At 71.3% G+C, this 230,686-nt stretch carries 205 protein-coding genes, 3 tRNA genes, 1 other RNA gene and 2 pseudogenes (1 of these 211 cut by a window edge); 66 read left to right on the forward strand and 145 right to left on the reverse strand.

The features are described 5' to 3' along the window. Window positions 1–126: 126 nt before the first annotated feature. The gene (locus tag ABH929_RS08540; protein ID WP_205462341.1) at window positions 127–1,350 is read right to left on the reverse strand and encodes an alpha/beta fold hydrolase; all 1,224 of its coding nucleotides are present in this window, start codon (window positions 1,348–1,350) and stop codon (window positions 127–129) included. A 23-nt stretch (window positions 1,351–1,373) separates the two neighbouring features. Here ABH929_RS08540 and ABH929_RS08545 point away from each other — a divergent pair, with 23 nt between their 5' ends. The 4 genes from ABH929_RS08545 (at window position 1,374) to ABH929_RS08560 (ending at window position 6,697) form a co-directional block, all read left to right on the forward strand. Then, a complete protein-coding gene (locus ABH929_RS08545; protein WP_263091692.1) occupies window positions 1,374–1,955 on the forward strand; it encodes a DUF3000 domain-containing protein in 582 nt (193 codons plus the stop codon). Beyond that, window positions 1,952–3,208 (forward strand): HRDC domain-containing protein, encoded by a 1,257-nt coding sequence (locus tag ABH929_RS08550; protein WP_404560886.1) that lies wholly within the window; start codon window positions 1,952–1,954, stop codon window positions 3,206–3,208. The genes ABH929_RS08545 and ABH929_RS08550 overlap by 4 nt, the downstream gene beginning before the upstream one ends. Window positions 3,209–3,335: 127 nt before the next feature. Further along, window positions 3,336–4,556: a thiolase family protein gene (locus ABH929_RS08555; RefSeq protein WP_404560887.1), complete on the forward strand. Its 1,221-nt coding sequence runs from the start codon at window positions 3,336–3,338 to the stop codon at window positions 4,554–4,556. Beyond that, window positions 4,553–6,697 carry a 3-hydroxyacyl-CoA dehydrogenase NAD-binding domain-containing protein gene (locus ABH929_RS08560; protein WP_404560888.1) on the forward strand — a complete coding sequence of 715 codons (2,145 nt, stop codon included), beginning with the start codon at window positions 4,553–4,555 and terminating at the stop codon, window positions 6,695–6,697. The genes ABH929_RS08555 and ABH929_RS08560 overlap by 4 nt, the downstream gene beginning before the upstream one ends. A gap of 124 nt (window positions 6,698–6,821) precedes the next feature. Here the strand turns inward: ABH929_RS08560 and ABH929_RS08565 are convergent, their stop codons facing one another. From ABH929_RS08565 to dut, 6 genes are all read right to left on the reverse strand, one after another. Next, complete coding sequence (locus ABH929_RS08565; protein ID WP_404560889.1) at window positions 6,822–7,556, reverse strand: hypothetical protein; 735 nt, start codon at window positions 7,554–7,556, stop codon at window positions 6,822–6,824. A 70-nt stretch (window positions 7,557–7,626) separates the two neighbouring features. Next, on the reverse strand, window positions 7,627–9,564 hold the full coding sequence (gene dxs, locus ABH929_RS08570; RefSeq protein WP_404560890.1) for a 1-deoxy-D-xylulose-5-phosphate synthase: 1,938 nt from the start codon (window positions 9,562–9,564) through the stop codon (window positions 7,627–7,629). 305 nt (window positions 9,565–9,869) lie between these two features. Next, the gene (gene acnA, locus ABH929_RS08575; RefSeq protein ID WP_404560891.1) at window positions 9,870–12,686 is read right to left on the reverse strand and encodes an aconitate hydratase AcnA; all 2,817 of its coding nucleotides are present in this window, start codon (window positions 12,684–12,686) and stop codon (window positions 9,870–9,872) included. 129 nt (window positions 12,687–12,815) lie between these two features. Continuing rightward, window positions 12,816–13,607 (reverse strand): DUF3159 domain-containing protein, encoded by a 792-nt coding sequence (locus ABH929_RS08580; protein WP_404560892.1) that lies wholly within the window; start codon window positions 13,605–13,607, stop codon window positions 12,816–12,818. A 25-nt stretch (window positions 13,608–13,632) separates the two neighbouring features. Next, entirely contained in the window at window positions 13,633–14,370 is a 738-nt protein-coding gene (locus ABH929_RS08585) for a DUF3710 domain-containing protein (protein WP_240347288.1), read from the reverse strand. Beyond that, the gene (gene dut / locus ABH929_RS08590) at window positions 14,367–14,855 is read right to left on the reverse strand and encodes a dUTP diphosphatase (RefSeq protein ID WP_194647983.1); all 489 of its coding nucleotides are present in this window, start codon (window positions 14,853–14,855) and stop codon (window positions 14,367–14,369) included. Before dut ends, ABH929_RS08585 begins: the two co-directional genes overlap by 4 nt. A gap of 69 nt (window positions 14,856–14,924) precedes the next feature. Between dut and ABH929_RS08595 the strand changes: the two genes are divergently transcribed. Further along, window positions 14,925–15,356: a DUF3093 domain-containing protein gene (locus ABH929_RS08595; protein ID WP_111086383.1), complete on the forward strand. Its 432-nt coding sequence runs from the start codon at window positions 14,925–14,927 to the stop codon at window positions 15,354–15,356. 127 nt (window positions 15,357–15,483) lie between these two features. Here the strand turns inward: ABH929_RS08595 and ABH929_RS08600 are convergent, their stop codons facing one another. Beyond that, a complete protein-coding gene (locus ABH929_RS08600; RefSeq protein WP_031263038.1) occupies window positions 15,484–15,783 on the reverse strand; it encodes a DUF4193 domain-containing protein in 300 nt (99 codons plus the stop codon). Window positions 15,784–16,050: 267 nt separating this feature from the next. On the opposite strand from ABH929_RS08600, the gene sepH reads away from it, so the two are divergent. After that, on the forward strand, window positions 16,051–17,085 hold the full coding sequence (gene sepH, locus ABH929_RS08605) for a septation protein SepH (protein ID WP_276583233.1): 1,035 nt from the start codon (window positions 16,051–16,053) through the stop codon (window positions 17,083–17,085). A gap of 12 nt (window positions 17,086–17,097) precedes the next feature. Here sepH and ABH929_RS08610 read toward each other — a convergent pair whose 3' ends face one another. Continuing rightward, entirely contained in the window at window positions 17,098–18,264 is a 1,167-nt protein-coding gene (locus tag ABH929_RS08610; protein ID WP_263091685.1) for an alkaline phosphatase family protein, read from the reverse strand. A gap of 26 nt (window positions 18,265–18,290) precedes the next feature. Between ABH929_RS08610 and ABH929_RS08615 the strand changes: the two genes are divergently transcribed. After that, window positions 18,291–20,777: a DNA topoisomerase (ATP-hydrolyzing) subunit A gene (locus ABH929_RS08615; RefSeq protein WP_263091684.1), complete on the forward strand. Its 2,487-nt coding sequence runs from the start codon at window positions 18,291–18,293 to the stop codon at window positions 20,775–20,777. 438 nt (window positions 20,778–21,215) lie between these two features. Here ABH929_RS08615 and ABH929_RS08620 read toward each other — a convergent pair whose 3' ends face one another. Continuing rightward, on the reverse strand, window positions 21,216–23,342 hold the full coding sequence (locus tag ABH929_RS08620; protein WP_263091683.1) for a type IIA DNA topoisomerase subunit B: 2,127 nt from the start codon (window positions 23,340–23,342) through the stop codon (window positions 21,216–21,218). 168 nt (window positions 23,343–23,510) lie between these two features. On the opposite strand from ABH929_RS08620, the gene ABH929_RS08625 reads away from it, so the two are divergent. Then, window positions 23,511–23,735, forward strand: coding sequence for a hypothetical protein (locus ABH929_RS08625; RefSeq protein ID WP_263091682.1), 225 nt, complete (start codon window positions 23,511–23,513; stop codon window positions 23,733–23,735). Window positions 23,736–23,814: 79 nt separating this feature from the next. Here ABH929_RS08625 and ABH929_RS08630 read toward each other — a convergent pair whose 3' ends face one another. The 6 genes from ABH929_RS08630 to ABH929_RS08655 form a co-directional block, all read right to left on the reverse strand. Then, window positions 23,815–24,291, reverse strand: a complete 477-nt coding sequence (locus ABH929_RS08630; protein ID WP_263091681.1) for a hypothetical protein — start codon at window positions 24,289–24,291, stop codon at window positions 23,815–23,817. Window positions 24,292–24,388: 97 nt separating this feature from the next. Then, window positions 24,389–25,162, reverse strand: a complete 774-nt coding sequence (locus tag ABH929_RS08635; RefSeq protein ID WP_263091680.1) for a hypothetical protein — start codon at window positions 25,160–25,162, stop codon at window positions 24,389–24,391. Next, the gene (locus ABH929_RS08640; protein WP_263091679.1) at window positions 25,159–26,418 is read right to left on the reverse strand and encodes a MurT ligase domain-containing protein; all 1,260 of its coding nucleotides are present in this window, start codon (window positions 26,416–26,418) and stop codon (window positions 25,159–25,161) included. The genes ABH929_RS08635 and ABH929_RS08640 overlap by 4 nt, the downstream gene beginning before the upstream one ends. 4 nt (window positions 26,419–26,422) lie before the next feature. Next, complete coding sequence (locus ABH929_RS08645; RefSeq protein WP_205462330.1) at window positions 26,423–27,673, reverse strand: RNA polymerase sigma factor; 1,251 nt, start codon at window positions 27,671–27,673, stop codon at window positions 26,423–26,425. 193 nt (window positions 27,674–27,866) lie between these two features. After that, on the reverse strand, window positions 27,867–29,186 hold the full coding sequence (locus tag ABH929_RS08650; RefSeq protein ID WP_404560893.1) for a nitrate/nitrite transporter: 1,320 nt from the start codon (window positions 29,184–29,186) through the stop codon (window positions 27,867–27,869). Between the two features lie 156 nt (window positions 29,187–29,342). Further along, window positions 29,343–30,272, reverse strand: a complete 930-nt coding sequence (locus ABH929_RS08655; RefSeq protein WP_205462328.1) for a proteasome assembly chaperone family protein — start codon at window positions 30,270–30,272, stop codon at window positions 29,343–29,345. A gap of 75 nt (window positions 30,273–30,347) precedes the next feature. On the opposite strand from ABH929_RS08655, the gene ABH929_RS08660 reads away from it, so the two are divergent. The 3 genes from ABH929_RS08660 to sucB all read left to right on the forward strand — a co-directional run bounded on the left by ABH929_RS08660 (window position 30,348) and on the right by sucB (window position 34,934). After that, on the forward strand, window positions 30,348–31,826 hold the full coding sequence (locus ABH929_RS08660; RefSeq protein ID WP_404560894.1) for a leucyl aminopeptidase: 1,479 nt from the start codon (window positions 30,348–30,350) through the stop codon (window positions 31,824–31,826). Window positions 31,827–31,981: 155 nt separating this feature from the next. Then, complete coding sequence (gene lpdA, locus ABH929_RS08665) at window positions 31,982–33,355, forward strand: dihydrolipoyl dehydrogenase (RefSeq protein WP_123292677.1); 1,374 nt, start codon at window positions 31,982–31,984, stop codon at window positions 33,353–33,355. 73 nt (window positions 33,356–33,428) lie between these two features. Next, window positions 33,429–34,934, forward strand: a complete 1,506-nt coding sequence (gene sucB, locus ABH929_RS08670) for a 2-oxoglutarate dehydrogenase, E2 component, dihydrolipoamide succinyltransferase (RefSeq protein WP_404560895.1) — start codon at window positions 33,429–33,431, stop codon at window positions 34,932–34,934. Between the two features lie 96 nt (window positions 34,935–35,030). Here sucB and ABH929_RS08675 read toward each other — a convergent pair whose 3' ends face one another. Continuing rightward, on the reverse strand, window positions 35,031–35,858 hold the full coding sequence (locus ABH929_RS08675) for a hypothetical protein (RefSeq protein ID WP_404560896.1): 828 nt from the start codon (window positions 35,856–35,858) through the stop codon (window positions 35,031–35,033). Between the two features lie 128 nt (window positions 35,859–35,986). On the opposite strand from ABH929_RS08675, the gene ABH929_RS08680 reads away from it, so the two are divergent. Next, window positions 35,987–36,700: a DUF4191 domain-containing protein gene (locus ABH929_RS08680; protein ID WP_404560897.1), complete on the forward strand. Its 714-nt coding sequence runs from the start codon at window positions 35,987–35,989 to the stop codon at window positions 36,698–36,700. A 167-nt stretch (window positions 36,701–36,867) separates the two neighbouring features. Here ABH929_RS08680 and ABH929_RS08685 read toward each other — a convergent pair whose 3' ends face one another. Further along, entirely contained in the window at window positions 36,868–37,323 is a 456-nt protein-coding gene (locus tag ABH929_RS08685) for an RDD family protein (protein ID WP_123292673.1), read from the reverse strand. Between the two features lie 141 nt (window positions 37,324–37,464). On the opposite strand from ABH929_RS08685, the gene glnA (ABH929_RS08690) reads away from it, so the two are divergent. Beyond that, window positions 37,465–38,889 carry a type I glutamate--ammonia ligase gene (gene glnA, locus ABH929_RS08690; protein WP_111087015.1) on the forward strand — a complete coding sequence of 475 codons (1,425 nt, stop codon included), beginning with the start codon at window positions 37,465–37,467 and terminating at the stop codon, window positions 38,887–38,889. A 359-nt stretch (window positions 38,890–39,248) separates the two neighbouring features. Here glnA (ABH929_RS08690) and ABH929_RS08695 read toward each other — a convergent pair whose 3' ends face one another. From ABH929_RS08695 to ABH929_RS08720, 6 genes are all read right to left on the reverse strand, one after another. Then, complete coding sequence (locus ABH929_RS08695; RefSeq protein ID WP_263092053.1) at window positions 39,249–40,676, reverse strand: UDP-glucose/GDP-mannose dehydrogenase family protein; 1,428 nt, start codon at window positions 40,674–40,676, stop codon at window positions 39,249–39,251. Then, entirely contained in the window at window positions 40,673–42,235 is a 1,563-nt protein-coding gene (locus tag ABH929_RS08700) for a glycoside hydrolase family 26 protein (protein WP_263092054.1), read from the reverse strand. Before ABH929_RS08700 ends, ABH929_RS08695 begins: the two co-directional genes overlap by 4 nt. Beyond that, window positions 42,228–43,829: a glycosyltransferase family 2 protein gene (locus ABH929_RS08705; RefSeq protein WP_134193674.1), complete on the reverse strand. Its 1,602-nt coding sequence runs from the start codon at window positions 43,827–43,829 to the stop codon at window positions 42,228–42,230. Before ABH929_RS08705 ends, ABH929_RS08700 begins: the two co-directional genes overlap by 8 nt. 503 nt (window positions 43,830–44,332) lie before the next feature. Beyond that, window positions 44,333–47,284, reverse strand: a complete 2,952-nt coding sequence (locus tag ABH929_RS08710; protein ID WP_404560898.1) for a bifunctional [glutamine synthetase] adenylyltransferase/[glutamine synthetase]-adenylyl-L-tyrosine phosphorylase — start codon at window positions 47,282–47,284, stop codon at window positions 44,333–44,335. Window positions 47,285–47,297: 13 nt separating this feature from the next. Further along, window positions 47,298–48,635, reverse strand: coding sequence for a type I glutamate--ammonia ligase (gene glnA, locus ABH929_RS08715; protein ID WP_111087010.1), 1,338 nt, complete (start codon window positions 48,633–48,635; stop codon window positions 47,298–47,300). Between the two features lie 120 nt (window positions 48,636–48,755). Beyond that, window positions 48,756–48,935, reverse strand: coding sequence for an SPOR domain-containing protein (locus ABH929_RS08720; RefSeq protein ID WP_111087009.1), 180 nt, complete (start codon window positions 48,933–48,935; stop codon window positions 48,756–48,758). A 149-nt stretch (window positions 48,936–49,084) separates the two neighbouring features. Between ABH929_RS08720 and map the strand changes: the two genes are divergently transcribed. The 3 genes from map (at window position 49,085) to rnpB (ending at window position 51,393) form a co-directional block, all read left to right on the forward strand. Further along, window positions 49,085–49,948, forward strand: a complete 864-nt coding sequence (gene map, locus ABH929_RS08725; protein ID WP_263092056.1) for a type I methionyl aminopeptidase — start codon at window positions 49,085–49,087, stop codon at window positions 49,946–49,948. Between the two features lie 58 nt (window positions 49,949–50,006). Beyond that, window positions 50,007–50,756 (forward strand): polyphosphate--glucose phosphotransferase, encoded by a 750-nt coding sequence (gene ppgK, locus ABH929_RS08730; protein ID WP_123312788.1) that lies wholly within the window; start codon window positions 50,007–50,009, stop codon window positions 50,754–50,756. Window positions 50,757–51,032: 276 nt separating this feature from the next. Next, an RNA gene (rnpB, locus tag ABH929_RS08735) (RNase P RNA component class A) lies at window positions 51,033–51,393 on the forward strand. Window positions 51,394–51,598: 205 nt separating this feature from the next. Here rnpB and ABH929_RS08740 read toward each other — a convergent pair. The 11 genes from ABH929_RS08740 to ABH929_RS08790 all read right to left on the reverse strand — a co-directional run bounded on the left by ABH929_RS08740 (window position 51,599) and on the right by ABH929_RS08790 (window position 62,338). Continuing rightward, a complete protein-coding gene (locus ABH929_RS08740) occupies window positions 51,599–52,333 on the reverse strand; it encodes a zinc ribbon domain-containing protein (RefSeq protein ID WP_263092057.1) in 735 nt (244 codons plus the stop codon). A 2-nt stretch (window positions 52,334–52,335) separates the two neighbouring features. Next, window positions 52,336–53,181 carry a Nif3-like dinuclear metal center hexameric protein gene (locus ABH929_RS08745; protein ID WP_263092058.1) on the reverse strand — a complete coding sequence of 282 codons (846 nt, stop codon included), beginning with the start codon at window positions 53,179–53,181 and terminating at the stop codon, window positions 52,336–52,338. Window positions 53,182–53,252: 71 nt separating this feature from the next. Next, the gene (locus ABH929_RS08750; protein WP_263092059.1) at window positions 53,253–54,302 is read right to left on the reverse strand and encodes a hypothetical protein; all 1,050 of its coding nucleotides are present in this window, start codon (window positions 54,300–54,302) and stop codon (window positions 53,253–53,255) included. Window positions 54,303–54,420: 118 nt separating this feature from the next. Continuing rightward, entirely contained in the window at window positions 54,421–55,029 is a 609-nt protein-coding gene (locus ABH929_RS08755; protein WP_263092060.1) for an alpha/beta hydrolase, read from the reverse strand. 29 nt (window positions 55,030–55,058) lie between these two features. Continuing rightward, window positions 55,059–56,018: an AraC family transcriptional regulator gene (locus tag ABH929_RS08760; protein WP_263092061.1), complete on the reverse strand. Its 960-nt coding sequence runs from the start codon at window positions 56,016–56,018 to the stop codon at window positions 55,059–55,061. Between the two features lie 116 nt (window positions 56,019–56,134). After that, window positions 56,135–56,548: an ATP-binding protein gene (locus ABH929_RS08765; RefSeq protein WP_205462317.1), complete on the reverse strand. Its 414-nt coding sequence runs from the start codon at window positions 56,546–56,548 to the stop codon at window positions 56,135–56,137. Next, complete coding sequence (locus ABH929_RS08770) at window positions 56,548–56,883, reverse strand: STAS domain-containing protein (protein WP_111085615.1); 336 nt, start codon at window positions 56,881–56,883, stop codon at window positions 56,548–56,550. The genes ABH929_RS08765 and ABH929_RS08770 overlap by 1 nt, the downstream gene beginning before the upstream one ends. A gap of 60 nt (window positions 56,884–56,943) precedes the next feature. After that, window positions 56,944–58,152, reverse strand: coding sequence for a multidrug effflux MFS transporter (locus ABH929_RS08775; RefSeq protein WP_263092062.1), 1,209 nt, complete (start codon window positions 58,150–58,152; stop codon window positions 56,944–56,946). A 329-nt stretch (window positions 58,153–58,481) separates the two neighbouring features. Beyond that, a complete protein-coding gene (locus ABH929_RS08780; RefSeq protein ID WP_404560899.1) occupies window positions 58,482–61,139 on the reverse strand; it encodes a phosphoenolpyruvate carboxylase in 2,658 nt (885 codons plus the stop codon). A 225-nt stretch (window positions 61,140–61,364) separates the two neighbouring features. Beyond that, window positions 61,365–61,658: a DUF2470 domain-containing protein gene (locus ABH929_RS08785; RefSeq protein ID WP_240347285.1), complete on the reverse strand. Its 294-nt coding sequence runs from the start codon at window positions 61,656–61,658 to the stop codon at window positions 61,365–61,367. After that, entirely contained in the window at window positions 61,655–62,338 is a 684-nt protein-coding gene (locus tag ABH929_RS08790) for a heme oxygenase (biliverdin-producing) (protein ID WP_263092064.1), read from the reverse strand. Before ABH929_RS08790 ends, ABH929_RS08785 begins: the two co-directional genes overlap by 4 nt. Window positions 62,339–62,396: 58 nt before the next feature. Here ABH929_RS08790 and ABH929_RS08795 point away from each other — a divergent pair, with 58 nt between their 5' ends. Further along, window positions 62,397–63,242 (forward strand): siderophore-interacting protein, encoded by an 846-nt coding sequence (locus ABH929_RS08795; RefSeq protein WP_404560900.1) that lies wholly within the window; start codon window positions 62,397–62,399, stop codon window positions 63,240–63,242. A gap of 191 nt (window positions 63,243–63,433) precedes the next feature. After that, window positions 63,434–64,000 carry a GIY-YIG nuclease family protein gene (locus tag ABH929_RS08800; protein WP_404560901.1) on the forward strand — a complete coding sequence of 189 codons (567 nt, stop codon included), beginning with the start codon at window positions 63,434–63,436 and terminating at the stop codon, window positions 63,998–64,000. Window positions 64,001–64,047: 47 nt separating this feature from the next. On the opposite strand, the gene ABH929_RS08805 is transcribed toward ABH929_RS08800, so the two are convergent. The 4 genes from ABH929_RS08805 to ABH929_RS08820 form a co-directional block, all read right to left on the reverse strand. Beyond that, window positions 64,048–65,598, reverse strand: coding sequence for a GMC family oxidoreductase (locus tag ABH929_RS08805; protein ID WP_404560902.1), 1,551 nt, complete (start codon window positions 65,596–65,598; stop codon window positions 64,048–64,050). Beyond that, window positions 65,595–67,037, reverse strand: coding sequence for an alpha/beta fold hydrolase (locus ABH929_RS08810; protein ID WP_404560903.1), 1,443 nt, complete (start codon window positions 67,035–67,037; stop codon window positions 65,595–65,597). Before ABH929_RS08810 ends, ABH929_RS08805 begins: the two co-directional genes overlap by 4 nt. Window positions 67,038–67,113: 76 nt before the next feature. Next, window positions 67,114–68,082, reverse strand: a complete 969-nt coding sequence (locus ABH929_RS08815; protein ID WP_404560904.1) for a hypothetical protein — start codon at window positions 68,080–68,082, stop codon at window positions 67,114–67,116. Between the two features lie 49 nt (window positions 68,083–68,131). Beyond that, the gene (locus ABH929_RS08820) at window positions 68,132–68,383 is read right to left on the reverse strand and encodes a DUF4287 domain-containing protein (protein ID WP_263092070.1); all 252 of its coding nucleotides are present in this window, start codon (window positions 68,381–68,383) and stop codon (window positions 68,132–68,134) included. A gap of 131 nt (window positions 68,384–68,514) precedes the next feature. Between ABH929_RS08820 and ABH929_RS08825 the strand changes: the two genes are divergently transcribed. From ABH929_RS08825 to ABH929_RS08835, 3 genes are read left to right on the forward strand one after another with little or no spacing between them, the layout of a single operon-like run. Next, window positions 68,515–69,708, forward strand: a complete 1,194-nt coding sequence (locus ABH929_RS08825; RefSeq protein ID WP_404560905.1) for an amino acid ABC transporter permease — start codon at window positions 68,515–68,517, stop codon at window positions 69,706–69,708. After that, a complete protein-coding gene (locus ABH929_RS08830) occupies window positions 69,708–70,481 on the forward strand; it encodes an amino acid ABC transporter ATP-binding protein (protein ID WP_263092072.1) in 774 nt (257 codons plus the stop codon). Before ABH929_RS08825 ends, ABH929_RS08830 begins: the two co-directional genes overlap by 1 nt. A 52-nt stretch (window positions 70,482–70,533) precedes the next feature. Next, window positions 70,534–71,565 carry a transporter substrate-binding domain-containing protein gene (locus ABH929_RS08835; protein WP_404560907.1) on the forward strand — a complete coding sequence of 344 codons (1,032 nt, stop codon included), beginning with the start codon at window positions 70,534–70,536 and terminating at the stop codon, window positions 71,563–71,565. A gap of 372 nt (window positions 71,566–71,937) precedes the next feature. On the opposite strand, the gene ABH929_RS08840 is transcribed toward ABH929_RS08835, so the two are convergent. The 12 genes from ABH929_RS08840 to ABH929_RS08895 all read right to left on the reverse strand — a co-directional run bounded on the left by ABH929_RS08840 (window position 71,938) and on the right by ABH929_RS08895 (window position 86,289). Further along, on the reverse strand, window positions 71,938–73,119 hold the full coding sequence (locus ABH929_RS08840; protein ID WP_404560908.1) for an LLM class flavin-dependent oxidoreductase: 1,182 nt from the start codon (window positions 73,117–73,119) through the stop codon (window positions 71,938–71,940). Continuing rightward, on the reverse strand, window positions 73,116–74,744 hold the full coding sequence (locus ABH929_RS08845) for an ABC transporter substrate-binding protein (protein WP_404560909.1): 1,629 nt from the start codon (window positions 74,742–74,744) through the stop codon (window positions 73,116–73,118). Before ABH929_RS08845 ends, ABH929_RS08840 begins: the two co-directional genes overlap by 4 nt. Continuing rightward, a complete protein-coding gene (locus tag ABH929_RS08850; RefSeq protein ID WP_404560910.1) occupies window positions 74,741–76,378 on the reverse strand; it encodes a dipeptide ABC transporter ATP-binding protein in 1,638 nt (545 codons plus the stop codon). Before ABH929_RS08850 ends, ABH929_RS08845 begins: the two co-directional genes overlap by 4 nt. Beyond that, complete coding sequence (locus ABH929_RS08855; protein WP_404560911.1) at window positions 76,375–77,280, reverse strand: ABC transporter permease; 906 nt, start codon at window positions 77,278–77,280, stop codon at window positions 76,375–76,377. The genes ABH929_RS08850 and ABH929_RS08855 overlap by 4 nt, the downstream gene beginning before the upstream one ends. Further along, window positions 77,277–78,317: an ABC transporter permease gene (locus ABH929_RS08860; protein WP_404560912.1), complete on the reverse strand. Its 1,041-nt coding sequence runs from the start codon at window positions 78,315–78,317 to the stop codon at window positions 77,277–77,279. Before ABH929_RS08860 ends, ABH929_RS08855 begins: the two co-directional genes overlap by 4 nt. Next, window positions 78,314–79,378, reverse strand: a complete 1,065-nt coding sequence (locus ABH929_RS08865) for an LLM class flavin-dependent oxidoreductase (protein WP_404560913.1) — start codon at window positions 79,376–79,378, stop codon at window positions 78,314–78,316. The genes ABH929_RS08860 and ABH929_RS08865 overlap by 4 nt, the downstream gene beginning before the upstream one ends. After that, window positions 79,375–80,811 carry an NtaA/DmoA family FMN-dependent monooxygenase gene (locus tag ABH929_RS08870; RefSeq protein ID WP_404560914.1) on the reverse strand — a complete coding sequence of 479 codons (1,437 nt, stop codon included), beginning with the start codon at window positions 80,809–80,811 and terminating at the stop codon, window positions 79,375–79,377. The genes ABH929_RS08865 and ABH929_RS08870 overlap by 4 nt, the downstream gene beginning before the upstream one ends. After that, on the reverse strand, window positions 80,808–82,094 hold the full coding sequence (locus ABH929_RS08875) for an LLM class flavin-dependent oxidoreductase (RefSeq protein WP_404560915.1): 1,287 nt from the start codon (window positions 82,092–82,094) through the stop codon (window positions 80,808–80,810). The genes ABH929_RS08870 and ABH929_RS08875 overlap by 4 nt, the downstream gene beginning before the upstream one ends. Before the next feature lie 10 nt (window positions 82,095–82,104). Next, entirely contained in the window at window positions 82,105–82,533 is a 429-nt protein-coding gene (locus ABH929_RS08880; protein WP_404560916.1) for a carboxymuconolactone decarboxylase family protein, read from the reverse strand. Window positions 82,534–82,863: 330 nt separating this feature from the next. Continuing rightward, window positions 82,864–84,141, reverse strand: a complete 1,278-nt coding sequence (locus ABH929_RS08885) for an NtaA/DmoA family FMN-dependent monooxygenase (RefSeq protein ID WP_404560917.1) — start codon at window positions 84,139–84,141, stop codon at window positions 82,864–82,866. Further along, window positions 84,138–84,914: an LLM class flavin-dependent oxidoreductase gene (locus ABH929_RS08890; protein WP_404560918.1), complete on the reverse strand. Its 777-nt coding sequence runs from the start codon at window positions 84,912–84,914 to the stop codon at window positions 84,138–84,140. The genes ABH929_RS08885 and ABH929_RS08890 overlap by 4 nt, the downstream gene beginning before the upstream one ends. Window positions 84,915–85,068: 154 nt before the next feature. Beyond that, the gene (locus ABH929_RS08895; RefSeq protein ID WP_404560919.1) at window positions 85,069–86,289 is read right to left on the reverse strand and encodes an acyl-CoA dehydrogenase family protein; all 1,221 of its coding nucleotides are present in this window, start codon (window positions 86,287–86,289) and stop codon (window positions 85,069–85,071) included. A 571-nt stretch (window positions 86,290–86,860) separates the two neighbouring features. On the opposite strand from ABH929_RS08895, the pseudogene ABH929_RS08900 reads away from it, so the two are divergent. Next, window positions 86,861–87,340, forward strand: a pseudogene (locus ABH929_RS08900) (histidine phosphatase family protein); the annotation flags it as partial. 216 nt (window positions 87,341–87,556) lie between these two features. Here ABH929_RS08900 and ABH929_RS08905 read toward each other — a convergent pair. Further along, window positions 87,557–88,369, reverse strand: a complete 813-nt coding sequence (locus ABH929_RS08905; RefSeq protein ID WP_404560920.1) for a DUF1684 domain-containing protein — start codon at window positions 88,367–88,369, stop codon at window positions 87,557–87,559. A 93-nt stretch (window positions 88,370–88,462) separates the two neighbouring features. Further along, the gene (locus ABH929_RS08910; protein ID WP_404560921.1) at window positions 88,463–89,743 is read right to left on the reverse strand and encodes an ROK family transcriptional regulator; all 1,281 of its coding nucleotides are present in this window, start codon (window positions 89,741–89,743) and stop codon (window positions 88,463–88,465) included. Window positions 89,744–89,877: 134 nt separating this feature from the next. On the opposite strand from ABH929_RS08910, the gene ABH929_RS08915 reads away from it, so the two are divergent. From ABH929_RS08915 to ABH929_RS08935, 5 genes are read left to right on the forward strand one after another with little or no spacing between them, the layout of a single operon-like run. After that, entirely contained in the window at window positions 89,878–90,876 is a 999-nt protein-coding gene (locus tag ABH929_RS08915; RefSeq protein WP_263092161.1) for a carbohydrate ABC transporter permease, read from the forward strand. Window positions 90,877–90,879: 3 nt separating this feature from the next. Continuing rightward, on the forward strand, window positions 90,880–91,824 hold the full coding sequence (locus tag ABH929_RS08920) for a carbohydrate ABC transporter permease (protein ID WP_404560922.1): 945 nt from the start codon (window positions 90,880–90,882) through the stop codon (window positions 91,822–91,824). Next, a complete protein-coding gene (locus ABH929_RS08925) occupies window positions 91,821–93,212 on the forward strand; it encodes an ABC transporter substrate-binding protein (RefSeq protein ID WP_263092159.1) in 1,392 nt (463 codons plus the stop codon). The genes ABH929_RS08920 and ABH929_RS08925 overlap by 4 nt, the downstream gene beginning before the upstream one ends. A gap of 40 nt (window positions 93,213–93,252) precedes the next feature. Continuing rightward, window positions 93,253–94,257, forward strand: coding sequence for a Gfo/Idh/MocA family protein (locus tag ABH929_RS08930; RefSeq protein ID WP_404560923.1), 1,005 nt, complete (start codon window positions 93,253–93,255; stop codon window positions 94,255–94,257). A 44-nt stretch (window positions 94,258–94,301) separates the two neighbouring features. Continuing rightward, window positions 94,302–95,324 (forward strand): Gfo/Idh/MocA family protein, encoded by a 1,023-nt coding sequence (locus ABH929_RS08935; RefSeq protein WP_404560924.1) that lies wholly within the window; start codon window positions 94,302–94,304, stop codon window positions 95,322–95,324. A 129-nt stretch (window positions 95,325–95,453) separates the two neighbouring features. Here the strand turns inward: ABH929_RS08935 and ABH929_RS08940 are convergent, their stop codons facing one another. Next, the gene (locus ABH929_RS08940; RefSeq protein ID WP_263092156.1) at window positions 95,454–96,461 is read right to left on the reverse strand and encodes a transporter; all 1,008 of its coding nucleotides are present in this window, start codon (window positions 96,459–96,461) and stop codon (window positions 95,454–95,456) included. A gap of 78 nt (window positions 96,462–96,539) precedes the next feature. On the opposite strand from ABH929_RS08940, the gene ABH929_RS08945 reads away from it, so the two are divergent. After that, entirely contained in the window at window positions 96,540–97,766 is a 1,227-nt protein-coding gene (locus ABH929_RS08945) for a cobalamin-independent methionine synthase II family protein (RefSeq protein ID WP_404560925.1), read from the forward strand. Window positions 97,767–97,879: 113 nt separating this feature from the next. Here ABH929_RS08945 and ABH929_RS08950 read toward each other — a convergent pair whose 3' ends face one another. Beyond that, entirely contained in the window at window positions 97,880–98,842 is a 963-nt protein-coding gene (locus ABH929_RS08950) for an SDR family NAD(P)-dependent oxidoreductase (protein WP_404560926.1), read from the reverse strand. A gap of 75 nt (window positions 98,843–98,917) precedes the next feature. Here ABH929_RS08950 and ABH929_RS08955 point away from each other — a divergent pair, with 75 nt between their 5' ends. Then, window positions 98,918–99,181 carry a hypothetical protein gene (locus tag ABH929_RS08955; protein WP_263092153.1) on the forward strand — a complete coding sequence of 88 codons (264 nt, stop codon included), beginning with the start codon at window positions 98,918–98,920 and terminating at the stop codon, window positions 99,179–99,181. Window positions 99,182–99,227: 46 nt separating this feature from the next. Here the strand turns inward: ABH929_RS08955 and ABH929_RS08960 are convergent, their stop codons facing one another. Beyond that, window positions 99,228–99,431, reverse strand: a complete 204-nt coding sequence (locus tag ABH929_RS08960) for a hypothetical protein (protein WP_263092152.1) — start codon at window positions 99,429–99,431, stop codon at window positions 99,228–99,230. Between the two features lie 134 nt (window positions 99,432–99,565). On the opposite strand from ABH929_RS08960, the gene ABH929_RS08965 reads away from it, so the two are divergent. Further along, window positions 99,566–100,564: an alpha/beta fold hydrolase gene (locus ABH929_RS08965; protein ID WP_404560927.1), complete on the forward strand. Its 999-nt coding sequence runs from the start codon at window positions 99,566–99,568 to the stop codon at window positions 100,562–100,564. Here the strand turns inward: ABH929_RS08965 and ABH929_RS08970 are convergent. Both ABH929_RS08970 and ABH929_RS08975 read right to left on the reverse strand, forming a co-directional pair. Further along, complete coding sequence (locus ABH929_RS08970; RefSeq protein ID WP_263091599.1) at window positions 100,558–100,812, reverse strand: Rho termination factor N-terminal domain-containing protein; 255 nt, start codon at window positions 100,810–100,812, stop codon at window positions 100,558–100,560. The genes ABH929_RS08965 and ABH929_RS08970 overlap by 7 nt on opposite strands. Window positions 100,813–100,847: 35 nt before the next feature. Beyond that, a complete protein-coding gene (locus ABH929_RS08975; RefSeq protein ID WP_205462285.1) occupies window positions 100,848–101,186 on the reverse strand; it encodes a DUF3140 domain-containing protein in 339 nt (112 codons plus the stop codon). 108 nt (window positions 101,187–101,294) lie between these two features. On the opposite strand from ABH929_RS08975, the gene ABH929_RS08980 reads away from it, so the two are divergent. From ABH929_RS08980 to ABH929_RS08990, 3 genes are all read left to right on the forward strand, one after another. Next, a complete protein-coding gene (locus tag ABH929_RS08980) occupies window positions 101,295–102,194 on the forward strand; it encodes an SDR family oxidoreductase (RefSeq protein WP_205462284.1) in 900 nt (299 codons plus the stop codon). A 100-nt stretch (window positions 102,195–102,294) separates the two neighbouring features. Further along, entirely contained in the window at window positions 102,295–102,432 is a 138-nt protein-coding gene (locus ABH929_RS08985) for a hypothetical protein (RefSeq protein WP_222660914.1), read from the forward strand. A 42-nt stretch (window positions 102,433–102,474) separates the two neighbouring features. Continuing rightward, the gene (locus ABH929_RS08990; RefSeq protein WP_404560928.1) at window positions 102,475–103,434 is read left to right on the forward strand and encodes a methyltransferase family protein; all 960 of its coding nucleotides are present in this window, start codon (window positions 102,475–102,477) and stop codon (window positions 103,432–103,434) included. Here the strand turns inward: ABH929_RS08990 and ABH929_RS08995 are convergent. From ABH929_RS08995 to ABH929_RS09005, 3 genes are all read right to left on the reverse strand, one after another. Next, on the reverse strand, window positions 103,415–103,831 hold the full coding sequence (locus tag ABH929_RS08995) for a VOC family protein (RefSeq protein ID WP_263091596.1): 417 nt from the start codon (window positions 103,829–103,831) through the stop codon (window positions 103,415–103,417). The genes ABH929_RS08990 and ABH929_RS08995 overlap by 20 nt on opposite strands. A gap of 148 nt (window positions 103,832–103,979) precedes the next feature. Beyond that, window positions 103,980–104,561, reverse strand: a complete 582-nt coding sequence (locus tag ABH929_RS09000; RefSeq protein ID WP_404560929.1) for a DapH/DapD/GlmU-related protein — start codon at window positions 104,559–104,561, stop codon at window positions 103,980–103,982. 124 nt (window positions 104,562–104,685) lie between these two features. Continuing rightward, window positions 104,686–105,621: a helix-turn-helix domain-containing protein gene (locus tag ABH929_RS09005; RefSeq protein ID WP_404561124.1), complete on the reverse strand. Its 936-nt coding sequence runs from the start codon at window positions 105,619–105,621 to the stop codon at window positions 104,686–104,688. A 104-nt stretch (window positions 105,622–105,725) separates the two neighbouring features. On the opposite strand from ABH929_RS09005, the gene ABH929_RS09010 reads away from it, so the two are divergent. After that, window positions 105,726–106,058, forward strand: a complete 333-nt coding sequence (locus tag ABH929_RS09010; RefSeq protein WP_111085665.1) for a hypothetical protein — start codon at window positions 105,726–105,728, stop codon at window positions 106,056–106,058. 23 nt (window positions 106,059–106,081) lie between these two features. Here the strand turns inward: ABH929_RS09010 and ABH929_RS09015 are convergent, their stop codons facing one another. Next, the gene (locus tag ABH929_RS09015) at window positions 106,082–106,396 is read right to left on the reverse strand and encodes a hypothetical protein (protein WP_404560930.1); all 315 of its coding nucleotides are present in this window, start codon (window positions 106,394–106,396) and stop codon (window positions 106,082–106,084) included. Between the two features lie 207 nt (window positions 106,397–106,603). Here ABH929_RS09015 and ABH929_RS09020 point away from each other — a divergent pair, with 207 nt between their 5' ends. Continuing rightward, entirely contained in the window at window positions 106,604–107,440 is an 837-nt protein-coding gene (locus ABH929_RS09020) for an alpha/beta fold hydrolase (protein ID WP_263091592.1), read from the forward strand. A gap of 113 nt (window positions 107,441–107,553) precedes the next feature. Here ABH929_RS09020 and ABH929_RS09025 read toward each other — a convergent pair whose 3' ends face one another. From ABH929_RS09025 to ABH929_RS09055, 7 genes are read right to left on the reverse strand one after another with little or no spacing between them, the layout of a single operon-like run. Then, a complete protein-coding gene (locus ABH929_RS09025; protein WP_404560931.1) occupies window positions 107,554–109,134 on the reverse strand; it encodes an ATP-binding cassette domain-containing protein in 1,581 nt (526 codons plus the stop codon). Beyond that, on the reverse strand, window positions 109,131–110,027 hold the full coding sequence (locus ABH929_RS09030; protein ID WP_404560932.1) for an ABC transporter permease: 897 nt from the start codon (window positions 110,025–110,027) through the stop codon (window positions 109,131–109,133). Before ABH929_RS09030 ends, ABH929_RS09025 begins: the two co-directional genes overlap by 4 nt. After that, window positions 110,024–111,007, reverse strand: a complete 984-nt coding sequence (locus ABH929_RS09035; RefSeq protein ID WP_404560933.1) for an ABC transporter permease — start codon at window positions 111,005–111,007, stop codon at window positions 110,024–110,026. Before ABH929_RS09035 ends, ABH929_RS09030 begins: the two co-directional genes overlap by 4 nt. Continuing rightward, complete coding sequence (locus tag ABH929_RS09040; RefSeq protein WP_404560934.1) at window positions 111,004–112,566, reverse strand: ABC transporter substrate-binding protein; 1,563 nt, start codon at window positions 112,564–112,566, stop codon at window positions 111,004–111,006. The genes ABH929_RS09035 and ABH929_RS09040 overlap by 4 nt, the downstream gene beginning before the upstream one ends. A 56-nt stretch (window positions 112,567–112,622) precedes the next feature. Then, window positions 112,623–113,945 carry an NtaA/DmoA family FMN-dependent monooxygenase gene (locus ABH929_RS09045; protein WP_404560935.1) on the reverse strand — a complete coding sequence of 441 codons (1,323 nt, stop codon included), beginning with the start codon at window positions 113,943–113,945 and terminating at the stop codon, window positions 112,623–112,625. Beyond that, window positions 113,942–115,339 carry an LLM class flavin-dependent oxidoreductase gene (locus ABH929_RS09050; RefSeq protein WP_404560936.1) on the reverse strand — a complete coding sequence of 466 codons (1,398 nt, stop codon included), beginning with the start codon at window positions 115,337–115,339 and terminating at the stop codon, window positions 113,942–113,944. The genes ABH929_RS09045 and ABH929_RS09050 overlap by 4 nt, the downstream gene beginning before the upstream one ends. A gap of 28 nt (window positions 115,340–115,367) precedes the next feature. Then, window positions 115,368–116,408 (reverse strand): LLM class flavin-dependent oxidoreductase, encoded by a 1,041-nt coding sequence (locus tag ABH929_RS09055; protein WP_404560937.1) that lies wholly within the window; start codon window positions 116,406–116,408, stop codon window positions 115,368–115,370. A 235-nt stretch (window positions 116,409–116,643) separates the two neighbouring features. Here ABH929_RS09055 and ABH929_RS09060 point away from each other — a divergent pair, with 235 nt between their 5' ends. Further along, on the forward strand, window positions 116,644–117,651 hold the full coding sequence (locus ABH929_RS09060; RefSeq protein ID WP_404560938.1) for a helix-turn-helix transcriptional regulator: 1,008 nt from the start codon (window positions 116,644–116,646) through the stop codon (window positions 117,649–117,651). 54 nt (window positions 117,652–117,705) lie between these two features. Beyond that, window positions 117,706–118,209 carry a hypothetical protein gene (locus tag ABH929_RS09065; protein WP_404560939.1) on the forward strand — a complete coding sequence of 168 codons (504 nt, stop codon included), beginning with the start codon at window positions 117,706–117,708 and terminating at the stop codon, window positions 118,207–118,209. A gap of 109 nt (window positions 118,210–118,318) precedes the next feature. Here ABH929_RS09065 and ABH929_RS09070 read toward each other — a convergent pair whose 3' ends face one another. Next, window positions 118,319–118,651, reverse strand: coding sequence for an ASCH domain-containing protein (locus tag ABH929_RS09070; RefSeq protein ID WP_404560940.1), 333 nt, complete (start codon window positions 118,649–118,651; stop codon window positions 118,319–118,321). Window positions 118,652–118,654: 3 nt separating this feature from the next. Beyond that, window positions 118,655–119,644 (reverse strand): hypothetical protein, encoded by a 990-nt coding sequence (locus tag ABH929_RS09075; RefSeq protein WP_404560941.1) that lies wholly within the window; start codon window positions 119,642–119,644, stop codon window positions 118,655–118,657. A gap of 130 nt (window positions 119,645–119,774) precedes the next feature. Between ABH929_RS09075 and ABH929_RS09080 the strand changes: the two genes are divergently transcribed. Continuing rightward, window positions 119,775–120,461 carry an HAD family hydrolase gene (locus ABH929_RS09080; RefSeq protein ID WP_404560942.1) on the forward strand — a complete coding sequence of 229 codons (687 nt, stop codon included), beginning with the start codon at window positions 119,775–119,777 and terminating at the stop codon, window positions 120,459–120,461. 48 nt (window positions 120,462–120,509) lie between these two features. After that, the gene (locus ABH929_RS09085; protein WP_404560943.1) at window positions 120,510–121,676 is read left to right on the forward strand and encodes a N(5)-(carboxyethyl)ornithine synthase; all 1,167 of its coding nucleotides are present in this window, start codon (window positions 120,510–120,512) and stop codon (window positions 121,674–121,676) included. Between the two features lie 109 nt (window positions 121,677–121,785). Here the strand turns inward: ABH929_RS09085 and ABH929_RS09090 are convergent, their stop codons facing one another. After that, on the reverse strand, window positions 121,786–122,364 hold the full coding sequence (locus tag ABH929_RS09090; RefSeq protein ID WP_123292596.1) for a TetR/AcrR family transcriptional regulator: 579 nt from the start codon (window positions 122,362–122,364) through the stop codon (window positions 121,786–121,788). Between the two features lie 81 nt (window positions 122,365–122,445). Here ABH929_RS09090 and ABH929_RS09095 point away from each other — a divergent pair, with 81 nt between their 5' ends. Continuing rightward, window positions 122,446–123,327 carry an NAD-dependent epimerase/dehydratase family protein gene (locus tag ABH929_RS09095; RefSeq protein ID WP_404560944.1) on the forward strand — a complete coding sequence of 294 codons (882 nt, stop codon included), beginning with the start codon at window positions 122,446–122,448 and terminating at the stop codon, window positions 123,325–123,327. A 171-nt stretch (window positions 123,328–123,498) separates the two neighbouring features. Here the strand turns inward: ABH929_RS09095 and ABH929_RS09100 are convergent, their stop codons facing one another. Further along, the gene (locus ABH929_RS09100) at window positions 123,499–123,696 is read right to left on the reverse strand and encodes a hypothetical protein (protein WP_214546992.1); all 198 of its coding nucleotides are present in this window, start codon (window positions 123,694–123,696) and stop codon (window positions 123,499–123,501) included. 25 nt (window positions 123,697–123,721) lie between these two features. Then, window positions 123,722–123,794 (reverse strand) — tRNA-Val (locus tag ABH929_RS09105). A 111-nt stretch (window positions 123,795–123,905) separates the two neighbouring features. On the opposite strand from ABH929_RS09105, the gene ABH929_RS09110 reads away from it, so the two are divergent. Together ABH929_RS09110 and ABH929_RS09115 are read left to right on the forward strand one after the other, a co-directional pair. Next, window positions 123,906–124,550, forward strand: a complete 645-nt coding sequence (locus ABH929_RS09110) for a SatD family protein (RefSeq protein WP_404560945.1) — start codon at window positions 123,906–123,908, stop codon at window positions 124,548–124,550. Further along, window positions 124,550–125,407, forward strand: a complete 858-nt coding sequence (locus tag ABH929_RS09115; RefSeq protein ID WP_404560946.1) for a hypothetical protein — start codon at window positions 124,550–124,552, stop codon at window positions 125,405–125,407. The genes ABH929_RS09110 and ABH929_RS09115 overlap by 1 nt, the downstream gene beginning before the upstream one ends. Window positions 125,408–125,595: 188 nt before the next feature. Here ABH929_RS09115 and ABH929_RS09120 read toward each other — a convergent pair whose 3' ends face one another. Continuing rightward, a complete protein-coding gene (locus ABH929_RS09120; RefSeq protein WP_404560947.1) occupies window positions 125,596–126,495 on the reverse strand; it encodes a hypothetical protein in 900 nt (299 codons plus the stop codon). Window positions 126,496–126,746: 251 nt separating this feature from the next. Here ABH929_RS09120 and ABH929_RS09125 point away from each other — a divergent pair, with 251 nt between their 5' ends. From ABH929_RS09125 to ABH929_RS09135, 3 genes are all read left to right on the forward strand, one after another. Continuing rightward, window positions 126,747–127,274, forward strand: coding sequence for a hypothetical protein (locus tag ABH929_RS09125; RefSeq protein ID WP_205462262.1), 528 nt, complete (start codon window positions 126,747–126,749; stop codon window positions 127,272–127,274). 85 nt (window positions 127,275–127,359) lie between these two features. Then, entirely contained in the window at window positions 127,360–128,340 is a 981-nt protein-coding gene (locus ABH929_RS09130; RefSeq protein ID WP_404560948.1) for an aldo/keto reductase, read from the forward strand. After that, window positions 128,337–128,888 (forward strand): hypothetical protein, encoded by a 552-nt coding sequence (locus ABH929_RS09135; RefSeq protein WP_404560949.1) that lies wholly within the window; start codon window positions 128,337–128,339, stop codon window positions 128,886–128,888. The genes ABH929_RS09130 and ABH929_RS09135 overlap by 4 nt, the downstream gene beginning before the upstream one ends. 68 nt (window positions 128,889–128,956) lie before the next feature. Here the strand turns inward: ABH929_RS09135 and ABH929_RS09140 are convergent, their stop codons facing one another. Then, window positions 128,957–130,531: a phenylacetate--CoA ligase family protein gene (locus tag ABH929_RS09140; RefSeq protein WP_404560950.1), complete on the reverse strand. Its 1,575-nt coding sequence runs from the start codon at window positions 130,529–130,531 to the stop codon at window positions 128,957–128,959. Beyond that, window positions 130,528–131,565: a hypothetical protein gene (locus ABH929_RS09145; RefSeq protein WP_404560951.1), complete on the reverse strand. Its 1,038-nt coding sequence runs from the start codon at window positions 131,563–131,565 to the stop codon at window positions 130,528–130,530. The genes ABH929_RS09140 and ABH929_RS09145 overlap by 4 nt, the downstream gene beginning before the upstream one ends. Before the next feature lie 103 nt (window positions 131,566–131,668). On the opposite strand from ABH929_RS09145, the gene ABH929_RS09150 reads away from it, so the two are divergent. From ABH929_RS09150 to ABH929_RS09170, 5 genes are all read left to right on the forward strand, one after another. After that, complete coding sequence (locus ABH929_RS09150) at window positions 131,669–132,046, forward strand: holo-ACP synthase (protein WP_404560952.1); 378 nt, start codon at window positions 131,669–131,671, stop codon at window positions 132,044–132,046. A 160-nt stretch (window positions 132,047–132,206) separates the two neighbouring features. Beyond that, the gene (locus ABH929_RS09155) at window positions 132,207–132,515 is read left to right on the forward strand and encodes an acyl carrier protein (protein ID WP_111085691.1); all 309 of its coding nucleotides are present in this window, start codon (window positions 132,207–132,209) and stop codon (window positions 132,513–132,515) included. Beyond that, window positions 132,512–133,687 (forward strand): acyl-CoA dehydrogenase family protein, encoded by a 1,176-nt coding sequence (locus ABH929_RS09160; protein WP_404560953.1) that lies wholly within the window; start codon window positions 132,512–132,514, stop codon window positions 133,685–133,687. Before ABH929_RS09155 ends, ABH929_RS09160 begins: the two co-directional genes overlap by 4 nt. Further along, on the forward strand, window positions 133,684–134,634 hold the full coding sequence (locus tag ABH929_RS09165; protein WP_404560954.1) for an amino acid--[acyl-carrier-protein] ligase: 951 nt from the start codon (window positions 133,684–133,686) through the stop codon (window positions 134,632–134,634). The genes ABH929_RS09160 and ABH929_RS09165 overlap by 4 nt, the downstream gene beginning before the upstream one ends. After that, window positions 134,631–136,217 (forward strand): hypothetical protein, encoded by a 1,587-nt coding sequence (locus ABH929_RS09170; RefSeq protein ID WP_404560955.1) that lies wholly within the window; start codon window positions 134,631–134,633, stop codon window positions 136,215–136,217. Before ABH929_RS09165 ends, ABH929_RS09170 begins: the two co-directional genes overlap by 4 nt. A 173-nt stretch (window positions 136,218–136,390) precedes the next feature. Here ABH929_RS09170 and ABH929_RS09175 read toward each other — a convergent pair whose 3' ends face one another. Further along, the gene (locus ABH929_RS09175) at window positions 136,391–137,317 is read right to left on the reverse strand and encodes an alpha/beta fold hydrolase (RefSeq protein WP_404560956.1); all 927 of its coding nucleotides are present in this window, start codon (window positions 137,315–137,317) and stop codon (window positions 136,391–136,393) included. Window positions 137,318–137,370: 53 nt separating this feature from the next. Further along, window positions 137,371–137,859, reverse strand: coding sequence for a peroxiredoxin (locus tag ABH929_RS09180; RefSeq protein ID WP_111085695.1), 489 nt, complete (start codon window positions 137,857–137,859; stop codon window positions 137,371–137,373). A gap of 241 nt (window positions 137,860–138,100) precedes the next feature. Between ABH929_RS09180 and aceE the strand changes: the two genes are divergently transcribed. From aceE to ABH929_RS09210, 6 genes are all read left to right on the forward strand, one after another. After that, the gene (gene aceE, locus ABH929_RS09185; protein ID WP_404560957.1) at window positions 138,101–140,845 is read left to right on the forward strand and encodes a pyruvate dehydrogenase (acetyl-transferring), homodimeric type; all 2,745 of its coding nucleotides are present in this window, start codon (window positions 138,101–138,103) and stop codon (window positions 140,843–140,845) included. A gap of 37 nt (window positions 140,846–140,882) precedes the next feature. Next, window positions 140,883–142,097 carry a CdaR family transcriptional regulator gene (locus tag ABH929_RS09190; RefSeq protein ID WP_111085717.1) on the forward strand — a complete coding sequence of 405 codons (1,215 nt, stop codon included), beginning with the start codon at window positions 140,883–140,885 and terminating at the stop codon, window positions 142,095–142,097. A gap of 78 nt (window positions 142,098–142,175) precedes the next feature. After that, the gene (locus ABH929_RS09195) at window positions 142,176–143,117 is read left to right on the forward strand and encodes an ACP S-malonyltransferase (RefSeq protein WP_404560958.1); all 942 of its coding nucleotides are present in this window, start codon (window positions 142,176–142,178) and stop codon (window positions 143,115–143,117) included. Next, entirely contained in the window at window positions 143,114–144,118 is a 1,005-nt protein-coding gene (locus ABH929_RS09200) for a beta-ketoacyl-ACP synthase III (protein WP_111085698.1), read from the forward strand. The genes ABH929_RS09195 and ABH929_RS09200 overlap by 4 nt, the downstream gene beginning before the upstream one ends. A 162-nt stretch (window positions 144,119–144,280) precedes the next feature. Further along, the gene (locus ABH929_RS09205; RefSeq protein WP_017886710.1) at window positions 144,281–144,529 is read left to right on the forward strand and encodes an acyl carrier protein; all 249 of its coding nucleotides are present in this window, start codon (window positions 144,281–144,283) and stop codon (window positions 144,527–144,529) included. An 83-nt stretch (window positions 144,530–144,612) separates the two neighbouring features. Further along, window positions 144,613–145,857, forward strand: coding sequence for a beta-ketoacyl synthase (locus ABH929_RS09210; RefSeq protein WP_123292578.1), 1,245 nt, complete (start codon window positions 144,613–144,615; stop codon window positions 145,855–145,857). A 168-nt stretch (window positions 145,858–146,025) separates the two neighbouring features. Here ABH929_RS09210 and ABH929_RS09215 read toward each other — a convergent pair whose 3' ends face one another. From ABH929_RS09215 to ABH929_RS09240, 6 genes are all read right to left on the reverse strand, one after another. After that, a complete protein-coding gene (locus ABH929_RS09215) occupies window positions 146,026–146,526 on the reverse strand; it encodes a DUF3145 domain-containing protein (RefSeq protein ID WP_235035923.1) in 501 nt (166 codons plus the stop codon). A gap of 170 nt (window positions 146,527–146,696) precedes the next feature. Next, window positions 146,697–147,527 carry a DUF1684 domain-containing protein gene (locus tag ABH929_RS09220; protein ID WP_404560959.1) on the reverse strand — a complete coding sequence of 277 codons (831 nt, stop codon included), beginning with the start codon at window positions 147,525–147,527 and terminating at the stop codon, window positions 146,697–146,699. Further along, window positions 147,524–148,651: an AI-2E family transporter gene (locus ABH929_RS09225; RefSeq protein ID WP_404561125.1), complete on the reverse strand. Its 1,128-nt coding sequence runs from the start codon at window positions 148,649–148,651 to the stop codon at window positions 147,524–147,526. The genes ABH929_RS09220 and ABH929_RS09225 overlap by 4 nt, the downstream gene beginning before the upstream one ends. 7 nt (window positions 148,652–148,658) lie before the next feature. After that, window positions 148,659–148,733: transfer RNA gene (locus ABH929_RS09230), tRNA-Ile, on the reverse strand. Window positions 148,734–148,743: 10 nt separating this feature from the next. Next, window positions 148,744–149,955: a glycosyltransferase gene (locus ABH929_RS09235; RefSeq protein WP_404560960.1), complete on the reverse strand. Its 1,212-nt coding sequence runs from the start codon at window positions 149,953–149,955 to the stop codon at window positions 148,744–148,746. Between the two features lie 142 nt (window positions 149,956–150,097). Then, entirely contained in the window at window positions 150,098–151,009 is a 912-nt protein-coding gene (locus ABH929_RS09240) for a DMT family transporter (RefSeq protein ID WP_181437562.1), read from the reverse strand. A 39-nt stretch (window positions 151,010–151,048) separates the two neighbouring features. Between ABH929_RS09240 and def the strand changes: the two genes are divergently transcribed. Continuing rightward, window positions 151,049–151,624, forward strand: a complete 576-nt coding sequence (def, locus tag ABH929_RS09245) for a peptide deformylase (protein WP_404560962.1) — start codon at window positions 151,049–151,051, stop codon at window positions 151,622–151,624. A gap of 17 nt (window positions 151,625–151,641) precedes the next feature. Here def and ABH929_RS09250 read toward each other — a convergent pair whose 3' ends face one another. The 11 genes from ABH929_RS09250 to dusB form a co-directional block, all read right to left on the reverse strand. Continuing rightward, complete coding sequence (locus ABH929_RS09250; RefSeq protein WP_205462251.1) at window positions 151,642–152,130, reverse strand: hypothetical protein; 489 nt, start codon at window positions 152,128–152,130, stop codon at window positions 151,642–151,644. Window positions 152,131–152,220: 90 nt separating this feature from the next. Beyond that, a tRNA-Asn gene (locus ABH929_RS09255) sits at window positions 152,221–152,293 on the reverse strand. 126 nt (window positions 152,294–152,419) lie between these two features. Further along, window positions 152,420–153,421, reverse strand: coding sequence for a D-isomer specific 2-hydroxyacid dehydrogenase family protein (locus ABH929_RS09260; protein WP_404560963.1), 1,002 nt, complete (start codon window positions 153,419–153,421; stop codon window positions 152,420–152,422). Further along, window positions 153,418–154,347, reverse strand: coding sequence for an ATP-binding cassette domain-containing protein (locus ABH929_RS09265; RefSeq protein ID WP_205462250.1), 930 nt, complete (start codon window positions 154,345–154,347; stop codon window positions 153,418–153,420). The genes ABH929_RS09260 and ABH929_RS09265 overlap by 4 nt, the downstream gene beginning before the upstream one ends. A 148-nt stretch (window positions 154,348–154,495) precedes the next feature. Continuing rightward, window positions 154,496–156,184, reverse strand: coding sequence for an ABC transporter ATP-binding protein (locus tag ABH929_RS09270; RefSeq protein ID WP_404560964.1), 1,689 nt, complete (start codon window positions 156,182–156,184; stop codon window positions 154,496–154,498). Continuing rightward, window positions 156,181–157,188, reverse strand: coding sequence for an ABC transporter permease (locus ABH929_RS09275; RefSeq protein ID WP_205462249.1), 1,008 nt, complete (start codon window positions 157,186–157,188; stop codon window positions 156,181–156,183). The genes ABH929_RS09270 and ABH929_RS09275 overlap by 4 nt, the downstream gene beginning before the upstream one ends. Before the next feature lie 2 nt (window positions 157,189–157,190). Continuing rightward, window positions 157,191–158,267, reverse strand: a complete 1,077-nt coding sequence (locus ABH929_RS09280) for an ABC transporter permease (protein WP_205464439.1) — start codon at window positions 158,265–158,267, stop codon at window positions 157,191–157,193. A gap of 117 nt (window positions 158,268–158,384) precedes the next feature. Further along, complete coding sequence (locus ABH929_RS09285; RefSeq protein ID WP_404560965.1) at window positions 158,385–160,016, reverse strand: ABC transporter substrate-binding protein; 1,632 nt, start codon at window positions 160,014–160,016, stop codon at window positions 158,385–158,387. Window positions 160,017–160,545: 529 nt separating this feature from the next. Next, window positions 160,546–162,459 carry a DNA primase gene (gene dnaG / locus ABH929_RS09290; RefSeq protein WP_404560966.1) on the reverse strand — a complete coding sequence of 638 codons (1,914 nt, stop codon included), beginning with the start codon at window positions 162,457–162,459 and terminating at the stop codon, window positions 160,546–160,548. Between the two features lie 112 nt (window positions 162,460–162,571). Beyond that, a complete protein-coding gene (locus ABH929_RS09295; RefSeq protein WP_404560967.1) occupies window positions 162,572–163,903 on the reverse strand; it encodes a deoxyguanosinetriphosphate triphosphohydrolase in 1,332 nt (443 codons plus the stop codon). Further along, the gene (dusB, locus tag ABH929_RS09300; RefSeq protein WP_404560968.1) at window positions 163,900–165,054 is read right to left on the reverse strand and encodes a tRNA dihydrouridine synthase DusB; all 1,155 of its coding nucleotides are present in this window, start codon (window positions 165,052–165,054) and stop codon (window positions 163,900–163,902) included. The genes ABH929_RS09295 and dusB overlap by 4 nt, the downstream gene beginning before the upstream one ends. 47 nt (window positions 165,055–165,101) lie before the next feature. On the opposite strand from dusB, the gene ABH929_RS09305 reads away from it, so the two are divergent. Continuing rightward, entirely contained in the window at window positions 165,102–165,587 is a 486-nt protein-coding gene (locus tag ABH929_RS09305) for an aminoacyl-tRNA deacylase (RefSeq protein WP_404560969.1), read from the forward strand. Window positions 165,588–165,706: 119 nt separating this feature from the next. Here the strand turns inward: ABH929_RS09305 and ABH929_RS09310 are convergent, their stop codons facing one another. The 4 genes from ABH929_RS09310 to ABH929_RS09325 form a co-directional block, all read right to left on the reverse strand. Further along, complete coding sequence (locus ABH929_RS09310) at window positions 165,707–165,916, reverse strand: hypothetical protein (RefSeq protein WP_263091549.1); 210 nt, start codon at window positions 165,914–165,916, stop codon at window positions 165,707–165,709. Further along, window positions 165,913–166,647, reverse strand: a complete 735-nt coding sequence (locus ABH929_RS09315; RefSeq protein WP_159572977.1) for a DsbA family protein — start codon at window positions 166,645–166,647, stop codon at window positions 165,913–165,915. Before ABH929_RS09315 ends, ABH929_RS09310 begins: the two co-directional genes overlap by 4 nt. Before the next feature lie 84 nt (window positions 166,648–166,731). After that, a complete protein-coding gene (locus ABH929_RS09320; RefSeq protein ID WP_111085729.1) occupies window positions 166,732–168,117 on the reverse strand; it encodes a glycine--tRNA ligase in 1,386 nt (461 codons plus the stop codon). 107 nt (window positions 168,118–168,224) lie between these two features. Continuing rightward, complete coding sequence (locus ABH929_RS09325) at window positions 168,225–169,280, reverse strand: aminotransferase class V-fold PLP-dependent enzyme (protein WP_404560970.1); 1,056 nt, start codon at window positions 169,278–169,280, stop codon at window positions 168,225–168,227. 70 nt (window positions 169,281–169,350) lie between these two features. Here ABH929_RS09325 and ABH929_RS09330 point away from each other — a divergent pair, with 70 nt between their 5' ends. Next, on the forward strand, window positions 169,351–170,352 hold the full coding sequence (locus ABH929_RS09330) for a LysR family transcriptional regulator (protein ID WP_404560971.1): 1,002 nt from the start codon (window positions 169,351–169,353) through the stop codon (window positions 170,350–170,352). Window positions 170,353–170,360: 8 nt separating this feature from the next. Here the strand turns inward: ABH929_RS09330 and ABH929_RS09335 are convergent, their stop codons facing one another. The 15 genes from ABH929_RS09335 to hrcA all read right to left on the reverse strand — a co-directional run bounded on the left by ABH929_RS09335 (window position 170,361) and on the right by hrcA (window position 185,942). Continuing rightward, entirely contained in the window at window positions 170,361–171,158 is a 798-nt protein-coding gene (locus ABH929_RS09335; RefSeq protein ID WP_123292559.1) for an isoprenyl transferase, read from the reverse strand. After that, a complete protein-coding gene (gene recO, locus ABH929_RS09340; protein WP_404560972.1) occupies window positions 171,155–172,003 on the reverse strand; it encodes a DNA repair protein RecO in 849 nt (282 codons plus the stop codon). The genes ABH929_RS09335 and recO overlap by 4 nt, the downstream gene beginning before the upstream one ends. 290 nt (window positions 172,004–172,293) lie before the next feature. Next, window positions 172,294–174,069: a 2-isopropylmalate synthase gene (leuA, locus tag ABH929_RS09345; protein ID WP_404560973.1), complete on the reverse strand. Its 1,776-nt coding sequence runs from the start codon at window positions 174,067–174,069 to the stop codon at window positions 172,294–172,296. Between the two features lie 384 nt (window positions 174,070–174,453). Continuing rightward, window positions 174,454–175,854 carry an FtsX-like permease family protein gene (locus ABH929_RS09350; RefSeq protein ID WP_404560974.1) on the reverse strand — a complete coding sequence of 467 codons (1,401 nt, stop codon included), beginning with the start codon at window positions 175,852–175,854 and terminating at the stop codon, window positions 174,454–174,456. Then, window positions 175,851–176,603 (reverse strand): ABC transporter ATP-binding protein, encoded by a 753-nt coding sequence (locus ABH929_RS09355; protein ID WP_404560975.1) that lies wholly within the window; start codon window positions 176,601–176,603, stop codon window positions 175,851–175,853. The genes ABH929_RS09350 and ABH929_RS09355 overlap by 4 nt, the downstream gene beginning before the upstream one ends. Window positions 176,604–176,714: 111 nt before the next feature. Beyond that, a complete protein-coding gene (locus ABH929_RS09360; protein ID WP_404560977.1) occupies window positions 176,715–177,404 on the reverse strand; it encodes a response regulator in 690 nt (229 codons plus the stop codon). Then, a complete protein-coding gene (locus ABH929_RS09365; RefSeq protein WP_404560978.1) occupies window positions 177,401–178,711 on the reverse strand; it encodes a sensor histidine kinase in 1,311 nt (436 codons plus the stop codon). Before ABH929_RS09365 ends, ABH929_RS09360 begins: the two co-directional genes overlap by 4 nt. A 67-nt stretch (window positions 178,712–178,778) precedes the next feature. Further along, complete coding sequence (gene era, locus ABH929_RS09370; RefSeq protein ID WP_404560980.1) at window positions 178,779–179,717, reverse strand: GTPase Era; 939 nt, start codon at window positions 179,715–179,717, stop codon at window positions 178,779–178,781. Continuing rightward, a complete protein-coding gene (locus ABH929_RS09375) occupies window positions 179,714–181,033 on the reverse strand; it encodes a hemolysin family protein (protein ID WP_404560981.1) in 1,320 nt (439 codons plus the stop codon). Before ABH929_RS09375 ends, era begins: the two co-directional genes overlap by 4 nt. Before the next feature lie 3 nt (window positions 181,034–181,036). Next, window positions 181,037–181,498 carry an rRNA maturation RNase YbeY gene (gene ybeY, locus ABH929_RS09380; RefSeq protein WP_404560982.1) on the reverse strand — a complete coding sequence of 154 codons (462 nt, stop codon included), beginning with the start codon at window positions 181,496–181,498 and terminating at the stop codon, window positions 181,037–181,039. Continuing rightward, window positions 181,495–182,637 (reverse strand): PhoH family protein, encoded by a 1,143-nt coding sequence (locus ABH929_RS09385; protein ID WP_404560983.1) that lies wholly within the window; start codon window positions 182,635–182,637, stop codon window positions 181,495–181,497. Before ABH929_RS09385 ends, ybeY begins: the two co-directional genes overlap by 4 nt. Then, complete coding sequence (locus ABH929_RS09390) at window positions 182,627–182,980, reverse strand: histidine triad nucleotide-binding protein (RefSeq protein WP_123292550.1); 354 nt, start codon at window positions 182,978–182,980, stop codon at window positions 182,627–182,629. Before ABH929_RS09390 ends, ABH929_RS09385 begins: the two co-directional genes overlap by 11 nt. A gap of 40 nt (window positions 182,981–183,020) precedes the next feature. Next, window positions 183,021–183,758, reverse strand: coding sequence for a 16S rRNA (uracil(1498)-N(3))-methyltransferase (locus tag ABH929_RS09395; protein ID WP_404560984.1), 738 nt, complete (start codon window positions 183,756–183,758; stop codon window positions 183,021–183,023). Continuing rightward, entirely contained in the window at window positions 183,758–184,870 is a 1,113-nt protein-coding gene (gene dnaJ, locus ABH929_RS09400; RefSeq protein WP_111085744.1) for a molecular chaperone DnaJ, read from the reverse strand. Before dnaJ ends, ABH929_RS09395 begins: the two co-directional genes overlap by 1 nt. A gap of 49 nt (window positions 184,871–184,919) precedes the next feature. Then, window positions 184,920–185,942 carry a heat-inducible transcriptional repressor HrcA gene (gene hrcA / locus ABH929_RS09405; RefSeq protein ID WP_205462234.1) on the reverse strand — a complete coding sequence of 341 codons (1,023 nt, stop codon included), beginning with the start codon at window positions 185,940–185,942 and terminating at the stop codon, window positions 184,920–184,922. 88 nt (window positions 185,943–186,030) lie between these two features. On the opposite strand from hrcA, the gene ABH929_RS09410 reads away from it, so the two are divergent. Continuing rightward, entirely contained in the window at window positions 186,031–186,438 is a 408-nt protein-coding gene (locus tag ABH929_RS09410; protein ID WP_240347272.1) for a DUF4870 domain-containing protein, read from the forward strand. 9 nt (window positions 186,439–186,447) lie between these two features. On the opposite strand, the gene hemW is transcribed toward ABH929_RS09410, so the two are convergent. Continuing rightward, window positions 186,448–187,689 (reverse strand): radical SAM family heme chaperone HemW, encoded by a 1,242-nt coding sequence (gene hemW, locus ABH929_RS09415; RefSeq protein WP_404560985.1) that lies wholly within the window; start codon window positions 187,687–187,689, stop codon window positions 186,448–186,450. Between the two features lie 29 nt (window positions 187,690–187,718). On the opposite strand from hemW, the gene ABH929_RS09420 reads away from it, so the two are divergent. After that, the gene (locus ABH929_RS09420; protein WP_404560986.1) at window positions 187,719–188,411 is read left to right on the forward strand and encodes an HAD family hydrolase; all 693 of its coding nucleotides are present in this window, start codon (window positions 187,719–187,721) and stop codon (window positions 188,409–188,411) included. Between the two features lie 68 nt (window positions 188,412–188,479). Here ABH929_RS09420 and ABH929_RS09425 read toward each other — a convergent pair whose 3' ends face one another. Next, window positions 188,480–189,127 carry a DUF1990 family protein gene (locus ABH929_RS09425; RefSeq protein ID WP_111085748.1) on the reverse strand — a complete coding sequence of 216 codons (648 nt, stop codon included), beginning with the start codon at window positions 189,125–189,127 and terminating at the stop codon, window positions 188,480–188,482. 113 nt (window positions 189,128–189,240) lie between these two features. On the opposite strand from ABH929_RS09425, the gene ABH929_RS09430 reads away from it, so the two are divergent. Further along, on the forward strand, window positions 189,241–189,732 hold the full coding sequence (locus tag ABH929_RS09430) for a hypothetical protein (RefSeq protein ID WP_404560987.1): 492 nt from the start codon (window positions 189,241–189,243) through the stop codon (window positions 189,730–189,732). 26 nt (window positions 189,733–189,758) lie between these two features. Here the strand turns inward: ABH929_RS09430 and lepA are convergent, their stop codons facing one another. Further along, window positions 189,759–191,606, reverse strand: a complete 1,848-nt coding sequence (gene lepA / locus ABH929_RS09435; RefSeq protein ID WP_111085750.1) for a translation elongation factor 4 — start codon at window positions 191,604–191,606, stop codon at window positions 189,759–189,761. A gap of 276 nt (window positions 191,607–191,882) precedes the next feature. After that, on the reverse strand, window positions 191,883–193,049 hold the full coding sequence (locus tag ABH929_RS09440; protein ID WP_404560988.1) for a pyridoxal phosphate-dependent aminotransferase: 1,167 nt from the start codon (window positions 193,047–193,049) through the stop codon (window positions 191,883–191,885). A gap of 199 nt (window positions 193,050–193,248) precedes the next feature. Here ABH929_RS09440 and rpsT point away from each other — a divergent pair, with 199 nt between their 5' ends. Beyond that, window positions 193,249–193,509 carry a 30S ribosomal protein S20 gene (gene rpsT, locus ABH929_RS09445; protein ID WP_111085752.1) on the forward strand — a complete coding sequence of 87 codons (261 nt, stop codon included), beginning with the start codon at window positions 193,249–193,251 and terminating at the stop codon, window positions 193,507–193,509. Window positions 193,510–193,736: 227 nt separating this feature from the next. Here rpsT and holA read toward each other — a convergent pair whose 3' ends face one another. From holA to ABH929_RS09510, 13 genes and pseudogenes are all read right to left on the reverse strand, one after another. Beyond that, window positions 193,737–194,756 carry a DNA polymerase III subunit delta gene (gene holA, locus ABH929_RS09450; protein ID WP_123292542.1) on the reverse strand — a complete coding sequence of 340 codons (1,020 nt, stop codon included), beginning with the start codon at window positions 194,754–194,756 and terminating at the stop codon, window positions 193,737–193,739. 619 nt (window positions 194,757–195,375) lie between these two features. Further along, window positions 195,376–196,452 (reverse strand): annotated as a pseudogene (locus ABH929_RS09455) (ComEC/Rec2 family competence protein); the annotation flags it as partial. Between the two features lie 741 nt (window positions 196,453–197,193). Beyond that, window positions 197,194–197,952: a helix-hairpin-helix domain-containing protein gene (locus ABH929_RS09460; protein ID WP_404560989.1), complete on the reverse strand. Its 759-nt coding sequence runs from the start codon at window positions 197,950–197,952 to the stop codon at window positions 197,194–197,196. A gap of 162 nt (window positions 197,953–198,114) precedes the next feature. After that, the gene (gene leuS / locus ABH929_RS09465) at window positions 198,115–200,664 is read right to left on the reverse strand and encodes a leucine--tRNA ligase (protein ID WP_404560990.1); all 2,550 of its coding nucleotides are present in this window, start codon (window positions 200,662–200,664) and stop codon (window positions 198,115–198,117) included. 50 nt (window positions 200,665–200,714) lie between these two features. Next, window positions 200,715–202,403, reverse strand: coding sequence for a thiol reductant ABC exporter subunit CydC (cydC, locus tag ABH929_RS09470; RefSeq protein WP_404560991.1), 1,689 nt, complete (start codon window positions 202,401–202,403; stop codon window positions 200,715–200,717). Then, complete coding sequence (gene cydD, locus ABH929_RS09475; RefSeq protein WP_404560992.1) at window positions 202,400–204,058, reverse strand: thiol reductant ABC exporter subunit CydD; 1,659 nt, start codon at window positions 204,056–204,058, stop codon at window positions 202,400–202,402. The genes cydC and cydD overlap by 4 nt, the downstream gene beginning before the upstream one ends. Window positions 204,059–204,068: 10 nt before the next feature. After that, entirely contained in the window at window positions 204,069–205,073 is a 1,005-nt protein-coding gene (cydB, locus tag ABH929_RS09480; RefSeq protein ID WP_123340389.1) for a cytochrome d ubiquinol oxidase subunit II, read from the reverse strand. A 1-nt stretch (window position 205,074) separates the two neighbouring features. Continuing rightward, entirely contained in the window at window positions 205,075–206,487 is a 1,413-nt protein-coding gene (locus ABH929_RS09485) for a cytochrome ubiquinol oxidase subunit I (RefSeq protein WP_404560993.1), read from the reverse strand. Between the two features lie 274 nt (window positions 206,488–206,761). Then, window positions 206,762–207,682, reverse strand: a complete 921-nt coding sequence (locus ABH929_RS09490; protein ID WP_404560994.1) for an ABC transporter substrate-binding protein — start codon at window positions 207,680–207,682, stop codon at window positions 206,762–206,764. Beyond that, window positions 207,679–208,407 carry an ABC transporter permease gene (locus ABH929_RS09495; protein ID WP_123313146.1) on the reverse strand — a complete coding sequence of 243 codons (729 nt, stop codon included), beginning with the start codon at window positions 208,405–208,407 and terminating at the stop codon, window positions 207,679–207,681. The genes ABH929_RS09490 and ABH929_RS09495 overlap by 4 nt, the downstream gene beginning before the upstream one ends. Then, complete coding sequence (locus ABH929_RS09500) at window positions 208,404–209,120, reverse strand: ABC transporter permease (protein WP_404560995.1); 717 nt, start codon at window positions 209,118–209,120, stop codon at window positions 208,404–208,406. Before ABH929_RS09500 ends, ABH929_RS09495 begins: the two co-directional genes overlap by 4 nt. Then, window positions 209,117–210,040, reverse strand: coding sequence for an ABC transporter ATP-binding protein (locus tag ABH929_RS09505; protein ID WP_404560996.1), 924 nt, complete (start codon window positions 210,038–210,040; stop codon window positions 209,117–209,119). The genes ABH929_RS09500 and ABH929_RS09505 overlap by 4 nt, the downstream gene beginning before the upstream one ends. 216 nt (window positions 210,041–210,256) lie before the next feature. Further along, a complete protein-coding gene (locus tag ABH929_RS09510; RefSeq protein WP_240347269.1) occupies window positions 210,257–210,787 on the reverse strand; it encodes a TetR/AcrR family transcriptional regulator in 531 nt (176 codons plus the stop codon). A gap of 256 nt (window positions 210,788–211,043) precedes the next feature. Between ABH929_RS09510 and ABH929_RS09515 the strand changes: the two genes are divergently transcribed. Together ABH929_RS09515 and ABH929_RS09520 are read left to right on the forward strand one after the other, a co-directional pair. Beyond that, entirely contained in the window at window positions 211,044–212,108 is a 1,065-nt protein-coding gene (locus ABH929_RS09515) for an App1 family protein (protein ID WP_111085765.1), read from the forward strand. 97 nt (window positions 212,109–212,205) lie between these two features. After that, window positions 212,206–214,113, forward strand: a complete 1,908-nt coding sequence (locus tag ABH929_RS09520; RefSeq protein WP_404560997.1) for a glycoside hydrolase family 15 protein — start codon at window positions 212,206–212,208, stop codon at window positions 214,111–214,113. Window positions 214,114–214,215: 102 nt separating this feature from the next. Here the strand turns inward: ABH929_RS09520 and ABH929_RS09525 are convergent, their stop codons facing one another. From ABH929_RS09525 to ABH929_RS09550, 6 genes are all read right to left on the reverse strand, one after another. Further along, on the reverse strand, window positions 214,216–215,589 hold the full coding sequence (locus ABH929_RS09525; RefSeq protein WP_404560998.1) for a glucose-6-phosphate dehydrogenase: 1,374 nt from the start codon (window positions 215,587–215,589) through the stop codon (window positions 214,216–214,218). A gap of 210 nt (window positions 215,590–215,799) precedes the next feature. After that, a complete protein-coding gene (locus ABH929_RS09530; RefSeq protein WP_111085768.1) occupies window positions 215,800–216,216 on the reverse strand; it encodes a cytochrome c oxidase subunit 4 in 417 nt (138 codons plus the stop codon). Between the two features lie 4 nt (window positions 216,217–216,220). Further along, window positions 216,221–217,957: a cytochrome c oxidase subunit I gene (ctaD, locus tag ABH929_RS09535; RefSeq protein ID WP_173168381.1), complete on the reverse strand. Its 1,737-nt coding sequence runs from the start codon at window positions 217,955–217,957 to the stop codon at window positions 216,221–216,223. A gap of 11 nt (window positions 217,958–217,968) precedes the next feature. Beyond that, window positions 217,969–218,871 carry a cytochrome c oxidase subunit II gene (coxB, locus tag ABH929_RS09540; RefSeq protein ID WP_111085770.1) on the reverse strand — a complete coding sequence of 301 codons (903 nt, stop codon included), beginning with the start codon at window positions 218,869–218,871 and terminating at the stop codon, window positions 217,969–217,971. A gap of 268 nt (window positions 218,872–219,139) precedes the next feature. Then, window positions 219,140–219,511: a HesB/IscA family protein gene (locus ABH929_RS09545; RefSeq protein WP_404560999.1), complete on the reverse strand. Its 372-nt coding sequence runs from the start codon at window positions 219,509–219,511 to the stop codon at window positions 219,140–219,142. A 58-nt stretch (window positions 219,512–219,569) separates the two neighbouring features. Further along, window positions 219,570–220,997 (reverse strand): dipeptidase, encoded by a 1,428-nt coding sequence (locus ABH929_RS09550; protein ID WP_404561000.1) that lies wholly within the window; start codon window positions 220,995–220,997, stop codon window positions 219,570–219,572. 53 nt (window positions 220,998–221,050) lie between these two features. Here ABH929_RS09550 and ABH929_RS09555 point away from each other — a divergent pair, with 53 nt between their 5' ends. Continuing rightward, the gene (locus ABH929_RS09555; RefSeq protein ID WP_240347268.1) at window positions 221,051–221,626 is read left to right on the forward strand and encodes a DUF3043 domain-containing protein; all 576 of its coding nucleotides are present in this window, start codon (window positions 221,051–221,053) and stop codon (window positions 221,624–221,626) included. Between the two features lie 576 nt (window positions 221,627–222,202). Here the strand turns inward: ABH929_RS09555 and ABH929_RS09560 are convergent. The 7 genes from ABH929_RS09560 to ABH929_RS09590 all read right to left on the reverse strand — a co-directional run. Beyond that, on the reverse strand, window positions 222,203–223,279 hold the full coding sequence (locus tag ABH929_RS09560; RefSeq protein WP_404561001.1) for a quinone-dependent dihydroorotate dehydrogenase: 1,077 nt from the start codon (window positions 223,277–223,279) through the stop codon (window positions 222,203–222,205). Then, the gene (nrdR, locus tag ABH929_RS09565) at window positions 223,276–223,827 is read right to left on the reverse strand and encodes a transcriptional regulator NrdR (protein WP_404561002.1); all 552 of its coding nucleotides are present in this window, start codon (window positions 223,825–223,827) and stop codon (window positions 223,276–223,278) included. Before nrdR ends, ABH929_RS09560 begins: the two co-directional genes overlap by 4 nt. A 13-nt stretch (window positions 223,828–223,840) precedes the next feature. After that, a complete protein-coding gene (gene hisD / locus ABH929_RS09570) occupies window positions 223,841–225,148 on the reverse strand; it encodes a histidinol dehydrogenase (RefSeq protein ID WP_404561003.1) in 1,308 nt (435 codons plus the stop codon). A gap of 12 nt (window positions 225,149–225,160) precedes the next feature. After that, window positions 225,161–226,045 (reverse strand): hypothetical protein, encoded by an 885-nt coding sequence (locus ABH929_RS09575; protein ID WP_404561004.1) that lies wholly within the window; start codon window positions 226,043–226,045, stop codon window positions 225,161–225,163. Next, complete coding sequence (locus tag ABH929_RS09580; protein WP_404561005.1) at window positions 226,042–226,392, reverse strand: DUF2200 domain-containing protein; 351 nt, start codon at window positions 226,390–226,392, stop codon at window positions 226,042–226,044. Before ABH929_RS09580 ends, ABH929_RS09575 begins: the two co-directional genes overlap by 4 nt. A gap of 13 nt (window positions 226,393–226,405) precedes the next feature. After that, window positions 226,406–229,888 carry a DNA polymerase III subunit alpha gene (gene dnaE, locus ABH929_RS09585; protein WP_404561127.1) on the reverse strand — a complete coding sequence of 1,161 codons (3,483 nt, stop codon included), beginning with the start codon at window positions 229,886–229,888 and terminating at the stop codon, window positions 226,406–226,408. A 484-nt stretch (window positions 229,889–230,372) separates the two neighbouring features. Then, window positions 230,373–230,686: the end of an RluA family pseudouridine synthase gene (locus ABH929_RS09590; protein ID WP_404561006.1), read on the reverse strand. It continues 616 nt past the right edge of the window; only the last 314 of its 930 coding nucleotides appear in the window; its start codon lies beyond the right edge, outside the window — the gene reads right to left on this strand; the stop codon is at window positions 230,373–230,375.

A 230,686-nucleotide genomic window follows, 5' to 3' on the forward strand; every position in this document is an offset into this window, starting at 1 on the left:
TGGGGGCCAGGGGGGGTCGCGCCCCGCGCCGGGGCCCGGCCGCGGGGCCGTCACCCGCCCCCGGGGGGCGGGGGGGGGGGGGGGGGCCCCGGGCCCCCCCCGCCTCCCGTCCGTCACCTGTCGCGTCTACCGCGCGCTGGCCGCCCCCCGACGCTGGACCACCTCGGTGAGCCACGCGAGGATGCGGGCGTCGAACCAGTCGGCGTCGTGGTTCCAGAGCTTGGTGTGCCGGGCGGTGGTCTGGACCTCGAGCCGGACCAGGTCGGGCCGTGCGCGCGCCAGGTCGTGCGAGGCCGAGGACGGCACGAACCCGTCGTCGTCGCTGTGCAGCAGGAGGATCGGCACCGTCAGCTCGGCGGACCGGGTGACCATGTCGAGCTCCCGCAGGTCCACCGGCTGCTGCAGGCCGGCCAGGCGGTGCAGCACCGGCGTGCGGAGCAGACGCTGGGCGACCTTGCGCACCGGCCGCGGCAGCCCCATGAGCTGGCTCTGCGACTTGAGCACCGCGTGCCAGTCGACCACGGGCGACTCGAGCACCACACCGTCGACGAGCTCGGCGAACCGTGAGCGCAGCAGGGTCTGCAGCACGACGGCGCCGCCCATCGACCAGCCCATGAGCACGACGCTCTGCGCGTTCTGGGCGCTGAGCCAGCGGAGGACGGAGTCGATGTCCTCCCACTCGGTGCTGCCCAGGCCGTAGCGGCCGTCGACGCTCGGCGGTGCGACGCCGTCGTTCCGCCACGACGCGAGCACGACCGAGTAGCCGGCGGCGCGGAAGACCGGGACGGCGCGGATGGTCTCGGCACGGGTGACACCGCGGCCGTGCACCAGGACGGCCCACGGGGCGTCCGGGTCGTCGGCGCGGACGACCCAGGCGGGTGCGGGCCCGTTCGGGGTCGGGATGTCGATGTCCTCGACGGGCACGTCGAGCTCGCCGGGGGTCAGGTAGAACCAACCGCCCCAGCGACCGCGTCGTGCAGCGGTCGGGTCGCCGGCGTCGATCGCGATGATGCGGCGCGTGACCGTGGTGTCGGTGGTTCCGAGGACCTCACCGACGCGCATGTGCCCGGTGCCGGCGCCGAACCAGAGGGAGTACCGGCCCTGCAACTCGGTGTCGGCGGTCCGCTCGATGGTCACGGTCATCCGGACCGGGTCGACGGCGTGGATCGGGACGCGTTCGGTGCGCTTGCGGTCCGGGGTGACGACGGCGCGGGCGACGGCGGCGACGAAGCCACCGATGACGGCCGTCCCCACGGCTGCTGCGGCCAGACCGGCGCCGAGGGCGATGAAGCCGGCCGATCGTGCGGTCTCCTGGACGGCGTCCTCGGCGGGTCGCGCGGATCGGGACATGGCCCGGAGCCTAGTCTGCATGTGTGTCCGAAACCCGAGAGCCCGACGCCTTCGCGCGGCTCCGCGCGTTCGTGTCGTCCGGCAGCAGCCGCTCCGAGACCACCGTCACCGAGATCCCCTCGCCCACGCGGATCGCACCGTCCTCGATCGCCCTGGCGGCGGACGTGTCCGGCACCGCGCACGGCGCCCCGTCCGACCTCGGCACCGGACGCTTCATCGCCCTGTACGACCCCGAAGAACCCGAGGGCTGGGGCGGCGCGTTCCGGGTGGTCTCGTTCGCGCAAGCACCACTCGAACCCGAGATCGGTGTCGACGAGTTCGTCGCCGACGTCACGTGGAGCTGGCTCGTCGACGCGCTCGCGACGCACGGTGCCGAGTACGACCACGCTTCGGGCACGGCCACCAAGATCATCTCGCGCGGGTACGGCGACCTCGCCGCACAGGGAGACGGCGCCCAGCTGGAACTCCGCGCGTCGTGGACGCCCCGCGGCGACGACCTCACCGCACACGTCCAGGCATGGCAGGACATCGTCGCCATGCTCGCCGGTCTGCCTCCCGCCTCGGACGGTGTGACCCTGCTGGCCCCGAGGAGGCTCGCCAAGTGACCGACCCCGCCAGCTCGACCCCCGGTGCACCGGACCCCGCGTTCGAGGACTCGCACGAGGCCGTCAAGGTCATCGACTCGCGCGACGACTACCTGGCCGCCGTCGCTGCGATCGCTGCGGGTCATGGCCCCGTCGCCGTCGACGCCGAGCGCGCCAGCGGCTACCGCTACTCGCAGCGCGCCTACCTGATCCAGGTGTTCCGCCGCGGTGCCGGCGCGTTCCTGTTCGACCCGATCCCGATCGGCGACTTCTCCGAGCTGCAGGCGGCCATCGTCGACGAGGAGTGGCTCTTCCACGCCGCGTCGCAGGACCTGCCGTGCCTGCAAGAGGTGGGCCTCGTCCCGACCCGCATCTTCGACACCGAACTCGGCGCACGCATCGCCGGGTTCCCCCGGGTCGGCCTCGGCGCCGTCGTCGAGCAGCTGCTCGGGATCACGCTCGCCAAGGCGCACTCGGCGGCCGACTGGTCGACCCGACCGCTGCCGCAGTCGTGGCTCGTGTACGCATCGCTCGACGTCGAACTCCTGCCCGACCTGCGCGACGCCCTCGCCGCGGAGCTCGACGAGGCCGGCAAGTCCCGCATCGCGGAGGAGGAGTTCGACGCGGTGCTGCACCGCGCCCCGAAGCCCGTCCGTGCCGAGCCGTGGCGCCGGCTGTCCGGCATGCACGCGCTCCGTGGCGCCCGCGCGCTGGCGATCGCCCGGTCGCTCTGGGTCGCCCGTGACGAGTACGCCCGCGCGGCCGACATCGCTCCGGGGCGCACGATCCCCGATGCCGCGATCGTCGCAGCGGCAGCCGCCGCACCGTCGTCGCGCACAGAACTCGGCGCTCTGAAGGCGTTCACGGGTCGCGCCAGCCGGTCCGAGCTCGACCGCTGGTGGGCCGCGGTCGACGAGGGCCGCACGACCGAGGACCTGCCGAAGCTCCGCGGCTCCGGTGAAGCGACGCTCCCGCCGCCCCGCGCCTGGGCCGACCGCAACCCCGCGGCCGACCGCCGGTACAAGGCCGCACGGGCCGCGGTGACGAAGCGGTCCGAGGAGCTCGACATCCCGCTCGAGAACCTCCTCACCCCGGAGACCCTGCGCGTGGTCTCGTGGGCACCGCCGTCGCCACCGTCGACCGAGCTGGTCGGGGCCGCCCTCGCCGCGCACGAGGCCCGTCCGTGGCAGGTGGAGGAACTGGCCTCGGTCATCGCCTCGGCCTTTGTCGCTGCTGCACAGCAGCCCGCGCCGGCGGATGACGTCGAGTCGTAGGAACCGCCCAACCGGCATGCGGCCGCCCAGCCTGGGGGCATAGCGTCGGGAGCGTCGCCGGGCGAGGCCCGGCCGGCCGGAGCGACCAGCGTTCCGGCCCGATCGATGAGGATCTGGGAGGCCCGGATTGCCAAAGGCATCAGACGTCGTGTTCGTGGACGGAGTACGGACGCCGTTCGGACGAGCCGGCGAGAAGGGGGTGTTCTGGAAGACCCGGTCCGACGACCTCGCGGTGCACGCGATGCGCGGACTGCTCGACCGGAACGCCTCGCTCGACACCGCAGCGGTGGACGACGTCGCCGTCGCGGCGACCACGCAGCAGGGTGACCAGGGGCTGACCCTCGGCCGTACCGTCGGCATGTTGGCCGGCCTGCCGAAGTCGGTCCCCGGGTACGCGATCGACCGCATGTGCGCCGGTGCCATGACGAGCGTCACGACGCTCGCGGGTGCCATCGCCTTCGGTGCCGCGGACATCGCGATCGCCGGTGGCGTCGAGCACATGGGGCGCCACCCGATGGGCTTCAACTCGGACCCGAACCCGCGGTTCATCGCCGAGCGCATGGTGTCGAGCGACGCGCTGGTGATGGGGTCCACCGCCGAGCGCCTGCACGACCGCTTCCCCGCGATCACGAAGGACCGCACGGACGCCTACGCCGTCCAGTCCCAGCAGCGCTACGCCGCCGCGTGGGCAGCCGGCAAGCTGCAACCCGACGTGATCCCGGTCGAGGTGAACAAGGGCGACGGGTGGGACGTCATCAGCACCGACGAGCCGCCGCGTCCGGGCACGACGCTCGAGGCGCTGGCCGCGCTGAAGACGCCGTTCCGCCCGCACGGACGGGTGACCGCCGGCAACGCCGCCGGCCTCAACGACGGCGCGACCATGAGCCTGCTCGCCTCGGCCGAGGGTGCCAAGGAGCACGGCCTGCCGACGAAGATGCGCATGGTCTCGTTCGCCTTCGCCGGCGTCGAGCCCGAGGTCATGGGCGTCGGCCCGGTCCCCGCGACCGACAAGGCGCTCTCGAAGGCCGGCCTGTCCATCGACGACATCGGCCTGTTCGAGATCAACGAGGCGTTCGCGGTGCAGGTGCTCGCGTTCCTCGACAACTACGGCATCGCCCAGGACTCACCGAACGTCAACGCGTGGGGCGGCGCGATCGCCGTCGGCCACCCGCTGGCATCGAGCGGTGTCCGCCTGATGACCCAGCTCGCCGCGCAGTTCGCCGAGCGCCCGGACGTCCAGTACGGCATCACCACGATGTGCATCGGACTCGGCCAGGGCGGCACCGTCATCTGGGAGAACCCCGGCTTCAGCAAGTCCGCAGCACGTTCGGCTCGGAAGGGGGCATGAGCATGACCACTGTCGACACCGACCGTCTGTCCGAACTCAGCGAGGACGAGGTCGTCACGCACTCGTTCGTCAAGCACGTCACGATGCCCTCCGGTGGCACCCTGGCGCTCATCACGCTCGACAACGGCAAGGACTACAAGCGTCCGAACACCCTCGGGCCGCGCACGCTGCACGAACTCTCCGGGGTGCTCGACACCCTGAAGACCGAGGCGGCGGCCGGGACGATCCAGGGCGTCGCGATCACCGGCAAGGAGTACTGCTTCGCCGCCGGGGCCGACCTGTCGCAGGCAGCGTCCGTGCCGTCGCGTGCGGTGGCGCACGACCTCGCGGCCCTCGGCCACGCCACCCTCCGCAAGCTGTCCGACCTCGGTGTGCCGTCGTTCGCGTTCATCAACGGCATCGCCCTCGGCGGCGGGCTCGAGATCGGGCTGCACTGCACCTACCGGGTGTTCTCGTCCGCCGCGCAGGGCATCGGCCTGCCCGAGGTCTTCCTCGGCATCATCCCCGGCTGGGGTGGCGCGACGCTCCTCCCCCGCCTGATCGGCCCCGAACGAGCGCTCCGCGTCATCGTCGAGAACCCGCTCAAGAACAACCGCCTGATGGACGGCCCGGCTGCGGTCGAGATCGGCATCGGCGACGTGCTCATCCCGTCGGTGACGTTCCTGCCGTCGGCAGTCGCCTGGGCCGACGGCGTCATCGCCGGTCGTGTGTCGGTCAAGCGGCCAAACGAACCCGGCATGCTCGAGAAGGCTGCCTGGGGCACGGTCGTCAAGGTCGCCCGTGGGCAGGTCGCGTCGAAGATCGGGACGGTGCCGAAGTCGCCGTTCCGCGCGCTCGACCTCGTGGCCGCCGCTCGCGGCGGTTCCCTGGACGAGCGGTTCGCCGACGAGGACGACGCCCTCGCCGACCTGCTCTCCGGCGACCAGTTCGCCGCGTCGATGTACGCGTTCGACCTGGTGCAGAAGCGTGCGAAGAAGCCCGTCGGTGCACCGCAAGGCGTCGAGCCGAAGAAGATCACGAAGGTCGGCGTCCTCGGCGCCGGTCTGATGGCCTCGCAGTTCGCGCTGCTGTTCGCCCGACGACTCGGCGTCCCCGTCGTGATCACCGACGTCGACCAGTCCCGCGTCGACGCCGGTGTCGAGCGGATCCGCGGTGAGGTCGGCAAGCTGCTCGAGAAGGGGCGGATCTCCCCCGACGACGCCAACCGCATCACGGCACTCGTCAGCGGGTCGGTGTCGTACGACGCCTTCGCCGACGCCGACTGGGTGATCGAGGCCGTCTTCGAGGAGATGAGCGTCAAGCAAGAGGTCTTCCGGAAGATCGAGCAGGTCATCGCGCCGGATGCCATCCTCGCCACGAACACCTCGTCGTTGTCCGTCTCCGAGATGGGTTCGGTGCTCTCCGACCCGTCGCGCCTGGTCGGGTTCCACTTCTTCAACCCGGTCGCCGTGATGCCGTTGCTCGAGGTCGTCCGCACCGCCGACACCTCCGACGAGACCCTCGTCACGGCTCTCGCCGTCGCGAAGACCCTCAAGAAGACGGCGATCATCACGGCCGACCAGCCGGGCTTCGTCGTCAACCGGGTGCTCGCACGGGTCCTCGGTGAGGCGATGCGCGGGGTCGAGGAAGGCACCTCGTTCGACGTCGTGGCGGCCGGTGCCGCACCTCTGGGACTGCCGATGTCGCCGTTCGAGCTGCTCGAGCTCGTCGGTCTGCCGGTCGGGGCGCACGTGCTCGACTCGCACCACGCCGCCTGGCCGGAGCGCTTCTACCCCGGTGACGGGCTGAAGACGATCGCCGAGTACGGGAAGATCCTGACCCGCGACAAGAAGGGCAACGCGACCGGGTACGACCCCGCCGCCGTCAAGCTCGTCGCGCCGTCGAAGAAGGACGCGAAGCCCGTCGACGCCGCCGCGATGCAGCAGCGCTTCGAGGACGCCCTGGCCGACGAGCTGCACCGCATGCTCGAGGACGAGGTCGTCCAGCACGTCGAGGAGATCGACCTCGGCCTGATCCTCGGTGCGGGCTACCCGTTCCAGGCCGGTGGGATCAGCCCGTACCTGGACCGCAGTGGGGCGTCCGAGCGCGTCTTCGGTGGGAGCTTCCACGACCCGCTGATCGTCGGCCCGGCTTCGCGCTAGCCGGCGCGAGTCCGTCCCGCACAACCGAAGTCACCCCGAATCGCGGATCGCCGTGGTTCGGGGTGACTTTGGTTGTGCGTGGCCGGCCCGCTGCGGTGTTGTCCACCGCCGCCGTCAACCTTCGTCAACCGCCGACGCAGTCGTTGCTGCCGCTGAAGCACGGCGGGACCGACGGCCGGGGTGCCGGCGGCGCGGGCGGCTCGTTGTCGTACGACGTGAAGTACGTGGCGCTGTGCGTCACGACGAGCACGTAGTCCGCCCCGCTCGCCCGGACGGCGTCATCGCGTCCGTCGACGCCGACACCCGGTGCGGACTGCACGACGGACGATCCCTCCGACTGCCAGAGTCCGAGTGACCCGTCCCAACCGCGGACCCGCACGACCGCGAACCGGTCCGGCCCGATGTCGTTGCCGAGTGCGATCGACTGCCGCCCACCGATGTCGACCAAGTACGGTGTCGATCCGTCCGGCTGGATCGCCTGTGCCACGAGGTCCTCGTCGGTCAGGCCGCCCGTGCGCAGCGCCGGTCCGGCGATGCGCACCGCGTCGACGGGTGTCGTTGCACCGTCGATCGTGTACACCGCTCCGGCGTCGATCCGACACGTCGTGCCCGAAGCGGGCTGGAAGAACCCGGAGTTGCTCGCGTGGCCGCACGAGTCGGTCCAGGTGGCATCGACCCGGTGGACCGCGGCGGTGCCCTCCCAGTCGACCACACGGTGCATCGTCTGTCTGGCGCCGACCCGGGCATCTGCACCGAGCTCCGGCGTGACCGTGCCGTCGTTCATCGCCGCACACCCTGAGGACAGCGCCACCACCGCGAGACCGATCGCCACCGCCGTCGTCCTGAGCCCCCGTCGCATGCGGCGATCCTGCCAGACGTTCCCGAGGGACATGCCCCTGGCGGCATGAGTGCCCTCGCGCGGTCAGCGCCTAGCGGTCGGAGCCGGCGGACTCCCGCGACCGGGCGGGCTTCGCCTGCGGCAGCTTCGTCCCGACGACCTGGTCGATGACGTCGCGGGCGATCGCCTGCGCGGTCAGCCCGACGTCGGCGAGGATCTGCGACCGGGTCGCGTGGTCGATGAACTCGTCCGGCAGTCCCAGCTCGTTCACGCCCGTGTCGACCCCGGCGGCCCGCAGGTCCTGCCGGAGCCGGGTCCCGACACCACCGACACGCACGCCGTCCTCGATCGTGATGACCAGGCGGTGGGTCCGCGACAGCTCGATGAGCGAGCCCGGGATCGGGACCACCCAGCGCGGGTCGACGACGGTGACGCCGATGCCCTGCGCCTCGAGCAGCGCCGCGGCCTCGAGGGCCGTCGGCACCATCGAGCCGACGGCCACGAAGAGCACGTCCTCGACGCCGTCCGCGGCGGCGTGCAGCACGTCCACACCGTCGGGGAGACGACGGACGGCGGCGATGTCCGGTCCGACCTGGCCCTTCGACCACCGGAGCACGGTGGGGGCGTCGTCGACGGCGATCGCCTCGCGGAACTCCTCGCGCAGGGTCGCTGCGTCACGCGGTGCGGCGATCCGGATGCCGGGCACGACCTGCAGCAACGCGAGGTCCCACATGCCGTGGTGCGACGGTCCGTCCGGACCGGTGATCCCGGCACGGTCGAGCACGAACGTCACGCCGGCCTTGTGCAGGGCGACGTCCATCAGCACCTGGTCGAACGCCCGGTTCAGGAACGTCGCGTACAGCGCCACCACGGGGTGGAGGCCGCCGTAGGCGAGGCCCGCGGCGGTCGTCACGGCGTGCTGCTCGGCGATGCCGACGTCGTACACGCGGTCGGGGTGCTGCTCCTGGAACAGGTGCAGTCCGGTCGGACGGAGCATCGCCGCCGTGATCGCGACGATCCGGGGATCCGCGGCGCCGGCGTCGGCCAACGAGGACGCGAACACCGAGGTCCACGACGGACCCGACGCGGCGTCGAGCGACTCCCCCGTCTCCGGGTCGATGTGCCCGACGGCGTGGAACTGGTCGGCCTGGTCACGCAGGGCCGGCTCGAACCCGTGGCCCTTCTCGGTGATCGCGTGCACGATCGTCGGGGCGCCGTAGGCCTTCGCCTGACGGAGCGCCGCCTCCATGGCCCGCTGGTCGTGTCCGTTGACCGGCCCGATGTACTTGATGTCGAGGTTCGAGTACAGCGCCTCGTTGTTCGTGAAGCGCGACAGGAACCCGTGCAGGCCGCCGCGCATCCCGCGGTAGACGGCCCGGCCGGGGGCACCGAAGCGATCGGCCACGGCCCGGGAGGTCTCGTACAGCGCCCGGTACTCACGCCGTGTGCGCATGGAGCTGAGGAACCGCGCCATGCCGCCGATCGTCGGGGCGTACGAGCGGCCGTTGTCGTTGACGACGATGACCAGGCGGCGGTCGTTGTCGTCCGAGATGTTGTTGAGCGCCTCCCACGTCATCCCACCGGTGAGGGCGCCGTCTCCGACCACCGCGACGACGGTGCGGTCGGTCTGCCCGGTCTGCCCGAACGCGCGGGAGATCCCGTCGGCCCAGGACAGGGAGGACGACGCGTGCGAGGACTCCACGATGTCGTGCTCGGACTCGCTCCGCTGCGGGTAGCCGGCGATGCCGCCCCGCTCGCGGAGCTTCGAGAAGTCCTGCCGCCCGGTGACGAGCTTGTGCACGTACGACTGGTGCCCGGTGTCGAACACGAAGGGGTCGTTCGGCGAGTCGAACACCCGGTGCATCGCGAGCGTCAGCTCGACCACGCCGAGGTTGGGCCCGAGGTGGCCGCCGGTCTTGGCGACCTCGGCCACCAGGAACCGGCGGATCTCGGCGGCGAGTTCGGTCATCTGCACGTCGGAGAGACGCTTCAGGTCGCGCGGCGACGTGATGCTGCTGAGCAGGCTCACGGGCGCTCCTTTCGTGGGGCTGTCGGCCCACTCTATGCGCGTGGGGACAGAACGGACTGGAGGCGGGGGGGGCGCGGGGCCCCCCCCCCCCCCCCCGGGGGGGGGGGGGGGGGCCCCGCCCCCCCCCCCCCCGGGGGGGGGGCCCGGCGGGGGCGGCCCCCCCCCGGGGGCCGGGGGGGGGGCCGCCCCGCCCCCGGGGCGCGCCCCGGGGGGGGGGGGCCCCCCCCCCGGGGGGGGGGGCCCCCCCCCGGGGGGGGGGGGGGGGCCCCGCGCCCCCCCCGCCTCCAGGCAGTATCCGGGTCGCGTCAGACGAGCGACCGGAGCACGTACTGCAGGATGCCGCCGTTGCGGTAGTAGTCGGCCTCGCCCGGGGTGTCGATGCGGACGACCGCGTCGAACTCGACCGGCTGCTTGCCGGCGGGCGAGTGCTCGCTCGGCGTCGCGGTGACGTGCACGGTCTTCGGGGTGCGCCCCTCGTTCAGCTCGGTCAGGCCCGAGATCGAGACGACCTCGGTGCCGTCGAGCCCGAGGGACTCGACCGTCTCGCCCGCCGGGAACTGCAGCGGGACGACGCCCATGCCGATGAGGTTCGAGCGGTGGATCCGCTCGAAGCTCTCGGTGATGACGGCGCGGACACCGAGCAGGTTCGTGCCCTTGGCCGCCCAGTCGCGCGACGAGCCCGAGCCGTACTCCTTGCCACCGAAGATGACGAGCGGGATGCCCTGCTCCTGGTAGTGCTGCGACGCGTCGTAGATGAACGACTGCTCGCCGTCGGCGGTCGTGAAGTCGCGGGTGTAGCCGCCCTCCACGCCGTCGAGCAGCTGGTTGCGCAGCCGGATGTTCGCGAACGTGCCGCGGATCATCACCTCGTGGTTGCCGCGACGCGAGCCGTAGGAGTTGAAGTCCTTGCGGTCGACGTCGTGCTCGGCCAGGTACCTGCCGGCCGGGCTGTCCGCCTTGATCGAGCCGGCGGGCGAGATGTGGTCGGTCGTGACCGAGTCACCGAGCTTCGCGAGCACGCGGGCACCGGAGATGTCCGACACCGCGTCGGGCTGCATGGTCATGCCCTCGAAGTACGGGGGCTTCCGCACGTAGGTCGACTCCTGGTCCCACTCGAAGGTGTCGCCCGTGGGGGTCGGCAGGTTCTTCCAGCGGTCGTCGCCCTCGAACACGGAGCCGTACTCGTGGGTGAACATCTCGGTGTCGATCGACTCGTCGATGACCTGCTGCACCTCGGCCGCGTCGGGCCAGATGTCCTGCAGGTAGACGTCGTTGCCGTCCTGGTCCGTGCCGAGGGCGTCCTTGTCGAAGTCGAAGTGCATCGACCCGGCGAGGGCGTACGCGATGACCAGGGGCGGGGACGCCAGGTAGTTCATCTTGACGTCGGGGTTGATGCGCCCCTCGAAGTTCCGGTTGCCCGAGAGCACCGCGGTGACGGCGAGGTCGTTGTCCTGCACGGCCTGCGAGATCTCGTCGGGCAGCGGGCCCGAGTTGCCGATGCAGGTGGTGCAGCCGTAGCCGACCGTGTAGAAGCCGAGCTGCTCGAGGGAGGTCGTGAGACCGGCCTTCTCGTAGTAGTCGGTGACGACCTTGGACCCGGGGGCGAGCGTCGTCTTGACCCACGGCTTCGAGGTCAGGCCCTTGGCGGCGGCGTTCCGCGCGAGGATGCCGGCCGCCATCATGACGGACGGGTTCGACGTGTTCGTGCACGAGGTGATCGCGGCGATCGCGACGGCACCGTGGTCGATCGTGAACGGGTCGGCCCCGTCCATCGCGACCTTCGTCGGGGCCGAGGCCGTCGACGGGGCACTCGACACGTGGACGTGCTCGTGCAGGTCGGTGTCCTCGTTGGTCGAGCCCGCGGCGATCGGGTCGGAGGCCGGGAAGGTCTCCTCCACCGCGTCGTCGAGGTCGGTCTGCTCGCTCGGGGTCGTGTAGTTGTTCAGGTCGACCTCGAACTGGTCCTTCGCCTTGGACAGTTCGATGCGGTCCTGCGGACGCTTCGGTCCCGAGATCGACGGCACGACCGTGGAGAGGTCGAGCTCCATGTACTCGGAGTACGCCGGCTCGACCGAGGCGTCGTGCCACAGGCCCTGGGCCTTGGAGTACGCCTCGACCAGGGCGATCTGTGCCTCGTCGCGACCGGTCAGACGCAGGTAGTCGAGCGTGACGTCGTCGACCGGGAAGATCGCAGCGGTCGAGCCGAACTCGGGCGACATGTTGCCGATGGTGGCGCGGTTGGCGAGCGGGACGGCGCCGACACCCTCGCCGTAGAACTCGACGAACTTGCCGACGACACCGTGCTTGCGGAGTTCCTGCGTGATGGTGAGCACCACGTCGGTCGCGGTCACGCCGGCGGGGATCTCACCGGAGAGCTTGAAGCCGACGACCTTCGGGATGAGCATCGACACCGGCTGGCCGAGCATCGCTGCCTCGGCCTCGATGCCGCCGACGCCCCAGCCGAGGACACCGAGCCCGTTCACCATCGTGGTGTGCGAGTCGGTCCCGACGAGGGTGTCGGGGTAGGCGTAGGTCTCGCCGTCGAGGTCACGCGTGTAGGTGACCTTCGCCAGGTACTCGATGTTCACCTGGTGCACGATGCCGGTGCCCGGCGGGACGACCTTGAAGTCCTCGAACGCGGTCTGGCCCCAGCGGAGGAACTGGTAGCGCTCCCCGTTCCGCTCGTACTCGAGGTCGGTGTTGCGCTGGAGTGCGTCAATGCTGCCGAAGAGGTCGGCGATGACCGAGTGGTCGATGACCATCTCGGCCGGGGAGAGCGGGTTGATCTTGTTCGGGTCGCCGCCGATGTCCGCCATCGCCTCGCGCATGGTGGCGAGGTCGACGATGCACGGCACACCCGTGAAGTCCTGCATGACGACGCGCGCCGGCGAGAACTGGATCTCGGTGTCCGGGTCGGCGTCGGGTCGCCAGGAGCCGAGCGCGCGGATCTGCGCCTCGGTGACGTTCTTGCCGTCCTCGGTGCGGAGGAGGTTCTCGAGCAGCACCTTCAGGCTGTACGGGAGCTTCTCGTGCCCGGGCACCGTGTCGATCCGGTGGATCGCGTAGTCGACACCCCCAACCGACAGTGTGTCCTTCGAGCCGAAGCTATTGACTGCAGCCACCGTGCCGCCTCCCTACTGATCGGTTTGCCCTCATCATCGCGGGCCGTGGTCCGTCCCACCAGCAAGGCAAACCTAATCCCGCTGACGTCGGAACGCCGGACGAGAAAGTCTCTTGATGTCGAGACAACTCTACACCGTGGCGGCGTCGTCCCTCCGCACGAACACGGTGCGGACCAGCAGCCACGTGACCCACAGCACGGCGGCGTAGAGCGGGACGCCGAGGATGAGCTTGAGGCCGGCGAGCAGCTCGACCTGCGCGGTGAGGTACAGCGGCACCTCGACGGCCAGGCGGAGCGCGAAGAGCCCGACCCAGATCCAGGTGGCGACCGTCAGCACGCGGCGCTTGACCGGGTCGGCGCGCCAGTCGACGTGCGAGCCGTCCTCGTTCGCCGGCAGCAGGAACCCGACGACCAGACCGATGAGCGGCCAGCGGACGGCGAGGGAGACCAGGAGCCCGACCAACCACACCGAGTTGATGATGATCCCCGGGATGAAGTTGCTCTCGGCGCGTCCGGTGATGAGTGCGAGGCCGGCCGACACCGCGACGCCGAGGATGCCCGCGAAGGACATCGTCAGCGACTGTCGCTGCACCAGGCGGAGGACGACGAACACCAGGCCGACGACGACCGGGATCACGACACTCGGCACGAGCTCCTTCGTGATCGCGTAGACGACGAGGAACGCGAACCCGGGCAGTACCGACTCGGCGAGGCCGCGGGTCCCGCCGACCGCTCCGAGCAGCGCGCGCCCGGAGGGCGCCTCGCCAGGGGCGACGCGGGCGATGCCCGCGTTCTGCACCGCGTCGCGGAACTGTGCGGAGAACGACGGCGCAGCCGACGCTGCGTCAGGTGTTCCAGCGGACGCGGGCACGGCTTCGGACCCGGCCGTCTCGGGTCGGTGGGTGTCGTCGTGTTCCGGCACCGTGCCTCCAGGGCGGGTCAGGTCGTCAGATCGCGGTCTGCGTCGACTTCGGCATGTGCAGCGGGATGAGGTCGCGCGGCGGCATCGGCGTCGTGCCGCGCACGACGACGACGCTGCGGAAGAGCTCCTCGATCTCGCTCGCGTCGTCGGGCTGCTCGGCAGCCTTGCCGGCGATCACGCCGCGCAGGAACCAACGCGGGCCGTCGACGCCGACGAAGCGGGCCGGACGGACGCCGGCGGTGCCACCGTCCCCGTCGACCGCGACCGGCACGGACGCGCGGAGCTCGGGGCCGAACGGGCCGTCGACCTCGGTCACGACACCGCCCTGGCGCTCGATCTGCTCGGCGATCTGTGCGCGGATCTCGTGCCACAGACCCGTCGAGCGGGGTGCGGCGAACGGCTGGACCTGCAGCGTGGAGTCGTCGTAGTCGAGCCCGACCGCGACGACGCGCTGCGAGCCCTCCTCGACCTCGAGGCGCAGGTGCAGGCCCTCGCGCGGCAGGACCTTCACGCCGCCCAGGTCGACGTACGGACGGACCAGGTTCGCCTCGGTCTCGTCGTGCGGGCCGTTCTCGGCGCGGTCCTCGGGTGCGGACTTGTCCGTCGGGGCGACCCCGTCGACCTCGTCGAGGTCCGCGTCGGCGTCCGTCGCGATGTCGACCTCGGGGGTCGTGTCCGCGATCTCGACCTCGTCGGCGACGGCCTCGGCCACCTCGACCTCGGCGGCCTCGACCTCGTCACGCTTGCGTCGACCGAACTTCATGCGCGCGTTCCTTCCTGAACATCATCGGCGGCGCCGGTCACGGCACCGCTCCGGTCACCGTAGCCGGACGAGCCGAAGCCGCCCTGGCCCCGGACGCTGTCGGGGAGTTCCTCGACACGCGTGTACGTCACCCGCGGCACGGGCATGACGATCAGCTGTGCGATGCGGTCACCCACGTGCACCTCGTACGGTTCGGACCGGTCGGTATTGAGCAGCGAGACCTTGATCTCGCCGCGGTACCCGGAGTCGACCGTGCCCGGGCTGTTGACGATGGTGATGCCGTGCTTGGCGGCGAGCCCGCTGCGCGGGACCACGAACGCGGCGTACCCCTCGGGGAGCGCGATCCGCAGCCCGGTCGCGGCCAGGTGGCGCTCGCCCGGCTGCAGCACGAAGGCCTCGGTCGAGACGAGGTCGGCACCGGCGTCACCGGGGTGGGCGTGTCCGGGGCGGTTCTCCCCGGTCCAGAGGACGTCGACTGGTTCCATCACGTGTCGAGGGTAGTGCAGAGACGTGACCCGACCGTGACCTGCCCCGAGTCGTGGTCGAATGGACCCGTGACCCTGTACCGCGAACGACTCTGGGCCCCGCCCGCCCTGTACCTGGCGACGGCGCTCGTCATCCCCGCCACCCTGCTCGTGTTCCTGCCCATCAGCGTGCTCGCCGGTGTGCTCGTGGCGATCGGCATGGAGCTCGGCGTCCTCGTGCTCCTGTGGGCTCTCGCACCCACCATCGAGGTCACGGACAGCGAGTTCCGCGCCGGCAAGGCGCACCTCCCCCGCGCACTCGTCGGCAGCGTCGAGGCGTTCGAGGGGGCCGAGGCGACCACGCAGCGCGGCCCGAAGCTCGACGCCCGAGCGTGGACGCTCTTCCGGGGCTACGTGCGCGGGGTCGTCAAGGTCGAGGTCCGCGACGACGCCGACCCGACGCCCTACTGGCTGGTCAGCGTCCGGCAGCCCACCAAGGTGGTCGAGGCGCTCCGGTCCTGACGGACCGCGGCGGGCGACCGGGAGGCACGGCGCGCGTCCGCCCCGCACCGCACGACGAAGGCCCCGCATCCTGGAGGATGCGGGGCCTTCGGCGATCGGTGCGTCTACAGCGCTGCGACGGTGCTCGCTACAGCGCTGCGCATTCCGCGCAGACCGGCCCGAGCTTCGACTCGTGGTCGAGCTGGGAGCGGTGCTTCACGAGGAAGCACTCGACGCAGGTGAACTCATCGACCTGCGGGGGCAGCACGACGACGTCGAGGTCGACGTCGCTCAGGTCCTGCCCGGCGAGTTCGAAGCTGCCGGGGTTGTCCGAATCATCGTCGACGACCCCCGACATCTTGTCGGGAACGCGCTCCTTGAGGGCCTCGATCGACTCCGAATCGGAGTTGTCATCGGTCTTCCGGGGGGCGTCGTAATCGGTGGCCATGCCCATCCATTTCTCGTATCGAGAGGTCGTCGCCGGGTGATCGGCGGCGACAGTTTGCACTACGTCCCGCCAGAGTGCAAACCGAGATCTGCGGCGGGTCGTCACGGCGCTGCAACCCGTGACCGGATCGGGACATTCCCGACACCCGTCGCCGCTGGTGCGCAGACTCCGCGGCACGCCCGTGCGCCTCCGTGGAAACCGTCCGCGACCACTGCATACTCACGGGGTACGACGCACGACCGTACGCGACGCTGGGAAGGCTGGACCATGCAAGACGTGAGAGTCATCGGAGTCGAGGCAGGCGCACTCCTCCTGGCGACCGACGGCGGTACCGAGTTCCGGTTGCCCGTCACGTCCTCGCTGCCGGGGCAGGTCCGGCAGGCCAACCCCGACGCCGGTCCGCAGAAGCGGGTCTCCCCCAAGGACGTGCAGGCACGCATCCGTGGTGGTGCCGACGCCGCCGACGTCGCGGCCGCGCTCGACGTCGACGTCGAGTACGTCCGACGCTTCGAGGGCCCGGTGCTCGCCGAGCGTGCGTTCGTCCTCGACGCCTCGCACCGCGTCCCGGTGACCCCGGTCGACGACGAGGCCCCCGACACCTTCGGCGCAGCGATCACCGCGAAGCTCGAGGCCGGCGAGGCCACCGCGATCAGCTGGGGCTCGTGGAAGCACCCGGAGAGCGGCTGGCAGGTCCGGGTCCACTACACCGCGGCCGAGGTCGAGCACGACGCCCAGTGGCGCTTCGACCCGAAGACCTCGACGCTCGTGCCGGACAACGGCGACGCGCACCGGCTCTCGCACACCGACGACGAGGGCATCGCGCCCCGCCTGCGCGCCGTGGAGTACGAGCAGCAGGACGACGACGGCACCCGCTTCGACTCCGGTGCCTTCCGCGTCGAGGAAGAGGACGAGGCCGTCACGAACCCCGACGTCTCCGACCGCGCCCCACTCCGTGCACCGCTGCCCCGCATCGGCCAGGCGGCCGTCGAGGAGCGCGCACCCGGCAACGAGACCGCCGACCTGCTCGAGGCGCTCCGCCGCCGCCGTGGGGAGCGCGAGGCCGCCTCGTTCGGCGAGCAGCGCGACGAGCCGGCCCGCGGCACCTCGATCAGCGTCGTCGACATCCCGCTGCAGGGGTTCGAGGACGAGTCCCAGGGCGACACCGTCCCGCCGTCCGCCGACGCCCGTCCGGCATCGGCGCCCGAAGCCGAGGGCCGTGCGGAGCGCAAGAAGCGCAACCGCCGGTCGATGCCGAGCTGGGACGAGATCGTCTTCGGCACGCGCCCGGAGGACCCGGCCTGAGCCGACCGTCCGCTACTGCGCGAACGCCCCGGCGAGCCGCAGCGGGACGAACGTCTCCTCGTCGGTCATCGCACCGTGCTGACCGATCATGCGCTTCGGCACCTCGCCGTCACGCAGCTCGCGGTCGTCGTTGAACGCCCACGACCCGCGTGCCACGACGATCACGTCGCCGATGCGCGGGACCACCTGCGGCGAGACCGCACCGAACCACCCGGCGGCGATCGCCTCGTCGCGGCTGGCGACGTACGCCTTCTTGCCGTAGCGCGCCCGGAACGCCCCGACCAGCCCGCGCACGTCGGTGCCCGGCGCCACCGTGAACTGGCGGCACCGCGGATCGCCGGCCACCCCGACGACGTCCTTCAGCAGGAGCGGGTCGATGGCGATGTTCGCGTGGTCGGGCACGTCGAGCACACCGTGGTCCGCGGTGACGAGGACGCCCACGTCCGGCGCACCGCGGGCGTCGAGGCGTGTGAGCTCGCCGTCGAGCAGCTCGAGCGTCGCCGTCCACCGGTCGGACTGCCACCCGGACTTGTGGCCGATCGAGTCGAGCTCCGGCACGTACAGGTACACGAGCGACCGACCGGTGGCGGTCTCGGCCAGGGCGGCGTCGATGCGCTCCGGGATCGTGTCCGCCGACACGTACCGCGCGCCGCCGAGCACGTTCGCGGTCATGCCCGACGCCCGGTACCGGTCGGGGCCGACGACGACGGGGTCGACGCCGAGCTCCGCGGCGCGGGTGAAGAGCGTCTCGGTGAGGAACCAGTCCGCGGGCACCTCGGTGTCCCACCCGCCGAGCAGGTTCATCACGGCAGCGGTGTCCGGGTTCCAGCCGCTGTACCCGACGACGCCGTGCGTGCCGGGCGACCGTCCGGTGGTCAGGGTGCTCAGTGCCGCGGCCGTCGTGGTCGGGAACCCGCTGCGCAGCCTCTTCGCGGTGCCGGACCCCTTCGCGGCCGTGAGCCATCGGGCGTGCCCGGCGCGAGCCGACAGCGCGGCGCTCCCGAGGCCGTCGACCAGGACGACGATCGCGGAACGGGCGGGACGGAGGGCGATCCGGGCCTCCAGGCCGTGGTCACGCGACCACGCGCCGTCCGCAGCCCCGAGGGCCACGAGGCAACTCGGGAAGACGTCGGCGAGGTTGGCGGCGGCGTCGGGGGCCGTCGGTACGCTTGTTCCCATTCCAACGAGTCTTCCAGAAAGGTGCCATGGCACGCACGGACGCAGTCGGCCTGCCCGACGGTGAGCGCATCGAGGACGTCGACGTCTCCGAGGAGATGCAGGGCTCCTTCCTCGAGTACGCGTACTCCGTCATCTACTCGCGGGCGCTGCCCGATGCGCGCGACGGCCTGAAGCCCGTCCAGCGGCGCATCCTGTACCAGATGGCCGAGATGGGCCTGCGGCCCGACCGCGGGCACGTCAAGAGCGCCCGCGTCACCGGCGAGGTGATGGGCAAGCTGCACCCGCACGGCGACGGCGCGATCTACGACGCCCTGGTGCGGATGGCGCAGCCGTTCACGATGCGCGTACCGCTGATCGACGGCCACGGCAACTTCGGGTCGCTCGACGACGGTCCCGCTGCGGCCCGGTACACCGAAGCCCGTCTGGCCGAACCGTCGATGGCGATGACCGAGGGCCTCGGCGAGGACGTCGTGGACTTCGTCCCGAACTACGACAACCAGATCATGCAGCCCGGCGTCCTGCCCGCGGCGTTCCCGAACCTGCTCGTCAACGGCGCGTCCGGCATCGCGGTCGGCATGGCGACGAACATGGCGCCGCACAACCTGGGCGAGGTGGTCGAGGCCGCGAAGCACCTGCTGATGAACCCGCAGGCCACCCTCGAGGAGCTCATGGAGTTCGTCCCGGGGCCGGATCTGCCCTCCGGTGGCACCATCGTCGGGCTCTCCGGCGTCCGCGACGCCTACGCCACCGGACGCGGCACGTTCCGCACCCGGTCGAAGGTGAGCGTCGAGAACCTCACCCCGCGCAAGGTCGGACTCGTCGTCACCGAACTGCCGTACCTCGTCGGCCCCGAGCGCGTCATCGAGAAGATCAAGGACGGCGTCCAGTCCAAGAAGCTCGTCGGCATCTCGGACGTCAACGACCTGACCGACCGCAACCACGGGCTCCGGCTCGTGATCGGCATCAAGAGCGGCTTCAACCCCACCGCGGTGCTCGAGCAGCTGTACAAGCACACCCCGCTCGAGGACGGCTTCGGCATCAACAACGTCGCGCTGGTCGGTGGGTCGCCGCGCACGCTCGGGCTGCGCGAACTGCTCGACGTCTACGTGCAGCACCGGCTGTCGGTCGTCACCCGGCGGTCGGAGTACCGGCTCGCGCGTCGTCGTGAGCGGCTGCACCTGGTCGAGGGACTGCTCATCGCGATCCTCGACATCGACGAGGTCATCCAGGTCATCCGCACCTCGGACGACTCCGAGGCGGCACGGAGCCGGCTCCGTGACGTCTTCGACCTGTCCGAGGTCCAGGCCGAGTACATCCTCGAACTGCGGCTCCGACGCCTGACGAAGTTCTCGCGCATGGAGCTCGAGGCCGAGCGCGACCAGTTGCTCGCCGACATCGCCGCGCTCGAGGAACTCCTGGCGTCCGACGAACGGCTCCGTGCCCAGGTCGCGCTCGAGCTCACCGAGGTCTCCGACAAGTTCGCCACCCCCCGCCGCACGCTGCTCACGGAGGCCGACGCCCCCGTCAAGGGCGGTCGCAAGGCCGCGGTCGACCCGGAGTCGCTCCAGGTCGCCGACTCGCCGTGCCGCGTGCTGCTCTCGACCACCGGACGGCTCATCCGCGTCGACATCCCGACGTCGGAGCTCAGCATCGTCCGCGTGCCGAAGCGCTCCAAGCACGACGCCGTCCGCTCCGCCGTGGTGAGCACCGTCCGGGGCCAGGTCGGCGCGCTGACCTCGACCGGGCGGGTGCTGCGGCTCTCCCCCGTCGACGTCCCGGCGGTGCCGCCGGCCGCGGTCCGGCTCGACGCCGGCGTGCGGGTCACCGACTTCCTCACCCTGACGAAGGGTGAGACCGTCGTGGCGCTCGTCGACCTGTCCGGCGCCTCCGAGGACTCGCTGGCGATCGGCACCGCACAGGGCGTCGTGAAGCGCGTCGTGCCCGGAGCCTGGCCCGACAAGCCCGAGTTCATCGCGATCGGCCTGAAGCCCGGCGACGCGGTGGTCGGCGCCGCTCAGGCGCCCGAGTCCGACGACCTGGTGTTCATCAGCTCGAACGCCCAGCTCCTGCGCTTCCCCGCGTCCGGCGTCCGTGCCCAGGGGTTGCCAGCCGGCGGTGTCGCGGGCATGGCGCTGGCATCCGGGTCCTCGGTGATCTGGTTCGGGTCCGTCGCCCGGTCCGACGACGCCGTGGTCGCCACGGTGTCCACGACCTCGACGGCACTGCCCGGCACTGACTCCGGTCGCGCCAAGGTCTCCGCGCTGTCCGAGTTCCCCGCCAAGGGCCGGGCGACCCAGGGTGTCCGGGCGCACGCGTTCCTGAAGGGCGAGGACGGGCTCACCGTGGGCTGGGCGGGCATCGCTCCCCCGCACGCGGTCGGCACGGACGGCGCCGCGCGCACCCTGCCCGACTGGCTGTCGAAGCGTGACGGGTCCGGTGCACCGCTCGAGGCCGTCATCGGCTCGATCGGGGGCAGTGCCGCGGCGCTCGACGGGACCGCGGGCGACGCGTAGCGCGCGGCGAGGTTCCGCTCCGGCGTCTGTTCTCGCGAAAGCGACAGTGTCCCGCGAACAGTTCGCGGGACACTGTCGCGTCGGCGGCACGGACCGCGCACGGTGACGGCACGGTGTCGTTCAGACGGCACCGAGACTCGGCCTGAACGACATCGTTCGCGGTCCGGCACCCGAGCCCGGTCGCCCATCGCGAGACTCGCTGGCCGGGAGGCGCGGGGCAACCCCGCCCGGACCGCTCGAGCCGCCGACGCGGAAGCGACAGAAGTCCGCCAACAGTTCGCGGCACATCGTCGCGTTGGCGGCACGGACCGCGCACGGTGGCGCGCCGCGGCACCGAGACTCGGCCTGAGCGACCGAACTCGGAGCGCGCAGCCCGAGACGAGTCGCTCACCACGAGACTCGGGCCAGCGCCGCCGAGACCCGGGCGGGACCGGCGCGCTACGCGTCGATGCGGTCGCGGTCCAGACCCTCGCCTGCCAGGATGAACTCCTTGCGCGGGGCCACGTCGTTCCCCATGAGCAGTTCGAACACCTTCGCCGCGCTCTCGGCGTGCGTGATGTTCACCCGCCGCAGGGTCCGGTGCGCGCGGTCCATCGTGGTCTCGGCGAGCTGGTCGGCGTCCATCTCACCCAGACCCTTGTACCGCTGGATCGGCTCCTGGTACTTCTTGCCGGTCTTCTCGAGCTTCTTCAGCACGGTCTGCAGTTCCTGCTCGGAGTACGTGTAGAGCGTGTCGTTCGGCTTGCCGCGGTTCACGACGACGACCCGGTGCAGCGGCGGCACGGCGGCGAACACCCGGCCCTGCTCGATCATCGGTCGCATGTAGCGGAAGAACAGGGTGAGCAGCAGCGTGCGGATGTGGGCACCGTCGACGTCGGCGTCCGACATGATGATGACCTTGCCGTAGCGCGCCTGGTCGATCTCGAACGTCCGGCCGGAACCGGCGCCGATGACCTGGATGATCGACGCACACTCGACGTTCGACAGCATGTCCGACACGGACGCCTTCTGCACGTTGAGGATCTTGCCGCGGATCGGCAGCAGCGCTTGATACTCGCTGTTGCGTGCGAGCTTCGCGGTCCCCAGGGCCGAGTCTCCCTCGACGATGAAGAGCTCGGTGCCCTCGGTCTCCTGCGACCGGCAGTCCGCGAGCTTCGTCGGCAACGAGGAGTTCTCGAGCGCGTTCTTCCGGCGCTGCGTCTCCTTGTGGGCGCGGGCCGAGATGCGGGTCTTCATCTCCGCGACGACCTTCTCGAGCAGCGTCGCGGCCTGGGCCTTCTCGGTGCGCTGCGTCGACGTCAGGATCTCGGTGATGCGCTTCGACACGACCTGGTCGACGATCTTGCGGACCGCCGGCGTGCCGAGGATCTCCTTCGTCTGCCCCTCGAACTGCGGCTCGGGCAGTCGGACGGTCAGCACGGCGGTCATGCCGGCGAGCACGTCGTCCTTGTCGAGCTTGTCCTGCCCGACCTTGAGCTTGCGGGCGTTCGCCTCGACCTGCGCGCGGACGGCTTTGACCAACCCGGACTCGAAGCCGGCCTGGTGCGTGCCGCCCTTCGGCGTCGCGATGATGTTGACGAAGCTGCGGAACACCGTCTCGTACCCGTCGCCCCACCGCAGCGCGAGGTCCACCTCGCAGGCGCGCTCGACCGAGGTCGAGACCATGTGGCCCTTGTCGTCGAGCATCGGGACGGTCTCGGTGAAGGTCCCGGTGCCCTGCACGCGCCAGACATCGGTGACGGCCGTGTCGGCCGCGAGGTGCTCGACGAACTCGCCGATGCCGCCCTCGTAGCGGAAGCGTTCGACGACCGGGCCGGCCTCGACGGCGGTGCCCGTCGCCTCGGCACGCGCGACGGCGGCCTCGATCGAGGTCACGCGCTCGTCGGTGATCGTGATGCCGAGCCCGGGCACCAGGAACGCCGTCTGCCGTGCGCGGGTGACCAGGTCGTCGGTGCTGAACCGCGCATCGGCGGTGAAGATCTGCCGGTCCGCCCAGTACCGGATCCGGGAACCCGTGACGCCCTTCTTCACCTTGCCGACGACCCGCAGCTCGCTGCCCGAGGTGAAGGGGCTGAACGGGGCGTCCGGACCGATGCCCTTCGTGTCGTCGAACGTGCCGGGCTCGCCGCGGTGGAAGGACATGGCGTAGGTCTTGCCGCCACGGTCGACCTCGACGTCGAGGCGCTCGGACAGGGCGTTGACCACCGAAGCGCCGACGCCGTGCAGACCACCGGAGGCAGCGTAGGACCCGGAGCCGAACTTGCCACCGGCGTGCAGCTTGGTGAACACGACCTCGACCCCGGTCAGCCCGGTCTTCGGTTCGACGTCCACCGGGATGCCGCGGGCGGTGTCGCGAACCTCGACCGACCCGTCGGCGTGCAGCACGACACCGATCTCGTCGCCGTGCCCGGCCAGGGCTTCGTCGACGGAGTTGTCGATGATCTCCCACAGGCAGTGCATGAGCCCACGGGAGTCGGTCGAGCCGATGTACATCCCTGGACGCTTCCGGACCGCCTCGAGCCCTTCGAGGACGGAGAGATGGCGTGCGGAGTAGTCGGAGCTCACCGTTCGATGCTACCGAGCGCTACCGACACCCTCGGCGTGGACACTCGCACTGGGGACAACCGATCCGCGCTCAGCGAAACAGCGCTGCACAATGCATCGTTCTCAGGCATCACGTGTTGAAATGGTGCAACCACCCGGCACCACCTGCGATCCGTGAGGAGCACAGCAATGACCCAGACCGTGCAGGACCCCTCCATCGACGAAGTCAGCAACCACCAGCTGACCGCCGCCGACCGTTGCGACAGCTGCGGAGCGCAGGCTTACATCCGAGCCACCATGTCGAGCGGCGAGCTCTTCTTCTGCGCGCACCACGGCGCCGAGTTCAAGGACAAGCTCGCGGCGACCGCCATCGAGTGGCACGACGAGAGCAGCCGACTCCACGAGTCGAAGTAGCGCGCGAAGGCGCGAGCACAGCAAGACGGGAGGCCCTGTGCCAGCTGGCACCGGGCCTCCCGTCTGTCTGTTGCCCGTCTCAGAACGCGCGGTTCAGCGCCCAGGCGGCGCCGCGGTAGCTGTTCGGCCCCCAGACACCGTCGATGGGGCCGCTGTAGCCGCCATGGGCGGCCGCCCATCGCTGCAATGCTGCGATGGTCTGGGGGTGTTCGGATCCGTAGAAGTCGCCCGACTGGTAGTACCCGCCGACCGCGAGGCGCTTCGCGACGAAAAACCAGGCGGGGGAAGTCATGCGACCGTCGATATCACCTGAGTACCCGGCCATGCTGCCGAGGCACTGGAGCCGCTTGTAGAAGATCGTCCCCGGAACCCCGTCGAACTCGGTCGTGGTCGTCGGCACCGAACTGCAGGCCGAACTGATGCGGGGCGTCGCGGCCTCAGCAGGAGCCGTCTGGACGACGGCCCCGGCAGTGGTCAGTGTCACGACGAGTGCGCCGACCAGGGCGAGGACGGATTTGTTGGTGAGCATGAAGCCTCCTTTGTCGGCTTCCAACATGTCACATCCTGCACACCAACGGACCGACCTGGCAATTGTTGCCACCCATCGGAGACGACGAAGGCCGGGTCCCATCGGGACCCGGCCTTCGTGAGCGTCACGCGATGCGCTTGAACGCCTTGTCGACGTAGCGGTCGACCGTCGCGCGCGCTTCGCGCGCGTAGCGGTCGATGGTCGCTGTCTGCTCGGGATCCGGCGCGTACTCACGGCCCAGCCGAGCGGCTGCCGCGGCGAGCACACCGTCGGTCAGCTGCGGGTTGAGCGGCAGGATCGGACCCTGCGTGTGCGTGCCGAACGACGTACCGACGATCGCACCCTCGACCGGGGCTCCAGCCTGGTTACCGCCGCCGGACACCACGTCGGCGAACGGGGTGGCCCCGGCCGCGAGCTCGATCGTGGTGGCGTGGTCCTCGAAGCCGGCGAGCCGCTTGGGTGCCCCGGGGAGCAGCGGGTACCGGGTCTCGAGGACGAAGTAGTTGACCCGCCGTTCGGCACCGCGAACGGCTCGGGCGTCGAACACGCCGAACCCGGCGAGCGGAGCACCCTCGGTGGGGACGACCTCGTTCGTCGCCAGGTCGAACCCACCACCGACCGCGACGACCGGCACGCCGTCGCTCGCGAAGGAACGGAGCGGAGCGGCGATGCGGGCGACGTCGGCACCGAGCGAGCGCATCGCGCTGAGCGGTCCGTTGCCGATGACGACGACGTCGGCCGCGGCGGGCAGGTCGTCGCCGGGCGCGTACTCGAGCACCTCGGTGTCGAGGCCGGCTGCGGCGGCACGGCGGACGAGGGCAGCGACGTTGCCGCGGTCCCCCGAGACGCCCATCTGCCGGGGGTAGACGTGCAGGATGGTCAGCCGGTCGGCCGTCATGCGGTCTTCTCCATGTCCGGGTGGCCGAGGGCCTTGCGGGCGATCATCATGATCTCGTAGTTGACGATGAAGTTCTTCGTCCCGCTGGTCGTCGACCCGAGCTGCTCCATGTGCTTGATCGCGGCCTCGACGTCGGGTTCGACCCGACCGATGCGGACACCGGCGTGCTCGAGGGCGATCGCGATCTGCCATGCCTTGTCACCGGACACGACGTCGACGTGGTCGAGCTTCGAGAAGTCGATGTCGTAGATCCACGAGATGTCCGGCGTGCCCTCGTCGATCGCCATGAGGACCTGCTCGGGGCGGTCCGGCAGTGCGTCGAGGTTGAGCTGGAGGCTCGCGGCGTTCTTGAACATCGTGAACTCGGCGGACTCGCCGGCGATCGGGAGTCGCTCGCCGCGGCCGTACGCCGGCTTCATCGTGCCGAAGGCCTTCGTGACGGCGTCGGCGCGGAACTGCGTGCCGAGTGCCGCGCTGGCCGTGGCGGTGGCAGCAGCAGCGTCGACCGCGTAGTGCAGGCCGCGTGCGGGCAGGCGCACCGCGATGTCGGCACCGTCGAAGCGGATCGTCGCACCGTCACCGGTGTTCACGACGACCTCGGATTCAGCCGCGTTCGGCTGGGCGTCCTGCCGATCGAAGTCGTCGGCGTTCTGCAGGCCGTTCGGTGCCGCGGCGACGACCTCGGCGCTCGCACCGAAGCGCAACACCCGCTGGCCGGTCCGCGCCACGTAGGCGTCGAGGAACTGGTCGTCGCGGTTCGTGATGACGTTCGCCGTGGACAGTGCCGCGGTGTCGAGCATCATGTCGGCGACGCGCTCGGTCTCGAAGAACCGGTACAGCTGGTCGACCTGCACGTTGAGCATCGTGACCGTGGACGGCGACAGGATGCCGGCGAGCTCGACCGCGAAGGCCTCGTCGACCTCGAGGATGCCGATGTCCGCCTTCAGGCGACCGGTCAGGGAGACCTCGGACAGCAGCGCCGACGCGATGCCCTGCGGCAGGTTGGCGCCCGAGGGGTTCGTGAAGACGCGGAGCCCGTGCGCCCGGACGATGTCCGAGATCATGTGCGTCGTCGTCGACTTGCCGTTCGACCCGAGCACGAAGACGACGCCGTTCGGGAACTGCTTCGTCACGTGCTGCAGGAAGTCCGGCACGAGCTTGAGCACGATGTAGCCAGGGTACGCGGACCCCCCGCCCCGCGCTCGCGCGAGGGCACGGAGGATCCGCCCGATCAGGATCGGGATGAAGAACCGCATCGGCCTACTCGAGGTAGTCGCGCAGCGACTGCGACCGCGACGGGTGGCGGAGCTTCGCCATCGTCTTGGACTCGATCTGACGGATGCGCTCACGCGTCACGCCGAACGTGTCACCGATCTGGTCGAGGGTCTTCGGCTGGCCGTCACCGAGGCCGAAGCGCATGCGGATGACGCCCGCCTCGCGCTCGGACAGGGAGTCGAGCAGGCTCTCGAGCTGCTTCTGCAGCATCGTGAAGCCCACGGCGTCGGCCGGCACGACCGCCTCGGTGTCCTCGATGAGGTCGCCGAACTCGGAGTCGCCGTCCTCGCCCAGGGGCGTGTGCAGGGAGATCGGCTCGCGGCCGTACTTCTGCACCTCGACGACCTTCTCCGGGGTCATGTCGAGCTCGCGTGCGAGCTCTTCCGGAGTGGGTTCGCGACCGAGATCCTGCAGCATCTGACGCTGGACGCGGGCGAGCTTGTTGATGACCTCGACCATGTGCACCGGGATGCGGATGGTCCGGGCCTGGTCGGCCATGGCGCGGGTGATCGCCTGGCGGATCCACCACGTCGCGTAGGTGGAGAACTTGAAGCCCTTGGTGTAGTCGAACTTCTCGACCGCACGGATGAGGCCCAGGTTGCCCTCCTGGATGAGGTCCAGGAACTGCATGCCACGGCCGGTGTAGCGCTTGGCGAGCGACACCACGAGGCGGAGGTTCGCGCCGAGCAGGTGCGACTTGGCACGCTGACCGTCGCGGGCGACCCAGCGCAGCTCGCGCTCGGCCGGCTTGGTGAGGCCGGTCGAGTGCTGCAGCTTGTCCTCGGCGAACAGGCCGGCCTCGATGCGCATCGCGAGCTCGACCTCCTGCTCGGCGTTGAGCAGGGCGACCTTGCCGATCTGCTTGAGGTAGTCCTTCACCGGGTCGGCGGTCGCACCCGTGATGGTCGTCGAGTAGACCGGGGCTTCGTCGTCGTCGGTCTGCGAGATGACGAGCGCGCCGGCGGCGACCGCAGCGGCGGCGTCGGGCTTGATCGCCTTGTCGTCGGTGTCCTCGACGTCCTCGGTCGGCTCGTCGGTGGCTTCGTTCGCCTCGTCGACGGGGTCGACCTTCTTCGCCTTCGGGGCGGCCTTCTTGGCCGGGGCCTTCTTGGCGGGGGCCTTGGTGGCGCGCTTCTTCGGCGCATCGGTTCCCTCGGTGTCCGTGGCGTCCTCTGCCACAGCACCCTCGGGCTGAGTGTCCTTCGTGGGATCGATCGTCGTGCTCCGGGCAGCCATGCGATCACCTCTCTCGTCGTGCCACGTTCGTGGGGTCGTGGCCTCCCTCGCCGCCCAGGGCCCGAGCCGCAGTCCCCCGCGTCGTCGAGTCCTACCGTTCCGGGCAGCACTAAGACCCATGTCAAGTCCCCCGTGTTGATCGGCGCTCCGAAGTGCACCGACAGGATGGGGGTCCTGAGTGGGTCCGTGATCATTATTGCACGTGCCGCTTCCGCAGGCGCGCAACGAGTGCAACCCAGAGCGGTCCGACGCGTATTCCCTCCTCCGCGTGGAGCACTCGCCGAGTCCGGCGCCGAGCGTGCAGGAGCATCGCGACGCCGAACCCGACCACCAGGTACTGCACCGTGAGGGCCACCCGGAAGTTGTCCCAGGCGAAGACGGTCTCGCCGGTGACGCGGGACACCACGTCGAGCAGCAGCCCGATCAGGTACATCATCACGAACGCCGCCAGGAAGCCGCCGACGTTGACGACGCCGTTCGCGGACCCCAGGGAACCGACGGGGTTGAACGTCCGGGCGAAGTCGAACCCGATCAGCGAACCGGGGCCGCCGATGCCCATCGCCACGACGAGCAGCACGAGCAGCCACGTCGGCGGGTGGCCGGGCCAGAGCAGGATCGCGGTCCACACCACGGCGAGCAGCACGACCACGCCGAGCACGAGGTTCGAGCGGCGCATCGGGAACCGCGCGCACAACAGCCCGAGCACCGGCCCGGCCACGAAGCCCACGGCGACGATGACCGTCAGGAAGCCGGCGGCCTCGGCGGGGCTGTACCCGAGCCCGCGGAGCATGGGGACGCCCCACAGCAGCGAGAACACCGTGCCGGACGACTGCGTCACGTAGTGGGACCAGAACCCGAGCTGCGTGCCCGGCCGACGCAACGCGTGCCCGAACGTCCGGAACGCGGCGCCCCACGAGTGCGGCAGCGGGATCGTTCCGGTCCGCACGACCACGGGGCCGTTGCGGACGAAGACGAACGCCAGGACCAGCCCGACGGCACTGGCGGCAGCGGCGACCCCGAACGCGGGCGTCCAGCCCGCGGCGTGCAGGAGCACCGCGAACGGGAACGCCGACAGGATCTGGCCGATCTGCCCGAGGTTGCCCGTCCACTGCGAGACCTGCGGCAGGATCCGGCCGCTGAACCACATCGGCACCAGGCGGATCACCGAGATGAACGTCATCGCGTCGCCGGCACCGACGAGCACCCGGCCCGCGATCGCCGGGCCGATCGTCGGCGAGAAGGCCACGACGGCCTGGCCGACCACGAGCAGCGCGGCGCCGAGCAGGACGAGCCTGCGCGGCCCCACCCGGTCGAGCGCGACGCCCACCGGGATCTGGAGTCCGGCGTACACGGCGATCTGCACGACCGCGAGCGTGGACAGCACCGCCGCCGAGACGGCGAACCGGTCCTGCGCGTCCACTCCGGACACCCCCAGCGAGGACCGCTGCACGACCGCGAGGACGTAGGCGAGCACCGCGATGCCCCAGATCAGGTAGGCGCGACGGGAGTTCACCCCGACAGGCTACCGATCCGGCGGAGCTGGATACGCGACGTGTGTCGCCGACGCGGGTGACGTCCTGATCGGGACCAGACGCCGACCGGGAGGCGCGGGGCGGGTCCGCACCGGGCCTCCCGTCCGCCGTTCCGGACCGTTCAGGGCCCGACCCGGCTACTCGCCGCCGTCACCCTGGGTGCGCCGGTCGGCCAGGAAGCGCTCGAGCTCGGCCGCGATCGCGTCCGCGGTCGGCACCTCGCCGTCGACGTCCGTGAGTGGCGACGCGACCGGGTTGCCCTCCATGTACGTGTCGTGCCGCTCCTCGAGCACACCGACGAGGCGCTGCAGCTCGGCGTTGCCGGCGACCTGCTCCTCGACCCGGGTGAGGAACTCGCGACCCGCCTCGCGCAGGGCGTCCGTCGGGAAGATGAGGCCGGTGGCCGCAGCGATGCCGGACAGGGCGGCGACGGCCGCGTCCGGGAACTCGGTGTCCGACAGGTAGTGCGGGACGAGCAGGACGAGCCCGGTGACCTGCGCGCCGGTGGATGCGAGCCGGTGCTCGACGAGGTGCAGGACGTTCGCCGGCGCCTGGGTCTCGGGCTTCCAGACGCTCATCTGCTCGACGAGGTCGGCGCGGGTGCCGGAGACGGTCAGGCTGATCGGGCGGGTGTGCGGGACCGGCATCGGGATCGACTGCACCCAGGTGGTGTCCGCGACCTGCAGCCGGGCGGCGAGGCCGGTGACGGCGTCCACGAACCGGTTCCACTGGAAGTCCGGCTCGTACCCGGACAGGAACAGGAACGGCTGGCCGATCTCGTCGCGCACGAGGTGCAGCGCCAGCCGGGGCGGCTCGACGGCGGCGATGTGGTCGTGCTCGAAGGTGATGACGGGCCGGCGAGCACGCCAGTCGAGCAGCACGTCGGGGTCGAACTCGGCGACGAGCTGGGTGTCGAGGTCGTCGAGCACCGACGTCGTGACCTGGGCAACGGCCGAACCGGCGTCCGCGAAGCCGGTGAGCCCGGCGACAAGGTGCAGCCCGGCCGGCACGGTCGGGGCGGCCTCGTCGAACGTGTAGAGCTCCTCGGGGTGGTTCACCGTCCCCATGCTAGGCGGGGCCACCGATGCCCCCGCGCGGGACGGCCACGCCGACAGCGAACAGTGCGTGGATAGGGTTGGAGCATGGTCCGACCGACGCTCTCCACCGACTCCTCCGCCCCCTCCTCGATCTCCGCCGACGTCCTCGTGGTCGGCGTCCGGCCCGGCGCCGACGGTGCCCCCGCGACGATCGCGCAGCCGGCCACGACACCGTTCTCGGCGCTCGACGACCTCGACCTCGCGGCGATCGGCGCGACGGGCGCCAAGGACCAGCTCGTGCGCATCCCGGCCGTCGGCGTCGACGCCGCGAGCATCGCGCTCATCGGGCTCGGCTCCGGCACCGACGCCGCCGCGTACCGTTCGGCCGCCGGCAGCGCCGTCCGCCAGCTGCCGCACGCCGCGTCGATCGCCCTCGCGCTGCCGACCGACACCGACGCCCTCGTCGAGGCAGCGCTCGAGGGTGCCGCGCTCGGCGCCTACGCCTTCACGCGGCACAAGGGTGCCGGCACGACCGGGCCGACGCGTGGCGAGCAGCGCGTGACGGTCCTCGCACCGACCGCCGCGGCGGACGCCGCGGTCCGTCCCGCGATCGTGGCCGACGCCGCGTCGCTCGTCCGCGACCTCGTGAACACCGCGGCCGGCGACCTGGGACCACAGGACGTCGCCGACGTGGCGACCGGGCTCGCCTCGGACCTCCCGCTCACGGTCGAGGTCCTCGACGAGCAGGCACTCGAGGAGCAGGGCTTCGGCGGCATCCTCGGGGTCGGCCGTGGTTCGGCACGTCCCCCGCGCCTGGTCGTCGTCCGCTACGCACCGGAGTCCGCCACGAAGCACCTCGCCCTCGTCGGCAAGGGCATCACGTTCGACTCGGGCGGGCTCTCGCTCAAGCCGGCGGCGTCGATGCTCGGCATGAAGACCGACATGACCGGCGCCGCAACGGTGCTCGCCGCGACCGTCGCCGCCGCACGCCTGGGCCTCGACGTGCGCGTCACCGCCTGGCTCGCACTCGCCGAGAACATGCCGTCGGGCACGGCGACCCGCCCGGGTGACGTCCTCACCCTCAAGAACGGCAAGACCGTCGAGGTCACGAACACCGACGCCGAGGGCCGCCTGGTGCTCGGCGACGGCATGGCCGCTGCCTCGCTCGAGCAGCCCGACGCGATCGTCGACGTCGCCACCCTGACCGGCGCGCAGGTCGTCGCGCTCGGCGACCGCACCACCGGCCTGATGGGCAGCGACGACCTCGTCGCGAAGGTCCGCACCGTGGCCGAGGGCGTGTCGGAGCAGATCTGGCCGATGCCCCTGCCCGAGGAACTCGACGCCCGGCTCGCCAGCGACGTCGCCGACATGGTCAACGCCACGGTCGGCAACCCGGCCGGCGGCATGCTGCTCGCGGGCAAGTTCCTGGAGCGCTTCGTCGGCGAGGGCATCCCGTGGGCGCACCTCGACATCGCCGGTCCGTCCGAGCACAAGGGCGGCGGCTACGGGTGGCTCGGCAAGGGCGCGACGGGTGTGATGGTCCGCACGCTCATCGCGCTCGCAGAAGACCTCCAGTCCGAGTAGTAGGTTTGGTACCGGTGGGACGGGGCATCGACGCGCCTCCCACCGGTACTGCACGGGACGGGACCGGAACCACGCGGTCCGACCGTCGGACGCCGCCCTCCGCGGTGTCCACGTAGGGCCCGATCGGCCCGACACGCACGAGGGAGTTGCACCAGGTGACGGAACAGACTTACGACGTCGTGGTCCTCGGTGGCGGGAGCGGTGGCTACGCCGCTGCGCTCCGGGCCGCCGAACTCGGCATGAGCGTCGCGCTCATCGAGGGCGACAAGCTCGGAGGGACGTGCCTGCACCGTGGCTGCATCCCCACCAAGGCGCTGCTGCACGCGGCCGAGGTCGCCGACGCGACGCGCGACGCCGAGAAGTACGGCGTGATCGCGGAGTTCGCCGGTGTCGAGGTCCCGAAGGTCATCGAGTACCAGCAGGGCGTCATCACCTCGAAGTACAAGGGCCTGCAGGGCCTCATCAAGGCTCGCGGCATCACCGTCGTCGAGGGCTGGGGTCGACTCACCTCGCAGAACACCGTGCAGGTCGGCGACCAGAACATCGTCGGCAAGAACGTCGTGCTCGCGACCGGCTCCTACTCGAAGTCCCTGCCCGGGCTCGAGATCGGCGGCCGCGTCATCACCTCCGAGACCGCACTGCGCATGGACTACGTGCCGAACAAGGTCGTCATCCTGGGCGGCGGCGTCATCGGCGTCGAGTTCGCCAGCGTCTGGAAGTCCTTCGGTGCCGAGGTCACGATCGTCGAGGCGCTCCCCCACCTCGTCCCGGCCGAGGACGAGTCCATGTCGAAGCAGCTCGAGCGCGCCTTCCGCAAGCGCGGCATCGAGTTCTCGCTCGGTGTCCGGTTCCAGGGCGTCGAGCAGCACGAGAACGGCGTCGTCGTGACGCTCGAGGACGGCAAGACCTTCGACGGCGACGTCCTGCTGGTCGCCGTCGGTCGTGGCCCGGTGACGCAGAACGTCGGCTTCGACGAGGTCGGCGTCGCCATGGACCGCGGCTTCGTCACCACGAACGAGCGCCTCGCCACCAACCTGCCGAACGTCTACGCGGTCGGCGACATCGTCCCCGGGCTGCAGCTCGCACACCGCGGCTTCCAGCAGGGCATCTTCGTCGCCGAGGAGATCGCCGGCCTGAACCCGGTGATCATCGAGGACAAGAACATCCCGAAGATCACGTACTCCGACCCCGAGGTCGCCTCCGTCGGCCTCTCGCAGGCCAAGGCCGAGGCCGAGTACGGCGCCGACAAGGTGGACTCGTACGAGTACAACCTGGCCGGCAACGGCAAGAGCCACATCATCGGCACGTCCGGTTCGGTCAAGGTCGTCCGCGTCGTCGACGGCCCCGTGGTCGGCGTGAGCATGATCGGCGCCCGCGTCGGTGAGCTCATCGGTGAAGCGCAGCTCGCCGTGAACTGGGAGGCGTACCCGGAGGACATCGCTCCGCTCGTGCACGCGCACCCGACGCAGAACGAGGCCCTGGGCGAGGCGTTCATGCACCTCGCGGGCAAGCCGCTGCACGCGCTGTGACCCGCACGAGTCCGCGCCCTGTGACAATGACATCAACAACAACTGCAACCCCCCGCGAAGAGGAGTCCACCCGATGAGCGAATCCGTCAGCCTCCCGGCGCTCGGCGAGAGCGTCACCGAGGGCACGGTGACCCGATGGCTGAAGAACGTCGGTGACCGGGTCGAGGTCGACGAGCCGCTGCTCGAGGTCTCGACCGACAAGGTCGACACCGAGATCCCGTCGCCCGTCGCCGGCGTCATCGAGGAGATCCTCGTGCAGGAGGACGAGACCGTGGAGGTCGGCACCGCGCTGGTGAAGATCGGCGACGGCTCGTCCGACTCCGGTTCCTCCGACGCCGACTCCGGTTCGTCCGACGAGTCCTCGAACGAAGCCGCTGCCGAGGCAGAGGCCCCCGAGGCCGAGCCGAGCACCGAGCAGGAGTCCGAGACCCCCGCCCCGGAGCCCACCGAGCCCGAGCCGGCCCCCGCCGGACAGACGCAGCCCGCAGCCCCGCAGGCGCCGTCCGCACCGCCCGCGGCCGCTCCGGTCCCGCAGGCGGCTCCGGTTCCGCCGCCCGCCGCCGCACCCCCGGCCGCCGTCCCGGCGCCGGCCGCTGCCGCACCCGCACCGGCCGCGCCGAGCGCGACCGCCGCCGCCGCGGTGCCGAACCCGACGCAGGACGGCGCGGCCTCCGGCTACGTCACCCCGCTCGTCCGCAAGCTCGCCAACGAGCAGGGCGTCGACCTGTCCACCGTCACCGGTTCCGGTGTCGGCGGTCGCATCCGGAAAGAGGACGTGCTCGCGGCCGTCGCGAAGGCCCCGGCCGCCGGTGGTGCAGCTGCACCCGCTGCCGTGTCCGGTCCGTTCGTCGCCGAGGTCTCGCCACTGCGCGGCACCCGCGAGAAGATGACCCGCCTGCGCAAGGTCGTGGCCGAGCGCGCCGTGCAGTCGATGACCTCGACCGCACAGCTCACGAGCGTCGTCGAGGTGGACGTCACGAAGGTGGCGCAGTTCCGCGACGCCCACAAGGCGGAGTTCCTCGAGAAGACCGGTTCGAAGCTCTCCTTCATGCCGTTCTTCGCCCTGGCGGCGTCCGAGGCACTCAAGGCCCACCCGAAGATCAACTCGACGGTCGAGGGTGACGAGATCGTCTACCCGGAGTCCGAGAACGTCTCCATCGCGGTGGACACCGAGCGCGGCCTGCTGACCCCGGTCATCAAGGACGCAGCCTCGCTCGACCTGGCGCAGTTCTCGAAGTCCATCGCGGACCTCGCGGAGCGCACCCGGAACAACCAGCTCAAGCCCGACGAGCTCGCCGGCGGAACGTTCACGCTGACGAACACCGGTTCGCGTGGCGCGCTGTTCGACACCCCCGTGGTGTTCCTGCCGCAGTCGGCGATCCTCGGTACCGGCATCGTCACGAAGCGTCCCGCAGTCGTGAAGGTCGACGGCCAGGAAGCGATCGCGATCCGTTCGTTCGTGTACCTCGCGCTGTCGTACGACCACCGGATCATCGACGGTGCGGACGCCTCGCGCTACCTGGTCGCGGTCAAGAACCGCCTGGAAGAGGGCAACTTCGCCCCCAACCTCGGGTACTGACCCAGCACCACGGCCGACGGCCCCGGTTCCCCTCGTGGGGAGCCGGGGCCGTTCCCGTTCCCGCTCCGACTCGGGTTCGCGTCGGCGCCCGGGGCGTCAGCCACCACCACCAGCCGCACCGGCTCCCGGTCCGGCACCGAGCACGGACACCCCGGCGACGACCGTGCCGATCGCGACGACGACCCCGACCACGGCGCGGCGGAGCGGCAACCGCCGACCAGCACCGAGCGGGATGCCGAGCTCGACGACCTCGCGCAGTCGAGCCGCTGAGCCCGTCGTGTCGAGCGGCGGGTCTGCCTCGACGAACACCAGGTCGGCCGGCGGTGGGGCCCACCGGAACGGCCGCGGAGGCGCCGCAGCCCGGACCGCGTCGAGCGCCGCACGCACGGTGCTGCGGTCGCCGTCGAGCGCCGCGAGGAGCGCAGCGTCCACCTCGTCGCGACTCGGATCGCGCGGGTCGACACGGTCCCAGACGACCCGCGCGGCGAGTACGAGGACCCGTGCAGCATCGTCGCCGGGCCGCTCCGTGCCGTCACGGACGGCTCCAGCCGGGTGATCGCACAGCACCACGGCGCCGGCGTCGTCCACCAGGACGTCGTCGATCCCGGCGACCCCGAGGCGCACCGCGCCGTCCACGGCGGCGGCGAGGAGCTCGAGCAGCGGTACGCAGAGCGTCACGGCGACCCCGGTCGTCGGGGTGCCGAGGCGGTCCAGCGCCACCGGGAGCGGCGTCCCGCGTGGGCGGTCGAGCAGGGTCACCAGCCCGCCGGCCCCGGTCCGGCCCACCGCCTCGACGGGGACCAGGTGGCGGTGTCCGGAGGCGCACCGGTCTGCGATCCAGGACGCCGCGGCAGCGTCGTCGGCCGGCACGACCCAACGATCACTGCGGGCGGCGTCGATACTCTGGTCGGTGCTCGTGTCCATGGTGACGAGCGTGGCGGAGGCGGGTCGGGCCTCCTGTCCGTCCTGCACGGTCTGTGGACAACGCGTGTTCGCGCACAGCCGGACCGACGGCGGTCTCCCCCGGACCGCAGAGGCCGTATCCTGTCAGCATGGCACGCAGCACTTCCGCAGACACGAAGGCGAAGGAGCCGGGGCGTCTCAAGCAGATGTTCCAGGTCTTCCAGATGACCCGACGGGCCGACCCGTCGTCCGTCTGGTGGTTCGCCCTCGCATTCGTCGGCCCCGTCGTCCTCGGCATCGTGTTGGCGCTGGTGCTCCCGGGCCAGAACTGGCTCGCGATGATCCTGTGGATCGTCGCCGGCGTCCTGATGGGCGTGCTGCTCTTCCTCATCGTCCTCGGCCGGCTGGCCGAGCGGGCGGCGTACTCCCAGATCGAGGGCCAGCCCGGCGCCGTCGGTGCGGTGCTCTCCAACTCACTGCGCCGACAGTGGCGCTCCAGCGAGATGCCCGTCGCCGTGCACGGACGCTCGCAGTCCGCGGTCTACCGCGCGGTGGGGCGCCCCGGCGTCGTCCTCATCACCGAGGGCCAGCGCGGCAACCTCAACCGTCAGGTCGAGGAAGAGCGCCGCAAGGTCCAGCGCATCGTCCCGAACGTCGCGGTGCACATCGTCCACGTCGGCGACGGTGACGAAGCGGTGACGCTGCACAAGCTCCCGCGCGTGATGAACAAGTACAAGAAGTCGCTGAACCGCAACGAGGTCCTGGCCGTCGCGAACCGCCTCGACTCCCTGACGCAGAGCCCCGCGGCCGCGATCCCGAAGGGCATGGACCCGATGCGTGCCCGTGCCGGACGTCCGCGCTGACCAGTCCTCGGACCACCACGCAGAACGCCCCCGACCGTGCCAGGTCGGGGGCGTTCTGCGTTCGCTGCGGCCGGTGGGGGCCGCGAGTGGTGCGAGGTTGTTCACTCGGTGCGAGGACGGAACGACGCACGGAGTGATCAACCTCGCACCAGCCAAAGGACCCCGGGTCAGCGGCGGACGAGCACCGTGCCGGCGATGCGGTCGTGCGCGCCGCGGCTGTCCCGGTCGATGATGAGCGCCGGCACCACCAGGCAGAGCAGGACGGTCCGGACGACCGGGCGCCACACCCCCACGTACCCCCCGCGCATCGGCACGACGCGCAGCCCGACGCAGATGTGCCCGAACGACCCGGACAGCAGGCAGATGAACAGCACCTGGAGCGCGGCGAAGATCGCCAGCTGCACCCACGAGTGGGCGATGTCCCCGGAGCCGTTGACCGGCGACCAGACCCCGGTCACGTAGGCGATGAGGTCGGCGAGGGCTCCGTCGATGAGCAGGGCGACGATCCGGCGTCCGATCCGACCGACGCTGCGGGGTCCTTCCTCCGGCAGACCGAGGTCCTTGCCCGGCCAGCCATCGGGGTGCTCGGAGGGCGCGGACGGACTGGAGGAGCTGCGGGCCATGCCCCCAGCGTAGGCGACGGGCCGCCCGTAACACGCCTGAAACAATTCAGTCACGTCCGGGAAACCCCGTGTCAATAGCCTCGTCGGAGGTGCCTTGATCGGTACCTCCGACATCACCCAACCCATTGGAGATCGGCCCCCATGTTCAGCGATTCCTCCGAGGTCCTGGCCTTCATCAAGGACACCGACGTCAAGTTCCTCGACATCCGATTCACGGACCTGCCGGGTGTGCAGCAGCACTTCAACATCCCCGCCTCGACCGTCGACGAGGACTTCTTCTCGGTCGGCCAGCTCTTCGACGGCTCCTCGATCCGCGGGTTCGCGTCGATCCACGAGTCCGACATGCAGCTGATCCCCGATGTGACCACCGCCTACGTGGACCAGTTCCGCGCCGAGCGCACGCTCATCATGATCTTCGACATCTACAACCCGCGGAACGGCGAGATCTACGGCCGCGACCCGCGCCAGGTGGCGAAGAAGGCCGAGAAGTACCTCGCGTCGACGGGCATCGCAGACACCGCGTTCTTCGCCCCCGAGGCCGAGTTCTACATCTTCGACGACGTCCGCTACTCCGTCACCCAGAACGAGTCGTTCTACGCGGTCGACTCCGAAGAGGGCGCCTGGAACACCGGTCGTGACGAAGAGGGCGGCAACCTCGCCAACAAGACCCCGTACAAGGGTGGCTACTTCCCCGTGTCGCCGGTCGACAAGACCGCCGATTTGCGCGACGACATCACCCTCAAGCTGATCGACGCGGGCTTCGAGCTCGAGCGCTCGCACCACGAGGTGGGCACCGGCGGCCAGCAGGAGATCAACTACAAGTTCGACACGATGGTCCACGCCGCGGACGACATCCTGAAGTTCAAGTACATCGTCAAGAACACGGCCGACCAGTGGGGCAAGGTCGCCACGTTCATGCCGAAGCCGCTCTTCGGCGACAACGGCTCGGGCATGCACACCCACCAGTCGCTCTGGTCGGACGGCAAGCCGCTCTTCTACGACGAGAACGGCTACGGCGGCCTGTCCGACCTGGCCCGTTGGTACATCGGCGGTCTGCTGAAGCACGCTCCGGCGCTGCTCGCCTTCACCAACCCGTCGATCAACTCGTACCACCGCCTGGTCAAGGGCTTCGAGGCGCCGGTCAACCTGGTCTACTCGGCCGGCAACCGTTCGGCTGCGATCCGCATCCCGATCACGGGCACCAACCCGAAGGCCAAGCGCATCGAGTTCCGCGCGCCGGACGCCTCGGGCAACCCGTACCTCGCCTTCGCCGCGCAGCTGATGGCGGGCCTCGACGGCATCCAGAACCGCATCGAGCCGCACGAGCCCGTCGACAAGGACCTCTACGAGCTCCCCCCGGAAGAGGCCAAGGGCATCCCGCAGGTCCCCGGCTCCCTCGACGAGGCGCTCGACTTCCTCGAGGCGGACCACGAGTTCCTCACGAAGGGCAACGTCTTCACCGAGGACCTCATCCAGACCTGGATCGACTACAAGCGTGAGAACGAGATCCTCCCGCTGGCGCAGCGCCCGCACCCGTTCGAGTACGAGCTCTACTTCGGCGTCTGATCTTCGCTGACACACGAAGGCCCCGCACCGTCAGGTGCGGGGCCTTCTGTGTGCCGCGACAGCGACAGTGCGCCGCGAATCATCCGCAGGAATGTGTCGCTTCGGCGGGGTGGGCGGTTGCGGCGACCGCCTGGAGGCCCGGTGCCGGTCCGGCGGGCCGGCACCGGGCCTCCCGGCTGGTCGCGACGCACGTTCCTTCCCATCGCACCCGGACTGAGAAGCCGGATCGGGCGTACCTGGTGGAAAGTTCCGACCAGGCACGCCCGTCTCGGCCTGGTACGACCGTTTCGGCACGGCACCCGGGCACACGGGAACGGGGTCCGTGCCGCCCGGCACGGACCCCGCTTCGCGAACGGTGACTAGCGAGCCGTGGCCAACGAGTCGTTCGTCCCCGCTGCGACGCTCACGGGTGCACCCGCGACCGGCGTGGGCCGCCCCAGGGAACGGACGGTCCACCCCGCTTTGACCCAGTCGGAGACCGGGAGGCAGTTGCGCGCGTCGATCACGACGCGGCGACCGACGAGGTCACCGAGGGCGACCGGGTCGGCGGTGATGATCTCGTCCCACTCGGTGAGGACGAGGACGACGTCGGCGCCCTCGATCGCGTCCGTCATCGACGCGGCGTAGCTCAGCGTCGGGAACGAGCGCTTCGCCGGCTCCATCGCCTCAGGGTCCCAGAGGGTGACCTGTGCGCCGCGCAGGTGGAGCGCAGCGGCCACGTTGAGCGCCGGGGAGTCCCGCACGTCGTCGGTCAGGGGCTTGAACGCAGCGCCGATGACGGCCACGCGACGGTTCAGCACCGATCCCCCGGCCGAGTCGATCGCCATGTCGATGACCCGCTGACGCTGGCCCATGTTGATCTCGTCGACCTGCTGCATGAGGCCGACGACCTGGCCCGCCCCGATCTCGTTCGCGCGGTACATGAGCGCTCGGATGTCCTTCGGCAGGCACCCGCCGCCGAACCCGAGGCCGGCGTTCAGGAACTTCCGGCCGATGCGGGCGTCGTGCCCGAGGGCATCGGCGAGCGTCGACACGTCGGCGCCCGTGATCGCGCACATCTCCGAGATCGCGTTGATGAACGAGATCTTCGTGGCGAGGAACGCGTTGGCGCTCACCTTGACGAGCTCGGCCGTCGCGAGGTCGGTGGTGATGACCGGGGTGCCCTCGCTGATGGGTGCGGCGTAGACCTCGCGGATGACGGCGTCGGCAGCCGCGGACGCGCCGCCCCAGACCAGGCGGTCCGGGTGCAGCGTGTCGTCGACGGCCTTGCCCTCGCGGAGGAACTCCGGGTTCCAGATGAGCTCGGCGTCGATCCCCGAGGGCGTGAACTCGCGGACGATGCCGCGGAGCCGTGCAGCGGTGCCGACCGGGACCGTCGACTTGCCGACGATGAGTCCCGGGTGGGTGAGGTTCTCGGCGACGCCGCGGGTGGCGCTCTCGACGTACGCCAGGTTCGCGGCGTGCGAGCCGGCCTTCTGCGGGGTGCCGACGCAGACGAAGTGAACGTCGGCTGCGGCGACGGCCGAGGCGATGTCGGCGGTGAAGCGGAGCTTGCCGCTGGCGACGTGCTTCGTGATGAGCTCGGGCAGGCCGGGCTCGAAGAACGGCACCTCGCCGGCGGACAACGCGGCGAGCTTCGCCGGGTCGACGTCCACGCCGATGGTCTCGAAGCCCATCTCGGCCATGGCGGCCGCGTGGGTGGCACCGAGGTAGCCGGTGCCGATGACGCTGATGACGGGTGCGGGGCGGGTGTCGGCCTGGTCGGGCGACTTCTTGGACGCGGTCATGGCGTGACCTCCTGCAGGTCGTAGTCGATGTCGTTGCGCTTGATGCCCTCGGCGAAGGCCGCCAGGGAGTCGGCTCGCGAGTTGAGTCGCCAGTCGTTGGTGGAGCGGACGCCGTCCACGACCGTGGTCGCGGTCTCGCTGAAGTACGAGAACCCGATGATGTCGGCGTTGGCGGGGTCGGCCAGGGCGTCGAAGAGCGAGGTGATCCACTTCGACTTCTGGCCGCCCGAGACGGTGGTGCCGCTCTCGGTGGCGCCGATCTCACTGAGCAGGATCTTCTTGCCCGGTGCGACCTCGCGCAGCTGCTGCACGGTGGCGGCGAAGGTGTTCGCGAAGGTCGGGTCCTCGGAGGCCGTGCGGTAGTACCCGCTCATGCCGACCCAGTCGACGTAGTCGGCACCCGGGTAGTAGTTCTGCATGTAGTCGAGCGTCTGGTACTTCGCGTTGCCGAGCTTGTCGATGCGGCTCGGCGCCCAGTTCCAGATGACGTAGTCGTTCGCGCCGTTCGCCTGGAAGACGTCGTGCACGTGCTGCCACATCTTCACGTACGACTGCTTCGCGTTCTGCTGGGCGTCGCCCTCGGACCAGTTGTACCAGGAGCCGTTCATCTCGTGGTCGAGACGGATGACCATCGGCTGCCCGTTCGCCTTCAGCGCCTTGGCGTACTTCGTCAGGTACGCGTCGAAGTCACCGTCGGTGATGTCCTTGTTGGTGTAGCCGGCGACGTACTTCTGGTCGTTGCCGGTCTGCGCGGGCGCGGTCTCCCAGGTCATGAGCGGCACGCGGCCGTTCGCCCACGAGCGCTGGATCGCACTCGCGTTGAACTCCTGGTCGAAGCCCTGGAAGAACCCGGTCATGTTCGACGCGGTGCCGACCTGCCGGGAGACCTCGTCGTACTCGGCCCAGTTGAACGGGGACTGCGCCGTGTAGAGGCCGTACCAGCGCGACTGCTGCCCGAGGATCTCGGCCTTGGTCGGCACGGCGACGGGCGTGGTGCCCGGGTCGGTCGACGGACCGGGGTTGGGGTTGGTCACCCCGCCGTTGCCGCCACCCGAACCACCGGCCGAACCGCTGCCCGACCCGGCGCCCGACCCGTTGTCGGACGCGACCGAGCCGGACCCGGAACCGGAGCCCGAGGTGCCGGCCCCGTTCGCACCGGAACCCGACGCGCTGACGGAGGACGAGCCTCCCGAGTTCTTCGCCGCACCGAGCTGGGACTGGAGCGACGCGATCTGCGCCTTGAGCTCCGTGATCTGGTCGCCACGCGACCCGGCCTGGGCCGTGCGGGAGTCGAGCTTGCCCTCGAGCGCCCAGATGCGGTCCTGGGCGGCGTCGAGCTGCGTCTGCAGTTCGGCGGCCGACACCTTCTTGGCCTTCGGGGCGGTGACCCCGAGGGCCTGGTGGACGGCGGTGGAGACGGGGCCGGCCGGGGAGACCCAGACCGACCAGGTGATGAGGGCGAGGGCGAGGACGATGGCGGTCGTGCCGACGGCCGTCCAGCGGGCGTGCTTGCTCGACTGCGCCCACCACGTACTGGAGGAGCGGATGATGTCAGACAATGAGGAAGGCCTCCAGGACGAAGATCGCGATGCCGATGCAGTACGGGATCGCGGCGTACGGGTTGTACCGGCGGGCCTTCACGGGGGCGGTCCGTGGGGCTGCGGGCTGCACTGCTGCTGCAGCAGCGGCCTCGCGCCGGGTCGCGAGCACGGTCGTGGTGGAGTTGGTGGTGGCGTCGGCCCCGAAGAGCTCGTCGAACGCGCGGTCCACGGCCACCTGGTCGCTCCCGAGGGGCACGCGGCCGTCGACGGCCCGAGCACGGTCCGCGGCGTCGATCGGGCTCACCGGGGTCTGGGTGCCGAAGGACGACGGCTGCGCCGCGTCGGACGGGTCCTCCTGCATCGGACCGCCGGCGTAGGCGCCCGCACGGGTCCCCCAGCCGGACGCGTGCGCCAGGCGGAAGAAGCCGATGAGCCGGATCGGCATGAGGAAGAACGTCGACACGATGATGAACATCGGCAGGCGGAAGAAGTCACTCGGCTTCTCGGCCAGGTGGCGCATCTGCCGGATGGCCATGCTGAGCACCGACGAGACGACCATCAGTGCGGCGACGTAGACGAAGCCCGTCGAGAATCCGTACTGCGACAGGATGCCCTGGTACAGGTTCTCGCCCTGCCCGGTGAAGGCCCGGTAGATCCAGCCGGCGATCACGCCGAAGAGCATGAACGGCAGGATGATGTCGGTGATGAAGAACGCCGCGAGCACCGGGGCGTGACCGAGCATCCACGGCAGCATGCGCAGCGTGTTGTACTGGGAACCGCGGGCCCAGCGGAGCTGCTGCTTGAACAGCTTCTTCACCTGCAGCGGGGCGTCCGTGTAGACCAGCGAGGTGTACTGGTAGACGGTCCGGTACCCCTCCTTGAGCGTGAGGTTCGTGAGCGTGCGGTCGTCGGAGACCTCGAGGAACACGCCCATGAACTTCTCGTGCATGAACTTGTCCATGACGCGCATCAGGATGCTCCGCCGGAAGGCGATCGTGCGCCCGGGCAGGCAGCCGATCTGCCCGAGGACGCTCTGCGCGGGCATCGAGTAGAGCGCTCGCGAGTTCTCGAGCCAGTCGGCCCAGCGGGTGATCCAGCTGCGCTCGGGTTCGAGGATGCGCTGCCGCGTCGTGACACCGCCGACGGACTCGTCGGCGAACGGCTTGAGGAGCTCCTCGAGCGCGCCGGGGGTCCAGACGGTGTCCGAGTCGACGAGCACCGTGATGTCACCGTTGGACATCTCGGTGCCGACCTTGACGGCGTTGCGCTTGCCCGGGATGGGCGTGTGCGTCCAGCGGACGAGCGGGGCGAACTCGTCGCAGACGGCTTCGAGCGCCTCGTTGCGGGCGCCGTTGATGACGACGATGATCTCGCCGGGTCGCTGCTCGACCATGCGACCGATGACGTCGCGGAACAGGTCGAGCGGTTCGTCCACGACGGGGACGACGACGCTGGTGGTACCGACGAAGGTGCCGGTGAACGGGCGGTAGCGGGCGGAGATGACGACCTTGACCAACCAGAGCAACCAGATCACCGCGGAGTACACGGCGAACAGGTAGAACTCGGGGTGGCCTTCGACCATCTGCCTGATCTGCAGAATGAAGGTGAACACTGATCCCTGCTTCAACGTTCGAGGTGGAGATTCCGCGACGTTGGGGAATCAGGGTCGGTTCGGGTGACCCCATTGACGCAGAAACCTGAACCCCGGCGCAACGCGACCCCCGTCCGGGGGCGTTACGGGCGCGTTACGGGGTACACACTTGTCCCCATCTCCACCGGGACCAGTGGTCCCCCCTCGTGCTGACAGCACTCCTGCGGACCACCTGCCCGACATCGGCCGCCGGTACACACGTGGACCGGGGCCGGGAGGCGCGGGTCGGCTCGGACGCAAACCCCCGGTCAGCAGGTGGTCGCGTGGCGTGTCGGGGGGCACCGGAAATGAGCGCCTGGAGGTCCGGTGGGAGTTCGGTCACGACGTGGTAACAGTACCGGCGCGGTCCGAACAGGGGTACGGCCGGCGTCGCAACGGGGGACACTGCGCGACACGGAGATTTAACCTCCGACGACTGCTCGGTTCCGTGCCGTGCGCGCGACCTCGGGCGTGTCGCCGCTGGGTCAGGCGCCGTAGAACTCGCGCTCGAAGACCTGTCGTGCGCGTCGGGTGACGCCGAGGTAGTCCTCTTCGAGCTCGCTCGCCGAGCCGGGCGGGTACTCCATCAGCCGCGCGACACCCTCGAGCTGGACGCGGTCGACGGGCAGGACGTCGGTCGTCTTCCCCGACCAGAGCACCAGCGCACTGCGCGTCCGCGAGGCGAAGCGCCAGGCCGCGCCGAGCCGCTCGCCGTCGTCGGCGCTGACGAACCCGGCGGCCACGGCACCGTCGAGTGCCTCGAGCGTCGAGGTCGTGCGGAGCGCGGGGAACTCGAGCGCGTGCTGGAGCTGCAGGAGCTGGACGAACCACTCGACGTCGCTGAGCGATCCGCGCCCGAGCTTGAGGTGACGAGCCGGGTCAGCACCGCGGGGCAGCCGCTCGGACTCGACGCGGGCCTTGATGCGTCGGACCTCGCGCACCTCGTTCTCGTCGATGCGCTCCGGGTAGCGCGTGCGGTCGGCCAGGTGCTCGAAGTCCCGGAGCAGCTGGGCGTCGCCGACGGCGCCACGGGCACGGAGCAGCGCCTGCGCCTCCCACGTCAGCGACCACCGGGCGTAGTAGGCGCCGTAGGACTCCAGCGTGCGCGCCACCGGGCCGTTCTTGCCCTCGGGGCGCAGGTCGATGTCGAGGTCGAGCGGGTGGACGGTGTCCTCGGTGAGCCGGTTCAGCTCGCGCACGATGGTCTGTGCCGTGCGGGAGGCCACCTCGGTCGCCAGGTCCGGCGCGCGGTACACGTAGAGGACGTCGGCGTCGGAACCGAAGCCGAGCTCCCGTCCGCCGTAGCGTCCCATCGCGATGATCCCGAACTCGAAGTCCGCGGGGGCGTCGCGTCGGGCGAGCGCGAGCGCCCCGGCGAGCGTCGCCTCGGTCACGTCGCTGAGTGCAGCGCCCAGGGCGTCCACGTCGAGGTGGCCGAGCACCGCCGCCATGCCGAGACGGAGGGTCTCGCGGCGGCGCGCCGAGCGCAGCAGGCTGGCCGCACCGTCGACGTCGTTGCCGTGCCGCGCCGTGGTCGCGGTCATCTCGGCGAGCAACGAGTCCATCGGGCGGGCACGCAGGAGCGACTCGGGCTCGTCGAGCCAGGCAACGGCCTCGGGGAACCGCTCGAGCAGACCGGACAGGAACGCCGACTCCGACAGCACGGTGGTCAGCGAGTGCGCAGCCCCGGACGAGTCGCGGAGCATCCGGAGGAACCAGCTGGACTCCCCCAGGGTGTCGCTGAGCCGTCGGAACGCCAGCAGGGCCCGGTCGGGCGCCGGCCCCTCGGCCATCCACCGCAGGAGCACCGGCAGCAGGTTCCGCTGGATCGCCGCACGTCGGCTCGTGCCCTGTGTGAGCGCCCGGATGTGCCGCAGCGCACCCGGCGGGTCGACGAACCCGACGCCAGCGAGCCGGTCGACGACCTGGTCGTCGGTCAGCACGATCTCGCCCTCGGTCGTGGCGACGGCGGACAGCAGCGGACGGTAGAACAGCCGCTCGTGCAGGCCCCGGACCTCGAGCTTGACCGCGCGCCACCGGGTCTCGAGGGCTGCGGCCGAGGAGGCCAGACCGCTCGACCGGGCGAGGACGCGGAGCTCGTCTTCGTCGGTCGGCATCAGGTGCGTCCGCTGCAGTCGGCGGAGCTGGATGCGGTGTTCGAGGACGCGGAGCAGCGCGTAGTCCGGACCGAAGTGGGCGGCCTCGGCGCGTCCGACGTACCCGGCGGCGGTCAGGGCGTCCATCGCCTCGAGGGTGGAACGGACTCGAACGGACTCGTCGTCACGTCCGTGCACGAGCTGCAGGAGCTGCACCGTGAACTCGACGTCGCGCAGGCCACCCGGACCGAGCTTGAGCTGCCGGTCGACCTCGCCGTCGGGGATGTGGTCGGTGACGCGCTCGCGCATCCGCTGCACCGACTCGACGAACCCGGGGCGCGCCGACGAGCTCCACACGAACGGTGCGACCGCCTCGGCGTAGCGTGCACCGAGGTCGGCCGAACCGGCGATCGGCCGGGCCTTGAGGAGCGCCTGGAACTCCCACGACTTCGCCCAGCGTTCGTAGTACGCGACGTGCGAGTCGAGCGTGCGGACGAGGGCACCGTCCTTGCCCTCCGGTCGCAGGTTCGCGTCGACCTCCCACAGACCGGGTTCGGCAGCCAGGTCGGTGATCGCGTGGGTCGCGGCGATCGCGATCCGCGTCGAGATGAGGACGGCACGGTCGGTGCCGATGTCGTCGGTGGACTCGGTGACGAAGATGACGTCGACGTCGCTGACGTAGTTGAGCTCGCGTGCGCCGGCCTTGCCCATCGCGATCACCGCGAGCGGGGTGGCGGCGACGTCGGCGGCCGGGAACGGCACCTCGCGCCGGGCGACGTCGACCGCGGCGTCGAGCGCTGCCCCGGCGAGGTCGGCCAGTCCGGCAGCGACGGCCGGGAACGCCTCGGTCGGCGACGAGTGCAGCACGTCGTACAGGGCGATCTGCGCGAGGTGCCGGCGGTACCGCACCCGCAGGCACATCCGTGCGTCCTCGCCGGTGGCACCGTCGATCGCCTCGAGCAGCGACGCCGTGTACCGCTCCTGCGACCACGGCGCGACGACGGGCTCGAGCAGCAGTGCGAGCTCGGCAGGCCGACGGTGCAGGAACTCACCCAGACCGACCGAGGCGCCGAGCAGGCGGATCAGCCGTTCCGTCGCCGCCTCGTCCGCCAGGACGGGGCGGAGCTCGTCCGGAGCACGCTCCAACAGCCGTTCCAGCAGCCGCAGCGCGCCGTCGGGATCCGCGGTGATGCCCCAGAGCGCCGGGGTCCCGCTGACCGGAAGCGGCACGACGGAGCCGAACCGCGCCTCCAGGTCGGCGATCCGCTCCAGGCTCTCCGACAGCTCGGCGAAGCCCAGGCGGGCCAACTCGGAACGCGACGACGTCGTCCGACCGGTCATCTGGTGCGCTCGCTCAGAGGGCGCCGAGGTTGGTGTCGAGCTCGAACGGCGTGACCTGGTCGCGGTAGCGCTTCCACTCCTGCCGCTTGTTGAGGAGCACGAAGTTGAACACGTGCTCGCCGAGCGTCTCGGCGACGAGCTCGGAGTCCTCCATCAGGCTGAGGGCGTGGTCGAGGCTCGATGGCAGCTGGCTGTACCCGAGGGCACGACGCTCGGCGTCGGTCAGGCTCCAGACGTCGTGCTCGGCCTCGGCCGGCAGCTCGTACTCTTCCTCGATGCCCTTCAGCCCCGCAGCGAGCAGCAGCGAGTACGCCAGGTACGGGTTCGCCGCCGAGTCGATGCCGCGGTACTCGATGCGCGACGACTGGCCCTTGTTGGGCTTGTACAACGGCACGCGCACGAGCGCCGAGCGGTTGTTGTGGCCCCACGTCACGAAGGACGGGGCTTCGTCCCCACCCCAGAGGCGCTTGTACGAGTTCACGAACTGGTTCGTGACCGCGGTGATCTCCGGTGCGTGCTTGAGCACGCCGGCGATGAAGTGCTTGGCGGTGCGGGACAGCTGGTACTCGCCGCCGGCCTCGTAGAACGCGTTCTGGTCGCCCTCGAAGAGCGAGACGTGCGTGTGCATGCCCGAGCCCGGCTGACCGGAGATCGGCTTCGGCATGAAGGTCGCGTAGACGCCCTGCTCGATCGCGACCTCCTTCACGACGGTGCGGAAGGTCATGATGTTGTCCGCCATCGTCAGTGCGTCGGCGTAGCGGAGGTCTATCTCGTTCTGGCCCGGGCCGGCCTCGTGGTGGCTGAACTCCACCGAGATGCCGAGGTCCTCGAGCATCCGGACGGAGCGACGACGGAAGTCGTGCGCGCTGCCGCCGGGGACGTTGTCGAAGTAGCCGGCCTGGTCGACGGGCTGCGGCCCGCCGTCCTTCCACTCGCGGCTCTTGAGCAGGTAGAACTCGATCTCGGGATGCGTGTAGAACGTGAACCCACGCTCGCTCGCCCGGGCCAGCGTGCGCTTCAGCACGTTGCGCGGGTCGGCGACGGCGGGCTGGCCGTCCGGCGTCGTGATGTCGCAGAACATCCGCGCGGTCGGGTCGACCTCGCCGCGCCACGGCAGGATCTGGAACGTCGAGGGGTCCGGGTGCGCGAGCACGTCGGCCTCGTACGAGCGGGAGAGGCCCTCGATCGCGGAGCCGTCGAACCCGATGCCCTCGGCGAAGGCACCCTCGACCTCGGCCGGGGCGATCGCCACCGACTTCAGCGTCCCGATGACGTCCGTGAACCAGAGTCGGATGAACTTGATGCCGCGCTCCTCGATGGTGCGGAGCACGAAGTCCGTCTGCTTGTCCATGCACGACCTTTCCGTGTATCGGGTGGCCGCGGGCGGGCCTCGTCCCAGGCTAGTGGTCCGGCGGCGTGCGCGGGGCCGTGCGACGCGTCAGTGGTCCGTCACGGTGCCGTCGCAGGTCCGTCACTGGTCGTCGGCGTCCCACTTCTCGTTGTTCGCCGCGATGCGGTCGAGCGCGTGCTGCGCTTCCTCGCGCGTGTCGAACGGGCCGATGCGGTCACGCTGCGGGGACTGCGGACCCTGCTCGACCTGGCCGGTCTTGTCGTTGAACCACCACTGGGACTCGATGCGTTCGTCGCTCATGTCGCCCACCGTACCCAGGTGACGGCCTGGAGGCCCGGTGCCGGTCCGCCGGACCGGCACCGGGCCTCCAGGCGGTCACGCCCACCCCGTCGGGCCGCACCGTGGGGCGGTTGCGCTCGGCGCGTCGCGCCGCGGCTAGAGTGGTCGGCATGCCCCGGGACGAACACGGACACCTGACCGCCGGCCGCATCTCCCCGCTCCGGCCCGTCCCGAAGGACATCGAGCGCCCGGAGTACGTCGGCAAGGTCGAACCGCACGAGCACGGCCTCGGTGACACGTACTCCCCCGACGAGGTCGAGCGCATCCGCACCGCCGGCCGCATCGCGTCCCAGGCCATCGACGCCGTCGGCGCGGCGATCCGTCCCGGCGTGACCACCGACGAACTCGACCGCATCGGCCACGACTTCGTCGTCGCACACGGCGCCTACCCGTCGACGCTCGGGTACCGCGGCTACCCGAAGTCCCTGTGCTCGAGCCTCAACGAGGTCATCTGCCACGGCATCCCCGACGACACCGTCCTGCAGGAGGGCGACCTCGTCAACATCGACATCACCGCCTACAAGGACGGGATGCACGGCGACACGAACCGCACCTTCATCGTCGGTCAGGCGTCGCAGGAGGTCGAGGACCTCGTGACCCGCACCCGGCTCGCCCTCGAGCGCGGCATCAAGGCCGTCGCACCGGGCCGGCAGGTGAACGTCATCGGCCGCGCCATCGAGGCGTACGCGAAGCGCTTCGGCTACGGCGTGGTCCGCGACTACACCGGCCACGGCGTGGGTCGTGCCTTCCACTCCGGCCTGATCATCCCGCACTACGACGCGCCGCAGTACGACGACGTCATCGAGCAGGGCATGGTGTTCACCATCGAGCCCATGCTGACCCTCGGCGGGATCGAGGCCGACATCTGGTCCGACGACTGGACGGTCTCGACGCGCGACAAGTCGTGGACCGCCCAGTTCGAGCACACCCTCGTCGTCACCGAACGCGGCGCGGAGCTCCTCACCGTCTCCTGACCGGACACCCCTTCCTGACCGGGCACTCCGGCAGGCAACCGAAAGGCACGACAACCTCATGACCTCCCTCGCAGTCGGCGTCGACATCGGTGGTACGGGCATCAAGGGCGCGATCGTCGACGTCGCGTCCGGTGAACTGACCACGGACCGCATCAAGAAGGCCACCCCGGAGGGCGGGAAGCCCCACGACATCACCGCCGTCGTCGCGTCGATCCTCGAGGAGCTCGCCCCCGCGGCCGACGTCCCCGTCGGCGTGTGCTTCCCCGCGATCGTGCGGGACGGCAAGACCATGTCGGCTGCCAACGTCTCGAAGAAGTGGATCGGCTTCGAGGCCGAGGCGCTGTTCGAGAAGGAGCTCGGCCGCGCCATCCACTTCGTCAACGACGCCGACGCCGCCGGGTTCGCCGAGCAGCAGTTCGGCGCGGCGAAGGGCAAGGACGGCCTGGTGATCGTCACGACGCTCGGCACCGGGATCGGCAGCGCGCTCATCAACGACGGTGTGCTCATCGTGAACTCGGAGCTCGGGCACCTGGAGATCGACGGGCACGACGCCGAGTCACGCGCGTCCTTCGCGGCCAAGGAGCGCGACGACCTGTCGTGGAAGCACTGGGCGAAGCGCCTGCAGACCTACTACTCGACGCTCGAGGCCCTGCTCTCCCCCGAGCTCTTCGTCGTCGGCGGCGGCGTGTCGAAGCAGTACGAGGAGTTCCTGCCGCTGCTCGACCTGCAGGCGGAGATCATCCCCGCGACCCTGCGCAACAATGCCGGCATCATCGGCGCCGCGACCCTGGCTGCCCGCAGCGCCTGACCAAGCGGCCGGTCGGATAATCGAGCCCGCACCGTGCGGTGTGAGCGTGGTTCGACGCGCCCGGCCGCTGGCACCGAGGTTCCACGACTCGCCGCCTGCGGTGCGCCGAGGTTCCACGGAGACCCCTCGTGCGCGCCGACATGCCGAGATCCCGGAACCTCGGGACCGGGGACCGGGGACCGGGGACCCGGGGACCCGGAACCTCGGGACCGGGGACCGAGAGCCGAGGGCCGGGCACGGGCACGGGCGTGGGGCCGGTAGACTCGGCCCTGCGAATGGGTCGGTGAGACGGTCGCGTCACTCCCCCGGGAGTGCCGAGGAACGTCCGGGCTCCACAGAGCAGGGCGGTGGGTAACACCCACCCGGAGCAATCCGCGAGACAGTGCCACAGAAAGCAGACCGCCGGCGGCAACGTCGGTAAGGGTGAAACGGTGGTGTAAGAGACCACCAGGGGTCCGGGTGACCGGATCCGCTCGGTAAACCTCGCCCGGAGCAAGGTCAGACAGAGGACGCTGAGGCTGCTCGCCGAGTCCTCGGGTAGACCGCTGGAGGCCGACGGCAACGTCGGTCCGAGAGAGATGGCCGTCACCGCCGTGCAAGCGGCGGGACAGAACCCGGCGTACGGCCGGCCCATTCGCCCCACTTCCACGAGAGCCGTGCTCGACGCACGGTGCGGCGCTCGCGATCCCGTGCGAGGTTGCACGCTCGGTGCAGCGCCAGAACGCCGCACCGAGCGTGCAAGCTCGCACCAGGCGACAGACCCCGCACGTGCGCCCGTGCTCCACAGACGGGAGGCGCGGTGCCAGCTGGCTCCGCGCCTGCCGTCGGCAGCGTGCGAGCGCCTACAGCCCCGACTCGGCCGTCCGCACCAGGATCGCGTCGCTGTCCGGGCACAGCACGACGTCGTCCGGCGCGGCCCGGCGGATGTCCTGCAGGTCCGAGTTGTTCAGCGCCACGCCCGACGCCGTCGACACCCCGCCCTGCAGCAGCGACGCACCGAAGCCGTAGCGGGCACGCTGCCGGTCGTAGAGCGCGAGCAGCTCGGCCGGCACCTTCGCGGCGACGTCGGCCCGGGCCTGCTCGGCAGAGGAGCGGTCGGACGACAACCGCGCGATCTCGGCGTCACGCTCGGCCACCAGGCTGGAGCGGGCGGCTTCGACGTCGGCGAGCTGGGCCTCGATGTCGCCGACCCGGGCGCGGAGGCCGTCGAGGTTCTCCATGACCTCGAGCTCGGCGGTCTCGAGGCCACCGATGCGGCGCTGCAGCGACTCGAGCTCGTTCTGCAGCCCGGTCGCGTCCTTCGAGTTCGACACGTTCTGCAGCATCGTGGTGTCGCGCTCGACCCGGGCCTGCGCCGTGGCGGTGTCGGACTCGAGGCGGGCGAGTTCGCGTTCGGCGTCCTCGACCAGGCCGGTGGCGGTGACGAGTTCGCTGCGCAGCCCGGCGGCCTTGGTGCCGAGTCCGGTGAGCTGGTCGCCCTTCTGCAGCGACGTGATGCGGTGCGCGATGCGGGTGACGTCGTTGTCGAGTCGTTGGACGTCGAGGAGGATGACCTGGTCCTCGGGTGCTGCCTTCATGGTCAGACTCCTTCAGTGGGGGTGGTGGGTTCGGCCGCCGGCAGGACCGCGAAGTCCCACGGGTCGGTGCGGAGGTCGCTCACGGTGACCCGGACGCCCGCGGCCTGGCGCAGTTGCGCGGCCGCGACGTCGAGCCAGAGCCACTCGGTGGCCCAGTGTGAGGTGTCGATGAGGGCGGGACCGCCGCCGAGCAGTGCCTGCTCGCGGAACTCGGACGCCGGGTGGTGGCGGAGGTCGCTCGTGATGTACACGTCGGCAGCGAGGACGGCGGGGTGGCCGAGCAGGGAGTCCCCCGCGCCGGCGCACAGCGCCACGGTGCGGACGGTCTGGTCGAAGTCGCCGGACACCCGGACCCCGGTCGCGGTGGGCGGCAGCAGGTCGACGAGCTTCCGTGCCAGGGCGCCGAGGGTCGTGCCCTCGGCGAGGACGCCGACGCGGCCGATGCCCGTCGCGGGGTCGGTGCCGGCGTCGAGCGGTCGCTGGTCGGTCAGTCCGATCCGGTCGGCGAGCACGGCCGAGGTGCCGGTGGTGACGACGTCGGCGTTGGTGTGGGCCGCGATCAGGGCGCTGCCACCGCGCACGAGGGTCGCGAGGACGCTGCCCTTGTAGGTCGACTCGGCGATCGTCGTGACGCCGCGCAGCAACAGCGGGTGGTGCGTGAGGAGGAGCCCGGCACCGAACTCGACCGCTTCACGCGCGGTCGCGGGGACGGCGTCGACGGCCAGGTGGACGTGCTCGACGGTGGCGTCCGGGTCCCCGGCGACCAGTCCTACGGCGTCCCACGACTCGGCTCCTGCGGCGGGCCACAGGTCTTCGATCACGGCCTGGAGTTCGCGGAGCGTCGGCATCCCGTCAGTCTACCGAGGCGACCGCGTCGGCACCGGCAGCCGGTCCGCGCGGGGTGATCCGGGCCTCCCGGTCAGCGGCGACCGAGCGCACGGAGCAGGCCGGCGACGAGTCGCGACCACCAGCCGGGCCGGGCCGGCTCGTCGGTGTCGGTGTCGACGCTCGCCGGTGCGGCCGTCTCGCCGCCGGGCACGGCGATCGCGTCCGGCAGCACGACGGGCGTGCTCGCGGTCGTGCCCTGGTGGGCGGTGAGGGCGGCCGCGAACGCGGCACGGTCGATGACCGTCGGCCCGGTGGCGGGCTGGACGAGCGGGGTGGGTCGCGTGTTCGCGGACACCGGCGACACGGCCGGGAGGCCCAGCACCGGTCGCACGGGCTCGTCGCGTTCCGGGGCGACCAGCGCCACGGCCGGGGTCGCCGTGACGACGTCGGCCCCAGGTGCGGCGGCTGCCGCCGGTGCCGGGCGGACCACGGCCACCGCGGGAGCGGGGACGACGCCGGTCGCGACGGCGACCGGGGCGGTCGCGGCACGGCGGGCGGCTGCGCGGTCGCGTCGGTCCGACTCGGCGGCGGCGTCCTCGAGCAGGTCCGCGAAGACGGTCTGGGCGAAGGCGCGGGCCGCGGTGACCTCGGGGTCGTCCGCGCCGTCGACGGTTGCCTCCCAGGCGGCGAGGCGGGCGAGGTCCTCGTCGCGGCGACGGACCTCGTCCTCGAGCAGGACGATCCGCTCGATGGTGCTGCGACCGGTGGACGACGACACCTCGATCGCGAGGTCCTCGATGCGCAGGGCGAGGCGCTCCGGCGGTTCGGGGAACGAGGGGGCGCAGACGGCGGCGTGCCGGGCGCGGTCGCGGCGGAACGCGGGGGCTGCGGGGGCTGCGGGCGTCTCGGTGCTGGCTGCGGGCGTCTCGCTGGCTGCGGGCGTCTCGGTGCTGACGTCCGGCGTCTGGACGGCGGTGGCGTCAGCCACGGCGTCGGGGCGCTGCACCGGGCCGGTGACGGGCGGGACCACGAGGTCTGCCACGTACGGCGTGCGCGTCGCCGGGGCGTCCCGGAGCCACTCCTCGACCTCGCGACCGAACGGGTCGACGAGGGGGGTACGTGCACCGGACTGGGTCTCCATGCCCGAAGGATAAATATCGCGAGCACCGGAAGTCGGGACATCCGCGGTGTGTCGCAGCAATCCCTGCCATATCGCCCCGAACGTGAACGGCGTGTCGCCCGCCGCTCCGGGGCGCGGGTCAGAGCCTCTGCTCGAACGCGTCCAGGAGCTCCCGACCGGCGGGCCATGCACCGACGCCGCTGGCGACGTTGACGTGGCCGAGCGGGCCGACCCGCAGCACCGCGGCGCCCATCGTCTCCGCGAACGCCAGGGCACGGTCGGCGGTGCAGTACGGGTCGTCGTCGCTCACCACCAGGCGGGTCGGAACCCGGGCCGCAGCGGTGCCGGCCGGGATCGGACTGGGCGCGCCGAACCCGGAGGCGGCGGCGGGGAAGCCCGGTGCCGCGGGGTCCGGCGGCGCGACGAGGAAGGCGCCGGCGACGATGCCACCCTCGGCGTTCGCGGCGTTCGCGGCGTTCGCGGCAGCCGCGTTCGAGGCGTTCGCGGCGAGCCAGTCGGCGACCGCGAGCACGCCCAGGCTGTGCGCCACGAGCACCGGCGGCTCGGCGCACGACGCGACCGCGCGGGAGATGGCGTCTTGCCAGTCCCCCGGGTCCGGCTCACCCCAGGACGCCGGTGCGATGCGGACGGCGCCATCGCCGCGATCCCGCTGCCAGACGGACTGCCAGTGCTCCGCGTCGGAGTTCCAGATCCCGGGCACGATCACCCACGGTCGAGGTCTGCTCACCCGGGCAGCGTAGCGAACTCCGGACGGACCTAGCGCTGCAGGGTGTCGCGCGGGTACTCGGAGAAGCGCGCCGCGTACGCCGCCGAGAAGCGGCCGAGGTGCGCGAAGCCCCACCGCATCGCCACGCTCGCCACGGTCAGGTCGCCCGCCGACGCACGGCGGAGCTCCTCGCGCACCCGGTCGAGACGGATCCCGCGGAGCATCGCGTTCGGGGCGGTGCCGACCTGCCGCTGGAACGCCTGCTGCAGGCCGCGGACGCTCAACCCGACGTGCTCGGCGACGTCGGTGGTCGAGATCGGCGTGTGCGCGAAGGCGTGCATGTACTCGACGGCCTCGCGGACGCGACCCGTGGCGCCCTGCGGCAGGGGGACGTCCGGGGCCAGCAGCTTGTGCGGGAACGTCCGGAGCAGGGACTGGGCGGTCTCGCGTGCGACCTCGGCCAGGGCAAGGGGGCTGACGGAGGAACGGCCGAGGACGGTCTCGGCGGCGCGCTGCACCTGGGTGTTCCAGTTCCGCAGGTCCGCTTTCCGGGGCGTCGCCGTGTGGTCGAACACCAGCGGACCGGGCTGCTCCCCGTGGACCTCGGCGGCGATGCGCTCGAGGGCGGTCCGCTCGAACTGCACCAGGCTCTGCCGGACGTCCTGCAGGTCGAAGGCGAAGGGTCGACCGGTCGGGAACATCATCGGGGCGGCGGGCGAGAACGCGACCTCTTGCCGTCCGATGTCGACGCGCCCGCCGCCGTCCGTGGTCCACATGACGACGTACTCGTCGCGGACTTCCAGCTCACCCTGCATCCGCGCGTCGAACCGGGTCGACCGGAACGACATCACGTCGTCACCGACGACGCGGAATCGGTACGCGAACGGTCGCTCCGTGCGGGTCGCGGTGAAGCCCACACTGGCGTAGGCGTCCTCGTACATGTGCACGGCAGCGTCGAGATCGCCCCCCGACGTCTCGAAGCTGATCCTGGGATCCGGTTCGGCTGTCATCGCGCGAATAGTCGCACGGCGGCCAGGAAGCCCGGGAATCCCCAGCGGCACCTTGCGGTTTGTGGCCCGCGGAGTGCGCGAGACGGACGAACCGACCGTCCGCGAGGCCGTGGCGATCAGTGTCGGGTGCGCTGCACCGTCCACCGGTTCTCGTCGGCGATCCGCTCGTACCGCAGGTCGTCCACGACCATCCGGACGAGAGCGAGTCCGCGACCGCTCTCGGCGAGGTCATCGGGCAACTCGGCCGACTCGGTGTCCACGGTGGCGGCGACACCGTCGTCGGAGAGCAGCGCGGAGAACCGGTCAGCGCCGATCTCGAGGCGCAGGCGGCAGGAGACGCCCTCCGGGCGTGTCCCGTGCTCGATCACGTTCGAGGTCAGCTCCACGATCGCGAGTTCGAGGGCCATCCGGTCCTCGACGGAGACCGAGGGTTCGTGCTGCCAGACCCCCGCGAGGAACTCGTGCACGGCGGACACGTCGTCCGGCGGGCAGGACAGCGCGAGCGTGTGCTCTGCGGCCGAGGCAGTCATCACCAGTCGGTGACCGCAGCGTCCCCGTCGGGGTACGTGCGGAGGATCTTGTCGATGTTGGAGAGCTGCAGGACCATCTGCACCTGCTCGGACGGCGCTGCGATGCGGAGGTCGCCGCCCGCCTGCCGTGCGGTCTTCAGGCTGCCGACCAGCGCGCCGAGCCCGGACGAGTCCATGAACTCGACGCCGGAGAGCTCGACCACGACGCGGGCACGTCCGTTGTCGACGACCTGCGCGACCGCCTCGCGGAACGCCGGGGCCGACACCATGTTCAAGCGCCCGCTGCACTCGAGTACCGCGGTGTCGGGCTGCGCTTCGTGTACGACGATGTCCATGCCGGGTGGTCTCCTCTGATCGGTGCGCCTTGCAACCAGCAACCTACCGGCTCCGCCGCGTCAGGTCCCGCTGCGATCCCGACGCGTCGCGGTGACCTGCACCACGACGGCTGCAGTCATGAGTGCCGCCATGACCCCGCCCATCGCCAGTGCGGTCCCGCCGAGCGCGCCGGCGAGCGGTGTCCCGAGGCCGCCGATGCCGAACGTCAGGCCGCCCTGCAGGGCCGCCGCCGTCCCCGGGTGCGCCGCCCCGACGTGCTGCGTCCGGGTCATCGCCGCGGGCAGGACGAAGCCCCACGCGCCCGTGACGACCGCGAGCGCGCACCAGACCGGCACCGGACCGAGGCCGAGCAGCGCCGAGACGAGGACCGCCGCCGCGCCAGCGGTGCCGACGAGCAGTCCGACGGTGAGCAGGGAGTCCTCGGAGAACCGTCCGACGACCCGGCCGAACACCAGCGTGGTGACGATCATCATCGAGGCGTTCGTGGCGAAGACCAGTGTGTACATGCCCTCGGAGAAGCCGAACTGGGTCTGGAACACGAACGAGCTCGTCGCGATGTACGCGAAGAACCCGACGGTGGAGAGCACCCCGCTCAGGACGTAGGCACGGAACCGCGGGATCGCCAGCAGTTCGCGGATGCGTCGACCGTTCGCGGCGAAGCCCACGCCCCCGCGTCGCTCCTGCGGCAGGGTCTCGCGGAACCGCAGCACCACCATCGCGAAGAACAGCGCGCCGAGCACCGCGAGCACGACGAACATGATCCGCCACGTGCCGAACGCCAGCACGGCGCCTCCGGCCAGCGGTGCCACGACGGGGCCGATCGCGTTGATCGCGGCGAGCGTGCCGAAGACCTTCGCCATCCGGGTCCCGCTCGCCACGTCCGACACCATCGCCCGGCCGGCGACCGCTCCGGCCGCTCCGCCGAGTCCCTGGGCGATGCGGGCGAGGACGAGCGTGACGACGTCCGGCGCGAGGGCGCACCCGACCGAGGCGAGCGCGAAGACCGCGGTTCCGACGACGAGCATCGGTCGCCGACCGACCCCGTCGCTGACGGGTCCGACGAGCAACTGCCCGACCGCGAAGGCGACGAGGAACGCCGTGAGCGACAGCTGCACGGCACCGGGGGTCGTGCCGAGGTCGTGGGCGATCTGCGGCAGCGCCGGGATGTACATGTCCGTCGCGAACGGCGACACCCCGACGATGAGGGCCAGCGGCACGATCGGCGGCAGGGTGGTCGTGGTCGGCTTCCGGGTGCGCTCCGTCGTCACGACCGACACGCTACGCGCACCCGAATCGATTCGACGGGGGAACCGGGGTGGTCCTCACACCCCGCTCACGTCCGCCGAGGGGTCAGGAACTGTCGCGCGGCAACCGCGCGGCCGACACTTCGTGACCTCTCGGGGGCGCGGCTCGGGACGTGCGCGGAGACGGACGGGAGGCCCGGTGCCAGCTGGCACCGGGCCTCCCGTCCCCCACGGCGAGCGGTCACGGCACGCCGCTCACGTCCGTCGAGTGGTCGCGACCGGTCGCGCGGCGACGACGGAGCCGACCGTTCGTGACCACTCGGCGGGTGCGGCCGGGCCAGGTGGGGCCAGCGTCAGCCGGTGTTCTGCAGGCCGGCGGCGATCCCGTTCACGGTGAGGAGGAGCAGCCGGTGGTCGGCGTCGGTCGGGTCGGTGCTGCCCGTCGTCCGGATGGACCGGAGCGCGCGGAGCTGCAGGTGCGACAGGGCGTCGACGTAGGGGCTGCGCAGGCGCACGGCCCGGGCCAGGACCGGACGGTCCTCGAGCACGTCGCTGCCACCCGAGATCCGCAGCACCCAGTCACGGGTCCGCGTCATCTCGTCGAGCACCTTGGCGGCGAGGTCGTCGCGGTCGGCGAGCTCGAGGTACCGGCGGGCGATGTGCTCGTCGGTCTTCGCGAGCGACATCTCGACGTTCTTGATCATCGCGCCGAACAATGGCCACTCGGCGTACGCGGCACGCAGGACGTCGACGTCACCGACGGCCTCGAGGGCGGAGCCGAGCCCGTACCAGCCGGCCAGGTTGATCCGCGCCTGGGTCCACGAGAACACCCACGGGATTGCCCGGAGGTCCTCGAGCGACTCGACCGACAGCCCCCGGCGGGCCGGGCGGGAGCCCAGCGGGAGCAGCCCGATCTCCTCCATCGGGGTGACCCGTGCGAACCACGGAGCGAACCCGTCCGCCTTGACCAGCTCGTAGAACGCGACGCGCGAGACGTCGTCCAGCTGCTGCGCGAGGTCGGCGAACCGGGTGGCCGCAGCGGCCGTGCGCGCCTCGTTCGACGGCGACGACGCGAACAGGGTGGCCGAGGCCATCTGCTCGAGGTGACGGGCCGCGATGTCCTGGTCGCCGTACTGCGCGAAGATGACCTCGCCCTGCTCGGTGAGCTTCAGGCGACCGTCGATCGATCCCGGCGGCTGCGCGAGGACGGCCTCGTTGGCCGGGCCGCCGCCGCGGCCGAGCGAACCGCCGCGGCCGTGGAACAGGGTGAGCTCGACCTCGTTGTCCCGCGCCCAGTCGGCGATGCGGGCCTGGGCGTCGTAGAGCGCCAGGTTCGCGGAGACCGGACCGACGTCCTTGGACGAGTCCGAGTAGCCGAGCATGACCTCGAGCCGACGGCCGGTCGCGGCCAGTCGACGCTGGAACGTCTCGGTGCGGACGGCCTCGTCGAGGATGTCGACGCTGGCGTGCAGGTCGGCGAAGGTCTCGAACAGCGGGATGACGTCGAGCACCGGCGCGGCCTCGGGCGAGCCGAGTGCTGCGACGGCGAGCTCGTGCACGTTCGCCAGGTCCGCCGCCGACTGCGTGAAGGACACGATGTACCGGCTGGCGGCACGGACCCCGTAACGGTCCTGCAGTTCGGCGATGGTCCGGAAGACCGCCAGGACCTCTTCGGTGGTCTCGCTGAGCGCGCCACCGGCCCGGATCTCCGCCAGGGCCGTGCGGTGCACCTGCGAGTGCTGCCGGACCTCGAGCTCGGCCAGGTGGAACCCGAAGGTCTCGACCTGCCAGATGAGGTTCTGCAGCTCGCCGTTCGCCGGACGGATCGCGCCGGCGGCGACGAGCGACGCCTGGATCGTCCGGAGGTCGGCGAGCAGGGCGTCCGGGCCGTCGTACGCGAGCGGCGTCGTGCCCTGGCGGGTGGCGTCGATGCGCGCGGCGGTGAAGAGGAGCGCACGGCGGTGGGTCTCGTTCGGGGCGCGGACGCCGATGCGCTCGGCGATGCCCGGGTCGAGCGACTCCTGCGCGGCCACGAGCGCGGTGAGTCCGGCGTCGGCCGGGGTGTCGCTCGCGTCGAGGGTCAGGGCGCTGCCGATGCGGGTGGTGGCACGGGTGAGCCCGATCAGGATGTGCTCGGCGGCGATCTCCGCAGCCTGACGCGTGATGTCGGCGGTCACGTGCGGGTTGCCGTCGCGGTCGCCACCGATCCAGGTGCCGAACCGCACGAACGCGGGCGCCGTCACCGGTGCACGTCCGGCGTCGTCGCCCTGCAGCCGGTCGTCGAGCAGGCGGTAGACCTGCGGGACGATCTCGAACAGCGTCTGGTCGAAGACGCTCATGGCGGTCCGGACCTCGTCGAGCGGGGTCGGACGGGTCGTGCGGAGCGGCGAGGTGCGCAGGAGCGTCGTGATCTCCTCGAGCAGCCGTCGCTCGTTCTCGGCACGCGCCGTGGCGTTCTTCGAGCGGTCGCGCTCGTCGATGAGGTCCGTGATGCGCCGCACGCCCGTGGTCACGGCACGACGGCGGGCCTCGGTCGGGTGCGCGGTCAACACCGGGTGGAACCGCAGCGTCCGGAGTCGCTCGGCCGCCTCGGCCTCGCCGACCTCGGCCACGAGTTCTGCGTAGGTCGCCGGGAACGAGTCGCCGGCCAGGCCGCCGTCGTCGCCGCGCTGCCGGAGCACCCGCACGCGGTGGTGCTCCTCGGCCAGGTTCGTGAGGTGGAAGTACGTCGTGAAGGCCTGCGCCACCGCTTCGGCGCGCTCGGCCGACATCGCGGACACGAGGGTCTGCGCGCGGGCAGCACCCTCGGCGTGGTCGCCCTCGTAGGCGTCGATCACGGCCGCACGCAGTGACTCCACGTCACGCAGCAGCTCGTCGCCACCGTTCTCGCGCAGCACCCGGCCGAGCAGGTTGCCGAGGTAGCGCACGTCGGCGCGCAGGTCACTGTCGACCGCGCCGCTGACGTCGTCCCGAGCGCGCTCATGGCGCGCCGATCCGTCGATCGCCGTCATGGGGTCCTTTCGGGGTCGTCCGGGAACACCGTCCCGGCTCCGAGCAGCGTATCGGCCCGCGGCCACCCGTGACGTCGACCGTCCGGACGGATCAGCGGGCAGGGCGCGCGGGGCGCGAGCGCGCACGGAGGACGCCGGGATCGCGACGCGTGGCGGGAGCACCCCTGCAGTTGCGACGCGGTCCGCGATCCCGGCGGGTCTGTGGTCGGCGCGGATCGGCTCGGTTCAGCTCGGTTCGGCGAGCTGGGCCTGCGCGGCGGAGTGGACCTCGACGATCTGCACCCGCGCCGAACGGCGGTCGGTCAGCGGCGACGTCCAGGGCACGATGACCTGTTCCTCGTCGCCGTCGTCGAGCCGGGCGAGCCAGACGCCGGCGATCGCGTCGATCTCGGTCATCGTCGCGGCCACGGCGGTCGCGGCCCCGTTCGCGCGGACGATCGTCAGGTTGTCGGCCGTGTGGTCGGCGTTCATGTGCCGGAGGACCGCGCGGCGCGCCTCGTCGTCGAACGGCTCGGTCACGCGGTCACCGCCACGTCGCCGACCCCGTCGGTGACCGGACGACGCCGGGCATCGAGCCCCTCGAGCAGGCCGTTGTTGAGCGAGTACGCCAGTTCGACCTCGGCGATGACCCGCTCCTGCTCGTCGGCCGTCCACGGCGCCGCGTCGAGCTGCGCGCGGTACGTGTCCTTGAAGGCACTCGGGTCCGCGACCTGGTCGAAGATGTAGAACAGGACGCCGTTCGTGTCGAAGCCGAACTGGTCGGAGAGCATCCGACCGATCATCTGCCCGCCGGACAGGTCGCCGAGGTACCGCGTGTAGTGGTGCGCGACGAAGCCGCCCGGCCACTCGGCCGCGACCTCGTTGAGCCGCCGCACGTACGCCGTCGTGGCGGGGAGCGGGCAGACCAGCTCGGACCAGTCCGGGCCGATCAGGTACTCGAGGTCGGCACGGATCGCCGGCATCCGGGTGAGCTGCGACGTGACGAACGGCGCCGCCACCGGGTGGTCCGCCATCCGTTCGGCCGCACGTTCGAGGGCGTCGTAGACGAACGAGTACTGTCCGAGCAACGCCGCGTAGTCGGCGACGTCGCACTTCCCGCCGAGCAGGTCGTGCATGAAGCCGTTCCCGGCCGAGGAACCGTGCGAGCGACGCGTGCGCTTGCGCAGCAGCTCGGAGAACGGGATGACGGTCGTGTCCATGAGGTAAGGCTAACCTTAGTTCGACAAACGTCAAGCAGGAGAGAGGACGCTCGTACCGATGAGCTCCAAGCCCAAACGCCCCCATCACGTCTTCGTCGTCGACCGCACCGAGCGACTGTCGCCGCACATGGTGCGCGTCCACCTCGGCGGACCGGCCTTCGACGACTTCGTGGGCACCGCCGACCCGGACAAGCTGGCCGCCACCGACAAGTACGTCAAGCTCCTGCTCGCCAAGCCGTCGCTCGGCCTCGAACCCCCGTACGACCTCGAGGAACTGCGCGAGACGCTGCCGAAGCAGGACCGGCCGGCCCGCCGCACGTACACGGTGCGGGCCGTCGACCACACCGCGCGGACGATCGCCGTCGACTTCGTCGTGCACGGCGACGACGGCCTCGCCGGGCCCTGGGCCGCAGCCGCGCAGCCCGGCGACAAGCTCGCCCTGTCCGGTCCCGGCGGTGGTTACGCGCCCGCCGACGACCCGGACGTCACGCACGTCCTGCTCGGCGACGACAGCGCCCTGCCGGCCATCGGTGCCGCGCTGGAGTCCATGTCCGACACGGCCACGGGCATCGCCCTGGTCGAGGTCGCCGGGCCGGCCGACGAGCAGCAGATCGCGCACCCGGCGGGGGTCGACCTGCGGTGGCTGCACCGCGACGCCACCGGCGCCCAGCCGGGCACGCTCCTGCTGGACGCGGCCCGGGCGCTGCCCCGCGCCTCCCGGCCGGTCCAGGTCTTCGCGCACGGCGAGCGGACCGCGATGAAGGCGATCCGTCGGCTGCTGCAGGACGACTGGGGGCTCGAGAAGCGCGAGATGTCGCTGTCCGCCTACTGGGCGCTCGGGCGCGGCGAGGACCAGTTCCAGGAGGAGAAGCGCGAGCCGGTCGGCGTGATCTTCACCGACTGACGGGTCTCGGCCTGCATGGTTCTTCCCAGAGCGGTTGCGATGGGAAGCGGAAACGGGCGTACCTGGTCGTTCCAACCGACCAGGTACGCCCGGTTTCGGCAGGTACGCACCGGTCCGGCGCGGGTGCGCACGGTGCGCAGGACGGACGGGAGGCCCGGGGCACGTCGGTGGGTCCGGCTAGCGTTCGGGACATGGTCACCTCGTCGTGCTGCGTGCCGGGTTGCGCTCGCCCCGCTGCGGACGCACTCGCGGGCGTGCCCCTCTGTGCGACGCACGTCACGCTGGTGACCGAGTTCGCGGCTGAGCGCGTCGGTGTCGAGGACGCCCTGCCGGGGCCGTGCCCGGTGTGCGGATCCCGCGTCGGGGTGCGGTTCCCGACGGCGTTCGTCTGCGCACGGTGCGAGTGGCGGTGGGGCGACGTGCCCGACGGTGACCTCGCTCCCCCGCGGGTCGACGTCGTGTACTACCTGCGGATGCGCGACGACTTCGGCGACCGGGTGAAGATCGGCACGACGAAGAACCCGAGGCAGCGGCTGGCAGCGATCCCGCACCAGGACCTCCTGGCGTTCGAGCGGGGCGACCGGTCGCTCGAACGTCGGCGGCACGCGCAGTTCGCGGCCACCCGGTACCCGGGCACCGAGTGGTTCCGGGCGACGCCGGAGCTGCTCGCGCACGTCGGTGCCGTCGCCGCCGGTGTGGACGACCCGTGGGACCTGCATGCCCGGTGGACGAGCGAGGCGCTCGCCCTGCGCGGCTGAGCGGGGCGGGCCGGAGCGCTTCCGCGCCGCCGGCCCGCCCACGCCGGTCAGGCCGCGCGGAGCATCCGGTCGGCGGTGCGCAGGGACAGCGCCATGATCGTCAGCGCGGGGTTCGCGATGACGGCGCTCGGGAACACCGAGTTGTCGGCGATCCACAGGTTCGGGACGTCCCACGAGCGGCCGTCGGGGTCGACGACCGAGGTCTCGCGGTCCGCGCCCATGCGGGCCGTGCCGATGGTGTGCGCGGTGCGCTCGAGGACCCGGATGTCCTTGCCTCCGGCGGCCTCGACGATGGTCGTCATCGTGCGGACCGCGTGGCGGCGGATGGCGTCCTCGTTCGCGCCCGGGGTGAACGAGACCCGGGCGCGTGGCACGCCGTGCTCGTCGACCTCGTCCGCGAGGACCAGCCGGTTGTCGTCGTAGGGCAGGCACTCGGCGTTGATGCCGACGCCCGCCGAGTGCGGGTAGTCCTGGAGCGCCCGCACGAGCTCGGCGCCGCGCAGGCCGCCACCACGGACGAGCGTGTTGGCGAAGGTCTGCGGCTGCACGCCGAGGCTCTGGATCAGGTACCCGCCGGCGAAGTCCGCGTCGGCGGGGCGGACGAAGTCCTCGGTGATGATCGACGACGGGTAGCCGCGGTAGGACCGCATCGACTCGTCGAACCGTGCCCAGACCTGGGTGGCGCCGTGCGCGGTGAAGTTCCGGCCGACCTGGTCGTTGCCGTTCGCGAGCCCGGTGTGCAGCAGCAGGCGCGGGGTCTCGATGCCGCCGGCGGCGAGCACGAGGGCACGGCAGCGCTGCCGGTGCTCGCGGCCGTCGTGGGTGTACAGCACGGCGTTGACCTCGCCAGCGGCGTCGAGTTCGATGCCGTGCACGAACGAGTCCGGCCGGATCTCGGCGCCGAACGCCACCGCCGCAGGCAGGTAGGTGGTGTCCATCGAGACCTTCGCGCCGTTGCGGCAGCCCTGGTGGCACGAGCCGCAGGAGACGCAGGCGTGCCGGAGGCCGTGGTGCTCCTGGTGGCGGTCCTCGGTGGTCAGGCCGACGGGGGCGTCGGTCGCGGTGATGCCGGCGGCCGCGGCCCCGCGCATCATCATGTCCGACGAGGCGTTGCGCGCCGGCGGACGCATCCGGTAACGGCGCGACGGGTCCCACGGGTAGTGCTCGGGTCCGGCGACCCCGACGTCGTGCTCGACCTGCTCGATCCAGCCGGTGAGCTCGGCGTGGCTGATCGGCCAGTCCTGACCCTGGCCGCTCTCGGAGCGCAGGCGCAGGTCGTGCTCGCTCGGGCGCGGTGTGAACGCACCCCAGTGCAGCGTCGAACCACCCACCCCGGTGCCGCTGTTGTTCGGGCCGAACGCCGTCGGGGCACCGCCGCCGCTCAGCCGCTCGTCCATCCAGTTGATGTCCCCCGGGGCGGCGACCTCGTCGGGCACGTGGTCGCCCGGCTCGGTGTTGCGACCGGCCTCGAGGGCGACGACCCGCAGGCCGCGTCGTGCCAGGGAGGCCAGCAGGGGCGCTCCGCCGGCTCCGGTACCGACGACCACCACGTCGACGACGTCGTCGTTGCCGTAGGTGCGCTGTCCGTCGAGTCTCATCGTGCTGCTTCCGTCGTCGTGGTGCCGTCGTGGGTGTCGTCGTGTGTGTCGTCGCGGGTGCGCTCGCGGCGGTCGGGCGCCGCTGGTTCCCAGGCCTCGCGCTGGTCGGCGGCGAGCAGCTGGAAGCCCTGCTTGCGGACGCCGTCGCCCCCGTTCGCGAAGCCGTCGAAGTCGATCGCCGCCATCGTCGCCGGGTGCGCGAGCCAGTGCTTCACGAGGTCGACGCTGGCGTCCTCGTACCAGGCGCGCAGCTGCTCGGCGTCCATCACGGCGTCCATCACGTCGTCGTGTCCGGCACCCCGCACACCGTCGGCGCGGTACCGTCCGGCAGCCACGTCCTGCAGGGCGCTGTCGAGCACGCCGTCCTGTGCCGGGCCGGCCAGCACGTCGAGCGCTGCCCGGTACGCCTCGAGGTCGGTGGGCATGCCGTCGACGCGCCATCCGTCACCGAGCCCCGCGGCGAGCTGGTCGTCGACGCGCAGCGCGAGGTCGACCTGACGGTCGCCCGGCTGCGGCACGACGATCCGAGCGACCGCACGGAGGGTCTGCAGTTGCCGGGCGGTGAGCGCTCGCGGCTCGGCGGTCGGGTCGTCGGGCAGCGAGCGGGCCGCCAACAGCGAGCGCATGCGGGCGCTGACCCGCGGCGAGGCGATCACGCGCGCGAGCTCCACCGGGACCACGGGAGCCCCGGTGAACCGGCGGGTCCAGAAGTCGCGGATGCGGTCCGCCACCGCCTCGGGCTGCTCCCACGGCAGCAGGTGTGCGGCACCCTCGACGACGTGGAGCTCCGAGTCGGGCCAGTGCGGCAGCGTCAGGCGACGCTGCGCCTCGGCGTCGAGGTCGCCGTCCTCGGCACCGGCGAGCACGAGCGCCGGCACCGGGTTCGGGGCTGCGTCGGACCAGTCCTCGCGGCTGCCGCGCGTGAGCCACGCCGTCCACGCGCCGGGGTCGGCGCGCTCGACGTCCTGCACGGCAGTCGTGTGCCGCTCGGGCGCCAGGGTGGACGCGGTGTTCGCGTCGACGAACTCGGCGGCGTGGGCCGCGCTGATCGGGCCGTCCGCCGCCCAGGACAGCATCGCAGCGCGGCGGTCGTCGTCCATCGGTTCGGGCGCCAGCGGCGAGGCTGCGAGCAGCACCACGGCCTGCAACCCGAACAGGCCGTTCGCGCCGGACATCGTGCGGTCCGCGACGACCGTGGCGACCTTGCCGCCCATGGAGTGACCGACCAGCACCCACTCGCTCGCGCCGCTCGCGCCGATCGCGCGCTCGACGAGCACCGCCATCTCCTCGACGGTGGTGCCGGACGACGCCGGGCTGCGGCCGAAACCGGGCAGGTCGATGCCGATGAGTTCGAGGTCGTCACGGATCAGGGCGCGGCGGAGCAGGGCGAACTCCTCGGAGCTCGCCCCCAGCGCGTGGAGGCAGAACGCAGGGGTCACTCCTCTTGCCTACCGGTCGCTCCGCGACGGACCCAGGCGGCGTGTACCCCGTCGGTCGATCTTGTCCCCCGTCCGGTCACCGTGCGTACGCGTCCACGAAGAGGTCGCCACGGATCTGCCGCAGGGTGTCGGCGAGCCGGTCGACCGTGCGGCCGGAGATGCCGGACACCTGCAGGTCGTACGGCCCCAGCGCCGGCAGGCGTCCGGTGCGGATGCGGACGACCTCCCAGCCGACGGCGCGGACGGCGCGGTCCTTCCTGCGGTCGGTGTCCTGCCGCGGGCCGACGTGCTCGAGGCCGTGGCGGCCGGTCGAGTCGTACTCGATCGCGACGCGCAGCTCGGGCAGGATGATGTCCGGCCAGACCTCGACGTGGTCGAAGAACGGCCGGTCGAGGCGGATCGCGGAGTGGTCGTAGGTGAACGCGAACCGGTCGGACAGCGCCGCACGCAGCTCGGCCTCGACCGCGGACGCCGTCGCCGGGGCGCAGACGCTCGTGAAGGACTCGCCCGAGGGCAGCCGCGGGGTCTTCGGGCAGATCGTGCGGGGCACCGGCTGGCTCGGGCGTCGCGGCGTCCCCGGCACCGGTCGACGTGCGCGGGTGCGGCTCGAGGCGACGGCACCCGCCGGGGTCCCGCGGGAGGGCGCTGCCGGCAGGGTCTGGCGACCGGTGGCCCGGACGACCCGCTGCGGGACCGGCACCTGCGACGGCCAGTCGGACGGCAGGACCGGCCAGCGCTGGGGCTGCGCCTGCACCGCGCACTCCGGACACCACACCGAGCGCCGGCGTTCACGACCCGGTCGGGACCGCTGTTCGGCCGGCGTTGCGACGAAGACGTGGCCGACGTCGCACTCCCACGTCAGCAGGACCTCGGCCGCCGGCGGGACCTGGGTCAGGACGACGCCGTGGTTCCAGTCCGGGTGGTACTGCCGGATGAGCACCGGGTACGGCGCCCAGTCGGCGCGGAACTGTCCGACGGCGTACGGGACGGCCTCGCCGCGCGACCACTGTCGGCGGCGCCACCACGCGTCGACGGGTTCGGCCACGTCCACACGCTAGGCACCGCCACCGACACTGCGGGAACCCGGGGTGCGCTCAACCTGCCAGGGCCTGCTTCGCGTAGGCGACGAGCGCGTTCGCATGGCCGTGGCCGAGCCCGTGCTCGGTCTTCAACCAGGCCACCACCTGCATGTGCGGGTGGTCGTCGAGCCGCTCGGCGACCAGGTCGAGCCACTCCTGGACCGGGCGGCCGTATGTCTTCTCGATGCTCGGGAAGTACGACGCCGGCCCCTTCGGCTTGCTGCCGTCCGCCGGGGACGCCGGAGCGGTCACGCGGTGCGCTGTCATGGCAGAACAGTACTGCGCAACCGGCGTCACGGAACGTCATGCGCGCGGCGACTGTGACTCCGCGTTCCGCCCCGTAGCGGTGTGTTGCACGGTGCGTTGTCCAGGGACCGCGACCCTTCTACGGTCGCGACATGACCGACACCAGAACGGGACTGCCCCGCGACGCGACCAGTGCCGTCGCCGGCACCGACGGGGTCGACGCGACCGGCGTCGACCACGCGGCCGGAACGCCGGGCGCACCACGGGCCTCCCGGCCGACCGGCGCGACCGACGGGACCGACGGCACCGACGGCACCGACGGCACCGACGGCACCGTCGACGCCGCCGGACGCGCCGCGCTCGACCGGCCCGTCCTCCCGTTGCGGCACCCGCTGCGCTGGATCGCCGCGGCCGTCGTGCTGGTGGTGCTCCTGAACTTCGTCGAGACGCTGTTCACGAACGAGTCGTGGGGCTGGCCGGCCGTCGGGAAGTGGCTGTTCAGCCCGGCGATCCTGACCGGCCTGCAGCTCACACTCGTCGCGACGGCGCTCAGCGCGGTCATCAGCTTCACCGGCGGCATCGTCGTCGCGATCGCCCGGCTCTCGCGCAACCCGGTGCTGTCCGGGCTGGCGTGGGGGTACGTCTGGCTGTTCCGCTCCGTGCCGCTCATCCTGGTGCTCGTCTTCCTGTACAACCTCGGGTCGCTGTACCCGACGATCGGCATCGGGATCCCGTTCGGGCCGCAGGTCGAGGTCACCACGGCCAACGTCCTCGGCGACCTGGCCATCGGTGTGATCGGCCTGAGCCTGAGCGAGATCGCCTACGCGTCCGAGATCGTCCGCGCCGGCGTGCTCGCCGTCGACCACGGCCAGCACGAGGCCGCGCAGGCCCTCGGCCTCCCCCGGCGTCGCCAGTTCGTGCGGGTGATCCTGCCGCAGGCACTGCGGTCGATCGTGCCGGCGTTCGTGAACCAGGTCGTCGGGCTGCTCAAGGCGTCGTCGCTGCTGTTCTACGTGTCGCTGCTCGACCTGTTCGGCGTGGTGCAGAACCTGTCCAGCACCTACCCGACCGACATCATCCCGCTGCTCGTCGTCGCCACGCTCTGGTACCTCGCGCTCACCAGCGCGGTCTCGGTCGTGCAGTACTACGTCGAGCGGTGGACCGCCCGCGGCTCGGTCCGGGCGTTGCCGCCCACGCCGTTCCAGCGGGTGCGGGCCGCCGTGCGTCGCGGTTCCGGACGTGGGTCTGGACGACCTGGAGGCCCGGATCACGCCCGGCAGGCCGCCTCCGCCGCGCGCGGGGTCGCATCCGGCCCCGGTTCCACCATCGACGACAGGACCATCTGATGAGCGCAGCGATCAGCATCCAGGGAGCCGTGAAGGCGTTCGGCGACACGGTCGTCGTCGACGGCGTCGACCTGTCGTTGCCGTCCGGGAGCGTCACCGTGGTGCTCGGCCCCTCCGGGTCCGGCAAGTCCACGCTGCTGCGCGCGATCAACCACCTCGAACCGCTCGACCGCGGCGTGGTCACGGTCGGTGGCGAGACGATCGGCGTCCGGCTCCGGACCGGGCGCGACGGGGTCCCCCGCTACAAGGAACTGCCCGAACGCCTGATCCTGCGGCAGCGGTCGCGGATCGGCTTCGTGTTCCAGCACTTCAACCTGTTCCCGCACCTGACCGCGCTCGAGAACGTGGCCGAGGGACCGATCGCCGCCGGGGTCCCTCGTGCGGCGGCGCATGCCCGTGCGGCGGCCCTGCTCGAGCGCGTCGGGCTCGGCGACCGCGCCGACACCCGGCCGCGGCAGCTCTCCGGCGGGCAGCAGCAGCGCGTGGCCATCGCGCGGGCACTGGCGCTCGAGCCGTCGGTCGTCCTGCTCGACGAACCGACCTCGGCGCTCGACCCGGAGCTCGTGGGCGAGGTGCTCGGCGTCATCCGGGGGTTGGCGGACACGGGCACCACGCTCGTCATCGTCACCCACGAGATCGCCTTCGCCCGCGAGGTCGCCGACCACGTCGTGTTCCTCGACCACGGCCGCGTCGTCGAGCAGGGCTCCCCCGCCCAGGTGCTCGACGATCCGCAGCACGCTCGCACGCGGGACTTCCTGTCCCGCGTCCGCTGACGCCGTCCCCTCGACCTTCCTTCTTCCCCTTCCACCCGATCCCAGGAGAACCATGTCCCCCACCACCCCCGCACGCTGGCGGAACCGCGCCGGCGCCCTCGTCCTCGCCACCGGAGTCGTCGTCGCCCTCGCCGGGTGCGCCACGTCGGCGTCCGCCGGCTCCGGCTCCGGCTCTGGCTCCGGCGCGTCCGACGGCACGGTCACGATCGGCGCCGCGTCGAACGGTGCCGCCACCGAGACGAAGGTCACGGTCGACGCGGACGAGAAGCTGCACGACGAACTCCCCGCCTCCGTCAAGAAGTCCGGCAAGCTCGTCGTCGGCATCGGTGCGCTGCCGGCAGGGTTCCCGCCGCTCGCGTTCACCGGCGACGACCAGAAGACGCTGACCGGCTCCGAGCCCGACCTCGGCAGGCTCGTCGCCGCGAAGCTCGGCCTCGAGGCCCAGGTGCAGAACGCCACGTGGGACAACCTGTTCGTCGGGATCGACGGCGGCAAGTACGACGCCGGGTTCTCGAACATCACGGTGACCGAGCAGCGCAAGGAGAAGTACGACTTCGCCTCGTACCGTCAGGACAACCTCGCGCTGCAGGTGCCGGAGGACTCCTCGTTGACGTTCGACGGCGACCCGTCCGTGCTCGCCGGCAAGACCGTCGCGGTGAGCTCCGGCACCAACCAGGAGCTCATCCTGCTCGGCTGGAAGGCCGACCTGGCGAAGCAGGGCAAGACCATCACGATCAAGTACTACCCGGACGGCAACGCCGTGAAGCTGGCGCTCGACTCCGGCAAGATCGACGCCTACTTCGGGCCGAACCCGACGGTCGCGTACCAGAACACGTTGAGCGCGGACGGCGCGAACCCGACGAAGACCGCGGGCACGTTCTCCGGCGCGGGCGGGGACCTGCAGGGGCTCATCGCGGCGACGACGAAGAAGGACAGCGGGCTCGCTGAACCCATCGCGGACGCCATCGACGAGCTGATCGACGACGGCACCTACGCGAAGTGGCTGAAGGCCTACAACCTGTCGAACGAGGCCGTGCAGCACTCCGAGGTCAACCCGGAGGGGCTGCCGCTCGACGCGAGCTGAGCCGGGCTCGTCCGGGGCGGGCTCGGCTCGGAACGACTCCCTCGATGTCGCACGACGTCGAGGGAGTCGTTCTGTGCGCGTGCACCGTCCGACATTCCACGAGGTGATCGACACGTGCATCGTCGGAACATGCACGCGCACTCGATGCATGTGCAAAGGACGACGATCCACCTGACGATCAACGGGTGCATCGTCGGAACATGCACGCGCACCGGCCGCAGGCGCACCGACGCCGAACGACATCGTCGACGTCGCACGACGACCACGATGTCGCTCCGTGCAGGCGCCACCGGTTGCACGCGCGCACGAACGACGAGCCCGATGTCGTGCGACATCGAGCTCGTCGTTCCGGGTCGACACGGACCAGTACGGTCAGCGCACCCCGGCACCCACGCCAGCCCCCGCACGCGCAGCACCGGCACCAGCACCAGCAGCACCCCGCGCCGCCCACTCCGCCGCGAGCAGCTCGTACGAACGCACCCGGGCGTCGTGGTCGTGCGTGATCGTCGTCACCAGGAGCTCGTCCGCGCCCGTCGCCCGCTGCAGGACCTCGAGGCGGTCCGCGACGGCCGCAGCGTCGCCGACGAACCGGGTGGCGAGCCGATCGGCGACCGACCCTGCCTCCGCCGCAGCGAGCGGCGTAGCACGTGCCGCGGACGGGGTCGGGTACTCGATCGCCCCGACGCCGGAGCGGATCGAGTGCACCCACTCCGCGTACCCGAGCGACAGCTCCGCGGCCTCGGCCTCCGTGCGCCCGACGACGACGTCCGCGGACACGACCACGTGTGGCGCCTCGAGCACCCCGGGGCGGAACGCGTCGCGGTAGGCCTGCACCGACGCCAGGACCGTGCCGGGTGACGTGTGGTAGTTCGCGCCGTACGGCAGTCCGAGTGCTCCGGCGACCCGGGCGCTCTCGCCGCCGGTCGACCCGTGGATCCACAGTTCGACTGCGGCTCCGGTGGCCGGCGGCGCCCCGACGACGGCGCCGTCCCGCGACCAGGTGCCGGCGAAGAGCTCCCGGACGAGCGACAGCTCGCCCTCGAACCGGTCGACGTCACCGGGGACGCGTCCGAGCAGCTCCCCCTGCAGGGCGAACCGGCTTCCCGGTGCGATCCGGAAGTCGAACGGTGCGGGCACGAGCAGTCCGTCGACGACCTCGTCCGAGCGGGGTACGAGCGACGGCGGCTTCGGGGTACCGGGTGCCGGCGCCCCGGAGCGGCCGAGCCCGAGGTCGATCCGCGGCCCGTACAGCGCAGCGAGGGTGCCGAAGGTCTCGGCGATCTGCAGCCCTCGGACGTTGCCGACGAGCGTCGCCGCACTGCCGACCCGGATCGTCGACGTGGCCGCGGCGACCGCCCCGATCACGATGGTCGGCGCGCTGCCCGCGACACCGGGGTTGAGGTGGTGCTCGGCGAGCCAGTAGCGGGCGTACCCGGCACGTTCCACGGCGACGGCCAGGTCGACGGTGCGGTGGAGCGCCGTGGCTGCGGACGACCCGGCGGTGACCGGCACCAGGTCGAGCACCGAGAGCGGGACGGAGCGAGCGGCGCTCACGAGGCGTCCTTCCACGCGCCGGTCAGCTGGTCGAGCCGGGTGTCGGCGCCGAACACGATGCCGTGCACGTCCGTCGCCGGCGCGATGATGCTGGTGAGTTCGTGCACCGGGACGAAGTCGACCTGGGACGCGATGCGCCGCTGGATCTCCCCGAAGGTCGCCGACCGGTCGGCCGCCGACGACTGCGACAGCTCCTTCGTGAAGAGCGCGTCGAGCGTCGGGTCCGACGCACCGATCGACTGGGCACCCGAGCTGGAGAACTTCGACCGCAGGACGTCGCCGTCCGCGCGCGAGCTGTTGTCCCACGACAGGTCCCAGTCGCCGCTCGTCAGGTTTGCGAGGTACTGCGGGACGGTGCCGCTCTCCAAGGTGACACCGACGCCGATCTTCTTCAACTCCTGCTGGATGAGTTCGAGCGAGGTCTGGTTCGGCCCGAAGTTCGTGATCCAGATGAGCTTGAGCTGCAGCTTCTGGCCGTCCTTCGCGCGGATGCCGTCGGAGCCCTCCTCCCACCCGGCGTCGTCCAGGGCGGCCGCAGCGGCCTTCGGGTCGTACGCGGCCGAACCGGACGACGTGTCCGCGTACCCGGGCGTCGTCGACCCGAGGACCGAGTCCGCGACCTCGAACAGGTCGTTGAGGGACGTGTCCCGCACGGTCTTCGGGTCGACGGCCTGCGCGATCGCCTTCCGGACGACCAGGTCGGACACGACCGGCCGCTTCTGGTTGAACGTCAGCCCGAACACCTGGCCCGGGTTGGCACGGGTGACGAGGTCGTACTGCGCCTGCAGGGTGTCGACGTCGCTCGGCTGCACGCTGCTGATCGCGTCGAGCTGCCCGGACTGCAGGCTGCCGGTGCGGACGCTCGCCTCGGGCACGACCTGGAACGTGACCTTCGACAGGTGCGCCGCCCCCAACCCGCCTCGGGCCGCGGGGCCCCAGTCGTACCCCTTTCGCTTCGTCAGGACCGTGGACGTGTTCTTCGTGTACGACTGCAGCGTGAACGGTCCGGTGCCGATCACGGCCTTCCCGTCGGCGCGGTCGTCGAACGGGGTCTCGGTGGTCTTCGGGGCGACGATGCCGAGGGCGACCGACGACGCGGCGTTCGGGAACGCGGCGTTCGGCGCCCCGAAGTCGACCTCGACCGTGTCGTCGTCGACGACCTTCGTCCCCGTGTAGCCGGAGAAGTACGCGGCGGCCGTGCTCGATGCGCCGGCCGAGGCGATGTCGTCGAAGGTGTCCTTCACGGCCGCCGCGTCGAACGCGGTGCCGTCCGAGAACGTGACGCCGGAGCGCAGGTCGAACGTGAACGCAGTGGCGTCGGCGTTCGCCTTGTACTTCGTCGCGAGCCACGGCTTGAGCGAGCCGTCGGACGGGTCCTGCCAGAGCAGGGAGTCGACGAGCTGCCGGGTGATCGCGAGCGTGTCGTTGCCGGCGCCGGTGCCCGTCGGGTTGAGCGTGATCGGGTCGTTCGCGATGGCGTAGGTGAGCGAGCCGCCGTCGACCGGCTTCGACGACGAGGACGTCGACGCGGTACCGCCCGACGAGCAGCCCGCCATGACCAGGGCCGCCGCGGTGCCGGCCGCGATCGCGGCCACCAGACGGAACGAGGTGCGGTGGGTGGTCATGAGGCTCCTTCGGGGGTGGGGACGCGCCGGGATCGTCCCGGGATCGCGTCGAGCAGTGCGCGCGTGTACTCGTGCTGCGGGTCGTGCAGCACCTGCGCCACGTCGCCGTGCTCCACGACGCGGCCGCCCCGCAGGACGGACACCTCGTGGGCGATGCGACGGACGACGGCGAGGTCGTGGGAGATGAACAGGTAGGAGACGCCGAGCGTCGACTGCAGCTCCGCGAGCAGGTCGAGGATCTGCGCCTGGACGGACACGTCGAGGGCGGAGACGGGTTCGTCGAGGACGATGAACGACGGGTCGAGTGCGAGTGCCCGGGCGATCGCCACACGCTGCCGCTGACCGCCGGAGAGCTCCGCCGGGCGACGACCGAGCACGGAGGACGGCAGCGCGACGAGGTCGAGCAGCTCCGCCGCCCGAGCCGTACGGGACTGCCGGGTGCCGATGCCGAAGGCCGCGAGCGGGTCCGCGATCACCGCCCCCACCGACAGCCGTGGGTGCAGCGCCGCGTACGGGTTCTGCTGCACGATCTGCGCCCGTCGCCGGTACGCCCGCAGCGCCGCACCGCGGGCTCCGCCCACGTCGGCACCGTCGAACCGCACGCGGCCGGCGTCCGGGCGTTCGAGTCCGAGCACGAGGCGCGCGGTGGTCGACTTGCCCGACCCGGACTCCCCCACCAGCGCCAGGGTTCGGCCCCGAAGGACCGTCACGTCCACCCCGTCGACGGCGGTCACGCGGTCGAAGGACTTCCGCAGTCCGGTCGCGACGACGAGTGGGTCGCCGCTGTCCGTCGGGAGGCCCGTGGGACGTCCCACGGACGCGCTCACGTCGTCGAGACTGGGCGCCGCTGCGATCAGTGCGCGCGTGTACGCCTCACGGGGTGCGCCGAGCACCTCGGCCGGGGTGCCCTGCTCGACGATCCGTCCCTCGGACATCACGACGATGCGGTCGGCCCGGTCGGCGGCGACCCCGAGGTCGTGCGTGATGAACAGCACGCTCGTGCCCCGCTCGGCGACGAGCCGGTCCAGGTGGTCGAGGATCGTCCGCTGGACCGTGACGTCGAGTGCGCTCGTCGGTTCGTCCGCGACGAGCAGCTCCGGGTCGCCGATCAGGGCGATCGCGATGAGCACACGCTGCCGCATGCCGCCGGACAGCTCGTGCGGGTACTGCCGCGCACGGAGCTCCGGACGGTCGATGCCGGCACGGCGGAGCTCCTCGACGGCGCGTTCCCGGGCCTCGGCACCGGCGGCGAGTCCGTGGATCCGGAGCACCTCGGCGACCTGGGTGCCGATCCGCGTCACGGGGTTGAGCGACACCATCGGGTCCTGCGGCACGAAGCCGATCCGCACGCCGCGCACGGACCGTACCTGGCGGTCCGTCGCGGTGACCAGGTCGAGGTCCCCGGATCCGTCGGCCGCCCCGGAGAGCCGCACAGTGCCTCCCGTCAGGTCCGCCGCTGCGGGCAGGAGCCGGAGGACCGCGTGCGCCGTCGTCGACTTGCCCGAACCGGACTCGCCGACGATGGCGACGCGCTCGCCGCGGCCGACGTCGAGCGAGACGCCGTGGAGCGCGGTGCGCGCACTGCTGCCGCGACCGTAGGTGACGGTCAGGTCCCGGATGCTGAGCAGGCTCATCGGACGGCCCTCCGTTCGGTGTCGAGCGCGCGCGCGACGCGGTTGCCGGCGAGCACCGTGACCGCGATCACGACCCCGGGGATGGTCGTGAGCCACCACGACGACGCGATGAAGTCGCGCCCGGTGGCGACGAGCGAGCCCCACTCGGGTTGCGGTGGCTGCGCGCCGTAGCCGAGGAAGCTCAGGCTCGAGACGGCGAGGATCGCGGTGCCGAACTCGAGGGCGGCGAGCACCAGGACGGGACCGGCCGCGTTGGGCAGCACGTGCACGAGCAGCACGCGCCACCAGCGGTTGCCGTTCGCGCTCGCGGCCTCGACGTACGGCGCGGTGCGGACCCGGACGACCTCGGAGCGCATGATGCGGGCGATCGTGGCGATGCTCGCGACGCCGACCGCCACCGCGACGTTCACGGTGCCGAAGCCGAGCACGGTGACGATCGTCAACGAGAGCAGCAGGCTCGGGATCGCGAGCAGGACGTCGGCGACGCGCATCAGCACGGCGTCGACGACCCCGCCGACGAAACCGGCGACGAGCCCGACGAGCGAGCCGCCGACCAGGCCGATGACGATCGCGAGGACCGCGGCCTGCAGCGTGAGCGCGGTGCCGTGCACGACACGGGCGTACAGGTCGCGGCCGAGCTGGTCGGTGCCGAACCAGTGCGCGGCGTCGGGAGCGGTGAGCCGCGCGGCCGGATCGGCGGCGAGGGGATCGTGGTGGGTGAGCGCTCCGGGCAGGAGCGCGGCGAGCACGACGAGGGCGAGCCAGACGAGGGCGACGGTGAGCGTCGGACGGGCGACGAGCGCACGGAGCGCTGTCGTGGTGCCGCCGGGGACGCGGTCGGGGACGCCTCCGGTGGCGAGCGACGCGGGGCGCCCGATGGCGAGCTGCGTGGTCTCGGTCATGCGGGGACCGCCTTCGGTTCGGTGGCGCTGGACGGAGTGGTGCCGGGCGTCGCGCCCGGTGTCGCGCCCGGTGTCGCGCCGTCGTGGTCGCGGAGCTTCCGACGGCTGCCGGCGACCACGACGCGCGGGTCGAGCAGCGGGTACACGAGGTCGACGACCAGGTTCACGACGACGAAGATCGCGGCCGCGAGCAGCACGATGCCCTGCACGACGGGGCTGTCCTGCTGCTGCACGGCGGTGGCGGTGACCCGACCGAGGCCCGGACGGGAGAACACCGTCTCGGTGACGACGGTGCCGGAGAACAGCTGCCCGACGATGAGTCCCGTCACGGTGAGTGCGGGCAGCGCGGCGTTCTTGAGCGCGTGCCGGAGCTGCACCCGCCACCGCCCGGCACCCTTGGCGTACGCGGTGTCCACGTACGGCTCGCGGAGGGTCTGGACGAGGGACTTCGACAGCAGCTGGGCGATCGTGGCACCGGTCGGCAGCGCCAGGGTGACCGCCGGCAGGACGATCGATGCCGGGCCCTCGCCGCCGAACGCCGGGAAGACATGCAGCCCGAACGAGAACCACTGCACCAGCAGCAGCGCGAACCAGAACCCGGGGACGGCGACGCCGACCGGCGGCAGCTGGAGCAGGAACTGGCCGAGGGCCCGGTTCCGGGTCCAGGTCGCCAGGACCGCGACGCCGCCGCCGAAGACGATCGCGAGCACGAGGCCGGCGACCGCGATCTGGGCGGTCGGCGCGATCGCTTCACCGATGACGTCGGCGACCGGTCGGCCGACCCCGATCGAGCGGCCGAGGTCGCCGGTGAGCAGGGCGCCGAGGTGCTGGACGTACTGCACGAGCACGGGCTGGTCGAGACCGTACTGGTGTCGGAGCGCGTCGAGCTGCGCCGCCGTGACGTCGGTGGCGTCCGGGCCGACCATGATCCGTGCGGGGTCGCTCGGCAGCACGTAGAGGACGAAGAACGAGATGGTCCACGCCGCCCAGAGCACGAGCACGGCCTGGCCGATGCGGGAGAGCACGTAGCGGGTCATGCGGCGACCACCCCCTGCGGCGCCGGCGCCGGGGTCGGAGTCGGCACCGACCGAGCCGTCCGCGCCGTCCATCCGAGCGCCGGTGCGACCTCCGCCACGACGTCCGAGACGATCTGCTCGTACTCGTCACCGGCGAACTCGTAGGGCAGCTCGATCCGGAACTCGTCGACCTCGGCCAGGGTGGCGTCGTGCACGAGCTGCTCGACGATCTGCTCGGCGGGCCCCACCAGGTCGGCGGAGAACAGGGTCCGCCGCGGTCCCTGGGGCGCGGTCTGCCGTGCGAGACGGGACTCGTACCAGGTGCGGTACCGCTCGCGCGAGACCCTGTCGGCCGAGTCGGTCGGCACGACGCACCGGCCCCAGGCGACGCGGGGCGTGCGGCCGGTCGGCAGGGCGGCGCGGTACGCCGCGAGCTGGTTCCGCTGGGCCGTGCCGTAGTCGTCGGTGCCCTCGCCCGAGGTGAGGTTGCCGAGCAGCAGGTTGAGTCCGGAACTGCCGGCGAAGGAGGCCGACCGGAGCGACCCGCCGCCGTACCAGACCCGGTCGACCAGACCCGGTGCGTACGGCTGCAGCCGGGGGCGCTGGACGTTCCCGGGGCTCTGGATGACGGTGTCGTCCGCGCCGAGGAACGCGCCGCGCAGGTTCTCCACGAACCGGGACACCCGCCCGTACCCGCGGTCGAACGTGCGCCAGTCGCCGTCGAAGACCAGGTCGCCCAGGATCTCGGCGTGCGGCGATCCGGTGGACAGGCCGACCTGCAGCCGGCCGTGCGACAGGACGTCGGCGAGCGAGAAGTCCTCGGCCAGGCGGAAGGGACTCTCCCACCCGATCGGGACGACGGCGACGCCGAGCTCGATGGCGGTGGTCCGCTGTGACGCCGCCGCCAGGAAGACCGCGGCCGAGCCGATGCCGTGCTCGAGGTGCCGGTGCCGGACCCAGGCGCCGTCGACGCCGAGCCGCTCGGCTGTGGCGAAGAGGTCGAGGGTGGCCTCGAGGCCGTCGACGGGGGCGTCGTCCTCGAAGTTGCCGGGGACGAGGATCGCGAGGCTGGAGACCGTCACGCGAGCACCCCGGTGGACGCTGCCGCACGCGCCGGCCCCGCCGCTGCGGCCGTGCGTGCGGCGGCCGAACGGTCGCGGATCGTGCCGGGTAGGTCGAGCGTCTGCCGGAGGGTCGCACCCTCGTCGTAGGACTGCCGGTAGACGCCGCGCTCCTGCAGCAGCGGGACGACCGTGTCGACGAACTCGTCGAGGCCGTACGGGTTGGTGTGCGGCACGACGACGAACCCGTCGGTGGCGCGCTCCTGCACGTACCGGTCGATCTCGGCGGCGATGTGCGACGCCGTCCCGACGAACCCGCCGCGGGTCGAGGCGCGGATGACGAGGTCGCGGATCGACAGGTGCTCGGCCTCGGCCAGGTCTCGCCAGGACTGCACCAGGGCAGGGACGTCGCGGGTGTGCCGCGCGCGCCCGCGGGTGATCGCGGCGCCGTCGTAGTCGGGCTCGATCGTCGGCAGCGGGCCGTCGACGTCGTACGACGACAGGTCGCGGTTCCAGACCTGCTCGAGGAACGCGATCGCCGTGGCCGGGCTGACCTGGGCGCGACGGATGGCGTTCGACCGTTCTTCGGCGTCCTCCGCCGACGACCCGATCACGAACGTCGCGCCGGGCAGGATCTGCAGCTCGTCCTTCGACCGGCCGACCCGTTCGAGTCGTTCGGTGACGTCGCGGTAGAAGGCCTGCGCGTCGTCGAACTCGGTGTGCAGCGAGAAGATGACCTCGGCGTTCGCGGCGGCGAGGTCACGCCCCTCGTCGGAGTCGCCGGCCTGCACGATCACCGGGTGCCGCTGCGGGCTGCACGGCACCGGGAACGTGCCGGTGACGTCGAACTGCGGGCCGTGGTGGTCGACGTCGCGGATGCGGGACCGCTCCGCGAACACGCCGTCCGCCAGCGCGCCGCCCGCGGCGGTGCCGGCGACGACGGCATCGGCCTGCCACGAGTCCCAGAGCTCGCGGGACAGCGCGATGAACTCGGCGGCCCGCGTGTACCGGTCGGCGTGGGCGAGGAACCCGCCGCGGCGGAAGTTCGCGCCGTGGAACGCGTCCGAGCTCGTCACGACGTTCCACCCGGCACGACCGTCGGTCAGGTGGTCGAGCGTGGCGAGCTGCTTCGCGAGCTCGACCGGCTCGTTGAACGTCGTCTGCAGGGTGCCGACCAGCCCGATGTGGTCGGTGATCCCGGCCAGGGCGGCCAGGACCGCGAGCGTGTTCGGACGCCCGACGACGTCGAGGTCGTGGATGCGCCCCTTCTGCTCGCGGAGCCGCAGGCCCTCGGCGAGGAACAGGAAGTCGAAGAACCCGCGCTCGGCGTTGCGGGCGAAGTGCTCGAACGACGAGAACGCGATCTGGCTCTCGGCGCGGTCGTCGCTCCAGATGGTGGTGTTGTTCACGCCGGGGAAGTGTGCGGCGAGGTGGACCTGACGCTTGGTGCTCATGCTGAGACCCCCAGGGAAGACGGACGGGCGTACCGGCTGACCGCCGGGGCGATGCCGAGCCGCGTGCGCAGGTCGGCGGTGGGACGGGACGCCACGTCGGCGCGGAGCCCGGCGGTGACGAGGGCGGGGACGAGCTGCCGGGCGATCGCGGTGCTGTCGATCGGGACGCGCAGGGGGCGGAGCCGGACGCCGGCGTAGCCGAGGCCCCGCAGGTCCCCGATCAGCGACACGAGTTCGGGCACCGTCGTCGCGAGCACGGACGTGTCCGACCCGGAGCCGACGGCGTACGGGGTGCCGGCAGCGGCGTCGAGCGCGGCGAGCTCGTCGGCCGCGGCAGCGGTCGAGGACCCGATCAGGACCGCGAGGTCGGCGAGGACCGGACGACGGACGTCCGACCCGGCCACCTGCTCGTGGTGACGGACCTCGTCCAAGAGGACCCGCGCCTCTCCCCACCAGCTCGGCCCGCCCGCCGCTTCGCGACGGTCGGGTACCGGCTGGCGTGGGCCCCGGCCGTCGTACCCGGGCGTGACGAGCACGACGTCCGCAGCGTCCACGGCGAACGCCGCAGCGTCGGCGCGGTGGGCCAGGGCGAAGACCGGCGGTCGCCCCTGCGGCGACCGCGGCACGATCGACGCGCCGTGCACGGACAGGTGACGGCCCGCGTACTCGGCGTTGTGGATCCGGTCGCGGTCGACGAACCGGCCGGTCGTGACGTCGCGGATGATCGCGTCGTCGTCCCAGCTGTCCCAGAGGCGGGAGACGACCTCCGCCGCCTCGCGGGCCTCGTCGAACAACGTGGCCGCGTCGTCGCCGCCGGGTCGACGGCCGAAGAGGGCCGCCTCGCGGGTCGTCGGGCTCACCTGGATCCGCCACCCGGCTCGCCCCAGCGAGACGTGGTCCAGGGTCTGGAGGCCCGTGGCGACGTGGAATGGTTCGGTGTGCGTCACCGAGACGGTCGGCACCAGACCGACGGCTCGGGTCGCGGGGGCGACGGCGTTCGCGACGAGGAGGGCGTCGAGGCGTCCGACGACGGTCGTGGTGTCGAGGTCGTGGTCAGCAGCCGTCGGGTGCGTCGGGCCGGGGCCTTCCGGGCGCGTCGGGCCCGCGGTGAACGAGTCCTCGATGGTGACGGCGTCGATGCCGAGCCGGTCCTGCTCGACGACGACCTCGCGCCAGTGCCGGAGGCTCGACAGGCGCTGTGCGGCCGGACCGGCGACGCGCCAGGCGGCGGGGTGCCAGCCGGCGCCCTGCAGCGCATTGACGAGGGTGATGCGGTCGGGCATGGCAGTCCTCCTAGTGGGTGTGCGCGGCGTGGTCCGCGGCGGCGGGCGCCGGGGTCGCGTCGGCGGGGGTCGCGGCGGCGGGCGCCGGGGTCGCGTCGGCCGGGGTCGCGTCAGCGCCGAACTTGAAGCCGAGCCGGCCGTGCGCGAAGCCGCCGCCGGCGCGGATCGCGGTGGCGACCCAGGCGGCCTCGGCGAGTTCGGCCTCGGTCGCACCGGCCGTCACCGCGCGCTGGCTGTGGCCGTCGATGCAGTAGACGCACTGCGTGGTGATGCCGACCGCGAGGGCGATGAGCTCCCGGTACTTGAGCGGGATCGCGCGGCCCTCGGCCTGGAACACCGACTCGTCGAACTGGACGAAGGCCTTGAGGATGTCCGGGGTCTGCTGCTTGTAGACCTTCGTGAAGGTCTTGTCCTGTTCGCGGTCGAGGTAGTCGGTCATGTCGGCGACGCTAGGGCGGTCAGGGCCCCGAGGCGACGGGTGTTGCGGACCGTGACCGGCGGTGTCGCCGTGTGACACGGTGCCGCCGGCCGGCCGTCACACGGCGTCACGCGCGGCGCGGGCGCGCGGTCCGCGCGGGCGCGCGGTCCGCGCGGGCGCGCGGTCCGCGCGGGCGCGCGGTCCGCGCGGTGCGGCCTCCGTCGGTCGGTGCGAGGTTGCTCGCTCCGTGAGCGGCTGCAAGCCCGCACGGCGCGACCAACCTCGCACCAGATCAACGCACTCGCACCGTGCTGCAGCCCGGCCGCACCGCGGACCGCGCACGGTGCGAGGTCAGAGCCCCCGTGCGCGCGACGCGAACCGCCCGCGCAACGTCACGTCCTCGTACGACCGGTGGAACACCCCGCGTCGCTGCAGGATCGGCACGAGCTCGTCCACGACGGTCTCGAGGCCCCGCGGGAACTCGTCGATCATCAGGTTGAAACCGTCGGCGGCACCGGTGCGGTACCAGTCCTCGATGGTGTCGGCGGCCTGCTCCGGGGTCCCGACGACGATCCGGGCGCCGTACCCGCCGAAACCCCGCAGCACGTCCCGCAACGAGGTGTTGTTGGCGCGCACCCACCGCACGACGGTCTCGTGGTAGCCGAGCGAGGGCCCGTAGGTGACCGGGTCGACCTCGCGGTCGAGGATCGCGGACGGGATCGGCGCGTCCTGGTCGAGCCCCGACAGGTCGGCGTCGAGGTGCGTCCCGAGCGCCCGGAGCGAGTAGCCGTCCGGCGCCAGGGCCTCGAGCTCGTCGAACCGCCGCTGCGCCTCGGCCTCGGTGCTGCCGAGCACGAGCGACAGTCCGGGCACGATCGCGACGTCCGATGCGCTGCGCCCGTACGTCTCGGCGGCGGCCTTGACGGCGCACCGGTGCTCCCGCGCGGGTTCCGGGGTGAGTTCGACGGCGAAGACGCCCTCGGCGACGCGCGCCGCCAGGTCGCGCCCGTGCGGCGATCCTCCGGCCTGGAACACGACCGGGTGGCCCTGCGCCGACGAAGGGACCCGGAGCGCGCCCTCGAGGTCGAGGAACTCGCCGTGGTGCACGACCGGCTCCCCCGTCGCGGCGGACCGCCAGAGCGCCGTCACGAGGTCCACGAACTCCCCCGCGCGGGCGTACCGCTCGGGCCGGTCGGGGTTCGTCGCGACACCGAAGTTCGCGGAGACCGAGCGGTCGTAGGTGGTGACGGCGTTCCAGGCGACGCGCCCGCCGGACACCGTGTCCAGCGACAGCAGCCGCTCGGCGAGGTCGAACGGGTCGTTGTACGTCGTCGACGCGGTACCGACCAGCCCGAGGTGGCTCGTCGCGTCGGCGATCGCCCCGAGCGCCACGAACGGCTCGAGCAGCCCGTACGCGCGGACGTTCGGATCGCCGAACGCCGGGTGGTCGGCGAAGAAGACCATGTCGAGCAGGCCGCGTTCGGCGGTGCGCCCGAGGTCGGCCCAGAACTCCGCCGTGAGCAGGTCGGTGGGGTCGACGTCCTGGGTCCGCCAGGCCGCCGGACGCTGCCCGAAGCCCTGCAGGTTCACGCCGAGGATCAAGCCGGCGTCGCCGCCTGCACCCGTCACGCGGTCACCGCCGCGGCGTCCGGCACGTCCAGCCCGAGCAAGGCGCGGAGCGTCGGTCGCGTCACGGTCGACCGGGAGGCCCGGCGCGGCTCCGCCCCGTCCGTCGCCCTCGGCAGCGGTGCGAGCGGGTGCGCCAGACCGCCGAGCACGAGGTCCGCTCCTGGCACGTCGACGTCGTGCCAGACCGCGAGGACGGGTTCGCCCTGGCGGCTCGACGGCGTCGTGAGCGGTCCGCGGACGCGGTAACCGTCCGGCCCGCCGTCGTGGTCGAGCGGTCGGATCCGGTCGGTGTGCGCGAAGACGCCCGACGTGCGGTCACCGACGATGCTGTCGAGCGGCCAGGTGCGCCACAGCCCGCGGAGCACCCGGGCGAACTCGGCAGGGTCGTGCGGCGCGCCGGTACTCGGTGCTCCGGTGTGCGGTGCGCCGTGGTCCCGAGCGCCGACGACGATGCCCACCCGGCCGTCCAGGACGTGGTCGAGCGAGAGCACCCGGCGGGCGACGTTGTACGGGTGCTCGCGGGTCGGTGCCACGGCGACGAGGAACCCGTGCTCCGGCAGGGCCCGGCCGAGGGTGAGCGCCGCGGTCGTCGGGTCCAGCCGGTGGCCGGTGCTCGCCAGGGGGTCGAAGCGGTCGGTGCCGATCGCCACGACGGCGGCTCCGGAACCGACGATGCGGACCGCGAGTCGGGCGATGCCGCCGGGTGTGGCAGCTGCCGCGGCGAGGTCCGCGTCGGACACGGCGACGATGAGCGGTGCGACGGGTGGGGTCACGACGGTGCCTTCCGTTCCGGTGGGAGCGGCTCGCCACGGTCACCTCCCCAGCGTCCGTGGCGAGCCGGTGCACCGACCGTAGGTGCCCTGACCGTCCCGGTGCCCGCAGGTGTCGGTGGGTTGCTCCGCGTGACGGCTCGTTACGGCGGAACCGTCAGCGGTCCAGTGGACTCGCCCCGTTGACGAGCAGGTCGGCGACGATGCGGCGCTTGTGCACGCGTGGGTTGTGCGAAGACAGCGTCCGGGCGTTCCGCCAGTGCCGGTCGAGGCCGAGCGAGCGGAACGTCCCCGAGGACCCGAGCGCGTCGAACACCAGCGTCGTCGCGTCGAGCACGGCGTCCGTGACGATGGTCTGCGCGCGTGCCACCGCGACCCAGCTGCGCTCGAGCGCCGCGCGCAGCGCCGGGTCCGTCGACGGGTCCGCACCGGCCGCACGCAGAGCGGTGTGCCGGTCGACGGCCGCGTCCACCGGGCCGAGGCTCGCGGCGAACGCGGCGTCGGCGGCGTGCACCCGGGCGTCGACGGTGCCGATCACGCTCAGCAGCTCCGGATCGTGGGTCGGATCCGCCGCGGTGCCGTTGTGGTGTCCGCGCGCCCGGGACCGCAGTGCCTCGACGCCTTCGCGCAGTGCAGCGCGGCCGATGCCGACCAGGATCGCGTGCATCACCGTCTGGTAGTACTGCTCCTGGTACGGGTACCGGGTCGCGTACGGCAGCACCCGCTCGTCCGGCACCGGCACGTCGGTGTAGGTCACACTCCCGCTGCCGGTGATCCGCTGGCCGAAACCGTCCCAGTCGTCGCCGATCAGCACACCGGGGTCAGAAGCGTCGACGAGCGCGACGAACTTCGCGCCCGTGTCGTCGACCGCCAGCACCGTGATCCACCGGGCGTACACGCTGCCCGTCGAGTAGAACTTCCGACCGGTCAGCCGCCAGGACCCGTCCGGGTCGCGGACGATCCGCGTGGCGAGATCGACCCCGGTCGTGTTCGGCGACTCGCTCCACCCGCCGCCGACGAACTCGCCGTCGCCGAGCCGCGTGACGATCGCACGGTCGAACGCGCTGCCCTCGGCGTGCACGCGGTCCTCGACGAACGAGAAGTGGTTCCGCCACACGTGCGCCAGGTTCGGGTCGACCTCGGCGATCTCGGCGATCGCGCGGAACACGTCGGACAGACGGGCACCGACCCCGCCCCACGCGACCGGCGTTCGCCACCGCGCGAAGCCGGCGTCGACGAGCCACCCGAGCTGCTCGGTGGCGAGACGCTCCTCGCGTTCCCGTTGGCGGGCGTCGAGACCGATCCGCTCGATGACGGGCCGGAGCGGCGCGACCAGCGCGTCGTAGCGGTCGTCGGCCGGGAGCTCACTCGGACACATGGCGGCACGCTACCCAGGTGCGCGCGGCACGCGGCCGGGCGCCGCAACGCGGGGCAACGGAGCGCAACCGGACGTCACACGGTCCGCAGACGGCCTCACCACACGATGCGCGCGAACTCCTCGCGGGGGTACGCCTCGAGCGCAGCGGCGACGGCGAGCCCGACGTACGCGCGCTCGACGCCGACGACCACGTACCCGACGGCCGCCAGCTCGTCCGGCTCCCACCGCTCGGCCGTCAGGAACGCATCGGCCAGCGCCGCGGTGACGACGGAGAGGAGCGTGGGGTTCCCGGAGGACCTGTCGGTGCCTCCGTGCAGCGGCGCGCGCGGAGCGCGCTCGCCTGCTCGGGGCGTGTCGTCCTGCTGGTCCTGCGTGCCCCGGGGTCACCCCGGAGAGGTCGACGCGTCACGCGCGCCGGCCGCCTCCCCCGGGAACTCCACGCGCTCACCCTACGGCGGACCACTGCGGATGCCGTGCCAGGATCGGCGGATGGTCTCCTACTTCCTGAGCCACGCCGAGGTCGTCGTGGAGCCCGCCGTCGCGATCGAGTCGTGGGGGGCTCTCCGCAGCGGGACGCGCACGCGCAGCGCGGTCGGGTCCGCTGGCCTGGGAGCCGGGCGTCCGGACACTCGTGTCGAGCACGGAACGCAAGGCCGTCGAGACCGCCGAGCTGCTCGGGGCCGCGGTCGGGCTCGTGCCCGCGCAGGATCCCCTGCTCGGCGAGATCGACCGCAGCGCGACGGGCTACCTGCCGCCGACCGAGTTCGAGGGTGCCGTCGACCGGTTCTTCGCGGAACCGAGCCGATCGGTCCGCGGATGGGAGCGGGCCGTCGACGCCCAGGCCCGCATCATCGGAGCGGTCCGGCGGCTCACTGCGGCGGGCGACGCGACCGTCGTGTCCCACGGTGCGGTCGGGGCGCTGCTCCTCGCCGACCTGACGGGAGCGCCGGTGTCACGCGCGCTCGACCAACCCGGCATGGGCAGCGTGTTCGCGTTCGATGCGCGGGCGTGGCGGGTAGCGAGCGCCTGGCAGCGCGTTCCCTCCGGCTGACGCACCCGCCGGCCGGCGCGCCCGCGGCCGGTGCGTGTGCATGTTCCGACGTTCCACTCGTTGATCAACGGGTGGATCGTCGTCTCGTGCGCACGCATCGAGTGCGCGTGCATGTTCCGACCAACCACGAGTCGATCACCTCGTGGAATGTCGGACGATGCACGCGCAGCGAACGACGCCGAGGACGTCGTTCCGCGTCGCACCGCGGCGGCGGGGTCAGGCGGGCAGCCGCTCCCCCGCCTCGACTGCGACGTCGAGCCGGTTCTCGGCCGGCGGCAGCGGGCACGTCGCGTGCGCGGTGTACGCGCACGGCAGGTTCGTCGCGCGGTTGAAGTCGATCCGGGTCGCGCCGGCGGCATCCGGGGCGGCGATGTCCAGGCTCCGGTTCGCGGCGTACGTCGTCACGCCGCTGGTGCGGTCGGTGAACAGGACGTGCAGGCCGTCGCCGTGCCCGTTGAACGCGAGCAGCGACCGCGGCCCGTCGAGGTCGAAGGTGAGGACGCCCGGGGCCGAGTACACGTGCTGCAGCCCGTCGACGACGGAGCCGACGGTGACCTCGCGCGGTTCGTCGAACGGTTCGAAGTGCGCGTCGACGACGAACCGGTCCGACGGCTCGTACGTCGGGGTGCCGGGGTACTCGGTCCGGGTCGGGTTGCCCGGGTGCCGGGGCCGGATGACGTCGCTGCCGCCGCGCCGGGCGACCTCGATGACGACGGTCTCCTCGCCGTCCTGCCACACGACGTTCGTGCTCGAGCGCTCGGGCAGTGGTCCGAAGCGGTGGGTCCCGGTGACCGACTGCCCGTCGACCGTGATCGTCTCGCCGTCCGCGAGCTCGACGACGGGTCCGTCCTCGCCCGTCGACCACGTGCCCGGGGCGTCGTCGAACCGCTCGGGCGTGCTGATCAGCCACCGGATGCTCGTGATGGCGAGGAAACCGTGCTCGCTCGCCCGGGCTCGTTCGTGGGCGTCGTGCCAGGCAGCCCACTCCGTGGCGGAATCGGGTGCGGTCGGCGTCGTCGTCGTGCTCATGCCCCCGACGCTACGACGCCCGGGCCGCGAACGCGACGTCCCCGTCGCGCGACGTCACGCGCACGGCCGACCCGACGCCCTGGACCTGCCCGCTCACCAGGGGTGGGCGATGCTGCGGACGTGCACCGGGCCTCCCGGTCGAGCCCCCGTACCGACGCCGGCACCGCGGCCGACGGGGGCAGGCACGGCGAGGTCGGCCTGCAGCACCGCGCAGGCGGCCCCACGGGCCACCGAGGCCTCGCCGAAGGCGGTCGCTGCGACCGTCGGGAACGGCCCGTGCGGCAGGCGGACCGCGAGCCGCTCGCGGACGGCCGCGATGAAGACGTCGCCGCCGGCGAGGGCCGCGCTGCCACCGATCACGACGCGTGGCACGTCGAGCAGCTCGACGACGTGGGCGAGCGCGGATCCGAGCGCGGCACCGGCCTCGGCGACCAGCGGCGCCGCGGACGGCGTCGCGCAGAGCCGCTCGAACGCGTGCCGGACGTCGCTGGCGCGATCAAGCGGGATGCCCGTGGGGAGCAGGCCGGCGTCGGTGGCGCGCCGGACCTGCTGCAGGGGCTGACACGCTTCCCAGACCTCGGTCCAGCGGCCGTGCGCCTCGACCGGCATGCCGCCGAACTCGCCGGCGTTGCCGGTGGCGCCGCGGACGACCTCGCCCGCGGCGACCGTGGCGGCGCTGATGCCGTGGCCGAGGAACACGGAGACCAGGTCGTCGGCGCCGGCAGCGGACCAGACCTCGCCGAGGGCGCTCGCGACGCCGTCCTTCTCGAGGCGCACCGGCAGCCCCGTCCGGGCGGCGAGCTCGTCGGTGACGGGCAGCGACCACCAGGCGGGCAACTGCGCGGGGGTGCCCATCCGGACGCCGTCGGGGTCGATCGAGCCGGGGACGGCGAGGCCGATGCCGGCGGGAGCGGGCACGCCGGTGCGCGAGCGGGCCCGACTGCCGGCGCCACGGACCCGGTGCACTGCCGCCGCCATCGTGTCGAGCGTCCGCGCCGGGTCGTCCGTCGCGTCCAGGTCGACGTGCTCGACGGCCAGCACGGCTCCGGTCAGGTCGGTGCGCACGACGACGAGGTGCGCCGGATCGAGGTGGACCCCGATCGCCGACCGCGACCCCGCGACGACCTCGAGTCGTCGTCCGCCGCCCGGTGCTTCACGCACGAGTCCCGATCCCACGAGCCCCGCTGCGATGTTCGACACCGTCTGGGCGCTGAGCCCGGTCGCCCGCATCAGCTCGGCGCGGGCGAACGGTCCCCGGCGACGGACGAGATCGAGCACCAGCGCACGGTTCTGGACCCCGACGCGCACGAGGTTCGTGCCGCCCGTTCTGCCCTGCACCACGGTGTCAGGAAGGGGTTGACGCGGCTCGGACATGGTCCCTAGCATCTCTGGTCATACGAATTTGTCAATCAATTGGATTGAAACCGCGACGGTGCGATCGGTTCGCCCGTCCGACGACGGATTCGCCCGTGCCACACCGGCGTGTCACGGGGTCGGAAGGGACGCTCGTGACGACGACCGCACGATCCGGAACCACTGCACCACCACGGACGCGCACGGGCGGTGACGCCGCGGTCCGTCGACGACCACGCGAGAAGCATCCGTGGACCCCGGCCGAGAAGCGCCGACTGCGCGTCGGCATCGCGTTCATCTCACCGTGGATCCTCGGCGTGCTGGTGTTCATCGCCTACCCCCTGATCTACTCGTTCGCGATCAGCCTGACCCGGTACTCGGGCATGGCCGACATCACCTGGGTCGGGTTCGCCAACTACGTCGCCGCGTTCATCGACCCACTCGTGCACACCGCGGTCGGCAACACCCTGTTCTACGCCGTCATCGCGGTGCCCGTCGGGATCGTCATCGCCATCGTGATCGCCATCGCGATGAACCAGGACGTCCGCGAGATCGGCTGGTACCGGACGGCCCTCTACATCCCCTCGCTCATCCCGACCTTCGCGCTGGCGTTCATCTTCGTGGTGCTCGTCAACCCGCAGACCGGCCTCGTCAACCAGGTCATGAAGCTCGTCGGGATCCCGGCGACGAACCTGCTCGGCGACCCGACCACGGCGAAGCTGGTCATCGTCGCGCTCGCCCAGATGGGTGCCGGCAACGCGGCGCTGATCTTCCTCGCCGGACTGCGCGGGATCCCGAAGACCCTGTACGAAGCCGCTCGCGTGGACGGGGCCGGACCGCTCCGGCAGTTCTTCGCGCTGACGCTGCCGCTGCTCTCCCCCGTGATCCTGTTCAACCTGATCACCGGCATCAGCAACGGCCTGCAGGTCTTCACCGAGGCGTACGTGATCTCGTCCGGCACCGGAGGACTCGGCAGCCCGGACAACGGGACGTTGTTCTACATGCTCTACCTCTACAAGAACGCGTTCAGCTACGCGCAGCTCGGGTTCGCCAGCGCCATGGCCGTGCTGCTGTTCCTGGCCGGCATGATCCTGTCCGGGCTCGTGTACTGGCTGTCCAAGCGCTTCGTCAACTACGACGTGACCGGGGAGTGACCGATGACACTGCGTACTGAACGACACCCGGACCGCGACACCGTCACCTCGTCGATCGAGTCCGTCCGACCCCGCGGACGCAAGGGTGCCGATGACCGCTCGCGGAACGCCGACGGCTCGATCCGCTCGCCGTGGTCGTCCGTCCTCGCCCGCGTGCTCCTCATCGCGATGAGCCTGCTGTTCCTCATCCCCATCTACTGGATGGTCATCTCGGCGCTGAAGGGCAACTCCGAACTCGCTGCCTTCCCGCCGACCTGGTTCCCGCAGTGGCTCGACTGGTCGAACTTCGGCAAGGCGATCGACGCGATGCCGTTCTTCACGTTCTTCCGGAACACGCTGATCATCACCGTCTGCGTGACGCTCTTCTCGATGGTCTCGAACCTCGTGATCGCGTACGGGTTCTCGTGCCTCGAGTGGCGCGGCCGCGACAAGCTGTTCTACGTCGTGCTCGCCACGCTGTTCATCCCGTTCCCGGTCACGCTCATCCCGATGTTCGACCTGTACGCCCGACTCGGCTGGATCAACACCTTCCTGCCCCTGATCGTGCCGAGCCTGTTCGGGTCCGCGTTCTACGTGTTCCTGCTCCGGCAGTTCCTGCTGCAGATCCCGAAGGACCTGCTCAACGCCGCGCGGATGGACGGCGCCTCGGAGTGGGGCATCCTCTGGCGGATCGTCTTCCCGCAGGCCAAGGCGGCGCTCGTCACCGTCGGGATCTTCGCGGCGGTGGGTGCCTGGAACGACTTCCTCGGGCCGCTCATCTACCTGCAGGACGAGAACGTGCAGACGCTGTCCATCGGGCTGCAGATCTTCCGTCTCAACAACTCGCAGGACTTCCAGTTCAACCAGCTGATGGCGGCATCGGTGCTCATCATCCTGCCGCTCGTGGTCCTGTTCTTCGTGTTCCAGCGGACGTTCATCAAGGGCGTCCAGATCGGGAGCTTCAAGTGAGCAGCGCATTCGACCGACGAACGTTCCTGCGCGGTGCGGCCGCGACCGGCGGTGCGGGGGCGCTCGCACTCCTCGCAGCGTCGTGCGCCTCCGGCTCGAGCGGCGGGAGCAACCCGAACCAGGTCACGATCTGGGGTGTCACCGGCACGTTCGTGCCGTTCCAGACGAAGGTGATCAAGGACTTCAACGAGGTCCACCCCGAGGTCGACGTGAAGGTGAACGTCGTCCCGTCGCAGGGCACCGGCGACGCCACGAGCATCATCACGGCCGTGCGCGGCGGCACTGCCCCAGACCTGTGGCTCCTCGACCGGTTCAGTGCGGCGCAGTACGCGGCGATCGGGCTCATCGAACCGATCGACGACATGATCGAGGAGTTCGAGGACCAGCCGAAGGACGAGTTCCTGGCGCAGTGGCTCGGGTTCACGATCGGCGAGGTCAGCTACCAGGGCAAGACCTACGGCCTCCCGCACGACACCGACGCCCGCGGCATGTTCGTGAACCGGAAGATGCTCACCGGCGCCGGGATCGACCCGGACGAGTTCGACTGGGAGCACAACGGCCCGGTGAGCATGGACCGGATGTGGGACGTCAGCGAACGCATCACGAAGAAGTCCGGCGGCAACTACACCCACATGGGACTGCTCCCCTGGTACGGCGAAGGCTGGCCGTTCACGTGGGGGCTCGGCCTCGGCGCGTCGTACTTCGACCAGCAGGACTCGAAGATGACGATGGACTCGAAGAGCGTCCGCAGCATCTTCGAGTTCTACGAGGACTGGGCGAAGCGGTACGGCTACAAGGACGCCGACACCTTCATCGCGACCTACGAGCCGACCGGGCACCCGCCGGGACAGACCGCGTTCATGGCGGACCGGATGGCGTTCATGGTCAGCGTGCCCTCCACCATCCAGACCTTCGACAACTACGGCCCGAAGGACCTCGACTGGGGCACCGCGTACCTGCCGACCCAGCAGGACGGCGGCGACAAGTACACGTGGTCCGGTGGCTTCGCGCTGTGCGTGCCGAAGGGCTCGAAGAAGAACAAGGCCGTGTGGGAGCTCATGAAGTACTTCACGAGCAAGCAGGGCCAGGAGACCTACATGGTGCCGGCCACGAGCGTGCCGTCGAACGTCGCAGCGCTCAAGGACCCGAAGGGCTCCGCGAAGTCGATCCGCTTCTTCACCGAGTCGATCGGCGCCTCCACCTGCCGCCCGCCGCTGCCCGTCGGCGGCGCGTGGTGGGACTCCCTCGCCGACGCGCGGTCGAGCGTCCTGCTCGGCACCGCGAGCCCGCAGGAGGCCGTCGAGCGGGCGCAGAACCGCGTCGACCCGATGATGCAGACCTACTCGCCGTTCAGGCTGCCGAAGGACTACGACAAGGTCCGGATCTGAGCAGGAACGCTCTGGTCGTCCTCCCACGAAAGGAACACCCATGCCCTCCACCCCCTTGCGTGTCGCCGTCCTCGGCTTCTGGCACGTCCACGCCGGCGACTACGCGCAGCAGACCGTCGACCACCCCGGCACCGAGCTCGTGGCCGTCTGGGACGACGACACCGCGCGCGGCCGCGCGGGCGCCGAACGGTTCGGCGTCGAGTACACCGACGACCTCGATGCGCTGCTCGCCCGACCGGACATCGACGCCGTCACGATCACGACCTCGACCGACGTCCACCGCGACGTGATCGGGCGCGCGGCAGCGGCCGGCAAGCACGTCTTCACCGAGAAGCTCCTCGCCCCCACCGTCGACGAGTGCGAAGCGGTCATCGCCGCCTGCGACGCCGCCGGGGTCACGCTCGTGGTCTCGCTCCCGCGGCTGTACCACGGCTACACGGCCGCGATCCGACGCGAGCTCGACGCGGGCCGCCTCGGCGACGTCACGTACTCCCGCGTCCGGCTCTCGCACGACGGTGCCGTCGCACCGTGGCTGCCGGAACGGTTCTTCGACCCGGCGACGGCGATCGGCGGCGCCCTCACCGACCTCGGCTGCCACCCCGTCTACCTGACGCAGCTGTTCCTCGGTGCCCGTCCGGACACGGTCGAGGCCGTCTACCGCTCCTTCACCGGCCGCGCCGTCGAGGACCACGCCGTGGTCACCGTCGGCTACGCCTCGCAGGCGATCGGCGTCATCGAGGCCGGCTTCGTCGCGGGCACGCCGTTCACGATCGACGTGGCGGGCACCCGGGGCTGGCTCGCGTACTCCGACCAGGAGGCCCGGCTCACCGCCGGCGGACCGGCCTACGGCGACGAGCCGGTCACCCTCGACGTCCCCGCCGACGCCCAGGACGCATTCGGTCAGTGGGTGGACCACATCGCCGCCGACACGCGTGCCGACGACAACCTCGCCCGCGCCGTCGAGCTGACCCGCCTGGTGGTCGCCGCGAACGACGCCGCGGCCCAGCCCGCGACCAGCGACGCCCTCGTCGGCGCACCCGCCTGACCGCCCGAGCATTCCAGCACCTCGAACCAACCACAGGAGTCACCATGTCCAGCGACATCATCCGCGTCGGCCTCATCGGCGGGGGCGGCATCGCGTCCGCGCACATCGCCGGCTACGCCGAGCACCCCGCCTCGATCCGCATCGCCGCGGTCGCCGACGCGTTCGCGGCCACGGCCGAGGAGCGCGGGGCGGAGCTCGGCGTCCCGTTCTTCACCGACTACCTCGCGATGCTCGAGCAGGCGGACATCGACGCCGTCGACATCTGCCTGCCGCACCACCTGCACCGCGACGCGATCGTCGCGGCGGCCGAGGCCGGCAAGCACGTGCTGTGCGAGAAGCCGCTGTGCCTGAGCCCCGACGAGGCCGCCGACGTGCAGCGCGCGGTGTCCGAGTCCGGCATCACCCTGATGTGCGCGCACAACCAGCTGTTCATGCCCGCGGTCGCCAAGGCCAAGGAACTCATCGACGGCGGTGCGCTCGGCACCGTCTACGAGGTCCGCACCACCGACTCGTTCCGCAACGAGTTCGACCCGTCGAACATGGGGTGGCGTGCGCACGCGTCGACGAGCGGCGGCGGTGAGCTCATCGACACGGGGTACCACCCGAGCTACCTGCTGATGCACCTGGCCGGCGGCGTCCCCGTGCAGGCGACCGCGATGCTGTCCACGCACCGGTTGGCGTTCATGGAGGGCGAGGACTCGGCACAGGCCCTGTTCCGCTTCGACAACGGCGCCGTGGGCCAGCTCGTGACGAGCTGGGCGTACGACCCGGCCGCCGGCACCGAGCGGTTCAGCGTCGTCGGCGAGCACGGCGCCCTGACGAGCGACGGCACCACGCTGCGGTGGGACCTGCGGGACGGCACGAGCGAGTCGGTCACCTTCGACGAGGTCGACACCTTCGCAGCCGAGATCGGCGCGTTCGGGGCGTGCCTGCGCGACGGCACGCGGCCGATCCACACGGAGCGCGAGGGCATCGCGGTGCTCGGCATGATCCTGGCGGCGTACGAGGGCGCCCGGACGGGGACGATCGCCCCGGTGCTGACGGCGGACGAGACCGTCAGCGCCTGACCCGCGCGGATCCGTCGCACCGCGCACCCGTTCCGCGACGAGCCACGAGTCGTTCGACGCGTGGTTCGTCGCAGAACGGGTGCTGACGCACCGCGACACCGTCGGCTCCGCATCACCGTCAGCGCCGCGTCAGTGCGTCGCGGGTGCCGCGTCCTCGTCGTCGGCGGCGTGCAGCACCGACTCGGCCTGCCCGAGCAGGTGCCGCGCGGCCAGGCTCAGGGACCGCACCCCGACCACGAGCACGAGCAGGGTGAGCAGCACGAGCAGCACGGTCGTGGGCACCCACGCCACCGGAAGGTCGAGCACCCGGAACCACTCGATCGCCGCCGTCGCGACCGCCGCAGCCGGGAACACGAACGACCAGAACCCGAGCGAGAACCCGAGCCGGACGTACCGGGGCAGCAGGGCGAGCTGCACGAGGAACATGAGGACCCCGAGGCCCGCGATCGCCTGCACGGGCAGGGTTCGGGCGTCGTCGGTGAGCGCGAACAGGGACACCGTCGCCACCGCGGGCGGAGCCACGAGGATCGCCATCGTGGGGACGAGCGGGTCGGGCAGAGCGGGGCGGAACGACAGCCGGATGAGGAGCAGTCCGGTCATCACGCCCCAGAAGAACACGCCGACGCCGAAGCACGCCCAGGACAGCCAGCCCACACCGACCTCGTGCGTGGCGACGGCGGCGACGAGGGCCGCGGCGACCGTCGGCAGCAGGTAGCCGCCGTGCACGGCCTCCAGGGTCAGGCGCCCCTCGAACCACGTGCTCAGCAACCACGCCGCGAACCCGGCAGCGACCGCCACCGCGAGCAACACGAGGACCTGCCCCCCGATCTCCCAGAACCGCGCGAGGTCGACGCCGAGGAGCATCGCCGTCGCGGGAACCAGGGCCGCGATCGGGCCCTGCGCGGGGTGGCGGAGCTGGTCGACCAGGCGTTCATCGACCCGGACGCCCCGCAGGACGTGCGCGCCGAGCAGCCACGACCACACCACCGCCGCGACCACCCAGGACACCTGCGGGACGACGGGCGGCAATCCGAGGACGGGTGCCGCGTACGACCAGGTCTCCGCGAAGCCGGCCAGGCCGAACGGTGCGGCGAGGGTGTTGAGCGGGATGCGGGAAGTCGGGCGCGCGCTGGGCATAGGGTCCCATTCTCTCCGGCTCGGGTCGTGCCACGGAACGGAGCCCGGCTCGGAGGCGGCCAGTGGCACATTGGGCCCATGCCCTTCGAGAACACCGACCACGTCCAGGCCACCACCGCCGGGTCGCTCCCGCGCACGCCGGAACTCATCGCCGCGAACGCCGCCCGCCCCGTGGGTGCCGACGGCTTCACGCTCGAGACCACCGACGAGGTCCGCGCGCTGACGAGCGCGGCCGTCGACGACGTCGTCGCCCGCCAGACCGCCCTCGGCATCACGCAGCCGGGTGACGGCGAGTTCGGCAAGGCGATGTCGAACAGCGTCGACTACGGCGCGTGGTGGGGCTACTCGTTCCAGCGCGTCAGCGGGCTCTCGCTCACCGATGCGAACGTCTTCACGCAGGAGCCGGTCCGCTCCGGTCCGGGCCACGTGCAGCTGACCAGCTTCCCGGACCGCCGCGACTGGACGATCTTCCGCGAGGCCTACACCGACCCCGAGTCGGGCATCGGCACCGGCAGGAACGCCACCGCGTTCCCCACCACGACCGGCCCGATCGCCTACACCGGGCACGAGGCCGCACGCACCGACGCCGCCAACCTCACGCACGCCGTCGACGCGGCCGGCGCCGAGAACGGCTTCATCACGGCGCTCTCCCCAGGGTCCGCCGCGCGGGTCGCGAACGACTACTACGCCACCGACGAAGAGCACATCTGGGCCTGGGCCGACGCCCTGCGCGAGGAGTACCGCATCATCCTCGACGCCGGCCTCGTGCTGCAGATCGACGACCCGTCGATCGCCGAGAACTGGGACCAGATCAACCCGGAGCCGAGCCTGGCGGACTACCGCGCCTTCACCCGGATCCGGGTCGAGGCGCTGAACCACGCGCTCGAGGGCCTGGACACCAGCCGTGTCCGCTTCCACCTGTGCTGGGGCTCGTGGCACGGCCCGCACACCACCGACATCGAGCTCCGCCACATCGTCGACCTCATGCTCGACATCGACGCCGGCGCGTACTCGTTCGAGGCCGCGAACGCCCGGCACGAACACGAGTGGACCGTCTGGCAGGACGTCACGCTGCCCGACGGCAAGGTGATCGTCCCCGGCGTCGTCGGCCACGCCACCAACGTCGTCGAGCACCCCGACCTGGTCGCACAGCGCATCGAGCGGTTCGCCTCGGTCGTCGGGCGCGAGCGCGTCATCGCCGGCACCGACTGCGGCCTGGGCGGCCGCATGCACCCGCAGATCGCCGCCGCGAAGCTCGAGTCGCTCGGCGAGGGCGCGCGCCGAGCGAGCGCGAGGCTCTTCTGAGCCGCCCGTTCCTTCCCAGAACGTCTGCGGTACCAAACGAGAACGGGCGTACCTGCCACGAAGAACACGGCAGGTACGCCCGTTTCCAGCAGGTACGCCCGGTTCCGGTGGGACTACCGCCGTACGCGGCCGACCACGACCGCGCCGACCGCGGCAGCGGCGCCGAGCCACACGAGCGGACGCGTGACACGCCGTCGCTTCGCGACCCAGCCGCCGTTCGTGGCGTTGCCGGCGTCCGCGGGGGCGTAGAGGTTGCCGTCGGTCGGTTCGCCCTTCCCGCGCAGTGCGAAGGTCTCGACCATCGGCTTCGTGATCTTGTGGAACAGCCCCGGGAACACGTACTGCAGCGGGACGAGCGACGCCTGGATGCGGCCGACGTAGCGGTACCGCTTCGGGTGCGTGGCGGCGGTGACGACGGCACGGCCGGCCCGCTCGACGGACACCGTCGGCGGCAGCGGGTGCGAGTTCTTGCCGGTGTAGTTGGCGCCGTTCTGGTAGATCGGCGTGTCGATCGTCGACGGCAGCAGCGTGGTGAAGCGGATCCCGGTGTGCGCGAACTCGTCACCGAGCACGTCGACCAGGCCGAGGGCCGCGTGCTTGCTCGTCACGTAGGCCGACTGGTACGGCGCGGACAGCAGCGACTGGATCGACCCGACGAGCACGTACGTGCCCGTGCCGCGCTGCTTCCAGTGCGGGAGCAGGTGCGTGATCGCGTTGAGGTGGCCGTAGAGGTTCGTGTCGACGACCCGCTTGAACGCCTCGGTGGGGGTCTGCTCGAACAGCCCGTAGACGAACAGGGCCGCGTTGCCGACGAAGACGTCGATCCGACCGTGCCGACTCGTCACCGTGCCGATGAGGTCCTTGACCTGCTGCTCGTCGACGACGTCCGTCGGGATCGCGACCGCGTCGGCCCCGAGTGCGCGGCACTCGGCGGCGGCGGCTTCGAGGGAGTCGTGGCCGCGTGCGGCGAGCACGAGCGTGGCACCCTGTCGGGCGAACTCGTGTGCGGCGGCCCTCCCGATGCCGCTCGATGCTCCGGTGACGACGACGATCTTCCCGCGGTACCGATGTCCCATGCGTCCTTGGTACGCGCCGCTGGTCCGTTCCCGCACAGGCGGGCCGTACCCCTCGCCCCGGTGCGAGGATGGAGCATGCGCAAGGACGACCTGACCGTCGACGAAGCCACGGTCATCGCCGAACACGCCCGGTCCGGTGCCCTCGAGCTGGACGACCCCGAGGTCCGGAAGGTCGTCGAGCAGGCGAACCGGGTGCTGGTCCGCGCGCAGATGTGGGGCGAGGAGCGGAGTCCGAAGCTGCGTCGCCGCCGTCGGTTCATCGCGATCGGGGCGCTCGTGATGGTGCTCGTCTGGGTGGCCGGGCTGCTCGTGCCGATGGCACTGCGGTTCGGGGCGTAGCCGGATTCGGAACCGAGACCGGAGCCGAACCCGCGTCGTCCCCCGTTCAGCGGCCGGTTCGGGCGTTCCGGGCGATGAGCCAGAGGTACGTGCTGTGCCCGACGAGCGCCAGGCCGAAGAAGATCGCGGCGACGGCGTAGACGCGGTCGAGCTTCCCCTGCCCGATCACGAGCATCACGACGCAGAAGGCGACGGCGATCGCCAGCACGCCGACCTGCACGGTCGACCAGATCCGTCGGAAGCGCGGCATGCCCGTCTCGTTCACCCGGCCATTCTCCCTCATGCCGGGCCAGTACCGATGTCAGCCCGCGGTACGACGCGGGCGGGGCACGTGGGTACCGTGCTCCGATGTGCTGCCCCGCAGGCCGGACCTAGCGTGCAGGCATGGACACGCACCACCCCACGGCCACACCCACCAGCACCCCGGCCCGCCCTGCACGCCGACGCCGCCGCCCGCTCCGGATCATCGGGTTCTCGCTCGTCGGGCTCGTCGGTCTCGGGGCCCTGACGCTCGGCGGCACGGCCACCTACGACGCGATCGTGACCGCGACGGAACGGGACGACATCCGCCCCTACGGCGAACTCGTCCCCGTCACCGGCGGCCGGGTGAACGTCGCCGTCACCGGGTCCGGGGCGTCGACCGTCGTGCTGCTGCCCGGTTTCGGCACGGCATCCCCCGTGATCGACTTCGCCCCACTCGTCGACCGGTTGCAGGACACGCACCGGGTGGTGGTCGTCGAGCCGCTCGGGTACGGCCTGAGCGACGGCACCGACCGATCCCGGACCAGCGCGAACATCGTCGACGAGGTGCACCAGGCACTGTCGACGCTCGGCATCGACCGGTACGTGCTCGCGGGGCACTCGGTCGCCGGGATCTACGCGCTCGAGTACACGAACGCGTACCCGGACGAGGTGCAGGCGTTCGTCGGCATCGACAGCAGTGTGCCGACGCAGCCCGGCATCGACGAGGCCGTCGGGTCCGGCCTGTTCCACTTCGTGAAGGCCACCGGACTCGCCCGCGTGCTCACGGCCGTGTCCGGCGACGCGTACGCCGGGCTGCCCTACACCGATGCGCAGAAGGAGCAGATGACCCTGCTGTCACACCGCACCAGCATGCGCGCGACGTACCTGGACGAGTACGAGCACCTCGGCGCGAACTTCCGGCACGCCCGCAGCCTCGCGTTCCCCACCGACCTGCCGGTCCGTCTGTTCGTCGTGGGCGACGACCCGGACGTGCCGGGGTGGAAGCGCCTGCACCGTGAGCAGGCGGCGTCGGTCGCCGACGGCCAGGTCGTCCTGCTGGACGGCGGGCACTACCTGCACCACACGCACGCGGCCGAGATCGCCGAGGGCATCGACACGGTCGCCGACCTCGGTCAGTGATCCCGGAGCGCCTCGACGAGCTCGGCCTTGCGCTTCGACGAGTACCCGGTCAGGCCGAGCTCCTTCGCCCGCTTCCGGAGGTCGGCGACGGTCCAGTCGTCGTAGGAGCCGGATTCGCCGCCCTTCTTCCCGACCGCCTCCTCGCCGCGGGCGGCAGCGGCGTTGCTGATCCGCGCAGCCTTCTCCTTCGAGTTGCCCTCCTTGCGGAGCTCCTCGTACATGTCCGGCTTCTTGAGTTGGTTCGGCATGGTCGGCCACGGTACGCCGGGCCCGGTGGAGACGCTCAGCGCTTCTCGGGGTCGTGCCCCCAGTTCATCAACGACCACCGCCACGGGGTGTCGTGGACGTCACCGTCCGGTCGCTGCTGCGCGTGGCGCGCGACGTAGCCGACCACCTTCCGCATGTGGGCATGGTCATCGTCCGTGCGATCGGCCTTGTGCTTCTCGAGGATCCGGATGATGTGCCGCCCGCTCTCGTGACCGGTCGACTCGCCGCCGCCTGGGGGCTTCTGCCCGACCTGCTTGGACTCGTCGGTGCCCAACCACTCCTTCAGCTCGGACGCGGTCATGTTCACCGCGTCGGAGAAGTCGCGCTCGGTCTGCAGGTCGTCGTCGTCACTCATGGTCCCGAGGCAACCCCGCGGGCCTGGACGGGTGCGCAGGGCGGATGGCGCTCCGCCGCCGTCCAGCCGGGACGGGTTCCGTGGAGGCACGAGCAGGAAGGAACTCGCATGCCCACCGACCAGTACGAACACGGCGACCCGCGCACGCGCTACCCCGACGTCCAGCCGGAGCCGCAGACGCAGGACGAGCCGGGCCTCCAGTCCGAGATGGACCCGGTGCCCGACCTCGGCGAGACGAGCTACCGCGGCACCGGTCGGCTCGCCGGCCGGAAGGCCCTGATCACCGGCGGTGACTCCGGCATCGGCGGTGCCGTCGCGATCGCGTTCGCCCGCGAGGGCGCCGACGTCGCGATCGCCTACCTGCCCGAGGAGCAGTCCGACGCCGACCACGTCCTCGAACAGATCCGTGCCGCCGGACGCACCGCCGTCGCGATCCCCGGCGACCTGCGTGACAAGGCGTACGCGCAGCAGCTCGTCGACCAGGCCGTCGCCGGACTCGGCGGTCTCGATGCCCTGGTGAGCGTCGCCGGCAAGCAGCGTTGGCAGCCCGACGTGCTCGACATCACCGACGACCAGTTCGAGGCGACCTTCGACGTGAACGTCTTCGGGCTGTTCCGCCTCGTCAAGGCGGCGCTGCCGCACCTGGAACCCGGTGCGACGATCACCACGACGGCGTCGATGGAGGCGTACAAGCCGGCACCCGACCGGCTCGACTACGCGGCGTCGAAAGGCGCGATCAACAACCTGTCGAAGGGGCTGTCCCAGCTGCTCGTCGCGCGCGGCATCCGCGTCAACGTCGTCGCGCCCGGGCCGACGTGGACGGTCCTGCAGCCGAGCGGTGGCGTCGACCCGTCGACGCTTCCCGAGTTCGGCAGCAGCGAGTCGCCGATGGGGCGCGCCGGGCAGCCAGCCGAACTCGCACCGGCCTACGTGTTCCTGGCCTCGGACGAGTCGAGCTACGTCGTCGGCGAGACGCTCAACGTGAACGGCGGCATGGTCACGCCCTGACCGGGACCGCACGCCGACTCCACGGCAGCGGGTGGGAATGGATCGGACCCGCCCGCTGTCGAACTCTGCACCGATCACGAAGACCACGAAGGAGCACACCATGAGCCTCGAACCCCACAAGGGCGCAGCGATCGTCGACGAGCGCACCTGCACGCCGAAGCCCGTCCTGACCAAGCTGCACGACGCCCGCACTCCGGCGTTCGGCCGGTGGCTCGGGCAGATCAACCGCCAGGACTGAGGCGCAGCCCGGCGCAGCGCGTCGCCCTGCTAGCGTGCAGACGTGTCCTGGGGCCGGCTCTACTTCGCACTGCAGGCCCTCGGCGGCGCGGCGTGGTGGATCACCGTCGCGACCGTCCCCGCCGTCCGGACGCTCACGCTCGGCTCGCTGGACCCGGTGGTCGTCGCTGCCCTCGACGTCCCGCTCTTCGTCGGCGCCTCGGCGCTCGTAGCGGTCTCGGCGGGCACGGTCGGGCGGATCGCGGCGACCGTGGCCACCGTGTGGACGGCCCTCGTCCTCGCCGGCCTCGTCGTCTGGGCGACCGGCACCGGTGAGGCCGGCTGGGGCGTCGTCGTCATGACCGCGGCGGCCGTCGGCTCCGCGCTGGCCCTCGCCCTCGTCCTGCTCGGCCGGGTACCGACCGAGTGGTTGACGTCCGGTCCGCTGCGGTTCCGCACCGCCGACCCGGGTGCCGCGACGTCACGGCACGTGGTGGCGACGACCGTGCAGATCGTCGTCTTCTGGGGGCTGTTCCTCGGGGTGTTCCCCGTGGGCATCGCCGTCGCCGAGCACCGCTGGCGGCTGCACCCCGCACTGCCCGGACCGGTCGTGACCGCGTTGCTGGTGGTCGGGCTCGTCGTCCTCGCGCTCGCCAGCGCGCTCGGCATCGCGTCGGCGGCGGCGATGTCGACGAAGGGCGCTGGTACCCCGCTGCCGTCCGCCAGTGCGAACCGGTTGGTCGTCGCCGGCCCGTACCGCTCGGTGCGGAACCCGATGGCGCTCGCCGGCATCACGCAGGGCGTCGCCGTCGGGCTGCTGCTCGGGTCGTGGATGGTCGTCGCCTACGCGCTCGCCGGGTCGATCGTGTGGAACTGCGTGGTCCGACCGCTCGAGGAGGCCGACCTCGAGGCCCGTTTCGGCGACGACTTCCGCCGCTACGCCGCCCGTGTCCGGTGCTGGGTGCCGCGGTGGCCGATCGCGGCGAGCGTCGGCCCGGTCCCCGTCAGCTCGCCGGGCCGCTGATGTTCACGAGCCACGTGACCCGGAACCGGTCGGTGAGCATCCCGAAGGTGTCGCCCCACGGGGCCGTCGTGAGCGGTTCGATGATCGACGCGCCGTCGGCGAGTCCGTTCCAGTAGCGGGTCAGGGCCTCGGTGTCGTCGCCGCTGAGCGAGAGCGAGATCGTGCTCTCCGACGGGGTCTGCATGCCCGTCGGCGCGTCCGAGGCCATCAGCAGCAGGCCGTTCTCGCCCTCGAGCTGCCCGTGCATCACCTTGTCGGCGTCGGCGGGGTCCTGGCTCATGCCGGCTTCGCCGAAGGTGCCGATCGTGAGCTCGCCGTGGAACACCGAGTGGTAGAAGTCGAGGGCTTCGCGGGCCCCCGAGCGGAAGCCGAGGTACGGGTTGAGACGCACGGACACGGTGGACTCCTCACGACGGGCGGGCGTCGTCACCCGCTGCGCGCCCATCGTCGCAGACGCGACGTGCCCGCGGAAGGGCACGGTGCCCTGGACGGGCGTCGATGCGGCCTGGAGGCCCGTGGCGGCGCCGCCACGGGCCTCCAGGCCGTCAGGCGGTCGCGGTGCGGTCCGTGGCCGGTTCCGCCCCGGCCAGGTCGCGGATGCGCTTCGCCGGCACGCCGGCGTAGACGCCGTGCGCCAGCAGGCGCCCGGTGACGACCGCGCCGGCCGCGACGACCACGTCGTGCTCGATGTGCGCGCCGGGCAGGATCGTCGCACGGCCGCCGATCCACACGCGGTCCTCGATGACGACCGGACGGCCGGTCGCGGTGTCGCTCCACCGGCCGTCGGCGTCGATCGCGTGGTGGCTCGTCATGATGAGGACCTGCATGCCGATCGCGGCGTTCGCACCGATGCTGACGGGGGCGATGGCCTCGATGGTCGTCCCGCGGTTGAAGTAGACACCGCGCGCGACCGACAGGTTGCGCGGGTCGCCGGTCAGCGAGAACCCGGGGCCGGGAGCCGACTCGGCACGGGCGCCCGCGGCGGTCAGCAGCAGCCGTCGCACCACCCGCGGCAGGAACGGCGAGCCGAGCAGTGCCGTGAGCAGGACGTGCTCCCGGGCGTGCGCGACGTCCTCGCGGAGGCGTCGGGAGAACGTGGAGGGGACGGGGACGGCTGGCGTGGCCATGCGGCCTCCTGGGCTCGAGGGAGTCGTGCGGCGACACCACACACCGGAAACGTAAGCGCTCCCCAGGAGACCGACAACGGACTCTCGGGCCGTTGCGTGATCCTTGCGGTAATGCCCCGGACCGCTACTCCCGCGCCGCCAGCGCCGTCTGCCGTGGCAGCTCCCCGAACTCCTGCCGGTAGCTCCCGGCGAACCGGCCCAGGTGCGCGAACCCCGTCGCCCGGGCGATCTCGGCGACGCTGCGGTCGTCGCCCGCCTCGAGCTGCTCCCGGGCGAGCAGGAGCCGGATCCGACGCAGGTACATCGTCGGCGTGATGCCGTGGTGCCGCTGGAACGCCGCCTGCACCCCGCGGACACTCAGCCCCGCGGCCTCGGCGACGTCGTTGACGGTGATCTGCTCGGTCGCGTGGTCGAGCAGGAACGTCTCGGCACGGGCGAAGCGCGCGGTCGACGCCATCACCGGCTCGTGCTGCCCCACCGGCCAGTGCGGGATCGCGGTCAGCAAGCCGCCGGCGGCGAACCGGGCGAGCTCGCGCTCCCGCTCGAGCGGCACGTCCGTCGGACCCTGCAGGACCTCCTGCGCGACCGACCGGACCATGAGCCACCAGGCGGCGAGCGGCGCCCCCTCTGGGACGTGCCGGGGACGGAACTCGAGCGGACCCGGCGCCCAGTCACCGCGCTCGGCGGCGACCTGCTCGACGATCGTCCGGTCGATGCGCAGCACGTCGTGCTGGAAGTCCACCCACCGGAACCGCTGCGGGTCCTGTCGGTAGAGCACCGGGCGGCCGATCTGCACCGGGTTGTCGTCGACGTGCGCCGAACCGGACTTCACCCAGACGATCATCATCGCCCGCCCGGGCTCGACCGCGCCGCTCAGGACGCCCGTGCACCGCGTCGACTCGAGGGAGAGCAGGGCGGTGCCCCGCACGCGTTCCTCGAAGACGAAGCCCGCTCCGGTCGCCTCGACGGTGAGTCCGTGGGTCACGTGGGTCACCGACAGCGCCTCGGCCGCGACCGACGGCTCGTCTGTCCTGATCTCCCGCTGCGTGCGGTGCATCATCTCGGGCACGTGATGATCCTCGCGACATGTCGGCATCCGCGCAACGCACGACGCGCCGGGTTTCCTGGACGTCGACCAGCATCCGCGCGTTTGACTGATCCGACATGAAGTACATCCAGTACGACCGCTCCACGTTCCTGACGAGCGACGACGTCGCCGACGCCGTGATCGAGTACGCCGCAGCGCTCGCAGGCGGCAGTCGCGCCGACGCGATCGCGATCCCGACGGTGGCGGAGGACGGCACGATGACGACCACGAAGATGCTCATCGGCCCGTCGAGCGAGATCGTCGTCGTCGATGCGGACGACGACGAGCTCGAGGTCGAGAACGGTGAGTTCGTGGAACGCCTGCGTGCTGCAGCGCGGACGTTCGACCACCCCGAGACGATCCACGCCGACACCCGCTCGGACCTGACGGGCGACGGACCGGTCGCCTGACCGCAGCGCGGTCGCTGCGGCCGTCACCGGCCGAGGTCGGTCGCGAACCTGCTGGCGTCGACCGCCAGGACCGCCTCGGTCCGTCGGCTGATCTCCGCCAGGAACGCCGCTCCCTCGGGCTCCAGGTCGTCGTCCGGTGCCGGCTCCAGGGCGACCGCCACGGCTGGTGCGAGGAGCAGCTCCACGGTGCTGACCGCGCCGAACTCGTCGGTCGTCGGCACGGACACGACATCGCTCAACCGGCTCTGGTGCAGGGCGGCCGCGTACCGGATCACCGCGTCGGCAACCGTGTCGCCGGTCAGGACCCGGACGCTCCCGGCGTAGTTGACGTACTTCATCGGCGCTCCCTCGTGACGAGGGGCACCCGCCGCGGTGACGGTTCCCTGATCCTGCTGGACAGTAGGCCGTGGTCGCCGGATGCGTCACAGACAGCGGACCCGGAGACGGCGCCGAGGGGTCTGTCCACTCCGCGCTGTCGCTCGGGATCCCGCTGGTAGCAACGAGGTGCGTGCCGCCACCCGTGCGGCGCGGGAAGGAAGCGACTCTTGACCGAGATCACCGCCCACCACGGGCTCTTCAAGGACACGAACCTGCACGTCGACGACACCGGCGGCTCCGGCCGCACCGTCGTCCTGATCCACGGCTGGCCGCTCTCCGGCGAGTCCTGGAGCAAGCAGGTCCCGGCGTTCGTCGACGCCGGACACCGCGTCGTCACCTACGACCGTCGCGGCTTCGGTCGCAGCGACAAGCCGAAGACCGGCTACGACTACGACCACCTGACCGAGGACCTGCACACGATCCTCACCGAGCTCGACCTGCGGGACGTCACCCTCGTCGGCTTCTCGATGGGCGGCGGCGAGGTCGCCCGTTACTTCTCGAAGTACGGCACCGAGCGGCTGCACAGCGTCGTCTTCGCCTCCGCCGTGCCGCCGTACCTGCTGCAGACGTCGGACAACCCGGACGGCCCGCTGCCGAAGGAGCAGGCGGCCGAGATGACCGCGGGCCTGACGAAGGACGAGGATGCGTTCTACGACCAGTTCACGACCGACTTCTTCTCGGTGGACGGCACCCTGGTCGTCTCCGAGGAGGACCGGCAGCAGGCACTCACGCTCGCGAAGCAGGCGTCGAAGACCGCCGCGCTCGAGGCGATGGCGTCCTTCGCGAACACCGACTTCCGTGACGACCTGTCGAAGGTCACTGTGCCGACGCTCGTCATCCACGGCGACGGCGACGCGACCGTGCCGTTCGAGGGCTCGGGTGCCCGTACGCACGCCGCGATCGCCGGCTCCGAGCTGCACGTCGTGTCCGGTGGTCCGCACGGCGTCAACGTCAGCCACCCCGACGAGTGGAACCGCGTGGTGCTGGAGTTCCTCGCGAAGTAGCGCGGAACGCTTGGCGTCCGCGGCAGTGGGCGCGACCGACAGGCGGACGGGAGGCCCGTGGCGGATCCGCCACGGGCCTGCCGTCCGCCACGTGCGCGGGTCCAGGGCCCCACTCAGGCCGCGGGAGCCACCAGACCGGCGCGCCGGCGCAGGTCGAGCGCGGCCGCGACGAGCTCGCGGGTGCGCGGGTGCGCGTCCGCGTCGAACAGCCGCTCCGCGGGGCCCACGTCGACGACGCGACCGCCGTCGAAGACCGCGATGCGGTCGGCGACCCGGCGCACGACGGCGAGGTCGTGCGAGATGAACACGCAGGTCGTGCCGGTGGTGCGCTGCAGGTCGAGCACCAGGTCGAGGATCCGCGCCTGCACCGAGACGTCGAGGGCGGACGTCGGTTCGTCGCACACCACGAGCGGCACCGGTCCGGCGAACGCCCGGGCGATGGCGACGCGCTGCTTCTGCCCGCCGGACAGCTGCGCGGGCCGGCGGTCGAGGACGTCGGCGGGCAGCCCGACACGCGCCGCGAGCTGTTCGGCGGTGCCGTCGCCGTGCAGCAGCCGGATCGCCCTTCCGAGCACCTGCCGGACGGTGCGCCGCGGGTTGAGCGAGGCGTCCGCGTTCTGGAACACGACCTGCACGGGTGGGGTGCCGGCCGGCGTCCGGTCGCCCGCATCGAGCGTGATCGTGCCGTCGTGTCGGACCAGTCCGGCGAGGGCTCGACCGAAGGTCGTCTTGCCGGAGCCGGACTCCCCCACGACGCCCAGCACCTCACCGCGGCGCAGCTCGAGGTCGATGCCGTCGAGGGCGACGGCGCCGTCGTACTCCTTGCGGAGGCCCCTGATCGTCGCGAGCACGTCGTGCTGTGCGGTCTCGGCTGTCGTTCCCGTCTTGCCCGTCGTGATGTCGGGCAGGGCGTCGACGAGCTGCTTCGTGTACGGCTCCGTGGGGTGGAGCAGCACCTGGGTCGCGGTGCCTTCCTCGACGAGCACCCCGTGGCGGAGCACCCCGACCCGGCCGCAGTGCGCCGCGACCAGCGGCAGGTTGTGGCTGATGAGCAGGGTCGCGAAGCCGATCTCGGTCCGGAGCTCGTCGATGAGCGCCATGATGCCCGCCTCGACCGTGCTGTCCAGGCCCGTCGTGGGTTCGTCGAGCACGAGCAGGCGCGGACGGGCCACCAGGGCCATGGCGATCGCGACGCGCTGCTGCTGACCGCCGGACAGCTCGTGCGGGTACCGCACGCCGATCGTCGTCGGCGACGGCAGCCCGACGCGGGTGAACGCCTCGATCGTCGCGGTGTCCGCAGCCGCGCGGCCGGAGCCCGTGGCGCGCAGCACCTCGGCGACCTGGCGTCCGACCGTCATCGTCGGGTTGAGGGCGAGGCCGGGTTCCTGGTGGACGACCGCCACGACGTCGCGCCGGAACCGCCGCAGCCGCTCACCGCGCAGGGACGCGACGTCGACGCCGTCGACGACCAGCGCCGACGACTCGACGGCGGCGTCCGGGCCGAGCGACGCGGTCAGCGTGCCGGCCACGGTGCTCTTGCCGGAGCCGGACTCGCCCACGAGCCCGTACGAGCCACCGGGCTCGATCACGAACGCGACGTCGTCGACCACCCGGGTGCCGCGGTACGACACCGTGAGTCCCTCGACGCGGACCAGCGCGTCGGTCGTGCCGGCGGTCCGGAGCTGTTCGCTCACTCGGAGACCTCCTTGAGGTTGTCGGCGATCAGGTTCGCGGACACGACGATCGACGCCACGGCGACACCCGGGAACACGACCGTCCACCACGCGGCCTGCAGGTAGGCGCGGTTCGCGTTGATGTCGAGTCCCCAGTCGGCGGCCGGTGGTTGCGAACCGAGCCCGAGGAACGACAGCGACGCGGTGATGAAGATCGCGGCACCGAGGCTCAGGACCGCCTGGATCACGAAGACCCCGATCACGTTCGGCAGCAACTCGGTGACCATCGCCCGGACGGAGCTCTCGCCCTGCAGCCGTGCGGCCTGGACGTAGGACTTGCCCATCTCGACGAGCACCGCGGCCCGGACGATCCGCGCGATGCCCGGGGCGAAGAGCACGCCGACGATGAGGACGAGCGCGGGCGTCGACACCCCGAACGCACCGACGAGGACGACCAGGAAGATCAGGCTGGGCAACGCGAGCAGCACGTCGAAGAACCGCATCAGGGCGGTGTCGACCCAGCCGCGGTGGTAGCCGGCGAGCAGGCCCAGGGTGCCGCCGACGACGGTCGCCAGTGCCGCGCCGAACGGGCCGATGACGAGCGCCGGCCGGGCCCCGGCGGCGACGCGGGCGAAGACGTCGCGACCGAGCGAGTCGGTGCCGAACCAGTGCGCCGCGCTCGGTGCCTGCAGGAGCTCGCCGGTGCGGGCGAAGGGCTGCAGGCCGAGCAGGTGCCAGCCCACGGCCAGGACGACCCACCAGAGCAGGATCGCCACGGAGACCAGGAACGTGGGACGCCGGCGCAGTCCGCGCCAGCCGCGGCGGGTGACCCGTGCGGTGCCCGTGGTGGTCGACGCCGGCGGACCTCCGGCCAGGGCATCGGTCTCGACGGCACCGGGGACGACGGCGGTCATGCGGTGGCCGCCCGTTCGAAGCGGATCCGGGGATCGACCACCACGAACAGCAGGTCGGTGAGCAGGAGCGCGCCGAGCGAGAGCGCCCCGGCGAGCATCACCCCGCTCTCGAGCAGCAGGGCGTCCTTGCGCTCGGCGGCCGACACGAGCAGCGCGCCGAGGCCCGGGTAGGAGAACAGGGTCTCGACGATGACGCTGCCGCCGAGCAGGGTGCCGAGGTAGATGCCGAGCACCGAGAACGTCGGGATGAGCGCGTTGCGGACGACGTGCCGGCGGACGACCTGGCCGGTGGTCAGGCCCTTGAGCACGGCGGTGCGGTGGAACTGCGACCGGATGGTCTCGATCGTCCCCGCACGCACCATCCGGGTCAGGACGGCGAGGTACGCCAGTGCGAGCACCACGGCGGGCAGCGTGAGCACCCGGAGCCGCTCGCCGAACCCGGCGTCGAGCGCGCCGGAGGCTTGCACGGGCACCACCCGCAGCCAGACCGCGAAGACGAGCAGCAGCACGATCCCGACGACGAACTCCGGCACCGCCGAGATCGTCAGCAGCCCGACCGTGACGGCGCGGTCGGAGCGGCGGCCCTGCCGGTACGCCTGCACGGCGCCCAGCGTGATCGCGACCGGCACCATGATGACGAACGCGTACGCGCCGAGCAGCAGGGAGTTTCCGAGGCGACCGAGCACCAGGTCGCGGACCGGCTCGGAGTAGACGAAGCTCGTGCCCCAGTCCCCCGTGACGAACCCGCCGATCCAGTGCAGGTACCGGGTGACGAGGGACCCGTCGAGCCCGTGGTCGACGTTCCACGCGCGCACCTGCGCCGCCGTCGCGTACTGCCCGAGGGCGTTCCGGCCCGGGTCACCCGGCACGACCTGGACGAGCCAGAACGTCAGGACGGAGACCACGACCAGGACGAGCGGGATCTGGACGACCCGTTGCCCGACCAGGGTCAGCAGATGACGGCGGCGCGCGGTGCTCATGACGCGGTGACCCCGATGCCCCGGAAGTCGAACCCGCCCGGGAAGTCCTGCCCCGACCGGAACGTGCCCGTGACGCGCTTCTGCAGCAGGATGCTGCTCGACGCGAACGCGGGGACGATCACGGGCAGGTCGGTCCACTCGATCTCCGCGATCTGGTTCGCCAGGTCCTGCCGCTCCGACTCGTCGGTCGTCGACTCGTACCGGTCGGTCAGCTGCTCGAGCTCCGGGCTCGAGTACTTCGACGCGTTCCAGACCGCGCCGTCGCGGTAGATCAGGTCGACGTACTGTGCGGGCAGGCGCTGCGCCCAGTTCGTGATCGTCACCGGGGCGTTCAGCCACGGGGTGTCGTCGCCGTCGGCGTAGTACTGCGCGCTCGTCAGCACCTTGAGGGTGACGTCGAACCCGCCGACCGCCTCGAGCTGCTGCTGCACCACCTGGGCGAGGGACTTCTCCGCGTCGAGCGTCGTGATCTCGAAGGACACGGTCGTGCCGCCGAGCAGGTCCGCGACCTTCGCCTTGTCCTGCTCGCGCTGTTCGAGCTCCTTCGGCTGGATCGCCGAACTCGGGAAGAACGTGGTGTCGTTGCCGACCTCGGCTGCGCCACCGTAGACCGTCTTGACGATCTCCTCGCGGTCGAGCGCGAGGGCGAAGGCCTCACGGACCTCCGGGTCGTCGAACGGCGCCTTGGTGACGTCGAGGAAGATGCCGTCGAACTTGTTGAAGTACGGCTCGGTCTCGTTGTAGTCCGAGGCCTGCAGGGTCGACGTCGCGGTCGGGCTGGCGGCGATCTGGTCGATCTCACCGCTCTGGAACGCGAGCAGCTGGGCCTGGTCGTCGGCGTAGAACTTCACGTCGACCTGCTGCAGCTCCACGTCCTTCGCGTCCCAGTAGTCGGGGTTCTTCGTGAACGTGGCGCCCTGACCCGCCGAGTACTTCGTCAGCACGAACTGCCCGGCGCCGACCGGCTGCTTGGCCCAGTTCGTCGACGCGTCGAAACCGGCCGGCTGGATGGTCGTGTTCGAGCCCGTGAGCAGGTACGGGAAGTCGGCGTACGGCTTGGCGAGCGTGAAGTCGATCGTCGAGGCACCGTCGGCGGCGACCGACTGCAGGATGCCGTCGAAGCTCGACTTGCCGGGCGACTGGCTGTTCTTGCCGATGATCGAGTCGAACGTCGCGACGACGTCCTTGCTCGTGAGCGCGGCACCGTCGGAGAACTGCAGGTCGTCGCGGAGCTGCACCGTCCAGGTGCGTCCGTCGGACGATGCCTTCCACGAGTCGGCCAGACGGCCCTCGAGCTTGCCCTTCGCATCCTGGCTGAGCAGGCCCTCGGACGCCAGCCCCACGATGAACATCGCGTTGTAGTCCGAGGTGGTGAGCGGGTTGATCGTGCTGTCGGGCTCCTGGAGCCCGAGCGTGTAGGTGCCGGTGTCCGAGGATGATCCGGGCGAGGCGTCGCCGCCGGACGAGCACGCGGCGAGCGTGAGGGCGAGGGCGGACGCGGTGGCCGCGAGGGCGAGGCGCTTGAGGCGACGCCGCCGCGACGTGAGGTCGACGGTCACGGATGACTCCTAGGGGTTCGGGGTGCAGGGGTGCGGTGCTGGGAGGGGTGGAGCGGTCAGCGGTGCGCGCGGTCCGGCACCCGGGGGTGCCCGAAGCGCTCGCGCAGGGTGAGGTCGTCGTACGCCGTGGCGGTCCGGCCGCGGCGCTGCAGTTCCGGCACGACGTGGTCGACGAACCGGTCGATCCCGCCGGGCAGGTACGGGAACTGCACGATGAAGCCGTCGGCGCCACCGTCGTCCGCGAGCTCCTCGAACCGGTCGGCGATCTCCGGACCGGTACCCGTCAGCAGGCTGCGGCGGTACGACCACGCGTAGACGTCGCGGGGCGTCGCCGGGCCGTCGGCGAGCAGCCGGTCGACCGCGGGCTTCGGCGAGCGGGTCTCGTTCGAGGTGTCGAACTCCTCGGCGTAGTCGAACGGCACGTCGACGTCGCGGCCGGACAGGTCCTGCCCGATCTGGTGCGACACGTCCTCGAGGATGAGGGCGTCCGGCGTCAGGGCGAGGATCGCGTCCGCCTCCGCTCGGGCGTCGGCGGCGGTCTCCCCCACGACCGGCATCACCGACGGCATGATCTTCACCGCGTCGGCGGAGCGGCCGTGCCGGACGGCCCGGGCGCGCAGGTCGTCGACGAAACGTCGGACGTCCGAGGTGGAGCCACCACGGGTGAACACCGCGTCGGCCGTGTCCGCGGCGAGTTCCAGCCCGGACTCGGACCCGCCGGCCTGGAACAGCAGCGGGTGGCCCTGCGGCGGCCGGGCGGTGTTGAGCGGCCCGCGCACCCGGAAGAACTCGCCCTCGTGGTCGAGACGGTGCAGGCCGTCGCGGCGCGCGAAGACCCCGGACGCCGGGTCGGCCACGATCGCGTCGTCGTCCCAGCTGTCCAGCAGACCGTTCACGACGTCGACGAACTCGCGACCGCGCTCGTACCGCCGGGAGTGGTCGATGTGGGCGTCACCACCGAAGTTGCGGGCCTCTTCGTCGTACCGGCTCGTGACGAGGTTCCACGCGGCTCGCCCACCGCTGAGGTGGTCGAGCGAGGCGAGGGTCCTGGCCACGTGGTACGGCTCGTTGTACGTCGTCGACACGGTCGCGGCGAGGCCGATCCGCGACGTCACCTGGGACAGCGCGGCGAGCAGCGTGAACGGTTCGGGCCGCAGCGCACCGTAGTGGTCGACGCCCGACGGGTACCGGTCCCAGAAGTACAGGCCGTCGGCGAGGAAGATCGTGTCGAACACCCCGCGCTCGGCGGTCTGCGCGATGTGCCGGTGGTGCCGGATGCTCAGGTGCTCGGCGGGGCGCGAGGACGGGTGCCGCCACCCGGTGACGTGCGCGCCGCCCGGGTGGAAGGCGAACGCCCCCAGCAGGATGCGGCCGCTCATGCGCCCGCACCGCGTTCTGCGGGCTCTGGACGGGAGGCCCGACCAGCGTCACCGACGTCGGGTCCGGTGTCGGGCCTCCCGGCCTCCACGGCACCGTCTCGCGCCCGCAGCGTGTTCGCCGGGCGCGACAGTCCCAAGTGCTCCCGCAGGGTGTCACCGCGGTACGCGCGGTCGTACACGCCACGGCGTTCGAGCTCGGGCACGACCTGGTCGACGAACCGGTCGACGCTCACCGGGATCGACGAGAACGCGAGCATGTAGCCGTCGGCTGCATCCTGCTCGTAGCGCTCGGTCAGCCAGTCGGCGATCTGCTCGGGCGTGCCCGGCAGGAACCGACGGCGCAGGATCGTCCGGTACACCTCGCGCAGCGTGGTGGCCTCGGCGGCGATGCGGCGGATCGACTCGTACACGGACTTCGACTGGTTGATCGCCGTCTCGTCGAAGACGTGCTCGAACGGTGCGTCGAGCGGCCGGTCGGACAGGTCGGTCTGCAGGTAGTGGGACAGCAGGTCGAGCGAGACGCGGTCCGGTGTCAGCTCCTCGATCTCGTCGAGCTGCAGCAGCGCGTCGGTCTCGGTGTCGCCGATCACCGGCGACACCGCAGGCAGGATGAGCATCGACGACGCGTCACGTCCGTGCTCGACGGCGCGGCGCTTGTAGTCGGCGTACAGGGCCCGTGCGTCGGCGAGGTCGTCCTGCCAGAGGGTGAAGACGCCCTCGGCCTTCGCACCGGCCAGCGCACGGCCGGCCTCGGATGCCCCGGCCTGGAACAGCACCGGGTGGGCCTGCGGCGGACGGGCGATGTTGAGCGGCCCGCGCACGCGGAAGAACTCGCCCTCGTGGTCGAGCACGTGCAGTCCGTCGCGCTTCGCGAAGTAGCCGGACTCCTGGTCGTACAGGAACGCGTCGTCGTCCCAGCTGTCCCAGAGGCCCTGCACGACGTCGACGAACTCGGCACCCCGGCGGTAGCGGACGGCGTGGTCGAGGTTTGCGTCGCGACCGAAGTTCCAGGCCTCTTCGTCCGAGGCGCTCGTGACGAGGTTCCAGGCGGCCCGGCCCTCGCTCAGGTGGTCGATCGACGCCAGCTTGCGGGCCACGTGGTACGGCTCGTTGTAGGTGGTCGAGACCGTCGCGGCGAGCCCGATGTGCTCGGTCCGCTGCGACAGGGCACCGAGCAGGGTGAAGGGCTCGGTGCGGATGTTCACGGCGTGGTCGATGCCCGACGCGAAGCGGTCCCAGACGTACAGCTCGTCGGCGATGAACAGCGTCGCGAACCCACCGCGCTCGAGCGTCTGCGCGAACCGGACGTAGTACTCGACGTCCAGGTAGGCGTCCGGTTCGCTGCCCGGCAGACGCCAGCTCGTGACGTGCTCGCCACCGGGGTAGAACACCATCCCCCGAGCACCAGGCCGCCGTCGCGGGTCATGCCGTCACCGCCTCGCGCGCCAGGACGGCGCCGACCTGCGGGGCCACCTGTTCGGCGAACAGCGCGAGGGCGTCCCTCCGTGCACCGACGTCGGCGTAGCCGTCGTCGACCTGCACGTTGAGCTGCGTCGCGTACCGCGAGTACGGCTTCGACGCGATCGACTCCGCGATGTCGTCGGCCGTGCCGTAGTGCAGGTTGAGCGACGCGGCCTTCTCGGCGAGGGTCGTCGCCGGCGGCAGGAACGACTCGCCCCACGCGTACTTCGCCTCGATGCCGGCACGCGCCTCGCGCAGCGCGGTCTCGCGGTCCAGGGCCGGGTAGATCGCCGTCGAGAGTGCGACGCGGGGAACGGCGTCGTCCGGCAGCGCGGTGTAGTAGGCGTCCGCGGTGACCTCGGCCGGCACGGTCTGCGTGGTGCCGATCAGCACCCCGTGCCCCCGGTGGGCGGCGATGGCGGCGCTCTCGGCGCTGAGCGTGGCGTCCCAGATCCGGTCGAGCAGCCCGCTGCCGTCCGGGTTGAGGCGTGCGGTCCCCGTGCCGAGTGACGCACCGCGCAGCGCGTCGAGCAGCCGTGCGAGCTGCTCGTCGAACGCGGCACGACGGGTGTCGTGGTCGGCGCCGACCAGACCGGGGGCGAAGACGTCGAGGGTCTCCGGGCCGCCACCGTTCGCGACGCCGAGTTCCACCCGGCCGTCGCTGATCGCGTCGAGGACGGCGGCGTCCTCCGCGACCCGGACCGGGTCCTCGTGCGGCAGCGTGACCGCGCCGAGCCCGAGGCGCAGGGTGGATGTCCGTTCAGCGAGGGCGGCGAAGAAGACGAACGGGGACGGTAGTCCGCCGCGAGCCGGTGCGTCGTCGTGCCGGAAGTGGAACTGGCGGACCCAGGCCCCGTCGTACCCGAGGCGTTCCGCCGCGGTGAACAGCTCGAGCTCCTCGCGGTAGGCCCGGGTCGCCGGCGGCGCCTCGGTGCCGTGCGAGAACACCGCGATCCGCAGCGGCACCGTGGCCGCGCGGGCGGTGCGTTCGACGTGCGTCATGCAACACTCCCTCGTCAGTGGAGCGATGCAAACACGAGCGAGCGACGCGCACGAGTGTCGACGTAACGCAGCGCAGTGATTCGTCACGGAACGTAGGAGAGCGCGCGCAGCTCGGGACAGGAGCATGATCACCGCTCTTGTGCCCGGAGCAGGACCGACGTAGCTTTGCGGCAGCTGCCCCGGACCCCGGTTGCCGGAACTCCTGTGTTCCTCGAGACGATCAGGGATCTTCACCGTGCCGCAGCAATCCGTCGACGAGACGTCATCCGCGAACACCACCGCGCAGACCACCGTCACCGCGGTGGCACCGGTCCGCCTGGAAGCGTCGGCGTCCTCGCCCGAACAGGCCCTCGAGCAGTTGCCGGGCCTCGTGACGGGCACCGCCTGGCAGACCCGGCCGACGACCGGCGCGTACTCGTTCCGGTACCTGGCCGTCGGTGACGGCAACGTGACGCTCCGCCGGTCGCAGATGCGCGGGTACGTCCGTGGCATCGTGGCCCCCGACGACGCGTACGTCGTCGTCCTGGTGCTCGGCGGTGTCGTCTCGCTCGACCTGCTCCGCGGCGGTGGAGCGGTCGACAACGGCACCCCCGCACTGATGCCCACCGAACGACGCGCCGTGGTCGAGGCCCGCAACCACGACGCGGTCATGGTCCACCTCGACCGCGCCTTCGTCCGCTCCGTCGCCGAGGAGCGCCACGGCCTGCCCTCGGGCGGCCTGCACCTCGACGAGCACACCGCACCGACCGCGGACGCCGTCACCCGGTGGCGTCAGGTCCTCGAGTCCGCGCGGCGGGTGCTCGCCGAGCACGGTGTCGCGACGACCGCGTGGTCGGACGCCACACGCGCCGTGGCCGTCGCGTTCCTCGCCCTCTACCCGCCGAAGGCCGCCGAACCGTCGAGCGCCCTGTGGGCACCGCGGAACGCCCGCATCCGCCGCGCGGTCGACCACGTGCACGAGCACGCCGCGGAACCCATCGCCGTGTCGGACCTCGCGGCTGTGTCCGGATTGAGCGTCCGCGCCGTGCAGGAGTCGTTCCAGCGGCTGTTCGGGATGCCGCCGTCTGCGTACGTCCGCTCCGTCCGGCTGCAGCGGGTCCGTGGCGACCTGCTCCGCCTGGACGCCGCCAGCAGCTCGGTCAGCGAGGTCGCCCGGCGCTGGGGCTTCGCGCACCTCGGCCGGTTCTCCGCCGAGTACACGACCCGCTACGGGGAGTACCCGAAGACGACGCTGCACCGCTGACCGGCCGGACGCACCTGGGTCGTCCCGCATCCCCCGTCGCCTACCGTCGCGCCCATGTCCACGCTGACGAAGACCGCCACGACGCTGTTCGGTGCCGCCACCATCGCCTTCCTGCTGACCGGCTGCGACCCCGGCGGAGCCCAGAACCCGAACCCCGTCGGGCAGCTCCCCGGTTCCGAGGAGAAGTCGCAGGCCGCCGAGTGCGACCTCGCCTCGGGTGCCGCGGTCGACCTCATCGCGGACGCCGTCGGCCCGGACGACACCGTCACCGCCGCCAACATCCAGAAGGGCGACGGCGGCTGGTACCTCGGCGCCACCATCATGTCGAAGGGCGACGACGACACGAACGAGGACGACGAGGAGGACGCCGTGTCGGTCTGGGCGAGCACCGCCGACCCGACCGCCGACGACTTCGACGGGCCGCTCTACGCCGTCAACGACACCGCGCAGGACGCGGTGTCGGACACCGCCGCGACCGCGGCGCCGAGCTCGTTCAGCGACGACTCGCAGCTCGCGCAGCAGGTCGAGAACTGCGTCGACGGCGAGACCGACGGCTGATCCCCGCCGCGTGCCCTGGGCAGGGCCGACGGGCGGACGGGCGGCGCGGGGCGGGCCCGGACCGCGCCTCCCGTCCGTCAGGTCGTCCCGTCCACCGCCCTGGCGGACGTCACGCAAGCGGTGTCGCGTCGAGCGCGATGACCGCGACCTGGACCACCGCGTCGTCCGGCATGTCCGGGTAGTAGTTGGCGCGCAGCTGCCGGGCGAAGTCGACCATGTCGGTGTCGGCCGGCTGGTGCGCCGCCCGAGGGGTGAGTTCCGTCAACCGGTGGTCGGTCACCTCGGTGACCCGGCCAGCCAACGGGGTCGCCGAGGGGTGCTCGTCGAAGACGAACACCGCGGGGCCGGTGCGGACGTCCTCGTTCCAGCGCACCGTCGTGACCTTGTCGCCGCGCTGGACGGCGTCGTGGTGCTTCTGGTGGAAGTGGATCGTCTGGGGCACGGATCAAGTCTGGTCGATGTCGACCAGGTCCGCGTGCCGCGCGGCGTAGGCCGTCGCACGGCGGATCCGGCGGAGCGTCAGCGGGACGATCCAGACGAGCACCGCCACCATGAGCACGAGGAACACCGGCGGCAGGATCCCGAGGTCGCCGCGGATCCACGTCGACACCATCTGGAACGCGAGCGCCGTGTAGAGCAAGCCGATGTACACGAGCTGGAACCGCAGCGCGAGTGGGACAACCGTGGCGTACCGGACGACGCCGACCTGGTCAGCCGGTTCGAGCGGCAAGTCCGCGCCGCGGAGCACGATCTTCGAGAACCGGCGGAGCCGACCGAGGTCGTGGCCGGCGGACGCCCGCAAGAGCCCGTTCAACGGCAGCGACTGGAGCAGGGCCGCGAACGCGGTCGCAGAGAAGACCAGCTGGCCGGCGAGGAAGGCCGCCTGGGTGAGTCCAGCGGGGTCGTCCCCGGTGAAGGCCGCCAGGACCACCACGCCGATCGTCACGACGACGATGGACACGCCGAAGGTCACCGCGATCACCACGATCGTGTGGCGGAGTTCGGCCGGTCCGAACCGGTGGCCGACCGGGTACGCCGACGGCGACGGCCCCGTGCGCCGGAACAGCGCACCGAGTGGCCGCGCGATCACCAGCAGCACCGCCGCTCCCCCGATCAGCACGACCGGCACCCAGACCGGCGCGCCGGCCGAGACCGACGCGAGCACGACGACCACCGCACCCGCCACGTCCACGGCGACCACGCCCAGCAGCCACCACCGCAGGTACCGGGAACTGTCCGTGGACGACCGGTGGTCCCAGTAGCCCGCCAACGACCCGACCACCGCAGGTCCGACGACGAACATCGGGATGCTGACGCTCACCGCGATGATCAGGACGTCCGAAACGTCGCTGAGTTCGAACACCGCCAGCAGGGTGCCCCCGAGGGTGAGCGCCGTGATCAGCACGATGAGCAGGACGTAGCTCAGGACCCGCATGGGGTGACTCCTCTTCCGGCAGGACGACGCCTCCCAGTGCATCCTGGCCGAGCTCCGACGGGCCGGCCCACATCGTGCGGAGAACCGCAGCACGTCAGGTCGGCGAGGTCGCCGTCCCTACGCTGAGGACATGGCGCATCTGCGAGCGATCGGGTTCGACCTCGACGGGACGCTGTTCGACCACCACGGCGCAGCGACCACCGGTGCCGCCCGGTTCCTCGAGTCGCTCGACGTGCCCGCCTCGGCGTTCGCCATCGCCCGCTGGTTCGCCGCCGAGACCGAGCAGTTCGAGCGGTGGCGAGCCGGGCAGATCAGCTTCCCCGAGCAGCGGCGCGAACGGCTGCGGGCCGTGCTGCCCGCGCTCGGCGTGCCGATCCCCGCCGACGACCGGAGGCTCGACGAGCTCTTCGAGGCGTACCGGAACCACTACGAGGCATCGTGGCGCGCGTACCCGGGGAGCCTGCCGCTGCTGCGGACGCTCCGTGTGCGGGGGTACCGCATCGGCGTGCTGACGAACGGCACCGAGACGCAGCAGGTCGACAAGCTGCGCCGGACCGGCCTGCTCGACGCGGTCGACGTCGTGTGCACCTCGGAGCGGATCGGGGCGCAGAAGCCGGACCGCCGAGCGTTCGAGACCCTGTCCGCCGAACTCGGCGTCGAGCCGAGCGGCTGCTTGTTCGTCGGGGACAGTGTCGCGCACGACGTGGAGGCGGCCCGGTCCGCCGGGATGCACGGACTGTTGATCGACCACGGGGCCCAGGACGGCCCCGACATGGAGACCCTGGTGCTCACGGCGCTCGGCGACCGCCGCGGGTGACGTGGCCGCTCGGCCGCTCGGCGGCGGCAAGCGGCCGTAGAGTGCACCATGACCCAAACACCGGCAGCATCGCCGCTGCTGCACCTCGGGGTGCTGGCCGAGTCGCGGAAACCCGACGAACGCCGCCTCCCGATCCATCCCGCCCACTTCGAGCGCATCGACCCAGACCTGCGCGCGAACATCATCCTGGAACGTGGGTACGGTCGCCGCTTCGGCGTCACGGACGACCACCTCGAACCCCTCGTCGGCGCCATGGCGGACCGAGACGAGCTCATCGCCGCGTCGGACGTCGTCCTGCTCCCCAAGCCCCAGGTGTCCGACCTCGAGGACCTGCGGGACGGACAGGTCCTGTGGGGCTGGCCGCACTGCGTGCAGGACCCCGCCCTCACCCAGGTCGCGATCGACAAGCGTCTGACCCTCATCGCGTGGGAGTCGATGAACCACTGGCGGTCGGACGGCGGGTTCAGCCTGCACGTGTTCCACAAGAACAACGAGCTCGCGGGCTACTGCTCGGTCATCCACGCCCTGCAGCTCTGTGGTTCCACCGGGGACTACGGCCGCCGCCTCACCGCGGTCGTGATCGGCTTCGGGGCCACCGCCCGCGGTGCCGTCACCGCGCTGAACGCCCACGGGATCCACGACGTCCGCGTCCTGACCAACCGCGACATCGCCGCCGTGGGATCGCCGATCCCCTCCGTCGACATGCTGCAGATCAGCCAGGACGACCACGACCCCAGCGGCAACGCGGTGAAGACCGAGGACGGTCCGGTGCCGCTGGCGCCGTACCTGGCCGAGAACGACATCGTCGTCAACTGCACGCTCCAGGACCCGAACGCTCCGCTCACGTACCTGCGCACCGAGGACCTGGGCGTGTTCCGTCCGGGCAGCCTCATCGTCGACGTCTCGATCGACGTGGGGATGGGGTTCGAGTGGGCGCAGGTGACGACCTTCGCCGAACCGATGATCACCGTCGGCGAGAGCACGAACTACTACGCCGTCGACCACAGTCCGTCGCTGCTCTGGAACTCGACGACGTGGGAGATCAGCGAGGCGCTCATGCCGTTCCTCCGACCGGTCATGGAGGGCCCGTCGTCGTGGGCCGACTCGGACACGATCCGACGCGCCGTCGAGATCGAGGACGGCCACGTACGCAACCCGGCGATCCTCGCGTTCCAGGGGCGCTCGGACGAGTACCCGCACATGGTGGGCGGCTGACGCGGGCGCTGGTCGGGCGCTGGTCGGGCGCTGGTCGGCGCTCACCCGATGCGGAACGACGAGGTCGACGTCGTTCGACAACGGCATTGTCGTACCGCGTCGGCGGTGCTCACCGGAGCGCCGCAGCCGCCTCCCGCAGCTCGGCGAACGCTGCGAGCGCATGACCCGCGAGCCCGTCGTCATCAGCGCGTGCCGCACCGGCCCACCGGTCGAACCCCTGTTTGAAGGCGAGCACGCCCATCTCGCTCGCGAGCCGGGCCGTCGGTTCCGCGACCCCGCGCTCGATGAGCGCATCGGTCATCGCGGCGGCCATCCCGACGCTCTTCAGGGCATCGCGCTCCTGCAGCTCGGCGCTCGCGGCGACCGCGGCCTTGAGTCGCGGTCCCAGCTCGCGGTTCATCGGACCCATCTCGCCCGATGCACGTTCGAGCCCAGCGGCGACGGCGTCGAGCGGTGAACGTTCGGGCGCTGCGTCGGTGATCCCCTCGGACAACAAGCGGCTCAGCGTCTCCTGCCCGGCGACGAGCAGTTCGCGCTTGTCCGGGAAGTGTCGGAAGAAGGTGCTCTTCGTGACCCCCGCTCGCTCGGCGATCTGCGTCACGGTCGTCTCGTCGTACCCCTGTTCGGAGAACAGGTCGACGGCGGCCAGGACCAGCCGTTCCCGAGCTCCCGGTTCCCATCGCGCCATGGGAGCATCCTACGGGACGGGACAATTGTCTCATCACGGGTGTACGGTGACGAGACACTTGTCCCATCACTGGAGGATCCCATGCGCGTCTTCATCACCGGCGGCACCGGCACCATCGGAACGGCCGTCGTCGCCGAACTCATCGCCGCAGGCCACAGCATCACTGCGCTCGCCCGCTCGGAACGCTCGGCTGCAGCCCTCACCGCGGCGGGAGCCGAACCTGTCCGGGGCGGCCTCAGCGAGCTCGACGTCCTCCGTGCCGGTGCGCGCGCCGCCGACGGCGTCGTCAGCCTCGCGTTCTCGAACGACTTCAGCTCGCCGGAGGCCCTGACCCGGGGCATCGCCGAGGAAGCGGCTGCGATGGCCGTACTCGGCGAGGAACTCGTCGGCTCCGACCGCCCGTTCGTCGTCGTGTCCGGCACGCCGTGGGTCCCGGGCAGGGCGTCGACCGAGGCCGACCCTCTGCCCCTCGAGGGACCGGTCGCCGGCCGCGCCCGATCGGTCCTCGCCGCGCTCGAGCTCGCGGAGCGCGGCGTCCGGGTGTCCGCGATCCGCCTGCCGCGGACCGTGCACGCCGACGGCGCGGGCGGCTTCGCGGGCATCCTCACCGAGACAGCCCGAGGCAGCGGTGTGGCCGGGTACCCCGGAGACGGCGAACAGCGCTGGCCCGCCGTGCACGCTCGGGACGCCGCCGTGCTCTTCCGGCTGGCACTGGAGGTCGCACCGGCCGGCACGGTCTGGCACGCCGTGGCCGACGAGGGCGACCGGGTGCGCGACCTCGCCGAGGTGATCGGCCGACGGCTCGGACTGCCGGTCGAGCGCGTCGCGGACGTGACGTTCGGGGCGTTCGCCCCGATCTTCGTGATGGACCAGCCGGCGTCGAGCGAGCACACGCGTCGTACGCTCGATTGGGAGCCGGTCCACGAATCGCTGCTGGCGGACCTGGAACACGTCGAGCGCTGACGTCGCGCCCTGGGCGCGACCGAGGGACGGATAGGAGGCGAGGTGCAGGCCCGCACCGTGCCTCCCGTCCGCCGTCGGCGCGCGTGACCTGCCCCGCCTCGGTCGCGCGGACCAGTGCGGTCGGTCAGGCGGTGCGGTCAGTCAGGCGGTGCGGTCGGCCAGGCGGTGCGGTCAGTTCCCCCACACGAAGAACGCGATGACCCCGCCGATCAGGACCGCGCCGATCGGGACGAGGTACACCCAGTCGTGACGGATGGGACCCTGTCCGGGCTGGTGGTCGCGCTGGAACGGCGCAACCGGGTTCCCACTCGTTCCCGGCAAGTAGTCGACGGAGTGCTGTCGGACCGGCTCGTGTCGTCGGCTGTTCATCGGACCCCCGTGATCGCGTCTGCGGTGGGCTCTGGCGGGCTCGAACCGCCGACCACTTCGGTGTAAACGAAGTGCTCTACCAACTGAGCTAAGAGCCCGCGACTCGATCCTAGAGGTCAATCCCCCGTATCGTTGCGCTGGACAGCCCGGTCGCGAGCCAGTTCAGCGCTCGGCTTCATTTCGCCGATAGTAAGCCGTACACTTAACCCATGTCGGACGAGCCCATCTACGCCGTGATCCTCGATCTCGTCGACTCCCGCACGCTCGACGACCGCCCCGCCGCCCAGCGCGACGTCGAGCGGGCGTTCCGCGAGACGACCGACGTCACTCCGGTGGACCCGGTGCACGCGACCGTCGGCGACGAGTTCCAGGTGATCTACGCAACGCTCACCGACGCGCTCGTCGCCAGCACCGCCGCGATGCTCGCGCTGCCACCGACGGTGCAGGTCCGGCTCGGGATGGGGCGCGGGACGGTGCACACGGTGGGGTCCGGCGCGAGCGGTCCGCTCCAGGACGGCCCGGCGTGGTGGTCCGCCCGCGACGCCATCAACGAGACGCACCGCCGTGAAGACGGCCGGACGTCCTTCCTCCGGTCGTGGTTCCACGCGTCCGACGATCGCAACGGCACCGAGGAGCGACTCGTGAACGCCTACTTCCTCAGCCGCGACCACGTCATGGCCCGCCTGACGCCCCGGGCACGACGCATCGCGCTCGGCCTCGTCCAGGGCCGGACCCAGGCGCAGATCGCCGCAGCCGAGGGGATCACCCCGTCAGCGGTGTCCCAGTCGGTGCAGAAGTCGGGTGCGGTCGCGATCGTCGAGGGCCTCCGGGTCCTCGTGGGACAGGAACGCTGATGCTCGCCGGGATCCTCCTCGCACTCATCGGTCTTGGCGACGTCGTCCGGGCCCGCACCGCTGTCGACGTGCACCGGCAGCGCACGCTGACCACCATCGCGGTCGTCGTGCTGTGGGCCGGGGTGTCCGCCGTGGCATGGCTCGGTCTCGGAGTCCCCGTGTGGAGTGTCCTCGTCACGGTGGTGCTCGCGGCGGCGTGGATCGCCACGACGGCGCCGGTCCGAGCCGGCGCCGGGACCGCCGACGACGACCGTGACTCGCCGACGACCCGGGGGCTGCTGCGGCGGTCCGGGTCCTGGCCCGCGGTCCTGCTCGCCGTCGCCGTCGCCGTGCTGCTGCTCTGGGGGCCGCTGCCCGACGGCGCGGGTTTCGTGGTCGACTGGCACGACGGCTCGGGCCTGGCGTTCGTCGACGCCGTTCCGCTTGCCGCCGTCGTGGGCGGTGTCGGCTCGACGCTGTTCCTCGTCGACTCCGCGAACGTGGTCGTCGCCCAAGCGCTCCCGCCGGGACTGCAGCGCGGCGCCACCACGGGCGCCGAGGCCGATGACCTCCGCCGCCGGTTCGGGCGACGCCGACGCTCCGACGCCGACACCGACGCGTCCGGGGACAGCACGGTGCGCCTCAAGGGCGGACGCCTGATCGGCCCGATCGAACGGCTGCTGCTGGCCGGGTTCGCGGTGACGGGAGCCTTCCCGGTGGTCGCCGCACTGATCGCGGCCAAGGGCATCGTCCGGTTCCCCGAGATCCGACGCGAGACGACCGGCTACCAGGCGGAGTACTTCCTGATCGGCAGCCTGGTGAGCTGGGCGATGGCCTTCGCCGCCGCCGGCATGTGCTGGCTCCTGGCGCACAGCTGACCGCGCGGAGCCCCGCCCCGCCCCGCCCCGCCCGCCCGTCCATCGGTCGGTCGGTCCCCGAGGTTCCGAAATCTCGGCATCTCGGGGCCCTGGGAGCGCCGCTGTGGAACCTCGGCGACGAACGGGCGGCGAGTCGTGGAACCTCGGCACGGCGAGTCCGCCCGGCATCGGGCGCTTTCGGAGCCTCGTCAGGCCGCGCGGCGGGCCCGACCCTCGACCTGGCGTTGGACGAACGCCTGTCGGAGTCGCTCGAACAGCACGGCCGGACGCCCGGTGTCGGCAGCTGTCGCGTGGATGACGATCCAGCCGTTCACCGCGAACCCGTTCGACCGGCGTTGATCGTGTTGGAAGGTCCGGCGGTCACGGTGGTGGTCGCCGTCGTACTCGAGCGCGATCCGGAGCGTCGGCCACGGGAGGTCTGCTCGGCCGAGGAACGAACCACGGTCGTCCACGACGTCGAGGTTCACCTCGGGTTCCGGGAACCCGGCGTCGACCACTCCGAGCCGGAGATGGGTCTCCATCGGTGACTCGACTCCTGTCCGCACCTTGTCCAGCGCCGCTCGTGCTCGTCGTGCCGAACGGCTCCCCGCAACGACCGCGGCCGCCAGTCCGTCGATGGTGACGAGGCCGCTCGGGCCGACGAGGTGGTCGCCGAGGATGACGAGTTCGACCGGGGTGAGCAGCGATGCTGACTCGAACCACGCGCGTGCCGGCGGGCTGACCGGGATGCCACGGACGAGATCGGGTCGGAAGCCCTCGACGCGCGTCCGGTGCGGGATGACCTGGGGCCTGCGCATGATCGGCGCGGTCCCGATCGCCGTCACGTGCACGAGTTCGTCGTCGAGACGCGACGGCAGCGGGGCTCCCCAAAGCCGAGCCGCCGTGGTGTGGCTGACGAACTGGTCGCTCCGGAGGACGACGGCGATCGCTTCGACGACCGTCACGGGCACGTCCGCTCCGACGCGGACACCATGGACCGGAGCCTTGAGGTCGCGACGGGTCAACCGTGACGGTTTCGCTCCGGCGGCGATGGCCTGCCGCACGAGGAACGGCGTCGGCAGGTCGTCGTCTCGTGCTCGGCTCCCCATGACGAGAGCATCGCGCACGAAGCGCCGGACCCGACCACAGTCGGACGGATCTGTGGAGAACGACATGGGACGGGCCTCCAGTCCGAGCCCGAAGGACGCGGTGAGGTTCCAGGACATGCCGCGCGACGATCGCCGAGGTGCCGATCCCGAGCGAATGGGGCCACGAGATGCCGAGATTTCGGAACCTCGGGGCGCACCCGCACCCGCACCCGCACCCGAGAACCCCGGGGGTAGCGGGTACCCTCTCCCTCGTGAACGGTGCCGGTGTCCTCGACGAATCCGGGCGGCTGCGGCTCCTCGGCTCCGGGGTGACGGGTGCCGCGTTCGCGGTCGTCCTCGTCATGCTCGTGCTGTCGTCCTTCACCGAGGCGACCACCACCGTCCTGGTCTCGGTCGGCATCCCGTCCGCGGCGGCGGGTGCCGCGATCGCCGTGTACCTGCAGCTCCGAGCGTGGCGCGCCGAGGGCGGGTACGAGCGTTCGATCGCGGTGCGCGAGTGGATCGCCGACGGGCAGGTGCCGTACGGCGTGCCAGCCGAACTCTGGATCCCGCTCGTGCAGGCGCAGGCCGACCGCGAAGGAGCCGGCTGGGGCAAGGTCGTCCTCGGCACGCTGTGGATCGCGATGACGTGGTCGATGCGTGACCAGCACGACGCCCTCATCACGACGATGTTGATCCTGCTCTGGGCCGGCATGGTCCTGTGGGCGGCGGTGTGGGTGATCCCCCGCGCTCGAGCGGCCCGCGCGCTGCTCCGCCGCGGCGTCTCCACGATCGGCTGAACGACCGCGCGAAACCATCGGCTGAGCGACCGCGCGAAACCATCGGCTGAGCGACCGCCGGAACCCACTGACTACGCTCGGCGGCATGCAGAGTCGCACCCTCGGTCGCACCGGCCGCGAAGTCTCCCCCATCGGTCTCGGTACGTGGCAGTTCGGCGGTGACTGGGGTCCGGTGAGCGAAGCGGACGCGAACGCCGTCATGGACGCCTCGGTCGAGTCCGGCGTCACGCTCTTCGACACCGCCGACGTGTACGGCGACGGTCGCAGCGAGCAGCTCATCGGTTCGTGGCGCGCATCGAACCCCGACGTGCCGCTGACGGTCACGACGAAGATGGGTCGCCGCGCCGAGCAGGTCCCGGCGAACTACGTCGCGGCGAACTTCCGCGAGTGGGTCGACCGCTCCCGCACGAACCTGCGACAGGACACGCTCGACCTGGTGCAGCTGCACTGCCCGCCGTCCGAGGTCATCGGCGACGACGCCGTGTACGACGCCCTCGATGCACTGGTCGCGGACGGCTCGGTCGCCGCCTACGGCGTCAGCGTCGAGACCGCCGACCAGGCACTCGCCGCGATCGCCCGGCCCGGCGTCGCGAGCGTCCAGATCATCCTCAACGCGTTCCGGCTCAAGCCGCTCGACCGCGTGCTGCCGGCGGCCGTGGAGGCAGGGGTCGGCATCCTCGCGCGCGTCCCGTTGGCCTCGGGGTTGCTGTCCGGCAAGTACACGACGGAGACGTCGTTCGCCGAGGGCGACCACCGCAACTACAACCGGCACGGTGAGGCCTTCGACCAGGGCGAGACGTTCAGCGGTGTGGACTACGACGACGGTGTGCGCGCGGCGCAGACCTTCGCCGCGTCGCTGCCGGACGCCGTCTCGGTGCCGCAGGCGGCGCTCGCCTGGGTCATCGCGCAGGACGGCGTGACCGCGGCGATCCCCGGTGCCCGCAACCCGGAGCAGGCTCGTTCGAACGCGGCGGCCGGCGACCTGCCGGAGATCGACGGCCTGGACGCCACGGTGCGCGACCTCTACGACACGTGGTTCCGCGCCACGGTCCACGACCGCTGGTGAGGACCCGCGTCGTCGCGGTCGCGGTCGCCGCACTGCTGCTGCTGACCGGCTGTGCCGCGCCGGGAGCGGGGACGTCGCGCGACGCCCCGCCGTGGCCACGGCCGGCCGACCTGTCCGCCCGCGCCGACGCGGCGGGCCTGCGGAACGTGTGGGGCGAGCGGCTCGCCGAGCACGTCCACACCCACCTGACGATCCTCGACGGTGACACCCCGGTGACGGTCCCGGCGAACATCGGACACTCGGACCGGGGGAAGTTCGCCGCCGAGATCCACACGCACGACACCTCGGGCATCGTGCACGTCGAGTCGCCCACGGAACAGTCGTTCACGCTCGGTCAGTTCTTCGACGAGTGGGGCGTCTCGCTCGGTCCGGAACACGTCGGCGGCCTGCGCGGCGAGCTCACCGTGTGGGTGGACGGGCGCCGGACGATCGGGAACCCGCGCTCGATCGAGCTGACGAACCGGCGCGAGGTCGTCCTGATCGTCACGACGATCGGCGAGGTCCCGCGCCTGCCGGCACCGTTCGACTGGCCGCCGCAGTACGGCTAGCCGGAACCGGCCTGCCCCGCACGATGCGCCCGCCCGCGCGCGGCGCGCCGCCCCGCACGGCGCCCCGCTCACGCCTCCTTCGGAGCGACCCACGCCAGGTCGAGCTCCCACTGCTCGACGGAGCCGGCCGGCAACTGCCACACGTACTCGTTCTTGAGCTTCTTGCCGTCCTCGCGGAACGGGCCGGTGCGGTACGGGTAGAACGCCACCGTCGGCAGCGTGCCGGGCGGCGCCGTCCGGATCGCGTTCGAGAAGTCCTTGTTCAGCCGCCGCAGTTCGGCGATGACCGCGGGGCGCGCCGCGTCCGAGTCGAAGGACCCGGCGCCCGCGGCGAGCTGGAACGCGATGTGCAGCTGTCGGTCGCCCCGGTCGTCCTCGTAGCTGATGAGCCGGTGGTTCTCGACGGCCTCGAGCAGCTCCGGTTCGCCGTAGACCACGTCGCGCACGACGTCGGGCGCGACGACCGCGCCGTTGTAGTCGACGGACAGGTCGGACCGGCCGTAGTGGAACAGCAACGGCAGGTCGAGCTCGGCGGCGTCGGCGAGCTCGTCGAAGCCGTGTGCGCGGAGCGTCTGCCGCAGGGAACGCATCCGGACGACGTGCCCGCGGTCGTGGATGTTGTACCGGATCCGCGGGCTGATGTTCTCGGACCGGGTGATGGTCACGACGAGCTCACCGAGGTCGTTCGTCTCGATCAGGTACCCGAACGGGTTGAACTGGAACACCATCGGCAGCACGCCGTACTCGGCCTGCTTCGTCAGCGCGGCGGAGAGCTCGGGCGACGCCGCGATCGCCCGGCGCAGCTGCACGCTGAACGGCGTCTCGATGCCGAGGTTGATCTCGAGGTCGCTCGCTCCGTACGACCCGAGGACGGCCTGCGCGTACTGCTCGATGTGGGCGCGCATGTTCTCGCTGATGCCCTCGCCACCGAACGCCGCGACGATCGTGTACTCGCTCCAGTCGAGCCGGTCGTCCTCGAACAGCGCCTTCAGGAACGGCGGGTAGCTGCAGATGATGTACGTGAAGTCGGTGCCGAACTCGCGCATCGTCTGCACGATCTTGTCGCGGTCCGGCCCGATCGACTTGATCATCGACGACTCGGTGAGCGACGCCGTCACGTTCATGCCCGTGGCCCACGCCCCGAGCGAGAACGCGTTGAGCACGAACGGCTGCTTCGGCAGGTCCTTCGCGGTGCGCGAGAACCCGAGCTGCAGCAGTTGCCGCGTGGCCTGCCGTTCGTCGGGACCGCGCACCCAGCTGGTCGGCGTGCCGCTCGACCCGCTCGACTCGTCGACGACGACCCCGCGTCGCGGCAGCCGTCCGTCGACGCACCGCTCGGGGATGCTCCACCGCTTGACGTACGACTCCTTGTCCATCTCGGGCAGCCCAGAGATCGCTGCGGCGATCCCGCCACGCGTGTCCAGACGGGAGGCCCGCCCCGCTTCCGCCAGGAACGCCCCGTACGCAGGCACCCGCTTCGCAGCCCGCTCCACGGTCCGCCAGGCGCGCCAGCGTCCGAGGGTCCAGCGGAGCGGCTCGATGCCCGGCGTGAGCAGGAGCTTGTGGGTGCCGACGCGCGGCATGAACAGCGCCACGAAGGTCTCGACGACCCACACGACCGTGAACACCGCCGCGCGCTTCACCGTGCACCCCCGAGCGTCATGGCGGCCGCTGGTCTGCGGTTTGCGAGGGGCGGTGGCGCGCTGTGCCCGAAGCGGAACAGCATCCACGCCATCCGGCCGTCGGACTCGTCGACGCCGGCCCGCCGGACGAAGGCGGCGTGCGACCGGGGGTTCGTGATCACGGTGCCGAACGGGTGCAGGGCGATCCCCCGCGCGGTGAACTCGAGCCAGATCCGCATGAACACCCGGCCGGCCTCGACGTACTCGGCCGGCGTGCGGAACGGCCCTTCGAGCCAGCCGAGCTGCCGGACGCCGCGCATCGTCGACAGGTACACGCGCTTGAAGACCCCGCCGACGCCGGGTGCTTCCCACAGCCCGCGGTGCTCCATCGCGAACCGGAGCACCGGTCCGGGCATGAGCATGGTCTCGGCCGACAGCCCGTCGCCGGTGGTCGCCGCCTGCCGCTTCGAGAACCGCAGCCAGTGCAGGATCTCGTCGTGCACGGCGTCGTGCTGCAGGTCGTCGAACAGGGTCTCCTGGTTGACCCGCACGATCTCGTCGACGGTCGCCCGGTCGGACGTGGTGCGGAAGCGCTGACCGGCTACCGTCGCGATGGCGGACGCGGCCTCGATCGCGGCGTCGTCCACCAGGGTGGCGTCGTACGGCCTGCGTGAGGTGCGCCGCGCGAGGAAGCGGGCCAGGGCCTCCCGGTCGTCCGCGGTGACCGCCCGCGGACGCAGGCGCACGCTGCCCAGGCGGTGCAGGTGGTCGTCGGCCGCGCCGTCCAGCCGGCCGAAGTCCATCTCGGCGTGGTCGAGCCGTTCCTGCACGGTGAAGCCGTGCGCCCGCGCGACGACCTCGAGCCCGGCCAGGAACACCCCCGCGCAGACGTGCCCGAACGGGATGCCGAAGGACTCTGCCGGCAGCCCCCGCCTCAAGTCGTAGAACACGGTCGCGGTGCGGTCGTCCTCGACGCGCACGACGATCGGTTGCGAGTTGTGCGGCGACGGGTAGTGTCGCGCGTCCTCGATGATGCCGGTCCACGGTGATGCCATCGGTTCCCCCTCGGTGGTCTCTGGCACCGATCATACGAACCGCACCCGACGCCCATGCCGCTGCGGGCATGCAGGGTCGCCGTGACCTGCGTAGCCTGCTGCCATGGGCACGATCCGGACCGGCACCGACCTCGCTGCGGTCGAGGACGTCGTGGCCGGCATCTCCGCCCACGGTGAGCGGTACCTCGACCGGCTCTTCACCGTGCGGGAGCGCACCGACGCGGGCGACGACCCGGAGCGTCTGGCCGCACGGTTCGCCGGCAAGGAAGCCGTGGTGAAGCTCCTCCGCCCCGCGCCGGACCAGGCGATCCCGCTGCGCGACGTGGCGATCGTCCTCGACGAGCACGGGGCGCCGACGGTCGAGCTGACCGGGGCCGCCGCAGCGCTGGCCGAGTCGGTCGGGTGCGGCCCGATCGCGGTGTCGCTCGCGCACGAGCGCGGTCTGGCCGTGGCCACGGCGGTCGCGCTGTCCGAACACTGACGTCCGGCAGGGCGGCCGCACCGCCGACCCGGAACGACGAACTCGATGTCGTACGACGTCGAGTTCGTCGTTCCGGGTCGACCGAGCCCGCGCCAGCCGTGCGGTTTCGCGCACCCGCACGGCGGTTTCCCGAGGCCCGGTCTTCCTTATCGTTGCCCTCATGGACCAGGAACCGAAGCACTCCGGCGCGACCGCGCCGACGTCGACGACCACCGCGACCCTCGCCGACCCGGCGATCGAGCAGGCCGTCCGCCGCGCCCTCGCCGACCACGGGCGCCTGACCGTGGACGCGCAGGACGTCGCGTCGATCGCCGACCTGTACGCGCTCGGGCTGTCGTCGCACGCCACGGTGAACGTCATGCTCGCGGTCGAGTCCGAGCTCGACGTCGAGTTCCCCGACTCGGTCCTGAACCGGTCCACCTTCGCCACCGTCGAGTCGATCGTGGCCGCCGCGGAGCTCGCCTCGTGACCCTGACCCTCCCCGCGACGTCCGTCGTCGACCGGTTCGCCGAGCGTGCTGCCGCCGTCGCCGCGGTCGCCGCGCAGTTCGCGGACGACGTCGACCGCGACGCCCGTCCGCCGCGCGAGGCCATCGCGGCGATGCGCGAGTACGGTCTGCTCGCCGCTGCCGTCCCCGCCGAGCACGGTGGCGAGGGTGCCTCGGTGTCCGAGCTCTCCGCGATCGCCACCGAGCTCGGGCGTGCCTGTGCCGCCACCGGGATGGTCTTCGCGATGCACCAGGGCCAGGTGATGGCCCTCTGGCGGCACGGCGGCGACGGTGCCGGCGTGCTCGAGACCATCGCTGCGGTCCGCGACGGCGCACTCGTCGCCTCCGCGACCACGGAGCGGGGTGTCGGCGGCGACGCCCGCCGTTCCACCTGCTCGATCGAGGCCACCGACGACGGCCGGATCCGCCTGCGCAAGGACGCGCCGGTGATCTCGTACGCGACCGAGGCCGACGCGGTCTTCGTCACCGCCCGCCGCGACCCGGATGCCCCGGCCTCCGACCAGCGGCTGCTCATCTGCCGGACCGACTCGATGGTGCTGTCGCAGACCTCCACCTGGGACACCATGGGGCTGCGCGGGACCTGCAGCAACGGCTGGATCCTCGACACCGAGACCACCGTCGACCGGGTGTTCCGCGACGACTACGCCGCGATCTCGGCGCAGACGGTCCTGCCGGTGTCGCACGTGCTCTGGGCCTCGGTGTGGCTCGGCATCGCCGTCTCGGCGAGCGAGCGTGCCCGGACGGCCGTCCGCAAGCAGGCGCGCGCCGCGATCGGGACGACCCCGCCCGGAGCGCTCCGGCTCGCCGAGCTCCTGGTCGACCTGCAGGGCCTCGCCGACTCCGTCCGGCACGCCGCCGAGCGGTTCGACGCCGCGGCCGACGACCCCGAGGTGCTCGCCTCGAGCGCCTCCGCCCTCGCCGCGAACGCCCTGAAGATCGGGGCGTCCGAGCGCGTCACCGACATCGTCACGAAGGCGATGCGGATCGTCGGGATCGCGGGCTACGCGGCCTCGGGTCCGATGAGCATCGCCCGACACCTCCGAGACGCCCACGGTGCCGCCGTCATGGTGAGCAACGACCGTCTCCTCAAGAACGACGCCGACCTGGCCCTCATGACGGGAGTGATCCTGTGACCATCACGGACCCCACCAGCACCACCACCGCGCCGGACCTCGACGCTGCCCGCGCCGCACTCCGTGCCCGCCTGCTCGCCGACCGTGTGCTCATCGACCTCGGCTCCCCCGGGCTGTACGGCCGCACCGGCGTGTTCGAGCGCGTGTACACGGCCGTCGACGCCGCAGCCGTGCGCAGCCAGCAGGACCTCGACGCCGAGGTGCTGCGGTTCCCGCCGGTCGAGCCGCTCGCCACGTTCGAGCGCACCGACTACATCGCGTCGTTCCCGGACCTCGCCGCGTCGATCTCCGGGTTCACCGGCGACGACCGCACGCACCGGGCACTGCTCGCCGCCCGCGAGCGCGGTGAGCGCTGGGAGGGCTTCCTCGAGCCCGCCGACCTCATGCTCACCCCCGCGGTCTGCCACCCGGTGTACGGCCTGGTCGGCGACACGATCCCGCAGGAGGGCCGCTTCTTCGACATCGTCGGTGACTCCTTCCGCCGCGAACCGTCGCTCGACCCGATGCGCCTGCAGGCCTTCCACATGCACGAGTTCGTGCACATCGGCACGCCGGCCTCGGCCCAGCAGCACCGCGACGGCCGGATCCCGGTGATGCGCGAACTGCTCGAGTCGTTCGGGCTCGAGATCGACGTCGTCCCCGCCAACGACCCGTTCTTCGGTCGTGTCGGGCAGATGCTCGCCCGCAACCAGGTCGAGCAGGCACTCAAGTTCGAGTTCGTCACGCCCGTCTACGGCGACGACCACCCGACCACGGCGATCAGCTCGGCGAACCTGCACGAGGACCACTTCGGCACCTCGTTCGGCCTCCGCACCGCCGACGGCGAGGTCGCCCACAGCGCCTGCATCGCCTTCGGCCTGGAGCGCATCACCATCGCCCTGTTCGCCGCACACGGCACGGACGTCGACGCCTGGCCGGCGTCGGTCCGCGCGGCACTCGCGCTGTGACGACGCTGCACGGATGGTCCGGTTCGCCGGCTGTCCGCGCCGCCGTGCAGCTGCCGCCCGCGGCGCGGGCAGGCGTCGTCATCTGCCCGCCACTGGGTCAGGAAGGAGTGATCGCCTACCGCACGCTCCGCCTCCTCGCAGACCGCCTGGAGGCCCGTGGCGTCGCCTCGGTGCGCTACGACCCGTCCGGACGTGGTGACGGCGCACCCGACACCGACCCCGACGCGCAGGTCCGGTCCGCACGCCACGCGGCCGCCGTGCTCCGCACGTCGGGAGTGCAGCACGTGGCGTTCGTCGGGCTCGCCTCCGCGGCCCTCGTCGCCGCGGCCGCCGCCGAGGACACCGACGCCCTGCTCGTCTGGGATGCCCCGGCGTCCGGTCGGGGCTGGCTCCGTCGGCAACGTGCCCTCGCGACGATCACCATCGGCAGCGAGCGGATCGTCGACGGCGTCGAGAGCCTGATCGGCATCGAGGTCGAGCCCGACGAGGCCGCGGTGCTCTCCGCGCTCGCCTTCGCGCCGCGCACCGGTCCGACGGTGGCGCTGGTGCGACCGGAGACCCGCGCACCGAAGGCCCTCGGACCCGTCGAGACCGTCGAGGTGCCCGGCAGCGCCGAGTTGCTCGACGGCACCAGCATCCACGCCCGGATCCCCGGAGCCGCGGTCGACCGAGCCGTCGCCTGGCTCGATGCCTGGGCGCCGACCGCTGCGGCGCAGCTGGTGCCGCCCGTGCTCGACGAGGTCCTGGACGTCGACGGCCGCGTGTCGGAGCGCATCGTCCACCTCGGCCCCGACGCGTTGTTCGCCGTCGAGACCGTGTCGTCCGCCCAGCACCACGACGCCCCGCTCGTCGTCCTGCACAACGGCGCCGCCGAACACCGGGTCGGTGCCACCGACTACCAGGTCGACCTCGCCCGTGCGCTCGCGCGGGACGGCGCCCGCGTCGTCCGGGTCGACCGCCGTGCCACCGGCGAGAGCACCAGCGTGCGCGAGGACGAACGCAGCTTCCTCTTCGCCCAGGAGTGGGTGGAGGACCAGTCCGCCGTCGTCGCCGACCTCGGCACCCCCTCGGACCGCCTGGTGCTCGTCGGCATGTGCGCCGGCGCGTGGCTCGCCGGTCGGTCGGCGGACGAGGCTCCGCGCCTGGTCGTCGAGATCAGCCCGAACGACTACCGCCGGCAGCCGGCGGCACCGGGCAGCTACGAGGACGCCGTCCGCGCGGTCGACGCTCCCTCGGCCGGTCGGCTGTGGGTCCGCCAGCGGTACAACGCCGTCGTACCGAAGGCCCTGCGCGAGTGGATCGCTCGGCGGGACCGGGTCGGCGGCGTCGTCGAACACGTCCGACCGCTCGTGGAGCACGGCACCGACGTCGTCGTGATCGCTGCCCCGGAGGACGCCGCGCTGTTCGACCGGCTCGGCGGGCAGAAGGCCCTGCGCCGCTACGGCGGGGTCGGTCGGCGCGGTTCGGTGTCGATCGTGCGGGTCGAGGACGGCGACCACTCGCTGTTCTCCCCGGTGATGCGTCGCGCCGTGCGAGCCGAGGTGCGTTCCCGCGTCGCGGCGACGTTCCCCGTCCCCGCCTGACCTTTCCGTCCCGACTCTGAACGACACCCTCGATGTCGTACGACATCGAGGGTGTCGTTGCCGCGCGGCTGCAAGTGTTGCGGCCGCGCGGGGACGACAGGGGCGACGTCGTACGACGACCGCTTTGTCGCGCGGGGGCACGCACCGATCGAGCGCATCGGGGCCGGACGCGGTCAGGCGAGTGCGAGCTCGCGCGCCACGGCGTCCGGGTGCTCGACGTGCGCGAAGTGTCCGCAGTCGTCGAGCAGCAGCGTGCGGACCTGCGGCACGAGCTCCCGCAGGGCCTCGAGGTCCGAGACGCGCGCGAACACGTCGTCGCGCCCGGCGATCGCGGTCACCGGGCACGTGATCCCCCGCCAGCGGCCGAGGTCGTAGCCCGCAGCGGTCCGTGCCGCGTCCGTGAACCGGGTCGGCCGGAGTTCCTGGACGAAGGCGTCGAGCACGCTGCGGTCGAGCTGCCGGACGTGCGTGAACACCGGCGCGGCGAGCAGCGGCAGCACCCCGACGCGGGACAGCGCCCGGAGCATCGGGCGCCCGGCCTCGCCGGTGATCGACAGGCCAGCACGCAGCAGGGTGAACGCCGGCAGCGTCCGGAGCCCTCGGAGCCGGTGCCGTGCGGCGTCCGCGGTCGCGACGGTCGTTCCGGACACCAGGGCCACCGACCGCACGAGCCGTGGCGCGACGACCGCCAGGTGCATCCCGACGAAGGCACCCATCGAGTGCCCGATGACGTCGACCGCGGTGGTGTCGAGCCCGTCGAGCACCGCGGTCAGCGCGACCGCGACGTCGTCGAGGTCGAACGGGTGCTCCGGAGCCGGGGACGAACCCCAGCCCGGCAGGTCGACGAGCACCAGGCCACGGTCACCGACGCCGTGCGCCGCGGTCAGCAGCGGGGTCCACGTCGACCACGAGCCCGCGACGCCGTGCAGCAGCAGGAGCGGGTCGGGACCCGCGCGGTGGTGCACCACGACGGGCCCGGCGGGCGTCAGGACCTCGGTGCGCCGGAGGTGCCACGCGGCGGGCGTGGGCGACACCGGGTAGGGGGCGTAGGCATCGGAGGTGACCACACGGTCTTGCGCGTCCGTGTCGATGGCGTGCACCGGGCCTCCTGTCCGCTGTCGACGCGGATGCGTCGCAGGAGGGATTCGGAACGCTAGCCGACCGGGACGGGTGCGGTGCAGGCGGCGAGGCGGTCGAGCGCTGCCTTGTACTCGGCGACGTCGCGCTGCAGGCCCGGCTCGGTGATGATCGACGCCTTGATGCGGCCCTGCACGTCGATGACGAAGGTCGCGCGGGTGGCGAAGCCCTTGTGCTCGAGGAAGACGCCGTACTCCTTCGAGACGGCGCCGTGCGGCCAGAAGTCGGCGAGGAGCTCGAAGTCGTAGCCGTTGAGCTCGGCGAAGGAGCGGAGCGTCGCCTTGGAGTCGACCGAGATGCCGATCAGCTCGACGCGCTGGTCCTGGAACATCGCGACGTTGTCCTGCAGTGCGCAGAGCTCGTTCGTGCAGTTCGACGAGAACGCGAGCGGGAAGAAGACGAGTGCGACCGGGCGGTTGCCGCGGAAGTCGCTGAGTCGGACGTGCTCACCGAACTGGTTCGGGAGCTCGAAGTCCGGCGCGAGAGAGCCGATCTCGAGAGCCATCGGGACGTGTGCTTCTTCCTCGGGTGTGGGGTGTACCCGTCGGGTCCGTGCGCACGCGGGTCGCGTGTGCACGATCGGCCATGCTACGCCGACCGCACCCGAATGCAAGCACCCGCCACGTGCACCGCACCATCAGCATCACCGTCGGTGCTGGGGCCTAGAGTGGACGGGGCCCCATCCGGTCGTGACCCGACCACCGGAGCCACCATGTCCACCACCACGAGAACGAACGAGGTCAAGGGTGACGGTGAACGACCAGGACCCGTACAGCACCGGGGCGAACGACCAGGACCCGCAGGAGACCGCCGAATGGCGTGAGTCCCTCGACGGATTGGTCCAGGCCCACGGACACCAGCGCGGTCGCGAGATCATGCTGAGCCTGCTCAAGCGGTCCAAGGAACTGCACCTCGGTGTGCCGATGGTCCCGACGACGGACTACGTGAACACCATCGCGCCGGAGAACGAACCCGAGTTCCCCGGCGACGAGGAACTGGAGCGCCGGTACCGCCGGTGGATCCGCTGGAACGCGGCCATCACGGTGCACCGCGCACAGCGTCCGGGCATCAGCGTCGGCGGCCACATCTCGACGTATGCGTCGAGCGCCGCGCTGTACGAGGTCGGCTACAACCACTTCTTCCGCGCGCAGGACCACGCGTCCGGCGGCGACCAGGTGTTCTTCCAGGGCCACGCCTCCCCCGGCATGTACGCCCGCGCCTACATGGAAGGGCGTCTCGGCGAGGACCAGCTCGACGGGTTCCGTCAGGAGAAGTCCCACGCCGGCGGCGGCCTGTCGTCGTACCCGCACCCGCGCCTCATGCCGCACTTCTGGCAGTTCCCGACCGTGTCGATGGGCATCGGCCCGATCAACGCGATCTACCAGGCGCAGCAGGCGAAGTACCTCACCAACCGCGGCATCAAGGACGCCTCCGACCAGCAGGTCTGGGCGTTCCTCGGCGACGGCGAGATGGACGAGGTCGAGTCGCGCGGACAGCTCCAGGTCGCCGCGAACGACGGCCTCGACAACCTGAACTTCGTGATCAACTGCAACCTGCAGCGGCTCGACGGTCCGGTGCGCGGCAACGGCAAGATCATCCAGGAGCTCGAGGCGTTCTTCCGCGGTGCGGGCTGGAACGTCATCAAGGTCGTCTGGGGGCGTGAGTGGGACGACCTGCTCGCCCGCGACACCGAGGGCGCGCTGCTCAACCTGATGAACCAGACGCCGGACGGCGACTACCAGACGTACAAGGCCGAGAACGGCGCGTACGTCCGCGAGAACTTCTTCGGACGCGACCCGAAGGCGCTCGAGCTCATCGAGGGCTACAGCGACGACCAGGTCTGGAACCTCAAGCGCGGTGGCCACGACTACCGCAAGGTCTACGCCGCGTTCAAGGCCGCGACCGAGCACAAGGGCCAGCCGACGGTCATCCTGGCGAAGACGGTCAAGGGCTACGGCCTCGGCCCGAGCTTCGAGGGCCGCAACGCGACCCACCAGATGAAGAAGCTCACGCTCGACAACCTCAAGCAGTTCCGCGACGAGATGCGCATCCCGGTCACCGACGCGCAGCTGGAGGAGAACCCCTACACGCCGCCGTACTACCACCCCGGCAACGACGACGAGGCGATCCAGTACATGCACGAGCGTCGTCAGGCGCTCGGCGGCTACGTGCCGGAGCGTCGCACGAAGTACACCTCGATCACCCTGCCCGAGGACTCGAAGTACCAGGTCGTGAAGAAGGGCTCCGGCAAGCAGGAGATCGCCACCACCATGGCGTTCGCCCGACTGCTGAAGGACCTGCTCCGCTCCCCGGACTTCGGCGACCGCGTCGTCCCGATCATCCCGGACGAGGCGCGCACGTTCGGCATGGACGCCTACTTCCCGTCGGCGAAGATCTACAACCCGAACGGCCAGCACTACACGTCGGTCGACCGCGAGCTCCTGCTGGCCTACAAGGAGAGCCCGCAGGGCCAGATCATCCACGTCGGCATCAACGAGGCGGGCGCCCTGGCGGCGTTCACCGCGGTGGGCACCTCGTACTCGACGCAGGGCGAGCCGCTCATCCCGGTCTACGTCTTCTACTCGATGTTCGGGTTCCAGCGCACGGGTGACGCGATCTGGGCGGCGGGCGACCAGATGACCCGTGGCTTCATGATCGGCGCCACCGCCGGTCGCACCACCCTGACGGGTGAGGGCCTGCAGCACGCCGACGGGCACTCGCTGCTCCTCGCGACGACGAACCCGGCCGTGGTGTCGTACGACCCCGCGTACGGGTACGAGATCGGGCACATCGTGCAGGCCGGCCTCGACCGGATGTACGGCACGAACGAGGACGGCTCGCCGAAGCACAGCGACCCGAACGTCATGTACTACCTGACGGTCTACAACGAGCCGATCGTCCAGCCGGCCGAGCCCGAGGGCGTCGACGTCGACGGGATCGTCAAGGGCATGTACCTGCTCAAGGCGAGCGAGCACGACGGCCCGAAGGCCCAGCTGCTCGCGTCCGGTGTGGCCGTGCCGTGGATCCTCGAGGCGCAGCAGCTCCTCGCCGAGGACTGGGGCGTCTCGGCCGACGTCTGGAGCGTCACGAGCTGGGGTGAGCTGTACCGCGACGGTCTCGACGCGGAGCAGCACGCGTTCCTCAACCCGAACGAGTCGCCGCGCACGCCGTACGTCACCGAGCGCCTGCTCGCCACCGAGGGGCCGGTCGTCGCCGTCAGCGACTTCATGCACCAGGTCCAGGAGCAGATCCGCCCGTTCGTGCCGACCGACTACGCCACGCTCGGCGCCGACGGCTTCGGCTTCTCGGACACCCGTCCGGCCGCTCGCCGCTTCTTCCACATCGACGGCCCCTCGGTCGTCGTGCGGACGCTGCAGCAGCTCGCCCGCCAGGGCAAGGTCGACGGCGCACTCGTCCAGCAGGCGATCGACAAGTACCGCCTGCACGACGTGACCGCCGGCACCACGGGCAGCGCGGGCGGCGAGAGCTGATCAGCAGGTGACACCAGTCCAGCCGGACACCGAGGGCCTGTCGAAGGCCCAGAGCCAGGAGAGCGCGCGCGAGCGGGCGCTCTCCTGGCTCCGTCAGGTGTCCGGAGAACTCTCCACCGCCACGATCAAGCGGCTCGAGGACACCCTCCCCTGGTACAGCGAGATGCCGCCGGGGCGGCGCTCCGCCGTGGGCCTCGTCGCCCAGGCGGGCATCACCTCGTTCATCAGCTGGCTCGAGGGCACCGCGTCGACGCCGTGGATCGCCGCGGCCGACGTCTTCGGTTCAGCCCCGCGTGAGCTGCTGCGCTCGGTGAGCCTGCAGCAGACCCTGCAGCTCATCCGCGTGGTCGTCACGGTGGTCGAGGAACGCGCCGCCGACGACGAGATGCTGCAGGAAGCAATCCTGAAGTACTCGCGGGACATCGCCTTCGCGGCGGCGGACGTCTACGCCCGGGCGGCCGAGGCCCGCGGGCTGTGGGACGCCCGACTCGAAGCGCTCGTGGTCGACTCGATCCTGTCGGGCGAGTACGACGACGAGCTGCCGTCCCGCATCGCGGCCCTCGGGTGGCACGGGCACGGTGAGGTCGCGGTGCTCGTCGGCACGGCGCCGAAGCAGCTCGAGGTCGACCAGGTCCGCCGCACCGCCCGCCACATGGACGCCGACGTGCTCGTCGGGGTGCAGGGCTCGCGGCTCGTCGTGGTGATCGGCCGCTCCACCCCGCGGGACGACGTGCCCGAGGGCGAGGACCCGGTCTCGTTCACGGCCATCGCGCAGGCGCTCGAGCCGCTGTTCGGCGAGGGCCACCTGGTGCTCGGCAACGAGGTCCCCGGAGTCGTCGACGCCTCGACCAGCGCGAAGGCAGCCCTCGCCGGGTTCGCCGTCGCACGGGCATGGCGCGGGGTCCCCCGTCCGGCGCTGGCCGACGACCTGCTGCCCGAACGCGCGCTGGCCGGCGACCCGCTCGCCCGGTCCGCCCTGGTGCAGCGCATCTACGTGCCGCTCAAGGACCAGTCCACCGAGCTCCTGCAGACCCTGTGGTGCTACCTGGACACCGGGCGGTCGCTCGAGGCCACGGCGCGCGAGCTCTTCGTGCACCCGAACACCGTCCGCTACCGCCTGCGCCGCGTCGCGGACATCATCGGGTGGGACGCCACGCACGCTCGGGACGCCCTGATCGTGCAGTCGGCCCTGATCCTCGGCGCGATGTCCGAATCGGCCACGGGTCGTCGCCGGATCACCCCACGCCGGTAGGGAACCGACAATGTCACGCGGGGTTTCGTGTGGGAAGCCCACACGGGCCCCGCGGTGCATGAGCGACAGGATTGTCCGGTGATCGTCGTCGTCGCGCCCGGACAGGGCTCCCAGACCCCCGGCTTCCTCGCCCCCTGGCTCGAGGACGCCGCCGTTCGTGAACGTGTCGGGCAGTGGTCCGAGTCGATCGGGGTGGACCTCGCCGCACACGGCACCACGTCGGACGCCGACACCATCAAGGACACCGCACTCGCGCAGCCCCTCATCGTCGCCGCCGGTCTCGTGACCGCCGACGCACTGCTGGCCGACGGCCGCCGTGCGCTCGTCGGTGGGGTCGCCGGGCACTCGGTCGGCGAGTTCACCGCCGCCGCGGTCGCCGGGGTCCTCGAGCCGACCGACGCCGTGTCGCTCGTCGCCGAGCGCGGCCGGGCCATGGCGGACGCCGCTGCCCTCGAAGCGACCTCGATGGCCGCTGTGCTCGGTGGCGACGCCGACGCGGTCGCCGCAGCACTGCAGTCCCACGGGCTCGTCCCCGCGAACCACAACGGTGGCGGCCAGACCGTCGTCGCCGGTACGGCCGCCGGCATCGCCGCGCTCGTCGCCGACCCGCCCGCCAAGGCCCGCGTGATCCCGCTCGCGGTCGCCGGTGCGTTCCACACCCACTTCATGGCCCCCGCCGTCGAGCGCGTCGCCCCGGTCGCCGCAGCCGCCACGGTGCACGACCCGACCCTGCCGATCTGGACCAACGCGGACGGTTCACGGGTCGAGGACGGTCGCCGTTTCGTCGACTCGATGGTCCAGCAGATCGCGAGCCCCGTGCACTGGGACGCCGTGATGGAGTCGTTCGCGGCCGCCCGCGTCACCGGCATCATCGAGCTCGCGCCGGCCGGCGCCCTGGTCGGGCTCGCCAAGCGCGGCCTGCGCGGCACGCCGTCCGTCGCCATCAAGACCCCCGAGGACCTGCCCGCAGCGATCGACCTGCTGCAGCGCGCGGACCAGGAAGCAGACGCCACCGCATGACCGAACGTCCCGCACTCTCCCAGCGCCGCGGCCACGAGTTCACCCGCATCCTGGCCTTCGGCGCCGCCCGCGGCGAGAACGTGGTGCCGAACGACGACCTGGTCGGCCCGATCGACTCGTCCGACGAGTGGATCCGCCAGCGCACCGGGATCATCACGCGCAAGCGTGCCGGCAAGGACGTCGAGGCCGTCGACCTCGCCGAGACCGCCGCGCGCGAGGCGATCGAGAAGGCCGGCCTGTCCCCCGACCAGATCGGTGTCGTGCTGGTCAGCACCGTGACGCACACCGTCGCGACCCCGTCGATGGCGTCGCTGCTCGCCGAGCGGATCGGCGCGACGCCCGCCGCCGCGTACGACATCAGTGCCGCCTGTGCCGGGTACGCGTACGGCATCGCCCAGGCCGACTCGTTCATCAAGTCCGGCCTCGCCGACCACGTCCTGGTCGTCGGTGCCGAGAAGCTCAGCGACGTCGTCGACCCGACCGACCGCTCGATCTCGTTCCTGCTCGGTGACGGTGCCGGCGCGGCCGTCGTCGGCCCGAGCGACTTCCCCGGCATCGCTCCGACCATCTGGGGCTCGGACGGCTCGAAGTGGGACGCCATCGGCATGACGGCGACCTACAACGAGTGGGAGGCCGGCGCGCCCCGCCCGACCATGCGCCAGGCGGGCCAGACAGTCTTCCGCTGGGCCGTGTGGGAGATGGTGAAGGTCGCCCGCGAAGCGCTCGAGACCGCCGGTGTCCGACCGGAGGACCTCGCGGCGTTCGTGCCGCACCAGGCGAACATCCGCATCATCGACGAGTTCGCGAAGCAGCTCGGCCTGCCCGAGTCGGTCACGATCGCCCGTGACATCACCACCACCGGCAACACCTCGGCCGCGAGCATCCCGCTCGCCACCCACCGTCTGCTCGAGGAACACCCCGAGCTGTCCGGCGGGCTCGCCCTGCAGATCGGCTTCGGTGCCGGGCTCGTGTTCGGTGCCCAGGTCGTCGTGTTGCCCTGAGCCCACCCGGCGATCGCGAGCCCAGCCACCCGGCGAACCCGAACCCACCCGGCCGCGCATCCCGCGCGACCAGCGACCACCCCGACGAGTCTCCGGGCGCGAGCACGCTGCGTGCCCTAGGCTGGTCCACGGTCAAACGACACCCCCCTCAAGGAGAAACTCATGGCCCTGTCCAACGAAGAAGTCCTCGCCGGCCTGGCCGAGCTGATCAACGACGAGACCGGTATCGCCACCGACACCGTCGCCGCCGACAAGTCCTTCACGGACGACCTCGACATCGACTCCATCTCGATGATGACCATCGTGGTCAACGCCGAAGAGAAGTTCGACGTGAAGATCCCGGACGAAGAGGTCAAGAACCTCAAGACCGTGGGCAACGCGGTCGACTACATCGTCAAGGCCCAGGCCTGACACGAGCTTCCTGAGCGCCGCGGCCAGCGGTCACCGTCGGCCGCGGCGCTCATCTTGTTCCCCAACGAAAGAACCGTCGTTCCATGACCAAGAAGACCGTCGTCGTCACCGGGATCGGTGCGATCTCACCCCTCGCCGCGACTGCCCCGGAAACGTGGGACGCGCTGCTCGCCGGCAAGTCCGGCATCACCCGCATCGAGGACCCGCGCTACGCCGAGCTCGAACTCCCCGTGGAGTTCGCCGGCCAGGCACGTCGGTTCCTCACCGACCAGCTGACCCGCCCCGAGTCGAAGCGCCTGGACCCCTCGTCGCAGCTGTCGCTCGTCGCAGCACGTGAGGCGTGGGCCGACGCCGGCATCGACGCCGAGTCCGTCGTCCCCGAGCGCCTCATCGTCGACTGGGCGACCGGCATCGGTGGCGTGAACACCCTGCTCGACGCCTGGGATACCCTGCGCGAGAAGGGCCCGCGTCGGGTCCTGCCGATGACGGTCCCCATGCTCATGGCGAACGGTCCGGCCGCTGCCATCGAGATGGAGTTCGGCGCCCGTGGCGGCGCCCGCACCTACCTGTCGGCCTGCGCCTCGTCGACCGAGTCCCTGGCCGAGGCGTACCGCCACGTCGCCGACGGTGACGCCGACATCGTCATCACCGGTGGCGCCGAGGCCGCACTGCACCCGCTGCCCCTGGCTGCGTTCGCGGCGATGCAGGCCCTGTCGCGCCGCAACGACTCCCCCGAGACCGCGTCGCGTCCGTACGACGTCACCCGTGACGGCTTCGTCCTCGGTGACGGCGCCGCGGCGCTCATCCTCGAGTCGAAGGAGCACGCCGAGGCCCGCGGTGCGACCATCTACGCCGAGGTCGCCGGCGCCGGCATCACCTCGGACGCGTTCCACATCACGGCACCGGACCCCGAGGGCAGCGCAGCCGCCCGTGCGGTCCTGCAGGCGCTCGACCACGCCGGTGCGAGCCGCGAAGACGTCGTGCACGTCAACGCGCACGCCACCTCCACGCCGGTCGGCGACGTCGCCGAGTACCACGCCATGCGTCGCGTCTTCGGCGACCACCTCGACGACATCGTCGTGTCGGCGACCAAGGCGTCGACGGGCCACCTGCTCGGTGGTGCCGGTGCGATCGAGGCCGCGTTCACGGTCCTCGCGCTGCACAACCGCGTCGCGCCGCCGACGATCAACCTCAACGACCAGGACCCGGAGATCGTCATGGACGTCGCGCGCGAGCCGCGCGCACTGCCCGACGGCGACCTGCTCGCGGTGAGCAACTCGTTCGGCTTCGGCGGCCACAACGCCGTGGTCGCGTTCCGCAGCGTCTGATCCGTCGCACCCTGCCAGGAGGCCCGTCCCGCGTCGTCGGGGCGGGCTTCCGTCGTTCCGGTGCCGGTCGGAGTGCCCGGCACGAGTCTCGCAGTGCGCGACACCTCCCGCGCGGCGGGCCGCGAGGACTGTCGCACAGGCCGAGACTCGGCCAGCGCGGCCCGAGTCTCAGCCGACGCGGTGCAGCCAGACGACGGGGTTGCCCTCGGCCGCGTGGCGGAAGGGCTCGAGCTCGTCGTCCCAGGCCTGTCCGAGCGCGAGCCGGAGCTCACGGTGGAGTTCGAGCGCGTTGCTCCCCGCGACCTCCATGGCGTAGCGGACGCGGTCCTCGGGGATGACCATGTTCCCGGTCACGTCGGTCTGCGCGTAGAAGACACCGAGGTCGGGCGTGTGCATCCAGCGGCCGCCGTCGGACTCGGTCGTCGGTTCCTCGGTCACCTCGTAGCGCAGGTGCTCCCAGCCGCGCAGCGCGGAGGCGATCGCGGCACCGGCACCGACCGCACCGGTCCAGGTGAACTCGGTCCGCCGGGCACCGTCCTGTGCCGGCTGGTCGAGCCACGAGAAGTTCACGGCACGGTTCATCGCGCGACCTGCTGCCCATTCGACGTGCGGGCAGAGCGCGCGGGGTGAGGAGTGCACGTAGAGCACTCCTGTCGTCGTTCCGTTCACGGTTCCTCCGATACGTCAGGTGCGACTTCCCCATCGACCTGGTGCGGAGGATCCGAGCGGCTGCGAGCCACGGAACCATTCGGTATGCGATTGTGATGTCCCGACAGGACACGCCCATTATGCAGCGTTCCGGCTGGGAACGGCAAGGACCCCGCCGAGCGCGATCCGGTTCAGTGCAGGACGGTGCCTGCGGAGTCGACGGGGTGCCGTTCCCCCGCCGTGATCGGCACGGGCACGCGGTTCTCGGCCGGCGGGATCGGGCAGGCGAACTGGTACGAGAACGCGCAGGGCGGCAGCACGAGCAGGTTCCAGTCGAGCTCGACCGTGCCCGCGGTGCCGGGGTCGTCGAGGTACAGGAAGCGGCCCATCGAGTACGTGCTGCCGGGGTCGTCCTCGGCGAGGGCGCTCGTGGTGTCCTGCACGATCAGCTGCAGTCGCGGAGCTCCCCGGAACGCCGCAGACCGGACCGCGACGAACCGCACGGTCGTGCTGTCGACGGCCGTCTCGATGTGCCCGGCGACCGGCAGGGCGTCGCCGGCGGCGTCGAGGACGCTGCCACGGGCCTCCTGGCCGTCGCCCGCACCGGCGGCCAGCGGGACGTACGTGCCGGAGAGCACCCAGTCGTCGGACCGGTCGAACCGGGCGATGCGCGCGAAGCGCTGGATCGGTTCCGCGGCGGGGTCCCAGACGCGCAGCGTCGAACCGGAGACGGTGCCCGCGAAGCCGTCGGGGAACGCGACGGCGGACGGGACCACCGCGGTGTCACCGGCGACGAGCACCGTGCCGTCGACCGCGACGCCGTCCACGACGACGCCGTCGGTGGCGGCAGCGGTCACCGTGAGGCCGCCGACCGTGGGCGCCCAGGTGCCGGGGACCGGCCACACCGGCTGCGGGTGGTCGACGTGCTGGGCGTTCACGAGGGCCAGCGGGCCACGAGGACCGCGTGCCCAACGATCACGTTCGGCGACGTGGTCGGCGAAGCCGGGGGCGGCGTCCGTCACGCCTGCTCCTGGCGCGGGTAGATGACCTTCTGCACGATGATGATGATCGACGCGGCGACGGGCAGGGCGACCAGGGCGCCGAGCACGCCGCCGATCGTGCCTCCGGCCACCGCGGCGATGACCACGAGGGCACCGGGCACCTGCACGGCACGCGACATGATGCGCGGCGAGATGAGGTACGCCTCGACCTGCATGTAGACGAGGTAGTAGATCGCCGCGGCGAGTGCTGTGGCGGGCGACGCGAACAGGCAGAGCAACGAGATGACGACCGCGGCGCCGAGGGTGCCGACGAGCGGGATGAGCGAGCCGAGGAACGCGAACGACGCCAGCAGCACCGGCAGCGGCGCACCGATGATGAGCAGGAACACCAGGCTCAGGATGCCGTTGATGAGCGCCTGCGACACCTGGCCGACGACGTACCGACCGACCGCCTGCGTGATCTGCTCGCTGACGTCGATGAAGTTCTCGCGGCGGGACGCCGGCACGAACCGGTACGCCGCGCGCTTCATGCCCCGCATCGACGCGAGGAAGTAGAGCATCAGGATGAGGACGATGAGCACGCCGGTGAGCCCCGACAGGATGCCGCTGCCGACCGCCAGGATCCCGCCGCCGACGCTGAGCAGGTTGCCCGGGTTCTCGACGAACGACTGCACGGACTCGAGGGCGTGGTCGATGTCGAACGACCCGGCGAACTGCTTCGACAGGTCCTGTACCCACTGCTGCTTCGAGATGTCGTCGACGACCTCGGGGAAGTTCTGGATGAGGTTCGTCGCCTGCTCGACCAGGATCGGGACGACCGCGAAGACGACCGCGGCGAAAACCCCGAGGACGCCCACCACCACGATCGTGATCGCAGCCCACCGCGGGATGATCCGCTCGAGGAACGACACCAGCGGGTCGATGCCCAGCGCGAGGAACAGCGCGACCCCGATGTAGACGAGGACGGTGCTGAGCTCGCCGATGATGGTGCCGGCGAGCAGCGCGACGAGCACACCGATGGCACCCATGAACCCGATGCGGAAGGCGTTGACGCGCACGCCGGTGCCGCCACGGGTCACCTCGAACGTCACGTTCGGCGTCGGGCTGTGGTCCTCTTGCTGCGGTGTGTCGCGCTTTCTCGGCAGGTGCACGTAGGGCGGGCGGGACTTGAACCCGCGAATCGTTCGGTTATGAGCCGACTGCCTTGACCAGCTTGGCTACCGCCCCTCGACGACCGTCAGGCCACCGGTTCCCCACGATACAGCGCCTCGAACGTCGTGAGCGTGCGGTTGATGTCGTGTGCCTCGATCATGGCCGTACTGCGCTCCCGCATGGCCGTGTACTCCGCGTCCGACGCCGTGAGCACCGCCTCGAGCTTGGCGGCGAGGTCGTGCTCGTCGCCGGGGGTGAACAGGTACCCGTTGCCGTCGATCAGGTGGGGCAGCGCCATCGAGTCGGCGGCGACGACCGGCAGCCCGGACGCCATGGCCTCGAGCGAGGAGATGCTCTGCAGCTCGGCGGTGGAGGGCATCGCGAACACCGTGCCGTTGGTCAGGGCCGTGCGCTTGGCCTCGTCCGAGACGAACCCGAGGAAGCGGACGCGGTCCTCGAGCCCGAGCTCCTTCGCCAGGGCGCTCAGCTTCGGGATCATCTCGCCGTCGCCGACGATCGTCAGGGTCGCCGCGAGCGAACCGGGCAGCAGCGCCACGGCGCGCACGAGCACGTCGAGGTTCTTCTCCGGCGCCACGCGGCCGACGAACACGATGTCGTTGCCCACCGGACGCCCCTCGCGCGCGACGTACCGCGACGCGTCGATCCCGCACGAGATCGCGAGCACCCGCTGCCCGGCGATGGCCTTGCGCAGGTAGTCGGCGGCCAGGTTCGTCGGCGTCGTGATGGTGTCGGCGAGCCGGTAGGTCTTCGCGGCGTCGCTCCACGCGATCTTCAGCGCGATGGGCAGCGTCCACTTGCCGAACGGCGTGTACTCGAGCAGGTTCTCGGGCATGAAGTGGTTCGTCGCGACGACCCGGATGCCGCGCGCGTTCGCCTCGGGGACGATCCCGCGGCCGATGACGACGTGCGACTGGATGTGCAGGACGTCGGGCTTCACGGCGTCGAGGATCGGGCCGGTCCACTTCTTCACGCTCCACGGCCACACGAAACGGAGCCAGGCGTGCAGCGGCCACTTGTACGACTTCAGGCGGTGCACGACGAGCGTCACGCCCTGGTGCTCCTCGTCGAAGGTGCCGTAGTTGCGGCTCGAGGCCGGGGCGACGACGTGGACCTCGTGCCCGCGCTCGGCCAGGCCGACGGCGAGCTGCTCGGCGAAGGTGGCGGCGCCGTTGACGTCCGGCGGGAAGGTGTCCGCGGCGATCAGGATGCGCAAGGGTCGGTGTCCGCCCGTCGCACCCGTCGATTCGGCGGTGGCGGTGGTGACGTCTCCTGACACGGCTGGCGTCGTCCTCTCGTGGGCGATTGCTGGTCGGACTGCCGACGGTACCGCACCTGGTTCGGCGGCCGCGTCAGCCGCGCGGAGGACCCCGTGGTACCGCGGGGTGACGCGGCCCGCGCGGCCCCCGCGGCCGGCGCGGTCAGGCGCGGGTCTGCGGGTGGTGCTTGGCGAGCAGGAACACCCCGGTGATGGCGATGCCGGCCGCGACCACGAACCCGGCGACCGCACCCCACGGCGCCCCGGATGCTTCGTCGAGGACGACCACGCCGATCCCGACGGCGACGATCGGGTCGATCACGGTCAGCCCCGCGATGACGAGGTCCGCCGAACCGGCCGAGTACGCGTTCTGCACGAAGTACCCGCCGAGCGACGCCGCGACGACCACCCCGATGATCGCCAGGACCGTCAACCAGTCGAACGTGCCGTTCACGAACCGGTTGAGCACGACCTTGGCGAGCGTCGCGACGAACCCGTAGAGGATGCCCGCGCCGACGATGTAGTAGAGCGCGCTCTTGTGCTTGGCCACGAGTCGGAACGACACCAGCACCAGCACGAGCACCACGGCCAGGATGATCAACACGGTCACCAGCTGCTGCCGGGTGATCGCGCTCTCGTGCCCGACGAACGCCGCGATGCCGACGAAGATCGCGACACCGATGATGCACGTCCACACCGCACGCTTCGCCCGACGGCCCAGTGGCACACCCGACGACCGGGAGGAGAACCACGTGGTGATCACGAGCGCGACCGCCCCGAGCGGCTGCACGACGATGAGCGGCGCGTACGTGATGCTGATGAGCTGCAGCACGACGGCGATGCCGAGCATGAGCGTGCCGAGCACCCAGTAGCCGCTCGAGACCAGCCCGACGACGTGCCGGACGCTCAGTCCCTTCGACTGGCGCCCCAGCCGCGCCTCGACCCGCTGCACGCCCCGGCTCTGGAACTGCGCTCCCAGCGACAGGAACACCGCACCGATGAGCGCCACGGGGATCATGAGCGCCTGGAACGGCGTGAGGTTCACTGCGTCCGGCAACTGGAGGTCCGTCGTCACGCGTCGAGGCTACCGTCCACCGCCGGATAACCTGGGTGAATGGCCGTTCTCCCGATCCGCATCACCGGCGAACCCGTCCTGCACGAGCGTGCAGCCGAGGTCACCGAGTTCGATGACGACCTCCGTTCCCTCGTCGCCGACATGTTCGAGACCATGGACCTCGCCCCCGGCGTCGGGCTGGCCGGACCCCAGGTCGGCGTCGGCAAGCGCCTGTTCGTGTACTCGTACACCGACGACGACGACGTCCTGCACCGTGCCGCCGCCGTGAATCCCGTCCTCTGGATCAGCCCGCCGGTCCCGGAGTCGGTCGACGAGCTCGACGAGGACGACGAGTCCGAGGGCTGCCTGTCCGTGCCGGGCGAGCGCTTCCCGCTCCGACGCTCCGGCAGCGCACTGCTCCGCGCGTTCGACGAGCACGGCGAACCGTTCGAGGTCCGGGCCGACGGCTGGCTCGCGCGCATCTTCCAGCACGAGTACGACCACCTGGACGGCTGGCTCTACGCCGACCGCCTGGTGCACCCCTACGCCAAGCACGTCGCCAAGGCCATCCGCAAGAACAGCTGGGGCGGCCCCGGCCAGTCGTGGCTGCCGGGTCGCGACCACCCCGAGGGCTGACGGCCAGGAGGCCCGGCTCAGCTCCGGTACGTCGACAGCGCGTCGCGCAGGTGGTCGGTCTCCGGGTGCCCCGGGCAGTACTGCAGGAGGCCGGCGGCGACGTGCGCTGCGCCGTCGTCGGCCACGGCCGACGTCCACGGGTCCGTGCCGGTCACGGCGCAGGTGCTCGCGAGCTCGACGAGGGTGGCGTCACCGCGGGTCGCGTCGACCGCGGCCTGCTGTTGCGTCGACGGCACCGAGCCCGTGAGCCGCTTCGCGGTGCACGAGGTCCGCTCGTCCTCCCACACCGCCGAGTACGTCGTGTAGGTCTCGCGGTCGCCGTCGTCGCACACGAAGGCGAACACGACCGGCGAGGCGCCCGAACCGAGCCCGGTCTCCGAGCTGGTGGGTTCCTCCGACGAATCGGTGTCCGGTCCGGCACCGCTGCACCCGACCAGCACGGGCGCGATGACCGCCGCGAGCAGCGCGCCGACGAGCACGGCGCGGGGCGGACGGGATCGGTGCACCTGTGAACGCTAACAGCAAGCACCGTGCAGCAAGCACCGAGCAGTGCCGAAACGCAGAAGACCCCCACCCGAGCGGGTGGGGGTCTGTTGCTCCCCGAGTTGGACTCGAACCAACAACCTGCCGGTTAACAGCCGGCTGCTCTGCCAATTGAGCTATCGAGGATCACTGTCCGCTGGCGAATGTCGTGCGAACAACGGGTAACAGCATAGCAGCACCGCAGGGCCCCTCACCGCATCGGACACGCCGCCCGGGCGCGCCGCGGTGCGGACCCCGGTGCAGCGCCGTCCCTCAGTACCCGGCGACCGGGTCGACGACGCCGACGAAGCCCTCGCCGCCGCCGTCGAGGAACGCCGTGGTGTTGAGTCGCACCCGCTCGGCGAGCAACGGCGCGACCATCTCCGGGGTGTCCGCCTGGTGCGGCGTGATGACCGCGCCGGGCTCGGACCAGAGCGGGTGGCCGTCGGGCAACGGCTCGGGGTCGGTGACGTCGAGCCCTGCGGCGGCGATCGCACCGGTGCGCAGGGCCTCGACCAGCGCGTCGGTGTCGACGAGTCCCCCGCGGGCGATGTTGACGAGCCGGGCGGACGGCTTCATGATCGCGAACTGCCGCTCGCCGAAGAGCTTCGCGGTGCCCGAGGTCATGGCCGCTGCGATCATCACGACGTCGGCGTCCGGCAGGACGTGATCGAGCTGGTCGGTGGTGACGGTGCGCGATGCGCCGTCCACCGGGTCGGCCGAGCGACGCACCACGGTGACGTCGACGTCGAACGGGGCGAGCAGGCGGATGTACTCGAGCGCGATCCCGCCGGCGCCGATGACGACGACGTTCCGGCCGTAGAGCGACACGCCCTCGGGCTCGGTCGCCCACGAGTGTGTACGAGCGCGCTTCTGCAGGACCCGCAGCGTCCCGAGCGTCAGCGCCAGGGCGTGCTCGGCGACGGGCTCCGCGTACGCGCCCTTCGCCGAGGTGAAGAGCACGCGGTCGCCGTGTTCCTGGATGAGGTGCGCGAAGGCGTCGACCCCGGCGAACGGCAGCTGCACCCAGCCGATCCCCGGAGCGGCGTCGAGCGCGTCCGCCAGGCCGGACGGGTCGCGGGGGTCCAGCCAGACGAGCCCGCGGGTGTCCGCGTCGAGCGGCGCGACGGTCCCGCCGGCCTCGGTCACCGCGGTGACGTGCAGGTCGGTCGGCTCCGGCAGCACGGCGACGGGGCCGGGCTGGGGCGCGTCGATCGGCAGCGGGGCGCCGGAGGTGGGGACGACGGCGCGGTGGCCTCGGGTGGCGGTGCTCACGGGTTCTCCTGTCGGTCCGTGCGGGGGCCGGTGCCGGCGGCGACCGGTCGGCGTGGCGCCGTCGAGCGGCGCGGGGTGGTGGGCGCCGGGCGACGCTTCACGCCGCGGGCCGCGGTCGCCGCCAGGGTCTTGACGTAGGGGTCGACGGGGTTGTCGAGGACCTCGTCGAAGGTGCCGAGGCCGACCAGCCGGGCATCGGCCATCACGGCGACACGGTCGGCCAGGGCGCCGGCTTCGCGCAGGTCGCTGGACACCACGACGGCGGAGAACTGCCGGTTGCGCTGCAGGGTCGCCAGGGCCTCGAGCACCGACTGGCGCACGAGCACGTCGACGCCGCGAGCGGGTTCGTCGGCGACCAGGAGCTGGGGTTCGAGCACGAGGGCCCGCGCCAGGGCGACGCGCTGCCGCTGCCCGCTGGAGAGTTCCCAGGTGTTCAGCCGCATCACGCCGAGCGGCAGGTGCACGGCGTCGACCAGGCGCGCGACGATCAGGCCCGCCTCCTTGCGGTCGAAGCGGCGGTCGCGCTGGTAGATCGGCTCGGCGATGGCCTCGCCGACGGTGAGGTCCGGGCTGAGCCGGTCGGCGCCGTCCTGCGGCAGGTAGCCGATCCGGCCGCTCAACCGCTCGAGCTTGCGGGACGAACCGCGCAGCCCGCGGGTCTTCTGGCCGAGGACGGTCAGTTCGCCCCCGACGATGTGCCGGCGCAGCGCACCGTCACCCTCGCCGTGCGACCCGAGCTGCCCCGCGATCGCGGCGGCGAAGGTCGACTTGCCCGACCCCGACTCACCGAGCAGTGCGAGGATCTCGCCCTGCCGCACCGTCAGGCTGACCCCGTCGACGGCTCGGATCGACTCGGACCCCCGTCCGCCCCGGTACTCGATCGACACGTCGTCCGCGACGACCGCCGGTCCGTTGACCGCGATCATGGGTCCCCTTCCACGCCGCCCCCTGGCGGCGGTTCGCGACGGACCGCGCTGGCAGGACCGTCGTGCGTACAGCTGTGGAGCCGACCGTCCAGGAGGCCCGGCGTGCGTCGACGACGCAGGACGGGCCTCCTGGGCGGGTGACGTCGGGTCAGGACCCGGCGTTCTCCAGTTGCTCCAGCGTACGCCGTCGCTCGGCCTGCTCCGCAGGGTCCGGCACCGGGAGCGACGCCAGCAGGCGCTGCGTGTACGGGTGCTGCGGGGCGCCGAGGACCTGCGCCGTCGTGCCCACCTCGACCAGGTCGCCGCGGTAGAGCACGGCGATCCGGTCGGACAGCGCGCCCACGACCGCCAGGTCGTGGCTGATGAACAGCGAGGCGAAGCCCAGGTCCTGCTGGAGTTCGAGGAAGAGCTCGAGCACGCGGGCCTGCACCGACACGTCGAGCGCACTCGTCGGCTCGTCGGCGATGAGCAGCTTCGGTCGGAGCGCGAGCGACCGGGCGAGCGAGGCACGCTGGCGCTGCCCACCGGAGAGCTCGTGCGGGTAGCGGTCGCCGTACGCCTTCGGCAGCTGGACCGCCTCGAGGAGTTCGTCGACCCGCGCCCGTGCTGCACGCGGACTCGAGACCTCCTTGTGGACGACCAGCGGCTCGGCGACGCACTCGGCGATCGTGAGCAGCGGGTTGAACGACGTCGCCGGGTCCTGGAACACGAACCCGATGTCCTTGCGCAGGTGCTTGAACTCACGCTCCCGGTAGCCGAGCATCTCGGCGCCGAGGACCTTCAGCGAGCCGCCGGTGACCTTCGTCAGTCCGGCCATGGCGCGACCGATCGTGGTCTTGCCGGAGCCGGACTCCCCCACCAGCCCGAGGACCTCGCCGGGACGGATCGCCAGGTCGACGCCCTTCACGGCGCGGAACGCGGGCGAGCCGAGGCGTCCGGGGTACTCGATCTCGAGCCCCTTCGCCTCGACCAGCGGGGTGACGTCCTCGGTGATCGCGGCGCGGCGGGCGGTGCCCGTCGACGCCTCGAGTCGGGGCACCGCCGCGAGCAGCCGCTTCGTGTAGTCGGCTTGCGGACGCGCGAAGAGGTCCGTCGCCGATGCCTCTTCCACGATCTCGCCCTGGTACATGACGGCGACGCGGTCGGCCAGGTCGGCCACCACGCCCATGTTGTGGGTGATGATCACGATCGCCGTGCCGAACTCGTCGCGGCAGCGGCGGAGCAGGTCGAGGATCTCGGCCTGCACCGTCACGTCGAGCGCCGTGGTCGGCTCGTCGGCGATGATCACCGACGGCTCGAGGGCCAGGGCACTCGCGATGACGACCCGCTGCTTCTGGCCGCCGGAGAACTGGTGCGGGTAGTGGTCGACGCGGGTCTCGGGGTCGGGGATGCCGACGCGGCCGAGGTAGTCGATGGCCTTCGCCCGCGCTTCCTTCTTGGACATGCCGCCGTGGGCGCGCAGCCCCTCGGCGATCTGCCACCCGACCGTGAAGACCGGGTTGAGCGCGGTCGACGGCTCCTGGAAGACCATCGCACCGGCGGTCCCTCGCAGGCTGCGGAGCTTCTGCGCGCCGACGGTGACGACGTCGGTGCCGTCGAGCAGCACCGCGCCGCCGAGCGTCGCCGTCTCGGGCATGAGCCGGAGCATGGCGCGAGCCGTGACGGACTTGCCGGATCCGGACTCGCCGACCAGGGCGAGGACCTCGCCGGGACGGACGTCGAGGCTGACGCCCTTCACCGCGTCGACGGCGCCGCCGTCGGTGGCGAACGTGACGGTGAGGTCGTCGACGACGACCACGGGTGCGTGCTCGTCCTGGGTGACTGCTGCGTTCGTCATGCGCCGGTTCCTTCCGCGCGTGCTGCCGTGTCGCGCGCGTCGCGCGTGGACACCAGTTGCTTCAGCCGTCGGCGCGCACGCAGACGGGGATCGGAGATGTCGTTGAGGCTCTCGCCGATGAACGTCACACCGAGCACGAGCACCACGATGGCGACACCCGGGTAGACACCGGTCCACCAGACGCCGCTCGCGACGTCGGACAGCGCACGGCTCAGGTCGTAGCCCCACTCGGCGCCGGACGTCGGCCCGATGCCGAACCCGAGGAAGCCGAGGCCAGCCAGGGTCAGGATCGCGTCGCTGGCGTTGAGCGTCAGGATGAGCGGCAGGGACCTCGTCGAGTTCCGCAGCACGTGGCGGATCATGATGCGCCACGGGTTCGTGCCCATCACGCGCGCCGACTCGACGAACGCGTCGTTCTTCAGGCGCACGGCCTCGGCACGGACCACCCGGAAGTACTGCGGCACGTAGACGACGGTGATCGAGATCGCCGCCGCGATGATGCCGCCCGAGTAGCTCGAGTTGCCACCGGAGATCACGATCGACACGACGATCGCGAGCAGCAGCGAGGGGAACGCGTAGATCGCGTCGGCGACCACGACGAGGACCCGGTCGAGCCAGCCGCCCAGGTAGCCGGAGACCAGGCCGAGCAGGACGCCCACGATGATCGACACGACGACCGCGACGATCACGACGAGGACCGCGGTCCGGGCCCCGTAGATCACCCGGCTGAACACGTCGAACCCGCCGACGGTGGTGCCCCAGACGTGCTCGGCGCTCGGTGCGCCGGTACGTGGGAAGCTCTCGCCGTCCGCGCCCTGCAGCTGGCCGAAGCCGTACGGGGCCAGGAGCGGCGCGAAGACCGCGACGAGCAGGTACAGGGCGCAGATGACCACGCCGACGATGAGCATGGCGCGCTGCCAGCCGGTGCTCTTGCGGAGCTGGACCACCACGGGCAGCCGCTTCCAGAGCGGCTCGTGGCGGTCGACGAGGGTGGTGTCGGCCATCGTCAGAACCTCACTCTCGGGTCGATCAGGGCGGCGACGACGTCGACGATGAAGTTGGTCACCGCGACGATCACCGCCAGCATCGCGACGATGCCCTGGACCGCGACGAAGTCGCGGGCCGACAGGTACTGGTTGAGCTCGAAGCCCAGGCCGCGCCACCCGAAGGTGGTCTCGGTCAGGACCGAACCGCCCAGCAGCATCGCGATCTGCAGGCCCATCACGGTGATGATCGGCACGAGGGCGGGGCGGAACGCGTGCGTCCGGACCAGCCGCGACTCGCGGACGCCGCGGGAGCGGGCCGCGTCGACGTACTCGGAGCCGAGCGATCCGATCATGTTCGCGCGCACCAGGCGCAGGAAGATGCCGGCTGTCAGCAGCCCGAGGGTCAGCGCCGGCAGGACGGCGTGCTGCAGCACGTCGCCGATGACCGCCGCGTTGCCGGTCCGGAGCGCGTCGATGATGTAGATGCCGCTCGCGCCGGGGATGCCGTCGAGGATGAGCTCCACCCTGGTCGACGCGCGGTCGCCGAGCGGCAGCCAGCCGAGCCACACCGAGAAGACGAGCTTGAGCAGCAGACCGCCGAAGAACACCGGGGTCGCGTACGTCAGGATCGCGAGGGCACGGAGCAGCACGTCGGGCCACTTGTCGCGCGTGTACGCGGCCAGCATGCCGAGCGGGATGCCGAGCACGAGCGCGACGATGAGGGCGTAGAAGACGAGCTCGGCGGTCGCGCCGCCGTACTGCAGGATGATCTCGGTGATCGGCCGGTTGTCGGTCGACGCGTTGCCGAAGTCACCGCGCAGGATGCCGCCGAGGTACTCGAAGTACTGCACGAGCACGGGACGGTCGTACCCGGCGGCGTGCAGGCGTTCCTGCAGCTGCGTCGGGGTGAGTCGGCCGCCGACCGACGCGGTGATCGGGTTCCCGATGACGCGCATCAGGAAGAACACGAGCGTCACCAGGATGAAGACGGTCGGGATGATGAGGAGGAACCTGACGAGGACGTACCGGCCGAGTCCGCCGCCACTGCTCTTGGCACGACGTTGTGCCTGCGGCTTGGTCGGATCGGTGCCGTTCACGTCCTGGGTCGCCTCGGGGGTGCTCAGGGTCACGGGGAGGGGTGCCTTTCATGCCGGTGCGCAGGCACGCGGGCGTTCCTCGTGGGAACGCCCGCGGCCTGCGCGAGGGGCGTGGTGCTACTTGCTGAGGGTGGCGTACCGGAACTTGAACGAGGCGTCGAGGGTCAGGCCCTTGACGTCCTTGCCGGCGACGGCGACGGACTTGCCCTGCAGCAGGGGCAGCGTCGAGATCTGCGATGCCTCGCGCTCCTGGGCCTGCTCGATCAGGTCGGCACGCTTGTCCGGGTCGGACTCCGCCTGCTCCTTCGCGATGAGGTCCTGGATGACCGAGTCGTCGTAGTGGTTCTGGACGAAGTTCTCCTTGGTGAAGAACGGCGACAGGTAGTTGTCGGCGTCGGAGAAGTCCGGGAACCAGCCGAGCTGGTACTCCGGGTACGCGTCCTTCGTGCGCTCCTGGGCGTAGGTCGTGTAGACCGTCGACTGGATGTTGACGGTGAACAGGCCCGAGTCCTCGAGCTGCGTCTTCAGCAGCGCGTACTCGTCGTCCGAGGCCGAACCGTAGTGGTCGGGCGCGTACTGGATGTCGAGCTGCACCTTGCCGGAGACACCGGCGTCGGCGAGGGTCTTCTTCGCCTTGTCGACGTCGGGGCCACCGTCGCCGTCACCGTACATGTCCTTGAACGGCTGGACCGCACCGGTGAGGCCGTCCGGCACCATCGAGTACAGCGGCGTGAAGGTGTCGTTGTAGACCTCCTTCGCCAGGGCGGCACGGTCGACCACGTCAGCAGCGGCCTGGCGGACGGCGAGGGCCTTCGCCTTGTCGGCGTCGTCCTGACCGGTGCCGAACGGCTGCGTCTTGAAGTTGAAGACCACGTAGCGGATCTCGCCGCCGGGGCCGTCGGTGACCTTGAGCTTGTCGTCCTTGCGCAGGTCCGAGATGTCGGTCGGCGTCAGGGAGCGGTACGCCACGTCGACGTCGCCCTTCTGCACGGCGAGCTTGAGGTCGGTCTCCTTGGTGTAGTAGTTGGCCGTCACCTCGGACGTCTTCGCCTTGCCGAGCAGGCCGTCGTACTTCGGGTTGGTCTTGTACTGGATCAGCTGGTTCTCCTTGTAGGAGCTGATCTGGTACTGCCCGGCGAACGCCTTGCCCTTGACGATGTCGTCGGCGCTGGTGAGCTTCGTCGCGCTGAAGACGTCCTCGTCGACGATCGGGCCGGCGGGGCTCGAGAGCACCTGCGGCCAGGTCTGGTCGGCGTGGTCGAGGTTGAACACCACGGTCGTGTCGTCCGGGGTGTCGATGCTCTTGAGGTTGGCCAGCAGCGACTGCGGGCCGTTCTCGTTGTTGATCTTGAGCTCGCGGTCGAACGAGAACTTCACGTCGCTCGAGGTGAGCTTGTTGCCGTTGGCGAACTCGAGGCCGTCCTTGAGCGTGACCTCGTACGTGGTCGGGCTGGTGAACTCCGCCTTCGTGGCGATGTCCGGCTCGACGTCCGGGCTGCCCACGGGCGTGTTCATCAAGAACGGGAAGACCTGGTTCTGCACGGCGAAGGAGCCGTTGTCGTAGGAGCCGGCCGGGTCGAGGGACGTGATCTTGTCCGTCGTCCCGATGCTCAGGCCGTTCAGCTCGGTGTCGCTCACGCTGCTGCTCGCGCAGCCGGTCAGCACCAGCGCCGTCGCTGCTGCTCCGGCGCCGAGCGCGATGCCGCGCCTGCCCCACGTGGCTGTGTGCTTCTTGAACACGGATGCCATGTTCGATGCCTCTCTTGAAGATGGGTGCAAGTGTCCTGGCCGGCGGGTGGTACGTCTGTGTGCCCGGCCAGGAACGCTCATTGGTATCACCCTGTCACGGAACAGATCGAACCGGGAGCGATTTGTTTACACCGCTGTAATGCAAGCACCCGTCGCGTGATGCATCATCCGTGCGCATCGACCCGGCGCGCCGCACACGAATGTTGCGCGCTGCAACCTGGGTGGTCGCCCCCGCCAACCGGTCACGACACACCGCCCGTCCCTCCCCGAGCGGTCACGTCCCGTCGGCCGAACCCCGGCCAGTCGACGACTTGCGACCACTCGACGCCCAACACGCGGCACGTCCGGCCTGGAGGCTCGCCCCGCGTCGGCCCCGTCCCTCGCGCCCGCCGACCGGTCACGACACACCGCCCGTCCCTCCCCGAGCGGTCACGTCCCGTCGGCCGAACCCCGGCCAGCCGACGCCTTGCGACCACTCGACGCCCAACACGGCCGCGCGCCAGGCGCCCGGCACTCGGGCGGCGAGGGGCTAGGACGCCTCGGCGTCGGCGCGGAGCCGCATGCGCTGCGCGTCGATGTCCACGAGCTGCCGCTGGATCTCGGCGCGCCGCTCGGCCTGCTCGTGCGGGTCCGCACGCTGCAGTTGTCCGAGCAACGAGGCCTTGCGGGCGAGCAGGTCGCGCTCGACCAGGGCGACGACGATGCTCCGGCAGTACGCGGCGAGGTCCTCGGCGTTGCGCGCGGGGATCGGTGCCAAGGCCAGCTCGTGCGTCAGGGTGCGCAACGGGGTCGGCACGTCGGCGAGCAACCGGTCGAGCCAGTCCCCCGCCCCGATGACGTCGACGTTGGCGACCACGGCGTCCCGCACGACGGCGAGCATCGGCGCCGAGAACGTGGCGGAGGCGGCGAGCCCGAGCAGCGGCGCTCCGACCGAGGTCGGCTGCTGCACCATCGCCATGACGGCGTCGCGCTCCATGCGGCTGATCGGGTCGTTCGGCAGCGAGCGGATCCCGGCGACGGGCTCCTCGACCACACCGGCCCCGTCGGTGGCGTGACCGGCGCGACCGTCGCGCCCCGGGCCTCCTGACCGATCGTCCGTCGACCCCGCACGCCGACGCGCGGTCTCGACCGATCGACGGACCTCGGGCATGTCCATTCCGAGCCAGCCGGCGAGCTCGCGGACGTACCCCTGCGTGAGCGAGCGGTCGCGGATGCCGGCGAGCACGGGCGCGGCGGCGCGGAGGGCACTGACGCGGCCCTCGACCGTCTCGAGGTCGTGGCCCTCCAACGTGCGGCGGATCATGAACTCGAACATCGGGCGCTTGTTCGTGATCAGACGGCGGATGGCGTCGTCGCCGCGGGCGAGCCGGAGGTCGCACGGGTCGAGGCCACCGGGGGCCACGGCGACGAAGGTCTGCGCCGCGAACCGCTGTTCCTCGGCGAAGGCGCGGGATGCGGCACGCTGCCCGGCCTCGTCCGGGTCGAAGGTGAAGACGACCTCGCCGTTGGCGTTCGGGTCGGCGCCGGCCAGGTCACCGAGCATCGGGCGGAGCACCTTGATGTGGTCGACGCCGAACGAGGTGCCGCACGTGGCGACCGCGGTGGTGATGCCGGCGACGTGGCAGGCCATGACGTCGGTGTAGCCCTCGACGATCACGACCTGCTTCTGCTTCGAGATGTCGCGGCGGGCCAGGTCGAGCCCGTAGAGCACCTGGCTCTTGTGGTAGATCGGGGTCTCGGGCGTGTTGAGGTACTTCGGCCCCTTGTCGTCCTCGAGCAGGCGACGGGCACCGAACCCGATCGTCGCCCCGGTGACGTCGCGGATCGGCCACATGAGGCGCCCGCGGAACCGGTCGTACGGCGATCGGTCGCCCTGGCTGACGAGCCCGGCCGAGGTGAGTTCCTCGAGCGTGAAGCCCCGACCGCGCAGGTGGTCCTTGAGCATGTCGTACGACTTCGGGGCGAAGCCGACGCCGAAGTGCTGCGCCGCCGAGGGGTCGAACCCGCGTTCCCCCAGGAACCGCCGTGCGGGGTCGGCCGCGGCGGTGGTGAGCTGCGCCGTGTAGAACTCGAGCGCGGCTTCGTTGGCGGCGATCAGCCGGGCGCGGGTGTTGTAGTCGGTGCGCGGCCCGTCGCCCTCTTCGTAGTGCAGGGTGAAGCCGATCTTCGCGGCCATGCGCTCGACGGCCTCGGCGAAGGTGGTGTGGTCCTGCGCCATGATGAAGCTGAAGACGTCGCCGTCCTCGCCGCACCCGAAGCAGTGGTACCGGCCGACCTGGGGCCGGACGTGGAACGACGGAGACCGTTCGTCGTGGAAGGGGCAGAGCCCCTTCATCGAGCCGACGCCCGCGTTCTTCAGCGTGACGTAGTCGCCGACGACGTCGGCGATGTTGACACGCGAGCGGACCTCGTCGATGTCGTTCCGCGCGATCCTGCCAGCCACCCTCTGATCCTAGTTCGTGGGACCGACCTCGGCCGACCGCGGACCCGAGACGTGGACGAGCCACCGAGGCCGACCGCGGCCCCGCGACGTGGACGAACCGCCGAGGCCCCGCTCACACCGGTATGTGGACGGCTTCCCGCTCGCCGACGACCAACCGACGGTGCCAGGCGATCGCCCCTTGGTCCGTCAGGCTCGCGACCTGGTCGACCACGGCGCGGAGCCGCCCGTCGTCGTCGGACGCCGCACGCCAGTCGGCCGCGAAGCCCGGCTCGAGGTCCGACGCACCCGACGCCGCCAGGGCGTCGAGCAGCTCGGTCAGGATCCGACGCTGGTCTTCGTACACGGGCTGCCGGTCGCCCTGCGTCATCACGAACGCCGCCACGATGCCCTTGAGGACCGCGATCTCGCCGATGATCTCGGGCGGTGTCACCGCGGACGCCGCGAACCGGACCAGGGACCCGGAGGCGTAGGACTCGCGGGTCGCGGCCGTCGCCGTCCGCGCGAAGCGGCCGATCAGCTGCGAGGTCAGGTTCTTCAGGTGTGCCGCGTCGCGCCGGGACCCGTCGTACGAGGTCATCCAGAGCGGCAGGGCACGGAGGCGGTCGAACGCCTCGAGCAGTTCCTCACGACTCAGGTCGTCGCCCACCCACGCGTGCATCGCGGTGACGATGTCGTTCTCGCCGACCCGGTCGCCGAGCGCCGCGACGTCGATGAACCCGGCGACGACGGCGTCCTCGAAGTCGTGCACCGAGTACGCGATGTCGTCGGACAGGTCCATGACCTGCGCCTCGATGCACCGCTGCCGCCGGGGCGCCCCGGCACGGAGCCACTCGAAGGCGTCGTGGTCGTCGTCGTAGAAGCCGAACTTGGTCCGACCCGATGACGATTCGGAGACGCCCTGCGCAGCCGGCCACGGGTACTTGCAGCTGGCGTCGAGCGACGCGCGCGTCAGGTTGAGCCCGAAGGGACGCTCGACGCCAGCGCCAGCCCCCGCGCCAGCCCCGGCAGCGGCGCCCGACCCCGGACGGAGCCCGTACACCTTCGGCTCGAGCCGGGTGAGCAGCCGGAGCGTCTGCGCGTTGCCCTCGAACCCGCCGATGCCGGCGGCCCAGGCGTTGACGGCGGTCTCACCGTTGTGGCCGAAGGGCGGGTGGCCGATGTCGTGCGCCAGGCACGCGGTGTCCACCACGTCGGGGTCGAGGCCCAGCGAGTCCGCGAGCTCGCGACCGACCTGCGCCACCTCGAGCGAGTGGGTCAGGCGGTTGCGGGCGAAGTCGAGACCGGTCGTCGGGCTGAGCACCTGGGTCTTGGCGGCGAGGCGGCGCAGCGCGCTGGAGTGCAGCAACCGGGCGCGGTCACGGGCGAAGTCCGATCGGCGGTTGCCGTGCTCTTCGGGGAGCCAGCGCTCGGCGTCGGCCGGGCCGTACGAGGCGGTGGCGCTCATCCGCCGCTGTGGTGCAGCTCGGCGGCGGCGAGGACCTTGCGGAACTCGCTGTCGACGTCGCGGGACTCGAGCCAGCGGTCGGGCAGGGCGGTGCGCTTCGGGTTGCCGGAGCGACCACGGGGGCCCTCGGCGCCCTCGCCCGGGTACGGTGCGTCGCGGTCGAGCTGGCCGAGCAGGTCGTCGATCTCCTGCAGGCTCGACGCCAGCGCGAGACCGGACCGCACGTCGCTGCCGATCGGGTACCCCTTGAAGTACCAGGCCACGTGCTTGCGGGCGTCGCGGCAGCCGTGGTCTTCGGACCCGAAGAACTCGACGAGCAGTTCGACGTGCCGTCGGAACCCGTCGGCCACCTCGCCCAGGGTCGGCATGTAGCGGATCCCTTCGCCGCGGAACGCCGCAGCCAGGTCGCCGAACAGCCACGGCCGCCCGAGGCACCCGCGCCCGACGACGACGCCGTCCGCGCCGGTCTCGTCGATCATGCGGAGTGCGTCGGCTGCCGACCAGATGTCCCCGTTGCCGAGGATCGGGATGTCCGTGACGGCTTCCTTCAGCGTCGCGATCGCCGACCAGTCGGCGTGCCCGGAGTAGTGCTCGTTCGCGGTGCGCGCGTGCAGCGAAACGGCTGCGACGCCGGCGTCCCGCGCGATGCGTGCGGCGTCGAGGTAGGTCAGGTGGTCTTCGTCGATGCCCTTGCGCATCTTCACGGTGACCGGCACGTTCCCCGCGGCGCGCACGGTCTTCGTGACGAGTTCGCGGAACAGCTCGGTCTTCCACGGCAGGGCCGCCCCGCCGCCCTTGCGGGTGACCTTGGGCACCGGGCAGCCGAAGTTCAGGTCGATGTGGTCGGCACGGTCCTCGCCCACCAGGATCGAAGCTGCCTCGGCCACGGTGTTCGGCTCGACGCCGTACAGCTGGATCGACCGCGGGGTCTCGGACTCGTGGTGCTGGATGAGCTGCATCGACACGGGGGTGCGTTCGACCAGTGCGCGCGAGGTGATCATCTCGCAGACGTAGAGACCGGCGCCGTACTCGCGGCAGAGCCGGCGGTACGCCATGTTCGTGATGCCCGCCATGGGCGCGAGCACGACCGGCACGTCGACCTCGATCGGGCCGATGCGCAGAGGCCGTGCTGGGGCTTGTGTGATCGTCATACCTGATCCATCCTCCCACGTCGGTGCGCGGCGGTAGCGTTCTCCACATGACGATCGACGCCAGCACCCGGTTCGACACCGACGCAGCGGCCCGCGGCCTGACGGTCGAGGTCGTCGAACGCCCCGCCGCGGACTCCCTGCAGCAGGCCGCCGAACTGCTCGGCATCGATCCCGGCGACATCGTCAAGACGCTCGTCGTGAAGCGCCACGACGGCGGCTTCCTGCTCGCGCTCGTGCCGGGCGGACGGAGCATCGCGTGGAAGAAGCTCCGCACCGTCGTCGGGGTGAACAAGCTCTCGATGCCCGACGCGCAGGCCGCGCTCCAGGCGTCGGGCTACGAACGCGGCACCATCACGCCGGTCGGAGCGACCGGCGACCTGCCCGTCTACGCCGACCAACGCATCGTCGGTCGACGGGTCGCCCTCGGCGCGGGCCGGCACGGCGCGAGCGCCTTCGTCGACGCCGACGACCTCGTCGCCGCGTACGGCGCGACGGTCGCCGACATCACCGACGAGGAACCGCAGCGCGACTGAACGGTCCGGCGACCGACGGATCGCGCCCCCGCACAGCCGTGGCGCCCCGCAGAGTCGGGGCGCGACGACAGCACGGGGGCGCGACGGCACCAGCGCGCAGCGCGCGACCGACGCAGCCGTCAGTCCGGCACCTCGGTCCAGTCGCCCTCGGCACCGGCGAACGACCCGGCGTCGATCAGGCACGAATCACCGTCGCAGACCGGCGCACCGCCGGGCGTGACCAGCGTGAGCAGGCCGGGGCGCGCCTCCAGACCGGAGATCGCGTCCGGGACCGACGTGGCGGACGGGAGGCCCGCCCCACCCCCGACGGTGACCGTCGCGCCCGTCATCGGGTCGCCGCCACGTCGGCGCTCGCGTCGTCCGCAGCGCGTTCGGTCGCCGAGGCGACCTCGTCCGGAGTCGTCCCGCGCAGCGCGACGACCTGCGTCAGCACCTGCTCGAACGCTGCCGGGTCCTGCGCACCGGAGACGCCGTACTTGCCGTCGATGACGAAGAAGGGGACGCCGTTGATGCCGAAGGCCTGCGCCTGGGCCTGGTCGGCGCGGACGGCTGCGAGCTGCGAGTCGTCGCGGAGCGTCGCGAGGACCTCGTCGCGGTCGAGCCCGATCTCGGCGGCCAGGTCGGCCAGCGTCGCGTCGTCGCCGACGTGCTCGCCGCGCTCGAAGTAGGCGGTGAACAGGCGTTCGACCATGTCGAGCTGCTTGCCGTGCTGCTTGGCGAGGTGGATGACCTGGTGCGCCTTCACGGTGTTCGTGTGGTGCATGGCCTCGAAGTCGTAGTCCAGCCCGACCGAGGCCGCGATGCCGGTGACCTGGTCGAGCATCTGCTGCGCCTGCTCGACGGGCATGCCCTTGTGCTCCGACAGGAACTCCGCTTCGGTGCCCTCGAAGTCGACGGGGGTGTCCGGGCTGAGCTCGAAGGAGTGGTACTCGACCTCGACGGGTCGGCCGTCCGCCGAGGCGCCGAACGCGGCGACGCCGGCCTCGAACTTGCGCTTGCCGATGTAGCACCAGGGGCAGGCGATGTCCGACCAGACATCGACCTTCACGGAGTCGTTCATGCTGATCCCAACGCGGGCGCTGCGCGCGCATTCCCGCAGAACCTGGTTCCGGCGATTGCGACGCCCGCGACGCCCGCGAGGTCCCTACGCGCCGAGCAGCCGCTGCGCCAGGTAGCCCTGCAGCTGGTCGAGGGCGACCCGCTCCTGCGCCATGGTGTCGCGCTCGCGCACGGTCACGGCCTTGTCCTCGAGCGTGTCGAAGTCGACCGTGATGCAGAACGGCGTACCGATCTCGTCGTGGCGACGGTAGCGACGGCCGATCGCACCGGCGTCGTCGAAGTCCACGTTCCAGTTCTTGCGCAGGTCGTCGGCCAGGCCGCGGGCGACCGGCGAGAGCTGCTCGTTGCGCGACAGCGGCAGCACCGCGGCCTTGACGGGCGCCAGACGCGGGTCGAGCCGCAGCACGGTGCGCTTGTCGACGCCGCCCTTCGCGTTCGGCGCTTCGTCCTCGTGGTACGAGTCGAGCAGGAACGCCATGAGCGCACGGGTCAGGCCGAAGGACGGCTCGATGACGTACGGCACGTACTTCTCGTTGGCCGCCTGGTCGAAGAAGCGCAGGTCCTGGCCGGACGACTCGATGTGGTTGTTGAGGTCGAAGTCGGTGCGGTTCGCGACGCCCATGAGCTCGCCCCACTCCGATCCGGTGAACCCGAAGCGGTACTCGATGTCGGCGGTGGCGTCGGAGTAGTGCGCCCGCTCGCCGTCCGGCACGTCGAAGCGGCGCAGGTTCTCCGGGTCGATGCCGAGGTCGGTGTAGAACGCGACCGAGTCGGCGATCCACTGCTCGTAGTGCTCGCCCGCCTCGGCCGGCGGCACGAAGTACTCGATCTCCATCTGCTCGAACTCGCGGGTGCGGAAGATGAAGTTGCCGGGCGTGATCTCGTTGCGGAACGCCTTGCCGACCTGGCCGATGCCGAACGGGGGCTTCATGCGGCTGGTCGTCACGACCTGCGCGAAGTCGACGAAGATGCCCTGCGCGGTCTCGGGGCGCAGGAAGTTCAGGCCCTCTTCGGACTCGACCGGGCCGAGGTACGTCTTGAGCATCCCGGAGAACTCGCGGGGCTCGGTCCACTCACCGCGGGTGCCGCAGTTCGGGCAGGCGATCTCGGCCATGCGGCCCTCGGGGTCGCGGCCCTTCTTGGCGACGAACGCCTCGATCAGGTGGTCCTCGCGGAACCGGTGGTGGCAGTGCAGGCACTCCACGAGCGGGTCGGTGAAGGTCGCGACGTGCCCGGAGGCCTCCCACACCTTGCGGGGCAGGATGACGGCGGAGTCGAGGCCGACCATGTCGCCGCGGCCGCGGACGAACCGCTGCCACCACTGGCGCTTGATGTTCTCCTTGAGCTCCACACCGAGGGGCCCGTAGTCCCACGCGGAGCGGGAGCCTCCGTAGATCTCACCCGACTGGAAGACGAAGCCGCGGCGCTTGGCCAGGGCGATGACGCTGTCGAGACGGGAGGGCTGTGCCAAAGGGTGCTCCAGAGGTCGCCGAGCTGGGTGCTCGGTGCGGAAACGGTCCGGGCAAGACTACCGGCGTTCGTGGCCCGGGAGGCCCGCCCTGCGTCCGCCGTGCGCCCTCACGATCGCGACGCGGCGGGTGCGACCCCGACCAGCACGTCCGCCACGTCGGTCACGTCCACCTCGTCGTTCCACAGGTGGAACGCGATCCGGAGTCGCCCGGCACGCCCCGACGCGGTGATCCCGGCGGCGGTGAGTGCCCGGAGGGCCGACCCGTCGGCGTCCGCGAACGTCACGATCGCCTGCCCGTCGCCCTGCCGAGGCGACCCGAGAGCGTCGCACAGCCGGTCCGCGAGACCGGTGGCGTGCCTCCAGACCGCCTGCTGGTCGAGCGCGACCGCGTGCTCGAGCGCGGCCACGGCGCCGGGCCACGCCTGCCAGGCCGGCGAGACGTCGAAGCGACGGGCGTCGTCGGCCAGACGCATGTCGGGGCCGTAGCAGGACGACCAGACGTCCGCGCCGGCGTACCAGCCGGCCTGGACCGGGCGGAGCCGACCGAGGGCGGTGTCGGAGAGCGTCATGAAGGCGACCCCCCGCGGCGCGCAGAGCCACTTGTAGGCGTGTGTGAGCGTCACGTCGAACAGTGCGGCGTCGACGGGCAGGACACCGGCTGCCTGCGTGAGGTCGCAGAGGGTGAGGGCACCGACCCGCCGAGCGGCGGCGACCACCGGGTGGGGGTCCGTGACGGCGCCGGTGGCGGACTGCACGGCGGACCACGCGACGAGGGCGGTCTCGGACCCGACGGACGTGGCGAGCCGGTCGAGCGGGACGTGCCGGACGCGGACGCCACGGTGCGCCTGGGCGAGGAACGGGAAGACGACCGAGCTGAAGTCGCCGTCGGGGACGACCACCTCGGCACCGGCCGGCAGGGCGTCTGCGACGACCGCGGCCATCACCGAGGTCTGCGAGCCGGTCGCCACGTGGGTCACCGGCACCCCGACGAGGCCGGCGAACAACGCGCGGCCCTCCTCGACCAACGCTCCGTAGTGGGCCGGCGAGGTCTCGGCGCGGGACCACGCGTCGAGGTCGGCCCGCTGTGCGGCGAGCGTGGCCCGGGTCGGCAGACCGGCGGTGCACGCCGCGAGGTAACCACGGCCAGCGGGGAAGGAGTCCATGCGGACAGCGTCCCGGCTCGTGCCCCATCACACCAGGCCGGGTTCGTTGTACAGCCGATAACATCGTGTGATGGACGACATCGATCCCCAGCTGCTCCGGGTCCTCCGCGCCGTGGCCGACGGCGGCTCGATCACCCGCGCCGCCGCAGCACTCGGGTCGAGCCAACCCGCGGTGAGCCAGTTGCTCGCCCGGGCCGAACGACGACTCGGGCACACCCTGGTGCTGCGGTCCGGGCAGGAGGGTCGCGGCGGGCGCGGCGCCACCCTGACGGACGCCGGCCGGGTGCTCGCGGACCACGCCCTGCACGTGCAGGCCGCACTGACCGCCGCGCGCGAGGACCTCGACGCCGTCGGCGGCCTGACCCGTGGCCGAGTGCGCCTCGCCGGGTTCCCGAGCGCGTCCTCGGCCCTCGTGCCCGCGGTGCTCGCCCGGCTGGCCTCGACGGCTCCGGGCGTGACGACGTCGTACATCGAGGTCGAACCGCCCGAGGCGCTCGACCTGCTGCGGAGCGGGGAGGTCGACGTCGCCCTGACCTTCACCTACGTCGGCGACGAGGTCGGGTCCGCCCCGGACCCCGGGCTCGTCACGCGGGCACTCGGGCGGGATCCGCTCGCCCTGGTGACACCGTCCGGAGGCCCGGGCGGCGTCCGCACCGTGAGCGCCCGTGCAGTGGGCGCCGGTGACACGGGCTCCAGTGCCGGCTCCCGCGCCGTGGACCTCGCGTCGCACCGCGATGCCCGGTGGATCGGCGGCTGCCCCAGGTGTCGCGGCCACCTGCTCGCCTCGTGCGCGACCGCCGGGTTCACCCCGGACATCGTGCTCGAGACCGACAACGCGGCTGCGGTGGTGGGACTCGTCGCCGCCGGACTCGGCGTGGCCCTGCTCCCCCGGCTGGCGCTCGCGACGACGGTGATCCCCGCCGAGGTCCGGGTCGACCCCGTGGACGACGACCTGGCCCGACGGGTCGAGGTCGTCGTCGCCCGAGGGGCCGACCGCGTCCCGAGTGTCCGTGCGGCCCTGGACGCGGTGCGGTCGGCGGCACACCTGCTCGACGGGCCGCTGCCCGGCTGATGGTCCCGCTACGCCGTCGGGGCGTCGACCGCGCCGCCGTAGCGACGGTCGCGGCGTGCGTACTCCTCGATCGCGCCCCACAGGTCGGTGCGCCGGAAGTCCGGCCACAGGCGGTCCAGGAACACCATCTCGGCGTACGCCGACTGCCACAGCAGGAAGTTGCTCGTGCGCTGCTCCCCAGAACTCCGCAGGAACAGGTCGACGTCGGGCATCTCGGGCACGTAGAGCCGCTTCGCCAGGGCCTTCTCGGTGACCTGGCTCGGCTTCAGGCGTCCGGCGGCGACCTCCTCCGCCATCCCCCGCACGGCGTCGACGATCTCGTTCCGGCCGCCGTAGTTGACGCACATCGTCAGGGTGAGCACGTCGTTGCCCGCGGTCATCTGCTCGGCACGGTCGAGCTCGTCGATGACGCTCCGCCACAGCCGAGGACGGCGTCCGGCCCACCGCACCTTGACGCCCCACTCGTTCAGTTGGTCGCGCCGACGACGGATCACGTCGCGGTTGAAGCCCATCAGGAACCGGACCTCTTCGGGCGAACGCTTCCAGTTCTCGGTCGAGAACGCGTACGCCGAGATGTGCTTGACACCGATCTGGATCCCGCCGGCGACGACGTCGAGCAGCGAGGCCTCGCCCGCCTTGTGCCCTTCGATCCGGGTGAGCCCGCGGCCGTTGGCCCACCGGCCGTTGCCGTCCATCACGATCGCCACGTGGTCCGGCACGAACCGGGCCGGGATCGCCGGAGGCGTCTCACCGGTCCAGTCGATCGGGCGGAACGGCTCGGCGTCGTCGGGGCGGCGGGGGCTCATGCGGTGGGGGTTCCTTCGACAGCGGGATCGGGCTCGGGGACGGCTGGTGCGGGGGTCGAGGCCACCGCGCGTGCCGTCGCCTCGGGTCCGTCGTGGGTCAGCGGCACGGGCAGCGGGTGCTCGGAGCGGTCGACGTGCGGCAGGGACCGGAGCGATCGTTCCAGGTGCCACTGGGCGTAGGCCGCGACCACGCCGGAGGCCCGTGACCGGGTCCGCTCGTCGGTGGCGTCGACGCTCGCCCAGTCGCCGGCGAGCAGCGAACCGAGCACGCCGAGGGTCGCCGGGTCGAGCCGCGGCGTGCCGGGAGGCGCAGCCCGGTCGGCGACGACCCCGCCCAGCTGCACCACGAACGCGGAGTGCGGCCCGGGCTCCCCCGTGACCGCACAGTCGCTGAACGAGGGCGCCCACCCCGCGATGCTCATCGCACGGAGCAGGTAGGAGTCGAGCGTGGCGCTGGACTGGTGCTCACCGCGCGACAGCGACCGCAGCGCGCCGACGAGCAACAGGTACTGCTGCAGTCCGGCGTCGGCCTCGCTCAGGCGGTCGGCGGTCTCGACCATCGCGCTGGCGGCCGTGTACGCGCCGTAGTCGGCGACGATCTGCGCCCCGTAGGCCCCGAGCGACTCGGCCTGCGTGACGATGTCAAGCGAGCGGCCCTCGTAGAACTGGGCATCGACGACCATGAACGGCTCGAGGCGGCTGCCGAACTTCGACGCCGTCCGGCGCACGCCCTTGGCCACCGCACGGATCTTGCCGTGCTGCCGCGAGAGCATGGTGACGATGCGGTCGGCTTCCCCGAGCTTGTGGGTGCGCAACACGACGCACTCGTCCCGGTACAGCGGCATGCCCCCAGTATCCCCCGCCCCGCCGACACCGCGGCCTGCGCGCGCTGCGCGCGCTGCGCGCGCTGCGCGCGCAGGTGTACCGAGCGGAATCGGGCGTACCTGGTCGGAAGAAACGACCAGGTACGCCCGATTCGACTTGCCATCGCGCGTGACGGGGGAAAGACCGGGCGCAGACGGGAGGCGCGGTGCGAGTCCAGCCCGCACCTGGGCCCACGCCGGCCGGCACCTGGTCGACGTGCCAGCGGCGATCAGGCCGTGCCCGGTGGGGAGCCTCCCGGTCTGGCTGCGTCTCAGGCGGAGACGAGCTCCGGCGAGTCGGCGCCAGCTGCAGCACCGGCGCGAACCGCGCGGTTCACCGCGGACACGATCGCCTTGAGCGAGGCCGTCGAGATGTCGGCGTCGATGCCGACGCCCCACAGGCGCACGCCGTCGACGTCGAGCTCGACGTACGACGCCGCCTTGGCGTCACCGGAGGCGCTCATCGTGTGCTCCGAGTAGTCGTACAGCGTGACCTGGACGCCCTGCTCGGCGAGGACCTTGAGGAACGCATCGATCGGACCGGTGCCCACGGCGTCGGCGGTGACGGAGCCCTCGTCGACGCGGAGTGCGACCGACAGCGAGGTCGTGCCGTCGAAGTCGCTCGAGGTCGCGGTCTTGGTGAGCTCGTACCGGCCCCACTTGTCGTCGTCGGTCGAGGCGGGCAGGTACTCGTCCTGGAACACGTCCCAGATGCGCTGCGACGAGAACTCACCGCCCTCGGTGTCGGTGTGCCGCTGCACGACGCCGGAGAACTCGATCTGCAGCTTCCGGGGCAGGTCGAGGGCGTGGTCGGTCTTGAGCAGGTAGGCGACGCCACCCTTGCCGGACTGCGAGTTGACGCGGATGACGGCCTCGTACGACCGGCCGATGTCCTTCGGGTCGACGGGCAGGTACGGCACCGCCCACTCGATCTCGTCGATGTCCTTGCCCGCGGCGGCCGCCTTGGTCTTCATCGCCTCGAAGCCCTTGTTGATGGCGTCCTGGTGCGAGCCACTGAACGCCGTGTAGACGAGGTCCCCCGCCCACGGCTGACGCTCCGGCACCGGCAGCTGGTTGCAGTACTCGACGGTGCGCTTCACCTGGTCGATGTCCGCGAACGAGATCTCCGGGTCGATGCCCTGCGTGAACAGGTTCATGCCCAGCGCGACGAGGTCGACGTTGCCGGTGCGCTCACCGTTGCCGAACAGGCAGCCCTCGATGCGGTCCGCGCCGGCCATGTAACCCAGCTCGGCGGCCGCGACGGCGGTGCCGCGGTCGTTGTGCGGGTGCAGCGACAGGATGACGTCCTCGCGGTGCGCGAGGTTGCGCGACATCCACTCGATCGAGTCGGCGTAGACGTTCGGCGTCGCCATCTCGACGGTGGCCGGCAGGTTGATGATGACCTTGCGGTCGGGGGTGGGCTCGAAGACCTCGAGCACGGCGTTGCAGATCTGCAGCGCGACCTCGAGCTCGGTGCCCGTGTAGGACTCCGGCGAGTACTCGTAGTAGACCGTCGTGTCGTGCTGCAGCGTCGCCTCGGCCGCCTTGCACAGCTTCGCGCCGGCCACCGCGATGTCAACGACACCCTGCACGTCGGTGCGGAACACGACCTCGCGCTGCACGATCGACGTCGAGTTGTACAGGTGGACGATGGCCTGCTTCGCGCCGTCGATCGCCTCGTACGTGCGCTGGATGAGGTGCTCGCGCGCCTGGGTCAGCACCTGGATGGTCACGTCGTCGGGGATCGCGCCCTCGTCGATCAGGCTGCGGACGAAGTCGAAGTCGGTCTGCGAGGCACTCGGGAACCCGACCTCGATCTCCTTGTAGCCCATGCCGACGAGCAGGTCGAACATGGCGCGCTTGCGCTCGGCGTCCATCGGGTCGATGAGCGCCTGGTTGCCGTCCCGCAGGTCGACCGCACACCAGCGCGGGGCCCGCTCGATGCGCTTCGTCGGCCACGTGCGGTCGGGCAGTTCGACCGAGATCTGTTCGTGGAAGGGGACGTACTTGTGGATCGGCATCCCGGAGGGCTGCTGCGTGTTCTGCATCGTTCGTCGCTTTCGTGTGCTCTGGGTGAGGGCGGCCACGACGGACTCCGCGACGAGGTGGGCCGGTGTGTCAGGCCTCGTCGCGGCAGCGAAGGAGGAGGAGTGCCGAGTACATCGAGTCCACGGTAGCACCGGCGGGCTGCTGTGTGACAAGCGCTTCGGTGCTCGGCGCCCGAGTGGTCACGACATGCAGCCGGTCGGTCGCCGAGGTTCCACGGATCGACGTCAGCGCCGCCGAGAGCTGCGGATCGTGGAACCTCGGCGAACGCGAGCGGCGTGGCGGGCGCAGGCGCGGCAGTGGACGCACGCAACGACGGACGGGAGGCACGGTGCCAGCTGGCACCGTGCCTCCCGTCCGTCGCGTGGCGCGACCAGAGCGCCGCGTCAGTCGACCGCGAGCGCCTCGGTCGGGGGCACGCGCATCGCGCGCCGCACCGGGGCGATCGTCGCGACGACCGCGAGCACGAGCGCCCCGACGACCACGATCCCGATGGTGAGGGGCGGCAGCACGGGCGTGACCGGGGTGCCGAGCGACCCGAGCAGCGTCTGACCGCCGACCCAGCCGTAGAAGGTGCCGAGCACGAGTCCCGAGACGACGGCCGCGACGACCATCTGCACGGCCTCGGTCACGATCATCCGGCGCACCTGCGCCCCGGTGAGGCCGAGCACCCGCAGCAGCCCCAGCTCGCGTCGGCGCTGCAGGACCCCGAGTGCCAGCGCGTTGACGACCCCGACGGCGGCGATCACGGCGGAGAACCCGACGATGACGCTGACGACGGCGTTCAGCTGCACGAAGAAGTCGCGCTGCGCCTGCACCATCTCGGTCGTCATCTGGCCCTGCCCCATGCCCTCGAGCTGGGCCTCGAGCACGTGCTGCATGATCCCCAGTGCGACGGCGAAGGTGACGAGCAGGGTGACGCCGATGACGAGCCCGATCGTCGCCCGCGAGGAGCGGCCCGGCGCTCGCATGGCGTTGCGGCCGGCGAGCAGGACGACGGGGTCGTGCGAGCCGATCCGGCCGATGAGCTGCAGCACCGGCGGCATCACGATGGTCGCTCCGACGGCGACGCCGGCGAACGACACGAACCCGCCGAGGGCAGCCGGCAGCACCGCGATCGGCGAGCTCGCGCTGACCGCGAGCCCGATGAGCATGAGCGCGGCACCGCCGGCCATGAGCACGATGGCCCAGACCTTGCGCGCGGTGCCGGAGCGGACGTCGTCGTGGCTCGGTTCGACGCTCGAGGACAGCGCCTCGAGCGGGGTGACGGTGAGCACCCGGCGGGACCCGGCTGCGAACGCTCCCCAGGTCGCGAGGACCACGGCGACGACCGGCAGCACGAGCTCCCACGGCAGGAGCGTGTAGTCGGTGTCGGGCAGGAACCCGTTGCCGCGCAGGACGACCACGAACAGCGCCGACAGCCCGGTGCCCACGACGGCGCCGATCAGTCCGCCGAGCACCCCGACGACCAGTCCGGTCCGGGTGATCCGGGCCCGGAGCGTGGCACCGGTGGCACCGACGAGTCGCTGCAGCGCGATGATGCGGGTCTGCCCGGCGATGAGGGTCGCGCAGGTGTTGGCGGTGACGATCGCGCCGACGTACAGCGCGATGCCGAGGAACAGCCACCCGACGACGGACAGGATCGCCCTGACCGGCCCGAGGTCGGCGAGCCCGGCGGCGCCGAGTGCCTCGGTCACGATGCCCGGGGCGATGACGAGGGCTGAGCCGAAGGTGGTGCCGAGCGCGGCGACCAGCACGGTGGGGGCGAAGGAGCGGACGCCGTTCACGCTGCCGCCTCCATCCCCAGCATCGTGGTGGAGATCGCGCCGGCGTCCATCGCCGGTCGGTCGGCGACGACCCGGCCGTCGGCGAGGAACAGGATCCGGTCGGCGTTGGCGGCGGCGACGGGGTCGTGCGTGACCATGACGACGCTCTGACCCCACTCCTGCACGGCCCCGCGCAGGATCGCGAGGACGTCACGGCCGGTGCGCGAGTCGAGGGCACCGGTCGGCTCGTCGGCGACGACGACGGCCGGCCGCGAGGCGAGCGCCCGGGCGATGGCGACGCGCTGCTGCTGCCCGCCGGACAGCTGGTGCGGCCGGTGCGACAGCCGGTTGCCGAGTCCGAGCTGGTCGACCAAGCGGTCGATCCACGCGCTCTCGTCCTTCGACGGCTTGTGCCCGCCGAGCAGGAACGGCAGCCGGATGTTCTCGCTGACGTCGAGCGTCGGCACCAGGTTGAAGGACTGGAACACGAACCCGAGCCGGCGACGACGAAGCTCGGTCAGGTCCTTGTCACCGAGCCCGGTGATGTCGACCCCGTCGATCTCGATGCGGCCCGCGGACACCGAGTCGAGGCCTGCGGCGACGTGCATGAGCGTCGACTTGCCGGACCCGGACGGCCCCATCACGGCGGTGAACTCCCCCGCGCCGATGTCGACGCTGACGTCGTCGAGTGCCGTCACCCGGCGTGCGGCGTCGCCGTAGTGCTTGGACACGTGGTCGAGTCGGATGATCGGAGCGTGGCTGGTGGTCATGCACCAACGATGACGGCCAGGAGGCCCGCCCCGCGTCCGTCCGGCGGCTGCTGTGGATGAGCCGCTCGGCTCGACTTCCTGTGGACGGGTCATCCGATCGGATGACGTCCGTCAGTCGGCCTTGCCAACCAGCCCGTGCTCGTGCGCGAACACGACGAGGCGCACGCGGTCACGGAGTCCGAGCTTCGTCAGGACGCGCGAGATGTGGGTCTTCACGGTCGCCTCGCTGACGTACTCGTGCTGCGCGATCTCGCTGTTGCTGAAGCCGCGGGCCGCCAGGTCGAAGATCTCGCGCTCGCGCGGGGTGAGGTCGTCGAACGTCGCCGGCACGGTCGCGGCCTGCTCGACGGAGTCGTCGTACCGCCGCAGGAGTTCCCGTGTCGCCGAGGCCGCGAAGACCGCTGTGCCGGCGTGGACGGTCCGCACGGCGGCGAGCAGGAACTCGGGGTCGGCGTCCTTGAGCACGAAGCCGCTCGCCCCGGCTCGGATGGCCTTCGCCGCGGCCTCGTCGAAGTCGAACGTGGTCAGCACGAGCACCTTGGCGCCGTCGGCGCCGGCCTGCTCGACGATGTGTGCGGTCGCCGTGATGCCGTCCATCACGGGCATCCGGACGTCCATGAGCACGACGTCCGGTCGAGTGCGCCGGACGAGTTCGACGCCCTCGGCACCGTCGCCCGCCTCGCCCACGAAGTGCAGGTCGGGCTGGGAGCCGATGAGCATCCGGATGCCGGTACGGAAGAGTGCCTGGTCGTCGACGAGTGCGACGCGGATGCGGCCGTCGGCCGGCGGGGTGGTGGTCATCGGGCGGTGCGCTCCTGCTCGGTCGGACTGGTGGTCGGGGCGGGGGTCGACTCGGCGGTCGGGCTCGCGACCCGGCTCGCGGTCGGGGTCGCGGCCGATACGGTCAGCCCGCGGGGCATCTGCCCGCTCGCGGGGCCGGCAGGCATGCGGACGGCGACCTCGAAGTCGGGGCCGCGGACCCCGGCGGTCATCGTGCCGCCGGTCATGGTGGCACGCTCGCGCATGCCGACCAGGCCGTGCCCGGTGCCGGGACCCCGGGTGCCGTCGTCGGCGCGCCGGTTCACCACCGCGATCTCGACGGTGTCCGGGCGGTAGGTCAGCGATGCGTGCACCGGGGTGCCGGGTTCACCGTGCTTGTAGGCGTTCGTGAGGCTCTCCTGCACGATCCGGTACACCGCGAGCTGCGTCGTGGTGGGGAGGCCGGTCGGGTCGCCCTCGCGTTCGACCCGGACGTCGAGCCCGACCTGGCGCATCTCGCCGACGAGCCGGTCGATGTCGTCGATCTCGGGCGTCGGGACGGTCCCTTGCTCGTGCCGCAGCGCGCCGAGGAGCTCGCGGACGTCGCCGAGGGCCCGGCGTGCGGTGGTCGAGATGGTGCCGAGGGCCTGGTCGGCAACGGCGGGGTCGGCCTTCAGCGCGTAGCGGGCTCCGTCCGCCTGGGCGATGACGACCGCGAGCGAGTGCGCGACGATGTCGTGCATGTCGCGGGCGATGCGCACGCGCTCCTGTTCGACCGCGACCGCTCGGTCGGCTCGGGCGGCGTCGCGCTCGGCGAGCAGCTGGGCCTCGCGGCTCATGCTCGCCGACCGGCGGGTGCGGACCACGAGTCCCGCCAACCACGGCAGGAGCAACAGGAGCAGGACGACCGCGAAGTACGAGATCGTGACCTGCACCGACTCCTGGAACGGGGTCGACGCGGTCTCGATCGTCAACCGGTTGCGGTAGTCGTCGACGCCGATGTAGAGCGCCGCGGTGACGGACCCGACGATCGCCGAGACGAGTCCGGCCAGGCGCACCCGCCGACTGCCGTAGGCGCTCGTCGTGTAGAGCACCGCGGCGATGAAGGCGTTCGACAGGTCGGGCATCTGACCCGTGACCATCTCGAAGACCGCGAACACCCAGGCGACGGCCAGTGCGAGGCCGGGCGACAGCCGTCGGAGCGCGAGCGCAGCGGTCATGCCGACGACCGTGACGACCGCGAGCGGGGAGTCCATGCCCCGCGCCGAGGTGATCAGCACGAGCGAGCCGAGCACCACGGCGATGACGACGTCGGTGATGACCTGCGCGCGCAGCATGGGACGGAACACGCGTCCACGGTACGGCGCTCGGCTCACGGGCGCGTCCCTCGTGTGGATGACTCCTGCCGCCGGACGCTCAGAAGCCGAGGCGTCCGAGCTGTTTGGGGTCACGCTGCCACTCCTTGGCGACCTTCACACGGATGTTGAGGTACACGTGGCGACCGCCGAGCAGCGACTCGATCTCGACGCGGGCGCGGGAGCCGACGTCCTTCAGTCGCTCGCCCTTGTGGCCGATGACGATCGCCTTCTGGCTGTCGCGCTCGACGAACAGGTTCGCGAAGATGCGCAGGGGCCCGTCGGCGTCGTCGTCATCGTCCGGCTCGACGATGTCCTCGATCACGACGGCGAGCGAGTGCGGCAGTTCGTCGCGGACGCCCTCGAGCGCGGCTTCGCGGATGAGTTCGCTGATGCGTTCCTCGTCGGTCTCCTCGGTCACGGCCGACGAGTCGTACAGCTGGGGCGACTCCGGTAGCAGCGAGGTGATCTCGCCGAGGAGGTCCTCGAGCTGCAGGCCCTTCGTGCCGGACGTCGGGATGATCGAGTCCCAGTCGCGGAGCCTGGAGACGGCCAGCAGCTGCTCGCCGACCTTGTCCTTCGAGGTGCGGTCGATCTTCGTGACGATCGCGACCTTCTTGGCCCGCGGGTACTGGTCGAGGGTGTCGTTGATGAAGCGGTCGCCCGGACCGATCGGCTCGTTGGCGGGCACGCAGAACCCGATGACGTCGACGTCACCGAGGGTGGACTGCACCAGGTCGTTGAGCCGCTCGCCGAGCAGGGTGCGGGGACGGTGCACGCCTGGGGTGTCGACGATGATGACCTGGCCGTCGGGCCGGTGCACGATGCCGCGGATCGCACGACGGGTGGTCTGCGGCTTCGACGAGGTGATCGCGACCTTCTGGCCCACCAGCGCGTTCGTCAGCGTGGACTTGCCCACGTTCGGACGCCCGACGAACGAGACGAAGCCCGCGCGGTAGGCCTTGCCCGAGGCGGTGGGGGTGGAGTCGGAGTCGGTCATGCGTGCGGGGTTCCCGTCGTGGTGGTGGTGGCGTCGAAGGCGTCCTCGACACCCGCGAGGGCGTCGGTGCGTTCGGCGAGCACGGTGATGAGGTGGCGGCGCTTGCCCTCGACGCGGTCGGCCGTCAGGACGACGCCGGACACCGTGACGGTGTCCCCGGAGACCGCCAGGTGGCCGAGCTCCTTGGTGAGCAGGCCGCCGGCGGTGTCGACGTCGTCGTCGTCGAGCTCGATGCCGAACAGGTCGCCGAGCTCGTCGACGGGCAGTCGGGCCGAGATGCGCCAGAGGCCGGGCTCGACCTCGACCCGGTCGACCACGGCGCGGTCGTACTCGTCGGAGATGTCCCCGACGAGCTCTTCGATGAGGTCCTCCATCGTGACGAGACCGGCGACGCCGCCGTACTCGTCGACGACCAGGACGAGGTGGTTCTTCGCGACCTGCATGTGCCGCAGGGTGTCGTCGGCGGCCTTCGACTCCGGCACGAACTCGGCCGGGCGCAGCAGCCGGGTGACCCGCTCGCTGCCGGACCCCGGACGCTCGTACAGCGCCCGCGACACGTCACGCAGGTACAGGACGCCGAGGACGTCGTCGCTATCCTTGCCCGTGACGGGCATGCGGGACACCCCGGCGGCCAGGAACTGCTCCATGCCCGCGGCGAGCGTGTCCGAGCCGTCGACGGTGAGCATGTCGGTGCGCGGCACCATCACCTCGCGCACGAGGGTGTCGCTGAACTCGAAGACCGAGTGGATGAGCTCGCGGTCCTCATCCTCGAGCACGTTGCTCTCGGTGGCCTCGTCGACGAGGGACAGCAGTTGTTCTTCGCTCGACACCGTCGAGGCGCTGCGGCCGCGGCCCGGGGTCACGCGGTCACCGATCCGGACGAGCAGGCCGGCGAGCGGACCGAGCACGATCCGAACGGCACGGACCAGGCCGCCGGTGGACGCCAGCAGCCGTTCGGCGTGCGCCCGTCCGACACTGCGCGGACTCGACCCGACGAGCACGAACGACACGGCCGTCATGATCGCAGCGGAGACGATGAGCGCCACCCACCAGCTGTCGAACGCCCGCACCAGGGCGATCGTGACGAGCACGGCCGCGGCGGTCTCGGCGAGCACGCGGAAGAAGTTCAGGGCGTTGACGTGCGCGCCGACGTCGTCCGCGATCGCCTCGAGCGCACGACGACGCTTGTTGCCGCGGGCGATCTCGTCGAGGTCGGCACGGGACACCACGGAGAGCGCAGCGTCGCTCGCGGCGAGGAGCCCGCCGAGCACGACGAGCCCGAGCGCGACCGCGAGCAGGCCGACAACGACGAGCATCGGCTACCGACCCCGGCGCAGGGCAGCGAAGGCGGTCAGGATCTCGCCCTGCAGCCCGAACATCTCGGCCTTCTCGTCGGGTTCGGCGTGGTCGAACCCGAGCAGGTGCAGGATGCCGTGGCAGGTGAGCAGCAGCATCTCGTCGGTGCTCGAGTGCCCGGCGGTCTTCGCCTGTTCCTCGGCGACCTGCGGGCAGAGCACGATGTCGCCGAGCAGGCCGGCGGGCGTGGGGTCCTCTTCGGTGCCCGGTCGGAGTTCGTCCATCGGGAAGCTCAGGACGTCGGTGGGGCCGGGCTCGTCCATCCACCGCACGTGCAGCTGCTCCATCGCGCCCTCGTCGACCAGGACGATCGCGAGTTCGGCGTCCGCGTGCACGTGCATCGCGTCGAGGGCGAACGCGGCGAGGCGCTGGATGGCTGCCTCGTCCACCTCGACCCCGGACTCGTTGTTGAGCTCGATGCTCACCGGTTGCCTCCTCGGGCGTCGTTCTGGGGGTACGGGGGTCGCTGGCGGTCCTGCGGCGGCCGACCACGGCGCTCGGCACGGTTGGCGCCGTCGGGGTTGCCGACCGGCGCGGTTCCCCGGCCACCGGGACGGTGACCGGCCTGCTCGGCGAGGCGTTCCTCGTCGTAGACGGTGTAGGCGTCGACGATGCGACCGACGAGCGTGTGCCGCACGACGTCCTCGCTGCCGAGGCGGGCGAAGTGGATGTCCTCGACCGTCTCGAGGATCCGCGTCACGAGCCGGAGGCCCGACACGTTGCCCGGCAGGTCAACCTGGGTGATGTCACCCGTCACGACCATCTTCGAGCCGAACCCGAGACGGGTCAGGAACATCTTCATCTGCTCTGGCGTCGTGTTCTGCGCCTCGTCGAGGACGACGAACGAGTCGTTGAGCGTCCGGCCGCGCATGTAGGCGAGCGGCGCGACCTCGACCGTGCCCGCAGCCAGCAGCTTCGGGACCAGCTCGGGGTCCATCATCTCGTTCAGGGCGTCGTACAGCGGCCGCAGGTACGGGTCGATCTTGTCGGTGAGCGTGCCCGGCAGGAACCCGAGCCGCTCGCCGGCCTCGACCGCGGGACGGGTCAGGATGATCCGGGTGACCTCACGCCGCTGCAGGGCCTGCACGGCCTTCGCCATCGCCAGGTACGTCTTGCCGGTGCCGGCGGGGCCGATGCCGAACGTGATGGTGTGTTCGTCGATGGCATCGACGTAGGCGCGCTGCCCGTCGGTCTTCGGCCGCACGGACTTGCCGCGGCTCGACACGATCGGCGTGCCGAAGGTGTCGGACGGCTTGCGGTCGTCGTCGAGGATCCGTGCCGACATCGGGATGTCCGACGGGCCGATGTCCTGCCCGCGCTTGACCATGCCGACGAGTTCGTCGACGAGCGCCTTCGCCCGCGCGACCTCGCGCTCGGGCCCGTTGAGCGTGACCTCGTTGCCGCGGACGACGACCTTGACGCCCGGGTACTGCCGTTCGACGGTCTTCAGCAGGCGGTCCTGGGGACCGAGGAGCTGGACCATGGCGATGCCGTCGACCTGGAGGGCGACGGAGACGACCTGGTCGTCGTCGGTGGTGGGCTGTGCTGGTTCGTTAGCCGGCAAGGGTGCCTTCCTGCAGTTCACCTGCGAGTACGTGCGCGTGCACGTGGAACACGGTCTGACCGGCGGCTTCGCCGGTGTTGAAGACGAGACGGAACTGGCCGCCGGCGCGCTCGTCGGCGATGCGCTGCGCGGTGGCGACCAGGTGGGCGAGGAGGTCGGGGTCACCGGCCGCGAGTTCGGCGACGTTCGCGTACTGCTCGGTCTTCGGGATGACCAGCACGTGGACGGGTGCCTTCGGGGCGATGTCCTCGATCGCGATCACGCGGTCGTCCTCGGCGACGACGGTCGCCGGGATCTCGCGCGCGATGATCTTGCTGAAGACGCTGGGCGTGCTGGTGCTCATGACTCCATCGTAGAACGCAGGACCGACCTCGGGACTTCCCTCACCAGCGCCCGAGTCCGGCCTGCAGGATCGCGAGTGCCGCGGGACCGGCGGTCGAGGTCCGCAGCACGCTGTCACCGAGCCGGACCCTGATCGCTCCCGCGGCCTCGAGCCGGTCGAGTTCGGAGCCGTCGATGCCACCCTCCGGCCCTACCACGAGGGCGATCTCGTCGAGGTCCGCCGTCGGTTCCCACGTCGCGAGCCGCACGGTCGCGGTGGGGTCGAGCACGAGCACTGCGGCACCGGCCCCGAGCGCGGGGACGAGCTGCGCCGTCGTGACGAGCGGCCCGACCTCGGGCACCCGCGACCGGATCGCCTGCTTCGCGGCCTCGTGCGCGATGGCCGTCCAGCGCGACCGGCCCTTCTCGACCTTCGGGCCCTCCCACCGGGAGACGCTGCGTGCGGCGGACCACGGCACGATCCGGTCGACACCGATCTCCGTCGACGCCTGGACCGCCATCTCGTCGCGACCGCCCTTGGCGAGGGCCTGCACGAGCGTCAGCGACGGGACCGGCAGCGGATCGACGGACAGCGATGCCACGGACAACACCAGCGAGTCGCGGTCGACGGAGTCCACCGCACCGGACACGACGGTCCCCCGTCCGTCCGAGAGCCGCAGCGTCTCGCCGACCCGCACGCGCGAGACGGTGACGGCGTGCCGCCCCTCTGGCCCGTCGAGCGTCACGGAGCCACCGACGGCGACACCGTCGAGCGACTCCACGACGTAGAGCGATGCCATCAGAAGTTGAAGAAGCGGTCGCGGAGCTTGCCGAACATGCCCTGTTGGAACCGGGCGAGCTGCGGAGCCGAGGCCTTGTGCGACTTCGCGAGCTGCTCGACGAGCTGACGTTCCTTGTGCGACAGCTTCGTCGGGGTGACGACCTGCACGCCGACCCGGAGGTCGCCGCGGCCGCTCCCGCGCAGCTTCGTGATGCCGCGGTCCTTGATCACCAGGACGTCGGCGCTCTGCACCCCCGGACGGATCTCGAGTTCGACGGGACCGTCGAGTCCGTCGATCGTCGTCGTCGTGCCGAGCACCGCATCGGTCATCGCGACCTCGAGCGTGGCGAGCAGGTCGTCGCCGTCGCGGCTGAAGACGTCGTCGTGCCGCACCCGGATCTCCAGGTACAGGTCGCCGGAGGGACCACCGGCGGGTCCGACCTCGCCCTGGCCGGGCATCTGCAGACGCAGGCCCGAGTCGACGCCGGCGGGGACGTCGACCGGCACGGTGCGACGGGCGCGGACGCGGCCCTGACCCTGGCAGGTCGGGCAGGGGCTCGGGATGACGGTGCCGTAGCCGCGGCACGTGCCGCACGGGGCGCTCGTCACGACGTTGCCCAGCAGCGAGCGGACCTGGCGCTGGATGTTGCCGGACCCGCCGCAGATGTCGCAGGTGCGCGGGCTGGTGCCGGGCGCACAGCACGAGCCGTGACAGGTCTCGCACAGGACGGCGGTGTCGACCTCGACGTCCTTGTGGGTGCCGAAGACGACCTCGTCGAGGTCGACGTCGATGCGGAGCAGGGCGTCCTGCCCGCGCTCGGCACGGCTGCGGGGACCACTGCCCCGACCGCCGCCGCCACCGCCGCCGAAGAAGGCGTCGAAGATGTCGCTGAACCCGCCGGCGCCGCCACCGAAGGGACTGTCGGCCTGGGGCCCGGCGTCGTACCGGCGCCGCTGCTCCGGGTCGCTCAGGACGTCGTACGCGTGCGTGACGTCCTTGAACCGCTCGGCTGCCTCTGGAGCAGGGTTCACGTCCGGGTGGAGCTCACGCGCCAGCCGTCGGTAGGCCTTCTTGATGTCGGCATCGGAGGCGTCTCGCTGGACGCCGAGGACGTCGTAGTGGTCTGCCACGTATCCCTCAGTCGGTTGTGTTCGGTCGGTCGGTCGGTGTTGCAGTCGATCAGTGTTCGCCCAAGAGCTTGGACAGGTACCGTGCGACGGCCCGGACGGCCGCCATGTTCGTGCCGTAGTCCATCCGGGTCGGTCCCAGGACACCCAGACGTGCCACCTCGCCGCCACCGGCGAGGTACCCGCCGGCGACGATGCTCGTGGCGTCGAGCCCGTACTCGGCGTTCTCGACGCCGATGCTGGCCGCCACCGCGATGTCGTCCACCTGCATCTCCCCGAACAACCGGAGCAGGGTGACTTGTTCCTCGATCGCTTCGAGCACCGGGAAGAGGCCGCCGGAGAAGTCCTGCTCGCTCTTCGCCAGGTTGGCGGCGCCGGCCATCACCAGGCGGTCCTGCCGGTTCGCTGCGACCTGCTCGATGAGGGTGGCCACGACGACCCCGCCGAGCGCCTGGGCTTCGGGCCGGAGCTGTTGCGGCACCGCACGGAGCGCGGTGGGCACGTCCTGCAGCAGGAGCCCCACGGCCGCGCCGTTCAGCACGGTGCGGAGTTCGGTCAGCAGCGGTTCGTCGAGCGCGACGTCGGTCTCGACGACGCGTTGCTCGACCCGGGCGGTGTCGGTGATGAGCACGACCATCAGCCGGGCGTCGCCGAGTCGCACCAGCTCGACGTGCTGCACCCGGGCGCGCACCATCGAGGGGTACTGCACCAGGGCGACCTGGTTCGTGAGCTGGCTGAGCAGGCGCACGGTGCGGCCGAGGACCTCGTCGAGGTCGTTCGGGGCGCCGAGGAAGGTCTCGATGGCGTGTCGCTGGGCGCTCGTGAGCGGCCGGGCTGCGGCCAGGTGGTCGACGAACAGCCGGTAGCCCTTGTCGGTCGGCACGCGCCCGGACGAGGTGTGCGGGGCGACGATCAGCTGCTCGTCCTCGAGCAGGGCCATGTCGTTGCGGATCGTGGCGGCGCTGACGCCGAAGGCGTGCCGCTCGACGATCGTCTTGGAGCCGACCGGTTCGCGGGATGCCACGTAGTCGCGCACGATCGCCTTCAGGACCTCGAGGCTGCGTTCACTGACCACGAGCGCTCCTTCCTGGTCGACCTGGCACTCGGACGTGTCGACTGCTGATCCTACGCCCGCACGACTGCACCCCCGATACGCTTCCGGCATGACCTACGGACAGCAGCCCGGTGGCCCGCAGAACCCGAACGGACCCCAGTACCCGAGCGGGTACACCCCGCCGCAGCCGATGAGCCCGGAGGACCAGCGCCTCTGGGCCACGCTGACGCACATCGGCGGGATCTTCTTCAACTTCGTCGCCCCGCTCGTGGCGTACCTGGTGCTGCGCGACCGCGGCGCCTTCATCCGCGAGCACACCCGGGTCGCACTGAACTTCCACATCACCGTGGCGATCGCGTACGTCGCGTGCGGCGTCCTGACCGTGGTGTTCATCGGAGCGCTGCTGTTCCCGATCGTCGCCGTCCTGACGATCGTCTTCGGCATCCTGGCGGCCGTCGCGGCGAACCAGGGGCAGTTCTACCGCTACCCCCTGTCGATCGAGTTCATCAAGCAGTAGCGAGCAGCGTCAGTCGAGCAGCTCCCGCACCACCGCGTCGGCGAGCAGGCGACCCTGCAGGGTCAGGTCGATGCGTCCCCGCACCGCGGCCGACCCGTCCACGAGACCGCGTGCGATGAGTCCCGCGACCCGGCCACGGGCCTCCTGGCGGATCTCGCTCGTCGCGAGTTCCCCGCGGACCCGCGCGGCGAGGAGCAGGCGCTCGACGTAGCGCGTCTCGTCGTCGATGACCTCGCGCCCGGCGGCCGGCGACTCGCCGGACAGCACCCGGTTCGCGTAGGCGGCCGGGTGCTTGACGTTCCACCAGCGCGTGCCGGCGACCGCCGAGTGGGCGCCGGGGCCGACGCCCCACCAGTCGTGGCCCTTCCAGTAGGACAGGTTGTGGCGACTCGCGTGCGCGTCGCCACGCGCCCAGTTCGACACCTCGTACCAGGAGTACCCGGCGTCGCCGAGCACCTGGTCGGCGAGCTCGTACATGTCGGCTGCCAGGTCGTCGTCGGGCGCGGGGAGCTCCCCGCGTGCCACCATGCGGCCCATCGCGGTGCCGTCCTCGACGATGAGCGAGTAGGCCGAGACGTGGTCGGGCGCGCACGCCAGGGCGGCGTCGAGCGAGGTGCGCCAGTCGTCGAGGGACTCCCCCGGCGTCGAGTAGATGAGGTCGAGGGAGACGTCGAGGCCCTGCTGCTTCGCGAGGTCGACGACGACCGGCACGCGCAACGGGTCGTGCGTGCGGTCGAGGGTCGCGAGGACGTGTGGGACGGCCGACTGCATGCCGTAGCTGATCCGGTTGAAACCGCCCTCGCGCAGCGTCTGCAACGAGGACGCGTCGACCGAGTCCGGGTTCGCCTCGGTCGTGACCTCGGCGCCGGGCAGGATCCCCCACGTGTCGTCGATGGCCCGCAGGATCATCGCCAGGTCGGACGCGGGCAGCATGGTCGGGGTCCCGCCGCCGAAGAACACGGTCGAGACGGGCCGACGCGGAACGCCGGAGCGGTCGAGCACGGTCGCGGCCCACTCGATCTCCCGCACGGCGTGGCCGGCGTAGTCGTCGCGTCGCACGCCGCGGAGCTCGGACGCCGTGTACGTGTTGAAGTCGCAGTAGCCGCAGCGCACCCGGCAGAACGGCACGTGCACGTACACGCCGAAGGGCACGTCGCCGGCAACGGGAGCACCGTCGGACCCCGCCGCCGCCCACGGCGTGATCAGGCCGTCCGCGGGGGCTGGATCGGCGATCGGGAGAGCACTCGGCATGGGCTCCATTCTCCGTCATGATGGGAGTCATGGAGCACCATCCCGTCCCCACCACGGTCCTGTGGGACATCGACGGCACCCTCGTGATGAACGCGTCGTCCCCGGGCAACCTCTACCACCTCGCGCTCGAGCGGGCGGTCGGCCGCGACCTCGCCCTGCGCGTCGGACACCAGCACGGTCGGACGGACGCCGGGCTCATCGCCGAGCACGTCCGTGCCCACGCGTTCGACGACACCATCATCCCGACGGTGAGCGGCCACCTGCGCGACCTCACCGCCGAGCGGCACGCCTCGGGCGATCACCGCTCACCCGTCCCCGGCGCCACCGCGCTGCTCACCCGGTTCGCGGAGCTCGGGTGGCGGAACGGCCTGCTCACCGGCAACTCCGAGTACCGAGCCCGCGTCAAGCTGGCCGGTGCCGGGTTCGACGAGGGCCTGTTCGACTGGGACCACTCCTACTTCGGCGACACCGAGGTGGAGCGCGCGGACGTCACCACCCGTGCGGCCGCGGAACTCGCCGGCACCCGGGCCGTGATCGTCGGCGACACCCCGCGTGACGGCGAGGCCGCGGACGCCGCCGGCATCCCCTTCCTGGCGGTCGCCACCGGGGTGTTCGACGTCGAGGCGCTGCGGGTCACCAACGCGGTCACGGTCGCGCGGGACTGCCGGGTCGACGCCGCGCTGATCGAGGACGCCATCGCGGCGCTGCCGCCGCTGCGCTGACCCAGCCCGCAAGCGCCCGCGAGCGCGCAAGCGCCCGCAAGCGCGAAAACGCACGCACGCGCACGCCGCTAGTCGCCCCGCAGCGCCGCCAGGTACTGCTCCGCCATCACCTTCTGCTGCCGACGCAGCAGCGGCGCGACGAACTGCCACTTCCGACTCGACGGCTGCGAGAACTGCCGGATCTGCAGCCACACGGATCCGTCCGAGGTGCGCTCGACGACGAACGACTCCTCGCCGGAGAGCGGGTGCCCCTCGAGCGTGCCGTACGCGAAGCCCTTGCGGTCGTGCTCGTCGATGATCGACACGACCCGGACCGGCGCCTGCACGGTCCGCCCGAAGGCGTGCATCGTGAGCGTCGCCGACGTGCCGGCGGTCACCAGCGGCGTCCCGTCGGGCGCGAACTTCTCGACCCGGGGCGTGCCGATCGAGGCCGGGGCGATCGGGACGCCGTCGTCGTCGAACGTCACCGGGTTGTACCGGACCTCGTCGTCGTCGGGCTGTTCCTCGACGCGCACGCGGATGCCGCTGCGCTCCTGGATCTGCCACGTCAGGGCCTGCGTCACCGCGGTCTCGAACCGCTGGTCGCCGTGCCCGATCCGGGCACGCGACTCGGTGGGGGTGAACCCCTCGGGCGGGTACGTCATGAGGTCCGACGCCTGGGTCGCCCCCACCGCGCCGTAGGTCAGGGCGGTCCGGTAACTCCCGCGGATGCTCATGCCGCCAGCCTACTTGCGCCCGCCCCGTCGGATCGAACCGAGTGGTCGTCCGGTTCACGTGCACCCCGAACTGGAGGCCCGACCCGCGGCCGCCACGCCCCTATCGTTGCAGCGTGCCCCGCTCCACCCCCGCGCCCTGGCGGTCCGTCGACCGTCGGACCGCGACCCTCGCCGCGTTCACGCTCGTCGCCTTCGGCGCCGCCGCGCTCGCGCGTGTCCTGGTCGACGCGACGACCGCCGGCATCGGCTCGTCCGCACGCTACGTCGCGGTGCCACCGGCACAGTGGGACGCCTTCGACACCGCGAACGCGATCGCGGCGGTCGGTGCGTGCTGCGCCGGAGCGGGGGTCCTGCTGTTCGGGGCCACCCTCGTGTCCGCGGTACGGCGGCACCGGGCCACGCGGATGCCGCAGTGGCTCGGCGCCGTGACGGTCGTCCTGGCCCTCGGGGCCGTGGTGTCCGGCGTCGCCGCGACCCAGCAGACCGACTTCGGTGCGGCCGCAGGGCTGGTCATCCTGCGGACCGCACTGGCAGGACTGGCCGCTGCGAGCCTCCCGGCCCTCTGCCTGGCCGGGCTGCGGGCGCGGGCCGCACGGGCCCGCTGACCCGTCGCTCCTTCTTCTTCTCGGCGCTACTTCTTCTTTTCCTCGACGTCGCCGGAGAGCGCGGCGATGAAGGCTTCCTGCGGGACCTCGACCCGGCCGATGGTCTTCATGCGCTTCTTGCCCTCCTTCTGCTTCTCGAGGAGCTTGCGCTTGCGGGTGATGTCACCGCCGTAGCACTTCGCCAGGACGTCCTTGCGCATCGCGCGGATGCTCTCGCGGGCGATGATCCGCGCGCCGATCGCCGCCTGGATCGGGACCTCGAACTGCTGGCGCGGGATCAGCTTGCGCAGCCGCTCGGTCATCAGCGTGCCGTAGGCGTAGGCCTTGTCGCGGTGCACGATCGCGCTGAACGCGTCGACCTGGTCGCCCTGCAGCAGGATGTCGACCTTCACGAGGTCGGCCGCCTGGTCGCCGATGGGCTCGTAGTCGAGCGAGGCGTAGCCCTGCGTCTTGCTCTTCAGCTGGTCGAAGAAGTCGAACACGATCTCGCCGAGGGGCATCTCGTAGCGGATCTCGACGCGGTCCTCGCCGAGGTACTCCATGCCGAGCAGGGAGCCGCGGCGCGACTGGCACAGCTCCATGATCGCGCCGACGTAGTCCTTCGGGGCGAGGATCGCTGCGCGGACCATGGGTTCGCGGACCTCGACGATGCGGCCGCCGGGGAACTCGGACGGGTTCGTGACCTCGGTCACGGAGTTGTCCTCGTTCGTGACCTCGTAGATCACGCTGGGCGCGGTCGTGATGAGGTCGAGGCCGAACTCGCGCGAGAGCCGCTCGGTGATGATCTCGAGGTGGAGCAGCCCGAGGAACCCGCAGCGGAAGCCGAAGCCGAGCGCCACCGACGTCTCGGGTTCGTACACGAGTGCCGCGTCGGACAGCTTGAGCTTGTCGAGCGCGTCACGCAGGTCCGGGTAGTCCGACCCGTCGATCGGGTACAGGCCCGAGAACACCATCGGCTTCGGGTCCGTGTACCCGGGCAGGGCGTCGGTCGCGGGCTTCTGCGCGCTCGTGACCGTGTCGCCTACCTTGGACTGGCGGACGTCCTTGACGCCGGTGATGAGGTACCCGACCTCGCCGACGGAGAGCCCCTTCGTCGGGATCGGCTCGGGGCTCGACACCCCGATCTCGAGGATCTCGTGTGTCGACTTGGTCGACATCATCTGGACCTTCTCGCGCGGCTTGATGGAGCCGTCGATCATCCGGATGTAGGTCACGACCCCGCGGTAGCTGTCGTAGACCGAGTCGAAGATCATGGCGCGCGGCGCGGCCTCGACGTCGCCGACCGGTGCCGGCACGCGCCGGACCACCAGGTCGAGGAGCTCGGGGACGCCGACGCCCGTCTTGCCGGAGACGCGCAGGACGTCCTCCGGCTTGCCGCCGATGAGCTGTGCGAGCTCGGCCGCGTACTTCTCGGGTTCCGCTGCCGGCAGGTCGATCTTGTTGAGGACCGGGATGATCTCGAGGTCGTTCTCGAGCGCCAGGTACAGGTTCGCCAGCGTCTGCGCCTCGATGCCCTGGGCAGCGTCGACGAGCAGGATCGCACCCTCGCACGCCGCCAGGGAACGGGAGACCTCGTACGAGAAGTCGACGTGCCCGGGGGTGTCGATCATGTTGAGCGCGAAGGTCTCACCGTCGAGTTCCCACGGCATGCGGACGGCCTGCGACTTGATCGTGATGCCGCGCTCGCGCTCGATGTCCATGCGGTCGAGGTACTGCGCGCGCATCGCGCGCTCCTCGACGACGCCGGTCATCTGCAGCATGCGGTCGGCCAGCGTGGACTTGCCGTGGTCGATGTGCGCGATGATGCAGAAGTTGCGGATCGCGCCGGCCGGGGTCGCGGCGGGCTCGAGCGGAGCGGATGCTTGTGGGCTCACGGTTCCTCAGGTGGGTCGGACGGTCGGCCCAGTCTCCCATGCTTCACCCGCTCTGGAGGCACGGCGTGGCTGCGCGACGTGCGATGCGCGCTTGGTGCGCCCTCGCCCCGGTGCGCCGGCCCCGCACGGTGCGAGGTCGGCGGGCCCGTGCGCGGTTGACCGCCCCGTGACCGGATGCTGCACGGCACGGGGCGAGCATCCTCGCACCAGGTGGAGGACTGCGCACCGTGCGCTGTCGCGCCGACCGGCACCGGGCCTCCTGGCCGCGACCGCCCGTCAGACGGCGGCGCGTGCTGGCGCCGGCAGCGCACCCAGGCCGCGCCGCAGGTCGTCGGGGGTGGCGGCCAAGCAGACGCGGATCCAGCCCTCGCCGGAGCGGCCGAAGGCGCTGCCCGGCGCGACCGCGACGGCCTCGCGCTGCAGGAGACCGAGCGCCCACGTCGCGACGTCGCCGTCCGAGGCGTGCGACACGTCGACCCAGAGGTAGAAGGCGCCGCGCGGGTCGAGGTACCGGATCCCGGCGGCGTCGAGGACCTCCTTCGCCACCTCGAGGTTCGCGCGGTAGTGCTCGCGGGCGTCGCGCACCGCGGAGTGGTCCCCCACGATCGCCGCCAGCGCCGCGTACTGGTCGGGTTCGGCGACGCAGCTGATCATCGCCTCCTGCGTGGTGCGCATCGTCGACCCGAGGCCCTTCGGCGTGACGAGGTACCCGACCCGGACACCCGTCATGGCGTAGGTCTTGCTGAGCGAGAACACGGAGAAGACCCGGTCGTCCTCGTCGAGCGCAGCCAGGCTGACGTGGCGGGTGCCGTAGGTGAAGTACTCGTAGACCTCGTCGCTGATCACCCACAGGTCGTGCCGCTTCGCGAAGGCGAGCAGCGCGCGGAGGGTGTCCTCGCCGAACACCGAGCCGAGCGGGTTCGACGGCGAGTTCACCACGAGCACGCGGGTGCGCTCGGTGACGCTCGCCTCGAGTGCCTCGAGGTCTGGTTCGAACCCGTGCTGCGGTTCGAGCCGGTACGGCACCGGCGTGGCCCCGAGGATGTGCGCGTTCATCGTGAAGGTCGTGTAGCCGGGGTCCGGCACCAGGACCTCGTCCCCGGGGCTCAGCGTCAGCGTCATCGCCTGGAACAGGGCCTGCGTCGCACCGATCGTCATCCAGATCTGTTCGAGGTCGGCCTCGATGCGGTTCTCGCGGCGGAGCTTGTCGCGGATCGCCTCGCGCAGGGGTGCGATGCCGCCGTTCGGCGTGTAGTCGGTGCGGTCCTCGGTCCACGCACGACGGGCCGCGTCGCCGATGTGCGGCGCCACGGGCACGTCCGGTTCGCCGATCACGAGCATCGTGACCGCGGTGCCGGCGGACTGCAGCAGCGCTGCCTGCTCGAAGACCCTCCGGATGCCGGAGGCGGGCACGGTGTCGATCCGAGGCGCGAGGGATGGCATGCCGTCACCGTATCCGGTGCATGTTGCCGCGAGATCACGCCGATCCGGCGGTGTTTCGTGCTTTGGTGGCGGGCCGTTCGCCTGGTAATGTTGGTGGCTGGCTTGCGCGTTCCCCGCCCACGGGTGGAACGCGATGCGACCGAGGGCCCCTCTACCCCGCGGTCGCGCCCACCCGTACGAGACGAAGCAGGAGCTACACATGGCGAACATCAAGTCGCAGATCAAGCGCATCAAGACCAACCTCAAGGCCACCGAGCGCAACAAGGCCTACAAGTCGGAGCTCAAGACGTTCATCCGTCACACCAACGACGCCGTTGCCGCTGGCGACAAGGACAAGGCCGTTGCCGCCCTGGCCACCGCGTCGAAGAAGCTCGACAAGGCCGTGAGCAAGGGTGTCATCCACCGCAACCAGGCCGCGAACCGCAAGTCGGCCATCGCGAAGAAGGTTGCGTCGCTCTGATCTCCTGAGCGCAGCACGAAGGCCCCGCACCGTTCGGTGTGGGGCCTTCGTCGTGTGCGGGGTGTGGCGTGCGGGGTGGGGCGGTCGGGCGTGGCGGGTGCGGCGGGCCGCACGCTTCGTGAGCAGAAATGGTCGGGTGGCAGGTCGGCACTCGACCATTTCTGCTCACCACGTGCGCGGGTGTGGGCGCGCGACGACCGCTCGACGGCCAGGAGGCGCGGGTCGCCTCAGCGCGCCTCGCCGCGTCGGGCGATGGTGCGGACCATGACCTCGAGTGCGTAGTGCGCATCGCGCGAGCCGCCCTTCACCGCGGTGTCCGCCTCGGCGATGCTCGTGATCGCGTTCGCAAGACCGGTCTCACTCCACGAGGCGACGTCACGCTGCGCGCGCTGCACCTGCCACGGGGCCATGCCGAGCGCCGACGCTGCCTGGCCGCTCGGCCCGCGGAAGGCGCTGACCTTCGCCATCGTGCGGATCTTGCTCGCGAACGCCGCGACGATCGGCACCGGGGCTTCGCCCGTCGCCAGCGCGTGCCGCAACTCGACGATCGCCGGAGCGGACCGTCCGGCCAGGGCGATGTCGGCCACCTTGAACGCGTTCGTCTCGACGCGACCGCCGTAGTACTTGTCGACGACCTTGTCGGTGATCTCCTGCGCTTCGTCCGCCAGGAGCTGCCGGCACGCGGCGGCGAGCTCGGCGAGGTCGTCCGCGAAGGCGACCACGAGGGTGCGGACCGCCGACGGCGCGATCTTGCGACGGGCGGCGCGGAACTCGGCGTTCACGAAGTCGATGCGGTCGGTCTCGCGCTTGAGCTCGTCGCACAGGACCTCGACCCCACCGCCGACCCCGCTGCGGATCGTGTCGAGCAGCTTCTTGCCACGCACCCCGCCGCCGTGCCGGAGCACCAGGGTGACGTCGTCGGCCGGGGCCTGCAGGTACGAGATGGTCTCGGTGATGAAGGCGTCGGTGCACTTCTCGACGTTGGTGACCCGAACGAGTCGCGGCTCGCCGAACAACGACGGGCTGGCGAGGGTCGCGAGCAGCCCGGGAGCGTACTGATCGGCCTCGAGGTCGTGCACCTCGAGCGCCGGGTCCTCGCCCACGAGCAGGTCCTTGAGCACGCTGCTGGCCCGGTCGGCCAGGAACGCCTCGGGCCCGGTGACGAGCACGACCGGGGCCGGGCGGATCCCCGACCAGGGGACCTGGTCGATCTTCGCTGCGGCGCGTGCGGGCTTCTTGGCGGGCATGCGGTCCTTCCGGTGGTGCCGACCCGGACGGTACCGGTGCGACGAGTGCTCCGACGATCCTACGGGCGGCCGCCGACGGCGTGTGCTCCGTCCACACCCGCAGGTCGTGGGTGGCCGCCCGACGCACCACGACGGTGCCGAGTTCGTCGGTCCGGTACGCGGCGGTCCCGGACGATGCGAGCATCGACAACGCCGAGCGTGTCGGGTGGCCGTAGGTGTTGTCCGCGCCGACGCCGACGAGTCCGACGCGGGCCGCGAGCTGCCGGTACAGCTTCGGGTCCTGGTCGCCCGAGCCGTGGTGCGAGACCTTCACGACGTCGACGGGTCCGTCGGGGAGCGCACTGCCGGAGCGGACCCGACGCTGCGCGGTCTCCCCCAGGTCGCCGAGGAACACCCCGGACAGGCACGTGGGGCAGCCGTCACCGGGCGGCGATTCGGTCACGAGCACGATGCTCGCGTCGTTGCCGGCGTCCGCGCTGCCCGCGCGCGGCCACACCACGCGCCAACCGAGCGGCCCGAGCACGCCGGACACCCGGTCGTCGGCCTGCCGGACGTCGACGCCACCGCGCTGCAGGTCCTGCACGACGCGGCTGTCCGACGCACGGCCGACGGGTCCGACGAGCGCCGTGTCGACGATGCCCGCGACCTCGTCGACCGCCCCCACGTGGTCGCGGTCGAAGTGCGTGAGGACGAGCAGGTCGATCCGCCGGACCCGCAGCAGGTCGAGGCAGACCCGGAGACGGTCCGGGTCGTCCCCGGTGTCGATCAGCGCCGTGCTGTCGCCGCCACGGACCAGCACGGCGTCACCCTGTCCGACGTCGCACGCCGCGACCGCCCAGTCAGGCGGGACGGTACCGCGGACGACCAGCACGGGAACCGCGACGGCCGCGACACCGACCACGACCACGACTCCCGCGGCGAGCAGCAGGCGGCTCCGCACCGTCGGAGTGCTCAGCACGGCGACCGCGAGGCACGCGCTGACGACCACGGCGCCGACCACCCCGGCGGTCCCACCCGGCCACGGCGCCGACGCGTACGGCAGCAGCGCTGCGCCGTGGGCGATGCCGCCGACCGCCGACGCGGGGGCCCAGGCGACGGCTGCGAGCACCGACCCGCCCCACGGCCAGACCGGCGCGAGCAGACACGCACCGAGGCCGACGACGGTGACGATCGGTGCCAGGGGCTCGGCCAGCAGGTTCGCCGGCACCGCGTAGGTCGGCAGCGCCGCGGACAGCGGGATCGTCACGGGCCAGCAGGCGACCTGCGCCGCCACCGGCACCGCGAGGGCAGCGGCGACCGGGGTCCACAGCCGTCGGGCGAACAGCGCTGTGAGCGGTGGCCCGAGCACCACGATGCCGGTCGTGGCGAGCACCGACAGCGCGAACCCGAACGACCGCGCGAACCAGGGGTCGACCACCAGCATGCCGATCGTGGCCACGGCGATGAGCGGCACACCGCGCACCGGGCGGCCGGACAGGTGCACGACCAACACGACGACCGCCATCACCGTGGCCCGGACGATCGACGGGTCGGGGCGCACGAGCACCACGAACGCGAGCAGCACGGCGACGGCCGACGCCGCCCGGAGCCCCCGAGGCATCCCGCAGAGTCGCCCGATCACCACGACGAGGCCGACGAGCACCGCGCAGTTCGCCCCGGACACCGCGGTCAGGTGGGTCAGCGCCGAGGTCTCCATCGCCGCCTCGGTCGCTGCGTCGAGACCGGACCGGTCGCCGATCGCCAGTCCGCGCAGGAGTGCAGCTCCGGGCTCGGGCAGGTCGGCCGTCGCACGGACGAAGGCCCGGCGGGCGGTGTCGGTGGCCCCGAGCAGCCCTCCGGGTGGCTCGGTGGCGGGCACACCCCGGAGGAACAGCACGAACGCGGTCGCGGAACCCGGCACGTCGGCCTCGATCGTCCCGGTGCCGGTCACCCGCGTGCCCGCGGCGAGCACCCGGTCGGGATCGTCGCCCGGCGGCACGAGCGCACGGTCGCCCGGCGGCACGAGCCGGACCGGTACGCGCAGCGCACGTACCGCGTCGGCACGTTCGAGCGTCGCGAGCACGGAGCGGTCACCCGGGCCCAGGTCGCGCGACAGGGCCGCCTCGAAGGAGACGGCGCCCGACCCGGAGGCGAGGGGCCGGAGCACCTCCGGCGCTCGTCGGGTCTCCCCGACGGTGACCGACACCGCGAGCAACGCGGTCAGCGCCGCCGCGACGAGCACCGGGCCGGCGCAGGCCGTCGCGATCCGGCGATGACGGCCCGGTCGACGACGACTTGTGACGATCGCACTCCCGCCGGCGAGCACGGCCCCCACGGTCCCGACGACGGGCGCTGCCGCCGGCCCCCCGACGAGCACGGCCGTCACGATCCAGGCGATCGCCACCGGCACCGCCACCCGCAGGTCCGTCGCGCTGGGCCGCAGCTGCACGGGCACGGCTCAGACCCGCACGCGGTCGCGGAGCTCCGCGAACCGGACGTCGCCGATGCCGCTGACGTCGAGCAGGTCCTCGACCGCGGTGAAACGGCCGTGCTCGTCACGCCAGGCGAGGATCCGGCCGGCCAGCCCTGGACCGACGCCGGGCAGGGTCTCGAGCGCAGTCTGGTCGGCGTTGTTCAGGTCGACGACGGAGTCAGCGCCGGTCCCCGCGGCAGCCGTGGCACCCGTGGCGCCCGTGGCGCCCGCCCCGTCGCCGCCGCCCGCCGCCGCACCGCCGTCGCCCGGATCCAGCGCCGCCGGCACCTCGTCCTCGCCCACGCGCGGCACGTACAGCCGTTCCCCGTCGGTCAGGACCCGAGCCAGGTTCAGTCGGTCCAGGTCCGCGTCCGCCGTCGCGCCGCCGGCCCGCTCGATCGCGTCGGTCACCCGGCTCGACGGCGGCAGGCGGACCACGCCGTGGCGCTCGACCGCCCCGAGCACGTGCACCACCACGAACGCCGCACCAGGTGCAGGACCAGCGGTCGACGAACCAGCGGTCGGCACCGCGGCGGTGGACGAGCCGGCAGTCGGCGCGGCGGCAGTCGGCGCTCCACTGACGACGACCCCACCCGCCCCTGCACCACCACGCCCCGTCAGCGACCCGACCATGACCACCACGAGCGCGACCACCACGACGACCCCGGCCAGCACCACCGCAGCCCTCGGCGAGAGCACCAGGCGCGACCAGAGCACGCGTCCCGATGCGGCCGTGCCGTCCACCGACCGAGGGTCCGGAGACGAGGGCGACGACATGCCCCGAACGCTACGGAGCCCGGCCGATCGGCCGGGCTCCGGAGTCCAGGGCTGTGGAGAGGCACGCCGACCGCCCACCCTGTGGACGGCAGAACGCCCATCCCGTGGTCGGCCCGCGCCGTCCCCTGATCACCCCTTGATGGCGATGTTGACGAGCTTCGGTGCCCGCACGATGACCTTCACGATCTCGCGGTCACCGATGTACCGCTGCACGTTCGCCGAGTCCCGCGCGAGTGCCTCGAGCTCGGACGGCTCGATCGACTTCGACACCTCGAACGAGTCACGCACCTTGCCGTTCACCTGCACGACGGCGGTGAGGGTCTCCTGCACCAGCAGCGTCGGGTCGGCCTTCCGCCAACCCTGCAGCGCGACGGTGGCCTCGTACCCGAGCTGCTCCCACATCTCCTCGCCGGTGTACGGCGCGAACACGGCGAGGCCGAGCGTGACGGTCTCGACGGCTTCGCGCACGGCGGGGTCGGCGGCACCGGGTCCGCTGTCGATCGCCTTGCGGGTCACGTTGACCAGGTCCATGAGCCGCGCGATCACGACGTTGAACTTGAACGACTCCATCAGGCCCGGTGCATCGGCCAGGAACCGGTGCGTCACCTGGCGCAGGGCACGGTCGCCCTCGGCCCAGACCACGTCGGGGGTCGACGTGACGTCGGCCGCCAGGCGGTAGGCGCGGGCCAGGAAGCGTGCCGAGGCGGACGGCGAGACGTCCTCCCAGTTGATGTCGTCCTCGGGCGGGCCGGCGAAACCCATCACCAGGCGGATCGCGTCGACGCCGTTCGCGTCGAGCTCGTCGCCGAGCGAGACACCGCCCTTCGACTTCGACATCTTCGAGCCACCGGACAGCACCATGCCCTGGTTGAGCAGTGCCGAGAACGGCTCGGTGAAGTCGAGGTAGCCGAGGTCGAAGAGCACCTTGGTGACGAACCGCGCGTACAGCAGGTGCAGGATCGCGTGCTCGATCCCGCCGATGTACTGGTCGACCGGGGCCCACTTGCGGGCGATGGCGGGGTCGAACGCCTGCGTGTCGTCGTTGGCGGCCAGGAAGCGCAGGAAGTACCACGACGAGTCGACGAAGGTGTCCATCGTGTCGGTGTCACGGAGCGCCGGGGTGCCGTCGACGGGGTTCGTGACGTTGACCCAGTCCGTCGCACCGCCGAGGGGCGAGGTGCCCTTGGGCTTGAGGTCGAGGCCCTCGGTGTCGGGCAGCCGCACCGGCAGCTGATCGAGCGGCACGGGGTGCTCGCTGCCGTCGGCGCCGTGGATGATCGGGATCGGGGTGCCCCAGAAACGCTGGCGCGAGATGAGCCAGTCGCGCAGGCGGTAGGTCTTGGCGGCACGACCGGTCCCGCGCTCCTCGAGCAGGGAGATCGCGGCGGTGATGGCGTGCTGCTTCGACATGCCGTCGAGCGAGCCGGAGTTGATCATCCGGCCCTGCCCCGTCAGCGCCTCACCCGTGGCGACGGGATCGAGCGACGGCAGGTCCACCGGCGGAGCCGAAGGGTCGATGACCGGGATCGCCCCGGTCACGGCGGCCATCGTGTCCACGACGACCTTCACCGGCAGGTCGAACGCCCGGGCGAAGTCGAGGTCGCGCTGGTCGTGCGCCGGCACGGCCATGACCGCGCCGTGGCCGTAGTCGGCCAGCACGTAGTCGGCGGCCCAGATCGGCAGGCGCTCCCCCGTGAGCGGGTGGATCGCGAAGCGGCCGAGCGGCACGCCGGTCTTCGGGCGGTCCGCGTTCTGCCGGTCGATCTCCGACGTCTTCTGGGTGGCGACCAGGTACGAGTCGAACGCGGCACGGATGTCGTCCGGAGCGGACGAGACGAGCGACGCTGCCAGGTCCGAGTCCGGTGCGACGACCAGGAACGTCACGCCGTGGATCGTGTCGGGACGCGTCGTGAACACCGTGACGGGCTCGTCACGGCCCTCGATGACGAAGTCGACGTCGGCGCCGACCGACCGGCCGATCCAGTTGCGCTGCTGCGCGATGACCTTGGCGGGCCACCGTCCCTCGAGCTGGTTGAGGTCGTCGAGCAGGCGGTCGGCGTACTCCGTGATCTTGAAGTACCACTGCGTGAGCTTCTTCTTGACGACGACGGCGCCGGAGCGGTCCGAGGTGCCGTCGGGCAGGACCTGCTCGTTCGCGAGCACGGTCTGGTCCACCGGGTCCCAGTTGACCCAGCTGTCCTTGCGGTACGCCAGGCCCTTCTCGTACATCTTCAGGAACAGCCACTGGTTCCACTTGTAGTACTCGGGGTCCGAGGTGTGGATCTCGGTGCTCCAGTCGAAGGACGGCGCGTAGCGCTTGAAGGACGCCTTCTGCTGCGCGATGTTCGCGTAGGTCCAGTCCTTCGGGTCCACCCCGCGCTTGATCGCGGCGTTCTCGGCGGGCAGGCCGAAGGAGTCCCAGCCGATGGGGTGCAGGACGTTGAAGCCCTGCTGGCGCCAGTAGCGCGCCACGAAGTCGCCGAGGGCCCAGTTCTCGGCGTGCCCCATGTGGAGGTCGCCGGACGGGTACGGGAACATCTCGAGGATGTACTTGCGCGGACGCGTGTCGTCCAGGTCGGTGGTGAAGAGCCCGAGCTCTTCCCAGCGGGGCTGCCACTTCTCCTGGATACGACGGAAATCGTAGGCGTTCGGGTCCTCGGCGTGCTGCTCGGTGGTCACGGACGTCAACGATACAAGCCGGGAGGCCCGTCCAGCGTCCGCCCGTCGGGTCACCCGACGAGCAGGCGGCCGGCGGCCATCCGCAGGGTGCGGTCGACCAGGTCGGCCCGGACCGGCACGTGCGACACGATCACGACCGTCCGGCCCGCTGCGCGGGCCGTCGTGACGAGGTCGTGCAGGACGGCGTCGCCGAGGTCCGGGTCGATGTCGGCCGTGGGTTCGTCGAGCACGAGCACGGGGAACGCGTGCAGGAGCGCGCGTGCCAGGGCGAGCCGGTGCGCCTGCCCGCCGGAGACGAGGCCCCCGCGCTCCCCCACCGACGCATCGAGCCCGCCACGACGCCCGACCCACTCCCCGAGGCCGACCCGGTCGAGCACGGCGAGCAGCTCGTCGTCGGTGGCGGTCTCGCGGGCGAACAGCAGGTTCTGTCGGACGGACTGGTCGAACACGAACGGGTCCTGCTCGATGAGCCCGATGCGGGCACGGACGACGTCGGGGTGCATGTCCTTCGCCGAGACCCCGTCGATCGTGTACGAGCCCTGGTGGTCGACGAACCGGACGAGCGCATCGACGAGGGTGGACTTCCCCGCGCCGCTCGGCCCTTCGAGCACGACGACCTCGCCGGGGTGCAGGTCGAGCGAGACCCCGTCGACCGCCGGCGTCGTGGCTCCGGGCCACTGCACGGTCAGGTCCCGCACCGCCACGGTGACCGGCCCGGACACCGTCAGTTCGGCCGGGTCGGCGTCCTGCTCGGGTTCGGGCACGATGCCCGCGGGCACCCGTGCCGGCACGACCTGCTCGACCCGCTCGGCGGCGGCGCGCACCCGGCGCAGCGTGAGGACGGCGAGCGGGACCCCGCCGACGACCTCGAACAGCGCGAGCGGCACGAACACGGTCAGCGCCCAGAGCGGACCGTCGAGCGCCCCGGACACCACGGCGGGTGCACCGACGGCCAGGATCCCGACGACCGCGCCGCCGCCGACCAGCCCGACCAGGGCTCCGACGAGCGCCTCGACCGTGCCACGGCGGCGGACCGCACGGGTGACACCGGCGTCCAGACGGGCGATGTGGGCCAGGCGCTCGTCGAGGGTGCCGTAGGCCGCGAACACGTCGAGCGTCCGCACGGTGTCGAGCACGAGGTCGGCCACCCGACCACGGTCCGCCGCGGTCACACGGTCGGAGCGCTCGGCGATCGCGCGCGTCACGACCGACCCGAGCAGTGCCGCGACCGCCAGTCCGAGCAGGAGCACGAGGGCGGCCGGCACCGACACGATCGCCACGGCGACGACGGACGACACGGCGACGACGCCGGCGGACACCAGCGGCCCGACGACGCGGATGGGCAGGTCCTGCAGCCGGTCGGTGTCGGTGACCAGGCGGGTCATCAGGTCGCCACGGCCGGTGCTGCCGAGTCCAGCCGGTGCGACCGAGGCGAGCCGCCGGTACATCTCCGTGCGCACCACCGCGAGCTGCCGGAAGGACGCGTCGTGCCCGGCGAGCCGGTCGACGTAGCGCAGCGCCGCACGCCCGAGTGCGAACGCCCGCACGCCGACCATCACGAGGGTCAGGTAGAGGATCGGCGGGTGCTCCGCGGCACGGGTGATCAGGTAGCCGCTCGCGGCGAGGAGCGCCACGGCGCAGACCGCGCTGAGCGCACCGGCGGCGACCGCCTTCGCCCAGCCCGACCCGCGCGGCATCGCGAGGCGCAGGACGGACGCTCCACGGGCCTCCTGGCTCATGCGCGCACCCCCGTCCGGACGGTGACCGATCCACCGGTGCCGATGTCGACGCGGACGTCGGCCGCGGCCACGACCGCCGGTCGGTGGCTGGCCACCACGACGACCGCGCCGTCGGCTGCCAGGCCGCGGATCGCGGCGACGACGTGGGCCTCGGCCTCGGCGTCGAGCGCCGACGTCGGTTCGTCGAGCAGGACCAACGGTGTGCCGACACGGCGCGCGCGGTACAGCGCCCGCGCGACGGCGACGCGCTGCGCCTGGCCGCCGGACAGTCCGCTGCCGCCGGCGCCGACCGGGAGGCCCGGGTCGACTCCCAGCCCCGCGTCGCGCAACGCGGTCTGCACGTCCACGGCGTCGGGTGTCGCGCTGAGCGCGACGTTCTCGGCGACGGTCCCGCGCACGAGGCGGGGGCGCTGGTCGGCCCAGGTGGTGCGGCCGACGGTGGTCGTGCCCGCGGCGCCCGGGACGACGACGGTGCCGTCGTGCGGCAGGACGCCGCGGAGCGCGGCGATCACGCTCGACTTGCCCGAGCCGCTCGGACCGGCGAGCACGACGACGGTGCCGGGGTCGGCGTGCAGGTCGAGCGGGCCGATCACCACGTCGGGCCGGCGGACGGTCAGACCGTGCACGGCCAACGCCGTGGCAGCCGGAGCGGTCGCCGCAGGGTCCGTGTCGTGGTGCGGCGCGGGCTCCGTGCCGTCGTCGAGGACGTCGAGGACCGCTGCCGATGCCTCGACGCCGTCCTGGGCGGCGTGGAAGTCCGCGCCGACCTGGCGGATGGGGGCGAACGCCTCGGGGGCGAGGACCAGGACGAACATCGCGGCGCCGAGCCCGAGCGAGCCGTCCACCAGCCGGATGCCGATCGACACCGCGACCAGGGCGACGGACAGGCTCGCGGCGAGCTCGAGCGCGAACCCGCTGACGAACGACAGCCGGAGCACCCCGAGCGTGCCGCGACGGTACTCGTCCGTGACGGCGCCGATGCGGCCGACCTGGCGCCGGGCCCGACCGAACACCTTGAGGGTGGCAAGGCCTTCGACGGCCTCGAGGAAGGCGCCGCCGAGCTTGGCGAGGGCGTCGGACTGCTTCCGCTGCAACGACTGGGTCGCGAGTCCGATCAGGATCATGAACACCGGGATGACCGGCAGGGCGAACAGGATGATCAACCCGCTCGTCAGGTCGCCGAGGCCGATCGCGACCAGCAGCAGCGGTGTGGCGATCGCGGTGAGCGCGAGCTGCGGCAGGTAGCGACCGAAGTAGGCGTCGAGCGCGTCGAGGCCGGGCCCGAGGGTGGTGGCGAACCCCGCACTCGATCGGCCCGCCAGCCAGGACGGACCCCGCTCGGCGGCGCGGGCGAGCACCGTGGTGCGCATCTCGCTCTTCACCTTCGCGGCGGCGCGGGCCGCAAGGTCGTCGGTCGCCCAGGCCGCCACGGCACGGAGCACGAACGCGCCGCCCAGCACCGCGAGCGCTTGCCCGAAGGTGCCCGGGACACGGCCGTCCTGGACCGCGTCGATGCCGAGGGTCACGGCGGCGGCGATCCCCCACGCGATCGCGATGGTCGCGACCGTGCGGAGGACGCCGGTGCCGGCGGCCGCGACGATGAAGCCGCGCGCCGTCCGCGACAGGCGCAGGAGTCGCGGGTCGAGCGGCTTCACCGTCGCCTGCCTAGTGCGCGGCCTGGGTGACCTGGGCCCGCGAGACACGCTTGCGGAACACCCAGTACGTCCAGGCCTGGTACGCGAACACGAGGGGGACGAAGATCAGCGCCACCCAGCTCATCACCGTCAGCGTGTACGAACCGCTCGAGGCGTTGTACACGTTCAGGCTGTTCGCCGGGTCGTTCGTGGCGGGCATGACGTCCGGGAAGATCGCCGTGAACATGGCGAGCACGATCGCGGCGATGGTGACGGCCATGAGCGTGAACGCCCGGCCCTCCTTGCCCCAGGCGTTGCAGAGCACGGCCAGGACGAGTGCGAGTGCCGCGACCACCGAGAGCACGAGCGAGGCCGGGGTCGCCCGGACGAACGCCATCCAGACCAGGAACGCGGCGCCGACGACGATCGTCAGGATGCCGGCCCGGGTCGCCAGGCGCTTCGCGCGCTCGCGGATCTCGCCCTCGGTCTTCAGCGCGACGAACACGACGCCGTGCGTGAAGAACACCAGCAGCGTCGCCACGCCGGTCAGGAGTGCGAACGGGTTGAGCAGGTCGAAGAGCGTCCCCGTGTAGTTGTGCCCGGAGTCCATCGGGATCCCGCGGACGACGTTGCCGAACGCGACGCCCCAGAGGAAGGACGGCAGGGCGGACCCGACGATGATCATCAGGTCGAAGCGACGCTTCCACTCGAGGTGCTTGTTCTGGTGGCGGTACTCGAACGAGACACCGCGCAGGATCAGCGCCGCGAGGATGAGCAGCAGCGCCAGGTAGAACCCGGAGAACATGGTGGCGTACCACTCGGGGAACGCCGCGAACAGGCAGGCGCCGGCGACGATGACCCACGTCTCGTTGAGGTCCCAGACCGGGCCGATCGTGTTGATGAGCACCCGACGATCGGTGTCGTCCTTGCCCAGGAAGGGCAGGGACATGCCGACACCGAAGTCGAAGCCGTCGAGGACGAAGTAGCCGACGAAGAACACGCCGACGATCGCGAACCAGAGGACAGGCAGATCCATCTCAGTACACCGTCACTTCGTGCTTGACCTCGCCGGTCTCCTCGTCGACCGCTGCCGGTGCGGCAGGGCCCTCTTGCGCGACCTTCTTGATGAGCTTGAACTCGACCACCGCCAGTGAGCCGTAGATCACGGTGAACACGACGAGCGAGATGAGGACCTCGAGCCCGGTCACGTTCGGCGAGACGCCGTCGCTGGTCTTGAGCAACCCGAACACGAGCCACGGCTGGCGACCCATCTCGGTGAAGATCCAGCCGACGATCATCGCGGCCATCGGGAGCGGGACGGTCCAGGTAGCGACGCGCCAGATCCAGCGCTTCGTCGGGAAGCGGCCCTTGCGGGTCAGCCAGAGGCCGGCGAGCGACACCATGACGGCACCGACGCCGAGCGCGATCATCCAGCGGAACGACCAGTAGGTCACCCAGATGATCGGCTTGTAGTCGCCGGGCCCGTACACCTGGGTGTACTGCGCCTGCAGGTCGTTGATGCCCTCGACCGTGCCGTTGAAGGTGTGCGTGGACAGGAACGACAGCAGGTAGGGCACCCGGATCGAGAACAGTTCGTGCACGCCGTCGGGGGTGCCGAGCGTGAAGACCGAGAACGAGGCGTCCTTGCCGGTCGCCGTGTTGTACAGCGCTTCGGCTGCGGCCATCTTCATCGGCTGGGTGTCGACCATGGTCAGGCCGAGCTGGTCGCCGGTGAGCACCGTCAGGGCGCCCGCCGCCACCATGGTCCACATGCCGAACTTGAGCGCCGGCATCATCGTCTCGAGGTTCTGGTTCCGCGCCAGGTGGTAGGCCGCGACCGAGATGATCACTGCCGCGGCGACCATGAAGCAGGCGAACAACGTGTGCGGGAAGGCTGCCAGGGCGACCTTGTTGCCGAGGACCGCCCAGATGTCGGTGAGCTCCGCGCGCCCCTTGGCCTCGTTCATCGAGAAGCCGACCGGGTGCTGCATGAACGCATTCGCGGCGATGATGAAGTACGCCGACATGATCGTGCCGGCGCTGACGCACCAGATGCTCGCCAGGTGCAGCCCCTTCGGCAAGCGGTCCCAGCCGAAGATCCAGACGCCGATGAACGCCGCTTCGAAGAAGAAGGCCAGGATCCCCTCGAGCGCGAGGGGTGCACCGAAGACGTCACCGACGAAGCGCGAGTAGTTCGACCAGTTCATGCCGAACTGGAACTCCTGCACGATGCCCGTCACGACGCCCATCGCGAAGTTGATCAGGAAGATGCGTCCGAAGAACCGGGTCAACTGCAGGTAGTGCGCGCGACCGGTCCGGTACCACGCGGTCTGGAACACGGCCACCACGGCGGCCATGCCGATCGTCAGCGGGACGAAGAGGAAGTGGTAGATGGTCGTCAGACCGAACTGCCATCGCGACAGGATGAGCGGGTCGAGGAGGTCGGTCATGCGGCACTTCCCAGTCGGGTCGCCGCGCGCAGTCGGTGCACGTCAGTGTCTTCCTGTGGAACGGATACATCAGATGTCACAGCCGTTGGGACTCTTCAACGGTACCGCGTCACCGCCGAGTTCGACAACTTGTAGAAATGTTCCGTGCACGAACGTGCAGGCGCATTGCACGGCACAACCGTGCGGCACGGATGTGCCGATCGCCGCTCCTGGGAACGACGACAGGCGCCGGGCAGTTACCCGACGCCTGTCGTCTAACGCACGAGGACTGCTGTTACAGCAGGCCCTCTTCCGTCAGGAACTCCTTGGCGATGGTGGAAGCCTTCTCCTTGTCCGCCGTGCTCTTGGTGTTGAGCTCGATCAGGGCCTCGGGGGTCAGCTTCTCGTTGACCGAGTCGATCGCGTCAGCGGCCTTGTCGTTCACCTTGTCGGAGACGACGGGGATGACGTTCTGCGGCAGGATCAGGTTCTCCGGGTCCTCGAGCGTGACGAAGTCGTTCGCCTTGATGCTCGGGTCGGCGCTGTAGATGTCGGCGAGCTGGACGGTGCCGTCCTTCAGCGCCTTGACCGTCAGGGCTCCGCCGGAGTCCTCGACCGCCTTGAAGTCGACGTCGACGCCGTAGACCGACTTCAGGCCCTTCGGACCGTACGGACGGGTCTGGAACTCGGAGTTCGCACCGACGGTGAGCTTCGACGTGACGTTCTTCAGGTCGGCCAGGCTGGTCACGTCGTTGTCCTCGGAGAACTTCTTCGTGACGGTGTAGCTGTCCTGGTCGGTCGCCTCGGCCTCGTCGAGGACGCGGAGGCCCTTCGGCAGGGCCGTCTCGAGGCCGTCGTCGATCTGGTCGGCGGTCTTCGCCTTCGAGTCCTTGTCGAAGTACTGCAGCAGGTTGCCGCTGTACTCGGGCATGACGTCGATCGCGCCCTTCTCGAGCTGCGGGATGTAGACCTCGCGCTGCCCGATGTTGAAGTTGCGCTTGACCTCGAAGCCGTTCTTCTCGAGGACCTGGGCGTACAGCTCGGCGATGATCTCGTTCGAGTAGTACTGCTGGGAGCCGACGACGATCGTCTTGGAGTCGGACGACGCGCTGGAGCCGCTGTCGAGCGGGTCGCTCGACGCGCAGCCGGTCAGGGCGGCGGCGACGCCCAGTGCGAGCGCTGCTGCGACGCCCGCACGGATCTTTGCTGTGATCACGATGGATTTCCTTCCGGGATGGGATTGCGGGCTCGCTCGCGCGATCCCTGGCGCTGCCGGGCAGACGGGTCGGCGGTGCCCTTCGGCACCGACGCACGCTGGAGCACGGCGAACACGATCTCGAACGCGATCGCGAGCGCGATCACGAGGATTGAAGCGCCGAGCATCTCGGCGTAGTCCTGGGTCTTCAGACCGAGGAAGAAGTAGCCGCCGAGGCCACCGGCACCGACGTAGGCGGCGAGCGTCGCTGTGGCGACGACCTGCAGCACGGCTGCGCGGAACCCGCCGATCAGCAGGGGCAGGCCGAGCGGCACCTCGACCTTCCACAGGATCTGCCACCCCGTCATGCCCTGCGCCTTGGCGGCGTCGACGGTCACGGGTTCGACCGACTCGATGCCCGAGTACGCACCGGCCAGCACCGAGGGGATGGCGAGCACGACGAGCGCGAGGAGCGGAGCCTGCAGACCGATGCCGAGCAGGAGACCGAACAGGGACAGCACGCCGAGCGTCGGCAGCGCGCGGATCCCCCCGGACACCGCGATCGAGAAGCCCCGTGCGCGACGCGTGTGGCCGATGGCGTACCCGATCGGCACGGCGATCACCGAGGCGATCACCACGGCGAGCAGGGTGATCCAGACGTGCTCCCAGAGGCGCCCGGGGATCGCGTTGTAGCCGGAGTAGTTGGTGGGGTCGAAGACCCAGGCGAAGGCCTGTCCGATGATCACGAGGAGACCTCCGCTGCCTGCAGGACACGGCGGGTCCGTCGGCGCGACACCGAGGTCGTCCGGGTCCATGGCATGACGATCCGGCCGAGCAGCACCAGGAGTCCGTCGAGCACGAACGCCAGCACGAGGACCATGACGATGCCGGAGATGATCTCCTCGTAGATCCCACGGCCGAGGCCGTCCGTGAACAGCGACCCGAGGCTCTGGATGCCGAGGACCGCACCCACGGTGGTCAGCGAGATGGTGGACACCGAGACCACCCGCAGTCCGGCGAGCAACACGGGCCCTGCGAGCGGCAGCTCGACGCGGAAGAACCGCTGCGCCGACGAGTACCCCATCGCGGTCGAGGCCGACTTCGTCCCCGAGTCCACCGAGGTGAGGCCGTCGACGGTCGACCGCACCATGAGCGCGAGCCCGTAGAGGGTCAGACCGATCACGACGTTGACCGGGCTCTGCAGGCCGGTGCCGATGATGCTCGGCAGCGCGACGAAGAGCGCCAGGGACGGGATCGCGTAGAGCAGCCCCGCGAACGTCACGATGCCGCTGCCGACGCCCGAGGCGAATCGCGATCCCCCGGGGCGCTGGAGTCGGACGACGAGCCAGCCGACGGGGATGGAGAGCAGGAACGCGATGACGATCGGCGGGATGGCGATGGCCAGGTGCGCGACCGTGGCGTCACGGATCGTGTCGAGGTTCGCCAGCACCCACTTCACCGGGTGCCCCCACCCTGCGCCGGAGCACCCGGAGCGTGCTGCGACGCTCCGGCCTGGTTCGCTGCGGTGTCGGCGGGCACCGCGGCGGCGGCGTCGACGACGTTGACCGGTCCGGTGAGGACCCCGGCGGCGCGGCCGTCACCGTCCACGACGATGGGGCCCGTGGGGGTGTGCTCGACGCGCAGCGACCGACGGCCGCGGCCCACGCCGATGAAGTTCGCGACGAAGTCGTCCGCCGGCTCGGCCAGGATCTCGGACGGCGTGCCCTGCTGGGCGATCTCGCCGCCCTTCTTCAGGATGACGACCTGGTCGCCGAGCTTGAACGCCTCGTCGATGTCGTGCGTGACGAACACGACGGTCTTGCCGAGTTCGCGCTGCAGGCGGATGAGCTCGTCCTGCAGGTCGTTTCGGACCAGCGGGTCGACGGCACCGAAGGGCTCGTCCATGAGCAGGATGTTCGGGTCGACGGCCAGGCCGCGGGCCACACCGACGCGCTGCTGCTGCCCACCGGACAGCTGGGACGGGTACCGGTCGGCGAACGCCCGGTCGAGTCCCACGGTGTCCATGAGCTCGAGCGCACGCGTACGGGCGTCGGCCTTCGACACCCCGGTGAGCAGGGGCACGGTCGCGATGTTGTCGACGACCTTGCGGTGCGGCAGCAGACCGGAGTTCTGCATGACGTACCCGATGCTCCGCCGGAGCTTCACGGGGTCGACGCCGGAGACGTCGGATCCGTCGATCTGCACGGAACCCGAGGTGGGGTCGACCATGCGGTTGATCATCCGGAGCAGCGTCGTCTTGCCGCAGCCGCTGGAACCGACGAAGACGGTGGTGGTCCGGGACGGGATCACGAGGTCGAAGTCGTCGACCGCGGTGGTGCCGTCCGGGTAGGTCTTTCGTACCGAGCGGAACTCGATCATGGGTGCCCTTCTGTTCGGAGGTAGCCCGACTCCGGATGAGAGTACCCGTCGGGTCCGACAGCGGTTCACCCGTTCCGGCACGCGGCGCGTCCCGGACAGGTGCGCACCGCCGTGGACCGGGCCGAGCGCACGACGGAACCCGCGCGGACGACGACGCCCGCGCCTCCTGTTCGGAGGGCGCGGGCGTCGTCGGGTGGGTGCGGGACCCCGCGGCGCTCAGCCGGCTGCGACCACGGACTCCAGGTGGGCGCGGCTCATCGTGCGGTACTCGGCGATGAGCGCCGTGTCGGGGTGCTCGCGGTCGCGGTGCGCCCGCGCCAGCACGGCGTGGCCGGACTCGGCCAGCACCACCCAGGCCCGTGCGATGCGCTCGTTCTCGGGCAGCCCGAACCGGTCGCGCATGATCTGCCCGACGGCGGCGCCGAGCGCGCCCATGCGGTCCTCGGCGTCACCGGTGCCGGTGTCCGCGGTGTCGCCGAAGCGGATCGCGCGGAAGCCGGGCTCGGTGCGGTACAGCTCCGCGGTCTCGTCGATCAGCACGTCGCAGGCCTGCTGCCAGGTCTCCGCGCCGCTCGCGTCGAGCGCTGCGACGAAGCGCGCGGCGAGCCGCTGCGTGCACCGGATGGCGAGGGCGTCGACCACGGCGATGCGGTCCGGGAAGTAGCGGTAGACGGTGCCGATGGAGGCCCCGGCCCGTTCGGCGACCATCGCGGTCGTGAGTCGCTCGAACCCGATCTCGTCGATCACCGCCGCAGCAGCGTCGAGCAGACCCGCGAGGCGCGCCGAACTGCGGGCTTGGACCGGCTCGTTCCTGAGCAGTGATGATCCCCCCGGCAGAGCGTTCGTTACCTCGGTGACGAGCACGTGTTCTCCTCTTGCGCTCCAGCGCGGTTCGTTGGTGTGACGAGGACGATTTTCGCAGAGACCGGCTGGAACATGGCTGCGACTCACCACAGGTGCCGCGGGACGTGGACTTCCAGGTCCTGCATGGGATGATGGGGCGATGCCCGACCCGACGCCCCACGAGCCGTCGTTGGCCGAGCCCCTCCTGCACCGCGCGGCCCGCATCGAGGACGCCGTCCAGGAGTTCCGCGAGCACCGCGCCCGAAGCCGTGGACTGGTCCCGACCGTCGTCCCCTACACCGGCTACGGCGCTCCCGGATGGGTCCGCATCCTCTGCCGCGTGCTGCTGACCCGCCGTGGCCTCGCCTCCGACGTCTCGTACGCCGGCGTCCGCGGGTGGAAGAGCTTCACGAGCGTCGCGGTCGACCACGCCGAGGTCACCGTCACCGCCGGCGGCGTCTCGCACGTCGTCGAGACCGACCGCGGCGGGGTCGTCGACACCATCGTGCCGATCGACCTCGAGCCGGGATGGCGCACCGTCCGCCTGTCGGCCGGCGGCGGGCGCGACGTCGAGGCGGACGTGTTCGTCGTGCACCCCGACACCCGCTTCGGGCTGCTGTCCGACATCGACGACACCGTCATGGTGACCTCGCTCCCCCGTCCGATGCTGGCCGCGTGGAACTCGTTCGTCCTCACCGAGCACGCCCGCCGCCCCGTGCCGGGCATGTCCGTGCTCTACGAACGCGTGCAGGCGCAGCACCCCGGTTCCCCGACCGTGTACCTGTCCACCGGGGCCTGGAACGTCGCGCCGACCCTGCAGCGCTTCCTGACCCGCAACATGTACCCGTCCGGCACGCTCCTGCTCACCGACTGGGGGCCCACGCACGACCGGTTCTTCCGGAGCGGGCAGCTGCACAAGCAGCAGAACCTGCGGCGTCTGGCGAAGGACTTCCCGGACGTCCAGTGGCTGCTCGTCGGCGACGACGGCCAGCACGACGAGTCGCTGTACGGCGAGTTCGCCCGCGAGCACCCGGAGAACGTCGCGGGCGTCGCCATCCGGCAGCTGTCCACGAGCGAGGCGGTCCTGGCCGGCGGACGCTCCCGGGCGCAGGAACGCTCCCGCGACACCTCGGCGCCGTGGGTCTACGCGCCGGACGGCGCCGGGCTCTGGTCCGAGCTCGCGCGCGTCGGCCTCGCCGAGGCGGACGCCTCCGACCCGGCCTGAGCGAGGCTTCAGGCACGCCGACGGCACGTGGCCGCCAGACGGCCGGCGGCCCGTCCGCGCGGCCACGACGCTCGGCCTCCGGGTGTTCGATCGGGGCATGAGCACCGAGCGAGCACCCGCGTCTCCCGCGACTCCCCCGAACCTGATCGAGGACCACGCCGTCATCGGCGACACCTCGACCGCCGCACTCGTCGGCCGCGACGGCACGATCGACTGGGCGTGCCTGCCGCGCTTCGACAGCGCCGCCACGTTCGCCTCGCTGCTCGGCACCGAGGACCACGGGCACTGGACGCTCCGTCCGAGCGACCCCGCGGCGACGGCGCACCGGAAGTACCTCGGCGACACCCTCGTCCTGTCGACGGTGTGGACCACGGCGGACGGGGTCGTCGAGGTGACCGAGTTCATGCCCGTCGGCGCGCACCGGCCGTCCATCGTCCGCCGTGTCCGCGGCCTGAGCGGCTCGGTCGAGGTGCAGCAGACCCTGCGCATCCGGTTCGACTACGCCCTCGCGCTGCCGTGGGTACGCCAGATCGGCGGCGACGAGGACCCGGCACTGCTCGCCACCGCCGGCCCCGGGTCGGTCATCGTTCGCGGCCCGCGCTTCCGGGCCTCCGACCACCGGCACACGGCCACCGCGACGATCCACGACGGCGACGTGCTCGACACCGTGCTCACCTGGTACCCCTCGCACCGCGAACCCCCGGAACCCGTCGACGTCGACGCCGAACTCCACCGGACCGTGACGTGGTGGACGGACTGGATGGCGACGGCGCGCACCGAGGGTCGCTACGCCGACGCCGCCCGCCGCTCCCTCCTGCTGCTCCGCGCGATGACCCACGGCGAGACCGGCGGCGTGGTGGCCGCCGTGACCACGAGCCTGCCGGAGGACCCGGGCGGCGAACGCAACTGGGACTACCGCTACGTCTGGCTCCGCGACGCCTCCCTCGCCCTCGCCTCGCTCATCGCGCACGGCTACCGCGACGAGGCGGCGCACTGGCGCGGCTGGCTGCTCCGCGCCATCGCCGGTGACCCCGCCGACGTGCAGATCATGTACGGCATCGCCGGGGAGCGTGAACTGCCGGAACGGGAGCTCCCGCACCTGCCCGGGTACGCCGGCTCGACGCCCGTCCGGGTCGGCAACGGCGCGTACACGCAGTACCAGGGCGACGTGTTCGGCGAGGTCCTGGCGGCCCTGCACGACGCCCGCGAGCTCGGGGTCGAGGAGAACGCCGACTCGTGGGCCCTGCAGCGCGCCCTGCTCGGCTACGTCGAGGAGCACTGGCAGGAGCCCGACAACGGCATCTGGGAGATGCGCGGCCCGCGACGGCACTTCACACACTCGCGCGCGATGATCTGGGCCGCGTTCGACCGTGGGGTCGCCGCGGTCGAGGAGTTCGGTCTCGAAGGGCCCGTCGACCGCTGGCGCACCCTGCGCGACCAGGTCCGGGCCGAGATCGAGGAGCACGGCTGGAACGCTGCACGCGGCAGCTACCGGCAGCACTACGACACCGACGAGGTCGACGCGAGCCTGCTCGTCCTGCCGCAGATCGGGTACGTCTCCGCGCACGACGCCCGCATGACCGGCACCGTCGCCGCCATCGAGCAGGACCTGTCGACCGGCTCCGACGGCCTCGTGCTGCGGTACCGGACGTCGTCGGGGTTCGACGGCCTCACGGGCGCGGAGCACCCGTTCCTGGCGTGCTCGTTCTGGCTCGTCGAGCAGTACGCGGCATCAGGCCGGATCGACGACGCCGAGCGCCTGATGGACGTGCTCGTCGGGTACGCCAACGACGTCGGCATGCTCTCAGAGGAGATCGACGTCGCCACCGGGCACCACGTCGGCAACACCCCGCAGGTGCTGTCGCACCTGACGCTCGTGTCCGCGTCGGACGCCATCGCGCGGGCGCGTGGTGCGTCGACCGGGCACCGCACGCGGCTGCCCGTCCACGACGGTGGCACCCGCTCGTGGACCGGCGAGGGCGAGCGCGCCGGCACCCCCGCCTGATGCGGTGGTCCTGACCACGAAACGGACGGGAGGCCCGGTGCCAGCTGACACCGTGCCTCCCGTCCGCAGTTCCGCCCGTTCAGGGCGCGACGGTCACGTCCGTCAGGACGACGACTCCCAGTCCGCCGGGCCGCGCGAACCCGCGCGGTACTCCTCGAGCGGGACCTCGTCGGCCTTCCAGGCCTTGACGACCGGCTCGACGATCTCCCAGCAGCGCTCGGCCACGTCGCCGCGGATCGAGAGCAGCGGGTCGTCGTGGAAGATGCCGTTCAGGACCTCGCCGTAGGGGGTCAGCTCGCCGTCCGCGAAGGACGACGAGAGGGTGACCTGGCCCATCTCGAACGGGTTGCCACCGCCGTTGGCCGACACGGTCAGCTCGATCTCGTCCGGGTTCAGGACGATGCGGAGCGTGTCGGTCTTCGGGCGACCGCTCAGGCCGGAGGGCAGGCGCGTGACCGGCTTGAAGGTGATCAGGACCTCCTTGCGGCTGGCACCGAGGGCCTTGCCCGAGCGCAGCGTGAAGGGGACACCCTTCCAGCGCGCGGTGTCGACCTCGACCGAGATCTCAGCGAGCGTCTCGGTGCCGCGCGACTTGTCGACGCCGTCCTCGTCCTGGTAGGACGGCAGCTCCTTGCCGTCGATCGTGCCGGCCGTGTAGACGGCACGACGCGACGCGATCTTCGGGTCGCCGCCCTTGAGTTCGGTCGAACGGAGCACCCGGGCCAGGGACGAGCGGAACTCGACCGAATCGATGTCCGCCGGGGCGTCCATCGTCACGATGCCGAGGATCTGCAGCAGGTGCGACTGGATCATGTCGACCATCGCGCCGGCCTCGTCGTAGTACTGGGCGCGGTTCTCGAGACCGAGGGTCTCGTCGTAGAAGATGTCGACCTTCTCGATGTTGTCCGCGTTCCAGATCGGCTCGAACAGGCGGTTCGCGAAGCGCAGGCCGATGATGTTCAGGACCGTGGTGCGTCCGAGGAAGTGGTCGGTGCGGTGCACGCGCTCTTCGGGGACCAGCTTCAGCACGGTCTCGTTGAGGGCCTGGGCGCTCGCGACGTCGGTGCCGAAGGGCTTCTCGAAGGCCAAGGTGGTGCCCGCGGGGAGCTCGACCTGCTGCAGTGCCTCGCAGATGTCGGAGGCGATCTGCGGAGGCAGGGCGAAGTAGAGGATCGGCTCGGCCTCGGCCGCGTCGAGCAGGGTCTTGAGGTGCTCCGGGTCGGTGGGGTCGCCCTGGATGAACTGGGTCGACGCGAGCGTGGCGTCGACCTCGGGGCCCTTGACGTCCTGCGACGCGAAGGACTTCGTGACGATGTCCTTCCACTGCTCCTCGCTGCGGGCGCTGCGGCCCGTGCCGATGAGCTGGACGGGAACCGCTCGACCGCTCTGCAGGAACGTGCCGAGGCCCGGCAGCAGCAGGCGGGAGGCGAGGTCGCCCGTCGCGCCGAAGATGATGAGGGTGCGCTTGTCGGTCACCTGAGGTGACTCCTTTCGCTGTGGTGGGAGGTCCGCTCCAGTCAAGCCGCGGGCGGGCCCGTTTGTTCCGGATCGGGGACCGGAGATCGTGGGGCGGCGCTGTTGTCCTGCAGCGCCGGGTCGTGCGCTGTGGTGTGCAGCGCCTGGACGCACTTCGGGCGGCACCGGAAGTGGTGCCGCCCGAAGTGTCAGGTGCGTTGCAGCGTCAGGTCAGTGCCCGAAGTTGCCGCGGTAGTACTCGTAGACCCAGCCGACCAGGGTGACCGCCACCAGGGCGAGTCCGATCGGGACGATCCACAGGCCGGCTGCGACACCGAGGAAGCAGACGGCGACCGCTGCTGCCAGCAGGATCGGCCACCACGACCACGGGCTGAAGTGCCCGAGCTCGGCGTCGCCGTCCTCGATGTTGGCGTCGGGACGGTCCTCGGGCAGCACGCCGCCCTGGGACGCCATGACCTTGCCGAGGTAGAAGGCGATGAACGCGGACATGATGCCGGTCAGGCCGATCGCCACGGTGCCGACCCACTCCGGGTGGCCGTAGTAGAGCAGCGCCCAGATCGTGTACGCGGCGTCCGCGAGGATGAAGAACCCGAAGAGGATCCAGAACAGGTTGGTGTTCGCGCGCATCGGCTTACTTCACCTCGCCCTTCGCGGCGTCGTAGGTCGGGGCATCCGGGGCGTCCTTCGCGGGGCCGACACCGATCGGCACACCTGCCTCGGGGTGGTTCAGGTCGAAGGCCGGGGACTCGGAACGGATCCGCGGGATCGACGTGAAGTTGTGGCGGGGCGGCGGGCAGCTGGTGGCCCACTCGAGCGAGCGGCCGTAGCCCCACGGGTCGTTCACGGCGACCTTCGGTGCGTTCCGGGCCGTCACGTAGACGTTGAAGATGAACGGCAGGAACGAGATCGCGAGGATCATCGAGCCGATCGTCGACAGCTGGTTCATCCAGGTGAAGCCGTCGTTCGGCAGGTAGGTCGCGTAGCGACGCGGCATGCCGATGACGCCCAGCCAGTGCTGGATGAGGAACGTGGTGTGGAACCCGATGAACAGGAGCCAGAAGTGGATCTTGCCGAGACGCTCGTTGAGCATCTTGCCCGTCCACTTCGGCCACCAGAAGTAGAAGCCGGAGAACATCGCGAAGACGACGGTGCCGAAGACCACGTAGTGGAAGTGCGCGACGACGAAGTACGAGTCGGACACGTGGAAGTCGAGCGGCGGCGACGCCAGGATCACACCGGTGAGACCACCGAACGTGAACGTGATGAGGAAGCCGACGGCCCACAGCAGCGGGGTTTCGAAGGTCACCGAGCCGCGCCACATGGTGCCGACCCAGTTGAAGATCTTCACGCCGGTCGGGACCGCGATGAGCATCGTCATGAGCGAGAACCAGGGCAGCAGAACGCCGCCGGTGACGTACATGTGGTGCGCCCAGACCGTGACCGACAGGGCCGCGATCGCGATGGTCGCGTAGACGAGGGTCTTGTACCCGAAGATCGGCTTGCGGCTGAAGACCGGGAAGACCTCGGACACGATGCCGAAGAACGGCAGCGCGATGATGTACACCTCGGGGTGCCCGAAGAACCAGAACAGGTGCTGCCAGAGCAGCGCACCGCCGTTGGCGGGGTTGAAGATCTGCGCGTCGAACACCCGGTCGAGACCGAGGCCGAACAGCGCGGTGGCGAGCACCGGGAAGGCCATCAGGACGAGCAGCGCCGTCACGAGGGTGTTCCACGTGAAGATCGACATGCGGAACATCGTCAGACCCGGGGCGCGCATCGTGATGATGGTGGTGATGAAGTTCACCGCGCCGAGGATCGTCGAGAAGCCGGTCATGCCGAGTCCGAAGACCCAGAGTGTGCCGCCGAGGCCTGGTGTGAACGTCGTGTCACTCAGTGGCGCGTAGGCGAACCAGCCGAACGAGGCCGCACCCTGCGGGGTGAGGAAGCCGCCGACCGCGATGAGCGAGCCGAACAGGTACAGCCAGAACGCGAAGCCGTTGAGTCGCGGGAAGGCGACGTCGGGAGCACCGATCTGGAGCGGCATGATCGCGTTCGCGAAGCCCGAGAAGAGCGGCGTCGCGAACATCAGCAGCATGATCGTGCCGTGCATCGTGAAGAGCTGGTTGTACTGCTCCTTGGTCGCGACCACGTGCAGGCCGGGCTCGAACAGCTGGGCACGGATGACCAGGGCCATCACACCCGCGAGCAGGAAGAAGACGAAGGACGCGATCAGGTACATGTACCCGATGGTCTTGTGGTCGGTGGAGGTGATCCACCGGACGATGATGTTGCCCTTCCGGCCCACCTTCGACGCCTGGAAGTCCGGCGAAGCAGTCTGGGTCGGTTGGCCGACGAAAGACGTTGTCATCTGACGAGCCCCTACTTGTTCTCGCTGGACGCCTCGACCGGCGCCTTGTTGTTCGGTTCGTTCGTGTTGGTGTTGTACTCGTCGCCGAGGAGCCCGACCTTGCCCTGGTCCTTCAGGGTGTCGAGGTAGTCCTGGTACTGCGCCGGCGTGACGACCTTCACCTGGAAGAGCATCAGCGAGTGGTACTCACCGCAGAGCTCCGCGCACTTGCCCTGGTACGTCCCGAGCTTCTCCGGGATGAAGTACTCCCAGTTCGTCTTGCCCGGGAGCATGTCCTTCTTGTACAGGAAGTCGATGATCCAGAAGGAGTGGTCGACATCGCGCGAGGAGAGCTCGATCGCGACCTTCTTGCCCTGCGGCAGGTAGAGGGTCGGCAGCTGCGACTCGTCGATGGCGCCCTTGGCGTTCTCTTCTTCCTGGGCCTGGATGCCCTGGTAGTAGACGCTGTCCTCGGGGTTGTCCTTGTTGATGTAGTTGAAGTCCCACGCCCAGCGCTTGCCGTACACGTGCACGGTGGCGTCGGGGTCGTCGAACGGCTTCTCGATCGCGGCCTGGTCCTTCGCCGTGAAGGCGAAGAAGCCCAGCACCAGGATGAGCGGCACGATCGTGTAGAAGATCTCGAGCGGCATGTTGTAGCGCATCTGCACGGGCAGGCCGGTCTGGCCCTTCCGGCGGCGGTACACGATGGCGGCCCAGATGATCAGGCCCCAGACGATGAGACCGACGGCGAGGAGCACCACCCAGCTGGTGGTCCACAGGCCGACGATGCGGCTCGTGTGGTTGGTGACGTCCTTCGTCTCCTCCGTGCCGGGGAGCCATCCGTTCATCTGCTGCTGCGTGCAGCCAGCCAGTGCGATGACCAGACCGACGGCCACCGGGACGGCCGCCCAACGTATACGGCGATTCGAACGCACTGTTACCTCTCGCAAAAGACGTGAGCCCGGAGCCGAACCCGCCGAGTCGCACGAAGGCGACACTTGGCTGGCTCCCAGCTTGATTGGAACACTCCTAGCTTACTCGCAGCTCGGTGCCGCTCGCGCACACCCGACACGCTCATCGCCGCGATCCGCACTCCTGACCGGCCGTTTTCCCCGGTCACACTGCGACCGCATCCCCCGACGAACGCGAGCGGGGAGCGACCGTGTCGGTCGCTCCCCGCTCGCGTGTCGGATCGGCTGGTGATCAGTGGAAGCTGTCACCGCACGCGCAGCTGCCCTGCGCGTTCGGGTTGTCGATCGTGAAGCCCTGCTTCTGGATGGTGTCCTCGAAGTCGATCGTCGCGCCGTCGAGGTACGGGACGCTCATCTTGTCGACCACGACCTCGACCCCGTCGAACTCGGCGGTGACGTCACCGTCGAGCAGGCGCTCGTCGAAGTACAGCTGGTAGATCAGGCCCGAGCATCCCCCGGGCTGGACGGCGAGACGCAGACGCAGGTCGTCGCGGCCCTCCTGCTCGAGGAGACTCGCCACCTTGCCGGCCGCGGCGTCGCTCAGGAGGACGCCGTGCGCGGCCGCCTCGGTCACCGGTGCGTCGGTGGTGATGGTGTCGCTCATCGCGCGTCTCCCTCCGGGCGGTGCGGTTCACCGCGCCTGGCGTCGATTGTAAGCACCGTCAGCTGCGCGTCGCGAGCCTGGCGAGCAGGATCGCCTCGGACGCGATGGCCCGGTGCAGGACGCCGAGGTGCTGCGACTCGTTCGGGCTGTGTGCGCGGGTGTCCGGGTCCTCCACCCCGGTGACCAGGATCTGGGCCTCCGGGAACTCTGCCGCGAGGTCCGAGACGAACGGGATCGAGCCGCCGATGCCCTGTTCGACCGCCTCGGCACCCCAGCCCTCGCGCATGGCCGTGCGGGCCTCCTGGACGGCCCAGCCGGCCGTGTCGACGAGGAAGCCGTCGCCGCTGTCCGGCTCGGAGATCTCCATCCGGGCGCCGAAGGGCACGTGTGCCCGCAGGTGCCGCTCGACGGCCGCGTACGCCTCCGTGGCGGGCTGGCCGGGTGCGACCCGCACCGAGACGCGGGCGGAGACGGCCGGGAGCAGCGTGTTCGAGGCGTTCGCGACGCTCGGCACGTCCATGCCGGTCACGGTGATCGACGGCTGGAACCACATGCGGGACAGGACCTCGCCGGTGCCGATCGGCCGGACGCCCGCCACCAGGGCAGCATCGACGGCGAGCTCGTCGTCGGTGCGCGCCGGGACGTCGGCCTCGTACGAGGTGAGCCCCTCGACCGCGACGGAGCCGGCGTCGTCGTGCAGCGACGCGAGCAGCTTGACCATCGGGATCATCGCGTCCGGGGCCGCCCCCCCGAACATGCCGCTGTGGCTGGCGTGCTCGAGGGTCGTCAGGGTGAGCTTGAACGTGACGTTGCCGCGGAGCGAAACGGTGATCGACGGCACGTCGACCGACCAGTTGTCGCTGTCGGCGACCACGATGACGTCGGCGGCCAGGCGCTCCTTCTGGTCGGCGAGGAAGGTGCGGAAGGACCGGGAGCCGAACTCCTCCTCACCCTCGACGAACAGGACGACACCGAGGTCGAGATCGTCGCCGAACTGCGCGTGGATCGCCCGGAGCGACGCGATGTGGGTCATCACGCCGGCCTTGTCGTCCGAGGCGCCGCGACCGTACAGCCGGTCTCCGCGGAGGGTCGGCTCGAACGGCGGCGTCTCCCACAAGGCGTCGTCGCCCTGCGGCTGCACGTCGTGGTGGGCGTAGAGCATCACGGTCGGCTTGCCGTTCCGGGCCGGGCGGACGGCGAGCACGGCGGGCTGGCCGAGCTCGAGCGGCTCGTCGTCGCTGATCGCCGACCGGATGATCTCCACCTGGTCCTCGGCGAAGACCCCGGTGCTCAGCGCCAGGTCCGCCACGGCACGCGCGCTCGCGAGCACGTTCGACTCGTCGAACGCCGACCACGACACCGACGGGATCCGCACCAGCGCGGACAGATCGGCGATCGTCGTGGGCAGTGCACCGTGCACCTGTTCGCGCAGGGCGTCGAGGAGCGCGGGGTCGGTCGCGGAGCTGGGCTGTGCGGTGTCGGTCATGCCCGGTAATCTAGAGGACGATCCCGCACGCACAACGCCGTTAGGAACGCACCGTGGCGAAGGCAGCCCCCAAGACCAACACGACCGTGAACCCCACCGAGGAAGAACTCCTCGAGCAGGGCAAGGGCCGCCCGACGCCGTCCCGCCGTGAGCGCGAGGCAGCGAACCGCCGTCCCCTCGTCGGCAACACGCCGGTCGACAAGAAGGCCGCCCGCGCGCGTCTCAACTCCGACCGCGAGCGTGCCCGGGTCGGCATGGCCAACGGCGAGGAGCGCTACCTGCCGGCGAAGGACCGCGGTGAGCAGCGTCGCTTCCTCCGCAACTGGATCGACGCGCGCTGGAACGTCGGCGAGATCATGATGCCGGTGCTCGTGCTGTTCCTGATCGTCGGGTTCGCCGCCTCGCAGACCGCGATCGCCTCGTACTCGCTCCTGCTCGTGTGGGCGTTCGTCGCCCTGTTCGTGATCGACTGCGTGGTCCTCTGGCTGTCGATGCGTCGCAAGCTCACCACCAAGTTCGGCGAGATGCAGCGCGGCACGTTCCTCTACATCCTGACGCGGGCATGGCAGCTGCGGTTCCTGCGCCTGCCGAAGCCGCAGGTCAAGCGCGGGCAGTACCCCGCCCTCTGACCCCAGCGTCGCTGTCCCGAAGCGCCGCCCGGCCTCGCCGGGCGGCGCTTCGTCGTTCCGGCGTGCGCACACCGCGCGGCGCGGCGGGGTTCCACGACTCGCCGCGTGCGCGCCGCCGAGGTTCCAGAGGCGGCCGGCCCGCGCGCCGAGGTTCCGAAATCTCGGACTGTCGACGGCCGCGGCCGGGCGTGGCCACGCACCGACGGACGGGAGGCCCGTGGCGGGACCGCACCGGGCCTCCCGTCCCAGGGGCGGCCGACGAGGTTCCACGACTCGCCGCGTGCACGTCGCCGAGGTTCGACAAATGGCCCCTACGCGCGCCGAGGTTCCGAAATCTCGGACTGTCGGCGGCCGCGGCCGGGCGTGGCCACGCACCGACGGACGGGAGGCCCGTGGCGGGACCGCACCGGGCCTCCCGTCCCAGGGGTGGTCGGCGAAGTTCCACGACTCGCCGCGTGCACGTCGCCGAGGTTCCAGAGATGGCCGCGGAGCGCCACGAAATGCCGAGATCTCGGAACCTGGAGACCGCCCGGAACGCCGGGAGCGCCGGACGATCCCGGACGCGCCCGCGTGCGCTCAGCGCGCGGCGCGGCGCAGCCGCTTGCGACGCAAGCGGTTGATGCGCGTGGCCCAGCTCGGCCCCTCGTAGAGGAACGCCGTGTAGCCCTGCACGAGGGTGGCCCCGGCGTCGATGCGGTCCTGCACGTCCTGCTCGGTCGTCACCCCGCCGACGGCGATGACGCAGAACTCGGCGGGCACCGCGGCACGGACCCGACGCAGCACCGCGAGCGAGCGCGCGGCGACGGGTGCGCCGGAGAGTCCCCCGGCACCCATGGCCTCGACGTCGGCCGGGTCCGCGGTGAGTCCTGATCGGGAGATCGTCGTGTTGTTGGCGATGATGCCCGACAGCCCGAGCGACACCGCGAGGCCGGCGATGGCGTCCACCTGCTCGTCGGTCAGGTCCGGCGCGATCTTCACCAGCACGGGCGTCTCGCCCGCGGCGTCGCGGACGGCGGACAGCAGCGGCCGGAGCTGGTCGAGTTCCTGCAGGCCGCGCAGGCCGGGCGTGTTCGGGGAGCTGACGTTGACCGCCAGGTAGTCGGCGAACGGCGCGAGGCGACGCGTCGACTCCAAGTAGTCGTCGATGGCGTCCTCGACCGCGACGACCCGGCTCTTGCCGATGTTCACGCCGATGACCGGACGACCCGGGTTGCGTCGGGCACGCTCGAGTCGTCGGGCAGCGGCGCCGGCGCCGTGGTTGTTGAAGCCCATCCGGTTGATGAGCGCGCGGTCCTCGACGAGGCGGAACAGACGCGGGCGCTCGTTGCCCGGCTGGGGCTTGGCCGTGATCGTGCCGACCTCGACGTGACCGAAGCCGAGCAGGCCGAGGCCACCGATGCCGCGGGCGTCCTTGTCGAACCCGGCGGCGAGGCCGAAGCGCGATGGGAAGTGGATGCCCATCGTCGTGACCCCGTCGGCTGCTGCCGGGCGGGAGTACCGCTCGACCAGACCGCCCACGAACGGCACGTGCGGGAGCGCCTTGATGACGGCGAACGCCAGGTGGTGCGCCCGCTCGGGGTCCATCTTGGCGAAGACCGACCGGAAGACGACGGCGTACCCGGAGCGGACCAGGCCTTCCGCGACGCCGCTCACGCGCCGGCACCCGCCGGCGAGCCGGCAGCACCCGAAGGCGATCCGGCACCCGCGACCCCAGCGCCCGCAACCCCGGCGGCCGCAGCACCGCCGTCCACGCCGCGGTGGTCACGGCGGAGCTGGCCGATGGCGTCCTCGAAGTCCTCGAGCGAGTCGAAGGCCTGGTAGACGCTGGCGAACCGCAGGTAGGCGACCTCGTCGAGCTCACGGAGCGGCGCGAGGATCGCGAGGCCGATGTCGTTCGCGTCGATCTGGCTCGATCCGGACGATCGGACGGTCTCCTCGACGCGCTGCGCGAGCACGGCCAGGTCCCCGTCGGTGACCGGGCGCCCCTGGCAGGCCTTGCGCACGCCGGAGACGATCTTGTCGCGGCTGAAGGGTTCGGTGACGCCGTTGCGCTTGACGACGTTGAGCGACGCGGTCTCGGTGGTCGAGAAGCGTCGTCCGCAGTTCGGGCACTGTCGACGGCGGCGGATGGAGGTTCCGTCGTCGCTCGTCCGTGAGTCGACGACGCGGGAGTCCGGGTGGCGGCAGAAGGGGCAGAACATGTCGTCGCCCAGGCTATCGGTTCGTGCGCTCCGTCACGGCGGCGCCGTGCGCGGGGAGCTGCTCCTCGGTCGACAGCGCGACGATGTGCGCGGCGACCTCGTCGAGCGCCGACGCCGAGTACCGGATGACCTGCTGCGGCCGCAGGAACGTCGACGCGGACAGCCCGGAGCCGAAGCGCGCCTGGCCGCCGGTGGGCAGCACGTGGTTCGACCCGGCCAGGTAGTCGCCCAGGCTGACGGGCGTGCTCGGCCCGACGAACACCGCTCCGGCGGCGTCGATGTCGGCGAGCACCGCGTCGTCGTCCGCCGTCTGGATCTCGAGGTGCTCCGGCCCGTACGCGTTGCTCACGGTCGCGGCGTCGGCGAGGGAGTCCACCAGCACGATCGCGGACTGCGGTCCGTCCAGGGCGGTCTGGAGGCGCGCAGCCGTCCCGAGCACGGCCGTGCGTTCCGGGATGGCGGCTTCGACCGCATCGGCGAACGTCGCCGACGTCGTCACCAGCACACTGCCGGCCTGCTCGTCGTGCTCGGCCTGGCTGATCAGGTCGGCGGCGACGAACCCGGGGTCGGCGGTCTCGTCGGCGATCACGAGGATCTCGGTCGCGCCGGCCTCGGCGTCGATGCCGACGACACCGCGCACCAGGCGCTTCGCCGCGGCCACGTAGTTGTTGCCCGGACCGGTGACCAGGTCGACGGGCTCGAGGTCGATCGCGGGGACGCCGTACGCCAGCGCGCCGATCGCCCCGGCACCGCCCATCGCGTAGACCTCGTCGATTCCGAGCAGTCCGGCCGCGGCCAGGATCGTCGGGTGGACCGCGCCGCCGTGGTCGCGCTGCGGCGGGGACACCAGCGCGATCGACCGGACCCCGGCGACCTGAGCGGGGACGACGTTCATGACGACGCTCGACGGGTAGACGGCCTTGCCGCCGGGCACGTAGAGGCCGACGCGGCGCATCGGCTGCCAGCGCTGGTGCACCTCGGCGCCGTCGGCGAGCGTGGTGACGGAGCCGGCCGGCACCTGAGCGGCGCTGGCGGCGCGGACGCGGCGGATTGCTTCGTCGAGCGCTTCCCGCAGTTCAGGGGTCAGCCCGGCGACGGCCGCCGCGATCTCGGCGACCGGCACCCGCACCTTCGCCGGGGCGCCGCCGTCGAAGCGTTCGGCCTGGTCGTGCAGTGCGTCCGCTCCGCGGTGTCGGACGTCCTCGACGAGCTCGCGGGCGGCGTCGACCGCGTGCGCGACGTCGCCAACGGCGCGCGGCATGAGTCGGAGGAGGTCGGCACGGGCGGGCAGCCCGCCACGGAGGTCGATTCGCTGCATCATCAGGGGACAAGCCTACCGAGGTGACGTGGGCGTCCGCCGTCCGACCAGTGCATCGACGACGGGCCGGTGGTGTGCCACGGCCGCGGCGTCCCAGGCACCGAGCAGGTGCAGTGTGGCGATGCGGAACACGAGCGCCCGGGTGAGCAGCGACGTCCATTCCGGCTCGTCTGCCTCGGCCGCAGCCCCGTGCGCGGTCCTGCCGAGGGCTGCCAGTCGCCCGACCGGGAAGCCGTGCCAGCAGACGGCGTCGACGGCGGCGATCGCTGCGCCGAACTCCGCCGGACGCCAGTACGGCGGCCAGTCGATGATCGTCGGCGGCTGCCCGTCGGCGAACAGCACGTTGCCGAGCAGGTCACCGTGGACGAGCTGCGACGGCGCTCGCACGGGACGGAACGCCGCGGCGAGCCGGCCGAGTGTCGGATCCGTCGGCAGGGGCTCCTCACCCCACGCCATCCGGTCGGCGCGGGCCCACGGGTCGGTGGCGGCTCTGACGGCACCGGACTCCGTGTCGAGGAACGCCGGCCGCTCCACACCGGCGATCGCGCGGTGGAAGGCACGACCCGCCCGCACCACGTCCTCGACGCGGGACTCGTCCGCCGCACCGGCCACGAATCCCCACGCCTCCCAGTCCCCCGACCGCCAGCTGCCGTCGCGGGTGGCCACGGGCCGGGGTGTGCGGAACTCGGCTGGGTGCTCGGTCTCCGCTGCGTGTCCGAGTTCCGCCAGGACGCCGGCCTGCCAGTCGGTCACCGCCGGACCGTCGTGGGGCCGGAGGACGATGTTCTCGGCACGCCAGGTCAGCCCGCGCCCACCCGCGAGCGGCACGGGCGTGGACCCCGCGACCCCGAAGGCACGCAGCACCCCAGCGTCGGGAACGCTCCGGTCCGCTCCGGTCACGCGGTCCGCAACACCTTCGCCATCGGACGGCCCTTCGCGACCTCGTCGACGAGCTTGTCGAGGTACCGGATCTGTCGCATGAGCGGGTCGTCGATCTCCTCGATCCGGACGCCGCAGATCACGCCCGTGATGAGCGGCGCGTTCGGGTGCAACTGCGCGGCGGCGAAGAAGTCCTCGAACGTGGTCTCGTCCGCCAGGTGCCGTGCGAGCACTGCGTCGTCGAACCCGGTCAGCCACGTGATGACGGCGTCGAGATCACCCTTCGTGTGGCCCTTCCGCTCCACCTTCGCCAGGTAGTGCGGGTAGACCTCCGCGAAGGGCGTCCCGAAGATCCGGTGTCCGGCCACGGTCACATCCCTGTCACACCAGGCAGCGCGGCCCGAGCAGGCTCTTCAGCTCGCCGAACAGGTCGGGTGTCAGGTTCACCGGGAACGGCAGCTCGAACGTGCGCGCGACGTCGTCCTTCAGCAGCTTCAGACGGACCTCGGTCTCACCCTGGTGCCGTCCGAGCACGGCCGCGAGCTCCGTCACCGTGGACGTGGTGGCCTGCCGCTCCGGCAGCGACAACGTGAGCGGGCCGGAGCCCATCGCGTCGCCGATCGCCGGCTGGAACATGCTCACCGCGTGCAGCGCCTTGCCGTCGTCGCGGACGTTCACGCGACCGCGCAGGACCACGATCGAGTCGGCCACGAGCGACGGACCGAACTCCTGGTAGGTCTTGCCGAGGAACATCACGCCGATCTGGCCGCCGAAGTCCTCGATGTCGACGATGCCGTACGGATTGCCGCTCGTCTTCGCCACCCGGTGCTGCACGCTCGTCAGCAGCCCCGCGACCGTGACGGTCTCGCCCTCGACCGAGTCGTCGGCCGCGATGAGGTCGGCGATGGTGATCGACTGGTGCTTCGCGAGCTCGATCTCGAGGCCCGCGAGCGGGTGGTCCGAGACGTAGAGACCGAGCATGTCGCGCTCGAACGCGAGCTTGTCGCGCTTGGACCACTCCGGACGGTCGGGCACCTGCGACACCGGACCGGTGGCCGGCGACTCCTCGGCGACCTCGGCGAACAGCGAGTCGAAGTCGAACCCGACGTTGCCGTGGGCCTCGTCGCGCTTGACCTTGACGGCGCCTTCGACCGCGCCCTCGTGGATCTCGACCAGGGCACGGCGGGAGTCGCCGAACTCGTCGAAGGCACCCGCCTTGATGAGCGACTCGACGGTCCGCTTGTTCGCCGACGAGATCGGGATCTTGCGCAGGAAGTCGTGGAACGACTCGAACGCGCCCTTGTCGGTGCGGGCCTTCACGATGTCGTCGACGACGTTGAACCCGACGTTGCGGATGGCGCCCATGCCGAATCGGATGTCCTCACCGACGGCGGCGAAGAAGCCGATCGACTCGTTGACGTCCGGTGGCATGACCTTGATGCCCATGCGGCGGCACTCGTTCAGGTACAGCGCGAGCTTGTCGCGGGCGTCGCCCACCGAGGTGAGCAGCGCCGCCATGTACTCGGCCGGGTAGTGCGCCTTCAGGTACGCGGTCCAGAACGAGACCACGCCGTACGCGGCGGAGTGCGCCTTGTTGAACGCGTAGTCGGAGAACGGCAGCAGGATGTCCCACAACATCTTGATCGCCGCGGGCGAGTAGCCGTTGTCCAGCATGCCCTTCTCGAAGCCCGCGTACTGCTTGTCGAGCTCGGACTTCTTCTTCTTGCCCATCGCGCGGCGGAGGATGTCCGCCTGGCCGAGGGAGAACCCCGCGACCTTCTGCGCGATGGCCATGACCTGCTCCTGGTAGATGATCAGGCCGTAGGTCCCGCCGAGGATCTCTGCCAGGGGCTCTTCGAGCTCCGGGTGGATCGGCGTGATCGCCTGCTCGCCGTTCTTGCGGAGCGCGTAGTTCGTGTGCGAGTTCGCACCCATGGGGCCCGGACGGTACAGGGCGATGAGCGCGGAGATGTCCTCGAAGTTGTCGGGCTTCATCAGGCGGAGCAGGCCACGCATCGGGCCGCCGTCGAGCTGGAAGACGCCGAGTGTGTCACCGCGCTGCAGGAGCGCGTACGCCTCGGGGTCCTCGAGTCCCATGGTCTCGAGGTCGAGCTCGATGCCACGGTTGGTCTTGATGTTGTCGAGGGCGTCACTGATGATCGTGAGGTTGCGGAGCCCCAGGAAGTCCATCTTGATCAGGCCGAGCGACTCCGCTGCCGGGTAGTCGAACTGCGTGACGACCTGGCCGTCCTGCTCCCGCTTCATGATCGGGATGATGTCGATGAGCGGATCGCTCGACATGATGACGCCGGCCGCGTGCACGCCCCACTGGCGCTTCAGCCCCTCGAGCCCGAGCGCGGTGTCGAAGACGGTCTTCGCCTCGGGGTCGTTCTCGACCACGGTGCGGACGTCGACGGCTTCCTTGTAGCGCGGGTGGTCCTTGTCGAAGATCCCGGTGAGCGGGATGTCCTTGCCCATCACGGGCGGCGGCATCGCCTTCGTGAGCTTCTCGCCCATGCCGAACGGGAACCCGAGCACGCGCGAGGAGTCCTTCAGCGCCTGCTTCGCCTTGATCGTGCCGTACGTGACGATCTGTGCGACGCGCTCCGACCCGTACTTCTCGGTGACGTACTTGATCGCCTCACCGCGGCGCCGGTCGTCGAAGTCGACGTCGAAGTCGGGCATCGAGACGCGGTCCGGGTTCAGGAACCGCTCGAAGATCAGGCCGTGCCGGATCGGGTCGAGGTCGGTGATGCGCATCGCGTACGCGACCATCGAGCCGGCACCGGAACCACGGCCGGGGCCGACCCGGATGCCGTTGTTCTTCGACCACAGGATGAAGTCGGAGACCACCAGGAAGTACCCCGGGAACCCCATCTGGTTGATGATGCCGACCTCGTAGTCGGCACGCTCCTGCACCTCGGCCGGGATGCCGTCCGGGTACCGGTAGTCCAGCCCCTTGGCGACCTCTTTCTCGAACCAGGAGTGCTCGGTCTCGCCCGCCGGCACCGGGAACTTCGGCATGTAGTTCGCCGAGGTGTCGAACTCGACGTTGCACCGCTCGGCGATGAGCAGCGTGTTGTCGCAGGCTTCGGGGTTGTCGCGGAAGACGTGCCGCATCTGCTGCGGGGACTTCAAGTAGAACTCGTCAGCATCGAACTTGAACCGGTTCGGGTCGTTCAGCGTCGAACCCGACTGCACGCACAGCAGCGCGGCGTGCGACTTGGCGTCGTGCGAGTGCGTGTAGTGGAGGTCGTTCGTGCCGACCAGCGGGATGTCGAGGTCCTTCGCCAGCCGGATCAGGTCGCTCATGATCCGACGCTCGATCTCGAGCCCGTGGTCCATGACCTCGGCGAAGTAGTTCTCCTTGCCGAAGATGTCGCGGTAGTCGGCGGCGGCCTTGACGGCTTCGTCGTACTGACCGAGGCGCAGGCGCGTCTGGACCTCGCCCGACGGGCACCCCGTCGTGGCGATGATGCCCTCGTGGTACTCCTCGAGCAGCTCGATGTCCATGCGCGGCTTGAAGTAGTAGCCCTCGAGCGACGCCTTCGACGACAGCCGGAACAGGTTGTGCATGCCCGTCGTGTTCTCGGCGAACATCGTCATGTGCGTGTACGAGCCGGCACCGGAGACGTCGTCCCCACCGCCGTCGCCCCACCGCACGCGGGTCTTGTCCGTGCGGTGCGTCCGGGGCGTGATGTACGCCTCGGTCCCGATGATCGGCTTGACGCCGCCGGCCTTGGCGGCCTTCCAGAACTCGAAGGCGCCGAACATGTTGCCGTGGTCGGTCACCGCCACGGCCGGCATGCCCTGCGCAGCGGTCTCCTGCACGAGGTCGCCGAGCCTGGCCGCACCGTCGAGCATCGAGTACTCGCTGTGCACGTGCAGGTGGACGAAGGAGTCGGAATCCGCCACGGAACCTCCGGTCGAACGAGCTGCTTGCGGGACGCGAACAGCCTAACCGCGACCGCGGACAAACCCGCGCGTGTCCGATCGCTCCGACGCCGAGGTCGCACGACACGCCGCGCGCAGTCCGACGAGGGTGCAGGAACGTGTCCCCACGGCGGTGGAGCCCGCGCGTGGCGGGCGTGGGGCGCGGGGCGGGGTCGGCACGGGCCTCCCGGCCGGGGCCTGGCGAGACGAAGTCGGCATGCACCCGGCACGCCCGTCGCTCCCCCGTCGCTCGCCCCGCCGAGGTTCCACAACACGCCGCCCGCACTCCGCCGAGGTTCCACGGACCGACGTTCGGCGCGCCCAGATGCCCGGATTTCGGAACCTCAGCGGCACGCGACGACGCACCCACGCGGCCACGGACCCACGCGACCGGACCGAACAGCGCCCGCGCCCGTCAGGACGAGGCGGCTCGGATGCGGTCGAGCGCGAGACGCAGGTCGTCGGGGTACTCCGCATGGAACTCCACCCACGAACCCGTGCGCGGGTGGTCGAACCCGAGTCGCACGGCATCGAGCCACTGGCGGGTCAGCCCGAGCTCCTGCGCCAGGACCGGGTCGGCGCCGTACATCGTGTCGCCGACCAGCGGGTGGCGCGTCGCGGCCATGTGCACGCGGATCTGGTGGGTGCGACCGGTCTCGAGGTGCACCTCGAGCAGGGTCGCCGAGCGGAACGCCTCGAGGGTCTCGTAGTGGGTGACGCTCGGCTTGC

The organism is Curtobacterium sp. AB7, from assembly GCF_044909335.1.
Classification (GTDB): domain Bacteria; phylum Actinomycetota; class Actinomycetes; order Actinomycetales; family Microbacteriaceae; genus Curtobacterium.

Coding starts and splice junctions, on each gene's coding strand:
- glnA (WP_111087010.1), bottom strand. CDS start 48,635: ATGGACAAGCAGACGGACTTCGTGCTCCGCACCATCGAGGAGCGCGGC.
- ctaD (WP_173168381.1), bottom strand. CDS start 217,957: ATGACAACGTCTTTCGTCGGCCAACCGACCCAGACTGCTTCGCCGGAC.
- ABH929_RS09390 (WP_123292550.1), bottom strand. CDS start 182,980: ATGAGCACCAGCACGCCCAGCGTCTTCAGCAAGATCATCGCGCGCGAG.
- hisD (WP_404561003.1), bottom strand. CDS start 225,148: ATGATGCAGCGAATCGACCTCCGTGGCGGGCTGCCCGCCCGTGCCGAC.
- ABH929_RS08920 (WP_404560922.1), top strand. CDS start 90,880: ATGACACTGCGTACTGAACGACACCCGGACCGCGACACCGTCACCTCG.
- hemW (WP_404560985.1), bottom strand. CDS start 187,689: ATGCCGAGTGCTCTCCCGATCGCCGATCCAGCCCCCGCGGACGGCCTG.
- sucB (WP_404560895.1), top strand. CDS start 33,429: ATGAGCGAATCCGTCAGCCTCCCGGCGCTCGGCGAGAGCGTCACCGAG.
- holA (WP_123292542.1), bottom strand. CDS start 194,756: ATGCCCGCCAAGAAGCCCGCACGCGCCGCAGCGAAGATCGACCAGGTC.
- ABH929_RS08675 (WP_404560896.1), bottom strand. CDS start 35,858: ATGGACACGAGCACCGACCAGAGTATCGACGCCGCCCGCAGTGATCGT.
- ABH929_RS08640 (WP_263091679.1), bottom strand. CDS start 26,418: ATGCGGTTCTTCATCCCGATCCTGATCGGGCGGATCCTCCGTGCCCTC.
- ABH929_RS09055 (WP_404560937.1), bottom strand. CDS start 116,408: ATGACGCACGTCGAACGCACCGCCCGCGCGGCCACGGTGCCGCTGCGG.
- ABH929_RS08760 (WP_263092061.1), bottom strand. CDS start 56,018: ATGACAGCCGAACCGGATCCCAGGATCAGCTTCGAGACGTCGGGGGGC.
- ABH929_RS08585 (WP_240347288.1), bottom strand. CDS start 14,370: ATGAAGTTCGGTCGACGCAAGCGTGACGAGGTCGAGGCCGCCGAGGTC.
- recO (WP_404560972.1), bottom strand. CDS start 172,003: ATGCCGCTGTACCGGGACGAGTGCGTCGTGTTGCGCACCCACAAGCTC.
- ABH929_RS08975 (WP_205462285.1), bottom strand. CDS start 101,186: ATGAGTGACGACGACGACCTGCAGACCGAGCGCGACTTCTCCGACGCG.
- ABH929_RS08695 (WP_263092053.1), bottom strand. CDS start 40,676: ATGACCGCGTCCAAGAAGTCGCCCGACCAGGCCGACACCCGCCCCGCA.
- ABH929_RS09210 (WP_123292578.1), top strand. CDS start 144,613: ATGACCAAGAAGACCGTCGTCGTCACCGGGATCGGTGCGATCTCACCC.
- cydB (WP_123340389.1), bottom strand. CDS start 205,073: ATGGATCTGCCTGTCCTCTGGTTCGCGATCGTCGGCGTGTTCTTCGTC.
- ABH929_RS09030 (WP_404560932.1), bottom strand. CDS start 110,027: ATGACCGCCGTCGTCCCCGGTGCCGTCGAGACCGATGCCCTGGCCGGA.
- ABH929_RS09080 (WP_404560942.1), top strand. CDS start 119,775: ATGGCGCATCTGCGAGCGATCGGGTTCGACCTCGACGGGACGCTGTTC.
- ABH929_RS09355 (WP_404560975.1), bottom strand. CDS start 176,603: ATGACCACCAGCCACGCTCCGATCATCCGACTCGACCACGTGTCCAAG.
- ABH929_RS08655 (WP_205462328.1), bottom strand. CDS start 30,272: ATGGGGACGGTGAACCACCCCGAGGAGCTCTACACGTTCGACGAGGCC.
- ABH929_RS08635 (WP_263091680.1), bottom strand. CDS start 25,162: ATGACGGCCGACCGGCTGACCATCCTGCACGTCTACCCCCGGCAGATG.
- ABH929_RS09075 (WP_404560941.1), bottom strand. CDS start 119,644: ATGCGGGTCCTGAGCTACGTCCTGCTCATCGTGCTGATCACGGCGCTC.
- rpsT (WP_111085752.1), top strand. CDS start 193,249: ATGGCGAACATCAAGTCGCAGATCAAGCGCATCAAGACCAACCTCAAG.
- ABH929_RS08825 (WP_404560905.1), top strand. CDS start 68,515: ATGACCGACACCAGAACGGGACTGCCCCGCGACGCGACCAGTGCCGTC.
- era (WP_404560980.1), bottom strand. CDS start 179,717: ATGACCGACTCCGACTCCACCCCCACCGCCTCGGGCAAGGCCTACCGC.
- ABH929_RS08615 (WP_263091684.1), top strand. CDS start 18,291: ATGGCACGCACGGACGCAGTCGGCCTGCCCGACGGTGAGCGCATCGAG.
- ABH929_RS08805 (WP_404560902.1), bottom strand. CDS start 65,598: ATGAGACTCGACGGACAGCGCACCTACGGCAACGACGACGTCGTCGAC.
- ABH929_RS08930 (WP_404560923.1), top strand. CDS start 93,253: ATGCCCTCCACCCCCTTGCGTGTCGCCGTCCTCGGCTTCTGGCACGTC.
- ABH929_RS08660 (WP_404560894.1), top strand. CDS start 30,348: ATGGTCCGACCGACGCTCTCCACCGACTCCTCCGCCCCCTCCTCGATC.
- ABH929_RS09425 (WP_111085748.1), bottom strand. CDS start 189,127: ATGAGCATCCGCGGGAGTTACCGGACCGCCCTGACCTACGGCGCGGTG.
- ABH929_RS09360 (WP_404560977.1), bottom strand. CDS start 177,404: ATGACCACCACCCCGCCGGCCGACGGCCGCATCCGCGTCGCACTCGTC.
- dusB (WP_404560968.1), bottom strand. CDS start 165,054: ATGACGATCACACAAGCCCCAGCACGGCCTCTGCGCATCGGCCCGATC.
- ABH929_RS09045 (WP_404560935.1), bottom strand. CDS start 113,945: ATGAGCGGCCGCATCCTGCTGGGGGCGTTCGCCTTCCACCCGGGCGGC.
- ABH929_RS08985 (WP_222660914.1), top strand. CDS start 102,295: ATGAGCCTCGAACCCCACAAGGGCGCAGCGATCGTCGACGAGCGCACC.
- ABH929_RS09550 (WP_404561000.1), bottom strand. CDS start 220,997: ATGACCGACACCGCACAGCCCAGCTCCGCGACCGACCCCGCGCTCCTC.
- ABH929_RS09090 (WP_123292596.1), bottom strand. CDS start 122,364: ATGGCGCGATGGGAACCGGGAGCTCGGGAACGGCTGGTCCTGGCCGCC.
- ABH929_RS08875 (WP_404560915.1), bottom strand. CDS start 82,094: ATGCCCGACCGCATCACCCTCGTCAATGCGCTGCAGGGCGCCGGCTGG.
- dut (WP_194647983.1), bottom strand. CDS start 14,855: ATGGAACCAGTCGACGTCCTCTGGACCGGGGAGAACCGCCCCGGACAC.
- ABH929_RS08610 (WP_263091685.1), bottom strand. CDS start 18,264: ATGGGAACAAGCGTACCGACGGCCCCCGACGCCGCCGCCAACCTCGCC.
- def (WP_404560962.1), top strand. CDS start 151,049: ATGGCCGTTCTCCCGATCCGCATCACCGGCGAACCCGTCCTGCACGAG.
- ABH929_RS09505 (WP_404560996.1), bottom strand. CDS start 210,040: ATGATCGAGTTCCGCTCGGTACGAAAGACCTACCCGGACGGCACCACC.
- sepH (WP_276583233.1), top strand. CDS start 16,051: ATGCAAGACGTGAGAGTCATCGGAGTCGAGGCAGGCGCACTCCTCCTG.
- ABH929_RS09325 (WP_404560970.1), bottom strand. CDS start 169,280: ATGGACTCCTTCCCCGCTGGCCGTGGTTACCTCGCGGCGTGCACCGCC.
- dnaE (WP_404561127.1), bottom strand. CDS start 229,888: ATGCTCGACGGTGCGGCCAGGCTCGGCGACCTCGTGCAGGAGACCGCT.
- ABH929_RS08795 (WP_404560900.1), top strand. CDS start 62,397: ATGAGCTCCAAGCCCAAACGCCCCCATCACGTCTTCGTCGTCGACCGC.
- ABH929_RS09005 (WP_404561124.1), bottom strand. CDS start 105,621: ATGATGCACCGCACGCAGCGGGAGATCAGGACAGACGAGCCGTCGGTC.
- ABH929_RS08955 (WP_263092153.1), top strand. CDS start 98,918: ATGCGCAAGGACGACCTGACCGTCGACGAAGCCACGGTCATCGCCGAA.
- ABH929_RS09395 (WP_404560984.1), bottom strand. CDS start 183,758: ATGGCATCGCTCTACGTCGTGGAGTCGCTCGACGGTGTCGCCGTCGGT.
- ABH929_RS09205 (WP_017886710.1), top strand. CDS start 144,281: ATGGCCCTGTCCAACGAAGAAGTCCTCGCCGGCCTGGCCGAGCTGATC.
- ABH929_RS09000 (WP_404560929.1), bottom strand. CDS start 104,561: ATGGCCACGCCAGCCGTCCCCGTCCCCTCCACGTTCTCCCGACGCCTC.
- ABH929_RS08860 (WP_404560912.1), bottom strand. CDS start 78,317: ATGACCCGCTACGTGCTCTCCCGCATCGGCCAGGCCGTGCTCGTGCTC.
- ABH929_RS09130 (WP_404560948.1), top strand. CDS start 127,360: ATGCAGAGTCGCACCCTCGGTCGCACCGGCCGCGAAGTCTCCCCCATC.
- ABH929_RS08950 (WP_404560926.1), bottom strand. CDS start 98,842: ATGGGACATCGGTACCGCGGGAAGATCGTCGTCGTCACCGGAGCATCG.
- ABH929_RS09100 (WP_214546992.1), bottom strand. CDS start 123,696: ATGAACAGCCGACGACACGAGCCGGTCCGACAGCACTCCGTCGACTAC.
- ABH929_RS09530 (WP_111085768.1), bottom strand. CDS start 216,216: ATGCGCGCGAACACCAACCTGTTCTGGATCCTCTTCGGGTTCTTCATC.
- ABH929_RS08820 (WP_263092070.1), bottom strand. CDS start 68,383: ATGACAGCGCACCGCGTGACCGCTCCGGCGTCCCCGGCGGACGGCAGC.
- ABH929_RS08870 (WP_404560914.1), bottom strand. CDS start 80,811: ATGAGCACCAAGCGTCAGGTCCACCTCGCCGCACACTTCCCCGGCGTG.
- ABH929_RS08935 (WP_404560924.1), top strand. CDS start 94,302: ATGTCCAGCGACATCATCCGCGTCGGCCTCATCGGCGGGGGCGGCATC.
- ABH929_RS09150 (WP_404560952.1), top strand. CDS start 131,669: ATGGGCACGATCCGGACCGGCACCGACCTCGCTGCGGTCGAGGACGTC.
- ABH929_RS09095 (WP_404560944.1), top strand. CDS start 122,446: ATGCGCGTCTTCATCACCGGCGGCACCGGCACCATCGGAACGGCCGTC.
- ABH929_RS09035 (WP_404560933.1), bottom strand. CDS start 111,007: ATGAGCACCGCGCGCCGCCGTCATCTGCTGACCCTGGTCGGGCAACGG.
- ABH929_RS08835 (WP_404560907.1), top strand. CDS start 70,534: ATGTCCCCCACCACCCCCGCACGCTGGCGGAACCGCGCCGGCGCCCTC.
- ABH929_RS09330 (WP_404560971.1), top strand. CDS start 169,351: ATGGACGACATCGATCCCCAGCTGCTCCGGGTCCTCCGCGCCGTGGCC.
- ABH929_RS08965 (WP_404560927.1), top strand. CDS start 99,566: ATGGACACGCACCACCCCACGGCCACACCCACCAGCACCCCGGCCCGC.
- ABH929_RS08740 (WP_263092057.1), bottom strand. CDS start 52,333: ATGAAGGCAGCACCCGAGGACCAGGTCATCCTCCTCGACGTCCAACGA.
- ABH929_RS09410 (WP_240347272.1), top strand. CDS start 186,031: ATGACCTACGGACAGCAGCCCGGTGGCCCGCAGAACCCGAACGGACCC.
- ABH929_RS08905 (WP_404560920.1), bottom strand. CDS start 88,369: ATGAGCACGACGACGACGCCGACCGCACCCGATTCCGCCACGGAGTGG.
- ABH929_RS09520 (WP_404560997.1), top strand. CDS start 212,206: ATGAGCACCGAGCGAGCACCCGCGTCTCCCGCGACTCCCCCGAACCTG.
- ABH929_RS08685 (WP_123292673.1), bottom strand. CDS start 37,323: ATGGCCCGCAGCTCCTCCAGTCCGTCCGCGCCCTCCGAGCACCCCGAT.
- ABH929_RS08765 (WP_205462317.1), bottom strand. CDS start 56,548: ATGACTGCCTCGGCCGCAGAGCACACGCTCGCGCTGTCCTGCCCGCCG.
- ABH929_RS09065 (WP_404560939.1), top strand. CDS start 117,706: ATGTCCACGCTGACGAAGACCGCCACGACGCTGTTCGGTGCCGCCACC.
- ABH929_RS08710 (WP_404560898.1), bottom strand. CDS start 47,284: ATGACCGGTCGGACGACGTCGTCGCGTTCCGAGTTGGCCCGCCTGGGC.
- ABH929_RS08910 (WP_404560921.1), bottom strand. CDS start 89,743: ATGTCCGAGCCGCGTCAACCCCTTCCTGACACCGTGGTGCAGGGCAGA.
- ABH929_RS09270 (WP_404560964.1), bottom strand. CDS start 156,184: ATGACGAACGCAGCAGTCACCCAGGACGAGCACGCACCCGTGGTCGTC.
- ABH929_RS09145 (WP_404560951.1), bottom strand. CDS start 131,565: ATGGCATCACCGTGGACCGGCATCATCGAGGACGCGCGACACTACCCG.
- ABH929_RS09305 (WP_404560969.1), top strand. CDS start 165,102: ATGACGATCGACGCCAGCACCCGGTTCGACACCGACGCAGCGGCCCGC.
- leuA (WP_404560973.1), bottom strand. CDS start 174,069: ATGCAGAACACGCAGCAGCCCTCCGGGATGCCGATCCACAAGTACGTC.
- ABH929_RS09515 (WP_111085765.1), top strand. CDS start 211,044: ATGCCCGACCCGACGCCCCACGAGCCGTCGTTGGCCGAGCCCCTCCTG.
- ABH929_RS09120 (WP_404560947.1), bottom strand. CDS start 126,495: ATGGGGAGCCGAGCACGAGACGACGACCTGCCGACGCCGTTCCTCGTG.
- ABH929_RS08745 (WP_263092058.1), bottom strand. CDS start 53,181: ATGCCGACGCTCCGCGAACTCCAGGCCGTGATCGAAGACCTGTGGCCC.
- ABH929_RS09545 (WP_404560999.1), bottom strand. CDS start 219,511: ATGAGCGACACCATCACCACCGACGCACCGGTGACCGAGGCGGCCGCG.
- ABH929_RS08720 (WP_111087009.1), bottom strand. CDS start 48,935: ATGAGCGACGAACGCATCGAGTCCCAGTGGTGGTTCAACGACAAGACC.
- ABH929_RS09180 (WP_111085695.1), bottom strand. CDS start 137,859: ATGGCTCTCGAGATCGGCTCTCTCGCGCCGGACTTCGAGCTCCCGAAC.
- glnA (WP_111087015.1), top strand. CDS start 37,465: ATGTTCAGCGATTCCTCCGAGGTCCTGGCCTTCATCAAGGACACCGAC.
- ABH929_RS08970 (WP_263091599.1), bottom strand. CDS start 100,812: ATGCCGAACCAACTCAAGAAGCCGGACATGTACGAGGAGCTCCGCAAG.
- ABH929_RS08780 (WP_404560899.1), bottom strand. CDS start 61,139: ATGACGGCGATCGACGGATCGGCGCGCCATGAGCGCGCTCGGGACGAC.
- ABH929_RS08790 (WP_263092064.1), bottom strand. CDS start 62,338: ATGGACACGACCGTCATCCCGTTCTCCGAGCTGCTGCGCAAGCGCACG.
- ABH929_RS09420 (WP_404560986.1), top strand. CDS start 187,719: ATGGAGCACCATCCCGTCCCCACCACGGTCCTGTGGGACATCGACGGC.
- ABH929_RS09050 (WP_404560936.1), bottom strand. CDS start 115,339: ATGGTGTTCTACCCCGGTGGCGAGCACGTCACGAGCTGGCGTCTGCCG.
- ABH929_RS09015 (WP_404560930.1), bottom strand. CDS start 106,396: ATGAAGTACGTCAACTACGCCGGGAGCGTCCGGGTCCTGACCGGCGAC.
- ABH929_RS08645 (WP_205462330.1), bottom strand. CDS start 27,673: ATGGCTGCCCGGAGCACGACGATCGATCCCACGAAGGACACTCAGCCC.
- ABH929_RS09375 (WP_404560981.1), bottom strand. CDS start 181,033: ATGCTCGTCGTTGTCGGCCTGCTCGCGGTCGCGCTCGGGCTCGTCGTG.
- ABH929_RS08945 (WP_404560925.1), top strand. CDS start 96,540: ATGCCCTTCGAGAACACCGACCACGTCCAGGCCACCACCGCCGGGTCG.
- ABH929_RS08560 (WP_404560888.1), top strand. CDS start 4,553: ATGAGCATGACCACTGTCGACACCGACCGTCTGTCCGAACTCAGCGAG.
- ABH929_RS09335 (WP_123292559.1), bottom strand. CDS start 171,158: ATGAGCCCCCGCCGCCCCGACGACGCCGAGCCGTTCCGCCCGATCGAC.
- ABH929_RS08960 (WP_263092152.1), bottom strand. CDS start 99,431: ATGCCGCGCTTCCGACGGATCTGGTCGACCGTGCAGGTCGGCGTGCTG.
- ABH929_RS09315 (WP_159572977.1), bottom strand. CDS start 166,647: ATGAACGACTCCGTGAAGGTCGATGTCTGGTCGGACATCGCCTGCCCC.
- ABH929_RS08895 (WP_404560919.1), bottom strand. CDS start 86,289: ATGTGTCCGAGTGAGCTCCCGGCCGACGACCGCTACGACGCGCTGGTC.
- ABH929_RS09200 (WP_111085698.1), top strand. CDS start 143,114: ATGACCGAACGTCCCGCACTCTCCCAGCGCCGCGGCCACGAGTTCACC.
- ABH929_RS08830 (WP_263092072.1), top strand. CDS start 69,708: ATGAGCGCAGCGATCAGCATCCAGGGAGCCGTGAAGGCGTTCGGCGAC.
- ABH929_RS08680 (WP_404560897.1), top strand. CDS start 35,987: ATGGCACGCAGCACTTCCGCAGACACGAAGGCGAAGGAGCCGGGGCGT.
- ABH929_RS09275 (WP_205462249.1), bottom strand. CDS start 157,188: ATGGCCGACACCACCCTCGTCGACCGCCACGAGCCGCTCTGGAAGCGG.
- ABH929_RS09155 (WP_111085691.1), top strand. CDS start 132,207: ATGGACCAGGAACCGAAGCACTCCGGCGCGACCGCGCCGACGTCGACG.
- ABH929_RS08845 (WP_404560909.1), bottom strand. CDS start 74,744: ATGACCACCCACCGCACCTCGTTCCGTCTGGTGGCCGCGATCGCGGCC.
- ABH929_RS09010 (WP_111085665.1), top strand. CDS start 105,726: ATGAAGTACATCCAGTACGACCGCTCCACGTTCCTGACGAGCGACGAC.
- ABH929_RS08630 (WP_263091681.1), bottom strand. CDS start 24,291: ATGTTGGAAGCCGACAAAGGAGGCTTCATGCTCACCAACAAATCCGTC.
- ABH929_RS08980 (WP_205462284.1), top strand. CDS start 101,295: ATGCCCACCGACCAGTACGAACACGGCGACCCGCGCACGCGCTACCCC.
- ABH929_RS09485 (WP_404560993.1), bottom strand. CDS start 206,487: ATGACCGACCTCCTCGACCCGCTCATCCTGTCGCGATGGCAGTTCGGT.
- ABH929_RS08770 (WP_111085615.1), bottom strand. CDS start 56,883: ATGGACATCGTCGTACACGAAGCGCAGCCCGACACCGCGGTACTCGAG.
- ABH929_RS09285 (WP_404560965.1), bottom strand. CDS start 160,016: ATGGCATCCGTGTTCAAGAAGCACACAGCCACGTGGGGCAGGCGCGGC.
- ABH929_RS08850 (WP_404560910.1), bottom strand. CDS start 76,378: ATGAGCCTGCTCAGCATCCGGGACCTGACCGTCACCTACGGTCGCGGC.
- ABH929_RS09115 (WP_404560946.1), top strand. CDS start 124,550: ATGCTCGCCGGGATCCTCCTCGCACTCATCGGTCTTGGCGACGTCGTC.
- ABH929_RS08800 (WP_404560901.1), top strand. CDS start 63,434: ATGGTCACCTCGTCGTGCTGCGTGCCGGGTTGCGCTCGCCCCGCTGCG.
- ABH929_RS09310 (WP_263091549.1), bottom strand. CDS start 165,916: ATGACGGGCGCGACGGTCACCGTCGGGGGTGGGGCGGGCCTCCCGTCC.
- ABH929_RS08855 (WP_404560911.1), bottom strand. CDS start 77,280: ATGACCGAGACCACGCAGCTCGCCATCGGGCGCCCCGCGTCGCTCGCC.
- ABH929_RS08625 (WP_263091682.1), top strand. CDS start 23,511: ATGACCCAGACCGTGCAGGACCCCTCCATCGACGAAGTCAGCAACCAC.
- ABH929_RS08940 (WP_263092156.1), bottom strand. CDS start 96,461: ATGCCCAGCGCGCGCCCGACTTCCCGCATCCCGCTCAACACCCTCGCC.
- cydC (WP_404560991.1), bottom strand. CDS start 202,403: ATGAGCCAGGAGGCCCGTGGAGCGTCCGTCCTGCGCCTCGCGATGCCG.
- nrdR (WP_404561002.1), bottom strand. CDS start 223,827: ATGTTCTGCCCCTTCTGCCGCCACCCGGACTCCCGCGTCGTCGACTCA.
- ABH929_RS08750 (WP_263092059.1), bottom strand. CDS start 54,302: ATGGAGACCCAGTCCGGTGCACGTACCCCCCTCGTCGACCCGTTCGGT.
- ABH929_RS09265 (WP_205462250.1), bottom strand. CDS start 154,347: ATGATCGCGGTCAACGGACCGGCGGTCGTCGCGGACGACGTGTCGATC.
- ppgK (WP_123312788.1), top strand. CDS start 50,007: ATGACCTCCCTCGCAGTCGGCGTCGACATCGGTGGTACGGGCATCAAG.
- ABH929_RS09085 (WP_404560943.1), top strand. CDS start 120,510: ATGACCCAAACACCGGCAGCATCGCCGCTGCTGCACCTCGGGGTGCTG.
- ABH929_RS09440 (WP_404560988.1), bottom strand. CDS start 193,049: ATGCCATCCCTCGCGCCTCGGATCGACACCGTGCCCGCCTCCGGCATC.
- ABH929_RS09295 (WP_404560967.1), bottom strand. CDS start 163,903: ATGAGCGCCACCGCCTCGTACGGCCCGGCCGACGCCGAGCGCTGGCTC.
- ABH929_RS08540 (WP_205462341.1), bottom strand. CDS start 1,350: ATGTCCCGATCCGCGCGACCCGCCGAGGACGCCGTCCAGGAGACCGCA.
- ABH929_RS08880 (WP_404560916.1), bottom strand. CDS start 82,533: ATGACCGACTACCTCGACCGCGAACAGGACAAGACCTTCACGAAGGTC.
- ABH929_RS08565 (WP_404560889.1), bottom strand. CDS start 7,556: ATGCGACGGGGGCTCAGGACGACGGCGGTGGCGATCGGTCTCGCGGTG.
- ABH929_RS09110 (WP_404560945.1), top strand. CDS start 123,906: ATGTCGGACGAGCCCATCTACGCCGTGATCCTCGATCTCGTCGACTCC.
- map (WP_263092056.1), top strand. CDS start 49,085: ATGCCCCGGGACGAACACGGACACCTGACCGCCGGCCGCATCTCCCCG.
- ABH929_RS08600 (WP_031263038.1), bottom strand. CDS start 15,783: ATGGCCACCGATTACGACGCCCCCCGGAAGACCGATGACAACTCCGAT.